Genomic DNA, 208,446 nt, shown 5'->3' on the forward strand with positions numbered 1-208,446 from the left:
TTGCCCCAATTCGGTGTTGAGTTCCTGCGCCAGCACGGGCGACCGAAGGTCGGTGCGTCGGGAAATGAAGCGTGTCGTCGCGCCAGCCTGAACGAACTCGTCAATCAGTCGGTAGCCTGCATCATCATCTCCGAGCGCTAGAACCGGCGCCACATGGCGGTGGAGCATCGCCAGAGACACAAGCACGTTCCCGCACGAGCCGCCCAATGCCTCGTCGAAGAGATTGCCATCAGCGTAGATGCGGTCGAGCACCGTGAAACCGGTGCCGGCGACGTCGATGCGATATTCGAGGTTTGGAGGCGAGTCGTGCATGCTCACTTATGCAGTCGCTCCCTACCTCCTGTCGAGGCCAAGTGATGCGACATCGAGACGAACCCATCCGAAGTTCGATGGTACCAGAGCGCACAGTATGGTGAGAAGTGCATTCGGACCCGCCGGGCCTGAACCGAACAGAGACCAGCAGCCGTTTGCAGCGCCGCACACTTCTCCGACGCTTATGCCGTAGGGATGAGAGAGAAGAGCGTGATCATTCCCTGGTCGGGAACCGCTGTCTCCGCAGCATAGGACCTCGACTCCAATGGGCAGATCGGCCTTGATCATGTTGACGACGGAGAGCTTGCTCGAGGCTGTCGGGACAATGTCGTAGCTGTGTCCGGATCCCATGACACGGACTCGGCCGGACGCGAATGGCGCGCAGCTTTCTAAGTCGACTGGGAAGCGGTAGGGATGGCGCAGCTTGTCCATTTCGACAGTAATCTGCACCTCTCGGTGCTTGAATTTGTGGCAGAGGAATAGATCGCTGCGCTCATTGAGAAAGGTCGCGGTCTCGGTGATCGCCGTATTCGCCGGTGCGCGATCCTGGTCAACGTCGACATCCGCCATGCGGATATGCCCCCCGTTGTAGTAGCCAATCGGGATCGACGAAAGCATGTCGGCGGGCAGGACCTTCCTCAATTCTTCTCCCGCCGAACCGCCGCGGCCCGTCGCGAACCCGATCCTGAGCCCGGCCCTATGCAGTCTGATCAATTGGTCGACAATCCCTCTATCCGGCGTGGAGTAGCGCCCGGCGGTCGTCACGATCGTTCCATCGTAGTCGAATACTGCACCGCCAATGTCCGCCTCAGCCAGTGTCCGCAAGCGCTCCCGGCCGATCAGGTGAAGAGGATCGTCATCGGGATCGTGGGAATCAGATTTTGAGATGGCCGCGCGTTTGTGCCGAACGTGCGGAGGCAGGGCTCGGGCTAGATCCGTTAGCGAACGGTCATAATATATCGCGCGCCCAAATTCGCCAATGCCGGGCTTCCCGGGGTCGATACCGACAACTGTCCCCATCGCCTCTATGATGCTGAGCCCATCAATCATCGCGAGCGCATTGTCGAGTCGACCGCATGACCGCTGGTCGACAACATCCCGGCGAAGCGAATGTGGAAGGAGATCGCTAATCGCCGCCCACGTCGCTCGAGTGTCTGTGCCCGTGAGTGCGAGGACCATCGTTTCGTCCTGCCGGTGGTGGAGCCAGCCATGGCGACCATGCGCCAGGTTGCGGAAGTCTGTTGTCTGGACATGGCACAGCGAAGCCTCCCAAATCGACGTGTCGAGAAGTACGGACAGCGGCTTCAAGTGCGGATCGCCGGCAACCACCAAGGTGTCGCTTCGCCGCAGTGACGAGAGGCGGGTAGCCATCGATATTCGATGAGCGGGATCCCGCATCTCTGCGAGGCGGAAAGCGATCATACCGAGGATGTGGGCGGCACCCCTCGGGTCACGCGATGCCCCGTCGCAGGCGAGGAGCAGCGCAAAGACAGAGGAAACTAGCGAATGGGTCGCCAAGTAGCCATCTTTCGGATCGGCGACCGGCACGATGTGGACGATACCGCCTCCGGCCTCAACAAGGCGTGCCGCCGATCCGTCGGCGTTGCGGGTGACAAGATGAACCTTCCTTCCCCCGCGGTCGAAGGCGGCCTGCGAGGCAGCCGTGGCGTCAGGATTGTCGCCGCTGGCGCTGAACAGCCAGATATCAGTCTCGGAGAGGTCATGGTGGTCGGCCACCAGTTCCATTGGTGTCTGAACGGTCGTCGGGCCGAAACACAGCGTGTCGCGGCAGCGGGCGAGATATTCGGCCACAATCGCCGAGCCGCCGGACCCGATTGAGAGGGCGTGGCGGTGGGCACCGCCCGTGAGCGCCGCTGCCAGCGGCCCTGCATCATATGTTTGAAACAGGTCGAGCGTGCTGGGGAGGGCGTCGAGCTTCGCGGTAAAGACGTGCGTCGTCATTGAGCCGGCACCACTTCGCCGTAGCTCGCGTAGAGCGGGCCGGATAGGATCAGGTGAACGGTCATGTCCGGCGCCTCGTGTGGTCCGATCACCGTATTGTCGAATTGGTAGCTCTCGGTCTCGAGATATTGTACTGCCATGTCGTGCTCGATTGCGGCCATGAGGGCGCCGGCAGCGAGCACTTTGCTTCCCACCGGAGACAGCACCATTCGTGGCTCGTAGGTCCCCTTCATCGTCCGGTCGAAGCGGGTCTTCAGGGTTGAAAGGGTCCGGTAGCAATCGAGCGGGTTCCGTTCCGATGCGTACACGACGTCGCGCGGATCGACTTGCCACTCATCCACAAGCTCCGTGCGGTATTCGGCGAGAAGATCGTCGGCGCGTCGCGGGTTTCGAGCCGGGAAGGGGAGGAGAGGACAGATCTTGTATCGCGATGGGATTGCTGCGCCGATCTGGGTCAGCGCCTGCGCTCTTCCACTGGCCAGCTGTGGGATCCAGATTTGCGCGAGTCCTTGAGCGTCTTCCTCAATGGGTGGTGAGAAGCCCTTAACCGATCCCGCCCGGCTCGATGGAATGCTCAATATCCTGTCGTCCATTTCGGGATTCGAGACGATCATCAGATGGAAGGCACGATTTGGGACACTTTCGCAGTCTTCAAGCAGCATCCTTGCGGCTGGGAAGCCGACACCTATGGAAAGCGCGCTCAGATCGAGGATCACGTCGGTAACCATGTCGGCAACGGGGTGCTCGATGAGACGCGATACGATGCGGGAGCCGCTCACCGGCGCACCATCGTCGGCGAAGATGTCTATTCTGATTACGATGGAGTCGGGAACGATCTCCTTAAGCGCAGCCTCGTTCTCGTTCGCCTGTTCGATGAGCTCCTGGGACGCCCCCGGACGCTCTTCGCGCACGTAGATTGCTGAAAGACGGGATCCGAGCGTTTCGGCCAGCGTCTGAGATATACGGCGCGATCGCGGGTCGAACCCCGCCGCGGCCACCAGCAAGACGTGACGCGAAGGGTCGCCGAAGTAGTCGGAGATGAAATCGTCGACAGCATTATCGAAATTGGTGATGCAGTTCTCCCAATGCTTACGCATCGATCAGTCCCGCAGCTCTGCGTAGATATTCGACCTTCTTGGGAAGAAAACCTCCCCGATTGAATGTGAGGCCGTACACTAGACCGACCGTCCCAGTGAGCTCAATCAGCGCCCACAGCTTGCCGCCCTGCCCATAGTTCCGTTCGATCGTGATTGCGCCGTGCGCTATGGCGTACTTCAGGACTGAGCCGAGCTCGTCGTCGAACGACATCGCCTCCATTTCCTCCTCGAGGATGCCAATCGCGTTCGCGCCTGCACCAAGGGGGGCATTGGGTAGCAGGGACTCGGCCCTGCAGTCGACTCCTATGGCGTCGACCATCTGACGGACCCGCTGGGCGTGTGGAAAAGCCCATGCGTTCATGATCGACGTGGCTTTTCCTATCAGAATCGACTGCTGATCCTTGGCAGGCAATGCCAAGGGGTTGTTACGGATCGCCCTAGTTTCGATATTGGCTACGAGTTCCCCCGCGAACTGTAGGAACACCTCCGTGTTCTCATTGCTCGCGTCGCAGATTTCGTCCACTCCATAGTGGAGTGGGCGATTATATTCGTGGTGCAGGTGGACGCGCGCGCCATGCGCAACATCGGCATCCGCCTTCAGCGGTGATTTAGGGTCGGGATCGATCTCTTCGAAAAGCGAGGGCGTCGAGCGGGCGACGCGGACGTCGTAGCGATGCAGCAGGATGCGCTTCATTGCAAGCGCGACCTCTGGCCCGTCATCGTAGGACTTCGTGCGCCTGATGAAGTCGTCGACGAGGTCGTCGATCTCTTTGCGGCGCGTAGGGCCGATCCTGAGCCTTTTCTGGTCCCTATCGACCCTGCTTTCGAGATCCTTCAACTGCCCAATGCTCAGCTTCGGGGGTTCGCTGGGGACGAGTCGGTCGATATCGGTGGCATTGCGGTTCCGGAGACCTTCGACCATGGGTAGGTAGCGCTTTGCAATGTCCCGCGCCATGGTCCGGAACTGCTTTTTCGACGCGTCCTTCTTCTCGTCGCCCTGCATGCGGATGTCCACGAAATCGCGGCCTTGCGCGCGGTTGTGAGTCGGCTGATTGGCAGGGGAACGCATCACCGCACCCGGGCTAAGGGCGTCCAGCCGCATCATCATCCAGCGACCGAACTTCATCTCCCGATGGGAAAGCATCCCGAACATGGCTTCCAGCTGCTCGTGATGAAGCGCATGGACGTCGTCGAGCATGACGAGCGGGCTCATCTCGATCGTTTCGCCGTTCCAGTCAATGCGGATGCTGCTGATGGCGTCAAAGGGAGCGTAGGGCGCCGTGGCGTCGATTGGCAAGCTGTCGAGCTTCGGAGCCCTCAGCCCGGCGCCGACTTTGTAGATTGCCCGCTGTACGGCGAGCGCGCGATCCCGGATTCCTAGCGCGGAAAGGCCTCCAATCTGCTCGAGATGGGCCTCGTGGTTGGCGCGCGGTATAAATACAATCTCGTCCATTCCGCGTGTGCGATTTGCCGTCAGATTGCGGATGAGACCGAGCATAGCGCGGGCCTGCACCAGCCAGAAGGCGAGCCTGGTCTTAACGGATGGGTCGTAGGGTAGTTCCCAGAACTCGCGGTATTCAGATTCCATAGGCACGCGGACGGCGGCGACCTTCGGCTGTCCGTCCTTGAGGAATCCCGCCTGTGCCAGTGCGTCCGCGAGCGTGCGGTTGATTGGGTTCGTCTCGTCCTTGAGGATCATCTCCACCATGCGGAACTCGGCGAGTGTGGCAAGCATCGTCTTGCCGCTGCCGGGTGCGCCGATGATGCGAACGGGCACCTCGAACATGTCGTCCTTGTTTCGGCTGGTCGCTAGGAAGGTGGTCAGAGGGGCGGGACTAACGATTGAGAGGAAGGATTCGTCCTCCCGAACGTACTCAGTGGCGCGGCGAAGGAAGGGGTTGGCCATGCTCAGCCGTGCCTGTCGCGACGAAAGAAAAGCGGCTGCATTGCTTTTCCCAACCTGCCTTTAGTCTCCGCCCACAGGAGCGGGATGGCATTGTTCGGGGTGTTGTGCTCAAGAACAAGCGGTAGCGCGCAGTCTGCGTAGCCATATTTCATGTCGGTTTGGCCCGCCTCTCTGCAGTGCTTCTCCAGCCGCTTGAACAGGTCGTCGTCGTAATAACGGCCGCACAGATCGACGATCTGCTTGTCGGTCAGTCGCGTCAGCAGCGCGTTCCTGGTCGCTTTGTCAATCGTCGCAACCCTGATGTTGCCGGGGAGAGGCATTCCCTCGGTGATGATCGCCTTTCCGAAACTCTTGTTTGGGAGCTTCTCATTGGCCTCGGCTACGCGCTCCTCAAGGGCGTCGTGCGCCTGCCTGGTAGAGATGTAGTGATGGATATGGAGAGTGTACCCATCCGCGAGGGGGAATTCCTCGCTATGTTCCGCGAACCGCGCTTTGGCGTCTTGCACGATCTTCTCGAACTTATAGAGCTTGCCCTTCGGCTTGCCGTCGGGAAACCGAATGAATGTGGTACCAGAGGCCGTGAAATCATCGATCAGATAGACATCATCGAAGCGGGCGTCTGGGCCCAGCTCTCCCTTCAATTCTACGGCGAGACTTTTCCACTTCTCGTCGTCGACGTTCATCATCGGAATGACTTGCTCCTGCGACAGGCGGCCCGCATTGGCGCGGCGGAGCACGTCGATGCGGCTACCGTCGCTCAGACCGACGAAGAGGCAGCGTCGCAGACGTCGCTTGAAGGCTGCAGCACTGTCGGCCGACTGCCAAACTTCATACGGCTTTATACCCAGCTCAGCAGCGACTGACTGTCGAAGGTAGGGAGTGACAATTTCAGGGATGAAGGTCTCTATCACCCGTTGCATCTCGAGCGTTGAGATGTAGACCAGTCGCTCTTTGACAAAGCCATATGCGGCAGGCCGATCGGCCTTGTCGAACTGCCGCAGCCAAGAGACAAGACTCTCCAAGAAGCGGACACCGGCGCGAAAATCAGAATAGCCGTCATATTTCATGGAGGAGATGAGTTGCAGCCACCCATATTCTCTAGTGGCCACTTCATTGTCCCAATCCATCACATCCGCGACTAGGTTCAGAGCGAGCGTGTTGATCATCTTGGGCGCGGATTCTCCGGAAAAGTGGCTGGGCTACTCAAAATAGGGGCAGCGCCCGGCGGGGCGGCTGAGGTTGCGTAAGGTATAGATGGTCCGATGGGACATGCCAACACATTCGGACCGAAGCATGATCTTATTTACATATCCACATGGTGATGCGGTTTGATGCGATTGGACTTTTGGGATGCGACGAGACTGGAACGGCATGTTCGATACAGATATGTCTCTACCAAGGGTTCCATTCCGAACCTCGACTTATCATACACTTCCCTAACGTCCTTCTTTCTTGTGCCTGGCTTCGTCGCGTGTAATGCGAGTACAAGATAGTGTCGCGCCGCACGGGCGCATGATCGCTTTGCGCCAATCACGGGACCCGGGTTGGGCAATCGCCGTGGTTCGCGCGGTTGAGCGCTTTCCAAGCTTCTGAGGCCGCACCGCCGTCAGGCAGCTCTCCTAGGTTCGCTGCGACTGCCGTGCAGCAGTGCCGTCAGGCGGCTTTCCGCCCTTTTCGCCCTTCTAGGCCCCTGCACCTACTGCTCGCCGAAATCATCCTCTGGCTTGAACAGCTGACTATGACAGGCGAGTAAATCACCTCCGTCAATCTTCTCGCCCATGATGGCAGAGCGCATATATAGCGCCGTCAGTGCATGCTGCTCTTCGGCTTCGAGCTGCGGGAAGGTTTTGGCAACCTCATCAGCAACTTCCAGAGTCTGTTTCGTCAGTGCCTCGCGCCATTCACGGCTTGGCTCGCGCGGCGAGGCGGTGAACAACTGGTGCAGGTCTATGTCGAACTGGACGTAGAGGTCGGCAAGGATGTCGCTTGATATAGGGCGTTCACCGCGCTCGTACATCTGTAAACTGCGCAGTGAGAGGCCTAGCCGCTGCGCCATTTCCGTCTGGGTAAGGTCGAGGCGCAGCCTGAGTGCCTTAAAATTCTCAGCAACTTTGACTTCTGCCCGGCGTCGGTCGAGATCGACTGCTCTGACTTCGGCCCAGTAGTGATCGTCATCCGCACCATCAAGATCTGCCCAAGTCGACTCGTCTAGCTCGGACTGTCCAGGCAGCCTGCGGTGCTTTCTGAAGCTGAACGACGTGTCGGTCATGCTCGGGCTCCGGCAGATTGAGTGCACCATAATGCACATAAGTATTGACTCTGCAAGTAGCGTGATGTGAAGTTTAATGAGCACCATCATGCTCCTTATGTTGCGGAAACGCTGGCTGGTGCTCGATCTTCGTGATAAGACCTGGGAAATCGATGTCGCGCATACCGCCCTTACTCGCCACAGAGGCGACGGCTGCAAAGCTCCTCGACATGAGGTCGAGTGAGTTCCGCAGGTTGGTTGATCAGGGGCATCTTCCCAGGGGGCGCGAGATTGCGCCAGGGCTTGTGCGCTGGCCCGTCGATGAGCTGGTAAGGATTGCGACAGGTGCAGCCGCCGATGGAATGGGAGATGTACAATGGTAACCAAGAAATACATCTGGCGGCACCCCGAGGGCCGTATCTATGTCCGCCTCAAGGGCAAGCTGCACCGCATCACCGCAGCCGAGGGCACACCTGATTTCGACCGCCAGTATTGGAAAATTCTGACCGGCAAGCGGATGCAGGCGAAAACCTCATGGGCGGCGCTCATGGATGATTACCGCAAGTCGGACCGCTGGACCGGCCTCAAGCCGCGCACACGGCGGGACTATGATAAAGTCATGGACTATCTACGCGACAAGATCGGCACCCGCGATGTAGAGGCGCTGACGCGGGCCGATGTGATCGGGGCGCAGAAAGCGAACGCGCACCGCACACGCTTTGCGAACTACATCCCCCAGATGCTGGTTGTTCTGTGCGAGCATGCCATTGATCTCGGCTGGATCAAGAGCAACCCGGCGAAAGGCGTCCGGGCGCTCAAGACTCCGACCGAGCGGAAGCGTGAACACCTGCCTTGGCCGGATTGGGCGGTGGATAAGTTCAGGGCCGAGGCCGGTGAGTTTTGCTGCCTGATCTTCGAGATTGGCGTGGGCAGCGTCCAGCGCCCCGGCGATTGGGTTGCCTTCCGCTGGGGTGATTATGACGGTGATTCCCTGACCCTGCGCCAGAACAAGACCGACAAGCCGCTGGTTCTGCCCTGCACCGAACGGCTCAAGGCCGCGTTAGACCACACAAGGGCGGCACTGGGCGCGGTCCCTATCGCTGCCCGGCCGATCCTTGGCAAGCGGGACGGCAACCCGATTAGCTACCGCTATATGGCTGATCTGATGCTGAAAGAGCGCAAGCGGCTGGGGCTGGAAGCCTATGACCTTCACGCGCTACGCTATCGCGGGGTGAAGGAATTGGCATGGGCCGGATGCGATGACGACGAGATCGCCGCCTATTCCGGCCATGCCACCAAAGAGATGATCGCGAAGTACGCGGGCGAGGCTCGGCAAGAAATGCGGGCGCGCCAAGCACGGGAGAAAAGGCAATGAACAGAACAGGCACAGAACAGCAACGTGATACCCTAGGCGATACCCAAGGGCCGGTCATATCTGCTAAGTCATTGAAAGCTTTGGAGGCGGGTACCGGAATCGAACCGGTCTTCACGGATTTGCAATCCGCTGCGTAACCTCTCCGCCAACCCGCCGTTGCCGTCGCAGTGGCCGGGATTTAGCTTGTTCCGGCGTCAGGTGCAAGATCGCGTTTGGCGCGTGATGCGAAGGGCGGGCCGAAATAATGGTCCGCCCCCGTTTATCTTCATGCGCCGCTTTCCATCGCCGCCGGGTCACTGCCGCGCGGGTCAGGCAAGCCAGGCCCGGGCCGCTTCGATATCCTGCTGGGAAAGCTCGTGCCCGGCATTCAGCATGTCGCTTTCCAGATCGGCGCCGCCCGCGCGCAGCGCGTTTTCCAGCGCCGGCGCCATGCGGCCAAAGGGGTCGCGGGCACCGTTCAGCATCAGCACCGGGCGTCCGGCCAGCGCGTCGGGCGAAAGCGCGGGCGGATCGCTCAGCACCTGGATGCCGCGCAGCAGGATCGCCCGCCCGGCACCTTGCGGATGCAATTGCAGGACCGCGCCGATCAGGTTCGCGCCGTTCGAATACCCCAACAGCGTCAGCCGGTCGCGATCCAGCCCATAGGCGCGGGTGGCGTCGTCCAGAAATGCGGCAAAGGCCTCGGCCTCGGCGCGGATGTCGTCCTGATCATAGGTGACGGCATCAAAGCGGCGGAACCAGCGGTTGATCCCTTCCTCGGTCGAACGGCCGCGCACCCCCAGAAGGGTCGCCCGCGGCGCAAGCCCATGGGCCAGCGGCATCAGGTCGGCCTCATTGCCGCCGGTGCCATGCAGCAGCACGATGGTGCTGCCATCCGGGTCCTCGGGACGGTGAAAGCGGTGAACGAAATGCAAATCACGCATGGGCGTCCTTTCCTCGCCCGGCATGGCGAACTGCGGCAGGATCACGCGCAGATCGTCGGCGCGGGCAGCGTCATGGGGCGGGACAAACAGGGTCTCGCCCAGATGTTCGGCCGCCTCGTCCACGGTGAAACCGGGGGCGTCGGTGGCGTATTCCAACAGGATGCCGGCCGGCTCGCGGACGTAAAGCGACATGAAATATTTCCGGTCATGCACATTCGTCGCGTCGGTCGTGTATTTGAGCGCCAGCCGCATCTTGCGAACCGAGTCCACATCGGGGGCACGAAAGGCCACATGGTCCAGGATGCCGGTCCCCGGAATGCCGGGGAAAAACCCGGTCGCATCGCGGATGTCGATCACATCCGTGTCCGAGACCATGCGCTGAACCGTGCCGGCGGTCCCCGCGTCATTATAACCGAACTGGCGGATAAAATCCCGCGTTCCGGCGGGGTTTTCCGTAAACAGCGTTACCCCGCGCAGCCGCGTCGGCGCGATCGGATCGGGCAGGGGCGCGGCCGCGGGCAGATCGGCGCCGACCAGCTTGATGATCACGCCATCGGGATCCTTCAGCCGCAGCACGGTTTCGCCGAACTCGCGCGAGGGGCCCTCGACGGGGATGCGGGCGGTCATGGCCCGGGTCAGCCAGTCGCCGATGCTGTCGGGCGGCACCGCCAGCGCGATTTCCGCCACCTGTCCATGGCCGACGCGGCCGGGCGCGCCATCCTCCCACACAAGGAAGGTGACGATCGAGCCGGGCGAGCCAAGCGCGTCGCCATAAAACAGGTGCAATTGCTCGGCATCCTCATACCCGCCCGTACGCTTGACCAGCCGAAGGCCCAGAAAGCCCGCATAGAAATCGACATTGGCCTGTACCCGGCGGGTGATGCCGGTGACGTGATGGATGCCGGTGGACATCGCGATGCTCCTTATTTGCCCGATTCGCGGGCCAGAACGCGTTTGACGGCCGGATCTTCGGCCAGACGGTCGTGAAGGGCCTGAACATTGGGCCAGCCGCCGATCCCTTCGGGCAGCAATTTGCGCGCCCAGCGAAGCATCGGAAAGGCATAGGCGTCGATGACCGAACGCTTGCCCAGAACCCAGTCCTTGCCCGCCAGATGATCGTTCAACAGCCCGAGCTGCCGGCGCACCAGCTTGCGGCCGGCCTCTTGCACCGCCTCAAGCTCGGCCTTTTCGCCGCTGGTCGTATAGCGCGACGGCGAGAAGACCGGGTAAAAGCTGGGATGCAGGTCGCCGGTGAAAAAGCTGGACCAGCGGTCCAGTTCCGCCGCGCCACGGGCATCGGTATCGCCGGCCAGATCGGCATCGGGATGCTTGTGGGCCAGATAATGCAGGATGGCGCCCGCCTGGGTCAGGATCCAGCCGTCATCCTCGATCAGCGCGGGCACCGCGCCCGAAGGGTTGATCGCGCGCAGCTCGGCCGAGCCGAATTCGACCGATTGCGCCTCATAGGGGGCGCCGATCCATTCCAGCACGATATGGGGCGCAAGCGAGCAGGCGCCGACGTGATAGAGCAGCTTGGGCATGATCATTCTCCTTCGGTGATGTGGTGAACTTAGTGCAATGCGCTGTCAGAGCCAGTGTAAAGGCGCAAAACGCCGCGTTGCCCGCAATCGAACGAAAGGGCGGTGCGGGCAAACGGATGCCGGGGGCGGAACGAGGGGGCGCGGAACAAGGGACCGCGCGGACCGGGCGCATGGGCGCCCCGTCCCGAAAGACGGATCCGGGATGCGAGGTCAGAGGTCCGGGGCCGGAATTGGCGGACCCGGATCCCCGGGTCCGGGCGCTCAGGCGCTATGCGCGCCCTTGGCCAGCCGGGCGACGAAATCCAGCACCTCGCCGGTCGAGCGCCCCTCGCCGATCAGCTTGACGATGGCGCTGCCCACGACACAGCCATCGGCGACGCCGGCCACGGCCTCGGCGGCCTCGGGGGTCGAGATGCCAAAGCCCACCACCACCGGCAGGCCGGCGGCCGCGCGGATGCGCGCAACCTCGGGGGCGACCTCGGCGGCATTGGCGGCGGGGCCGCCGGTGATGCCGGTCACGCTGACATAATAGACGAAACCGCTGGTATTTCTGACCACGGTCGGCAGGCGGCGGTCATCGGTCGTGGGGGTCGCCAGCCGGATGAAATTGATGCCGGCGCGCTGCGCGGGCAGGCAGAGTTCGCTATCCTCTTCGGGCGGAAGATCGACGACGATCAGCCCGTCGACGCCGGCCTCGACCGCCTCGGCCAGAAAGCGATCGACGCCGCCCTGACGCGCATAGATCGGGTTGTAATACCCCATCAGCACGATCGGCGTCTTGTCGTCATCCTTGCGAAAGGCGCGCACCATGTCCAGCACGCGGGTCACGCTGCCGCCGGCGGCGAGCGCGCGCTGGCCGGCGGCCTGAATGGTCGGGCCATCGGCCATCGGATCGGTGAAGGGCATGCCAAGTTCGATGATATCCACGCCCGCGCCCGGCAGGCCGCGCATGATCTCAAGCGAGCGGTCGAAATCCGGGTCGCAGCCCATCATATAGGCGACAAAGGCCTTGCGCTTTGCCTCGGCAAGGGCGGCAAAAGTGGTTTCGATCCGAGTCATGCGTCACCTCCGGGCAGATCCATGACGGTCTAGCCGGAAAGCGCGGGGCTGCGCAATTGCCCAGACGCCGTGCCGGCGCGGGCGGATCGCGCGAGGCGGGGCGCAGCCGGGCTGTAAGTCAGGTCATCGGACAGGGTTGTCGGGCATCGGTCCCGGGCGGCGATCACGCCTGCCTTGGCCGGATGGCTTGCGCCGGGGCCGGGCGATGCTTATTAGCGGCGCATTCATCATTTGTCCGAAAACGCGGGGAGCGGATCATGGGCTTTCGCATGGGAATCGTCGGGCTGCCGAATGTCGGCAAGTCGACCTTGTTCAACGCGCTGACGAAAACTGCCGCCGCGCAGGCCGCGAATTTCCCGTTCTGCACCATCGAGCCGAATGTGGGCGAGGTGGCGGTGCCCGATCCGCGTCTGGACAAGCTGGCCGAAATCGCCGGCAGCAAACAGATCATCCCGACCCGCATCACCTTTGTCGACATCGCCGGTCTGGTCAAAGGCGCCAGCAGGGGCGAGGGCCTGGGCAACCAGTTTCTGGCCAATATCCGCGAAGTTGACGCCATCGCCCATGTCCTGCGCTGTTTCGAGGATGGCGACGTCACCCATGTCGAGGGTCGCGTCGATCCCATCGCGGATGCCGAAACCATCGAGACCGAGCTGATGATCGCCGATCTGGAATCGGTCGAGCGCCGTCTGGCCAATATCCAGCGCAAGCTGAAGGGCGGCGACAAGGAAGCGGTGGCGCAGGAGCGCCTGTTGAAGGCCGCGCAGACCGCGCTGGAATCCGGCAAGCCCGCGCGCACCGTTCAGGTCGCCGAGGATGAGCGCAAGGCATGGGACATGCTGCAATTGCTGACCGCAAAGCCCGTGCTCTTTGTCTGCAACGTCGAAGAGGACAAGGCCGCCACCGGCAACAGCCAGTCCGACCGCGTGGCCGAAATGGCCGCGGCGCAGGGCGCCGGACAGGTCGTCATCTCGGCCAAGATCGAGGAAGAGATCAGCCAGCTTCCCGCCGACGAGGCCACCATGTTCCTTGAGGAAATGGGCCTGCACGAGGCGGGTCTGGATCGGCTGATCCGCGAGGGGTACAAACTGCTGGGCCTCGACACCTATTTCACCGTCGGCCCGAAAGAGGCCCGCGCCTGGACCATCCATCACGGCACGCTGGCGCCGCAGGCGGCGGGCGTCATCCATGGCGACTTTGAGCGCGGCTTCATCCGCGCCGAGACCGTCGCCTATGACGATTACGTCACCTATAAGGGCGAGGCCGGCGCGCGCGAGGCCGGCAAGTTCCGCGTCGAGGGCAAGACCTATCAGGTCAAGGACGGCGACGTGCTGCATTTCCTGTTCAACGCCTGATCGGCGGTACGGGAAAACCACGCGGAAAAACGACAAGGGCGGGAATTTCCCGCCCTTTTTCATCTCAGTTCGAGAAGGCGTCGATCAGGTTGATCACCGCCAGGATCTTGCGGGTGTTGCTGTCCACCCGATAGATGCGGTCGTCGTCGCGATAGTAATCCCAGTTGTCGCGCCGCTCCAGCCGATAGCGGTCATAGTCGCGGACCCGGTAGTAATCGCCATAAAGCACATCGCCCCGGCGATAATGTTTCCTGGCATGGCCGGGCGGCTGGCAACCGTTGTGTTTCTTGGCCAGTCCGGGCGGGCAGCCCTGAACATAGACGCGATCCCAGTCCCGGTCCCAATCCCTGTCGTCGTCGCGGTCGCGGCGCGATTCGCGGCGGCGTTCCCGGTGTTCGGCGTGATGTTTGCCGCGACCTTCCTTGGCGTGGTGTTCCTTGCGGGGGCGCTTGTCACGGTCATGGCCGCGCCCCTGATCGGCAAGGGCCGGCATGGCGATGCTGGTGGCGATCGCAAGAACGATGGCGGCCCTGACAGAGCGTTGCATGGCAGAATCTCCAGATTCGATATGAACTGCGGGATAACGCCGAAGCCGGCAATGGGGTAGCAACCCTTGTCGAGGGGCGGCGGTTTCATGCCGATCCGGCATCGCGCGGGGATGGGAACGCGGATGCGGATCCCCGGAAAAGCCGAAAGCGGCCCGAAGGCCGCTTTTTGTCTGTCCCGATCGGGAAGATTTTTTGGAGCGGGCGATGAGATTCGAACTCACGACCCTAACCTTGGCAAGGTTATGCTCTACCCCTGAGCTACGCCCGCACTCCGTCCCGGTGCCTCTCGGCCTCCGGTGACGGGTCATTTATGGGACGATGCGGGGGGGCGCAAGCGGAAAATGCGGGGCGTGGGGAAAATTTTTACCTTTGGCGTTTAAGGCCGGTGAAAGGGGTCCGGGGGCGGGCCATCGCTTGACCTTGGTGCGGCGGCGGCGGATTCTGCGCGCGCAAATAAGGGGGTGCCATGAAACCGGCCGACCAGCTTTCGGAATTCGTCCGCGATGCGATGGCGCAGGGCGGCGATCATGACCGGATCGCGCAGGCGCTGCGCGATGCGGGATGGTCCGCGCCCGAAATCGCCGAGGCGCTGCATGGCTGGCAGGCGGCGCCCGGCCTGCCGCCGGTGCCGCGCCCGCGCCCCTATGCCTCGGCGACCGAAGCCTTGCTTTACGGGCTTTTGTTCCTGTCTCTGGGCACCGTGGCCTGGAACATCACCGATCTGGGGATGGAGCTGCTGGACCGGCTGATTCCCGACCCCGCGGATGGGCGCTGGACCGCCGGAAGCGGGGGCGTGCGCTGGTCGATTGCCGCGCTGATCGTGTTCACGCCACTGTTTTTGTATCTCAGCCGCAAGGTCGCGACCATGGCACAGGGCGATGCCGGGCGGCGGCGGTCGCTGGTGCGCAAATGGTTTGCGTCGATCACCCTTATGGTGGCGGTTCTGGTGTTTCTGGGCGACGGGATCTATGTGGTCTATGCCCTGCTCAGCGGAGAGTTGACGGCGCGCTTTGCCGCCAAGGCGGTGCTTGTCGCCGCCATCGCGGCGCTGGTTCTGGCCTATTACCGGGACGAGTTGAATGATTAGGGGCGCCATGACCAAAGGATGGGCCGCCATCGCGCTTGCGGTCATCGCCGCCATCGTCATCGGTGCGGGGCTGGTTCTGACCGGCGGCCCGGCCGAGGCCCGCAAGGAGCGGCGCGACCGCGAACGCGACAACGATCTGACCGCGCTGACCGAGCTGGTCGATTGCCTTGCCCGCACGAATCGGGGTCAGCTGCCCGACCGGCTGGCACCGACATCGCAATGCGACTGGCAGGGGAGCCTGGTCGACCCCTTTACCGGCGAGCCCTATCGCTATGACCGCGCCGGGCCGCGCAACTATCGGCTTTGCGCCGGGTTCGAAACCCCGCCGCCCGATACTGTCGGCCTGTGGGGCCGCGACGGCGAGGGCTGTATCAGCCGCATGCTGGTCGCGCAGCCGCAATATGGGTCCGAGGCGACGATCCCCTATCGGAATTAGCGCCCCAGACCCGGCAATGCCTCGACCGGCCGTGTCGCCGCATCGGCGGCCAGCGCGGCCCTCAGGAATTCGGGCAGGCTGTCGGCCAGCGCGGCAAACCCGGCCGCCGGGGTCAGGGCGGGATCGGCCTCGGTCAAGAGCGTTAGGTCCCGCGCCTCGCCATCGCCGCGAATGGTGATGTTGAAACCATCGCCGGGGCCATTCGACAGCACATGCCGGGTCATCTCGCAGCCCGTGAAATGCGCCGCGTCAAAGGGCAGCACATTGATCAGCGGGGAAAAGAAAAAGCGCCCGCCCGATGGGACCCCATAATCCTGGGCGATCTGTTCGATCCGATAGCGGCCGTGGCGGCGCAGCTTGCGCAGCGCGGTGGAAAGCCGGGTCAGGACCGCGCCAAGCCCCTCATCCGGGGAAAGATCCACGCCCAGCGGCAGGATGTTCACCACCAGCGCCGGGACCGTGATGCTGACACTGCCCATCCGGCTCATATATGGCAACCAGAGGGTGGCGGCGATCCGCCCCTGTGGATCGGTGCGGCGCGCGGCCGCCGGGCCCGTCACCCGCAACGCCACCCAGATCGCGCAAAGCACGGTCAGCAGATCGGGCCAGCCCATGCCAAGCGCCGTGGCCCGCGCCATCAGCGCCGCGCGCAGCGGCGACAGGTCGTGTTCGGCGAAAAGCGCCTCGGTCGGATAGTTCTCGGATCCCTTGCGCAGGATCCGGGGCGGCGGCGCATGGGCGAGGATCTGTGCCCAGTGACCGCCATCGGCCGCATGGCGCGGGCCGGCGCGGTAATCGGTTTCCTCGTTCAGGTAATCGCCGAACGCGCCCAGACGCGGCCCCGCATCGCCGCCGGTCAGTCGGGCGGCGTAATGGGCGGCGCAGCGGCGCTCGATCAGGCCCATGCCATAGCCGTCCACGGCGATATGATGGCCGCGATTGAGCCAGATGTGATGGTCCTCGGCCAGCCGGATCAGCCATTGCGCAAAGATCGGCTGCGTCAACAGATCCAGCCGCGCCTCCATGTCCGCCTGCATCAGCGCGAAGGCGTGATCCCGGCCATCCGCCCGCCCGCAAAGGTCGATCCGCCGCAATGCGGGCGCCCGGGCTGGGTCGATGCGCTGGCGCGGCTGCCCATCGGGATCGACCGCAAGCCCAAGGGCCATGACATCGGTTTCCGCGATGGTCTCGGCGATCGCGCCGGCCAGCGCGCCGGTATCGCAGGGGCCGCGCAATTCGATCGCATGCGCCACGGTCGAAACCGGGGTGTCGGGATGCAGGCGAAACTCTTCCCAGAAATCCAGCTGGGCCAGCGTCAGCGGCAGCCAATGCGTATCAGGGCTTTGATCAGACATGAAAATCCTGTCCCTCGTGGCGGGGCTTGGGGGTCGTGAACGGGTCGGCTGGCTGATCCGGGGCCGCTGGGACGCCCTTGGCTTGCGCCGCGTGAGAAAGCCCGGTACAGATACCTGACAATTTAACTTGGTCAAGATGCCCGTCAGGGCCGGACCGCAGAAATCTTGAGCAGCAGGCCTTCCCATGATCGAATTCAGCCCATGGCCACCGGAATTTGCCGACCGTTACCGCGCGGCCGGATATTGGATCGACCAGCCCCTGACCCGCATCCTTGAAACGCAGCTGGTCGTCGACCCGACGGCCGAGGCGCTGATCTGTGGTGACCGCCGTTTCAGCTATGCCGATCTGGACCGGCTGTCGCGCAACCTGGCCGCGCGGCTGGCGCAGGCCGGGCTGGGGCGGGGGGACGCGGCGCTGGTTCAGCTGCCCAATGTGGCCGAGTTCTATATCGTCTTTTTCGCCCTGTTGCGGATCGGGGTCGCGCCGGTCAATGCGCTGTTCAGCCATCGCCGACTGGAACTGTCGTCCTATGCCGCGCAGGTCGCGCCGCGTGTCGTCATCGCCAGCCGCGCGCATGAGCTGTTTCGCGACGACGCCTTTGCCGATGAGCTGCGCGCGGGCGGGGTCGAACATCTGCTCTTTCTGGGCGAGGATGCGCCGGCGCATAGTCTGGCGCATTGGCTGGAACCGGGATGCGATCTGCCGCAAGATGCCGGCCCGACCCCGGCCGATCAGGTCGCCTTTTTCCAGCTTTCGGGCGGCAGCACCGGCACGCCCAAGCTGATCCCGCGCACCCATAACGACTATGATTATTCGATCCGCGCCAGCGTCGCGATCTGTGGCGTGACGGCGGCGACGCGGTTTCTATGCGCGCTGCCTGCGGGGCATAATTTCACCATGAGCTCGCCGGGCGTGCTGGGGGTGTTTCATGCCGGCGGCACCGTCGTCATGGCGCCAAGCCCCGAGCCGCTGACCTGTTTCGGGCTGATCGCGCGCGAAGGCGTGACCATGGCGCCGCTGGTGCCGCCCGCCGTCGCGCTGTGGCTGCGCGCGGTCGAGGACGATCCCGCCCGCCGTGCGCAACTGATCACGCTTGAGACGATGCTGGTCGGCGGCGCCAATTTCGCCGAGGCGACGGCGCGGCGCGTCCCCGAGCTTTTGGATTGCCGGCTGCAACAGGTCTTTGGCATGGCCGAGGGGCTGGTCAATTACACCCGCCGCGACGATCCGCCCGGGATCGTCTTTGCCACGCAGGGCCGCCCGATCAGCCCCGATGACGAAATTCGTGTGCTGGACGGCGATGGCCGGCCTGTTCCCGATGGCACGCCCGGGGCGCTGGCGACGCGCGGCCCCTATACCTTCCGCGGCTATTATCGCAGCCCCGAACACAATGCCGAAGCCTTTGACAGCGAGGGATTTTATCATTCGGGCGATGTCGTGGTGCGCCAGAACGGCTATCTGCGCGTCGTCGGCCGTATCAAGGACCAGATCAATCGCGGGGGTGAAAAGATCGCCGCCGAGGAAATCGAGAACCTGTTGCTGCGCCATTCCGACATCACGCATGCCGCGCTGGTTTCCGTGCCCGATGCGCATCTGGGCGAAAAAAGCTGTGCCTTTCTGGTGCTGCGGCACGGTGCCGAACGGCTGAGCCCGCCCGCCCTGCGCCGGCATCTGCTGGATCTGGGCGTGGCCGAATACAAGCTGCCCGACCGGTTCCGCTTTGCCGATGCGCTGCCGCTGACGGCGGTGGGCAAGATCGACAAGCGCAGCCTGCGCGACAGCCTGGCTGCGGTGAATGCCTGAGCCGCGAATGCATGAAAGGATGACCATGGACATCGCCCAGAAAGCCCGGATCGACCGCGACTGGCTGACCGCCCGCGCCCAACAGCTGATCGAGGACGATTGCGACATCGACCCGGCCGAAAACCTTGTCCTTTACGGGCTGGATTCCATCGCCGTGATGACGTTTTCGGCCGAGCTGAAGCAAATGGGCGTCGAGGCCAGTTTCGAGGAACTGGCGCGCGAGCCTTCGCTTGAGAATTGGTGGGCGCTGATCTCGTCCCGGCTTTAGGCCGGGACGTCGGCCCCCTCAGGCGCGCAGGGTCGCGCCGCCATCGACGAACAGGTCGGCCATGGTGACATGGCCTGCCTGATCCGACAAAAGAAACATCACCGCATCGGCGATGTCCTGTGGCGTCGCCAGCTTTTTCAACGGGATGCCGGTGCGGAAATGATCAAGGCTGCCTTCGATCACCGCGCGTTCGCCGGCCCCGCCATCATCGGCCCACATGCCCGTCTGCATCGGCGTCAGGGTCGATCCGGGCGCGACCACGTTGCAGCGCACGCCCCGCGCCGCCAGTTCCAGCCCCAGACAGCGGATCAGCATGGTCACCGCCGCCTTGGACGCCGCATAGGCGCCCATGTTCATGCGCGGCACATTGGCGGCATTCGAGCTTACCGCGACGATCGCGCCGGCACCGTGCCGCGCCATCGCGCGCCCCATGGCGCGGGTCACGTTGAACGTGCCGGTGGTGTTGATCTCGATCACGCGCGCCCAGTCCTCGGCCGCCATGTCCAGAAGCGGCGCCATGGCCAGCACGCCGGCCGCATGAACGCCCAGGGCCAGCGGGCCGTGGCTGGCCTCGATCCCGGCGATCAGCGCCTCGGCCCCCGCCGCGTCGCGCACGTCCAGCGGCCGGGTGATCACGCCATCGGGCGGCGGGTCGGCGGCCAGCGCCGCCTCGGTATCGGTCGCGACGACGCGCGCGCCCGCGTCCCGCAGGCTGCGGGTGATGGCCCGGCCGATGCCGCCGGCCGCGCCGGTGACAAGCGCGATTTTCCCTTCAAATCCGCTCAGGCGCATGCCGTCATCCCCCCGGGCGCCACGGCCGCCAGGGCCTGATCCGTGCTCAGCGCCACACCGCAGGTCGCGGCGATCCACGCCATGGCCATGTCATGCTTGTCGCGCGAAAAATCGGCCTGTGCGTCGGCGACGGCAAAGGTCTCGATATCGCGCTGAAAGGCCTCGACGGCGGTGGCGAGACAGCCGATATGGGCATAAATCCCACAGATCATCAGCTGGTCGCGCCCCCGCGCCCGCATCAGCGTTTCCAGATTGGACCGCTGAAACGCGCTGTAGCGGTGCTTGACCAGCACGATATCGCCCGCCGCCGGGGCCAGTTCGGGCAGGATCTCTTCGTGCTCGGGGGTGGCGCTCATGCCGGGGCCCCACAGATCCGCCTGAAGCCCACGATCCGGGCGGAACTGGTCGCCCTTTTGCGCGGTGTAAAAGACCGGCACCCCGGCCGCGCGCGCGCCCAGGATCAGCCGCGCCATATTCGCCGTGGCCGGGGCCAGCGGCGCGTCATCTTGCGCAAAGGGGCGACAGAAATAGCGCTGCATGTCATGGACCAACAGCGCCAGCCGGTCGCGTTCGGGACGCCACGGCCCGCGCGGTTCCGGCAATTCGGTGGCGGCAGGCAGGTCATAGGGGGCGATGCGGGGCAAGGCCATCAGGTCGTTTCTCCGTCAATGTTCAAACGTCGCCGGTGTTCAGGCATCACCGGTCAGGCCAGCCAGCCCCGCATCCGCCGGCAGGCCAAGCGCGGCCAGCAGGGCGCCGAATTTCGCGCCGGTCTCGGCCGCCTCGGCCATCGGATCCGAGCCGGGGACGATCCCCGCCCCGGCATAAAGCCGCGCGCTGGTGCCGCTGATCTCGGCGCAGCGGATGGCGACATACCAAGCACCATCGCCGCGCGCATCGCACCAGCCGACCGCGCCCGCATAGAAATCCCGCGCCACCGGTTCCAGCGCGCGGATCACATCCGCCGCCCGCGCCGTCGGCACGCCGCAAACCGCCGGCGTCGGATGCAGCGCCGATGCCAACAGCACCGCAGGCATGTCCGCATCCCGCAGCCGCCCCTCGATCCGGGTGCCCAGATGCCACATGCTGCGCGTCGAGGTGACACAGGTGCCCTCGGGACAACCCAGCTTATCGCAATAGGGGGCCAGCGTGTCCAGAATCGCCTCGACCACCAGCGCATGTTCGCGGTGGTCCTTGCCCGATTGCGCCAGCGCATCGGCGGCGGCGCGGTCCAGCGCGGGATCCGCCTGTCGCCGCGCCGAACCGGCCAGCGGATGCGACAGCACCCGGCGGCCGGTCTTTTCGATCAGCAGTTCGGGCGTCGCCCCGCAAAGCACCCGGCCGGGGCCGGCATCCATCTGTGGCAAGGCCACCTGAAACGCGGTCACGCTGTCATCCGATGCCAGCCGCGTCAGCAAGGCGTCGACCGGCACCGGACTTGCGGATTCGATCAGCAGGCTGCGGGCCAGAACGACCTTTTCCAAAGCCTCTGGCGTGCCCGCCCCGGCCGCCATGATGTCAAGCGCGCGGGCCACGGCACGGGCATAGGCGCGCGCATCGGGTTCGGCCGTCAGCCGCCATCCCGCCAATTTCAGCGGCGCCACCGCCGGCTCGGGCGGCGTCGCGGCCGCCCATTCGCCCTGGCACAGCCACAGGCAATCGGCCCCGTCGCGATCGAAAGGCAGCGCCCCCCCGATCAGCGCATCGGGCGCCACGCCCGACAGGGCGTCCCCGATCCGCGCCGCCAGCGTTTCCGAGGTGCCGCGCGTCAATGCCTGCACGCGCCCCCGGCTGGCGACGCGGCCGCCGGGTCCGTCAAAGCTGAACGGTGCAGAGGTCAGGTTCGGCGCGGCCAGATGCCGGGGCGAATGGGGCAAGCGAATGTTCATGTGCGATCTCGTTGATGTCATGATTTTCGCCCCGTCAGGGGCCAGAAATCCCGGTAGCTTGCCGATCCGCCCGCGCATGCCACGACGGGCACGGGGCGGCTCGCCATGGGTCGCCTGGCTGCCGGGGCGCAACTTCTCAAAGGGGTTCAGAAAAGGCAAGTGAAAAGATCGGGTATTCCCCGAGGGCAGGTCAGCCATGCGATGCAGGATGTCGCGGAACCGTCCGGCGGCTGGTGTGTTTTCCCAGCGAACAGCCGGGGAAGCGCATGAACGATCAGACCGTGCCCGCCATCGACGAACAGGCCTTCGACCTGTCCCGCGCCCGGGTGCGCGCCATCGTGAATATGGGGTCGGGTCGCGGCGCCGGCGGCGATATCGCCGACCGGCTGGACCGGGCCCTGCGCGCGCGGGTCGCCGCGCTGGACATTCGCAGCACCGAAAAGGGCGCCGATCTGACCGGGATGGCCGAAGAGGCCGTCGCCGACGGGATCGACCTGATCATCGCGGCCGGCGGTGACGGCACCCAGGCCGCCATCGCCAGCGCCATCGCCGGCACCGATACGGCGATGGCGGTGATCCCGGGCGGAACCTTCAACTATTTCGCCCGCGATCTGGGATCGGGCGAAACCCTGGACGAGGCGCTCAGGATCTTTGACGCGCCGCGCCTGCGCCATGTCCATGTCGGCGATGTGAACGGGATGCTGTTTCTCAACAATATCAGCTTTGGCGCCTATCCCGAAATCCTCAGGCGCCGGGAAAGCATCTATCGCCGCTGGGGCCGGTCACGGGTCGCGGCCTATTGGTCGGCCGTCGTCGCCCTGTGGAGCCTGCGCCACCCCCTGACCCTGACCGTGCGTACCGATGGCCAGACGCGCAGTTTCACCACCGCGCTGGCCTTCGTGGCCAAAAGCGCCTTCCAGCTTGAAACCTTCGGCCTCGAAGGCGCCGACCGCGTGCGCGAGGGGCATCTGGCGCTGTTGGTGGCGCGGGCGCAAAGGCCCGGGCCGCTGATCCGCGCGGCGTTGCGGCTCGCCTTCGGGAAAACGGCGCGCTACTCGGATTTCGACCTGATCTGCGCCGATGACATGCACATCAAAGCCACGCCCGCGCATGAATATATCGCCCATGACGGCGAAAAGACCTGGATGGATTCCCCCTTCCATGTCCGCGTGCGCCACCATGCGCTGAAAGTTCTGGTCCCCGGAAAGCCGACCGGGCAGGATAGGGCATGACCCGTATCCTGTTGCTTTCGGACCTGCATTTCGGCTTTGAACGCACGGCCCTGATCGAACCTCTGCTGGACAGGGTCAATGCCGCGCGCGCCGATCTGGTGGTGGTCAGCGGCGATCTGACGCATCGCGGCCGCTCGGCCCAGTTCGCGGCCGCCGCTGCGTTCCTGCGCCGGATCGAGGCGCCGCTGATTGCGGTGCCCGGCAATCACGATATCCCGCTCTTCAAGCTGACCTCGCGGCTGATGCGGCCCTATCGCCGCTATCGCCGCGCCATCGCCGAACAGCTCGAGCCGGTGGGCCATGTCGGCAATATCCGCGTCCAGGGCGTGAACAGCGTCGACCCGATGGCCTGGCAACGCGGCGTGATCACCCCGGCACAGGTCGCGCGCGTGATCTCGGGGCTGGATCCCGCCTGCATCAATATCGTCGCCCTGCACCACCCGATGCAGCAACGCCCCGAGGTGGACAAGGCCCTGATGGAGAACGCCCCCGAGGCGCTGGATGCGCTGCGCACGGCCGGCGTCGATCTGGTGCTCAGCGGCCATCTTCACATCTGGTCCATCGGGGCCTTTCTCGGTCCCGACGGCGGCCCGACCCTGCAAATTCAGGCCGGCACCGCACTTTGCGCCCGCCCCGGCGACATCCAGAACGAATTCGCGATCCTCGATTTCGATGGACCGGATCTGATCGTCACGCGCCATATCGCACCCATGTCCGAACCGGGTTTCGGCCCGCCGGTCACCCTGCGCTTCACCCGCCGGACGGGCCTCTGGCACCCCGCCTGACGCGCGGCTTTCTTCTTCATCCAAATATCCCGGGGGACGCGCCGCAAGGCGCGGGGGGCAGAGCCCCCGACACCCGCGAACGCCATCCCCCGGGAAACCGCCTGCTCAGTCCTTGGCCTCGATGCGGAACCGCGTCCCCCAGGGATCGCTGAATTCCGTATCCCCCAGCGCGCGCATCCCGGCGGCATCGGCCTGAAGCACGACCTCGGCAAGACCGGTCGCATCCGCGCTGCGCCGTCCCGCGCCCCGGCTGTTCCAGATATTCCCGGCCAGATGGTGGTGATAACCGCCCGAGGCGAAAAAGCTGGCGCCAAAGACATGCGCGCTGCGATCCATATGCAGGGTATTCATATAGAATGCCTCGGCCTGTCCGACATCGCCGACCTGCAAATGGACATGGCCGATCACGCTGTCCTCGGGCGCACCGCGCCAAGGCCTGTCCCCCGCCGCCATCACCCCTTGCAGGTCCAGCCGCACGGTATCCATTTCCACCTCGGTACCGTGCCGCGTCCAGCTGTCGCGCGGCCGGTCGGCATAGACTTCGATGCCATTGCCTTCGGGGTCGCGCAGATAGACCGCCTCGCTCACCAGATGGTCGGACGCGCCGTCCAGCCGCTGCCCGGTTTCGGCGATCATCCGCAACCAGCTGCCCAGGGCCTGCCGGTCGGGCAACAGAAAGGCGGTGTGAAACAGCCCCGCCTCATTGGGGCGGAATCGCGCGGCCGGATCGCGCCGCAATTCCACAAGCGGCCGCGTGCCCGCGCCCAGAACCAGCGTTTCGCCATCGCCCGACAGCCGTGTCAAGCCGATCACATCCTGATAGAAATCCCCGACCCGCGCCAGATCCTTGACGGTCAGAACGACCCGGCCGATCTGAATGGGGGCATCGCTTGTCGCCATTTTGGCCTCCTTGATGATTGCGGGACCGACCCGCGTCCTGAACGCCAAGATATGGCGCGGGGTTATGCCTGAAAATGGCATCAATTGGGGAATACAATCCCTGCATCGGCGACAATTCTGCCGGATTGCCTTCACCGCCCGCCCGGCGCATGATGCGGGATCCCAGAAAGCCACGATGCCCATGACACCCCGGACCAGCAAACCCCGGCCCCCCTCAGGCCGGCCCCCGAAAAATCAGCCCGCCCCGAAAGCCCGGCCCGCCACCCCGCCCGGCCAGCCCGAGGCCCGGCCCGAGGCCGCGCCACTGGCCGCCGATCCCGCCCGGATGGAGCTTTTCGCCGTCGCCACTCCGGGGCTTGAGACCCCGCTGGCCGACGAGATCCGCGCCCTTGGCCACACGCCCGACATCCAGCTCGGCGGCATCGGCTTTACCGGCGGCTGGGCCGATATCTGGCGCGCCAATCTGCGGCTGCGGGGGGCCACGCGGATTCTGGCGCGCATCGGCGCCTTTCGCGCCATGCACCCGGCCCAGCTGGACAAGCGCGCGCGCCGCTTTCCCTGGGCCGACTGGCTGCGCCCGGACGTCCCGATCCGCATCGAGGCGACCAGCCGCAAATCCCGCATCTATCACGCCGGCGCCATCATCCAGCGGTTCGAAGCCGCGATCCGCGACAGCCTCGGCGCCCCGATCGCCGACGATGCGCTCGTCACCCTGAAAATCCGCATCGAGGACGATCTTTGCACGATCAGCCTCGATACATCGGGGGAATCGCTGCACAAGCGCGGCCATAAACAGGCGGTCGGCAAGGCGCCGATGCGCGAAACCATGGCCGCGATGTTCCTGCGCGAGTGCGGCTTTGACGGGCGCGAACCGGTGCTGGATCCGATGTGCGGCTCGGGCACCTTTGTCATCGAGGCGGCCGAGATCGCGGCCGGGCTGGCACCCGGACGGCTGCGCGGTTTTGCCTTTGAACAGCTGCCCGGTTTCGACCCACAGGCATGGGCGGCGCTCCGCACGGGCGCGGCAACGACCCCGCCCCTGACCTTTTACGGCCGCGACCGCGATCCAGGCGCGATCCGCATGAGCCATGAGAATGCCGAACGCGCCGGGGTCGGCGGCTGGACCGATTTCCAGGCCTGCGCCTTTGCCGATCTGACCCGCCCCGAAGGCCCGCCGGGACTGGTGATGATCAACCCGCCATATGGCGCGCGCATCGGCAACAAGGGGCCGCTTTTCGGCCTGCACGCGGCCATGGGCGAGGTGCTGCGCAGCCGTTTTCGGGGCTGGCGCGTCGGGCTTGTGACCAGCGAGCCGCAACTGGCCCGCGCCACCGGTCTGCCGTTTCGCGATCCCGGCCCCTATGTCGCCCATGGCGGGCTTAAGATCCGGCTGTTCCAGACCGGCCCGCTCTGACGCGGCCTTAATCCTTGCCGTGCCGCCGCGCCGCCTTGCGCGCCGGCCAGCGGGGCAGGGCGGGCACGATCAGCTCGGCCCCTGGTGGCAATTCGGCGGCCAGCCGGATCAGGTCGCCGCGCGCCATGGCGATGCAGCCGGCGGTCGGGAAACCCGGCCTGCGCCATTGATGCAGAAAGATCGCCGATCCGCGCCCCGGCTCGGCCTCGGGATAGTTCCAATCCGTCACCAGCACGATGTCATATAACGGATCGGCGCGGCGCAGCGCCTCGTGGCTGGGGTCAAATGGCGCGCGCACGCCGTGGTTATAGGCGGGGTGATCGGGATCGTCGCACCACAGATCGCCGGGCAGGATGGGCCGCGCCCAGCCGGCCGGGCAGGCCAGGCGGTCGGGGCGATAGAGCATGCCAACGATGCGATGCCGGCCCGCCGGGGTGGCGCCGTCACCCTCGCGCTTGTCGGTGGTGATGCCGCCGCGCCCGATGCTGCATGCGATGACCCGACGCCCCGCCCGCAGCCCCATGGGCGTCAGAACCAGCCTCACAGCAGATGCCCGGATTTCGCCGCCTTCACATCCAGATAGCCGGTATTGTGACGGTTGCGCGGGGTGATCAGGGGCACCCGCTCGGCGACCTTGATGCCCTGACCTTGCAGCATTTCGACCTTGCGCGGGTTGTTGGTCATCAACCGCACCGCGTCAAAACCCATCTCGCGCAGGATGCCCGCGCCAATGCGGAAATCGCGCTCATCGTCGTCAAAACCCAGGCGGTGATTGGCCTCGACCGTATCAAATCCCTGATTTTGCAGGGAATAGGCGCGCATCTTATTGGCCAGGCCGATCCCCCGCCCCTCCTGGTTCAGATACAAAAGCACCCCCGCCCCGGCCTGACCCATGGCATTCAGCGCCGCATGCAATTGCGGTCCACAGTCGCATTTCAGGCTGCCCAGCACATCGCCGGTGAAACAGGCCGAATGCAGCCGCGCCAGAACCGGCTGATTGCGGGCCGGGGCGCCGATCTCGACCGCGTAATGTTCGGTCGTGCCATCGTCGGGCCGAAAGATGTGCAGTTTCGAGTTTTCCGCCGACAAAAGCGGCAGCCGCGCGGCGGCGACCGGCGCCATCGCCGCCTCGGCGGCAAGCTGCGCCAGCGCCGGTCCGGGCGCCATGCGCGTCAGCCCCTCGGGGGGATCGGAAACCGGCACCATCAGCATCGCCGGCAAAAGCTGCGCCGATTTCGCAAGCGCGATGGCCGCGCGATGGGGTTGGACATCGCCGCCTCGGGCGCTGCGGAACGGCCCCTTCATCGGCGTCATCAGATCGCCCGCCGGATCGGCCAGCGCCAGGGGCCAGCCCGCATCCGCATCCTTGGGCACCTCGATCCGGGCGATGTCGCCGTCATAGACCCGCGCCTTCAGCGTCTCGGCGCGCCAGCCCGTCAATGCCAGAACCGCCGGCCCCAAGGCCAGCATCGCGGCCATGCGCTCGGGGGTGACCGTCTCGGCCGCGGCGGCCAGATGGTCGCCGATCACGACCGGAAGGCCCATGCGCAGATCGGCACGCGCGCGTGCAAGGGTCTCGGTCAGGGTGGGAATAAGGCTCATGGCACCGGCTGGATTGAAACAAACTGAAACATAAGGCGGATTTCCGACAACTCCATGTGAGAATTGCTGCAATGCTCTGGACGTGGGGCCCCGGCATTATCACGTTTCGGCCATAACGCCAAAGGAGGCAAGAATGGCCGGACTGAAAAAGATCCTGTTGGTCGATGACGAAGAGGACCTGCGCGAGGCGCTGGCCGAACAATTGGCCGCCACCGAGGATTTCGAGGTTTTCGAGGCCGGCAGCGGCGCCGAGGCGGTCGAGCGCAGCAAGGGCGCGATCTTTGATCTGGTGGTGCTGGATGTCGGCCTGCCCGATACCGACGGACGCGAGCTGTGCAAAAGGCTGCGCAAACAGGGGGTGAAATGTCCCATCGTCATGCTGACCGGGCATGATACCGATGCCGATACGATCCTGGGTCTGGATTCGGGGGCGAATGACTATATCACCAAGCCCTTCAAGTTTCCGGTGCTGCTGGCACGTCTGCGCGCCCAGTTGCGGACCCATGAACAGTCCGAGGATGCGATCTTTCAGCTTGGCCCCTATACGTTCAAGCCGTCGATGAAGATGCTGATCGACGCCAAGGAACGCAAGATCCGCCTGACCGAAAAGGAAACCAATATCCTGAAGTTTCTCTATCGGGCGCAGGATGGCGTGGTGCCGCGCGATATCCTGCTGCACGAGGTCTGGGGCTACAATGCCGGCGTGACCACGCATACGCTGGAAACCCATATCTATCGCCTGCGCCAAAAGATCGAACCCGATCCCTCGAACGCGCGGCTTCTGGTCACGGAATCGGGCGGCTATCGGTTGGTCGCCTGAAAACACGCAAACAGGGAACCTGCGGCGCCGTTGCCGGTTCCTTATCCCAAGCCCAGTGGTCGGTGGATGCGGCCACAAACAAGACCCGGCCCCGCCTGATCGGTGGCCGGGTTTTTCGTCCCCGTTCCGACACGGGGGACTTCGCGTCCCCCGGACCCCCTGCGGGATATTTAGACATGAAAGAAGCCGGCCGGGGCCTCGCCTGATCGGGATTGCGGCTTGCATTCTTCCATGCGGAAATATCCTCGGGGGGTTCGGGGGGCGAAGCGCCCCCGTGCGACGGTGATGGACAAGACCGGGATCGCGCCCTAGGGTCCGCCCCTGATCAAAGGAGCGCCCATGTTCACCATCGCCACCTGGAACATCAATTCGGTCCGCTTGCGCGAGGCGCTTGTCGCGCGGTTTCTGGGCGAGGAAGCACCCGATATCCTGTGCCTTCAGGAAATCAAGAGCCCGGTCGACAAGATCCCGCTCGATGCGTTTCGTGCCCTTGGGTATCGCTATATCGTGGCGCGTGGCCAAAAGGGCTATAACGGCGTCGCGATCCTGTCGAGGTTGCCCATCGAGGATGCGGGCGATCGCGATTATGCCGGGTTGGGCCATGCCCGTCATGTCGCGGCGCGGCTTGAGAATGGCGTGACCATTCACAACTTCTATGTGCCGGCGGGCGGCGACATTCCCGACCGTGAACAGAACGTCAAGTTCGGCCAGAAGCTGGATTTCCTGACCGAGATGCGCGACGTCTTTCACGCCGATGCGCCGCAACGCTCAATCATGGTGGGCGATCTGAACATCGCCCCGCGCGAGGATGACGTCTGGTCGCACAAGCAATTGCTCAAGATCGTCAGCCATACCCCGATCGAGGTCGAGCATCTGGGCGCGGCGCAGGATGCCGGGAAATGGGTGGATATCACCCGCAAGGATATTCCCTCGGGGCTGCTTTACAGCTGGTGGAGCTATCGCGCCAAGGATTGGGACGCGGCCGACAAGGGGCGGCGGCTGGATCATATCTGGGCCACGCCCGATATCGCCAATGCCGGCCATGGCAGCCGCATCCTGCGTCCTGTGCGGGGATGGGAACAGCCCAGCGACCATGTTCCGGTTCTGGCGAGTTTCGATCTTTAGGCCCGCTGTTGACATGGCGGGCGCGGCTCTCCGGGCGGCCGGCGGCGCGTCCCGCCCGATCTTGCATCGGGGCCTCGGCTGCTCCATCTAGGGGGCAACCCGTCCGCAAGAGGATTTCCGATGCTTGAGCTAGGCTCCGCCCCCGCTGAGAATACCCCCGCCGATATCATCAAGGACGTGACCGAGGCGACCTTTATGGCCGATGTCGTCGACGCCTCGATGACCGTGCCGGTGATCGTCGATTTCTGGGCGCCGTGGTGCGGCCCGTGCAAGACCCTTGGCCCCCAGCTCGAGGCCGAGGTCGCCCGTCACAAAGGCCGCGTCCGCATGGCCAAGATCAATGTCGACGAGAACCAGATGATCGCGGGTCAGCTGCGCGTGCAGTCGATCCCCACCGTCTATGCGTTCTTTCAGGGCCAGCCGGTCGATGCCTTTCAGGGTGCGATTCCGCAAAGCCAGATCAAGCAATTCGTCGAGAAGCTGGTGGCGATGGGCGGCGATGATGGCGGTCTGGCCGAGGCGCTGGACGCGGCCGAAGCCATGCTGAGCGAGGGCGCGGCCGAGGATGCGGCCGAGACATTTGCCGCCATTCTGGGCGAAGAGCCGGAAAACCCGCAGGCCTGGGGCGGCTTGGTCCGCGCCCATCTGGGGGCCGGCGATCCCGACAAGGCGGCCGAGGCGCTGTCGCAGGTTCCCGACGTGGTCGCATCCTCTGCCCCGGTCGAGGCCGCGCGCGCGCAGCTGCAACTGGCGCGGCAGGCCGCGAATGCCGGTCCTCTGGACGATCTGCGGGCAAAGGTTCAGGCCGATCCCGGCGATCAGCAGGCGCGGTTCGATTACGCCACCGCCTTGCATGCGGCGGGCCAGGTCGAAGCCGCCATCGACGAGCTGCTTGAGGCATTCCGCCGCGACCGCGAATGGAACGAGGGCGCGGCCAAGGCCCAGCTCATCACCATTTTCGACGCGTTGAAGCCGACCGATCCGGTCGCGCAAAAAGGGCGCCGGCGGCTTTCCTCGCTGATCTTTGCGTAAGATGTCCAAGGGTTTCGACCTGCCGGATGCAATCGCGCTGTTCCCTTTGCCGGGGGCGGTGCTGATGCCGCGCACGCGGTTGCCGCTGCATATCTTCGAGCCGCGCTATTTGCAGATGGTCGAGGATGTTCTGAAAACCCCCACCCGGCTGATCGGGATGATCCAGCCGGTGGCGGGCGATAGCGACCGTCTGGCGGCGGTTGGCTCGGCCGGGCGGATCGTGGCGTTTTCGGAAATGGATGACGGCCGGCTGATGATCTCGCTGCGGGCGGTATCGCGGTTTCGCCTGATCGAACAGCGCCCGGGCTTTTCGCCCTATTTGCGCGGCGCGGTGGATTGGCATGGCTATGGGGCCGATCTTGCCTCTGAACCCGAACAGGATCCGGCTCTGTCCCGCGGCCCCTTCATGGCGCGTCTGGCGCGTTATCTGGAACGCAACGAGCTGTCGACCGACTGGGATTCCGCCAAGGCCTCGGATGATGAGACGCTGGTGAATTCGCTGGCCATGCTCTTGCCGCTGGCCCCCGAGGAAAAGCAGGCGCTGTTGGAATGCGCCACCCTGAGCGAGCGGCGCGCGCTGCTTGAGGGGCTTTTGGAATATGCGCTGCATGCCGGCGACCATGAGGAGACGATCCAGTGACCCCCACCGACGAACCCGCCGCCCGGGACGTGCCCGAACGCGGCTTTGACCGCCATATGCTTGAGGCGCTGGTCTGTCCGGTGACCCATGCGACGCTGCGTTATGACGCAGGCGCGCAGGAACTGATCTCGGAGGCGGCCGGTCTGGCCTTTCCGATCCGCGACGGCATCCCGATCATGCTGTTGAACGAGGCGCGCCAGATCAAGGCGTGACGCGCCGCGTGCCGTTCCCCAAAGGATTGCCCTTGGCAAGGAACAGCGGATGACAGCGGAAAGGGACAGCACATGGCCGTGCCCAGGTCGAAGAATGAGCTTCTTGCCGCGATTTCAATCACATTCGAACGGCTCTGTACCGATCTTGCGCGCGTTCCCCATGACCGCGCGCATGAGGCATCGCTTGAAGGTCATGCGTCCGGGACGGTGATGAGCCCGGCCGATCTGATCGCCTATCTGATCGGCTGGAACGAGCTTGTCCTGAAATGGCTGGAACAGGACGATCGGGGTCTGGTCGTGGATTTTCCCGAAACGGGGTTCAAATGGACCCAGCTTGGCCCGCTGGCGCAGAAGTTTTATGCCGATTACCGGCATCTGGATTGGCCGGCGCTGCTTGATCGCTTGACTGTGGCCAAGATCCGGCTGGTCGACACCATTTCCGCGCGCCCGGAGGATGAGCTTTACGGGCGGCCATGGTACGGGAAATGGACAAAGGGCCGCATGATTCAGCTCAATACCTCGTCGCCATATGCCAATGCTCGCGCACGGATCAGGGCATGGCTCAGGGCGGGGCCTTAGGGCAGGGGATCGGGCCTGACCGCGCCTTGCCCGGCAAAGCGGGGGGCGGGACTATTCCTCGTGCCAGATCCGAAAATCGCGCCGGATCGCCGCCGTGGCGGCCCACCAGTCCGAGGCGCGCGTGCGGGTCTGATGCGCGTCAAAGGCGGCGCGGTCGGCAAAGCGTTCCGCGACGCGCCAGATCATCGGATCACCGCTCTGGGTCACCTCGAATGACAGGCAGCCCGGCTCGGCGCGGGTCAGGCTGATATGTTCGGGCAGGTATTGGCGGACGATCGCCGCCTCGGCCGCCGAGGCACAGATCAGATCGCCGCTCAGACAGACCGTTCCACCCGTCGCCGTCCCGGTCATGGTTTCCCCCAGTTTGTGGCCCCGCCCATTTGCCACGACAGGTTGGCCTTGGACCCTGTGCGGGTCAAGGGTGTCGGGGCGGCTATGTGGGGGGGCGGCAGGCGCGCCGCGGTCTTGGGGGAGGCCGCGCGCCCGCCGGGCGATCAGATCTGACAGATTTCCGACCGCGTCAGGAACCGCATTTCGCGGCCATTATCCAGGCTGAACATGCCGCCGCGTCCGGGGATCGCGTCTATGATCAGGCGGGTATGTTTCCAGACCTCGTATTGGCTGGCCGAGATATAGACGGGCATGCCGCCGATCTCGCCCAGCTTGACGTCGCGTTCGCCGATGCGAAAGTCGCCTTGCGCATAGCACATGGGCGAGGATCCGTCACAACAACCGCCGGATTGGTGAAACAGCACCGGTCCGTGTTCGGCGACGATCTGGGCCAGCAGCTCCAGCGCGGCGGGGGTGGCGGTGACTTGATCCTCGTCCATGGTGGTCTCCCTTGTTCAGGCGGTCAGGTCCATGACCATGCGGCCCTCGATCTGGCCTTTGTGCATTTTGGCGAAAATGTCGTTGATGTCTTCCAGTTTCGCGCTGTGGACGGTGGCCTTGACCTTGCCCTGACCGGCGAAGTCCAGCGATTCCTGCAAGTCCAGACGCGTGCCCACGATCGAGCCGCGCACGGTGATCCCGTTCAGCACCACACCAAAGATATCCAGCGGGAAATCGCCCGGCGGCAAGCCGTTCAGCGCCACGGTGCCACCGCGCGCGACCATGCCGATGGCCTGTTCAAAGGCCTTGCGGCCAACGGCGGTGACCAGCACGCCCTGCGCGCCGCCATCGGTTTCACGCTTGATCGTGGCGGCGGGGTTGGGATCGGTCGCGGCGTTCACGGTCACCGTCGCGCCCAGCTTGCGGGCAAAGGCCAGCTTTTCGTCGTCGATATCGACGGCGGCGACATTCATGCCCATGGCCTTGGCATATTGGACCGCCATATGGCCAAGGCCGCCGATGCCCGAAATCACCACCCAGTCGCCGGGCTTGGTATCGGTCACCTTGAGCCCCTTATAGACGGTAACACCGGCGCAAAGGACCGGGGCGATTTCGATGAAACCGACATTGTCGGGCAGGTGACCCACATAATTCGGATCGGCCACGACATAATCGGCAAAACCGCCATTCACCGAATAGCCGGTATTCTGTTGTTGTTCGCAAAGCGTTTCCCAGCCGCCAAGGCAATGCCGGCAGCAGCCGCAGGCGGTGTAAAGCCACGGCACGCCGACGCGGTCGCCCTCTTTCACATGCTTGACGCCCTTGCCCACGGCAGAGACAAAGCCCACGCCCTCATGCCCCGGAATGAAGGGGGGATTGGGTTTCACCGGCCAGTCGCCTTCGGCGGCGTGAAGGTCGGTATGGCACACACCCGAGGCCTGGATCGCGACCTGGATCATGCCCGGACCCGGCTCGGGGATCGGCACCTCATCGATGCTGAGCGGTTTTCCGAATTCGCGCACAACAGCGGCTTTCATGGTTTTTGCCATACCGTAATCTCCTGAAGCTATTGCAGTCTTCGAAAGGATGCTTCGGGATGCCGGGCGCGTGGTGGCCACCCGGCATCCCGACCGGGATCAGAAAAAGCCCAGTTTCTTGGCCGAATAGCTGACCAGCATGTTCTTGGTCTGCTGATAGTGGTCCAGCATCATCTTGTGGTTCTCGCGCCCGATCCCGGACTGTTTGTAGCCGCCGAACGCCGCATGCGCCGGATAGGCGTGGTAACAGTTGGTCCAGACCCGGCCCGCCTTGATCGCGCGGCCCATCCGGTAACAGGTGTTGACATCGCGCGACCACAGCCCGGCCCCAAGGCCGTAAAGCGTGTCATTGGCGATTTCCAACGCGTCCTCGGCATCCTTGAAGGTCGTGACCGACACCACGGGGCCAAAGATTTCCTCCTGGAAAATCCGCATCTTGTTATGGCCGCGAAAGATCGTCGGCTCGATGTAATAGCCGCCCGACAGCTCGCCGCCCAGATCGGCCGCCTTGCCGCCGGTCAGAACCTCGGCCCCCTCTTTGCGGCCGATATCCAGATATGAGAGGATCTTTTCCTTTTGCTCGGACGATGCCTGCGCGCCGATCATGGTGGCGGCATCGCGCGGATCGCCCTGGGTGATCGCCTGCACACGCTTGACCGCGCGTTCCATGAAGCGGTCATAGATCGATTCCTGGATCAGCACGCGCGACGGGCAGGTGCAGACCTCGCCCTGGTTCAGCGCGAACATCGCAAAGCCTTCCAGCGCCTTGTCGAAGAAATCGTCATCCTCGCGCGCCACATCGGCAAAGAAGATGTTGGGGGATTTGCCGCCCAGTTCCAGCGTGACCGGGATCAGGTTTTCGGCGGCATATTGCATGATCAGCCGGCCGGTGGTGGTTTCCCCGGTAAAGGCGATCTTCGAGATGCGCGGGTTCGACGCCAGCGGTTTGCCGGCCTCAAGCCCGAAGCCGTTGACGACGTTCAGAACGCCCGGCGGCAGCAGGTCCCCGATCAGATCGACCCAGACCATGATGCTGGCGGGCGTCTGTTCGGCCGGCTTGATGACCACGCAATTGCCGGCGGCCAGCGCGGGCGCCAGCTTCCAGCAGGCCATCAACAGCGGAAAGTTCCACGGGATGATCTGGCCGACGACGCCCAGCGGTTCATGGAAATGATAGGCGATGGTGTCGGCGTCGATTTCGGAAATCCCGCCTTCCTGCGCGCGCAGGACGCCCGCGAAATAACGGAAATGATCTATGGCCAGCGGCACGTCGGCGGCCATGGTTTCGCGGATCGGCTTGCCGTTGTCCCAGGTTTCCGCCGTTGCCAGCAGCTCAAGGTTCTGTTCCATCCGGTCGGCGATTCTCAACAGGATATTGCCGCGCTCGGCGGGCGAGGTATGGCCCCAGCGATCCTTGACGGCATGGGCTGCATCCAGCGCCGCCTCGACATCCTCGGCGTTGGAACGCGCGATCTGGCCGATCTCGGCGCCGGTGATGGGGGTGGTGTTGGTGAAATACTTGCCCGATTTCGGCGCGACCCATTCGCCGCCGATATAGTTGTCATAGCGATCGGCAAACGGCAGGCTGTTGACGCCCTTGAAGACATGCGTCTGGTCGTTCGGCATGGTTTCCTTCCTCCTGTTCGGACCGGCTCCTCCTGCCGGTGCTGTTCAGAAGGGTGTGGCGCGGGGGGCACCAAATCAACGCGTCCGGCAGAGCGCGGCGCGGAATGTGTTTCAGCCGTGAGACAGTCTGCCCGGTTTTTCGTCGATGCCCAGCCGCTGCATGCGCCGGTAAAGCGTCGCGCGCCCGACACCCAGCGCGCGGGCGGCGGCCGAGACATTGCCTTCGGCCCGGGCAAGGGCGCGAATCATCGCCGCGCGCTCGGCCTTTTCAAAGCCGGTCAATTCATCCTCGCGGCCGAACAGATCCGAGGCGGGGCGGGGGCGAATCTTGCCTTCTTTCTCAAGGCCATAGGCGCGGCGGGCGGCGCGGTTGGCACCGATGGCCAGATCGTCGCGATCCACCGCGACCAGCAACAGGGCGTCGTCATTCCCGCCCGTCTGCGCGGCGATGATGCGCGCGCCGGGGAACGAGGCGCGAAAGAACGCGGCCTCGATCTGGCGGGCGCTTTGCGCGACCTGCGCGGCGATCAGCGCGTTCCAGCGTTCGGTATGATCGGCCCGGGCCGAGCTCACGTCCAATGCCCCCAACAGCCCGCCATCCGGCCCCCAGATCGGCGCATCCATGCATGAAAGGCCGGTATTGCGGGCATAGAAATGTTCGTCGCGATGGATGGTGACCTGTCGCCCCTCGGCCAGACAGGTGCCGATCCCGTTCGTGCCCTCGGCCTGTTCGGACCAGTCCGTGCCCTGCCACAGGCCCCAGTCCCGAAAGACCGGCGCATCCGATTCGTTGACCCGATGTTCCAGCACGATCCCTTCGGCATCGGTCAACAGCACGTTGCAGCCCGTCGCACAGACCAGCTGGAAAAGCTGGTCCAGCTGCGGGCGGGCGATGGCCAGAAACTCGTCCAGCCGGGCCGTGTGGGCGGCCAGCTCGGATGCGGTCAGACGGCGCAGCTGTGGCGGGCTGCCCGGGTCCAGCCCGTGCTTGACCATCGAGCGGCGCCAGCTTGCGGCCAGCCGGGTGACGGCGGCCGGGGATTGCGACGCCTGTGCGACGCGATCCTCATGGCGGATGTCGGGCAAGGCGTCCTCTCCCCCTTGCTGGCGCGATGGCGGGATTATCACCAAGCCGGGGTCATCGGGCAAGTAAAGCTTTCCCGAATGACGCGCCGTCGCATCCCCGGTCGTTTCGGATCGGGGATGCGACGGCACAGATGTATATGGATCAACGGGTTACGGTCACGCTGCCGCCATTGCTCCAGGCGCGGTATTGCGGGCGGTACATGTCCTCGACCAGCGCCGCGGGCTGGCGGAAGCTGCCCGGCGTCACCGCGCGCGCGATATAGGCCAGCGTGAAGGGCTGGTCCGAGGTCCAGGTCAGCGCCGCCGCGAACCGGTCGGCGCGGAACTCGGTCATATCGGCCGAGGTCTGGCCCTCAAGCCAGTCCAGCGCCGAAATGTCGCCCGCGCGCAGCAGGTTGGGGTTGTCGATTTCCCAGCCGGCGGGCAGCGGATCGGCGATGATCAGACGGCCGCCGCCCTTGCTTTCCGGCACGATGCGCAGCGCCACCACCAGCCGCGTGCCCTGCGGCAGGCTGGTCGGGTCGATGGCCTCGCCTTCGATGCTGTAAAAGCTGCGCTCGATCCGATAGCCGCGCCCGCCCGCCGCCGGCGGCTGCCGGGGTTTGCCGGTGGCGGTCATCGTCACCTCGACCGGGGCATCGCCATTGTTCGACAGGCTGGCCGAGACATCGGGCAGGCCCACCACCGGCTGCGCCAGCGCGGTTCCGTTCAGCTGGACCGGCGGCGTCGCTTGCGACAGCGCGCGGGCGGCAAGCACGGTCCAGATCGCTTCCTGCGTGGACAGGCTGTCGCCCCGCTCGGTGTCCCGGGCGATGCGTTCCGACACCCGGTTGGTCAGGTCGGTCAGGTCGATCGCCTCGGTCCGGGCATCGGCCGCGATGGCCAAAAGCGCGGCCGCATCGCGCAGCGCCGTCCCGTAATCCGAGCGATAGGCATAGGGCGGCGCGGTCTCCAGCTGGACCTGTTCGGCGGCCTGGCGGAACATGCGGTCGGCGCGCAGCTGATCCCCGTATGAGGCCAGCGCCGCGCCCAGATTGGCCGCCGCCATCGGCGTCGAGAACTGGCCCGCCGCCGTATCGGCGTAATAGCGCAGATCCCCCACCGTCGCCGCGCGTTCCCGCGCCAGCACCGCCAGCGCATAGGCCAGCGCCGCGTTTTCCTCGGCCGGGGCGTGTTGGGGGTCGCCCGCGTAATTCACCCGGTTGCGCAGGTTTCCGATCGCCATGTCGAATGCCTGATCGGGCACCTGATAGCCGGCGGCGCGGGCGCGCGACAGGAAATCGGTGACATAGGCATCAAGCCAGGTATCGCCCGAATCGGCCGACCACAGGCCGAACCCGCCGCCCGAGGATTGCCGGGTCAGGATCGCGCCAATGGCCTCTTGCACCTGTTTCGCGCCGTCCCCGGCCGGATCGCCCGAGACACCTTCCAGCGCCTGGATATCGGCCAGATACAACAGCGGCATCGCCCCCGAGGTCAGCTGTTCGGTACAGCCCCAGGGATAGCGCGCCAGCCGCGCCATCGTGCCGGCCACGTCCAGCCGCGCATAGGGGCCGACGGCGGCGGTCAAAAGCGCGCCGGGCAACATCCCCTCGGTCAGTGCGGGCGGCACCGTCACGCTTGCGCCGGGGGCGACGCTCAGGCGTTCCTGCCGCTGGATATCGGTCTCGTTCAGGGCGACGGGGATGGTGATGTCCTTGGTCAGCTCGGTCCCGTCCGGCGTGGTCAGCGTCAGGCGCAGTTCGGCCAGCCCCTCGGTCGTGCCGGCGGTAAGAGCCAGCTCGGCGGGCATTGCGCTTTCCTTGTCGTTGAAGATGAGGCTTTCGGTGGAAAGCTGCGCCGTCACGGGCGCATCGCCGCCGTTCTGCTGGACCGCCAGCCGCACCTCACCCGCCGGGCCGGCGGTGCGGGTCAGCCGCAGGCCGACCTGCGCCTGATCGCCCGGCGCAAGGAAGGCCGGCGCGGTCACGGTCATCACCACCGGGTCGCGCACCAGAACCGAGGCATCGGTCTGGCCCACGCCCTTGTCGGACCACACCACGGCCATGACGCGCAGCTCGCCGTTGAAATCGCCGACCGGGATTTCAACCCGCGCATTGCCATCCGCGTCCAGCGTGACCGGCCCGGAAAACCAGCTCATCAGCTTTTCGGTGGGCGGCGGCGCCTCGGCATTGGCGGCAAGGCTGGCATCGCCGCCCTCGCGCAGCGCGCCATCGGGCGCCCCCGTGGGCAGGATCAGCCGCCCGTAAAGATCGCGCAGCGCGACGCCCAGCCGGCGCTGGCCAAAGTAATGCTGGCCGGGATCGGGGGGCGTATAGCGGGTCAGGTTCAGGATGCCCTGATCGACGGCGGCAATGGTGGCGTGGACGGTCTGACCGCCTGCGCCCTCGACCCGGAGCGTGACCGGGATCAGGCCGCGTGGCCGGGCTTCCTGCGGGGCCTCGATCGCCGCCGCCAGCTTGCGGTCGCCGGGATCGACGGCGGCATGGGCCAGACCCAGCGCGCGCGCCGGGGCACGGTCATCGGGGCTTGCGCCCTCAAGCGGGCGGATGGCGCTGACGGTGACATAGACGCCGGCGCCCCAATCGTCGGTGACGGGCAGGTCGATATCGTTTTCGCCCGCCTTCAACGCGACCGTCTGCATGGAAACCAGCCGGTTCGACAGCACCGACACCAGCCCCAGCCCGTCGGAAATCGCCTGTACCTTGACGCGCGCGGTATCGCCGCTGCGATAGGCGGGCTGGTCCAGCACGACCTGCAGGCGGTCGGGGGTTTCGGTGCCGGAACTGGCCACGGCGCCCCAGCCGGCATAGAATTCGACCGAGCTTTGGCCGCCCTGACCCGAGGCCGGTTCGGCCACGATCTCATATTGCCCCCATTGGACGGGGGCGGCGATTTCGGCCGGGGCGGCGCCGGGTTCGGCCACGCCTTCGGTCACGCGCTCGCGGGTGGTGATCACCTCCCAGCTCCATTGGCCGCCGACGGAATACCACTGATAATCCGTCTGGATGCGGTTCAGCACCCAGCGCACCGGCGTGCTGGCCGGGGTCATGTCCGGCCCCAGCGCCAAAAGTGAAAAGCGCGCCTCGGCATTCTCGGCGACGGTATCGCCCTCGAACAGCGGCTTGATGCCGATGGCCGGGGTTTCGGGCATGACGATGCGCGATTCGCCGCGCTCGACCGGGCGGCCGGCGCCCTCGCGGATGTCCAGAATGATCTCGGCGCGATAGGGACGCGGGGCCAGCTGGTCGCGCCCGGGCAGGGTGATTTCCGCGCTATAGCGGCCCTCGGCATCGGTCTGGCCGGGGGGCAGGCTGTCGTTCACCGGCTGGGCGTCATCGTCGTGGCGGCCAAAGACATAGCCGTCCTGACCGGGAAGGTCGCGGGCGGGCGCAAGACGCAGCTGCCCCTCGACCGGCAGGTTCGCGGCGGGGGCGCCGAACAGCCAATGCGCCGCCAGCGACAGGTCAAGCCGGCCCCCGGCCGATGCCGGACCTTCGGGCAGCACAGGGGTGAAATCGATGCGCTCGGGCAGGAAATCCTCGATCAAAAGCCGGCTTGAGGCCAGCGCCGGCCCGTCCGCCTGGGTCCGCAACTCAAGCCGCCAGGTGCCGCGCGGGGCATTGCCGGGGATCCGCCATGCCAGGGTGCTGCCGCCGGCGCCGGCGGGATTGGGCGCAAAGCGGGTCTGTTCAACCCCGTCGGGCCGCAGGATCACCGCCGTCAGCGGCAGGTCGGGCAGGGCGCGCGTCTGGGGATCGCGGGCCAGGATGGTGGCGTTCACCGTTTCGCCGACGCGGTAGGCGCCGCGATCGGTGGCCACGAACAGGTCGATGGGGGGCGCGGGCGGCGCGCCCTCGACCCCGCGATCCGAAAGATCGAATTCCGGGTCCGACAGCGACAGGAAGGCCATGTCGCGGGGCGCACGGTCCGCGCCCTCACCCTGCCACTCGGTGACGGTGACCAGCGCCGGGGCCGCGCCGTTCTGGCCCTGCGTCAGGCCGGGCGCGAAACGGGCGATGCCCTGATCGTCGGTCGTCGCGCGGGCCAGCACCTCGTTGGCGCGGCTGAGCAGTGCCACCTCGGCCCCGACCTTGGCCGCTGTATCGTTCAGGCTGCGCACCGCCACGGTCAGCCCGTCCGTCCCCGAATAGGTCGAGATGCCGAAATCCGAAACCACGAACCATTGCGCCGCAAGCCCGGTATCGGACACCGATTTCGTGGTCAGACTGGCCTGAACGATATAGATGCCCGGTTCCAACGGCCCCGCCTCGGCGGGCAGCGCAAGGCTGGTGGTCAGTTCGCGGTTGATCCAGTCCTGTCCCATCGGCTTGGCGACCTGGGCCGTGCCTTTCCAGATCTCGCGTGCGATGCTTTCGGAGAAATATTCCGCCTGCCAGCTGTCCAGCGGCGTCGCGAACATGTTTTCCGACATGGTGCGGATCAGGTTGCGATCCGAGATCCGCAACAGCCGCAAAGCCACCTCATCGGCGTTGACGGTGACCATCGACAGCCGCTGATCCCCCGAGGCCGGCAGCACATAGGCCCGGCCCGGAAAGCGCACTTCCGGGCTGCGGTCGCGGATATAGCCGTTCAGCGCGACATCGCGCGACAATGCCTCGCCATCGGCGGCGGGCAGGCCGGCGCGCAGGGTGATCTCGACCTGCTGGCCATGGCCGAGGCCGCCGATACAAAGCTGATTGCCCTCGGCATCGACGGTCAGATCGCCCGCCGGCAGGCGCAGATAGGGCGCGTAATCGGTGCTGTCCGACAATTCGCGCGACAGGATGGCGCAAAAGCGCGGCATCCGGCCATCGGCGTCGATCTGGGTGTCGGTGACGCGCATGCCGTTGCGATCCTCGGACGCGGCCAGCGCCTGCGAGATATCGGCGTCATCCGGGGTCAGCCGGTTCGCCAGCCGCAGCGCCGCCAGCCCGTCGCGGCCGCGATCCAGCCGGTCGTCGGCCTGGGCCAGCCGCAAGAGCGCCTGCGCGGCGATGCCATTGTCGGCGGCGCGCAGATAGCCGTTCACCGCCATTTGCGCCGCCGAATCCGCCGCGCTGCGGTCGCTGTCCTCGGTCGTCTGCAAGGTCAGGCGGGCCAGATCGACCCAGTCCTCGGCATTGTCGTCACGGGCCACGAATGATGCCAGAAGCCGCGCCGCATCGGCCGTGCGGCCGTCATATTCCAGCGGCCGCACATCGCTTGCGGGCGTGCCTTCGGTTCCCAGCGCCGGATACATGGCGACAAAGGTGCGGGCCTGTCCGGCGGCGGCGGCCAGATCGGCGCTTGTGATAAAGGGCGCGGCCTTGGCGCGGTCGGCGGCGCGCTGGATCCGTTCGACCGGGGCGGGCACGACAAAGCCCGACACCGCGCCCTGGAACGGCGCGGGCGTACCGGCATCGCCCTTGGGGAAACAGGCGCGCGAGCGTTCGTTATAGGTCAGCGCCTGACATTGATCATTGCCCAGACAGGCCTGAATGCAGGCTTGCAGCGTGGTGTCGAAGATCTGGGCCAGATCGCCGCCCGGCATGTCGGTATCGGCGCGCAGCGTCAGCCGGCGTTCGGGAAGCGGCGCATCTTGGGCGCTGGCGGGACCTGCCAGCATGATGCCGGCCAGTGCCGCCGCGAAAAAGCTTTTCCAGATGGGGCGCGCCATGGCCAATCTCCGACTTGTGACTGGCGCAGTTGTGCCATCGCCGCCGGGACAGGGCAATCTATTCCCATTCCAGTTCCGCATAGGCCGCGGCGGCGTTGCGCGCGGTCGTGGCGTCGAAATCCCGCCAATTCGCGGCAATCGGCTGCATCTGCGCGGTGATCCGGGCCACCGCCCGGGATAGCGGGATACCCCGGTCCAGCGCATCGCGCGCCGCGTCGCGCAGCGCGGTCAGATAGGCGCGGGTCGGCGCCGTGGCGGTGGCCCAGTCATCGCCCACCGGCCCATGCCCGGGCACGATCCGCGCCGGTGCCGGCTCGGGCGGCCGCGCCAGCCAGTCCAGCCACGCGTTCACCGATCCGTCCAGCGACGGCGTCAGCCCCTGAAAGATCAGATCGCCCGCGAACAGCGTCCCGGTCTGGACGTCGAACACGGTCAGGTCATTGCCGGAATGGGCGCGGGGCGCGGCGCTCAGGTGCAGGTCCCGCCCGCCCAGCCGGATCGTCCCGGTATCGGCGACGGTCTCATCCACCGCCGCGATCCGGGTGCCGGCGAATTCACCCGCGCCGATCTGTTCGGGGATGGATTGCAACCAGATCGGCGCGCGCCTGGCCACCGCCTCGGGCAGGCGGGCATCGGCGGTGATGGAGGCGCCGGCCTCGGCAAAGAGCTCGGCCCCCATGATGTGGTCTGGATGCATATGGGTCAGGATCAGATGGCTGACCGGCTTGTCGGTGCGCTGGCGGATGGCGGCGTAAAGCGCCTCGGCCTCGGCGCGCGAGGTGCCGGCATCGATCACCGCCACGCTGTCGCCGATGACAAAGGACAGATTGGCGATCCGGCCCCGGTTGGCGGGCGACAATTGTTCCGTCGCGCCCTGATGGACAAAGATGCCGGGCGCGATCTCTTGCACCTTTAGCGCCGGCAGGGCGGCGGTATCCACGCAGCGGGTGGCGGCGCCGGCCTGGGCGATAAGGTCGGGATGCGCGGCCAGCCATTCGGCGGCGATGGCGGCAGCGCCGGCCTCGCAATCCTGTCGCGTCGCGGCCTCGCCCGCCGGCAAAAGGCGCGGGGCGCAGGCGGCGGGATCGGCGGCAAGGCAGGCGGCAAGGACAAGGTGGAACATCGCGGACCCTTTCCGGGCCGCAGCCTAGCATGCGGGCGGCGTGGGGCCATCTAAGACCTTTGGCCGGGGACACGGGCCTGTGCGTTGACGGGGCGGGGTGGGGGTCTAACATGATCGCGCCCTGCAAAATTGGCGGTGACGGCGTGCCGCCCGACAGCCCCGGGGATGCCTGATGCGACTTGCGCTGATCCTGGCCCTGCTTTCCGCCCCCGCCTATGCCGAGGGGGTGGCCAACCCCCTGCAACCCTCGCCCCTGTGGGAGGATCTGCGATCCAGCATCATCGACACCGAGGTCGAGCCGCCGGTCGATCCCGCCATCCTGATGCTTGAGGCGCCGGTGCGCGCCGACAATCCCGCGCTGGTGCCGGTGCGCATCACCCAGCCGCCGGGCGCGCCCGCGATCCGCAGGCTGGTGCTGGTCGTTGACGGCAATCCCGCCCCGGTGGCGGGGGAATTCACCTTTGGCCCGGCGCTGATGCCGCTGGATTTCGAGGTTCGCGTCCGCGTCGACACCTATTCCGACCTGCGCGCCATCGCCACGCTGGACGACGGCCGGATGGTCATGGCCGGGCGTTACGTCAAGGCCTCGGGCGGGTGCTCGGCCCCGGCGGGCAAGAACATGGACGAAGTGCGCGCCGCGATGGGTCAGATGCGGTTCCGTCAGGCCGAGGAAGGCGGCCGCGCCATCGGCACGCTGATGATCCGGCATCCGAATTTCTCGGGGCTGCAACGCGATCAGGTGACGCTGCTGACCATCCCGGCCGAGTTCATTCAGGTGCTGGACGTGACACAGGGCGATCAGCCGCTGTTCACCATGGAGGCGGGGATTTCGATCGCCGAGGATCCGGTGTTCCGCTTTGCCTATGCACCCGGCGCGGGCCCGGTCGCGGTGCATGCACAGGATACCGATGGCCGGGTCTGGGATCAGTCATTCTAGCGCAGGTTGGCCAAAGCGGGCAGATTGGTGCAGGCGGTTTAGGGCAGGCAGTTTAGGGCAGGCGGGCTAGGCCTGATCGGGCGCGGGCGGCGCGGGCTGAAACCGCGCCGGCTGACCGCCCAGATACAGGGCCTCTGCGCGCAGGGTGCGGGCCTCGGCCGGATCGTGGGTGACCAGAAAAAGGCCCGCGCCGCTGCGGCTTAGCAATTCATCGGTCAGCACCAGCATCCGCGCGGCGGTCCCGGCATCCAGCGAGGCAAAGGGTTCATCCATCAACAGGATATCGGGCGCGGCGGCAAAGGCGCGGGCCAGCGCCAGCCGCCGTTGCTGGCCCAGCGACAGCTGGCGGGGAAACTTGGCCTCATGCCCGACGAGCCCGACCTGCGCCAGCCAGTCCCGCGCCACCCCGTCCGCGCAGCCGGTCGGGATCGTGACATTGGCCAGCGCGTCGCGCCATGGCAGCAGGACGGGTTCCTGAAACACCACCGCACGGCGTTCATCGCCGCCGATCCGGCCCCGAAAATCCGTGTCCAGCCCGGAAAGAATGCGCAAAAGCGTGGACTTGCCGATGCCCGACGGCCCCAGCACCGCCCGCCTTTCGCCGCGCGCAAGGCGGATCGACAGCGGCCCCAGCACCTCGTGACCGGCAAATGCCTTGGCCTCCAGATCAAGCCGCATCCCGCCTCCAGCGATTGGCGCGGCGTTCCCAGGGCCGCAGGACGAACAGGTCGATGGCCAGCATGACACCGACAAAGGCCAGCGCCCAGGCCAGCACCCCCGCGACATCGAAGCTGGAAAACAGCAGGTGAATCTTGAACCCCACCCCGTTCGAGCGGCCAAGAAATTCGACGACCAGCACGATTTTCCAGATCAGGGAAATCCCGGTCCGGGCGGCGGCGGCGATCTGTGGCGCAAGCTGGGGCAGCACGACATGGCGCAGCCGCGCCATCGGCGTCATGCGGAACGCGCGCGCCATCTCGTCCAGATCGGGGCGCAGCGCGCGGGTGCTTTCGCGGATCATCACCGTGACGACCGGGATCTTATTCAGCGCGACCGCAAATATCGCCGCCGTCTCGTTCAGCCCGATCCAGATATAGCTGAGCACGATCACCACCAGCGCCGGCACGTTCAGCCCGATGATCAGCGCCGGGTTCAGCCAGTTGTCGGCCGCGCGCGACCGCCCCATCGCCAGCCCCAGCGCCATGCCCGCCGCCATCGCCAGAACAAAGCTCAGCCCGACCCGCATCAGGGTCATGCCGGCGTTGAACCAAAGCTCGCCACTGGCGGCCAGCGCGGCCATACGCGTCGCGACCTGCCACGGCCCCGGCAGGGTCTGGGGCCGGTCCGTCACCTGCGCGGCCACGGCCCAGATCAGCACCATCACGGCGACCGAGGCCAGCCCCGGCAACAGGGCCGGGCGCATGGATCGTGGCTTTGGCGGCATGGTCAAGTCAGGACTGCTCCGGCGTCCAGAACAGGCCCGCGGGCAATTCGGTCAGCCCGCCGGTCAATTCGTCCCCGCCAAGGGCCGCCATGGTCGCAAACAGCTTTTGCGCCTTGGCGGCATCGACCGGGCCGGGGGCGGGAATGCCCGCGCGCCAGCCCGCGCGCAGCGCCAGAAACTCGGCATCGTCCTTGGCGTTCATGATCGGGCGCAGCGCGTCCCAGGCGGCATCGTCGCGCGCCAACAGATCCTTGGCCTCGCGCGATGCCCGGGCAAAGCCCGTGGCCTGCGGCATCGACTGGGCGATCCAGCTGTCGCGCAGCACATAGCCCAGCAGCGGCACGGTCGGGTCCAGCCCTAGATCGGCCGCCGCCGTCCCCACCGAAATCAGCTCGCGCATGCCGCGCGCCTGCATCTTGGCCTGAAAATGCCAGAAATTGATCGCGGCATCGACCTCGCCGGTTTCGGCGGCGTTCATGATCACCGGCGGCGCGCCAAAGACCTGTGTGGTCGTGTCGGCCAGATCGCGGCCCAGCTTTTCCCGCGACCACGCCCGCAGGATCAGCCAGCTTTTATCGACCGGGCCACCGGCGATGCCGATCTTTTTGCCCTCAAGATCGGCCAGCGTCTGCGCCGGGCTGTCGCCGGCGACCATGATCCCGCCCACGGCGGTGGAATAGGGCAGAAAGGTGAAATCCGCCCCCCGCGCGCGTTGCTGTGCCACCCACAACCAGTCCGAGACGATGGTGTCGACCTCACCCCCCTGCATGGCGACCTGGGTCGCGGGATTGCCGGCCAGCGGCAGCGCGCTCAGCTGAAAACCGTTTTTGCGGTCAAGGCCTTGGCCGGTGATGGTCTGGATTTCCCAGTTCACGGTGCCGTTTTCCAGCGTGCCGATGCGGATCCCGGGCACGGCGCTCAGCGCGCGCGCCGGCATCGCCAGCCCCGACAGGATCGCAGCCCCTCCCAGCAGGGTGATTCTTCTGGTCGTGTGCATCTTTGGCCTCCCGATGCGGTGGTCTGTCTGGTTCCTGTCCGGCCGCGTGTCCGAAAACCTGACATGTAAAGGCGGAATGTCCAATACATCCGAAGTCGTAGCAGAATCGCGTCATTTGCGCCATGAAGCTTGCGCCATTCCGGCCAGGCCCTAAGATGGAAACAGATCCCGCGACGTCGCAACGGCGCGCGGCACCCACCGTTTCTTTGGGAGGAGAGCGATGGCAACGGCAAACCCGACCCAACAGGAAAGCACCGCGCCGCCAAGGCCGTCTGCGGAACGTGTGCGCGAAATCCTGATCGTGGACGACCATCCGCTGATGTGCGACGCGCTGGCGCTGACGCTCAAGATCAGCTTCGGGCTCAAGAATGTGCGCACGGCCCGCAGCCTCGCCGCGGCCCAGGAACAGATCCGCAGCCAGGGCGTGCCCGACGCGGTCATCCTGGACCTGAATCTGCCCGATGCGCGCGGGGCCGAGGGGCTGGTCACCCTGCGCCGGCAGATCCCCAATGTGCCGATCACCATGATCTCGGCCGATCTGGAAAACGCCATGATCTCGGCGGCGATGGCGGCCGGCGCACAGGGCTATATCAGCAAGTCCCTTGGCCGCGAGGCGCTGGTCGACAGCCTGCGCCGGATGTGGGACGGCGAACGCGTGACCCCCGACAGCTATGAGCCCGAACATGCCGGCGAAGAGGACGCCGCCCGCGCCGAACTGGCCCGGCGCTTTGCCAGCCTGACACCGCAACAGATGAAAATCCTGCGGCTGATCTGTCAGGGGCGGGCGAACAAGGAAATCAGCTATGAGCTGTCGATCGCCGAGGCCACGGTCAAGACCCACATCACCGCGATCATGTCCAAGATCAACGCCCGCCGCCGCACCCAGGCGGTGCTTCTGGCCAATAGCGTGAGGTTGTTCGAACCGGCATGAATGTCAGCCAGCCGCCGCCGCGCCCGGGGCGGCGGGCGCGGGCGATGGCCCCGCCTGCGGCCCCCGTCGCGATTTCGGTCCCGGCCGGGGCGCCGGACCTGTCCGCGCGCATCGTGGCCGCGATGGCGCCGGTCGAACCGGCGCTGGTCATGCTGTTTGGCATGCCGGCGGGCGGGCTTGGCCGGCTTGGCCGGGATCTGTGTCAGGCGCTGGATGATGCGGGGCGCGGGGATGGCGGGTGCCGGGTCGTCGGCTGTTCCTCGGCCGGTGAGATCGGGCCCGATGGCTATGCGCAGGATACGGTGATGGCGCTGGGCTTTCCGCGCGCCAGCTTTCGCGTCGGCCTTTGCGTGCTGCGCGATCAGGCGCAGGTGCCGGTTTCGGACTGGATGGGGGCGCTGCGCCGCCTGCATGCCGAGTTCCGGCCCGACCTGCGGCGCTCCAGTTTCGGCGTGGTGCTAGCCGATGCGCTGGCCCGGCAAGAGGATGTGCTGGCCGCCACGCTGGATGCCGCCATCCCGGGATTACCGGTGATCGGGGCCTCGACCGCACGGGGCATCCGGTTCGAACAAAGCGACCAGATGGTCGATGGCCATGCCTGCCCCGGCGCGGCGGTTTTCCTGCTGATCGAAACCGATTTCGCCGTGGCCGAGGTTGCGTTCACGCATTTCAGCCCGACCGACCGGCGGGCGGTGGTGACCGCCGCCGATCTGCACAACCGCGTCATTCTGGAACTGAACGCGGAACCCGCGGCACAGGAATATGCGCGGCTGACCGGGTTGGACATCGCCGCGCTGACCCCCACGGAATTTGCCCGCCACCCGCTGCTGTTGCGCACCGGCGGGCGTCATCATGTCCGCGCCATCCGCGCGGTGACCCCCGGCGGTGGCCTGCAATTGCTGTCCGGGATCGAGGCCGGCAATATCCTGACCGTCGGCCGGGCGATGGATATGATGCGCGGCTTTGCCGATGCGCTGGACGATCTGCCGCGTCCGCCGCTGATGGTGCTGGGCTTTGACTGCATCCTGCGCCGGCTTGCGCTGGAACGCGCGGGGATGACGGCGCAGATGTCCGAGCTTTTGGCACGCTACCGCGTCGCGGGCTTCAACACCTATGGCGAACAGCATCGCGGCATGCATGTGAACCAGACCTTTGTCGGCATGGCCTTGATGCCGCCCGAGGCGGGTCAGGGGGCGCGATGATTTCGCTGCGACAGGACGAATCCGACGAACGCCGGATCGAAAAGCTGAACCGCATCGCCGATGTGCTGGTCGAACGCATCGACAAGCTGGAAGAGGGGCGCGGTTCCGCCTGGTCGATGTTTCAGGCCGCCGTCGCGCTGGAACAAGAGGTACAGGCCCGCACCCGCGATCTGGAAAAGGCCCTGGCCGATCTGTCGGAACGCAACCGCGAGCTGGCCGTCGCCCGCGCCGCCGCCGAAGAGGCGAACCGTTCGAAAACCCGCTTTCTGCGCGCCGCGAGCCACGATCTGTTGCAGCCGCTTTCCGCCGCCAAGCTGTTTCTGTCGGCGCTCAAGGATACCGCGCTGGACGATTTCCAGTCCGAGCTGGCGCTGCGCCTGTCGGGTGCGTTCGAATCCGTCGAGGAACTGATGCATGCGGTGCTGGACATTTCGCGGCTGGACAGCGAACGGATCGAGTTTCAGCGCAAGCCCGTCGATCTGGGCGGGCTGTTCCGGCGGCTGGCCATCGAATATGCGCCCATGGCCGAAAGCAAGGGGCTGAAGCTGACCTTTGCGCCGACCTCGGCGGTGGTGCTCAGCGATTCTGTCTTTCTGCGGCGGATTGCGCAGAATCTGGTGTCGAACGCGATCAAATATACCGATCAGGGCGGGGTGCTGGTGGGGGTGCGCAAACGCGGCGCGCGGGCATGGCTTGAGGTGCGCGACACCGGCGTCGGCATCGCGGCGGGCGACCGGGCGCGGGTCTTTGACGAATTTCAGCGCATCGCGCGCGAAGGCGGCGCGCCGGGCATGGGGCTGGGCCTGTCCATCGTGCGCCGCGCCTGTCTGAAGCTGGGCCACCCCATCGCGCTGGACAGCCAGCCGGGGCGCGGCACGGTGTTCAGTGTCGGCCTGCCTTTGGTGGCGCCGGGCGCGCATGCCGAACCGGCGCCGGCGGCCGCGACCGGGCCGTCGCTGCGGGGGCGGGTGGCGCTGGTCGTGGAAAATGACGAACCGATGCGCCGCGCCTATCAGCTTATGCTGCGCGACCGGCTGGGCATGGTGCCACGCGTGGCCGGCGGCACCGCCGAGGCCCTGGCCATGATGGGCGAAGAGCCGCCGGATGTCATCCTGGCGGATTACAATCTGGACAATGACGATACCGGGCTTCAGGCCATCGCCGCCCTGCGCAAGGCCGCCGGGATCGAGGTGCCGGCCATCGTCGTATCCGCCCGGCGCGACCCCGAAATCGGCCGCGCCAGCATGGCGATGGGGGCGCCGATGCTGGAAAAACCCCTGCGCGCCGAGGAATTGCAGATCGTGCTGCACAAGCTGTTGTCGTGACCGCCTTTGTGGTGACCGCGTTTGCCATTACCGGGCCGGCGCCGCGCCGCGCGCGCCTAAGACCAAAGCACGAGACCGCCGCCCCGGGGCTTTCGCCGCCGCCCCGCCCGGCGCAGGCTGTGCCCGATCAAAGGAGACATGCGATGAGATTGCTGCGCCGCCTTGCGCTGATCGCCTTTACGGGGCTGGCCGTCGCCCATATCGCCGCACCCGCCACCCTTGCGGGCGAGGCGGGGGATCTGGTCTTTGCCGATCGCGGGCCCTGGGATCTTTCGGCCGGGCCGCTGGTCTGGGCGATCGACCAGAAGGGGCCCGAGGTGGCGGGCTTTGTCCCGTTGGGGCAGGGCACGATCACCCTGCGACAGGTGACCGATCCGTCGGACGGACAGCCGGTCCTGCAACTGGACGAGGCGACGGCGCGGATCAACCGCAAGATCGGGCCATTTCCGGTATCGGGCGGGGATCCGTCGCTGACGTTTTTTCTGGAAACCGTGTCGCGCGACATGGCGGCGCTGACCGGCGGCAGCCCGTTCTATATCCGCGACCGGCTCAAGGATGCGCTGTTCCGGGGCGGCGCGGTCGAACAACAGGACGGCCATCCGGTCGCCAGCTTTCAGCCCTTTGCCACGGATCCGAACCGCGACCGCATGTATGGGTTCGGCGATCTGACGCTGCGCTTTGTGCTGGACGGGCCTGACCGGCCGATCCGGCGGATGCTGGCGGAAACCGGCCCGCTGGCGGGTGACCGCCCCGCCTATCGCAACGAGATGGTGCTGAAATGAACCGCGCGGCGCTGGTCATCGTGATCGCGCTTGGCGCCGGGCCGGGCCTTGGCACGGCCAGTGCGCAGGCGGTCAACGACTATCCGACCAATGCCCGGGCCGATTACGTTTTCGTCTGCATGGCCACCAACGGCCAGACCCGCGAGATGCTGGACCGCTGTTCCTGTGCCATCGACCAGATCGCCACGATCCTGCCCTATGACGATTATGTCCGCGCGGAAACCGTGATGCGCATGCGCCAGACGCCCGGCGAACGCGTCGGCATGTTCCGGCAGGGGACGATGGTCAACGACATGGTCGCCGCCTATCACCGCGCCGAGGCCGAGGCGGAAATCCTGTGCTTCTAACTGGACATTCGTGGCCTGCCGGGGTTCCTTGACGCCATAACCACACAAGGGGGAACGGCATGGATCTTGGGATCAGGGGCAAAAAGGCGCTGGTTTGCGCCGCCTCCAAGGGGTTGGGGCGCGGCTGTGCCGAGGCTTTGGCCGAGGCCGGGGTCGATCTGGTCATCAATGCGCGCGGCGCCGAGGCGCTGAACGCCACCGCCGCCGGGATCGCGGCGAAATACGGGGTCAAGGTGACGCCGGTCGCGTCCGACATCACCTCGGAGGCGGGCCGCGCCGCCGTTCTGGACGCGCTGGACGGTCAGGCGGATATTCTGGTCAACAATGCCGGCGGCCCGCCCCCCGGCAAGTGGACGGATTGGAGCCGGGACGATTTCATCCGCGCCATCGACGCCAATATGCTGACCGCCGTCGCGCTGATGCAGGCGTTGGTGCCCGGCATGATGGAACGCGGCTGGGGCCGGGTGGTCAACATCACCTCGCAATCGGTGCGCACGCCCATCGCCATTCTGGGCCTGTCGAACACCGCCCGCGCCGGGCTGACTGGCTTTGTCGCCGGCATGTCGCGGCAGGTGGCGGCATCGGGCGTGGTGGTCAACAACCTGTTGCCCGGCATCCACGCCACCGACCGCGCCGACAGTCTGGACAGCGGCGTGGCCAAGGCCGAAGGGATCAGCGTCGACGAGGCCCGCCACCGCCGCGAACAGACGATCCCGACCCACAGCTATGGCACGGCCGAGGATTTCGGCGCCACCTGCGCATTCCTGTGCAGCCAGCATGCGCGCTTCATCATCGGGCAGAACATCCTGTTGGATGGCGGGGCCTCGAATATCTCGATCTGACCGGGGCGGGGTGGCGGTTCGGGCGGCAGGAAATCTCTTGCCAGAATCTGGCCGCCCCGCTACGACAAAAGTCGGAAATCGGGAGACACTGGCGCGAGCCAGGGCCGAAGGAGCAACCGCCCCGGTAAACTCTCAGGCACAGGGACCGTTTCCGCAAAACACTCTGGAGAGTGGCGATCCGCATCGCCCGCCGAAGGGATAACGATCTCAGGCGCCCCGTTCGGGGTAGGGACAGAGGGGGCATCTGAAGCGGCCGGGACAGGTCCGTCCGCATGACAGGGGATGCTCATGGCCGACCTTCGGCGCACGAAACTTTACGATCTGCATGTCGCGCAGGGCGCGAAAATGGTGCCTTTCGCCGGTTGGGCCATGCCGGTCCAATACCCGATGGGGGTGATGGGCGAGCATCAGCATACGCGCACCCGCGCCGGTCTTTTCGATGTCAGCCATATGGGGCAGGTGATCCTGCGCGGGCCGGATGTCGCGCTTGCGCTGGAAACGCTGGTCCCGGCCGATATCGCCGGCCTGAAAGAGGGGCGCCAGCGCTACGGTCTGTTCACCAATGAGCGGGGCGGCATTCTGGACGACCTGATGATCGCCAACAAGGGCGACCATCTTTATCTGGTGGTGAACGCCGCCTGCGCGGAACAGGACATCGCCCATTTGCGCCAGCTTGAGGCGAAGGGGATCACCGTCGAGCCGATCACCGACCGCGCGCTGCTGGCGCTGCAAGGCCCCGAGGCCGAGGCGGTTCTGGCGCGTCTGGTGCCGGGTGTCGCGGCGATGAAATTCATGGATGTGGCGGAATTCGACTGGAACGGCGCGACGCTTTGGGTCAGCCGCTCGGGCTATACGGGCGAGGATGGCTATGAGGTCTCGGTCCCCGAAGCGCGGGCCGAGGCTTTTGCGCAGGCGCTGCTGGACCAGCCCGAGGTGGCGCCCATCGGATTGGGCGCGCGCGACAGCCTGCGGCTGGAGGCCGGGATGCCGCTTTACGGCCATGACATGGATATCGAGACCACCCCCGCCACCGCGGCGCTTGGCTGGTCGATCCAGAAGATCCGCCGTCAGGGCGGCGCCCGCGAGGGCGGCTTTCCCGGTGCGGAGATCATTCTGGCCGAGCTGGCCGAAGGGCCCGCGCGGTCGCGCCTTGGCCTGCGCCCCGAGGGCCGCGCGCCCATCCGCGAAGGCGTCGAGATCTTTGACGCGGCCGAGGGCGGCGCGATGCTGGGCCGGGTCTGTTCAGGGGGCTTTGGTCCCTCGGTCGGGGGACCCATCGCGATGGCGATCCTGCCCGCCGACCTGACCGAGGGCGCGGGCCTTTGGGCCGAATTGCGCGGCAAGCGCATGGCCGTAAGCGTCACCCCACTTCCTTTCCATCAACCGAGCTACAAGCGCTGAGAGGCCAGGCATGCTGAAATACACCGAAGACCACGAATGGCTGAAACTGGAGGGTGACGAGATCACCGTCGGCATCACCGCCCATGCCAGCGAACAGCTGGGCGATGTCGTTTTCATCGAGCTGCCCGAGGTCGGGCGCGAGGTCGAAGCCGGCGAGGAGATCGTGGTGATCGAATCGGTCAAGGCGGCCTCGGATATCGTGGCGCCGGTCGCGGGCGTGATCACCGCCGTCAACGAGGTCCTGGCCGATGCGCCCGGCGGCGTGAATGACGATCCGATGGCGGCGTGGTTTTTCAAGATCAAGCCGGCCTCGACCGATCTGTCCGGTTTCATGGACGAGGCGGCTTATAACGTGCTGATCGGCTGATATCGCGCCGGGCCGGGTGGCCCGGCCGCACCGGGGGCTGTCTGCCCCCGGACCCCCGAGGATATTTCTGCATGAAAGAAGCCGCAGGCCGGTTTCTGTGAAGGATGGCGAAAATGGCGCGCTGGAACCCTGTTGACTATAATCCCGACGATTTTGCGAACCGGCGGCATATCGGTCCGTCCCCGGCCGAAATGGCCGAGATGCTGAAGGTTGTCGGCGCCCCGGATCTTGAGGCGCTGATCGGGCAGACGGTGCCGGCGAGCATTCGTCAGGCCGAGCCGCTGGACTGGCCGGCGTTGTCGGAGGCGGCGCTTTTGGCGCGCATGCGCGAGGTGGCGAGCAGGAACAAGGTGATGACCAGCCTGATCGGGCAGGGGTATTACGGCACCGTCACGCCGCCCGCGATCCAGCGCAATATTTTGGAGAACCCCGCCTGGTATACGGCCTATACCCCCTATCAGCCCGAGATCGCCCAAGGTCGGCTTGAGGCGTTGCTGAATTATCAGACCATGGTCGCCGATCTGACCGGGCTGCCGGTGGCCAATGCGTCGCTTTTGGATGAGGCGACGGCGGCGGCCGAGGCCATGGCGATGGCGCAGCGCGTGGCCAAGTCGAAGGCCAAGGCGTTTTTCGTCAGCGCCAACCTGCATCCGCAGACCATTTCCGTCATCGAGACCCGGGCCGAGCCGCTTGGGATCGAGATCGTCCGGGGCGATATCGCCGATCTGGACCCCAAGGCGGTCTTTGGCGCGATTTTCCAGTATCCGGGCACATTCGGCCATGTCCGCGACCTGAGCGCGGAATGCGACGCGCTGCATGAGGCGGGCGCGGTTGCGGTGGTCGCGACCGATCTTTTGGCGCTTTGCGTGCTGAAAGAGCCGGGTGCGATGGGCGCCGATATCGCCGTGGGCTCGGCCCAGCGGTTCGGCGTGCCCATGGGGTATGGCGGTCCCCATGCCGGTTTCATGGCCTGCCGCGACGAGATGAAGCGCGCGATGCCGGGCCGGATCGTCGGCGTGTCCATCGACGCCAAGGGCAACAAGGCTTACCGGCTGTCCCTGCAAACCCGCGAGCAGCATATCCGCCGCGAAAAGGCGACCTCGAATGTCTGCACGGCGCAGGCGCTTTTGGCGGTCATGGCCAGTTTCTATGCCGTGTTTCATGGGCCGGTGGGGCTGCGCGCCATTGCGCAGCGGGTGCATCTGAACGCGGCGACGCTGGCCAATGCGCTGCGCGCCGCCGGGGCCGAGGTCGAGCCCGAGGCGTTTTTCGACACCATCACCGTGCGCGTCGGCGTGGGACAGGCGGGGATTCTGGCCGCCGCCCGGCAGCGCGGTATCAACCTGCGCAAGGTGGGCCGCGACCGTGTCGGCATCAGTGTCGATGAAACCACCGATGCCGGCGTGATCGCGCGCGTGCTGGACGCCTTCGGGATCAGCGAGCCGGCCGCGCCCGCCGATGCGCCCGCGATCCCCGAGAACCTGATCCGCGAGAGCGATTTCCTGACCCATCCGGTGTTCCACATGAACCGCGCGGAATCCGAGATGATGCGCTATATGCGCCGTCTGTCGGACCGCGATCTGGCGCTGGACCGGGCGATGATTCCGCTGGGATCCTGCACGATGAAGCTGAACGCCGCCGCCGAGATGATGCCGATCACCTGGCCCGAATTCGGCGCGCTGCATCCCTTTGCCCCCGAGGATCAGGCCGCCGGCTATCACGAGGTCTTTGCCGATCTGACCGACAAGCTTTGTCAGATCACCGGCTATGACGCGTTTTCGTTGCAGCCCAACAGCGGCGCACAGGGCGAATATGCGGGGCTTTTGACCATCGCCGCCTATCACAGGTCGCGGGGCGAGGATCGCGATATCTGTCTGATCCCGGTTTCCGCCCATGGCACCAACCCGGCATCCGCCCAGATGTGCGGCATGAAGGTCGTGGTGGTGAAATCGGCGCCGAACGGCGATATCGACCTTGAGGATTTCGCCGACAAGGCCGCGAAAGCGGGCGACAAGCTGGCGGCGGTGATGATCACCTATCCCAGCACGCATGGCGTGTTTGAGGACACCGTACGCGAGGTGTGCCGCATCACCCATGACCATGGCGGTCAGGTCTATATCGATGGCGCCAATATGAACGCGCTGGTCGGTCTGGTGAAACCGGGCGAGATCGGCGGCGATGTCAGCCACCTGAACCTGCACAAGACCTTTGCCATTCCGCATGGCGGCGGCGGGCCGGGCATGGGGCCGATCGGGGTCAAGGCGCATCTGGCGCCGTTCCTGCCGGCGGATCCGCGCAAGGGCGATCTGGGCGCGGTTTCGGCGGCGCCCTGGGGGTCGGCCTCGATCCTGCTGATTTCCTGGGCCTATATCCTGATGATGGGGGGCGCCGGGCTGACGCAGGCGACGCGTGTCGCGATCCTGAACGCGAACTATATCGCCAGCCGTCTGGCCGGGGCCTATCCGATCCTGTTCATGGGCAATCGTGGTCGCGTGGCGCATGAATGCATCATCGACACTCGCCCCTTTGCCGAGCATGGCGTGACCGTGGACGATATCGCCAAGCGTCTGATCGACAACGGTTTCCACGCGCCCACCATGAGCTGGCCGGTTTCCGGCACGCTGATGGTCGAGCCGACGGAATCGGAGACCAAGGCCGAGATCGACCGCCTGATCACCGCCTTTCTCGCCATCCGCGACGAGATCACCGAGGTCGCCGAGGGCCGCATTTCGCCCGAGGCCAGCCCGCTGCGCCACGCCCCCCACACGGTCGAGGATCTGGTGGCGGATTGGGATCGCGAATACTCGCGCGAACAGGGCTGTTTCCCGGCGGGTGCGTTCCGGGTGGACAAATACTGGCCCCCGGTCGGGCGCGTGGACAACGCCTATGGCGACCGCAACCTGATCTGCACCTGTCCGCCGCTGGAAAGCTATGCCGAGGCGGCCGAATAGGCCCAAATCCGACCAGAACCATCACCCGGGGCCGCAACCGAAAGGTTGCGGCCTTGCGGTTTTTTAACCCGGGTTACGCTTTCGGGGGAAACCGATCACGCAGGGCTGACGTTTGCGTGATGCGCGGCAGGGGTCGCGCCATTCCCAAACACGCCGGCGAAAACCGGGCGCGAGCAGAACAGATGGAGTGGATTCATGGTTGAAACAACCGCTTATCGGGGCCGGATCGAGCGCGCCCGAGAAGAGCTGATCGCCAATATCATGGCGGTTCCCGCCGTTCTGGGGCTGGGAATCGCGATTGCCGATTTCTTTCGGCGCGACTCGGGGATTGCCGGCACGGCGGGGGCCGGACTTGCCATCTTTGGTTGCGGCGCGCTGGTGCTGGCCGCGATCCTGATCGGGCGTTTGCGGCCGGGCGCCTTGCGCACCACCTTTGTCGTGCTGGTGCTGATCGGGGCGTTGCTGACCGCGCTGGCGGCCTGGTTTCTGGAAAGCGGCTGGGTGATGGGCGCGATGTTCGCGGTCCTGATCTGTTGGGCCGCCTTTGTCATGGCGGCGAGGTCGTGATCATGCGCATTCTGACACTTGCATCCGTTCTTGGCCTCATGGCCGCGCCGAGCCTTGCCCAGCAAGCCGACTGGACGAATTTCCACGGCAATGCGATGGCGCAGAAATATTCCGCCTCGACCCAGATCACGCCGGAAAATGTCGGCCAGCTTGAAAAGGTCTGGGAACTGCACACCGGCGACCTGTCCGATGGCAAGGGCGATATCCCCGGCACGGTCTGGTCGGCGACGCCCATCGTGGCCAATGACACGGTCTATATCGGCACGCCCTTTTATCGGGTGATCGCGGTCGAGCCGGATACCGGCAAGGTCAGGTGGAGCTATGACCCCAAGACCGAGCTCAAGGCCCTTACCCAGCCCGAGCTGAAAAATCGCGGCGTGACCTATTGGCAGGCGGCCGATGGCGCCACCGGGCCATGCAGCAAGCGCGTCTATATCGGCACCATGTCGGGGCAATTGCATGCGCTGGATGCCGATACCGGCGCGCTATGCGCCGATTTCGGCAAGGGCGGCATTCTGGACGTGAATCAGTGGAACAAGCCCGGCGCGAATTTCCCGCTGTCGCAGTTGCAGCCGCCCACGGTCTATAAGGACATGCTGCTTTTGGGTTGGGCCGGCAAGGATTGGGTGGACAGCGAAAACCCCCTGGGTTCGGTCCATGCCATCGACGCGCGCACCGGCGAATTGCGGTGGAAATTCTATAGCATTCCCGAAGGTTATCCGGGCAAGACCGGCACCGCCAATGTCTGGACCGCGATGTCGGTCGATGTGGCGAATGGTCTGGTCTATCTGCCGGTATCCTCGCCCAGCCCGGATTTCTATGGCGGCGACCGGCTGACCCGGCCAATCGAACATGCGACCTCGATCACGGCGCTGAACGGCGATACCGGACAGGTGGTCTGGTCGCGGCAATTGGTTCATCACGACATCTGGGATTATGACATCAATGCCGCACCGGCGCTGATCGATATTCCCAAGGATGGCGGCACGGTGCCCGCGCTGGTCGCGACCAGCAAGATGGGCATGGCCTTCGTGCTGAACCGTCTGACCGGAGAGCCGGTTTTCCCCATCGAGGAACGCCCCTATCCGGCCAGCGACGTGCCGGGCGAAAGCGCGTCGCCGACCCAGCCCTATCCGACGCTGCCCGCGCCCCTGACCAATGACGATTGGGGTGGGGTCTGGGGGCTGGCCGACACGGCCTCGCTGGGCTGGTGCTCGCGCGAATTCGAAAAGCTGCGCTATGAAGGGCGCTATACGCCGCCCTCGCTGCAAGGCTCGCTGGCCTTTCCGGCGACGGCGGGGGGCATGCAATGGGGCGGCGGTGCCGTCGATCCCGAAACCGGCATCTATTACATCAACAGCTCGAATGTCGTGCAGATCTATCAGCTGATCGCGCGCGGGGAATATGACCAGCTGACCAGCGGCGGCAGCGAGGCCAGCGGCGGCTTGTTCCCGATGAACGGCGCGCCCTATGGGTTCCGGCTTACGAATTTCATGAATCCGCTGGGCATGCCCTGCTGGAAGCCGCCCTTTGGTGTGATCGCCGCCATTGACCTGAAAACCGGCGAAACGCTGTGGAAGGAACCGTTTGGTCAGGTTCAGCAATGGGGCTTTTACATGCCCGAAAGCTGGGGCTCGCCGACCATTGGCGGGCCGGTGGTGACGCGCAGCGGGCTGATCTTTATCGGTGCCTCGATGGATGCGCGGGTGCGGGCGCTGGACGCGCGGACCGGCAAGGTACTGTGGAAGGCCCAGGTCGACGCGCCGGCGGTCTCGATCCCGGCGGTGTTCGATTACAAGGGGCGGCAATATGTGCTGTTCACCGCCGGCGGCAATTCGATCATCAAGCCGCAGGTCGGCGATCAGCTGGTGGCCTTTGCGCTGCCCCAGTGACCCGAATGCCGGGCGCGGCGCGCTTGCGCCGCGCCGCTGTCATCACCGCTTGACAAAGCCCGCGCGGGGGGGCAAACAGCGCGCCGTATGGGGCCGTAGCTCAGTTGGTAGAGCGCGTCGTTCGCAATGACGAGGCCAGGGGTTCGATTCCCCTCGGCTCCACCAAATCCTTTCAGATCGTTCAGGCAGCCGGTCGATATTCGCGATCGGTTCTGGCCTGTGGTTTCGGTCAATCCGGCCCGAATGGGATATTTGCGATGCCATGGGCGGTTCTGTGGCGTCTTGGCCCGGGTGTTTCGTCGATACTGATCCGTGGTTTCATGGCGGATGGGCTTTGGCGCGTTCACGCCCCCGGGCCGCCATGGCCGAGGGGGGGCAGACGCCGATCGCCCGCTTTTCCGATCCCGGCGCGGCCTTTCGCGCGGTCGCTGTCATGGCCGATGCTGCCAGACGGCCGCGCCCCAGATCGTGCCGGCGCCGAACGCGCTTAGCAGCACCGGGCCGCCGGGCAGGGCCGGTTCCCGGCCCATGCGCAGCGACAGCGCAAGCGGCATGGTCGCGGCCGAGGAATTGCCGTATTGCGCCAGCGCCCCCAGCCATTCGACGCCCCCAAGCCCCAGATTGGCGCCGACCTTGTCGATGATGCGGGCATTGGCCTGATGCGGCAGCCAGGCCATGAGATCGGCGGCGGCGATCCCGGCCTCGGCCAGCGCCTGGCTGGCGGAACGGGTCATGCCCTCGACCGCGGCGGCAAAGACCTTGCGGCCATCCCGCATCGCCATGCGCAGCCCGCCTTTGCCCGGCGCATCAAACGGCAGGCGCGAGCCGCCGCGCGGGATGCCGATCAGATCGTACCCCGCCCCGTCCGAGCGCAGCACGGCCGAACGCAGCCCCTCGGCCGGATTGGACGAGGGTCGCAACAGAACGGCCCCCGCGCCATCGGCAAAAAGCACGCGGCTTGCGGTTTCGGCGGGATCGATCCGGCGGCTCAGCAGGTTGGCGGCGATCACCAGCACCGACTGTCCCGTCATCCGCGCATGGCCCGCGCCCAGCACCAGCGCATGCAGAAAACCGGCGCAGGCCCCCGCCAGATCGACCGCGCCACAGCTCAGGCCTAGCCGATGCGCGACGAGCGGCGCGGTCGGCGGCAACAGGTGGTCCGGCGTCGAAGTCGCCAGCAAAAGCAGCCCCACCTCGCCCGGGTCCACCCCGCTCAGCGCCATCGCCCCGGCCGGAATGGCAAGATCGCTCAGCGCCTGATCGGGGGCGGCGTAATGGCGGGCCTCGATCCCGCTGCGGGCGCGGATCCAGCCGGCGGGCAGGGCCAGCTCTGCCTCGATCTCGGCATTGGGGACCCGGCGTTCGGGCACATGATGCCCGAAACCGGCCCAGGCCACGCCGCGCTCAGCCAAAGGCATCGCCCGCCTCGGCCAGCGCCTCGTGACAGCGGCGCAATTCGGCCGCCGTGCTGCAATAGGGCGGCAAAAGATAGACGGTCTGGCCGATTGGCCGGATCAGCAGGTCGCGGCTTTGAAAGAAATTCATCAGATCCGGGGTGATGTCCGCCGTATAGCCGGCATCCGTGCTGCCGATTTCGGCGGCAAGGATGGTGCCGAGGCTGCGCAGGTTGCAAAGCCCCCTGGCCCCGGCCAGCGCCCCGACGGCCGCGGCCTGAATCGCTGTGATCGCGTCGATCCGCTGTTGCACCGGCTCGTCGGCCCAGATGGCCAGATTGGCCTCGGCCGCCGCGCAGGCGATCGGATTGGCGGTATAGGACGAGGAATGGAAAAAGGTCCGCCGCCGGTCCGTCGACCAATGCGCACGAAAGATTTCCTCATTGCAGAGCGTCACCGCAAGCGGCAGATGCCCGCCGGTGATCCCCTTGGACAGGCACAGGATATCGGGGCGCACCTCGGCATGGTCGCAGGCCAGGAAACGCCCGGTGCGGCCCCAGCCGGTCATCACCTCGTCGGCGATCAAAAGCACGCCGTGCCGGGCGCAGATCGCCGCCATCTCGGCCAGGATCGCGGGCGTGTAAAAGCGCATTCCGCCCGCGCCCAGGGCCAGCGGCTCGATCAGCAGCGCGGCGGCATCCGGTTGCGCGGCCAGGACCTCAAGCCGGTCGAGCGTCGCCTGTTCAGCGCCCGGGGCCGGAAAGGGCAGCCGGTCGACGGCATAAAGAAGCGGCTCATATGGCTGGGTAAAGGCGCCGCCTTCGCCCGCCGACATGGTGCCGACCGTATCCCCGTGATAGCCGTGCTGCATGACGATGACGCGGTGGCGGCTTTCGCCACGGTGGTGAAAATGGCCAAGCGCCATCTTCAGCGCCACCTCGACCGAGGTCGAGCCGGAATCGCTGAAAAAGACCCGGGTCAGGTTGTCGGGCACGCGCGCAAGCAGGGCGGCGGCAAAGCGTTCGGCCGGCTCGTGGCTGTAGCCGGCGAAAATGACCTGATCCAGCACGCCGGCCTGCGCCCGGATCGCCTCGACGATGCGGGGGTGGCAATGGCCATGCGTCACCACCCACCACGAGGAAATCGCATCAAAGATCCGCGCGCCATCCGTCGCGGTCAGCCAGCCCCCCGCGCCCGAGGCGATCCGGCGCATCTGGGGAAAGATCGCGTGCTGTGTGAAAGGGTGCCAGATCGGCGAGGATGTCATCGGTCAGCTCCGTCAGGCAGGTCGAAAACCCCGGCCGGAAAGGCGGCATCAAAGGCCGTTCGCAGGGTTTCGGGGGTAAGGGTCGCGAGCCGGGGCAGGCGGCCGAGATGGCGGACCCCGCCGATGCGGGCAATGGTCGTTTCGACCTCGGGTTCCGGATCGCCGATAAAGGCCACGCCCAGCACCGGGATCCCCCGCGCCGCCAGCGCCATCAGCGAAAGCAGGCTGTGATTGATCGTGCCAAGGCTGGTGCGGGCGCACAGGATCACCGGCGCCCGCCAGCGCGCGAACAGATCCAGCATCGTGGCATCGTCGTTCAGCGGCACCATAAGCCCGCCTGCGCCCTCGACCACTAGCGGGCGCAGCGCGGGCAGGATCAGGCCGGTCTCGTCGATCCGGCGCCCCTCTGCCGCCGCGGCGATATGCGGCGAGGCGGGCAGGCGAAACACCGCCGCCTCGGGTAGGGTCGGGCGCCCGGTCAGGCGTGCCACCGTCTGGCGGTCGGTTTCGCCCTCAAGCCCGGACTGGATCGGCTTCCAATAGGTCGCATTCAGGCGCGCGGTCAGGCCCGCCGCGAAAACGGTCTTGCCGATATCGGTATCGGCTCCGGTCACGATGATGGCGGGCATCGGCGCACCTCTTGCAGCAATGGGTCAAGCGCCGCGATCAGCGTATCCAGCGCCTCGGCCGGGGTGTTCAGCGTCAGCGACAGGCGCAGCCGCTCGGCGCCCTTTGGTACGGTGGGCGAGCGGATCGGCCGCAGGTCGAAACCCCGCGCCTGAACCCGCCCCGCAAGCGCCAGACAGGCGGCATCGCCCGCGACCGGGATCGGCTGGATCTGACTGCCCGAGGGCGCGAGGTCCAGCCGTCGCAACAGGCCCGGCAGGCGGTCGATCCGGTCCCGCAGCGCGGCGCGGCGGGCGGCAAGCTCATCCCCGGCCATCAACACACCGCGCAGTACCTCGGCCAGCAGGGGCGAGGGCGCGGTGGAATAGACAAAGCTGCGGGCGCGGTTGATCAGGGTCTGGATCACCGGCGCGGCGGCGCAGATCAGTGCCCCCTGCACGCCAAGCGCCTTGCCACAGGTGTGCAGGGTGACCACCCGTTCGTTTCCCGCGATGCTGGCGGAAAACCCCCGGCCTTGCGGACCCCAGACACCTGTCGCATGGGCCTCGTCCACCACAAGAAAACCGTCGCATTCCTGCGCCAGATCGTGGAAATCGGCCAGCGGCGCGCGGTCGCCATCCATGGAATAAAGGCTTTCCACGGCCAGCCAGACCTGTCCCGTTCCGCCTGTCTTTCGCCAAGCGCGGATCTCTGTGCGGGCGGCCTGAACGTCGTTATGGGCAAAGCTGCGGCTTTCGGCGGCGCCAAGCCGCATTCCGTCGCGGCTTGAGGCATGGATCAGCGCGTCATGCAGCACAAGGTCGCGTTGCGCCGGCAGGCCCGCGAAAAGGCCAAGATTGGCCGCAAAGCCCGAGCCGAAATAAAGCGCCGCCGCACTGCCGAAATGCGCGGCGGCGGTGTCTTCGAGCCGGGCAAAGGCGTCGTGATTGCCGCGCAGCAGGCGGGCGGCCCCGGCGCCGGGCGGCACGCCCCGCCGCAGCGCCGCAACCGCCAGATCACGCACCAGATCCGAGCCGGCAAGCCCCAGATAGTCGTTGGAGGCAAAGTCCAGCCCGGTGATCGGCTGCAGGCTGCGCCGGCGCTGTCGTTGATCCAATGCGCCCAAAAGGCGCTCAAACGGGGCCAGCGTCATCGTGACCCGCATGCGCATCCACGGCCTCGGGGCGCAGACCCAGCCGGTCGAACAGCGCCCGGTCGTGATCGGCCTCGGGGTTGCCGGCGGTCAGAAGCTTGTCGCCCATAAAGATCGAATTGGCCCCGGCAAAGAAGCACATCGCCTGTAGCTCGTCGCTCATCGCGGTGCGGCCGGCCGAAAGCCGCAGCACCGAACGCGGCATCAGGATGCGACCCAGCGCGATCAGCCGGACCAGCGCGATCGGATCCACCGGCTCGGCCTTGGCCAGCGGCGTGCCGGCCTGTGGCATCAACAGGTTGATCGGGACGCTGTCCGGCGGTTCGGGCAATTGCGCCAGCGTCAACAGCATCGCGACCCGGTCGGCAATGGCCTCGCCCATGCCGAGGATGCCGCCGGAACAGACCTTTATCCCCGCTTCGCGCACCCGCGCCAGCGTCTCGATCCGGTCGCCAAAGGTCCGGCTGCCGATCACCTCGGGATAGAATGCCTCGGACGTGTCGATATTGTGGTTATAGTAATCCAGCCCCGCCGCGCTTAGCCGCCGGGCCTGTTCGGTGCTGAGCATGCCAAGCGTCATGCAGGATTCCAGCCCCAGATCGCGGACGCCGCGGATCATCGCCTCAAGCACCGGCAGGTCGCGATCCTTGGGTTCGCGCCAGGCGGCGCCCATGCAATAGCGCGTCGCCCCGGCCGCCTTGGCCTTGCGCGCCTCGGCCAGCACGCGCTCGACCTCCATCAGCTTTGAGGCCGGAAGCTGCGCGCCGTTGCGCGCCGACTGGCCGCAATAGGCGCAATCCTCGGGGCAGCCGCCGGTCTTGATCGATAAAAGCTGGCTCAGCTGGATGCGGTTGGGGTCGAAATGGGCGCGATGGACCGTATGGGCGCGGTGCAGCAGATCCATGAACGGCATATTATAGATAGAAAGCGCGGCGGCCAGATCGGTTTCCGCCCGATCCGGTGCGGCAATGGCGTCTTTCAGAGCCGTTTCCTGTGCGATTTGCATCCGCCCCCCTGTATTATCTATGAAAATGCCGAAACCTGCTGCGGATGCTTGGCAGATTCGCCGGAATACGGCAAACAAATTTTGCGATCAGGAAAAATTATCTATTATTTTGGATGGTCGCCACCTGTGCCCGACCATGGGACATCCGCCGCGCTGCGCAGGTCGTCAGCCCGTTTCGCGCGAGCTGGCGGATAACGGTTTGCGATGGCCAAGCGCTCTGGGTCGGCTAGGTCACCGCTCGGCGATACAGATGCCATGTCGCATGGCCAAGGATCGGCAAAACGACGATAAGCCCGACAAAGAGCGGGATCGTCCCCAGAAACAGCGCCAAGGCCACGATCAACCCCCAAAGCGCGGTCGTTCCGGGGTTCCGGCGCGCGACCGCGCATGATGTCGCCAGCGCCACGGGCACGCCGACCGGGCGGTCGATCAGCATCGGAAAGGACACCAGACTGACGCAAAGCACCACGGCCGCAAAGACAAAGCCCGTGCCCATTCCGACGACAATCATCGTCCAGCCGGCGCCGGTGGTGAAGGTGTCGCGCAGAAAGGCCGAGATGCCGTCATGCGGCACGGGGCCAAGCGTCGCGGCCCAGATCGCATGCGCAACGAAAAGCCAGAGCACGAAAATCGCCATGAGCAACAGGCCAAGCATCAGCACCGGCCCAAGGATCCGCCCCCGCAGCGTGGACAGCGCCGCCCACCAATCCGTGTCCTCGCCCCGTTCGCGGCGTCGGCTCATCTCGTAAAGACCGATTGCCGCGACCGGCCCGACCAGCGGAAATCCGGCGATCAGCGGGAAAAGCAGATGCACCTGTCCGGCATGAAAGGCCCAGACCGCAAGCACGAAGCCGATGACGGGATAAAGCGCCATCGCCGTGATCACATCCGAGCGAAGCGCCAGAAAATCGTCGGCCCCGTTGCGCAGCGACGCGCGGATATCGGCCATGCCGATCCGGTTGACCACGGGCCTTGCGGTGTCATGGCTGCTGATTCCATCCACCGCCGCCCCGACGCCACGGCCGATCCCGGCCAGGTTCTGCGCGCTCCAGCTAAGTGGATTTCCAATTGTTTCTCGGGGCATGGCTGCATCCTCCCTGTGCGGAGGGCCCGGGTCCGGGCGAGGCATCCGCCCGCGAAAGCGCCGAACCGTCCTCGGGCGAGAGCATATCAGATATGGCCGGAAATTGCACCTTCGGGATCAAGGGATCCATGGCGCGCGGGGGGCATGCGGCATTCCGCGACCCGCCGGGTTCAGGGCGGGCGCGCGCGACGGCGCCCCCGCCCCTGTCGTCAATGGCCGCCCGAAAAGACCAGCGTCTTGAACGGCATCATCGCCACCTGAATCCGCAACAGCATCGCATGCACCAGCCCAAGCGCATCGACCGCATGCAGCGCAAGGCCCCGGCCCGTCGAGGTGTTCGGGTCCGCGATCTCGTCGTGATGGTTGGAATAGAGGTTCGCCATGCATTGGCTGCCCGGCACGATATCGTCGAAGCCCCCGGCATAAAGCGGTTCGAGATAGACCAGAACCGTACCGTCGCGGCGGACGTCGCTGACATCGACAAGCCGTTCGCCGCCGCCGAACTGGCCCGAGGCGATATAGTTCTGTTTGTCGTTGACCACGACCGGAATGACCCGCCAGGGCGTGGTGTTGCAAGACACCTCGCCGATCATGCCCACCTTGATGACCGGCGCCGAGATCTGGCCGAAACCGGCCTGAATCGAGCTGCGGCCGGCCTCGTCGGGGATCAGGATCCCGGCCGAGCGCAGGATCGGGCTGACGACATCGCCGGGGCGCAGGGCGAATTGCTCGACCCGGCCCGAGACGCCGGCGCGGATGGTCGATTTCTCGATCTCGATTTCGGCCTGGCGCAACGCGGCCTCGGCCGTGGCCTTTTGCGCCGGCAAAAGCGTATCCAGACGCTGTTGGGCCGCATCGCGCGCGGCCTGTGCCGCCGCAAGGGCGCCCTGGGCTGCGGTTTCGCTGACCTGAAGGGTTTCCAGATCGCGGCGCGCGACGGCGCTCGAGCCGCTTTGAACCAGATTGCGCTTGATGCGCAGATCGTCCTGAACCTGTTGCAGCGTGGCCTGTGCCTCGGCGACCTTGCCATCCGCGGCGGTCACATCGGCGGCGGCGACGACCATCGCGGCATCGGCTTCGGCGATGCGCTTGCGCTGGGTCTCGACCGCCGCTTCCTGACGCGAGGTGTCAAGACGGAACAGCGGATCGCCGGCTTTGACCGTGTCGCTCACGCCCAGATAGACCTCGGCGACGCGGCCATTGGCGTCGGCGATGATCGGGATGGTGCGGAACTGAACGGCGACGGCGGTCGATGACGGGTGATAATAGAAAACCACCGTGATCAGCGCGACGGTCAGAATGAAACAGCCGGTGATGCCATAGCGCAGCTGATACCAGACCGAGAAAAAGGTGATCTCCTTGCCGAGCCGCCTTCCCTGGACATAGCGGCGGAACAGATAATCGGGCAGGATGGTGATCAGCGAACAGAGAATGACTTCCAGCATGGCTTAGTGCTCCGTCCCGGTGGTCATGTCGGCCGCTGCGGGCGCGGGTGCTTCGGGCGCGGTGGCGGGCCTGTTGCCCGGCGTCCGGTCGCCACGGGACAGCACCCGCTCAAGCGTGTCCGAAATGCGGGTCAGGGGCGTCACCAGATCGGGCAGATCGATAAAGGCCAGGATCAGCGCGATCCCCCATAGCAGGTTGTTATGGGTGAAAAGCGCCAGCAGGCACAGGATCGCCACCACCTCGAATTGCAGCTTCTGACCCTTGTGGGCGACGCGTTCGGGCAGGCTGTGCAGCCACAGGAAGGTGACGCCCAGAAGGAACACCACAAACAAGAGAAAGATACCGATCCCGACAAGCAGACCATCGGTCTGTCCGGGCGCGGTGATAAAGGGTGGCAGGTGGTGGGTTGCCAGTGGATTGATCTGATCTGTCATGGTTCGCGCTTTCTAACGGACAGAAATACCGGGAAACGAAAGTTTACGGGCCAATGGATTGGCCGACTAAAAGCGATGCGCGGAAATCATTCGCCGCGCAAGCCCGCTCGAGAGGGCTTGCACGCCCCGCCGCGCGCTTTTTCGCCGGTTCGCTTTTTCCGTGCCGCATGGCGGGGATCGCGGGCCGCAACCCGAGGGGGCAAAGGGGCGGGGCGCCGCATCCGACCCTTGTCCGATTCGCCATGCGCCGGGACCGTCCCGGACAGGGCGCGGGCACCGGTTTCGGAACGCCCGGACCCCGCGTCGGCATCGGTGGCGGGTGCGCGCCATTACCTGCGAGGTAATCGATTCACCGACCGATTCGGCGTCAGATCGTTTCATCAACGAACCGGAGAACGATCATGACACTGAACAAGATCCTTGCTTTCGATGCCCTGACCTGTGCCCTGATGGGGGCCTTGCTTATCCTCTTTGCGCCGGCGCTTGCGGCGTGGTTGGGGCTGCCGCGGGACCTGTTGTTTTACGCCGGCTGGCTGCTGATCCCGGTCGCGCTGTTCATGGCATTGCTGGCGCGTGGGACGCCGCCCTGGATGGGCGGGGTCTGGCTGGTCATTCTTGGCAATGCGGGCTGGGTTCTGGCCAGCCTTGCGATCCTGCCGGTCACGGGGCCCAACCTGCTGGGCGCGGGTTTCGTGCTGGTTCAGGCGGGTGTCGTCGCCTGTTTCACCATGGCCGAGCTGGGCGCCGCGCGGCGCTTTGCGGGGGTCGCCAGATGATATGGGCGGGCATGACCGCCGCCCCGTTCCGCCGCATGTGCTGCGCAGCCTGTCTTGCCGCGACGATCACGCTTGATGCGGCGGAACCCGTCCGGGGCCAGCCCCCGCCGCCCGCCGAAAACGGAGCAGAACAGATGAAAATTCGCGATCTCTATCCACTGATCACGACGCCGCTTCTGGCTGAGACCCGCGACTTTTATGTCAGGCATTTCGGCTTTCAGGTGGGGTTCGAGGCAAGCTGGTTTCTCTATCTCATCGGGCCGGGTGAGGAGGGCGCGCGGGGGGCGGTGCTGGCCTTCATGCATCCCGACCATCCCTCTGATCCGCCCGGACCGGAACGCTTTGACGGCCGGGGGATGATCCTGACGGTCGAGGTCGGCGACGCGGCCGCCGCCTTTCGGCGCCTTGGCGATGGCGGCGCGCCGATCCTTTACCCGCTGACGGATGAGGCATGGGGCCAACGGCGTTTCATGACGCGCGATCCGGCCGGCGTCATGGTCGATGTGGTGGAACAGATCGCGCCGGCCGCAGGTTTCTGGGAACCCTACATGATTCGGAACTGAACTTGCGGCATGATCGACCGGGTGCGGCGGCACGGCGCCGGCCGCATCCGGTCCCCGTTCGGGGCGTAGGACAGGACAAGGGGGCATCGCGAATGGCACCGCAGGACATGGCCAGCATCGGGGATCATCTGCGCGCATGGCGGGAACGGAACCGGCTGAGCCAGCTTCATTGCGCGCTTGAGGCCGATATATCCCAGCGGCATCTGAGCTTTCTGGAAACCGGGCGGTCGCGGCCAAGTCGCGATATGATCATCCACCTGGCGGACCGGCTGAACATCCCGCTGCGCGACCGCAATGCCGCCTTGCTGGCGGCGGGTTTCGCGCCCGCCTATTCCGAACGCGGCCTCGACGACCCCGAGATGAAGGCCGCCCGCGCCGCGCTGGAAACCATTCTGGCGGGGCATGAGCCCTATCCCGCGCTGGCCATCGACCGGCATTGGCAGATGCTTCACGCCAATGCGGCCATTGGCCCGCTTTTATCGGGGGTGGGGAATGCGGAGCTGTTGCGGCCCCCGGTCAATGTGCTGCGGCTGAGTTTGCATCCCCAGGGGCTTGCCCCCGGGATCGAAAATCTGGGCGAATGGCGGGCGCATCTGTTGCATCGGCTCGGCCGACAGATCGCGGCGACGCAGGACGAGGTGCTGATCGAGCTGCGCCGCGAATTGCTGGGCTATGGGGCGGTGCCGGGGCCGGATGAGGGCGCGGCTTCCGTGGGGGTGTTCGTGCCGCTGCGGCTGAAAACGCCGGACGGGGTTCTGTCCTTTATCTCGACGACCACGGTTTTCGGCACGCCTCGGGATGTGCTGCTTTCCGAACTCGCCATCGAGGCGTTCTTTCCCGCCGATCCCCAGACGGCGCAGCATCTGAAAGGTGCGCTTCGGGCCGGTTAGGGGCCGGTGCCCCGGCCCCCCTGGCCTAATGCGCGGCGTTGAACATGGTGTCGGGCAAGAGCGTCGCGATCTGTGGAAAGGCAATCAGCAACAGAACCGCCACGATCATCGCCAGCCAAAAGGGGATCACCCCCGCAAATACGGTTTCAAGCCGCACATCGCGGGCGATGGTCGAGACGACAAAGCAATTGACCCCGACCGGCGGGCTGATCAGCCCCATTTCCAGCACGATCACCATGATCACGCCAAACCAGATCGGGTCATAGCCCAGCCCCAGCACCAGCGGATAAACGATGGGCAGGGTGATCACCATCAGCGACAGCCCCTCGATCACCATGCCCAGCACTGCATAGGCCAGAATGATCAGCATGAGCGTCCCCGTCGGCCCCAGAGGCAGGGCGTCGAACCGGCCCGCCACCACCGCCGGAAGCCCCGAAAGCGCGATGAAGGGGGCGAATACGCTGGCCCCGATCAGGATCAGGAAACACATCCCCGTGGTGCGCAGGGTGTCGCGGATCACATGCGATATGACCGCGCCCGTCATCCTGCGCCGCAAGACCAGCATCAGAAAGGCAAAGCCCGCGCCGACGCCCGCGGCCTCGACCGGGGTGAAGATGCCGCCATAAATGCCGCCGATGGTCAAAAGCACGATGGTGGTGATCCCCGCCGCCCGCCGCGTGGCGCGCCAGCGCTCGGCCCAGCCGGATGGCGGCGTGGCCGGCCCCTCGGCCGGGCGCAGGGTGACGATGACCGCGATGGCCACCAGAAACAGCCCGGTCAGCATCAGCCCCGGCAGGATCCCCGCGATGAACAGCCGGCCGATGGATTGCTCGGTCAGCGTGGCGTAAAGCACAAAGCCGGTCGATGGCGGGATCAGGATGCCCAAAGTGCCGCCCGCCGCGATGGTCCCCGTCGACAGCCTTTCGCCATAGCCAAAGCGGCGCATATTGGGATAGGCCACCCGCCCCATGGTCACGGCCGAGGCGATCGAGGATCCCGAAAGCGCCGCGAAGCCCGCGCAGCCCAGCACCGTCGCCCCCGCCAGCCCGCCGCGCAGATGCCCGATCCAGCGATGCGCGACCTCGTAAAGATCGCGGCTCAGCCCCGATGCCGAGGCAAGGTTGCCCATCAGGATGAACAGCGGCAGCACCGACAATTCGTAATAGGATGCCGTCGCGAAAGCCTGTCCCGACAGGGTATAGGCCGCCGCCGACCAGCCTGTCATGGCAATCGTGCCCGCAATCCCCGCCACCAGCAGCGCAAGTCCGACCGGCACGCCCATGGCCATCAACCCGAACAGCCCCGCGAACCCCATGAGCCCGATGAACGCCCCGCTCACCGTTAGCGCCCCGGGCAAAGGGTCAGCACCGCGAAAAGCAGCGCCGAAACGACAAAGGACACCGCCAGACACCAGTAAAAGGGGCCAAAGGGGATTTGCAGCAGCATGGTCGTTTCTCCGAAAAGGGCGGCCTCGCGGGCATTGACCGCACAGCGCCAGGCCAGAAGCGCCAGCACCAGCGCGCAGATCAGATTGACCAGCCGCGCCACGATCCGCCGCGCGCCATGGGGCAGGCGGCGGGTGATGATGTCGATGGCAATGGCGCGCCCGGCATGGATGCAGAGCGGAATCGCCGCCGCGACCACCAGCACCAGCAGCACCTGGATCATGTCGTTGGCGCCCCGGATCGGCCGGTTGGCAAAGGACCGCAACAGCGCGTCCGACACCGTGAGCACCGCCAGCGCCACCAGCGCCGCGCCCCCCAACAGCTCAAGCAGCCGCGCCGCCCATCGCTCGGCCGCCCCGCCGGCAAGGCGATCCCCGGCCTCTTCGTCGGCCTTGTCCGCATCGGTCATGTCCGCATCGGTCATGGCGCGGCCTGATCCTTGATCCGAAAGCGGTCGACAAAGGCCTTGCCGTCAAAGCCGTGCTCGGTGCCCTGCGCGGTCAGAAAGCGTTCGACCGGCGCCTGCATCGCGGCGGTGAATTCGCCAAGATTGGCATCGTCCAGCGTGATCATCTCGACATTCGAGGCCTTCAGCGCCGCCATGCCCTCGTCGCCGGCGCGCTGAAACGCCTGTGCCGCCTCGATCGACAGCTTTTCGCCGGTTTCCTGCGTCAGCACCGCCTGCTGCGCCGGGCTGAGACGATCCCAGGACGCCTTGTTCATGATCAGCGAAAAGGTCGACAGCGCGCCGGGAATGTTCACCGTGGCATATCTGGTGATTTCGTTCAGCTTGTAGGACCCGACGGCCGATGCGTCGATCAGCAGCGCGTCGACGATCCCGGTGCTGAGCGCGTTATAGGTTTCGGTCGCGGGCAGCGATACCGGTATCCCGCCCCATGCCTCGATGATCGAGCCGGATACCGGGTCGGGGATGCGCACCTTCATCCCCCTGAGGTCGGCCAGCGAACGCACCGGCTTGTCGCGGGTCAACAGCATCGAGGGGTTGTTGGTCCAAAAGGCCAGCAGGCGCACCTCGGAAAAATCCTCGTCCAGCGCGCCGATCTGTGACCAGATGCGGGTCGTCGCCTCCTGGGGCGAGGTGAAAAGCCCCGGCACATGCAAGAGCACCGAGCGCTTGAATTGCGCCGGCGTATATTGCGGCAGGTTAAAGGCGATATCGGCAATGCCCGTGACCGCGCGGCGATATTGTTGATTGGCCCCCGCGCCCAGTTCCCCGCCGGGATAAACCTTGATGGTCAGATCGCCGCCCGAAGCCGCCGCCACCCGTTCGGCCAATGGCGTCATCACAAAACGATCCATCGGATGCTGTGGCGACATGAAATGCGCCAGCTTGAGTTCGTCGGCCCGGACTGGCATCGAACATGTCAGCAATGTGGCGACGGCACCCGCCAGTATTTTGCGAAGCATTGGTTTCCTCCCCTTGGTGGCCATGCCCAGCAGATCGCCAGATGGCGGCAAAATTTGATTACCCATGGCAATCAGATGATTGACATGGTTAACCATCTAGTCAAGTCTGTTTCGAAAGGCAGAAAGATGCGAAATTATGATCTTCACTCGCGGCTTGGTTATCGGGTCTCGCGCCTGTCGCGGACCATGCAGGCGCGGCTTGATCGCTGTATTTCGAAATACGGGATCACGCGGCTGATGTGGTGCGTGCTGACGGGCGTCGGCTATGACGGCGTGACCAACCCGTCCGAGCTGGCCGATTATATCGGGATCACCCGGCCGGCGACCTCGCGGTTGCTGCGCACGATGGAAACCCGGGGCCTGCTGGAACGGTCCTATGGCGGCAATGACGGCCGCATGATCGAGGTGCGGCTCAGCGCGCGCGGGGCCGAGGTCCTGGCGCTGGCGCGCAAGGGCGTCGATGCCGTGAACGATCATTTCACCGCCAAGCTGACGCCCGAAGAGATGCAGCAGTTCCTGAATGCTGTCGAAAAGCTGACCGCCGACGAAAACGAGCAATTGACCAATCTATGAACCCATCCACAGATCACGAGGCCCCCGAATGCGCGTCTTTTCCTATAAGGACCGGCCGGTCCATCTGGGGCCGTTCCCCCTTGAACGGCTGGCGCGCGGGACGGGGGCGGTCGATCTGAGGCAATTGCCCGAACAGGGCGCCCTGTCCTTTGCCCATGCCGATCCTTTGTCGCTGTCCCATGCGATGGCGCGCTTCATGGCCATGTTCGACACGGTGCGCGACGGCCCCATCACCCATGGCACCGCCGAGATCCCCGACGACCCGATCGAGCGCGCGCACCACCTGAAGGCGGCGGGGTATTATTTCGATGCCTCGATGGTCGGTGTGGCGGCGCTGCGGCCCGAACATTTCCTGACCGCGCCCTATCGCAACCCGTTGATCGACAACCTGAAAGAGGAACTTGAGCAAGGCGGCCCGAAATCCTTTGCCGCCGGGATCGACGCGATCTATGCCGATATCCTCGATGCCGCGCGCAGCCAGCCCGGCCCGGTCGGTCACCATACCCACGCGCTGGTGTTTCTGGTCGAGCATACCCGCGACCCGCGCCCGGATGAGGCCGGAACCGACTGGTTCGGTGGCACCCAGGCACAGCGCGCCGCGCTTTTGACCGCCAATTGCGGGGTGGTTCTGGCCAATTACCTGCGCATGCTGGGGTTCGAGGCCCGCGCCCACAGCGCCACCACATCCGAGATCGATCTGCGCCGGCTGGCCGTGTCGGCGGGGCTGGCCAGCATGGCCGAGGGTGACGATGGCATGACCATCGAGAACGCCTATGTCGGCCGCCGCTTCGGCCTTGCCGCCGTGACCACGACCATGGCGCTTGCCCCCGACCGGCCGCTGGCGGCGGGGGGCGGGCGCGACGGGTTCGCGTCGCATGGCCCGGCCTGGTGGGCGGGCAAGGGCACCGCGCGCAAGGCCGCAACCGCGCAGCCCTATCGCGACCGCGATTTCCGCATGGGGCCTTACCCGTTCGAGCGGATCAGACGCCGCGACACGCCCACCACCTTTATCGACGAGGATCGCGTTCCCCGCTTTCCCAAGCGCGCCGATTTCTTTGCTCGCGCGCTATTTGGCGATATGGGCAAGGCGGTCCAGGAGGCCGCCAAGGGCGGCATGTATGTGATGAAAAGCCCGATCGGCGCCTGCGCGCGCCGCGCGCTTGGGGCGCTATTGCTGTTGCAATTCGGCGAGGCGCGCGGCCCGGTCGTCCCGCAGGCCGCCGATCCCCGGCGCAATGCCGACAACCTGAAAGGCGCGGCCTATTACCTGTGCAGCGACGCGGTCGGCCTGTCGCGGGTGCCGGAATGGGCGTTTTATTCGCATGATGCGGGCGGCAATCCCATCACGCCCTATCACGACAATGCCGCCTCGATCCTGATCGATCAGGGCCATGAAACCATGGAGGGCGCAAGCGGCGACGACTGGATTTCCGTGGCGCAATCCATGCGCGCCTATCTGCGCTTTTCGCTGTTGGGGGGTGTCATTGCCGAACAGATCCGGCGCCTGGGCTATTCGGCGCGGGTGCATTCGGTCATCGACGGCGATGTCCTGCAGCCGCCCTTGCTGTTGCTGGCCGGTCTGGGCGAGGTCAGCCGCATTGGCGAGGTGATCCTGAACCCCTATCTGGGGCCGCGTCTGAAATCGGGCGTCGTCACCACCTCGATGCCGATGGAACATGACAGGCCGATTGATTTCGGGCTTCAGACCTTTTGCGACAGCTGCAACAAATGCGCCCGCGAATGCCCGTCCGGGGCCATCACCGCCGGGCCCAAGCTGATGTATAACGGCTATGAGATATGGAAATCGGATGCCGAGAAATGCGCCCGCTATCGGCTGACCAATTCCGCCGGGGGCATGTGCGGGCGCTGCATGAAAACCTGTCCGTGGAACCTCGAGGGGCTTTTGGCCGAGGCGGCGGTGCGCAGGCTGGCCATCGCGGCGCCCGGAATGGCGCCGCTGCTGGCGCGGCTCGACGACCGGCTGGGGCGCGGGCGGATCAACCCGGTCAAGAAATGGTGGTGGGATATCGAGCTGGACCCCGCCCAGGGGCGCTATGTCGCGGCCGGGGCCACCAATGAGCGCGGGCTGAACACCGATATCGACCTGCGCTATGACGACCAGACGCTTGCGGTCTATCCCGCCGATGTGATGCCCTTGCCCTATCCCGTGGTTCAGCCGCTGGAACGTGACGAGGGCATTCGCCGCTATCGCGCCATGCTGACCCCGGCGCAGTATCGCGACCAGCTGGCGCGCGGACAGACCGCCGATCTGGTGCCCGCGCGCACGGTTCCCGATGATCATCGCCCGCCGGTCTTTCCGGTCGTCATCCGCTGGCGACAGGATCTGTCGCCCGATGTGATGCGGCTCGAACTGGCGGCGCCCGATGACCGGCCGCTGCCGCCCTTTGACGCCGGGGCGCATATCGATGTGGTGATCGCCCCCGAATATCAGCGTCAATATTCGCTGGCCGGCGATCCGGCCGACAATTCGCATTACGTTCTGGGCGTCCAGCGCGAGGCAGAGGGGCGCGGCGGTTCCCAGCTGATGCACCGCATTTTCCGCGAGGGGCGGCGCATCTTTATTTCCGAGCCGCGCAACCATTTCCCGCTGGACGAAGGGGCGAGCCTGTCGCTTTTGATGGCGGGCGGGATCGGGGTCACGCCCATGATCACCATGGCGCATCGGCTGCATGCGCTGGGCCGGCCCTTCGCGCTGCATTACAGCGCGGCCACCCGCGAGGGCGGCGGATTTGCCGGCATTCTTCAGGACATGCCCTGGGTCGACAGGGTGCGGTGCCATTTCTCGCGCGAAAACGGTCGCGCCGATCTGTCGGCTGCGATCCCGGCCTATGCTCCGGGGATGAAGCTTTATACCTGTGGTGGTGACCGCTATATGCAGGGCGTTTTCGATGCCGCCCAGGCCAATGGCTGGCCCGACGAGGCGCTGAGCCGCGAATATTTCACCACGCCCGAACTGCCCGATTACGTCAATGCGCCCTTTCAGCTGGAGCTGGCGAAAAGCGGCCGCACCATCCCGGTGCCCGCCGATCAATCCGCGACCGAGGCGCTGGCCCGGGCCGGCATCCATATTCCGACGAAATGCTCGGACGGGATCTGTGGCGTCTGCGCCAGCGACTATCTTGGGGGCGAGATCGAGCATCGCGATTTCGTTCTCTCCGCCGAGGAACGCAAATCGCGGGTGGTGCTGTGCTGTTCGCGCGCCCGTGACGCGGGGGGCACGATCCGGCTGAATCTTTAGCCCGGCCCTTTCCCGAATGGCCCGGGAAAAAGCCGGATCCGGTGCCGGGGGGCGGCGGGGTCGCTTGCCGCGCCGGTCAGTTTCCGGGCGGGGTTCGGCCAATGGCCTCGATCCGGGTCAGCAGCCGCTCGCAGGTCGGGCTGTCTGCATATAAAAGCGAGATGGTGATGGGCTGATAGGCGCACCATTCCGGCGAGGACGCATCGCCCGGCTTGGACATGCCATACCCCTGGGCGACGAATTCTTTCAGCGGCATCGCGTGCTTGGCCCAAAAGGCGATGACCTCGTCCGAGACCTCGTCCTGGGCATGCAGGGCGCTTGCGGTCAAGAGCGTCGTCGCGGTGGAAAGGGCGGCCATGTTCAGGGTCGGTTTGATGCGCATGTCTTGCCTCGTGTGGTTTGGGTTGTCTGATCGGTCTGGCCGCCGCTAGGGCTGCGCAAGCGTGACCTTGACGCCGCTGGACCTCAGTTCCTCGACGGCCTTTTCCGGGGCGGAACTGTCGGTGATGACCTCGGCGATCTGGGGGATCCGGCAGAATTCGGCAAAGGCCGGCTGGCGGAACTTTGAGCCATCGGCCAACAGGATCGTGCGGCGGGCGGCGCGGATCATGTGCCGCTTGATCGAGGCCACCTCGGGGATCGGGTCGGTCATGATGTCGCCGGTGATCGCATAGACCCCCATCAGGCAAAGATCGGCATGCATGGTGGCCAGCATATGTTCGGCCGGCTCGCCCGTCAGCAGCGGCGAGCCGGGCCTTAGCATCCCGCCCAGAACGTAAAGCCGCCAGTTTTCCGCCGTGGCGCAGATGCTGCCGATTTCAAGGCTGTTGGTGACGGCGGTGATTTCGATATCAAGCGAAAGGGCCGCCTCGGCCGCCGCGAACACCGTCGACGAGCTGTCAAAGATCACGCTTTCGCCCGAACGGATGCGTTTCGCGGCCTCGATCCCGATGATGCGCTTTTCGGGGGCGCGGATTCGGGCGTTCAGCCGCGGCTCAAGCTCAAAGGTCGATGACGGCTCGGTCAATGCGACCGCGCCGCCATGGGTGCGGCTCAGCATGCCCTCATGGGTCAGAATCTCAAGATCGCGCCGCACGGTCGAGGGCGAGGCCTGAATCGCCGCCGCGAGGTCCTGAACGCTGGCCACTCCCGAACGGCGCACCAGTTCCAGCACCATCGCGCGGCGTTTGGCCGGGATGACCTCGGACTTTTCACCAAGTGTTCTGGGCATCGGCAACTGCTCTTGCAAGATTCTGGGACGCTCTACCAGATGGTATAGCCACAGTCGACGGTCAGCACCGTGCCGGTGATGGCGCTTGCGGCGTCCGAGGCCAGGAAATGGATCGCGGCGGCGACCTCTTCGGGCTGGGCCACGCGCTTCATCGGCGTGTTTTCCATCCAGACCGGGAAAAGGGTGTCATCGCTGAAGCCGCCGCGCGACATTGCCGTATCCACATAGGTCGGCGCCACGCAGTTGACGCGGACGCCGCGCTCGGCCCATTCGCCGGCAAGGCTGCGGGTCATGTGATGCACGCCGGCCTTGGCGGCGTTGTAATGAACCTGACGCTGGGGCTTGTTCGAGATCAGGCCCGACATCGAGCCCAGCGTCACCATCGCGCCCGAACCCCGTTCCAGCATCGGCTTGGCGAATGCCCGACAGGTCCAGAAGGATCCGTTCAAATTCACGTCGATCAGCTTGCGCCACAGCTCGTCCGCCATGTCCTCGGCGCCGGTATCGGGCCAGGCAAGGCCCGCATTCGCGACCACGATATCGGCCGCGCCGATGGTCCGCGTGACCTCGTCCGCGACCCGGTTCAGATCGGCCGGGCGGGTGACATCGACGACATGGGTTGTGACCTGGTGCCCCAAGGCCGCAAGGGCTTCGCGGCCCTCGTCAAGCAGGGCGGGGTCGATATCGGCGATCGCCACCCGCGCGCCGGCGTCCAGAAAGGATCGCGCCGTGGCCAGCCCGATCCCGCGCCCGCCACCCGTGATGAAGGCAAGCTTTCCGTCAAGTTTCATCTTGTCCAGTGTCATTTCTGCCGGGTATCCTTTTGCGATTGCGGTCACGTTCTGGCGGATGTGTCATCGGGCGAACGGCCCGCCGGTCAGGTTTCGGGGATTGCTTGCGCATTCCCGCATGGCGTTGACCGACGGGCAAGTTTTCTGTCGCGGCGGTGCGCGCCCCTATTTGATATAGCCGGCCTCGGTCATGGCCTTGGTGGTTGCTGCCTGCGCGGCAGAGAGGGCGTCGTCGACGGATTTGTCGCCGGCGATCACGGCCGCGAATTCCTGTCCGACCGTCGTGCCGATGGCGCCGAATTCGGGGATGCCGACAAAGGAAATGCCGATATAGGGCACTTTTTCCTGGGTCGCGTCCGTCGGATCGGCGGATTGGATGGTTTCAAGCGTCAGCTTCGCGAAGGGCGCGGCCTCTTGATAGGCGGGATTGTCATAGGTCGACTGGCGGGTGCCCGGCGGAACGGTCGCCCATCCCGAATGTTCGGCCACCAGTTCGATATAGTCCTTTGACGTTGCCCAATAGATGAACTTCTGCGCCGCCTCGGTATTCTTCGAGCTCTTCGGAATCGCCAGCGACCAGGCCCAGAGATAGTGGTTCCCCTTGGCGAACTTGCCGATCGGGGGCAGAGCGTAGCCGATCTTGTCAAAGACCGTCGACTGATCGGGATTGGTCAGAAAACCGGCCGAAACCGTGGCATCGACCCACATGCCGCATTGGCCATTGGCAAACAGCGTCAGGGTTTCGTTATAGCCATTGGCGGCGGCGCCGGGCGGGCCGTAATTGCGCAGCAGCCCGACATATTTCTCAAGCGCCTCTTTCCATTGCGGCTGATCGAATTGCGGCTTCCAGTCCATGTCGAACCAGCGCGCGCCATAGGAATTGGCGACGGGCGTGATCTGGCCCATATTCTCGCCCCAGCCGGGTTTGCCGCGCAGACAGATGCCATAGACCCCTTCGTCCGGCTTGTGGATTTTCGAGGCGATGCGTTCGATATCGTCCCAGCTTGGCTGTTCGGGCATGGTCTCGCCCGCCGCCTCGACAAGGTCGGTGCGATAAAACGTCAGCTGGCTTTCGGCATAAAACGGCAGGGCGAAAAGCTGGTCCTTGGCCGAAAGACCGTCGCGCACCGATTGGAACACATCGTTCAGATCGTATTCGGCCGGGACATCGGCGAAGGGCACAAGCCAGTCCTTGGCACCCCAGATCGGGGCCTCGAACATGCCGATGGTCATGATGTCATATTGTCCGGCATTCGTGCTGATATCGGTGGTCAGCGCCTGACGCAGGGCGTTTTCCTCCATCACCACCCATTTCAGCTTGATATCGGGATTGGCCTTTTCGAAACCGGATGACAGCTCTTGCATCACCACCATGTCGCTGTTGTTCACGGTGCCGATGGTCAGGGTGGTTTCCGACCATGCCATGGTGGCGAAAGACGCAAGCCCCCCGCTCAGCAGCAGGGCATATCTGGGTGTTTTCATGACTTTATCTCCTCCTTGTTGATATTCGATCATTGCGCCCTTGGGCGCGGGTCATTGCGGATCGTTATTGTCAGGGGCGGCGATCCGGCCGCGCAGGCAGGCCCAGGATCATCAGACAGCCGCCGGTAAAGGTGTCGCCCATGCCAAGCGTGGTGGCCGGGGCGGGCAGATAGAGCGTCGGACAGGACACGAGCGACCATCCGCCCCGATCCTCGATGCCGCCGCCGGGCGGGCCGAAACGCGGGCTCAGGATCTCGGCCCCCTCGGGCAGGGCGGCGGGTCGCGCCGCCTGACCCAGATGCGCCCGCGTCGCCGCCAAAAGGCTGCCTGTCATGATCGCCATAAGCTCACGGTCGGGATCGTTGCGCGTCACCGTCGCGGCCCAGTGGTCGGCATGCACGCAAAGCCGCGCCAGCCCCAGATCCTCGGCCGCCCGGATCATTTGCTCTGTCGGATCGCCGGGGCCAAAGAACTGGCGAAACTCGGATTCGCTCATGCCCAGCGAGGTGATCTTGCCGGCCATTTCGCGCAGGGCCGCGTGACAGGCCGGGGCCGAGGTGAACCCCGCCAGTTCAAGATGCACCACCCCCGTCCCCGCCGCGCGCCAGCGCCGGATCTGGTCCGAGATGCGGGCATATTCCCCCGCCAGATCGGGGGGCGGCACGCATTGAAACCCCGCGATCAGCGCGGCCCCGACATCCAGCGATCCGTCGGTGGTGATGCGGTCGAAATCGGCATCCCGTTCGATCCCCAGATCGCCGAAACGCAGGATGATGCGCGAGGATCGCGGCGGAACCACCCCGGCCGCGGGCTGGCCGGCGGTGTATTCGATGATGAACACCTCGGGGCGGGGCTGTCCGGCGGGCGCAATCCGACCGGCGGGAACCGCCTTGCCGTCATGGGCCAGCGGAACCGCCTCTGGGATCACCGACAGCATCCGCGCGCTTCGGTCGTCTAGCGCGCAGATCGCGGGCGCGCCGATGGCGGTCAGCGCCATCGCGGCATGCGGACCCGTCCCGCCCCAGGCGCGGCGGACGGGCAGCGTGTTTTCAAGCCATTGCGGCCCCCCGGGCCAGTCGCAGATGATCTCTCCGCCGATGCCGGCGGACGCGCGGCCGCGCAGAATGGAAAGCAGGTCATCGGCCTGCGCGTCGCCGGTCGGGCCGGCCGGGGCATCGGCCAACAGAACGCGGGCATCGACGCAGGTGCTGGTCAGACAGGCGGTGGTCCGTGCCGAGGCCGCAAGCCGCGGCAGGTCGGCGACCAGTTTCCGGTATCTGTCCGGCCAGGATCCCATCGACATCGCTCCCCCTTGGGACGAATGGCCTCGCCCAGGCTCCGCGAGCAAAGGTAACCAGAATCAATCGTATTCAGTCAATACTTATCATCGTTACTGATCGGAATTTGTCATGTGCTCGTGGGGCGCTGTCATCCATGGAATGGATGCCTGGTCGGGAGAGGGTGGCCGTTTTCGCGTAATTCTATGGTATAATTAACATTATTTCGGAGATTGGCGGGCGATCATCACGGATGATGCTGGCCGCATACCGCCGGCACCCTGTGCGTGGATGATCATTTATGCTCATTTTCGATGGACAGCTTGCCGTGCTTGACCTAGCTTTGTCGAAAATCCACGCAGCCTGAGGAAGGGACGGCAATGAGTCGCATGGACGAAAAGCTGGGGCGCATCCGCGCCGGCCGCTATACCAAGTCGGACTTTATCATCGCGGATGCAAAGGATGCCGATATGGGCAGCGGTGCCACGGGTCTTGGCCCGCGCCGCGACGCGCAGGGCGCCGCCCTTGGCTGGCGCAACCGTGCCGAGTTTATCGAACAGATCGAAGCCGTGATCCGTGACGATCAGGTCGATATCATGCTGGTTTCGGCCTCGATCCTTGAACGGCTGCATGCGCGCAAGGCTTTCGCCGACAGCAATATCCAGCCCGCGATCCGGGCCAATGACGCCACCGATTGCTGGGGTGCGATCCGGCACAGCAACTATGCCCATCATCCTTCGCGGCCCTTCCGCTCGGCCAATCTGGCGCAGGTGATGTATGGCAAGCGCGATCCCGACCCGCAGGACGCGATCACCGGCACCGATCTTGGGCTTTATTCGGTCACTTTCGTGAACGATCTCGATCTGGATCTGCGGGCACAGCACGAATATGCGCGCTTTCGCGACGAGGCCGGCGCGCTGGGCTTTCGCCACTTTCTGGAAGTGTTCAATCCCAATGTCAAAACCGCCATGGACACCCGCGCCATGGGGGAATTCGTGAATGACTGCATCCTGCGCTGTCTGGCGGGGGTGATGCAGATGGACCGGCCGCAATTTCTGAAGATGCCCTATAACGGTCCGCGCGCCATGGATGAGCTGGCGAGTTTCGACCCCACGCTGGTGGTTGGCGTTCTGGGCGGCGGGGCCGGCACGACGCGCGATGCCTTTGAGCTGGTGGCCCAGGCCGAACGCTATGGGGCGCGGCTGGCCTTGTTCGGGCGCAAGATCAATCTGGCGGAATCGCAGGAACAGATGATCCGCCACCTGCGCAGGGTGGTGCAGGGCGATCTGTCGCCGGCCGAGGCGGTCAGATCCTATCATTCCGAAATCGGCAAGCTGGGCCTCGCGCCGCTGCGTCCGCTGGACGAGGATATCGACGTGACCGAGGCGCCGCTGCGCGAAGGCGCGGCCATCGCGGCCACGGTCCATGCCGGTCCCGGCGCGGCGCCGCGGGCGGCGGCCGTGACCTGAACGCCGACGTCCCGGTCGCGGGGCCGGGTGCCGCCACGGAGCCAGTACGGAGCCAGTCCGGCCATGACGACTGTTGCTGAAAACGATCGATCCCCGGGTTCTGATCCGGCGCTGTCCCCCACCGCCACGCGGGACGGTGCCGGCACCAGACCGCCCCCGCGCGGTGGGCGGTCTGGTGCCGGCGTGCCGGAACGGCGGCGCATTCCGGCGGCGCGGCTGGCGGCACGGCTGATGCTGATGCCGTCCGTCATCCTTTTGCTGATCTGGATGATCGTGCCCTTGTCGGTGACGATCTGGTTCTCGTTTCAGCGTTATAACCTGCTTAGCCCGGAACGCGCGGGCTTTGTCTGGTTCGAGAATTACCGCTCGTTCGTGGTCGACCCGGCCTTCATGGGGGCGGTCGGGGCCACGCTTTACCTCGTCGTCGGCGTGCTGGCGATTTCGGTCATCGGCGGGATCGTGATCGCGGTGATCGTCGACCGGCCGATGTGGGGACAGGGGCTGGTCCGCATCCTGTGCATTTCGCCCTTTTTCATCATGCCGCCGGTCGCCGCGCTGATCTGGAAGAACATGTTCTTCAATCCGACCAATGGGTTATTTGCAACCTTCGCGCGCTTTGTCGGGCTAAGGCCCTATGAATTCATGACCCAGTCGCCGCTGAGCTCGATCACGCTGATCGTGGCATGGCAATGGCTGCCATTCGCCACGCTGATCCTGCTGACCGCGCTGCAAAGCCTGGACCGCGAAAGGATGGAGGCGGCGGAAATGGACGGCGCCTCGCCGTTGCAGCGCTTTGTCTATATCACGCTGCCGCATCTGACCCGCGCCATCACCGTGGTGATCCTGATCGAGACGATCTTTCTGCTGGGTGTGTTCGGCGAAATTCTGGTGACGACGAATGGCGGGCCGGGCACGGCCTCAACCACGCTGCCATTCCTGATCTATAAAGAGGCGCTTTTGGATTTCGATGCCGGGACGGCCGCGGCGGGCGGTCTGGTCGCGGTGGTGATGGCCAATATCGTGGCGATCCTGCTGATGCATGTCATCGGCAAGAACCTGGATTCCTGAACGAAAGGGGGGCACCGATGGCGCGCGCAGTTTCCAACCGACAGAAAAGCATCAACACGGCCATCGGCTGGGCGGTCGCGCTTTTGCTGTTCTTTCCGATCCTGTGGACGATCCTGACCAGCTTCAAGCCCGAGCGGATCGCGGTCGCCACGCCGCCGGTCTTTTTCGATTTCGACTGGACGCTCAAGAATTACCTCGATGTCGAACGCCAGCGCAGCTATTTCAGCTATTTCCTGAATTCGGTGATCATCTCGTTCGGGTCGACGATCATCGGCATCGTCATCGCGATTCCCGCCGCCTGGTCGATGGCGTTCTTTCCCGCCAGACGGACCAAGGACCTGTTGATGTGGATGCTGTCGACCAAGATGATGCCGGCGGTGGGCGTGGTGGTGCCCTTGTTCCTGATCTTCAAGACGACCGGATATCTGGATTCCCGCGCCGGTCTGATCGTCGTGCTGATGCTGATCAACCTGCCGATCATCATCTGGATGCTTTACACCTATTTCAAGGAAATCCCCGTCGAGATCCTTGAGGCGGCGCGCATGGACGGCGCCTCGCTCTGGTCCGAGGTGGTTTATGTGCTGTTGCCGATGGCGATCCCGGGCATTGCCTCGACCTTTCTGCTGAACATGATCCTGGCCTGGAATGAATCCTTCTGGACCATCACCCTGACGGTCGCGGATGCGGCGCCGCTGACCAAGTTCATCGCCGGATTTTCCAGCCCGCAGGGGCTGTTTTACGCGAAACTTTCGGCGGCCTCGACCATGGCCATCGCGCCGATCCTGATCCTGGGCTGGTTCAGCCAGAAACAGCTGGTGCGCGGCCTGACCTTCGGTGCGGTCAAATAGCCGCCACCGGACCCAATCATCGGAGAGCCAGCGATGGGACAGATCACCCTTTCCGGCGTGACAAAGCGGTTCGGCGCGCATGAGGTCATTCCCCCGCTGGACCTTGAGATCGGGGATGGCGAATTCGTCGTTTTCGTGGGGCCGTCGGGTTGCGGCAAGTCGACCCTTCTGCGGCTGATCGCGGGGCTTGAGGATACGAGCGGCGGCCGCGTGCTGATCAATGGCAATGACGCGACAACCGTGCCCCCGGCGCGGCGCGGCATCGCGATGGTGTTTCAAAGCTATGCGCTTTATCCGCAGATGTCGGTGCGCAGCAATATCGGCTTTCCGCTGAAAATGGCGGGGATGGCGCGGGGTCCGCGCGACCGCAGGGTCGAGGCGGCGGCCGCGATCCTGAACCTGAGCCCCTATCTGGAACGCCGCCCCGGCCAGCTTTCGGGCGGTCAGCGTCAGCGGGTGGCCATCGGTCGCGCCATCGTCCGCGAACCCGCCGCCTTTCTCTTTGATGAGCCGCTGTCCAATCTGGATGCCGCGCTGCGCGTGTCGATGCGGCAGGAAATATCCGACCTGCACCGCAAGCTTGGCACGACGATGATCTATGTCACCCACGATCAGGTCGAGGCGATGACCATGGCCGACAAGATCGTCGTGCTGAATGCGGGGCGGATCGAACAGGTCGGATCGCCGCTCGAACTGTATCGCGCGCCGCGCAACCTCTTTGTGGCGGGCTTTATCGGCAGCCCCAGGATGAACCTGATTTCGGGCGATGAGGCGGCGAAAAGATCGGCGGCGACCCTTGGCATCCGTCCCGAACATATCGCCTTGCGGGACGGCGGTGTTTGGGCCGGTCAGGTCCTGACCAGCGAACATCTTGGCTCGGACACGTTTCTGACGGTCGCGGTCGCGGCGCTGTCCCAGCCGGTACAGGTCCGCGCGCCCGGGGAAATCGCCCTGCGGCCGGGGGACCGGGTCATGCTGGACCCGGACCCGGCGCAGATGCATCTTTTCGATGCGGCCGGCATGCGCATGGCGGCGTGACCAGCTGTCGGCCGCGTCTCGGCAGATCGGGCCGCGCTAGGCGGGGGCGTGGTTCAGCGCCTCGACCAGCAACAACAGGGTCATGGACTGGCCATAGCCGGTGGGCTGGATCGGGATGTCGCGGTAAAATTGCAGGTCATGCCCCATGCGGGTGCCGTATGAGACCTGATCCACCACGCCATCGGCGCCGATATGGCGGGTCACCGCCGCCAGCGCGCGCTGCCCCCCCTCGCGCCAGCGGTCCGGGCCAAGGCCCAGCCGGTGACCTTTCAACAGCGCGTAGCCGATTGCCGCCGTCGCCGAAATTTCCTGATAGGACGTGGGATCGTCGACCAGCGTGTGCCACGCGCCTTCGGGCGTCTGAAGCTTCAGCAGCGCCTCGATCTGGGCGGTAACGACCCAGGTCAGGTGACGGCGGATCGGCGCCGGCAGATCGGCCAGTTCCAGCAGGTCGAGGATCCCGGCCGAAATCCAGGAATTGCCGCGCGCCCATCTGGCCCGGGCAAAATTGTGATTGCCATCAAAGGTCCAGCCATGAAACCACAGCCCGGTTTCGGCTTCGCACAGATAATGCGTATGGATCAGAAACTGAAACCCCGCCTCGTCGACCAGATCGGCGCGGTTCGCCGCGCTGCCATAGCTGGCGAGAAACAGTACCAGCATGAAGAGCGTGTCGTCCCAAAGCTCGCCCTCGTTGATCTTGTCCGAAACGTCGTGCTGAAAGCCGCCGGACACGGTGCGGGGCATGTGCGCTACGGCATTGTCCGCCCAGTCGCGCAGCACCGCCTCCCATCGCGGATCGCGGGTTTCGCGCCACAACAGCGACAGCGCCAGCATGGGCGCCGAGGTGTTGATATTGGCCGCGGGCAGGCCCCGTTCGATATGGCGGGCATACCAATCCTCAAGCGTCTTGCGCGCGCCCGCGTCGCCGGTCTGCAACCAAAGCTGCGCCAGCCCGTAAAGCCCGACGCCCTGCGGCCATTCCCAGGCATCAAAGCTGATATAGTCGCCGGCGGTCCCGTCCAGATTGGGCTCGTCGAACTGACCTTCATGGCGCAGCGACCGCAGGCCCTGCACGACCAGATCAATGGCCGCCTCGATCTGGGGGCGGCTTTGGGGAACTTGCATTTTCGGCTCTTTCATCAGGGGCGCGCCCCGGTGGTGGATCGGGGCGCGCGCGCGGGGATCACTGGCTGTCGATGATCTTGGCGACCAGCGGCCCGATTGCGGGATCGGCCTTGAATTCCGCGATCAGCGGTTCGACCTTGGCGCGGAAGGGCGCGGGATCGGGCGTGTTGAAGGTCACGCCCTCGGCCTCGGCCTTGGCGATGGCGTCGTCGATCGCCTGATCCCACAATTCGCGGAAGGATGCGGTGGCGTTGACGGCGGCCTCTTTGACCACGGCCTGCTGTTCGGGCGTCAGCTTTTCCATCGAGCGGTTGGCGATGACCAGGAAATCCGGGATGCGCTGATGCTCGTCCTGGGAATAGAACTTGGCCACCTCGCCATGGCGCCCGATGGTCAGCGCGGTGGGGTTGTTTTCGGCCCCGTCGATGACGCCCTGTTGCAGCGCGGTATAGATTTCGCCGTATGGCAGCGGCGTCGGCGTGCCCCCCATCAGCTCGACCATGCGGATCGAGGCGTTCGAGTTGATCACCCGGATCTTTTGGCCGACCAGATCCTCGGGCGTGTTGATCGGCTTGGACTTGGTGTAAAAGGACCGCGCGCCGCTGTCGAAAAAGGTCAGCCCGACAAAGCCGCTATCGGCCGTGGCCTGATAGACCTCATCGGCGATCGGGCCGCCCATGACGCTGTAGAAATGGTCCTTGTCGCGAAAGATATAGGGCAGGTTGAAGGCGCGATAGATCGGATTGAAGTTTTCCAGATTCGCCGCGCTGACGCGGGTGATGTCGACGGCGCCGTTCTGAAGCTGTTCCAGAACCTCGCGTTCGTCGCCCAAGACCCCGTTCAGAAACAGACGGATGCGCACCTCGCCATCGGTCTTTTCCTCGACCTCTTTGGCGAATTGTTTCAGCGCGGCGCTGGTCGGGTGATCCTCGGTCAGGGCATTGGCCAGCTTCAGGTTGACCTGCGCATGGGCTGCCCCGGCCAACAGCGCCAGTGCCGATGTTGCCGCCAGGGCGACATTGCGGATATTCATCATTTCCTCCCATTTTGCGGCGGGCTGGCGGCGCGGTCGCGCGGTGCCGGCCCGGCCCGATGCCGCAAGAATGCGGAACATGGATATATATTTCTATATGTAAATTTATTGCATGATTTTCGGCAATGCCACGAACCCCGCCAAGCCCGGCCGATAATGACTGGCGCGGTGAGGTGAAAATTTCTTACATATTGATTGGATTTATTACATACCGCATGATTTCCGTCAGCCGCCGCGCCCGAGGGGGGACGTCTGGGCGGCCCGGCTCGGGCCGGTTTGGGGGGCTTATGCTGTATCGTCTCAAGACGCTGATCGAACATTGCCTGCTGGTGATCATCTCGACGCTTTTGGCGGTGATGGTCGTCTTGATGCTGTGGCAGGTATTCACACGCTATTTCCTGGCGACGCCGGCGCTGTTTACCGAGGAATCGCTGCGCTTCATCATGATCTGGACCGGGCTTCTGGGCACCGCCTATTGCTTTGGCACGCGCCAGCATCTGGCGTTGGAACTGCTGCCCAGCATGGCGCCGCCGCCGGTTCGCCGGGCGCTGGGCGTGTTCAACGGGCTGGTCACCATCGGCTTTGCGGTCGCCACGATGTTCTTTGGCGGCTGGAAGGCCAGCGTTTCCGCGATGCAGCAGCTGTCGCCGATCATGCAGATCCCCATCGGCTATGTCTATCTGGTGCTGCCCATCGCGGCGGTGCTGATCGTCATTCTGATCGGGATCGAGATCGTCGGTCTGATCACCGGCCAGCATGAAACCCCATCCGACGCGCAGGAGGCGATGTGACATGACCTGGCTCATGGACATGATGATGGATCCGGGCTTTGCCGCCTTTGCCCTGTTTGCGGTGTTTTTCGGTCTTTTGGCGCTGGGAACGCCGATTTCGGTTGCGATCGGGGTGTCGTCGATCCTGATCGGGCTGGCCTTCATGCCGCCCGACGTGATCTTTTTCGTCGCCGCGCAAAAGATGTTTTCCGGCATCGACAGCTTTACCCTGTTGGCGATTCCGTTCTTCATCCTTGCCGGCAACATCATGAACAAGGGTGGCATCGCCATCCGGCTGATCAATCTGGCCAAGCTGTTGGGCGGGCGGCTGCCCGGCGCGCTGGCACATACCAATATCATCGCCAACATGCTGTTCGGGTCGATTTCCGGGTCCTCGATCGCGGCCGCGGCGGCGGTCGGCGGCACCATGGGGCCGTTGCAGAAAAAGGAACATTACGACCCGCGCTTTTCGGCGGCGGTCAATATCGCCTCGGCGCCGACCGGCATCCTGATCCCGCCCAGCGGGCCGCTGATCCTGTATTCGCTGGTTTCGGGCGGCACCTCGATTTCGGCGCTGTTCGTCGGCGGCTATATTCCCGGCATCCTGATGGGGCTGTCTTGCATGATCGTGGCGGGCATCATCGCCAAGCGGCGCGGCTACATGACCGAAGGGCGGCCCGGCGCGTCCGAAGCGCTGCGCATCTTTCTTGAGGCGCTGCCGGCGCTGGCGATGGTGGTGGTGGTGATCGGCGGCATCGTCATCGGCGCCTTTACCGCGACCGAGGGCGCGGCGGTCGCCGTGCTGTACAGCTTTGGCCTGTCGCTGATCTATCGCCTGGCCAGCATGCGCGAATATGTGCAGGTGCTGGCCTCGTCGGCGGTGATGACCTGCGCGATCCTGTTTCTGATCGCGACCTCGGGGATCATGTCCTATGTGATGACCATCGCCGGCATCCCCGACATCATCGCCGAGCTGATCCTGACCTTTGAAAACCCGCTGATCATCCTGTTGATCATGAATATCTGTCTGTTGGTGATCGGGTTTTTCATGGATCTGACGCCGGCGGTGCTGATCTTTACGCCGATCTTTCTGCCCATCGCCAGCCAGATCGGCATGGATCCGGTGCATCTGGGGATCATGATGATCTTTAACCTTGGTGTCGGATCGATGACGCCGCCCGTCGGCAGCGTGCTCTTTGTGGGCTGCGCCGTGGCGGGGCTGCGGATCGAACAGGTGGCACGTCCGCTGCTGCCCTTTCTGGCGGCGCTGGTGATCACGCTGTTGCTGGTCAGCTATGTCCCGGCGCTGTCCTTGGGTCTGCCGCGCCTGTTCGGGCTGATGTGATCTCAGCCCGGCTGATTAGCGCGGTGGTGGCGCACAGCTGGCGCGTTCGATCAGCTCGCAGGCCAGCTCGATCCGGCGCGAGGGAAGCGTGACGCCCGCCTTGCGCAGCCGCACCGTTTCGGCCAGCAACTCGGCCGAAAGCGCGCCGACCGCATGCATCGGGATCTTGACCGTGGTCAGCGCGGGGGCCAGGTACTGGCCCTGTGGCAGCCCGTCGATACCGATCACGGACACGTCCTGCGGCACCCGCCGCCCCGCCGCCACCAGCGCCGAGATCGCGCCCGCCGCCAGAATGTCGCCGGCGGCCACGATGGCGGTGAAATCCAGCCCCTGTTCCAGTGCGCGGCTGACGCTGCGCTGCGCGGCCTCGGCGGTCCAGTCCGCGGCCTCAAGGATCAGGGCCGGCTCGAAATTGTCGGCCAGAACGTCGCGCCAGCCTTCATAGCGGCGCTGGATGGTGCGCCGGCCGGGGCGGTACAGAAAGGCAATGCGCCGATGCCCCAGCGCGGCCAGATGCCGCGTCGCCAGCGCCGCGGCCGAGCGGTTGCAGGGCGTGACCGAGCTGAGCCGCATCTGCGGGTCGTCGCCATTCACCACCACCGCCGGACAGACCAGGTCATGGACCCGCGCCAGCATGTCGTCATCCACCGTGACCAGCAGCACCCCAAGCACATCGGGCGCCGCCGCCGCCTGATGCAGGGTCCGCAGGTCAGCCTCGGTCTGATAGGTGAAATTGTCGATGCGGATGCCCTGCGCCTCGGCGCGTTCCTGCACCCCGGCCAGCACATACATGGTGAACTGGCTGCGCTGAAAGTCGATCATCGCCTCTTGCGAGGATACCAGCAGCACCCGCTGTCCCATCACCTGACCGGGCAGGGCATAGTTCATTTCCACCGCCGCGCTGCGGATCTGCGCGGCCAGCGGCTCGCGCACATAGCCATTGCCCGACAGCGCCCGCGACACCGTCGCGGTGGATACGCCCAGCCTGTCGGCGATGTCGCTGATCCGGGTTCGTCCGCTGTGCCGCATCGGCTGGCCTCCGTCATATATCGTGTCAGTAATGAAATTTTCTTACATATTGCACAACAGTTTTCTTGATGAGATGCCTTTTCCTATTGGCCCGCGCGGCCGTGTCATGGGGCAAAAGGGGGGACACCATGGTCATGCAGCAAAGATATGGTGCCGGCCCGGATCAGATCGACGCGATGAAGACCGCCGATCTGCGGGCGAATTTCATGGTCGAGGGGCTGTTCACCCCCGGTCGGATCGGTTTCGCCTATACCCATTACGACCGCATGATCGTCGGTGGCGCGGTGCCGCTGGACGCGCCGCTGACCTTTGGTGACGGCGCCGATGTCGGCACGCCGCTTTTCTTTGACGCGCGCGAAATGGGCATCGCCAATCTGGGCGGTCCCGGCTGGATCGAGGTCGACGGCCAGCGTTTCGCGCTGGCCAATCGCGATGTGCTCTATATCGGCCGGGGCGCGGCGCGGGTGGTGCTGGGCAGTGACGGCGCGGGCGATCCGGCGCGGTTTTACATGAATTCCGTTCCGGCCGGGGCCGATATCCCGCACCGGCTGATCCCCCGCGCCGAGGCCAAGGTCCTAGTACTGGGCGAGGCGGCGCGTTCGAACCAGCGTTCGCTTGCGATGTATATCCACCCCGAGGTCGCGCCCTCGTGCCTGTTGCTGATGGGGATCACCGATCCGGCGACGGGTTCGGTCTGGAACACCATGCCCCCGCATCTGCACGAACGCCGGATGGAGGCATATTGCTATTTCGATCTGGATGCCGGTGACCGCGTCATGCATTTCATGGGCCGCCCGGACAATACCCGGCATCTGGTCGTTGCGGATGGCGATGTCGTGCTGTCGCCCGCATGGTCGATCCATATGGGCGCGGGGACCGGCCCCTATGCCTTTGTCTGGGGCATGACCGGCGAAAATCAGGCCTATACCGACGTCGCCCCCGTCGCCATCGCGGAGCTGTGCTGAACCATGACGCTGATCGCCAACGCCCCCCTGACCGCCAATGCGCCGCTGACCCATTGGCAGGTCACGCCGCTGATCCAGTCGCGCTATGACGTCGCCGACAGCCCCATGCAGGGCGAGATGGATTCGACCTTTTTCCTGACCAAGGACAAGAACTGGATCCCCCATACCTATCCCTGTCGCACGGCCTATATCGCCGAGGTGCGCGGCCGGGAACCCGCGGACCGTCCGCGCCCCGATTGGCGGGGGGCGCGCAATATCCTGCCCACGGGGTCGGATTTTCTGGATCTGTCGGGCTTCTGGTTCCGGCCCACCCGGATCGAGGGCTGGGCGCGCAGCGCGATCCGGGCCGAAGCGGCCGGTACGGCGCGGCTGGCACTGACCATCTGCGGCGCGGCCAAGGCCTATGTGAACGGCCGCCCGGCGGGTTGGCTGGCCCCGGCCACGCGCAATGCGCCCGACCGGGTCGAATTCGATGCCGAACTGCATGCCGGCGACAATGAGATCGCGATCTGGTTCGAGGATCTTTGCGAACGCGACGCCGTGGTGCGCATCGCGGTGAACTGGTTGTCCGGGCCGGTCGCGCGCGCCAGCCACAGCTTCGACGCCGATGACGATACGGTCGCGGGCATCGCGCGGGCGATCGGGGCCATGCATCTGGACGCGAAACGCTATGATGGCGGCGCGATCACGCTGATCCTGCCGCATCCCTTTGCCCTGGACATGGCCGGGCAGGTTAGCATCGGCGGCCATTTCATGTCCCATGACCATATCGTGCTGCCGGTGAATATCCCGGCCGGCGCGGATCGGGTCGGCATCGCCTCGGCCGCCGATCTGCCGGCGGATTACCGTTATTTCGATTTCACGCTGGGAACCGGCGCCCTGATGGTCGAAGCCCGGCTGGGCGCCGAGATCAGCCACCGCACCGCCATCGGTCCGGCCCCGGCCGATCCGGCCCGACGCATCGACGAAACCCTGCGCTGGATTGCGGAACATGCCGAATCCGACACCGAAACCGCGCTGGCCTGTGCGGCGGTGGGGGATCCGGCCGCGCGGGCACGGGCGGAGCGCATCATCGCGGGCGAATTGCCGGGGATCGAGGATTGCTTCGATTGTGCCGATTTCGCGCTGGTGCCGCTGCTATGGACGCGCATCGCCTATGGCGACCGGCTGTCCGATGCGCTGCGGGCAAGGATCGATGCCGCCACGCTGGATTTCCGCTATTGGATGGATGAGCCGGGCAACGATGTGCAGTGGTATTTTTCGGAAAACCACGCGCTGTTGTTTCACACCGCCGCATATCTGGCCGGCGGGCTTTTGCCCGATGCGCGGTTTCGCCGTTCCGGGCGGCTGGGGCGCGAACAAAGCAAGGTGGGCTATGACCGGCTGATGGGCTGGTTCGACCATTTCGAGGCGGCCGAGATGGCCGAATTCAACTCGGCCACCTATTTCCCCATCGACCTCAAGGGGATGACGGCGCTTTACGCGCTGGCCCCGGATGCCGATATCCGCGCGCGCGCCGCGCGGGCGATTGCCCGGCTGATCACCGTTGTCGCCCATTCCGCCCATCACGGCGTCATCACCGGGGCACAGGGGCGCAGCTATGAGCATTCGCTTTGCACCGCCGACACGCAGGAACTGACCGGCATGGCGCGGCTGCTTTGGGGGATCGGCAGCTTTGGCGCGCATGTGAACTGTTTGCCGCAGCTGGCGCTGTGCCTGCGCGATCACGGGCTGGCGCTGCCCGATCTGGGCGCCATCGCCTGTTGGGAGGATGCGGCCCAGGCGCAGGAATGGATGTTCTCGCAAGGACAGAACGGCTTTGCCCGGCTATATCATTACAAGACCGCCGAAACCGCGATGGGGTCGACCGCGATCTATCGCTGGGGCGAATGGGGCTATCAGGAAACGCTGATTCAGGCCCGGATCGGGCGTGAACCTTCGGCCCAGATCTGGATCAACCACCCCGGCGAGATCGTCCAGTCCGGCTTTGGCCGCCCGTCCTTCTGGGGCGGATCGGCCAGCATTCCGCGCGTGCAGCAATATCGCGATCTGGCGGTGGTGAAATTCGATGGCGATGCGGCGCAGCCGGGCTTTACCCATGCATGGTTCCCGACGCAAAGCTTTGACGACTGGTCGGTAAAGGGCCATCGCGCGGCGGCCCGTTCCGGGAAAGGCGCGCTGATCCTGTCCTGTTCCGGCGCGCTGGAACTGGTGACCAGTGGCGGCTCGGCCGGGCATGAGCTGCGGCTTGCGGGGCGCGACGGGCTGTGGCTGGTGCGTCTGGGTCGGGCGGAAAACCTTGGGGATTTCGCGGCCGCGCATGACCTTTCCGCCGTGGTTGCGGCGGATGGCACCATCCGCGTGATGGATCGCGATTATGGCGAGGTGGTGTTCCACCCCGACGGCACCGTCGATGCCGAGGGCCGGCATCTGGACCCGCGCGACTGGACATTGGCCGGCGAACGGCGGGTTATCGCGCTGAACTGACGGCACGCGGGTGTGGCGGGCGGATCAGCAAAGCAGCGTCGCGCCGATCAGCGCGACCGGAATGCCATAAGCGTTCCAGAGCGCCAGCCCCGCCGCGATCAGCGCCAGCGCCGCCCCCCCGATCAGCACGCGCTGCGCGGGCGTCAATGGGGCAAGCCCTGTGCCGCCGCCGCTCATTCCGCGACCTGCCTTGCGACGGGCGTGTCCCGGATCGGCCAATGCAGCACCGCCGCCAAAAGCGCGATTCCGATCGAAAGCTGCCAGGCCAGATCATAGGATCCGGTCCTGTTAAAGATATAGCCGGCCCCCCAGGCGCCAAAGAACGACCCGACCTGATGGGACAGAAAGACGATACCGAAGAGCGTCGACATATAGCGGACGCCAAAGATCTGACCGACCAGGCCGCTGGTCAGCGGTACCGTGCCCAGCCACAGAAACCCCATGGCACAGGCGAAAAGCGTGGCCGACAGCGCCGTGATCGGCAGTGACAGAAACAGCGCCATCACCACCGCACGGCCCAGATAGATGCCCGCCAGAACATGTTTCTTGCGCCAGCGATCGGCCGACATGCCGAACACATATGAGCCAAGGATATTGAACAGCCCGACCAGCGCCAGCGCCCTTGCGCCCACGGCCGGATCAAGCCCCTTGTCGGCCAGAAAGGTGGGCAGGTGGGTGGCGATGAACGCGACGTGAAAGCCGCAGACGAAAAACCCCGCACTCAAAAGCCAGAAGCCGGAATGACGCATCGCCTCAAGCAGGGCGGGACCCATGCCCTGCGGGTCGGTGCTGGTGGCTTGCGCGGCGCGGGGCTTGCCGGCGATGCCGATGGCCAAAAGCACCATGGTCGCGGCCAGCGCGGCATAGATCAGCATCGTCTCGCGCCAGCCAAAGCCGCCGATCAGCCCTTGCGCGATGGGCACCAGAAGGAACTGTCCGACCGAACCGCCGGCGGTCACGATCCCGGCCGCCAGCCCGCGCTTTTCCGCCGGCACCGCGCGCACCGCCGCGCCGATGGCGATGACGAAGGTCACGCCCGTCATCGCAAACCCCACCAGAACGCCCAGCGTCAGGTTCAGCCCCAAGGCCCCCGATACCCCCGCCGTCAACGCAAGGCCAAGCGCGTAAAGCGCGCCGCCCACCGCCGCCACGCGGCCCGCGCCCATCCGGTCGGCCAGAGCGCCGATCACCGGCTGCGCCAGCCCGAGGATCAGGTTCTGCACCGCGATGGCCAGGCCGAAGGCCGCCGAATCGACGCCGATATCCTGCTGGATCGGGCGCAGGAACAGGCCAAAGGACTGTCGGATGCCCATGGCGATGGTGACCAATGTCGCGGCACAGATCAGGACGATCCAGGGATTGCGGGATGCAGGCGCCTTTGGGGACATGGCGTTCCTCGGCTGGGAATGGGTTTCCGATGAGCTTGCCAAAATAGATAACTTATATAATCTATTCTGACCAGACCCCGCGATATCGTGCCGGGGGGCGGAACGGAAAAGGGCAAAATACATGGATGACAATGAGATGCGGCCGCGCCTTTGGCTGGATGACCTGTCGGTCGGTCAGGAATTTCACAGCCGCGAACATCCCCTCGATGCCGAACAGATCGTCGATTTCGCGTCCCGATTCGATCCGCAGCCCTTTCACCTTGACCCCGAGGCCGCGCGGCACAGCTATTTCCAGGGGCTCGCGGCCAGCGGCTGGCACACGATGGCGATCACCATGAAGCTGCTGGTCGAAAGCATCCCCCTTGCCCAGGGGATCATCGGCGCGGGCGCGGAAATCGCGTGGCCGCGCCCGACGCGGCCGGGCGATATTCTGCGGGTCAAAAGCAGGATCGACGAGATCACGCCATCGCGTTCGCGCCCCGACCGGGCTATGGTATTGGCCCATAGTGTGACGCTGAACCAGAATGCTGAGGTCTTGCAGGATTTCAGGGCCAGATTGCTGGTCTTTCGAAAGGAAGCCTAGGGATGGGACGATCTTCGGCCGAACAGGCCTTGCAGAACCGCGCCAGCATCGTCGAAATCGCCAGCCGCCTGTTTCGTGAACGCGGGATCGAGGCGGTCTCGGTCGCCGATGTGATGGCCGCCGCGGGGATGACGGTCGGCGGGTTCTACAAGCATTTCGCCTCGAAAGAGGCGCTGGTCGACGAGGCGGTGGCGCTGGCCTTTGGCGATGTGCTGACGCTATGGAATGGGCTGCTGGACAGGCCCGGTCAAAGCCATGCCGATACGCGGGCGCGGCTGGTCGCGCAATATCTGCGCCCCAATCCCCAGCGGCAATGCCCGATCATCGCCTTTGCCCCCCATGCCAGCGGCAAGGATGACGGCGCCCCGGCGCGCGGCACCTATGACCGGGGCTCAGGTGCGCTCTTGGCGCGGTTTTTCGGCGAGGCGCCGCCCGGATCCGACGGGGCCGGGCCGGCGGATGGCGGCGGTGATGCGCCCGATCCACAGGCGCTGTTGCTGTTTGCCGCCATGGTCGGCGCCCGCGTTCTGGCCGGGGCTGCGGGCGAAACCGACTGGGTCAGCGCCGTCAAGGCCGCCGTGGTCGAGGCCGCGCGCCAACAGGCCGGCGCCCCCGATCAATGCGCCCCCGATCAATGCGTCCCCGATCAACGTGCGCCGGATCAACCTGCCTCTGATCAGCGCGCCCCGGCATCCAGTCTGCGATAGATGAAATCCGGTGTGGGCGCGCCGGTTTCCCCGGCGATCAGGCGGTCGACCTCGGCCCGGTGGGGCGATCTGCGACAGACCGGGTCCGTGGCGCGCGCATCCCCGGTCAGCGCCATCGCCTGACAGCGGCAGCCGCCAAAGTCGATCTCGCGCCTTTCACAGCTTTGGCACGGTTCGGGCAGCCAGTCGCTGCCCCGAAAGGCCGCAAAGGCGGGGCCGTTCCAGATCGTGGCCAGGGGCGTTTCGCGGGCATTCTGAAAGCTCAGGCCCGGAATGATCTCGGCGGCGTGACAGGGCAGGACCTTGCCATCGGGCGCGATATTCAGCCCGGTCGACCCCCAGCCGTTCATGCAGGCCTTGGGAAAATCGGCGAAATAATCGGGCGGCACAAAGTCGATGGCCAGCCGCCCGGCATAGGTGCGCCGGGCCTCGGCGACGACCTGCTTGGCCTGATCGACCTGGGCGCGGGTCGGCTGAAGGGCGGCGCGATTGCGCAGGGCCCAGCCCTGAAACTGGACGCAGGCCACCTCGATCCGCCGCGCGCCCAATTCGGCCGCAAGGGCCAGCGTCGCCGGCAGATCGTCCAGATTGTGGCGATGCATGACCGCGTTGATGGTCAGCGGGAAACCGATGCGGGCGATCTGGGCCGCGACCTGCATCTTGCGCGCAAAGCCGCCGGAATAACCGCCGATCCGGTCGGCGATATCCGCGCCCGTGCCTTGCAGCGACAGCTGGATATGATCCAGCCCCGCCGCGTCCAGTTCGTCCAGCCGGCGGGCGTTGAGGCCGATCCCGGATGTGATCAGATTGGTATATAGCCCGGCCTCGCGCGCGGCCTGCACGATCTGGACCAGATCGGGGCGCGATGCCGGCTCGCCCCCCGAAAGATGCAGCTGCAAGACCCCAAGCGCCGCGGCTTCGGCAAAGATGCGCGCCCATTCGGCGGTGCCCATTTCGGCCTGTTTGCCGGTCAGCTCGACCGGGTTCGAACAATAGGGACAGGCCAGCGGACAGCGGTGGGTCAGCTCGGCCAGCATGGCCAGCGGCGGGGCCGGGGCCGGGCTTTGGGTGGCGTCCTTCATGCCGGGTCCTTTCTCATGCCACGTCGACCAGCCGCCTTGCGGCCAGCCCGTCGAGAAACTCGGCGATATCGGCCAGCACGGTTTCGACCGGGGCGTCATAGCGCGCCGCCAGCTCTTGCGCGATCGTCCCCAGATCCCGCGCGCCGTCCAGTTCGGCCAGCACCGCCTGTCCGACCGGATCCAGCATCAGCGCCACCTCGGGACCCAGCAGCACCGGTGTGTCGCGCACCCGGTCATGATGCAGGCGCACGCCGCGCGGCAGGCGGGGGCGGTCGGCCGGGGTCATCGGGCCATCCCCTCGCCGGGGCGCCAGGCGCCGGGCGGAATCAGCGCAGGCGTCACATAGGCCGCGTAAAGCGCATCCAGCTGGGCCCAAAGCACATCCATCTTGAAGACCAGCGCCGCCACCGCCATGTCGGCGCGTTCCGGCGTCGTGGCATGTTCCAGCACCCATGACAGGCCGAAGGCCACGTCCTTGGGGGCCTCGGTCAGGCGATGGCGGAAATAGGAAACCGTGTCGGCATTGGCGAAATCGTAATGTCTGAGCAGACCTGCGATGCGTTCTTCGTGGATGGCGGGGGCGAAAAGCTCGGTCAGGCTGGCGGCCACGGCTTGCAGCAGCGGCTGGTCGCGGACATAGCGGACATAGGCATCGACGGCAAAGCGCGTGGCCGGCAGCACCCCTTGCGTCGAGGCGACGTAATCGGGGTCCAGCCCGACCCCCCGGGCCAGCCGCAGCCAGCGCCGGATGCCGCCTTCCTGTTCGGCGGTGCCGTCGTGATCCTCGATCCGGGACCGCCAGGCGCGGCGCAGGGCGGGATCCTCGACCCGGGACATGAAAGCCGCGTCCTTCATCGGGATGCGCGACTGATAATAATAGCGGTTGATCACCCAGGCCCGGACCTGATCGGGGGTACAGCCGCCCGAATGCAGCAGGCGGTGAAAGGGATGCTTGTCGTGATAACGCTCGGCGCCGATCTGGCGCAGCCGGGCTTCAAGATCGGGCGCGGGCTGATCGTTCACAGGGCAAGCTCCATTCCGTCATGGGCGACATGCCAGCCGGCGGCGCGGATCATGGCGCGTTCGGCGGCGGCGGGTTGCAGCACCGGGTTGGTGTTGTTGATATGGATAAAGACCCGCTGCCCCAGCGGCACCCCGGCCAGCGCGGCGATGCTGCCGCCGGGGCCGGACATGGCGATATGGCCCATGCGGGCGCCGGTTTTCGCCCCGGTGCCGGTTCTGGACATTTCGTCATCGCTCCAGACCGTGCCGTCAAAGAGCAACAGATCGGCATCGGCGATCCGGTCGCACAAGTCCGGCGTCACCCGCGCGCAGCCGGGAATATAAAAGAGGCGGCGCCCGCCCCCCTCGATCCGCAGGCCGATGGTCTGTTCGCCGATCAGATCGGTTTCGACCTCGCCGCCCTGTTCCAGAAACAGCGCCACCTTGCCCGGCACCGCGAATGCGGTGACCCGCAGCCCGGGCAGGGGGGCAAAGGGCCGATCAAGCCCGATGGGCCGGTGCCGCACCAGATCGGGGTTCAGCACGCCGAACACCGGCTGATCCAGAATGGCCAGCGTCGCGAGTGTGGCGTGGATGGCAAAGGGCGTGCTTTCGCGCAGCACCAAAAGACCCGCGATATGATCGATATCGCCATTGGTCAGCACCACCGCCGAAACCGGACTGCCGCGCAGCCCCGGCGGGTGCAGCCCCGAGGCCCGCAGCTGATCGCGGATATCGGGCGAGGCGTTCAGCAACAGCCATTCGTTCCCATCGACCGAGACGGCGACCGAAGACTGGCTCATCGCCGGGATCAGGCCCTGGCGGGCATCCACGCAATTGCGGCAACCACAGTTCCACTGGGGCAGCCCACCTCCGGCGGCTGCCCCAAGAATTTTCACGAACATGATCGGCGGATCAGATGCTCTCGCGGGCGTCGCGATCATCCTCGGCGGGGCCGTACATGTTGATTTCCATGCCACATTTGACTTCGCGGGCTTTGGGTTTCGACCAGGACACGACAAATCCTCCTTTGGGCAAGATGTGTGAACAGACAAGCCGACTATAGGTCACCCCGAAGACCGGGCAATACGATCTTGGTCGTAGCCCGGGCATGGCGTCCGGGATCAGCCGGCCTCGTCCTGGGGCATGGCCGAGATGTCCATCCAGACCAGTTCCAGCACATTGCCGTCGGGATCCTGGATCTGGCGGTTGTACATCCAGCCCATATCCACCACCGAAAGCCCCTCGACGGTGCCGCCCGCCGCCGCGCCGGCACTGGCGGTGGCGTCGACCGCCGCGCGGTCATCGAAGCTGATCGCGTAAAGCGCGCCGCAGGCGGCCTTGGCATCGGCGATGGGCAGGGCGGTGAAGGTCTGAAAGAAGCTGTGCGTCAGCAGGTGGAAATTGATCGCCTCGGACCAGACCATGCTTGCGGCATTGTCGTCGCTGAACTGGTCGTTCTTCTGGCAGCCGATCGCCTGATAAAAGCGCGTGGCCGCCGCCAGATCGGCGACGGGAAGGTTCACGAAGATCATCTTGGGCATTGGCTTTGTCCTTTCGGGTTGCAACGGATCAAGGACGGCGTGGGGGTGCTTGTTCCGACATCGGGGAAATTTTTTCCGCGCCCGCACCGCCATGCGGGGTCCCCCCGGCCGCACGCCATGCCCCAAGGGGCGTTTCCCGATAGCGCCGGTTTTCCGAAAGGGCGGGCCGAAGCTAAAGCCCGTCCAGAAGCTGGCGGATATGGGCGGCCTCGGCCGCGGTATTGGCAAGCGCGATGGCGCGGCCAAAGGCGTCGCGTGCCTCGTCCCGGCGGGCCAGATCGCGCAACAGGATCCCGTGCAGCCCGTGAAAATAGAAATAGCCGTCCAGCGCCGGCGCCAGCGGCGCGATCAGCTCCAGCGCCGCCGCAGCTCCGCGCAGTTTCATCACCGCCACCGCCCGGTTCAGCGTGACCACGGGCGACGGCGTGTGACGTTCCAGCGCCTCATAAAGCCGGTCGATCCCGGCCCAATCCGTGTCTTCGGGGCGCGGCGCGCGGGCATGCATCGCGGCGATGGCGGCTTGCAGCTGATAGGGGCCGGGCGCGTGGTGCAGCATCGCCTTGTCGATCATGGCCAGCGCCTCGGTGATCATGCGGCGGTTCCACAGGCCGCGATCCTGATCCTCAAGCAGGATCACCGCGCCCTTGCGGTCAAAGCGCGCCGGCTGTCGCGCATGCTGGATCAGCATCAGCGCCAGAAGCCCCATCAGCTCTGGCTCGGCCGGAAACATCCGCAACAACAGCCGCGCCAGCCGGATCGCCTCGTCGCAGAGCGCGGCGCGCGCGCTTGTGGGGTTGGCGTCGGTATACCCTTCGTTGAAGGTCAGATAGATCATCGCCGCCACCGTCCGCAGCCGGCCGATACGTTCGTCGGGGCCGGGGGTCTCGAACGGGATATCGGCATCGTTGATGCGGGATTTCGCACGGGTGATGCGCTGTTCCATCGCCCTTTCCTTGACCAGAAAGGCGGCGGCGATGCGCCCGACCGGCAGGCCCGACACGATGCGCAGCGCCAGCGCGATCTGCTGTGTCGCCGGCAGGTCGGGATGGCAACAGACGAACATCAGCCGCAGGATGTCGTCGCGGTAATCGGCGGCGTCCAGCCGCTCGGCGATGTCGGGTTCATCCGCGCCGGCCTCAAAGGCCGGGTCGCCGGGGGGCAGCTGCGTCATGCGTCTTTGCCGCCTTACCTGATCAAGGGCCGCGTTGCGCCCGACCATGATCAGCCATGCGGCGGCGTCGCGCGGCGGCCCCTGTTCGGGCCAGTTGCGCAGCGCGCGCAGGCAGGCCTCTTGAAACGCCTCTTCGGCCAGATCCAGATCGCGGAAATAGCGCAAAAGCGCCGCCACCACCTGCGGCCTTGCGCCGGTCAGGCGCGTCTCGATCCAGCTTGCATCAGGTGTGCGTGTCATCGTCGGCGGCCGCCCCGTCGGGATAATAGCTCATGATCGGGCGCAGCTCATAGGCGCCGCCCGGATTGGCGCGGGTCAGGTCGCGGGCGATCTCAAGCCCCTGTGCCAGGTCCGCGATATCGACGATGTAAAGGCCCAGAAGCTGTTCCTTGGTTTCGGCATAGGGGCCGTCCAGCACGGCGCCATCGCTTTTGCGCAGCACCGTGGCCGAGGATGACGGCATCAGCCGCGCGATGGGCCCGAACTGATCCGACCATTTGCCATGGACCCGTTTCAGCCGGGCGATGACGGCCGCGTCATGTTCGGCCGACCAGTTCGAGGTGATCTGTTCGTCGTGATAGCAAAGGATGGCATAGAGCATCTGGCCTTCTCCGTTTCCGCAGCACCGCGGGCCGCGCCGCGCCCGGTGCCAGGTGCCCGGGGGGCACGGCAATGACGCGGGCGCGGGCGTCATTATGCGCGATCAGTCGCCATCGGCCAGATTGCGCAGGTTGCGGGCATGGGTTTCGGCGGCCTCGGGGGTCAGGACGTCCTGAAAATCCTCAAGCTCGTAAAGCGGGCGGATTTCCAGCTCGCTCGGGCCGGGCATGGGGTTCGGACAGCGTTTGGCCCAGGCGACGGCCTCGTCCAGATCCCTGACATTCCAAAGCCAATAGCCCGCCACCAGTTCCTTGGTTTCGGCGAAAGGCCCGTCGATGACCAGCCGCGCGCGACCGTCAAAGGCGATCCGCTTGCCCTCGGAGGACGGCTTGAGCCCGTCGCCGCCGGCCATGATCCCGGCCGCGATCAGCTCTTCGTTGAACCGGCCCATGTCCTGCATCAGCTGGGCCGAGGGCATGTCGCCCCGTTCGCTGTCCGGGGTTGCCTTGACGAGTACCATCACACGCATCGCATTGATCCTTTCGGTTGATCGGGCCCTGAACGGCCCTGTGATCCAAGGACGGGCGGGGCCGCCGCGTTCCGACATGCCCGGGCATTTTTTCCCGCGCCGCCGCATTCCGGCATGGGGCCGTCGGCGGGCGGGGCAAAAAATCCGGGCGCCGATGTCGGAAAGGGCGGGTCCTGTTCGTCCTGTGACCGGATGCGATGATAGAGGGAGGATGCGATCCATGCTACGGATGACGCTGGCGGCCGCCGCGCTTGGGGCCGGTGCGGCCATGGCCCAACCCGCGCCCGAGGGGATGCGGGCCACGGTCAACGGCATGCAGATTTATTACGAGGTCTCGGGACAGGGCGATCCGATGATCGTGCTGCATGGCAGTTTCATGACCATTCCCGGCATGGGCGATATCGTCGAGCGGCTGGCCCGGACCCATCGCGTCTATGCGCTGGAACTTCAGGGGCATGGGCGCAGCACCGATACCGACCGGGCGATGACCTATCACAACCTTGCCGGCGATGTCGCGACCTTCATGGAGGTTGCCGGCATCCCCCGGGCGGATGTCTTTGGCTATTCCATGGGTGCGGTGGTCGGGCTGCGGCTGGCCATCGACCACCCGGACAAGGTCGATCAGCTGGTCTTTGCCTCGGGCGCCTATGAATTCGATGGCTGGCAGCCGGCCTATCGCGAGATGCTGCCCGATTTCACCGTCGAGATGTTCGCCGACAGCCCGATGGCCGAAGCCTATCGCGAGATCGCCCCCGATCCGGCGGGTTTCGCCGCGCTGAGCGAAAAGCTGATCGCGCTGGAAAAGGCGCCCTTTGCCTGGGGCCGCGAGGTCGAGGCGATGCGGGTGCCGGTTCTGATCGTCGCCGGGGATGCCGATGTCGCGACGCTGGAACACAGCGTCGCGATGTTCCGCCTGCTTGGCGGCGGCGCGATGGGCGATCTGGGCAAACCGCTTTCGGCATCGCGGCTGGCGGTGCTGCCGGCCACCTCGCACACGGCGGTGATCGGGCAGGCGGATCTGATGATGGAATTCATCGCCCCGTTTCTGGCCGGTGAAACCCCGCCGGGCTGGTTCGATTGATAGGATGGGCCACGCTCCACGACGCTTTCAACATCAAGGGAGAATAGGGATGAACAAGCTTGTGACCTGCATGTGGTTCGATCATGGCGAGGCCGGAAAGGCTGCGGCATTCTATGCCTCGGTCTTTCCCGAAAGCCGGGTCGAGCGCGTGAACGCCGCCGCCAGCGACTATCCCGGCGGCCATGCGGGCGATGAACTGACCGTCGAATTCACCGTGCTGGGGCGGCCCTGCATCGGGTTGAATGGCGGGCCGGTCTTTACCCCCAACGAATCCGTAAGCTTCATGGTTCTGACCGAGGATCAGGCCGAAACCGATCGCTATTGGAACGCCATCGTCGGCAATGGCGGGGCCGAAAGCGAATGCGGCTGGTGCAAGGATCGCTGGGGTTATTCGTGGCAGATCACGCCCCGGCGGCTGATGGAGCTGACGACCGGCCCCGACCCCGACAAGGCCCGCCGCGCGATGGAGGCGATGATGACCATGCGCAAGATCGACATCGCCGCGCTTGAGGCCGCCGTCGCCGGCACGCGATAGGCCGGGGCCCGTTGGGCCGGCTGTCGGTGGGCTGTCCGGGGCGGGCGCGGCGCGCGATCCATGCCCGCCCCGAAAGACGTTTCGCGATACGCAAACCGTGGCCGAAGGGCACCGTCCTCATGGGCGCGGCGCGGTTGGTCGCCCCTGCCGCAACCGCGCCGCCCATCCTGCGGGGGCCAAGGCATCGCGGCCGTGGCGCGGGTTCGTCGCAAGCGGGCGTGAGTGAAATTTACTAGTTGATAAAAAATTTGCCCGTGGCATCCTGATCCCAGCCACCGCTTATCGGGAGCCATGATCTTGACCAATTCGCCATTGACACCTGGGCTTGCCGCCGCGCGGCTGTCCGCCGAAGCTATCGCTTCGGGCTTTGCCGACCACGATCCCGCGCTTGCACCGCATGAGGCCGCCGTTGCGGCGGATCGCTGTTATTTCTGTCATGACGCGCCTTGCGTGACGGCCTGTCCGACCGGGATCGATATCCCGCTTTTCATTCGCCAGATCGCGACCGACACCGTCGAGGCGGCGGCGCGGACGATCCTGTCGGCGAATGTCCTTGGCGGCATGTGCGCCCGCGTCTGTCCGACCGAAACCCTGTGCGAGGGCGCCTGTGTGCGCGAAACGGCCGAGGGCAAGCCGGTCGAAATCGGCCGTCTGCAACGCTATGCCACCGACCATGCCATGCGGATGCCGCAGCCCTTTGCCCGCGCGCCCGCGACGGGCAGGCGCGTGGCGGTGATCGGCGCGGGGCCGGCGGGGCTGGCCTGTGCGCATCGGCTGGCCATGCATGGCCATGACGTCACCATCTATGAGGCGCGGCAAAAGCCCGGCGGCCTGAATGAATTCGGCATCGCCGCCTATAAGGCGACCGAGGAATTCGCCGCCCGTGAAATCGACTGGTTGCTGGGCATCGGCGGCATCACGCTGGAATGCGGCAAGGCGCTGGGGCGCGATGTCACGCTGGACGGGCTGGGCGCCGATTTCGATGCGGTGTTTCTGGGCGTGGGTCTTGGCGCGGTGAACGATGCGGGCTTGGGCGCGGGTCATGCCGTGTTGCGCGACGCGGTCGATTTCATCGCCGAGCTGCGCCAGACCGGCGATCTGTCCACCCTGCCCGTGGGGCGCGACGTGGTGGTGATCGGCGGCGGCATGACCGCGGTCGATGCGGCCGTGCAGTCGCGGCTTTTGGGGGCGGAAAACGTCACCATCGTCTATCGGCGCGGACAGGGGCGGATGTCCGCCTCGGGTCACGAACAGGATCACGCGACGGCCTCGGGGGTGCGCATCCGCACCAATGCGACGCCGGTGGCGATCCATGACGGCGCGGCGGGGACCGAGATCGAGTTTGCCTATACCGAGGACGGCCCCGACGGCCTGCGCCGGCTGGACGAGACATTTCGCCTGCGTGCCGATCAGGTGCTGTCGGCCATCGGGCAGCGGCTGGCGCTGTCACCCGACGGGCTGGCGCTGGCGGGCGGCAAGATCGCCGTCACCGGGCCCGGGCGCACCTCGCGGCCCGGCATTTGGGCCGGGGGCGATTGCACCGGCGCGGGCGAGGATCTGACCGTTGCCGCCGTCGCACAGGGCCGCGACGCGGCCGAGGATATTCACGCCTATCTGATGGGGGGCGATCATGGCTGACCTGCGTTCGAATTTCATCGGGATCAAATCCCCGAACCCGTTCTGGCTGGCATCCGCGCCACCCACGGACAAGGAATATAACGTCCGCCGCGCCTTTCAGGCCGGCTGGGGCGGCGTGGTTTGGAAAACGCTGGGCGCCGAGGGGCCGCCGGTCGTCAACGTCAATGGCCCGCGCTACGGCGTCGTCCATGGCGCCGACCGCCGGGTGCTGGGGCTGAACAATATCGAGCTGATCACCGACCGCCCGCTTGAGGTGAACCTGCGCGAGATCAAGCAGGTCAAGCGCGACTGGCCCGACCGCGCGCTGGTCATCAGCCTTATGGTCCCGTGTGAGGAAGAGGCGTGGAAATCCATCCTTGCCGCCATCGAGGATACCGGCGCCGACGGGGTCGAGCTGAATTTCGGCTGTCCCCATGGCATGAGCGAGCGCGGCATGGGCTCGGCCGTCGGTCAGGTTCCCGAATATATCGAGATGGTGACACGCTGGGTTAAGCAATATTCCCGCATGCCCTGCATCGTGAAGCTGACCCCCAATATCACCGATGTCCGAAAACCCGCCGAGGCGGCCAGGCGTGGCGGTGCCGATGCGGTCAGCCTGATCAATACGATCAACTCGATCACCTCGGTCGATCTGGACCTGTTCGCGCCGCAGCCGACCATCGACGGCAAGGGCGCGCATGGCGGCTATTGCGGCCCGGCAGTCAAGCCCATCGCGCTGAACATGGTGGCCGAGATTGCGCGCAGCGCCGCCACGCGCGGGTTGCCGATCAGCGGCATCGGCGGCGTCACCACATGGCGCGATGCGGCCGAGTTCATGGCGCTGGGCGCCGGCAATGTGCAGGTTTGCACGGCGGCGATGACCTATGGCTTCAAGATCGTGCAGGAGATGATTTCCGGCCTGTCGCAATATCTCGACGACAAGGGGATCGCGCTGGACGACCTGATCGGGCGTGCGGTTCCCAATGTCACCGACTGGCAGTACCTGAACCTGAACTATGTCACCAAGGCACAGATCGATCAGGATATGTGCATCAAATGCGGCCGCTGTTACGCCGCCTGCGAGGATACCAGCCATCAGGCCATCGCCATGCTTCCGGGCCGCGTCTTCGAGGTCAAGGATGACGAATGCGTGGCCTGCAACCTCTGCATCGATGTGTGCCCGGTTCAGGATTGCATCACCATGCGCGAATTGCCGCTGGGCGAGACCGATCCCCGCACCGGCCGCAAGGTGGGGACATTTGCGAACTGGACCACGCATCCCAACAATCCGATGGCGAAAGCCGCGGAATGAACCGGGACAGGCCGGCCCCCGCGTGACTGCGTCGGCCGGTTCCCTTGACAAGCCGCGGCCCGGACCTAGCCTCGGGATCTGTGGATGCCAGCAGCCCGGCCCGGCAAGGGTCGGCAACCGAAAGCAAGGCGCATGGACAGCGACAATTTCAGGATAGACGGCAACCGGCTGTGGGACAGCCTGATGCGGATGGCGCGGATCGGGCCTGGCGTCGCGGGCGGCAACAACCGCCAGACGCTGACCGATGCCGATGCCGAGGGGCGCGCCCTGTTCCGGCAATGGTGCGAGGATGCCGGCATGACCATGGGCCTTGACCGCATGGGCAACATGTTCATGCGCCATGAGGGGGCCGAACCCGATCTGGACCCGGTCTATATCGGCAGCCATCTGGATACCCAGCCCACCGGTGGTAAGTTCGACGGCGTGCTGGGGGTGCTTTCGGGGCTGGAGGTGGTGCGGGCCATCCGCGACATGGGCATCCGCACCCGCCGGCCCATCGTGGTGGTGAACTGGACCAATGAGGAGGGCGCGCGGTTCGCGCCCGCGATGCTGGCCAGTGGCGTCTATGCCGGCGTCCTGACCGAGGATTACGCCAACAGCCGCGAGGATGCCGAGGGCAAGCGGTTCGGGGATGAGCTGGACCGTATCGGCTGGCGCGGGAGCGAGGATGTGGGCGGCCGGCCCATGCATGCGATGTTCGAATATCACATCGAACAGGGTCCGATCCTTGAGGCAGAGGGGCGTCAGATCGGTGTTGTCACCCATGGCCAGGGGCTGTGGTGGTTGCAGGTCACGCTGACCGGCAAGGACGCACATACCGGGTCGACGCCGATGAACATGCGGGTGAATGCGGGGCTTGGCATGGCGCGGATCATCGAGGCGGTGCACCAGATCGCCATGGACCACCAGCCGGATGCGGTTGGTGCGGTCGGTCAGGCGAATGTCTGGCCCAATTCGCGCAACGTGATCCCCGGGAAAGCGGTCTTTACCATCGATTTCCGCTCGCCCGATCTGGGCAAGCTGACCTCGATGCGGGCACGGCTGGAGGCCGAGGCGCCGCAGATCGCCGCCGAGCTGGGCCTTGGCATCGAGATCGAGCCGGTCGGGCATTTCGACCCCGTCACCTTCGATCCCGGTCTGGTCAAGGTGGTGCGGGGCGCGGCCGAGCGGTTGGGATACAGCCATATGAACATCGTTTCCGGTGCGGGTCACGATGCCTGCTGGATCAACCGCGTGGCGCCGACGGTGATGATCATGTGCCCCTGTGTGGGCGGGCTGTCGCATAACGAGGCCGAGGAGATCAGCCCGGAATGGGCGGCGGCCGGGGCCGATGTGCTGCTGCATTCGGTGCTTGAGGTGGCGGAGGTTGTGCGGTGACGCGGCGGGGGCGGATCCTGTCCGCGGACGCGGACGGTAGCCGGGGGCGCTGCCCCCGGACCCCCGGGATATTTGGACATGGAAGAGGGGGATGCGCATGAGCACGGTCATCAAAAACGGGACCATCGTTACCGCCGATCTGACCTATAAGGCGGATGTGTTGATCGAGGATGGGCGGATCTCGGCGATCGGTGAGGGGCTATCGGGCGACAAGGTTCTGGACGCCACCGGTTGCTATGTCATGCCGGGTGGGATCGATCCGCATACGCATCTTGAGATGCCCTTCATGGGCACCTATTCCGCCGATGATTTTGAAAGCGGGACGCGGGCCGCGCTGGCGGGTGGGACCACGATGGTGGTGGATTTCGCGCTGCCTTCGCCGGGGCAGGGGCTCTTGGATGCGCTGAAGATGTGGGACAACAAGGTGTCCCGTGCGCATTGCGATTTCAGCTATCACATGGCGATCACCTGGTGGGGGCAGCAGGTCTTTGACGAGATGGAGGCGGTGGTCAAGCGCGGCATCACCAGCTTCAAGCATTTCATGGCCTATAAGGGCGCGTTGATGGTGAATGACGACGAATTGTTCGCCAGTTTCCGCCGCGTGGGCGATCTGGGCGGGATCGCCCTGGTTCATGCCGAAAACGGCGATGTCGTGGCCGAACTGTCGGCGCGGCTTTTGGCCGAGGGGAATACCGGGCCTGAGGCGCATGCATACAGCCGACCGCCGCAGGTCGAGGGCGAGGCGACGAACCGGGCGATCATGGTGGCCGATATGGCGGGGGTGCCGCTTTATGTCGTCCATACCTCGTGCGAGGATGCGCATGAGGCGATCCGGCGCGCGCGCGCGCAGGGCAAGCGCGTCTGGGGCGAGCCGCTGATTCAGCATCTGACGCTGGATGAAAGCGAATATTTCAACCCCGATTGGGACCATGCCGCGCGGCGCGTCATGTCGCCGCCTTTCCGCAACAAGCTGCATCAGGACAGCCTGTGGGCGGGGCTGCAATCGGGCAGCCTGTCGGTGGTGGCGACGGATCATTGCGCCTTTACCACCGACCAGAAGCGCACCGGGATCGGCGATTTCACCAAGATCCCGAACGGGACCGGCGGGCTTGAGGATCGGATGCCGATGCTGTGGACGCATGGGGTGAATACCGGGCGGCTGACGCCGAATGAATTCGTGGCGGTCACCTCGACCAATATCGCCAAGATCCTGAACATGTATCCGAAAAAGGGCGCGGTGCTGGTGGGGGCGGATGCCGATCTGGTGGTCTGGGACCCGCAGGCGGAAAAGACCATCAGCGCCGGGACGCAGCAATCTGCCATCGATTACAACGTTTTCGAGGGGCAACATGTGAAGGGCCTGCCGCGCTATACCCTGACGCGGGGCGTGGTCGCCGTGACCGAGGGCAAGGTGGACTCGCGCGAAGGCCATGGTGCGTTTGTCGGCCGCGAGCCGCGCGGCACGGTGAACCGGGCATTGACGGCGTGGAAGGAACTGACCGCGCCAAGGCCGGTGGCGCGGTCCGGGATCCCGGCGACGGGGGTGTGACGGGTCGGGCGATGCCGAAACGGCACGGGGGCGATGACGGCGATCTTGCCCCGCCCCCGGGGTCCATCGGGCGCCGGGGTTTGCCGCGCCCCTAACCCTTGACCCCGGCCGAGATCATCACCGCCTCGGTCACGCGTTTCTGAAAGATCAGATAGGCGGCGATCACCGGGGCCGCAGCCAGAAGCGCCAGCGCCATCATCCGCGCATAGGCCACGCCGAATGTGTCATTGACCTGGGTGATGCCGACGGGGATGGTCATCATGTCCTCGCTTGTGGCGATCAGGAAGGGCCAGAAGAAATTGTTCCAGGCGCTGATGAAGGTGATGATCGCCAGCGCCGCCGTGATGCCCCAGTTCAGCGGCAGATAGAGCTTGAACAGCAGGGTGAATTCGCCGCCGCCATCCAGCAGAACCGCCTCGCGCATGTCCTTGGGGATGGCGTCGAAGAACTGTTTATAGACGATGATGACCACCGGCACGATCAGTTCGGGCAGGATGATTCCCCATAGCGTATTGACCAGCCCCAGATCGTTCATCAGCACGAATTGCGCGACATAAAGCGCCGGCACCGGCACCATGAAGCTGGCCACGATCATGAGATAGAGCGCCTTGCGCCCCGGAAAGCGCAGCTGCGACAGCGCATAGGCGCACATCATCCCGATCAGCAGCACGATCACCGTGATGATCGACGAGGCCAGCACCGAATTCAGATACCAGCGCGCCAGCTTGGAATTGCCCAGCACCTGCGCATAGGCGGAAAAATTCACCTCATCCAGCAGCACACCGGCATCCGCGACGATGCGCGCCTCGCTGCGCAGGGATGTGGTCAGCGCCCAGTACAGCGGAAACACCCAGATCGCCGCCGCGATCAGCACGATCCCGATAAAGGCGAGGTTGCGGACCCGTTTCGCGGTCATTTCCGGCCTCCGATCCGCAAGAGCTGGAATTGCAGCACCGAGACGATGACGATCACCACGAACAGGACCATCGCGATGGCGGCCGCATAACCGCCATGGTTCAGCTGGAATGCCTCGCGGTACATTTGCAGCAAGATGACATAGGATTGGTTGAACGGCCCGCCCTTGGACAGCAGATAAACCTGATCAAAGAGCTTTAATTGCAGGATCAGCTGCAAGGTCAGCACAAGCGCCGTCACCGGCCAGAGCAGCGGCCAGGTTACGCGCCGGAAACGCTGCCACGGGCCGGCGCCGTCCAGCGCCGCCGCCTCATAAAGGTCGGGCGGGATGTTGCGCAGCCCGGCGATGAACAGCAGCACGTTGAAACCATTTGTCCACCAGATGGTGACCAGCGCGATCATCGGCATGACCCAGACCGGGTCCTTGAACACCGCGACCGGGCGGCCCGTGATCGCGGCGATCAGCGGTTGCAGGATCCCGAACTGGAAATCCAGCATCCACCACCAGATCATCGTCACCACCGAAACCGGCAGCACATAGGGCAGAAAGAACAGCGTCAGCACCAGCGCCTGAATGCGGCCGCCAAGGCGGTTGACGGCCAGCGCGATCATCAGCGCGATCGCCGTGGTCGGCACCACCGTCAACAGGACGAAATAGATGTTGTTCCAGAGCGAGGTATAAAACAGCCGGTCATTGAACAGTTTGATGTAATTGCCAAATCCGATCCAGTTTCCGTCCCCGATCAGCGGCGCGTCGGTAAAGCTGAGCGCGATCACCCGCGCCGTGGGATAGAGAAAGAACAGCGAAAAGACGATCAGAAACGGGGCGACCAACAGGATCGCCGAGCGGATCTCGCGGCGTTCGCGCCTTTTGCGGGACATGGCTTTCCTCCTGTTGCGGGGCGGGCTGGCCGGGGGGCGGCCAGCCGGGATCGGTGCGGATGGATCAGTTCATCAGCGCCTGAAGCTGTTCCTTCATCTGGGCTGCGGCCTCGTCCGCGGTCAGATAGCCGTGGATCGCCGGCGCGATCAGGTTGTCGACCGCGTCATAGGCCGGCGAGGCCACGCCCGCGATCTTGGAACGCGGATCGAATGCCGCATGTTCGGCCAGCGAGGCATAGGTCGCATTGGGTTCCAGCGCCTGATATTCGGCGCTTTCCACCGTCGGCTTATAGGCCGGGATATGACCCGCCCCGGCCCAGTCCAGCGAATGCTTTTCCATCCAGCCGATGACCGTCAGCACGGCGTCGCGGGTCTCGGCGGTCATGTTCGCATCGTTGGGGATGGCAAAGGCGTGGGAATCGGCCCAGGTCGCCGGTTGATCCAGCAATTGCGGGATTTCATTCGCGAACCAGTCAAAGCCAAGCGTTCCGGCCGCCGCCTGATCCTTGAAGGTCGGGACCTCCCAGACGCCATTGGTGTGCAGGATGGCCTTGCCGCCGGAAAACAGCGCTACCGAGGCCTCATAGGATGCCTGTTCAGGGATCAGCCCGGCGCCGCGCCAGTCGGCCATGATCTGAATGGCGCGGGCGGCCTTGGCCAGATTGTCGCCGGCCAGAACCTCGCCATCGGTGAGGAATTCGCCGCCCTGCTGGCGGAACAGGGTGTAAAACATCCGCCATACGCCGCCGCCGCCCTCGGTCTGAAAGCTCAGCGGATCGGAAAAGCCCTTGTCCTTGGCCCAGCTCAGCAATTCGGTCAGATCCTCGACCGAGCCGATGCCGGTCAGATTGCCTTCGCCATCCAGCCATTTCGAGCCCTGAAGCGCGGTCTTGTTGTAATAGGCGACGATGGCGTGGATGTCGAAAGGCACCGCCATCAACTGGCCATCGGGGCCGGTCGCGGCCTCGATCGCGGCGGGAAAGAAATCGTCCCGGCTTAGCCCGGCCTTGCCCAGATCGGCATCGCTGATCGGCGACAGCACCCCCTCTTCCAGCGCCAGCGGCAGGCGCGAAAGGTGATAGGTCATGATGTCGGGCCCCTGACCGACCGCGACGGCGGTGCGCACCTTGGTGTAATAGGGCGCGCCCCATTCCAGCGTCGTGCCCTGAATGCGGATGTCGGGATGTTCCTCGTTGAATTGCTGGATCAGCGCCTTCATGCGGACGCCGTCGCCGCCGGCCAGGAAATCCCACCATTCCAGTTCGACCGCCGCCCATGCCGGGCTGGACAGGCCAAGGATCAGCGCGGCCGAGGCCGCAAGTTTCGCAATCTTGGTTTTCATTCTGACTTTCCTCCTCATATCAGGATGATCGGGTGGTTCAGCGCAGCCGCGCGCCATCGGCCCCGAACGCGAATATCCGTTCCGTCTGGGGGGTGACGGTCTGCACGGTGCCGCGCATGCCGTGCCGCGCGCCGGTTTGCTGGAAAACCACCGCATCGCCCCCGGCAAGCGTGCCGTGCTGATACGAGACGCCGCCCAGTTCCTCGGCCACGTCGACGGTGACGCGCAGTCCCGGCCCGGTGGTGATGGCCAGATGCTCGGGCCGGATGCCCAGCGTCACAGGCGCGCCGGGACCGGGGCGCGTGGCGGCACGCAGCGGGATCTGAAAGCTCAGGTCCGGCTGGCCGTCCAGCCGCGCCACGATGCCGTCCGCCATGTGATCCGTGACCGTGGCATCGAAGAAATTCATCGACGGCGAGCCGATGAACCCCGCGACAAAGCGGTTCGAGGGATTGTCATAGAGGTCGAGCGGGCTGCCCGATTGCTGGACATGCCCGCCTTGCAGCACGAAGATCGTGTCGGCCAGCGTCATCGCCTCGACCTGATCATGGGTGACATAGATCATCGTCGCGCCCAGCGCCTTGTGCAGGCGCGCCAGTTCCAGCCGCATCTGCACGCGCAATTCCGCATCCAGATTGGACAGCGGCTCGTCAAAAAGAAACAGGTCCGGCGCGCGCACGATGGCGCGGCCGATCGCCACGCGCTGGCGCTGGCCGCCGGAAAGCTGGGCGGGCTTTTTGTCGAGCTGCGCGCCAAGTTGCAGGATGTCGGCGGCGGCGCGGACCTTTTCGTCGATCTCGGGCTTGGGGCGCCGGGCCAGGCGCAGGCTGAAGGCCATGTTTTCATAGACGCTGAGATGGGGATAAAGCGCATAGGATTGAAACACCATCGCGACCCCGCGCCGGGCGGGGTCTTCGTGGGTCACGTCGCGGTCGCCGATGCGGATGGTGCCGGAACTGGTTTCCTCAAGCCCGGCGATCATGCGCAAAAGCGTGGATTTCCCGCATCCCGACGGGCCGACAAAGACGGCGAATTCGCCCTTGCGGATGTCCATGTCGACGCCGCGAATGACATCGACCGCGCCAAAGCTCTTGCGGACCGCAGCAAGGTGAACGCCATTGTCCCGGATTGCCCCCTCCATTCCCCGATCCGCCTTTCAGTTCAGCGCCAGACGCAGCAGGTGATACGAAAAGGCCGGCAATTCGCCCCTGAGCCCGCCATCGGCCACGCCCATTCCCGTGCCCTTGCGCGGCCGGATGCGGTCGGGCTCTTGGGCGGTATTGGCGACGCGCGGCCCGGTGCCGTCGCCGCCGATGACCTGATGTTCGATCAGCCGCGCGTTCCCAAAGCCGCCAAGCGCAAGGTCCAGTTCCATCGCCTCATCTGGGCTGCGGTTGACGGCAAAGACGGTGAGCGACGCGCCATCCGGCGCCAGCACGGCGGCAATGTCGAGATAGTTCACGTCCTGCGCGGCCTCGGCATCATAGCGCGGGCCGTCGACAGCGACATTCAGCGCCGTGCCGCGCCCATAGAGGCTTGCGAATTGATAGGGGTAATAGATCGAGGTCGCCCAGGCCTTGCCGCCGCGTTCGGCGCGGATCGGCGCGATCACGTTCACCAGCTGCGCGATACAGGCGATCTTGACCCGATCCGACCGGCGGATGAATTCGTTCAGCAGGCCGCCCACGAACAGCGCGTCTTCGAGGTTGTAATCCTCTTCCAGAAGCGGCGGCGCCTCGGGCCAGTCCCATTCGCGCCAGTTGCGGCTGTCCTGTTCGCGGTTGTGATACCAGACATTCCATTCGTCAAAGCAGATATAGACGTCGTTTTTCGCCCGCTTCTTTGCCTTGACATAGTCGATCACGCCGGCGATCGACTGGATATAGCGGCCGGTTTCCTCGATCTTGGCAAAGAAATTCAGGCTGTTATGGCTGTTATTGCCGAAATACTTGTGCAGCGAGATGTATTCGACATTCTCATAGCATTCCTCAAGCACCTGACGTTCCCATTCGGGATAGGTGGGCATCTGGTCGTTCGAGGAACCGCAGACGATGGTTTCGATGCCGGCGCCAAAGGCCTTGACCGCCTTGGCGGTTTCATTGGCCAGCCGGCCATATTCGACCGCGTCCTTGTGCCCGATCTGCCAGGGGCCATCCATTTCATTGCCCAGGCACCACATGTTCACGCCATAGGGCTGTTCGACACCATGGCTGCGGCGCAGATCGCTCCAATACGTTCCCGAGGGGTGGTTGCAATATTCGACGAAATTGCGCGCATCCTCGATCCCGCGGGTGCCCAGATTCAGCGCCAGCATCATCTCGATGCCCGCATCCTTGGCCCAGCCGGCGAATTCGTTGATCCCGACCTGATTGCTTTCGCGCGACCGCCAGGCCAGGTCCAGCCGCACGGGGCGGTCCTTTTGCGGGCCGATCCCGTCCTCCCATTTATAGGCGGACACGAAATTGCCGCCCGGATAGCGGATGGCGGGAATGCTGAGCCCGCGCACCAGGTCCAGCACATCCTTGCGAAAGCCCTGCGCATTGGCGGTCGGATGGCCGGGTTCATAGATGCCGCTGTAAATGGCTCTGCCCATATGTTCGATGAAGGCGGAATAAAGCCGGTCATCAATGCCTGCGATGGTGAAGTCCCGGTGGACGGTCGCACGGGTTTTCACGGTTCCCTCCGATTGCGGTCTCTTGCGGTGGGACAGGCTTAGGGCAGGGATGCGTTGCCGGACAATTTACTTATTGGCGTCTCGCGTTGACAGAATTGGTAACTGTCATGCCGGCAAGGTTCTGTTCGACCAGATCCAGAAGCCGTTTCGCCGCCGCCGACAGGATGCGGTCGCGCGGGCGCAGAATGTGATAGGGTTCGATGACGATCGGCCGGGGCAGCCGCAAAAGCACCAGATCGGCCGAAAAGGGCGGCGACAGCAACAGGTCGGCGACCTCATGCGTGACCACGGCGATGACGTCGGAATCGCGCAGCAGGGCCATGATCGCCACCACCGAGGCGGTCTTGATCAGGTTTTCGGGCAGCGCGATGCCTTCGTCGTGAAAGGCGATGTCCAGCGCGTGGCGGATCGGCGCCCCGCGGTCCTGCATGGTCCACGGATATTCGACCAGATCGGCCAGCGCGGCCGGATCGCGCCCCGCCATCGGATGGCCGCGCCGCACCATCAACAGGATGGATTCGTCCCGCCCGGCCGAAATCTCGTAATCCGGGGCATGGGCTTCGGGGGCCAGCCGGCTAAGGGTAAAGTCGTATTCGCCGCGCTCAAGCCCCCACATCAGCCGCGACGAGGATGAGACATCGAGCAGCACCTCGACCTGCGGGGCCTCATGTTTCAGGCGCAGGATCGCCGGGATCACAAGCGCCAGCGCCGCGCCCGTCACCGCCCCCACCCGGACCGAACCGCCGCGCCCCGACAGATGCGCGGTGAAATCCTGTGCCATCTGGTCCAGATCATGGGTCAGCTTGCGCGCATGCCGGGCCAGCACCTCGCCCGAGGGGGTGGGGCGCATGCCCTTGGCCGTGCGCTCGAAGAGCGCGGCGTTCAGTTGCGTTTCCATATCGGTCAGCATGCGCGACGCGGCGGGCACGGTCATGCCGCAACTGGCGGCGGCCAGACGCAGCTTGCCATGCCGCGCGATTGCCGCGACCAGCCGCAGCTGCACCGGCCGCAATGATCTGAGATAGAGGTTCATCCCCCGCCTTTCGCGTCAAGATCCGCCCGGGGCGCGGGCTGGGCCGGCCGGGGCGCGTGGAATGAACGATTCATGATTTCCATCTGTTGTGCTAGGTCTGTTGGCGCGCAAGAGGCGGGCCAGAGGTGGAAAAGACCATGACCATGATCTCCGAAGTCGGCGATTATTTCACCAAAGGCTGCGGCCGCTGCGCGCGTTTCGACACGCCCGATTGCGCGACGCGGATATGGGCGCAGGGGGTGGAACGGCTGCGCGCGATCTGTCTTGCCGCCGGGCTTGAGGAATGGGCCAAATGGGGGCATCCCTGTTATATGCATGCCGGCCGCAATATCGCGATCATCGGTGCGGTGCGCGATGATTTCCGGCTGAGCTTTTTCAACGCCGCGCTGATGACCGATCCGCAGGGCGTGCTGGAACGGCAGGGGCCGAATACCAGACATGCCGACATGATCCGGTTCACCTCCGATGATCGGGTCGCAGCGCTGGAACCGGTCATCCGCGCCTATCTGGCCGAGGCGATGGGCTATGCGGTGCAAGGCATCCGCCCGCCCCGCGACGAAAGCGAGCCGGATCTGCCCGATGAGCTGGCCGAGGCGCTGGACGGCGATCCCGAACTGGCCGAGGCGTTTCACGCGCTGACGCCCGGCCGCCGCAAAAGCTATGTGATCAACCTGAACGGGGCCAGGCAATCGCGCACCCGGGTCGAGCGCATCGCCCGGTTCCGCGACAAGATCATCGCCGGCAAGGGCGCGAATGAATATTGACCCTGGGGCGGTGCGCGGGGCCGCTTGCCGCCGCGTCGTGACCGCCGTCACCCCGGATCGCGCCACCCCTGATCGTGTGGCCCCTGATCGTGCGACCGCGACCGGTCGACGGGCGCGGCCCCCGGAAATCAGCCCGCGTCGGCGGTAAAGCCCGCATCCTCGATGGCGCGAATTGCGCAGGCCTCGTCATTGTCGGAACTGTCGCCGGTGATGCCCACCGCACCAAGAATGGCGCCATTCTTGCGGATCAGCACGCCGCCCGGCACCGGCACCAGCGCGCCGCCGGCCAGCGCGTTCATCGCCTGGATGAAATAGGGCTGTTCCTTGGCGCGTTCAAAGATCGCCCGCGACCCCATGCCCAGGGCGATGGCGCCCTTGGCCTTGGCCTGCGCGATTTCGGGGCGCAGCGTGCTGGTCCCGTCCTGACGCATCAGCACCTTCAGATTGCCGGCCGAGTCAAGCACCGCGACGGTCAGCGGCTTCAGCCCCATCCCGGCAGCCAGTGACAGACAGTTCGCGGCCAGCTTTTGCGCGGTATTCAGCGTCAGATCCATGGGCGTTCCTTTCCCTGTGGGGCCGGACCGACCCGTGCGGCCGGGCCGGAATGGCGATGGCAAGTCATTGACCCGCATCAGCTAAAGCAGGGGGCATGCCGGATGCAACCCATGGTCGTGCCTTGCCCTTATTCGGCGGCGATGCCGGGCGCGGGCATGTCGTCCAGCACCTTCAACGCCGCGTCAAGACCGCCGTCGCGATGCGGCACGCCCGCCTTGCGCAGGCCCAGCTCGACCCCGGTCAGCGTGCCGGCCAGCGTGAGGTCGTTGAAATCGCCCAGATGGCCGATGCGGAACACCTTGTCAGCGACCTTGGACAGCCCGTTGCCAAGCGAGATGTCGTAATGGCGCAGCGCCGTCTTGCGAAAGGCGTCGGCGCTGTGCCCCTCGGGCATCAGAACGGCGGTCAGCACGCCGCTTTCCTGTCCCTGACGGCGGCAGAGGACCTCAAGCCCCCAATGGCGCACGGCGGCCCGGGTGGCGGCGCCATGGCGCGCATGCCGGGCAAAGACATTCTCCAGCCCTTCGTCATGCAGCATGGCGATGGCCTCGTTCAGGCCGAACAGCAGGTTGGTCGCGGGCGTATAGGGGAAATAGCCGCTGGCGTTGCTGGCCTTCATCTCGCGCCAGTCCCAATAGGATCGCGGCATCCCGCCTTGTTCGGATGCTGCCATCGCCTTGGCGCTGACCGCGTTGAAGGACAGGCCCGGCGGCAGCATCAGCCCCTTTTGCGAACCCGAGACCGCGACATCGACGCCCCATTCGTCAAAGCGGAAATCGATCGAGGCCAGCCCCGAAATCGTGTCCACCATCAACAGCGCCGGATGCCCCGCCGCATCGATGGCCGCCCGCACCTGGGCGATGGGCGAAACCGATCCGGTCGAGGTCTCGTTATGGACCACGCAGACGGCCTTGATCTCATGCGCGCGGTCGGCGCGCAGGCGGGTCTCGATGGCGTCGGGATCGGCCCCGCCGCGCCAGTCTCCTTCGATGAATTCGGGGCGCAGGCCCAGCTTTTCGGCCATCTTTTTCCACAGCGTGGCGAAATGGCCGGTCTCATACATCAGCACCCGGTCGCCCCGCGACAGCGCGTTGACCAGCGCCGCCTCCCAGGCGCCGGTGCCGGATGCGGGATAGATGACGACATCCTGCCCGGTCTTGAAGATCGACCGCATGCCCATCAGCGCGGTCCGACCGACCTCGGCGAAATCCGGGCCGCGATGGTCGATCACCTGCGCCGAGATCGCGCGCAGCACGCGTTCGGGCACCGGGCTGGGGCCGGGGATCTGAAGGAAATGGCGGCCGGCGCGATGTGTCATGAGACCTCTCCGTTTGCGACGAGCTGCCGCACTGAATTGTGTTTTTAATTTTGCATTATGTATCCATTTCAGGTAGCCCCGAGTCAACAGGGAATAGAAAGGCGTTTCATGCTGGATCAGGCGCTAAGAAAGGATTTTCAGGGCGAAGTTCTGTTCGATCCCTTTTCGCGGGGGCGCTATTCGACCGATGCCTCGTTCTATCAGATCATGCCAATGGGGGTCGCGATCCCGCGCGGAATGGCCGATGTCGCGGCCGCGCTGGCGGTGGCGCGCGATCTCGGCGTGGCGGTCACCGGGCGCGGCGGCGGCACCTCGCAATGCGGGCAGACGGTCAATTCGGGGCTGATCCTCGACAATTCGGTGCATTTCAACCGCATCCTTGAACTGGACGCGCCGAACCGCCGGGTGGTGGTCGAGCCGGGGATCGTGCTCGACGATCTGAACCGGGCCTTGCGGCCCTATGGGCTGTGGTTTCCGGTCGATGTCTCGACCGCCTCGCGCGCGACCATTGGCGGGATGGCTGCGAACAATTCCTGCGGCGGTCGTTCGCTGCGCTATGGCACCATGCGCGACAATGTCCTGTCGATCGAGGCGATCATGGCCGATGGCCGCCTTGCCCGCTTCGGCCCCGTTGACGGTTACGGTGATGGCGGTCCGCCGGCCGGGCTGGTCGATGCGCTATTGGCGATGGGGCGCGACCACGCGGCGCTGATCGACGCGCGTATCCCCAAGCTGACGCGGCGCGTCGGCGGCTATAATATCGACGCGCTGGTGCCCGGGGACCGGCCCGTCAACCTGTCGCATCTTCTGGTCGGCAGCGAGGGGACGCTGGCCTATTTCACCAAGATCGAGCTGAAGCTTTGGCCGCTGGTCGGTCAGCGTGTGCTGGGCGTGTGCCATTTCCCCAGCTTTTATCAGGCGATGGACGCGACCCAGCATCTGGTCGGTCTGAACCCGCTTTCGGTCGAGCTGATCGATGCCACCATGATCGGCCTGTCGCGTCAGATCGCGTTGTTTCGCCCCACCATCGAGCAATTCGTGCGCGGCACCCCCGAGGCGCTGTTGCTGGTCGAATTCGACGAGGGCGAGGCCCATGCCAATGCCCGCAAGCTGCGCGAGCTGGCCGGGCGCATGGGCGATCTGGGCTTTGACTGGCGGGGGCAGGGGCCGCATTGGGGCGGCGTCGTCGCCATCGAGGATCAGCGCCTGCAAACCCGCATCGCCGAGGTCCGCAAATCCGGCCTCAACATCATGATGTCGATGAAGCAAGAGGGAAAGCCCGTGTCCTTTGTCGAGGATTGCGCCGTCGCGCTGTCCGATCTGGCGGAATATACGCGCGAATTGACCGAGGTCTTTGCGCGTCACGGCACAAAGGGGACGTGGTATGCCCATGCCTCGGTCGGGTGCCTGCATGTGCGGCCGGTGCTGAACCTGAAACTGGACGGCGACGTCAAGCGCATGCGCGCCATTGCCGAAGAGGCCTTTGCGCTGGTCGCCAGATACAAGGGGTCGCATTCCGGCGAGCATGGCGACGGCATCGTGCGTTCGGAATTTCACGAACGCATGTTCGGCCCGGAAATCACCGCCCTGTTCCGCGAGGTCAAGGACCGCTTCGACCCCCAAAGCCGGCTCAATCCCGGCAAGATCGTCGATGCGCCGAAAATGGATGAGCGCAGCCTGTTTCGCTATCCACCCGGCTATGCCGCCAAGCCCCTGAAAACCGCCTTCGACTGGTCCGCCTGGCCGGGGGCGGGCGGCGGCTTTCAGGGCGCGGTCGAGATGTGCAACAACAACGGCGCCTGTCGCAAGCTGGCGGGCGGGACCATGTGCCCGTCCTATCGCGTGACGCGGGCCGAACAGCATGTCACGCGCGGGCGCGCCAATACGCTGCGGCTGGCGATCACGGGGCAATTGGGGGCCGATGCGCTGACCTCGGACGAAATGGCCGAGACGCTGCGGCTCTGTGTGTCCTGCAAGGGGTGCAAGCGTGAATGCCCGACCGGCGTCGACATGGCGCGGATGAAGATCGAGGTCATGGCCGCCCGCGCCCGCGACCGGGGGTTGACGCTGCATGAGCGGCTGGTGGCGGATCTGCCGCGCTATGCGCCCTATGCGGCGCGGCTGCACTGGCTCATGAATCTGCGCAATCGCAGCCCGGTTCTTGCGCGGCTGACCGAGCGGGCGACCGGCTTTTCCGCCGCCCGCGCGTTGCCGCAATGGTCGGCGCGCCCGTTTCGCGATGCCGAGCTGCCGGCGCGCGACGATGCGGATGTCGTGATCTTTGCCGATGCGTTCAACCGCTGGTTCGAACCCGAGAACCTGCGCGCCGCGATCCGCGTGCTGCGGGCGGCCGGTCGCCGTGTCACCCTGGCGCGTCCTTTGGAGGGGGGGCGGGCGCTGGATTGCGGGCGCACGCTTCTTTCCGTGGGTCTTGTCGACCGGGCAAAGGCCGAGGGGCAGCGACTGATTGACGCACTTCTTCCGCATGTCCGCGCCGGGCGGGCGATCGTCGGGCTGGAACCGTCCAGCCTGCTGACGCTGCGCGATGAAATTCCGGCGCTGATTCCCGGTAAGGCCACGCAGGATGTGGCAAACGCCGCTTTCACGTTCGAGGAATATATCGCCGCCGAGGCCGATGCCGGGCGCTGGAATCTGCGGCTTCGACCCCTTGGCGCGCGCGTTTTGTTGCACGGACATTGCCATCAGAAGGCCATGGATGTCATGCCGGCGATCCGGAAAGCATTGGCGCTGCTGCCGGAAACGGATATTCAGGTCGTGGAAACGAGCTGCTGCGGCATGGCCGGGGCCTTTGGCTATGGTGTCGAAACCGAGGCAATATCGCGTCAGATGGGTGAGCTTGACCTGTTCCCGGCTGTGCGTGATGCCCCGGACGGCACCATTTTGGTGGCCGACGGAACCTCTTGCCGGCACCAGATCGCGGACGGCACCGGGCGGCAGGCGATACATGTCTCGCGGCTTTTTGACCTTGCGCTGCAGGAGGCGCCGGAACGATGAATTTGACCGCTACGACCGGCCCGCAAATCCGCCGCCGTTCGCTGCACGAAGAGCTGACCGAGGCGCTGCGCGAACTGATCGTGTCGGGGGAACTGCGCCCCGGCCACAAGGTCCCGGAAAAGGATCTGTGCGAACTTTACAGCGTGTCGCGCACCCCGCTGCGCGAGGCGTTGAAGGTGCTGGCGACCGACGGGCTGATCCATCTGGAACCCAATCGCGGTGCCTGGGTCAGCCGCATCTCGGTCGAGGAACTGGACGAGCTTTTCCCTATCATGGGCGCGCTTGAGGCGCTGGCGGGCGAGCTGGCCTGCAAGAACATCACCGATGACGAAATCGCCGAGGTCGAGGCGCTGCATGACCGCATGTATCAGCATTACCTGGCCCGCGAGCTTGAGGATTATTTCAAGCTGAACCAACAGATCCACGAAACCATTCTGGCCGCCGCGCGCAACGCCACCCTGACCGTGCAGTATCGCACGCTGGCGGCGCGGGTGCGGCGCGGGCGCTATATGGCCAATATCACCCGCGAACGCTGGGATCAGGCGATGCGCGAGCATGAGGACATCCTTGCCAGTCTGCGCGCGCGTGACGGGGCAACGCTTTCGGTGATCCTGCGCGCGCATCTGGAAAAGACCAGCATCACCTTGCGCGAATGGCTGCTTTCCAAGGAACAGGGCGCCGGGGCCTAGGGCCGGGCCGTTCCGGCCATGCGCCGCGCGACGCGGAGCCGCCCATAAAACCCCGCCTTTGCGCTTATTTTCCGGTCCAGACCGGCTTGCGCTTGGCCAGAAAGGCCGCGACGCCCTCGCGGAAATCCTGGCTGCCATAGACGCGTTCGATCACGTCGCGGTCATTGGGCGCCGCCTCGGCCAGCCGTGCCAGAAGGGTCCGGCAGGCGGCGATGGTCAGGGGCGCGGCCTCGCACAGACGCGCGATCTGGCGCGCCGTTTCGGCCTCGATCCGGTCGGGCGGGACGCAGGCGCTGGAAAAGCCCAGCCCGTGGACGGTCGCGCCGTCCAGAAATTCCGACAATAACAGCATCCGCCGCACCGGCCCGTCGCCAAAGGCGCGGATCAGCCGGGCGATATTGGCCGCCGACAGGCAATTCCCGACCGTGCGGGCAATGGGGACGCCGAATTTCGCCCCCGGCGTCACGATGCGCAGATCGCAGGCGGCGGCGATGGCCAGCCCGCCGCCCACCGCCGCGCCCTCGATCACGGCAAGCGTGGGCGCGGGCAGGCGCGCCAGCCGCGCCAGAACGGTGTCGATGTGATCTTCGTAAACCAGCCCGTCGGCGCCGCTTTGAAAGGCGGTGAATTCGGAAATGTCGGTGCCGGCGACAAAGGCGCCGCCCGCGCCGCGAAAGACGATGGCGCAAAGATCGCGTTGTCCGTCCAGCTGGTCACAGATCGCGGCCAGTTGCGCATACATGGCAAAGGTCATCGCATTGCGCGCCGCCGGTCGCGCAAAGGTGACATGCGCGACCGGACCATCCAGCCGCAGCGTGACCTCGCCCCCGTCAGCCATCGGCGATCCCCAATTCGCGCAGGATCTCGGCCCGGTGCTCGTCCAAAAGCGGCGGATGGCGGCGCACCTCTTGCGGGGTGCCGCGCAGCTTGACCGGAAAGCCGATGTTCTTGACCTCGCCCTCGACCGGATGGGTGATCGGCATCACCATGTCCCGCGCCTGCGCATGTTCGTTGCCCAAGGCCTCGGCGTAATCGAGGATCGGCCCGGCGGGAATGCCGGCATCGAGCAGCGCCTGAACCCATTCCGCGCGGCTGCGGGTGATCAGCGTGGTTTCCAGATCGGCGATCAGCGCCTCGCGGTTTTTCATCCGCAGGGCGTTGGTGGCGTAATCGGGATGCGCGATCAGATCCGCGCGCCCGATGGTTTCGCAAAGCCGGCGATACAGGCGGTCATTATTCGCGCCCAGCACGAAATGCCCGTCGCTGGCGCGCACCGCCTGATAGGGGGCGGCCATGCGGTTGGCGGTGCCGATCCGTTCGGGGATATTGCCCGTGCCCCAATAATCGCAGATGTCCCAGACCGCAAAGGACAGTCCGGCCTCGTAAAGCGAGGCGTCGATGAACTGTCCCGCGCCGGTCTTTTGGCGGCCGATATAGGCGGCAAGGATGGCATAGACGGTCAGCATCGAGCAGCCGATATCCGCCAGCGGCCCGCCCGATTTCGCCGGCGGCCCGTCGGGATGTCCGGTGATCGACATGATCCCCGACGCCGCCTGCGCCATCAGGTCGAAGCCCGGCCGCGCGGACCATGGCCCGGTCTGGCCAAAGCCCGAGATGCTGGCATAGATGATGCCCGGATTGATCGCGGCCACGCTGTCGTAATCGATCCCCAGCTTGGCCACGACGCCGGGGCGATAGTTTTCGACGATCACATCGGCGGTGGCCGCCAGCTTCAGAAAGATCTCGCGGTCGGGCGCGGATTTCAGGTCCAGCGCGATCGAGCGCTTGTTGCGGTTCATGTTCAGAAACCCAAGGCTGTCATCGCCCCTGAGCCGGAAGCCCATGGCGCTGCGGGTCTGGTCGCCGGTCGGCGGCTCGACCTTGATCACATCGGCGCCCAGATCGCCCAGCAGCATACAGCAGAACGGCCCGGCCATGACCTGCGACACATCCAGCACCCGGATCCCTTCCAGCGGCAGCGGCTTTTTTGTGGTCATCTCAGCCCCCATAGATCAGGTGAACCAGCGCCAGCGAGATGCCGGGCAGGTAGGTACAGACCAGAAGCAGCGCCAGCAGCGCGCCGATAAAGGGCAGGTTGACCTTGGTCGTTTCCCAGATGTCCGATTTCGCGATGGAACAGGCCGCGATCAGGACCGAGGCGACCGGCGGCGTCTGTTGCCCGATGGCCAGGTTCAGCGTCACCACCAGCCCGAAATGCACCGGGTCGATGCCGGCGGCCAGCACCATCGGCATGACGATGGGCACCACCAGAATGATCGCCGCCGCCGAATGCAGGAACATGCCCAGGATCAGAAAGGCGATGTTGAGCATCAGCAGGATCAGATATTTGTTCGTGGTCAGCCCGCCGATGGCCTGCGCCAGTTGCTGGGGCAGCTGCGCCTCGGTCAGAAAGCCGCCGATCAGATACGAGGCGGCCACCAGCAGCATCACCACCGCCGTCTGCACACCGCTGTCGATCAGCGCCTTGTAAAGCGCGCGCACGTCGAATTCGCGATAGATCACGCCCGAGATGAACAGCGCCGCCACCACGGCCAGCGCCGCGCCCTCGGTCGCGGTGACGATGCCGCCAAAGATCCCGCCCAGAATGATGACCGGCAGCAACAGCGCCCAGCCCGCCTCTTTGAAGCGCAGCCAGACATTCGAGATCTGGAACCGCTCTTCGACCGGGAAATTATGCCGCCGCGCCTGAATATAGGCGGCAACGGCCAAAAGGATGGCGCCGACGATGCCGGGGCCGAAGCCCGCGATGAACATCTTGACCACCGATTGCTGGGCCATGACCGCGTAAAGGATCATCGGGATCGAAGGCGGCAGGATGATCGCAAGGCTGGAGGCCGAGGAACAGATCGCGGCCGAGAATTCCTTGGAATAGCCCTTTTTGCGCATCGCCGGCACAAGGATCGAGCCCAGGGCCGCGACCCCCGCGACCGCCGAGCCCGAGATTTCGGCGAAAAACATCGAGGCGCCGATCACCACAAAGGACAGCCCGCCCCGCACGAAACCCACCAGCGCCGATGCAAGCGCGATCAGCCGGCGCGAAATGGACGAGGCGTTCATGATCGAACCGGCCAGCACGAAAAGCGGGATCGCCAGCAGGGGAAAGCTCGACGCCCCCTCGAACATGGTCAGCGCCAGATTGGGCAGCATGTCGCCGCCCTGAACGATAAGGACCGCGCCGATGCCGACGATCCCCAATGCGACCGCGATGGGCACGTTCAGCAGCGCCAGCGCGAACATCACCAAAAGCATGATTGCGATGGTCATCAGGCATCCCCCCGCCGATGGTTGCGATGGCTGGCCGAGGCGACGCTGGCGTCATCCTGTTCCAGCGGTGTGTTGGAAATATCGCCAAGCGCCTCCTGGATTTCGTGATCGACGAAACCGGCCCCGCGCGCCGCCGCCATCACCTCGGGCAGGCGCATGGCCTCGGCCAGCATGAAGAGGATGGCGCCCAGGGGGATGATCGATTGCGTCAGCTGCACCGGCACATCGGGCAACGACACCAGCGTCATCCCCTCAAGTATGACCAGCACCTGCCAGCCGGCATAGGCCAGAAGCCCGAAGAAAAAGAACACGCAGGCCTCGGCAAAGATGGTGACCGGCACCCGCCAGCGCGGCGGCATGGCGTTCACCAGCCCCGGAAAGCCGATATGCGCGCCCTTCAGCGCCGCCAGCGCCGAGCCGAAATAGGTCATCCAGACCAGCCCGATCGAGGCCACCTCGTCATACCAGCTGAGCGCCGACCCCATATAGCGATAGATGGTGCCCATCACGATCAGCGCCGTGAGCGAGGCCACGATCAGCGCGGTGATTATTTCCAGCAGGGATTCGAACCCCCGCCGCAGCTTGTGCGAAACCATGCGTCTCTCCTGCGGATGGATGCGGGGCCCGGCGGGCCGGACCCCGGGGCGTGGCATCATTCGCCGGACAGGCCCTGCGCCTTTTCGATCAGCGCGCCGGCGCCCTCGACCGATTGGGCGAACTGGTCATAGATCGGCTGGCTGGCCGCGACGAAGGCGGCGGTATCGACCTCGTTCACCGCCATTCCTGCCTCGGTCAGCTTTTGCAGCAGGTCCTTTTCCAGATCGGCGGCGATGCCATAGACGACATCCTGCATCTCGACCGCCGTTTCGGTCAGTGCCTGCTGGACCTCGGGGTCGAACTTGTCCCAGGACCGGCCGGCGGTGACAAAGGCCGGGGTATAGACGTGATTGCTGATCGAAAGGTATTTCTGTACCTCATAGAAGCGCGAGGGATAGATCTGGGCATAGGGATTTTCCTGCCCGTCCATCACCCCGGTCTGAAGCGCGACAAAGACCTCGGACAGGGGCATCGGGCTGGGGCTTGCGCCATAGGCCTGAAACATCTTGATGCGCCATTCGCCGTTGGGCACGCGCAGCTTGATGCCCTTCAGGTCCTCGGGGGTGCTGATGGCCCGACGGTTGTTGGTGATCTGGCGAAAGCCGTTTTCCCAGACGCCGATGATCCGATAGCCGGTCTTTTCGGCCTCGGGGACCATGGTCGGGGTCACGATCTCGTCGCGGATCCGTTTCATGTGGTCGCGGTCATGGACAAGATAGGGCATCTCGAACAGGCCAAAGACCGGCACCATCGAGGACATGATCGTCGAGGGCAGCGCCAGATCGGCGGTCCCCAGTTTTAGCTTTTGCAACAAGGCCTTGTCATCGCCCAGCTGGCTTGAGCCATAGACGATGACCTTGCCCTTGTCGCCCAGCCTTTCATTGGCGCGTTTGGCAAATTCCGTGGCGCTGAGATCCATCAGCGAGCCGGGTTCCCCGACATGGCCGAACTTGATTTCCGCCTGTGCCGCGGCCTGCGACGCCAGCCCCAGCGCGGCCATTACGGCGGCGCCGAGCAATCCCCTGATATTCATGTTATCCTCCCCTGGTGGTTTTCGACGTCAATCCTTCGGTCCCGCCCTCCCCGGCGGTGACCGAAAGCCGCATTGGCGGGGCCTTGGCCCGACCAGTCCAACCAACATAATTTTGAATTATGTATAAAGAATGATTCTGAATTTGGTCAACCCGGTTCAGTTTCCGGGCGCCGATCCGCTCTGCGATGCCTGTTTCGTGGCCCCCTTGGGTGCGGGGATGCCGTGCCCGCCGGCCATCCTCGTGCAGAATCGGCCGCAGGGGATCGTGCAGGTTGTGCGGCCGGGTGGCGCCATGCCCGGCGCGCCGGATCGGCGGGCGGGAAATCCGGTTGCGATGACGGCGCGGCCCGGTGGCGGATGGTTCCCCTATGGCGCGAGTTTTTCCACCATAGGATGTTTAAATCAGGGTTATAAGCTGGGTTAATGAGAAGTCTCTCAACCCACGGATGTATCTGACTTGCTTGGGGAAATATTTCCGCGCTTGTGTAGGAGGGCTATACATGCGAACGCGAGACGTGTAGTATAGTTACATACTTAAGACCAATAGGCGGTCCCGCCGCACCAGACCGGAGATGACACGTTGAACCCAGAGATGCTTAAAGGACATCTGGATGCAATTGTCCTGTCCGTTATCAGTTCCGGTGCCGGTTATGGATATGCCATCATGAAAGAGATCAGCAGCCGCAGTCAAAGCATGATCGAGCTGCCCGGAGGGACCATTTATCCGATCCTCCACCGGCTCGAGAATAACGGCCTGATCGCAAGTAATTGGGCAACTGCGCCCAGCGGTCGCAAACGACGTGTTTATACTTTGACCGAATCCGGGGCGAAACAGTTGAGGGAAAGATGCGAACATTGGAAGACCTTCGCAGCTGCAATCAATATGCTGCTCCTCGAGCCCGTGAAATCGAGGAATTGATTGAAAAATATGCCTCGGATGTTGTCGAGGCGACGCAGGCCGGTTCGGCGGTCGCCGACAGGCTTCGCATTGAGATCATGGACCATCTGACCGAAGCGATGGAGGACGTCGCCGGGGCGGACCGGGCCGAAATGGATCCCGTCGCACGTCTGCGCGCCGTGATCAACGATTTCGGACCCCAGGAAGTCATGGCCGGCGATTATCGCGAGGTCATCGCCGAATCGCGCTGGCGGCATCTGCGCTGGACCGTGGTGGCGGGGATCGGGCTGACCTTTCTGGCGATGCGGATCCGGCCCTATATCCTTGAACCCGGCTGGCGTGAGGATCTGATGCAATCCTCGTGGGGGTCGGTGATGATGTTCGTCGACCGCTATGCCTTTCTGATCGCGATTCTGGTGGTGCTGGGCGGGTTGATGCTTGACCGGTTGCGGTGCCTGCCGGGGATTTCGGCCCCGCGCATGTCCAGCCAGACCGTGTTCCGCGTGCTTTGCACGGCCACTGTCCCGGCGGTGATGGTGCTCATGTCGGCCTTGGCCGGGATCGGCGCGCTGCTTTATCCGCTGCTGAGCAATGGCGGGCTCAGGGATTTCGGTCTTGAATGGCTGACCATTGCCGCGCTTGCGCTGCTTTGTTCGGTGTTGACGCGCAATCTGGTCATCCTGATGCGCAGCTGCCGTCCTATCCTGCTCGGCTAAAAACCCAGCTTTTGACCGGCGACGGGCCTGGTTCCGATCCCGCCTTGCGCGGGGCCGGCATGCACGTCCGCGCCGCCCGGTTCTGAACTGCCCAAAATGACCAAAGGCGACAGTTTGCGGTCGTCAACTGTTCCGCACGGCTTGTGAATACATAAATTTAGTAGGTTCGATATGAGAGATATCTATGGTGCCCGGTGCGACCGGGAGGATGCTGCCTGCCCGGATCACGACCATGACGAGGCGCTTGCAATTGTCGGCATGGGATGCCGTCTGCCCGGTGGCGTCACCAATCTGGACCAGTTCTGGCAGCTGATGGCTGAAGGGCGCGACGGCATTGTCGAGATCCCCCCGGACCGGCTGAACCTTCAGAAATTCTATGATGCCCGCGCCGATGCCCCCGGCAAGATCTATGTCCGCCACGGCGGCTTTCTGGATCAGCCCATCGACAGCTTTGACGCCGAATTCTTTGGCATGTCCCCGCGCGAGGCCGCCTATCTGGACCCCCAGCAGCGCCTGTTGCTAGAGGTCGCGCATGAGGCGCTTGAGGATGCCGGCATCCCGACCGACAGCATCGCCGGCAGCAATACGGGCGTTTTCGTCGGCGGCTTCATGGTCGACGGCATGCTTACACAGTTCAGCCCGCTGGGCCGCGCCCAGATCGGCCAGCACACCGCCGTCAGCTCGACCCTGACGATCCTGTCGAACCGGCTGTCCTATCTTTTGGACCTGCATGGGCCAAGCTTCACCCTGGACACGGCCTGCTCGTCCTCGCTCGTGGCGATGCATCAGGCCTGTCAGGCCATTCGCGGCGGGGAATGCGACCTGGCGCTGGTCGGCGGGGTCAACGTGATCTTTCGCCCCGAAACGCTGATCGCGATGTGCAAGGGCGGCTTTCTGTCCCGTGACGGGCGGTCGAAAAGCTTTGACGCCCGCGCCGACGGCTATGGCCGGGGCGAGGGGGCCGGCGTCGTCGTGATCAAGCGGCTGAGCGCCGCGCTGGCCGATGGCGACCGCATCCATGCCGTGATCCGCGGCAGCGGCGTCAATCAGGACGGCCGCACCGATGGCATCACCGTCCCCAATGGCGAGGCGCAGGCCCAGCTGATCCGACAGGTCTGTGCGCGGTTCGATTGCGACCCGGGCAGCGTCACCTATGTCGAGGCGCATGGCACCGGCACCGCCATCGGCGATCCGATCGAATTGGGGGCACTTGCCTCGGTCTTTGGCGGGGCGGGGCGGGAACGGCCCTGTCTTGTCGGCTCGGTCAAGGCCAATATCGGCCATCTCGAAGCCGCCGCCGGCATCGCCGCCGTCATCAAGACCGCGCTTTGCCTTGAACGCGGGCAGGTGCCCCCGGTCGCCAATCTGGACAAGGTGAACCCGGCGCTGCGGCTGGCGGAATGGGGGCTGGACCTGCCGCGCGGGCTGACCGAATTGCCGCCGGCGGCCAAGGGGCTGCCGGGTCGGGCGGCGATCAATTCCTTTGGCTATGGCGGCACCAATGCGCATGTGATCCTTGAACCCGTGGCCGAGCATGGCGGGCTTTCGGATGCTCCCGACGCGGCGGGGGACGCGGCACAGGACGCGCCCGCACGCGCGCAGCTTTTGCTGATCTCGGCCCGTTCGGCGGCGGCGCTGCGGGCTTTGGCCGGGCGTTTCCTCGAGCGGTTGCAGGGGCTGGATGCGGCGGGCTTTGCCGATCTGTGCTATTCGGCGGCGCTGCGCCGCAATGCCTATGAACACCGCATTGCCGTTCTGGCCGTGGATGCGGCATCGGCATCGGCGGTGCTGCGCGACTATCTGGACGGGCGCGCCAATCCCGACCTGATCGAGGGCACGGCCGATCACAAGGGCGCGGCGCCGGTCCTCGTCTTTAGCGGCATGGGCCCGCAATGGTGGGGCATGGGCCGCGAGCTGATGGCGACGCAGCCGGTCTTTCGTGACTTTGCCCAAGAGGTGGACCGCATCTTTGCGCCCTTGGCCGGCTGGTCCATCCTCGATGAGATGGCGCGCCCCGAGGATCAGTCCAGCGTCACCTGCACCCATGTCGCGCAGCCGGCGAATTTCGTCCTGCAAGCGGGGCTTTTCAAGCTGTTGCAAAGCTGGGGCGTCGATCCCGGCGTGTTGATCGGCCACAGCGTCGGCGAGGTCAGCGCAGCTTATGCCGCAGGTGTGCTCAGCCTTGAGGATGCGGTCCGCGTCTCGTGGCTGCGCAGCAAGTTGCAGGCCACGACCGCCGGCACCGGCGGCATGCTGGCCGTGGGCTTGGGGGCGGCCGATATTCTGCCCTATCTCGACGGGTATCACGATCTGGTTTCGGTCGGGGCCGACAATGCGCCGCGCACCATCACCCTTGCCGGGGATGAGGCGGCGCTGGACGCGATTGCCGAAAAGCTGACGGCGGATGGCATCTTCAACCGCCGTTTGCAGGTCGAGACCGCCTATCACAGCCCGATCATGGATCCGCTTCTTGAGCCGCTGGAGCGGGGGCTTGCCGGCATCACCCCCCGGCCGGCAGAGCTGCCGCTTTATTCGACCGTCACCTCGTATCCGGTGGCCGAAGGCGATTACGGCGCCGCCTATTGGTGCCGCAATGTCCGCGACAGCGTGCGCTTTTACGAAGCCGTGCAGGAAATCGTCAATGACGGCTTTGACTGCTTCCTTGAGGTGGGGCCGCATCCGGTCCTGTCCTCGGCGCTGCGCGAATGCCTGCTCGATGCCAATGTCGAGGGCGTTCTGGCCGCCAGCCTGCGCCGCGAACAGCCCGAAATTCAACAGATCCTGCGCGGCATCGCGGCGCTGCATGTGCGCGGCGTGGCCATCGACTGGCAGCGGTTCCATGCCGGGCGCGGCAATCGTTTCGTGACGCTTCCGGGATATCCCTGGCAGCGCCACCAGCTCTGGAACGAAAGCGACGCCGCCCGCGACGACCGTCTGGGCACGCCGGACGAGGCGCGCCTGCTGGGCCGGCGCATGGCGATCCCGCAACCCATGTGGCGACAGGATTTCAACCGCAACCGCCTGGCCTGGGTGCTGGACCATCAGGTCGAAGGCAGCGTCGTCATGCCCGGTGCCGCCTATTGCGAAATCGCGCTGCAACTGGCTGCCGAACTGGCGGGCGATGGCGCGGGTCATGACGGGGATAATGGTGGGGGGGCGCTGCGCCTGACCGGGCTGAAATTCGATCAGGCGATGTTGCTGGACCCCAATGACGAGCCGGCGCTGATCACCACATGGGATCCCGAAACGCGCGGCTTCGCCATCCACAGCGCCGGCGCGTCCGGCGACTGGACCCGCCATGCCGAAGGGCGCGTCTCGGATCTGGCGGTGCCGCAGCCGGCGGCTGTCGATCTTGATGCACTGCGCGGGCGCTGCGACCATGACGTCACGCCGGCCGCGCATTATGCGGCGATGACCGCGCGCGAGCTGCAATACGGCCCCGCCTTCCAGGGGGTGACGACGCTTTCGACCCCCGCCACCGGCGGCGAGGTTCTGGCCCGGATCGTGGCCCCCGAGGGGGTCGATGCCGGCGCCTTCATCCTGCATCCGGCCTTGCTTGACGCCTGTTTTCAGGCGCTGATCTCGGCCCTGCCGGATGAGGGCGGGCGTCCGGCGGCCTATGTGCCGGTGCGGATCGAGGAAATCCTGCATCACCATCCGGTCGGCGCCGAATTTCTGTGCCATGGCCGGCTGACCGCGCGCGATGGCGTCGGGATGGTGGCGGATCTGTCGATCCTTGCGCCCGATGGCCGGGTTCTGGCCGGTTTTCACGGCATCAGCGCCCGCCGGCTGGGCGCGGATGATGCGGACCTGCCCGAGGGCGTCGATGTCGACGCGCTGCTGGACCGGTTCGAATGCGTGGCCCAGACCCTGGATCAGGACGACCGGCGGGCCGATCCGGTGCCGCTTGCGCCGATGGCGATCCTGTCGCAGGGCGGCGATCTGGCCTCGGCTTTGGCCGAGGGGCTGACGGCGCGGGGCCATGACGTGCGGCTGTTCGGGGCGGGCGCGTTCCGGTTCGATCCCGCCTTCCGCCAGATCGTCGATCTGCGCGGGCTGGACCCGGCCGACGACCCGCAGGATCCGACCGGACAGGCGCGGGCCGAGGCCAGTCTGGACCTGCTGCACATGATCGCCCAGGACGGGGTGCGGCGCTGTGTGACCACGATCGTCCGGCATGCGGATAACGCGCCGCAATCGGCGGCCCTGACTTCCGCCGCTCAGCTTGGCCTGTTGCGGGTCGCGGCGAACGAATACGCGGATCTGGACCTGCGAATGGTGCAGATCGGTGGCGATGAGGTGCTGCCGGCGCTGCTGGACGAGCTGACATCCGACAGCGACGAGGACGATATCGTCCTGATCCCGGATCAGCGTCTGGTGCGCCGTCTGGTGGCGGTGCCCCATGGCCGGTTGGCCCAGGAGGCGGCGGCCCGTCGCCCGACCGGCCCCCTGGCCGAGGAAGAGGCCGAGATCGAGCTTTTGCTGGCCGGGGCCGAGGCGCCCTTTGACGTGCTGGGGCGCGTGACCTCGGGGGCGCGGGCGGGCCGGCTGGTGCTGACCCAGCTGCCCGAGGGCATGTTGCCACAGCGGTTCCTGCGCCGGCCGGTGGCCAGTCTGCTGGACCTGCCGGGGGATCTGGACTGGGCCGGGGACCGGCTCTTGCCGCTGCTGCCGCTGGCGATGGCGCATGCCATTCTGCGGCTGGCGGGGCTTGCCCAGGGCGACCGGCTGGCCGTCTGTGTGGGCGATGCGCGCATGGCCGGGGCGCTGGTCGCGGTTGCGGCCATGATCGGCGCCGAGACGGTCCAGATCGCCGGTCCGGGCGATCTGCGGGGCGCGGCCCGGCGTTTCGATGCGATCTGTCTTGATCGCGACGACGAGCTGGCCGAAATCCTCATGCGCCGGCTGGTCGATCTTGGCTCGGTCATCCATGTGGGTGGCGGTGCCGGGCGCATGGTGCAATCGCTGCAAAACGACCGTCGCGACCTTTTTGTCACCGCGCCGGGGATGCTGAGCCGGGCGCCGGCCCGCATCGGCGCCAGCCTGACCGAGGTGATCGCCGCGATCAGGGCCGGCACGCTGAGCCCGGCGCCCGCCGCGGATACCGCACGGCGCTTTGCCCATGATCAGCCCGAAACCCAGCGCGCGGTGGCGCTGTCGGCGTCGGTGGCGGCGCCGGTGATATCGGCACAGGGCGCCTATCTGGTGACCGGGGGTCTGGGCGGTTTCGGCTTTGAAATCGCCAAATGGCTGGCGCGGCGCGGGGCGGGGCATGTCATCCTTGCCAGTCGTCGCGGGCTTGAGACCGAGCGCGCCGGTGAAATGCTGGCCGAGCTGCGCGCCCTTGGCTGCGGGGCGACCGCGATGGCGCTGGATGTCGGCGATGCCGGGTCCGTCGCCGTTGCGATGCGCCTGATCGCCGATCTGGACCTGCCGCTGCGGGGCGTGTTCCATGCCGCGGGCGTTCTGGACGATGCGCCGGTCTATCTGTTGCAGCCCGATCAGCTTGCGCGGGTGATGCAGCCCAAGGCGCTGGGCGCGTGGCACCTGCATCAGGCCACGCAGGGGCTGGATCTGGATTGTTTCGTGGTGATTTCGTCCATCGCGGCGCTGCTGGGCAGCCCGGGACAGGGCGCCTATGTCGCCGCCAACAGCTTTCTGGATGCGTTGGTCCAGCATCGGCGAAACCTTGGCCTGCCGGGGATCGGCATCAATCTTGGCGCGCTGGCCGAGGTCGGCATGGCCGCCCGCCATGAGGGTGTCGAGCGCCATTTCCAGCGCGTCGGTGTCGGTTCGCTGAACCCGGTCGAGGCGATCGGGATGCTGGATTACATCCTGCGTCAGAACCCGGTGAACATGGCCGCCGCGCGCATGGATTGGGGGCTTTGGGGCGGTACTTACGCGAAATGGGCGGCCTCGCCGCGCTATCGCCACCTGATGCCCGAACTTGCGGCCGAGGCCGGGGGCGGGGCCGGCGCTTCGCTTGCAAGCCTGTCGCCCGAGGCGCGGGCCGAGCGGGTCGCCACCTGCCTGAGCGATCTGGTCGCGGGTATCCTGCGGCTGCCGCCGGACGGGGTCGATCCCGGCAAGTCGCTTCTGGCGATGGGGGTGGATTCGCTCATGGCCATGGAATTGCAGGCCGGCATCGACCGCCAGCTTGGCCTGCGCATCCCGACGCTTGAGCTGATGAAGGGGGTCGCGCTTCGGGCCTTGGCCGCCAATATCGCCGACCGGATCGGGGCCAGCGCCGCAGATGCGGCGACCGCCCCCCGGACCGGGTCCCCACAGCCCGCAAGCCCGCCTGCCGCGCCCGCAGAGCCCGCGATCCCGGTCGCGCGCGATGTCGGTGAGCTGCTGTCGCGGCTGGACAGCCTGTCGCCGGCCGAGGTCGAACAGGCACTGGCCGAATTCGCCCTGCTTGAGGAGAGCAAGTAAGATGAACGTCACGGCTCATATCCGGCAAGATGCCGACCCGCAGGAACGCAGGCGCCAGCTGGCGCAGCTTTTGGCCGCGCGGGGCGCGCGGCAGATCAGCGAACATCCCGTTTCGCGCGGGCAGCAGGCGCTTTGGTTCCTGCATGAGGCGGCGCCCGAAAGCCCGGCCTATACGGTGGTCTGCGCGCTGCGCCTGCGCGGCGCGCTGGACGAACCGGCCCTGCGGCGTGCCTTGCAGCGCATTGTCGACCGCCATCAGCAATTGCGCGCCGGCTTTCACATGCAGGCCGACGGCCAGCTGATCCAGCGCATCCATGGCTGGCGCGAGGTGGCCTTGCCCCGGACGCAACTGCCCCCGATGCCCGCGCCCGAGCTTGAGCGCGTGCTGATGCAGGCGGTCGCGCGGCCCTTTGACCTGGCACAGGGGCCGTTGTTCCGGCCCGAGCTGTTCCAGATCGGGCCACAGGAACACATCCTGTTGCTGTCGGTCCATCACATCGTCTTTGACGGCTGGTCGCTGTGGCTGGTCATGGACGAATTGCGTCAGGCCTATGCCGCCGAGGCCGAGGGCCGCGACACCGGCTGGTCGCCGCTGCCGATGAGCTATGTCGACCACCTGACCGCGCAAGAGGCGATGATCGCCAGCGATGATGCCGATGCCGCGCTGGCCTTCTGGCGCGACCGGCTGGCCGGGGCGCAGGGGGTGCTGGACCTGCCTCTGGACGCGCCGCGCCCGCCCTTGCGCGCGGTGCGGGGCGAAAGCCTGCGCCTTGCGCTGCCGCCGGCGCTGTCGCAATCGCTGGGCGGGTTGGCGCGCAGCCTTGGCGTCACGAGCTTTTCGCTGCTTCTGGGGGCGTGGCAGATCCTTCTGGCGCGCTGGTCGGGGCAGGACACGGTGCCGGTCGGCACCCGCTCGGCCGGGCGCGGCGATCCGCGTGCGGCCGGCGTGGTCGGCTATTTCGTCAATCCGGTGGTGGTGGTCGGCCATGTCGACCGCGCCATGCGCGCCAGCGATTATCTGCGCGCCACCCATGCCGAGGTGCTGGAGGCGTTGGCCCATGACGCGCTGCCGTTCCCGACGCTCGTCGAACGCTTGCAGGTGCCGCGCGATCCCAGCACGACACCGCTGTTTCAGGCCTCTTTCGTGCTGCAAAAGGCGCAGCGCGGCGGCGGTGCCATGGAGATGATGGCCGGGGCGGCCGACTGGGCCGGGCTTGGGGTCGAGTTCGTCGACCTGCCCCAGCAGGCCGGTCAGTTCGATCTGGATCTGGACATGTTCGAGGTGGGCGACAGCCTGCGCGGCGTGTTGAAATATGACGCGGCGCTGTTTCATCCCGACAGCATCGCCCGGCTGGCCGAAAGCTTTGCCACCCTGCTGGCGGCGCTGGTCGAGGATTGCGACCGCCCGATCGACGATCTGCCGATCGTCGGCGCGGCCTCGCTGGAACAGATCGCGCGGTTCAGCGCCCCGGTGGCCGAGGCGATCCCGGCGACCGAATGCGTGCATGAGGTGTTCGAGCGTCAGGTTCGCGCCACCCCCGATGCCACGGCCCTGATCTGTGACGGGCGGGTGCTCAGCTATGATGCGCTGAACCGGCGGGCGAACCGGCTGGCGCATCGGCTGATCGCCGAGGGCGTGCGGCCCGGCGATCTGGTCGGGCTGTGTTCGGACCGGGATTTCGACATCATGGTCGGCATTCTGGGCATCCTGAAGGCGGGGGCGGGCTATCTGCCGCTGGACCCGGCTTTGCCCGAAGAGCGGGTGAATTACATCATCGGCGACAGCCGGGCCGCCGTGATCGTCCATCAGGATGCCCAACGCGCGGTGGTGGCAAATGCCGGTGCGCGGCTGATCGCGTTGGTGGATGGCCAATGCCCCGGCGACTGGGCCGAGACCGATCCCCATGGGCTGGCCGATCTGGATGGCCGGATCTACGTCATGTACACCTCGGGGACGACGGGCCGGCCCAAGGGGGTGCAGCTGACGCATCGCAATGTGGCGCGGCTGTTTCTGAACACCGCGCATTGGTACCGCTTTGGTGCCGATGATGTCTGGTGCCTGTTCCATTCATTCGCTTTTGACGTGTCCGTCTGGGAAATGTGGGGGGCGCTGTGTTATGGCGGGCGGCTGGTCATCGTGCCCTATCTGGTGTCGCGTTCGCCGGCGCTGTTCGTGGATCTTGTCCGCGATCAGGGGGTGACGATCCTCAATCAAAGCCCCTCGGCCTTCAAGCTGTTCGTCGCCGAAGAGGGGGCGCGCCCGGTGCCCGAACGCTTTGCCATGCGCGCCATCGTCTTTGCCGGCGAGGCGTTGGACCTGCAAAGCCTGCGGCCCTGGGCCGCGCGGCATGGCGATGAGATGCCGCTGATCGTGAACATGTACGGGATCACCGAAACCACGGTCCATGCGTCGTATCGGGTGACGCGCAAGGCCGATCTGGAACGCGCGCGCAGCCAGATCGGCGTCGCGATCCCGGATCTGCGGCTGGATCTTCTGGATCACCGGCTGCGGCCGGTGCCCATCGGCGCCACCGGCGAAATCCATGTCAGCGGGCCGGGCCTGTCGCTGGGCTATCTGGGCCGGCCGGAGCTGACGTCCGAGAAATTCGTCACCGGACCGGACGGGGTGCTCTATTACAAGTCCAGCGATCTGGCCCGTTATACCCCCGATGGCGACATCGAATATCTTGGCCGCAACGACAAGCAGGTCAAGATCCGCGGCTTTCGCATCGAGCTGGGCGAGATCGAGGGCGCGCTGTGCCGCCACCCCGATGTGCAAAGCGCCATCGCCGTCACCCAGGACCATCCCGGTCAGGGCCGCCGCATCGTCGCCTATGTGGTGATGCGTGCGGGGGCCATGGATGAACGCGCGCTGCGCGCCCATCTGGCGCAGGCGCTGCCCGATTACATGATGCCGGCGGTGTTCATGGAAATCGACGACATCCCGCTTACCGGGAATGGCAAGCTGAACCACGCGCTGTTGCCCGAACCGGTCCTGCACCGTGACGAGGCCGAGGCGATGACCCCGCCCCGCAACCCGGCCGAGGCGCGTCTGGCCGCGATCTGGGAACGGGTGCTGGGCGTCGCACCCATCGGCATGCGGGACGATTTCTTCCGGCTGGGCGGGCATTCGCTGCTGGCGGTGCATCTCATGTCAGAAATCGGCGCGGCCTTCGGGCAGAAGCTGCCGACCGCGATCCTGTTCCGCAACCCGACCATCGAACAGATGGCCGAACATCTGGGCGCGGACACCGCCGCGCCATGGTCGCCGGTCGTGCCGATGAATGCGGGGGCGGACAGCCTGCCGGCGCTGTTCTGCGTCGCGGGCGGTGGCGGCAATACGCTTTATTATCAGGGTGTCGCATCCGGCCTGTCCGACAGGCTGCGCTTTTACGGGCTGCAATTGCGCGGCACCGACGGCCAGCACGCGCCCCATGACAGCGTCGAGGGCGCGGCCCGCGACATGGTCGCCGCCATCCGTCAGGTCCAGCCGCAGGGGCCCTATATGCTGGCCGGGCATTGCTTCGGTGCGCTGGTCGCCTATGAGACCGCGCGCCTGCTTGAGGCCGGCGGCGACACCGTGGCCCATGTCGTGGTCATGGACGCACCCGCGCCGCTTGCGCGCGGTGCGGGCCTGAACGTGATCGAGGACGCGGCCCCCGACGATGCCGACTGGCTGGCTGCGGTCGCGGGTGTGCTGGCCGCCAGCGCCGAAACCGTGCTGGTGCTGGATGCCGCCGAAATCCGCGCCGCGGGTGACGGGCTGTCGCTTGCCGCCGAACGGCTGGCGGGGGCCGGGCTTTTGCCGGCGGCGGCGGCGCGCGATCTGCTGGGCGGCTTTGTCAGCGTGTTCAAGGCCAATTCCCGGGCCCGTTTTCAGGCCGATCAGGCGATTGCCGCGCCGATTTCGCTGATCCGGGCCGGCGAGGCGCATCCCGATTACGACTATTCCGCCGCCGAGGATGACCCGGACGGCGCAAGCTCCAGCCTTGGCTGGCGCGCGCTTTCGCAAGCCCGGGGCGCGGTGCATCAGGTCGCGGGCAATCACCTGACCATGCTGTCGCCCAAAAACAGCGGGGCGGTCGCCCGCCGCCTTGCCGCCATCCTTGAACTGGACTGACCTTGAACTGGGCTGACCTTGAACTGGGCTGACGCGCCCATGGCGCGCGGTCCGCACCCCAAGATTCCTTATTCCACCACGCCAAATCCACGGAGTTAATTCAAGATGTTGAAACGTATACTTGTCCCCGCCCTGCTGGCCGGAACGATCATGGGCGCGGGATTTGCCCGGGCAGAAGGCTTTTCGCAGATGGTGGCCTTTAGCGGCGCGCTGTCCGATACCGGCAATTTCAACGCCGAGCTGGGACAGGACCGGCCGGCGCCGTTCTACAAGAACCGCTCGACCAACGGGCCGGTCGCGGTCGAGGAACTGGCCCGCTGGCTGGGCCAATCGGCGGAACCTTCGATGCATCTGACCTCGGACACGGGGGGCACGAATTTTGCGGTGGCCGATGCGCTGGCGGGCGGGCATGGCCCCCATGATCTGCCCGCGCAGGTCGATGCGCATCTGGCCCGCAATGGCGGCAAGGCCGATCCCAAGGCGCTGTATTTCGTCTTTATCGGCGGCAATGACGTCATCAAGGCGGTGCAGGAAATGGACAATGCCACCGCCGAAAAGACCCTGTCGGACGCCGTCGCGGGCATCGAGACCCAGATCAAGCGTCTGGTCGATGCGGGCGCGGTGACCATCTATGCCCCCGATTTCATCGATGTCGGCAAATCGCCCGCCGTTCTGGCCTTTGGCCCCGAGGCGGCGGCCCGTTCGACCATGCTGTCCGAGGCTTATAACGAACAGTTCGACGCCATGCTGGACCGCATCGACGACGGCTCGTTCACCCTGATCCGCTGGAGTTTCGACGATTTCGTCAAGGATCTGCTGGCCGAGGGCGGGCGTTTCGGCCTGACCAATGCCACGCAGGCCTGTCTGGATGTCAAACCCGAGGAATGCGACGTGGACAGCTTTGTCTATCTGACCGGCGAATACCCGACCGCGCGCGTCCACCAGATGCTGGGCTCGGCCATGGCGCTGTCGCTGCTCGACCGCCCGCAGGCGGAGAACTGAGATGGGGCGCATATCCAGCCTTGCCGCGCTGACCGTCTTTGCAGCCGCCCTTGGGGCGGCTGCGGGGACCGCCTCGGCCGAGACCGGCCCCTATGTCGCCATCGCGCTGTCCTATGCCCATATCGAGGACGCCGATATCGACGGCATCGACACCGATTTCGGCCGCCAGCCGGGGGGGTATATCTCGACCGATGACGGATATGGGGTGAACCTTGCCATCGGCTATGATTTCGCCAGCAACTGGCGCGCCGAGGTCGAGCTGAACTATCGCCGCGCCGATTTCAAGCGCGCCACCGCAGGCGCCCTGACCGATGCCACCACCGATGGCAGCTATCGCCAGTCGGCGCTTTTCGCCAATCTTTACTATGACTTCGACACGCTGCAATCGGGGACCTTTGCCGGGATCACCCCCTATGTCGGCGCGGGTCTGGGCTGGGCGCATATCAAATGGTCCGATTCCCATACCTACAACGCGGTCGAACGCGTCGGCCATGACAGCAGCGACAACACCACCGCCGCGCAGATCATGCTGGGCTTTTCCTATGCCATACCCGAGGCCGAGGGCCTGCAGATCACCGCCGAGCTGCGTCACACCCGCCTGCTGGGCGATCTGACCTTCAAGGGGCGGGTGCTGGAATCGCGCTTTGGCAGCTTTCCGATCAGCACCGATGTGTCCGACAAGGGCCGGACCGAAATCAATATCGGCCTGCGGCGCAGCTTTTGATGCCGGGGCAGGTGATGAACATGTTCACGCTTGAACCCGAACCGGTGCGGGACCGTCCCATCCGCATCGATGCGCGGATCCAGCGGGTGGTGGCGCCGAATGCCGGCGCCATGACCTATCACGGCACCAACAGCTATGTGGTCGCGACCGATCAGGGGGCGGTGGTCATCGACCCCGGCCCCGACGATGCGGCGCATCTGGACCTGCTGGCCGGGACGGCCGGCGGGGCGGTGGCGATGATCCTGTTGACCCATGATCACCGCGACCATGCGGCGGGTGTCGCCGGGCTGGTCCGGCGCACGGGCGCGCCCGTCGCCTCGGCGCGGGCCGTGGGGGCGCAGCCTCTGGGCCATGCGGTGGCGCGCCAGCTTGCGGATGGCGAGGTGGTCGCCGGGCTCGAGGTGATCGCCACGCCCGGCCATGCGCCCGATCATCTGTGTTTCCGGCTGAACGAGACGATCTTTACCGGCGACCATGTTCTGGGCTGGTCGCCGACATCGGTGCTGGCGCCGGAAGGTTGCGCCGGGGCCTATCGCGACAGTCTGGCGCGGCTGGCCGGGGTCCGGTCGCGGCTGTTTCTGCCCGGCCATGGCCCGCAGGTGCGCAATACCCGCCGTTTCGTCGAGTTCCTGATGTCCCGCGCCGATGACCGCGAACGCGAGATCCGCGCCCTGATCGCCGAACGTCCCGCCGGCACCGATGACATCGTCGGCAGCCTTTACGCCAGCCTTGGCCCCGAGACGCGCTCGGTCGCGCTGCGCACGCTTGAGGCGCAGCTTTGCCAGCTTGAACGCAGCGGCCGCATCATCCGCGACGGCGCGAAATGGAGAAATCTGCAATGACCTGTCTTGTTCCCTCTGTTCCGGCCGCGCGGCTGGCCGATCCGTCGCGGCGCGGGCTGTTGCGCATGGCCGGGGCGGGGCTGGTGCTGGGGGCGCTGCCGGCGCTGCCCTTGCGCGCCGAGGATGTGCTGGACCGCGACGTCCTGAGCGCCCGCATGGCCGAATTCATGCGCCGCGAGATCGCGGCAGGCAGCCTGACCGGGGGTGTCCTGCGGATCGAAAAGGATGGCGAAACCGTGCTGGACGCGGCTTACGGCCATAGCGATGCCGCCGCCACGCGGGCGGCCGAGACGGGCGATCTGTTTCGCATCGCCTCGATGACCAAGCCGGTGGTCAGCGCCGCGATCATGGGCTTTGTCGAGGAAGGGCGCATCACGCTGGACGCGCCGATTGCGACCTATCTGCCGGAACTGGCCGATCTGAAGCTGGCCGGGCCCGACGGACAGGTCACGGTCCCGGCCCGTCAGCCACTGGTCTATGACCTTTTGCGCCATACCGGCGGCTTTACCTATAGCATGTTCGGCGCCGCCGATCCCGCCCTGCGCGAGGCGTATGGCAAGGCCGGGATCGAACAGATTCAGGCCGATATGCCCGCCGACGAGATGCTGCGCCGGCTGGCGCAGATCCCCCTGGCCTTTGAGCCGGGGACGCGGTTCGAATACAGCATCGGCATCGATCTTTTGGGGTTCATTCTGGAACGCGTCGCGGGCCAGCGGCTGGACGCGGTGCTGCGCGAACGCATTCTGGACCCGCTGGGCATGGATCAGACCGGCTTTGCGGTCGGCGATGCCGATCTGGCCCGGCTGGCGCAGGTGCCCGATACCGATCCGATGAAGCCGGTGATCGAGGGCTGGATGCGGGTCGAAAAGCCGCGCGGACAGGGCTATCTCAGCGGGGGCGGCGGCTTGGTGTCGACGGCGGCGGATTACATGCGCTTTTGCCGGATGGTTCTGAACGATGGCGCGCATGAGGGGCGGCGCGTGCTGTCGCCGGCCTCGCTGCGGCTGATGCTCAGCGATCATACCGCCGGGCTTGCGGGCAGCACGGCGCCCTTTACCGGCCCCGGCTATGGGTTCGGTCTTGGCTTTGCGGTGCGCCGCGCCGAGGGCGAGGCCTTTGTCGAAGGCAGCGCGGGCGATGCCAACTGGTCAGGGGTCAGCGGCACCACCTTCACGGTTGACCGGCGTGAAAATCTTGCCGCAATCTTGATGGCAGCCGCGCCCAGCCAGCGTAATCATTTGCGCTTTGCGTTCCGTAACATCACTTATGGCGCGCTGACCGAAACGGGGATCGACAATGGCTGACAACGTGCTTGATGCACTTCGGGGTGTGCCCAATCCAAAAGGGCGCGCCATTCGTTATCTGGATCTGGCGGAACTGGATTTCGCCGATGCGCAACCGGATTTCATCACCCATGCCGAATTGCAGGCCCGTGTCACCGCACTGGCCAATGCGTTCCGCGCGCTGGCCGGCCATGACGCCCCGGTGGTGACGATCCTTGCGCCGTCGACCATCGACGGGCTGGTCGCGCTTTTGGCGGCCGAGGTGGCGGGCGCGGCGCATCCGGTGAACTGGCTTCTGGATGCCGATGGCATCGCCGATTGCATGAACGCGGTCGGGGCGGATCTGGTGGTCACGCCCGGCGCGCGCCCGGGGCTGGACACGCATGACAAGCTGATGGCGGCGCTGCCGCGCGTGCCCAGCCTGCGCGGCGTCATCTCGACCGGCCGGGTGGGGCAGGGCGAGCATTCGCTGCGGGCGCTGATCGCCGGCCAGCCGGGCGACCGGCTGTTGGGGCGTGTGCCCGGACCCGATGATGTCGCGGCGCTGTTTCACACCGCCGCCACCACCGGCACCTCCAAGGTGGTTCCGCTGAGCCACGCCAACCTGCTGGCCGCCGCCGAAGGCATCGCCGAGGCCTGGCACATGGATGACGAGACGCGGATCGTGAACGCGCTGCCATTCTTTCACGTCGCGGGGGCGAACCTGTTGTCGCTCGGCCCCCTGTGCCGTGGCGGCGAGGTGCTGCTTTTGACCGAGGCCGGATTGCGCAATCCGGCCGTTCTGGCGCGGCACTGGCAGATCATCGAGGCGACTCGGCCGACCATCATCGGCGGTATCCCCAGCTCGCTCGTGGCGTTGCTGGACGTGCCGTTGAACGGCGCCGATATCAGCACGGTGCGGTTCTGCGCGACCGGGGGCGCGCCGATGCCCGCCGCCGCCGCCGCCGCGTTCGAGCGTCAGTTCGGCCTGCCTGTTCATACCATCTATGGCATGACCGAAACCGCCGGCCTAATCGCCACCGTCCGCTATGAGACCGTGCCCGAATATGGCACGGCCGGCCGCCTTGCGCCGGGCATCAAGGCCTGTGTGCGGCCGCTGGACGGGGGTGAGCTGACCGACGAGCCCGATGTCACCGGCATCATCTGCGTCAAGGGGCAACAGCTCTTTGGCGGCTATCTGGGTGCGGTCGAAACCGGCGCCAGCTTTCTGCCCGACGGCTGGCTGGAAACCGGCGATGTGGGCCATATCTCGGCCTTGGGGGCGGTGACGATTTCGGGGCGCGGCAATGACATCATCATCCGCTCGGGCAACAATATCGACCCCTCGGTGATCGAGACCGCCGCGAACCGCTTCCCCGGCGTGGCCGAATCCGCCGCCATCGCCATGCCCGACCGCTATGCCGGCGAGGTGCCGGCGCTTTATGTGGTGCCCCGCGCCGGCAAGACCGTGCGCCCCGACGAGCTTGAGCGGCATCTGCGCGCGCATCTTGCCGAACCCCATGCCCGGCCGGCGCATATCTTCGTGACCCCGGCCCTGCCGCTGACCGTGGTGGGCAAGCTGTCGCGTGTCGCGCTGCGCCGTCAGGCGGCGGCCGCCGCGATCCGCATGGCGTTGCAGGAACAGGGGCTGCAACCCGATCTGGAACTGGATCAGACCCCGGATGGCAAATTGCTGATCCGTACCGGCGATCGCACCTGCCTGTCGCAAGTGCAGGGCGTGGTTTCCTCGCTTGGTCTGCATGCAGAGGTCGCGGCCGCCTAAGGCCGCGATCACGCCCGTCGGCGGAACCTCGCCCGCCCGCAAGCCGTGACGACCGTTCACGACTTTCTGAAACTTCACATACTAGATAGATAGCAACGCAATATATAACGTTGCCATTCATAAGGGGGTGATTCTGCCCCATGACCCCAAGAAAGGACGCAAGATGAGAACGCTTATGACCACGGCCATTCTGTCCTTTGCCATGGCCCTGCCTGGACTTGCCGATCCGCGCCCCGTGCCGATCCGCGGCGAGGTGCAAAGCTATGCCCCCGGCGCGCTGAAGGTGGTTGCGCGTGACGGCAAGGCGCTGGACATCGTCACCCCCGAGAACCTTCAGATCGTCAGCATCCTGCCGCGCAAGGCGGGGGACATTCAGGTGGGCGATGCGGTGTCGACCACGGCGGTTCCCAATCAGACCGGCGGTCTGACCGCGCTTCAGGTGTCGATCCTGCCGGCCGCGCTGGCCGGCAAGAACGAAGGCCAGCGTCCCTGGGATGCCGCCCCCGACAGCGTGATGACCAATGCCCGTATCAGCGGCGTGGCCGCATCGACCGGCAATCAGCAGATCACCATGAATTACGGCGACAAGACCGTGACGATGGATGTGCCCGAAACCGTTCCGGTGGTGGCCTTCGGTCCCGGCGACGCGACCCTGCTGCAAGAGGGCGCGGACGTCTTTATCGTCGCCATGCTGGCCGATGATGGCAGTCTTTCGGCCGACCGCGTGATCGCCGAAACCAACGGCCTCAAGCCGCCGATGTAAGCGGCCCCGGGCATCACTCAGGGGCGTCGGTCACGGGCATTGGTCACGGAGGAATGGCGAATATGCCAGTCGATCTTGGATTTGCTTTTCTCGCGGGTCTTTTGACCATCGCGGCGCCCTGTATCCTGCCGATGCTGCCCATTCTTCTGGGCGCCTCGATCGGCCAGCGCTCGGCGCTTCGGCCGGTCTGGATCGTGCTGGGCTTTGTCATCAGCTTTTCGCTGGTCTCACTGGTCTTTAGCGCGGTGACCAGCCTGGTCGGGCTAAGCGCCTATGACCTGCGGCTGATCGCGGCGGCGGCCATCGCGCTGATGGGGATCGCGCTTTTGTGGCCCCATCCGTTCGAGGCCGCCATGTCCCGCCTGACCCGCCTGTTGCCCGAACAGGGCGCAGGTTCGGGCGGCGGCGCGGTGGCGGCGCTGGCGCTGGGGGCAAGCCTTGGGCTGGTCTGGGCGCCCTGCGCGGGGCCGGTGCTGGCCTCGATCCTGATCTTTGTGGCCACCAGTCCCGACTGGGGCAACAAGCTGGCGCTGCTTCTGGCCTATTCCGTGGGGGCTGGGGTGCCGATGCTGATCATCGCCTATGGCGGACAGATGGTGACGCGCCGCGTCCGGGCGCTGTCGCGCCATACGGTGGTCTTGCAACGTGTCTGTGGCGTTCTGGTGCTGGGGACGGCGGTGCTGATCGCGTCGGGTTACGATTCGCTGCTCATTGCCCGGATTTCGCAATTCTACCCCGAGGGCCGTGTCGGTCTGTAACCCAAAAAGGAGGCTTGGCCATGCCATTGCTGTCGCGACGGAATTTCCTGGCAACTGCGGCGGCGGGCTGTGCGATCCCGGCCCTGATCCGCCCGGCGCGGGCGGGGCGGGGCGATCCGGCCCCCGAATTCACCGGGCTTGCCAACTGGATCAACTCGCCCGAACTGACCATGGCCGGGCTGCGCGACAAGCTGGTGCTGGTCGATTTCTGGACCTTTGGCTGTTCGAACTGTGTCGCCACCTTGCCCTATCTGACGGCGTGGCATGACGAGCTTTCGCCCAAGGGCCTTGTGATCGTCGGGGTGCATACCCCCGAATTCCCCTTTGAGCGCGATCTGGACCAGTTGCAGCGCGCGGTCGGGCGTCACGGCATCAGCTATCCCGTGGCCCAGGACAACAGCTATGCGACCTGGCTGGCCTATGAGGTGCGCTATTGGCCGACCTCGGTCATCGTCGGGCGTGATGGCGTGGTCGTGAAATATCACGAGGGCGATCAGGGCATGGAGGCCCTGGGCGACGATCTGCGCGCGATGCTGGGCTAGGTGGGACCGAGCCGCGTCCCGGTCCGGGGCGCGAATAAGGCCATGTTTGGGGTGCGGATAGGGCGGTGGGGCGGCAATGGACAGGGGTTCCGGGAACCGGCCATTGACCGCCCCGCCGCCCGGCGCAAGTCGGACACGGGATCCGCGCAGGATCTAAAGCGCGGCTTTCAGATAGGTCGCGGTAAGGCTGTGGGGATTTTCCGCAACCTCGGCGGGCCTGCCCGCGGCGACGATCCGGCCGCCATCCTCGCCCGCACCGGGTCCAAGGTCGATCACCCAATCCGCCTGGGCGACGACGCGCATGTCATGTTCGACCACCACCACCGTATTGCCCGCATCTGCAAGGCTCTGAAGCTGTAGCATCAGGCGGTCGGCATCGGCGGGGTGCAGGCCCGAGGTCGGCTCGTCGAGAACATAAAGCGTGCTGCCGCGACCCGTGCGTTGCAATTCGGTCGCCAGCTTGATGCGCTGGGCCTCGCCGCCCGACAGTTCGGTGGCGGGTTGTCCAAGGCGCAGATAGCCAAGGCCGATTTCACGCAGAACGGTCAACGGGCGCAGGATCGACGGCTCGCCGGCAAAGAAAGAGCAGGCTTCGTCGACCGTCATGTCCAGCACCTGCGCGATATTGCGCCCCTGCCATTCGACCTCCAGCGTCTGATCGTTATAGCGGCTGCCGTGACAGGTGGAACAGGGGGCATAGACACTGGGCAGGAACAGCAGCTCGACCATCATGAAGCCTTCGCCCTCGCAGGTCGGGCAACGGCCCTGGGCAACGTTGAACGAAAAGCGGCCGGCCCCATAGCGGCGGCTGCGTGCCATCGGTGTCGCGGCAAAGAGCCGGCGCACATTGTCAAATAGGCCGGTATAGGTGGCGAGGTTCGAGCGCGGCGTGCGACCGATCGGCTTCTGATCGACCTGTACGATGCGCCGGATCTGATCCATGCCGCCGGCGATATGGCCCATGGTGATATCGGGACGCTCTTCCAGCAGCGGGTCGGCCTCGTCCGGTTCGGGCGCGGCAAGCGGACGGCCCAGTCGGGTGCCGACAAGATCGGGCAGGGCCTGGGCAACGAGGCTCGACTTGCCCGAGCCGGAAATCCCGGTCACGGCGGTAAGGCAGCCAATGGGGAACGCCACGTCCAGACCGCGCAGATTGTTCCGCGTGACCCCTTGCAGCTGTAACCAGCTTTCCGGGTGTCGCGCGGCTCTTTGACCCAAAGGCGCCGCGTCGAAAAGATAGCGGCGCGTCACAGAGGCATTGGCCCCGGCAAGCCCGGCGATGGGGCCGTTATAGATGATCTGGCCGCCGTTCGATCCCGCCCCCGGTCCGACATCGACCAGCCAGTCGGCCTGACGGATCAGGTCAAGGTCGTGCTCGACAACGAAAAGCGAATTTCCCGACGCCCGGAGCCGCTTGAGAATGGCCAGCAATGCCTCGCCATCCGCCGGGTGAAGGCCGGCCGAGGGCTCGTCCAGCACATAGACCACGCCAAAAAGCTGCGAGGAAAGCTGGGTCGCCAGCCGCAGCCGCTGCAACTCGCCCGATGACAGCGTCAGCGTGCCCCGGTCCAGCGCCAGATAACCAAGCCCAAGATCGATCAGCGGGGTCAGCCGGTCCAGCAGCTCGGCCGCGAGCCGTTGCGCCGCCAGCCGCTTTTCATCGGAAAGATTGGGGGTCCGTCTGATATCGGGCGAGGATTTATGCGCCGAACCCCCTGCCGCGACGCGCCGTGCGGTGGCCGCTTCGCGGGCGCTGTGATCAAGACTGTCGCCCGTCGTCCCGGCGTCGATTTCGCCCGCGGCGACGGGCCGCAACAGATCGCGCAGTTTCAACAGCGACAGATCGCCAAATTCCGCGATATCGAGGCCCGAAAACGTGACCGACAGCGCCTCGCGTTTAAGGCGCTTGCCGTGACAGGCGGGGCAATCGCTGGCGATGATATATTGCGACACGCGCTTTTTCATCAAGGCGCTGGCGGTATTCGCCAATGTTTCGAGCAGATAGCGCCGGGCGCCGGTAAAGGTGCCCTGATAGCCCGGCTCCAGCCGTCGTTTCACCGCGATGCGCGTCTGTTCGGGCGTCAGGCCCGGATAGACGGGGGCAGTCGGCGTCTCATCGGTAAACAGGATCCAGTCGCGGTCTTTCTGTGGCAGGTCGCGCCAGGGCGTGTCGACGTCATAGCCAAGCGATACCAGAATATCGCGCAGGTTCTGGCCATGCCAGGCCGGCGGCCATGAGGCGATGGCCCGCTCGCGGATGGTCAGCGAGGGGTCGGGCACCATGGTCTGTTCGGTGGCGTCGTAAACCCGCCCGATGCCATGGCAGGCAGGGCAGGCCCCGGCGACGGTATTGGGCGAAAAATCCTCGGCATAGAGCATGGGCTGCCCGGCAGGATATTCGCCGACCCGCGAATAGAGCATGCGCACAAGGCTGGACAGGGTTGTCAGACTGCCGACCGAGGACCGGGCGGTCGCGGGCCCGCGCTGCTGTTGCAAGGCGACGGCCGGGGGCAGGCCATCAATGGCGTCGACCTCGGGCACGCCGGCCTGATGGATCAGGCGCCGGGCATAGGGGGCGACCGATTCCAGATAGCGGCGCTGCGCCTCGGCATAAAGCGTGCCGAAAGCCAGCGACGACTTGCCCGAGCCGGAAATGCCGGTGAACACCACAAAGGCATCGCGCGGAATGTCGATATCGACATTCCTGAGATTGTTTTCCCGCGCGCCGCGGACGCTGACGCAGCCGGAAGGTTTCTGCATATCGCGATCATCCGCCGCGATCTGTGAAACGGGAATAGCAGTCATATGAATGACCCTTTGGAAAGGTTTGCTCGGTCGTGATTCTTTGGCATTGTCCGCCGTCTTTCGACGGTGGTTAAGACGGATCCGGCGCTGCGGCTGGCTTGACGCCAATGCCCGGGGGTCACGATCTTCTATATACTAGAGGGGAGTATATCGGAGGTGGCCGTCGCGATGTCAAGATCGGCTTGGCACAGACCATGCATCCTTAATGCTGGGAATTATTTAAGAGTTTGGTATAAAACGGAAATCTTAGCTCGAAAGGTTTGCACTATGGCCGGACAGGCGCGCCGGGGCATGACCTTTGATGCGGTTCATGATCTTCCTTGGTCGGTGATCGGGCCGCCCCGCGTTCTGGCACGGCCTGCTTTCCTGATAGCGAGCCGCACCTTGCCATCATCCCGGAGGCCGCTCTGTCGGGCGCCTTAAAGGGCCCGGATTTCACAGAGTGAAATGGGAAAAGCTGGTGCTGCCCCCGCACCTTTTCGGCACAGGCAGGCCAGACGTCATTTGAAATAGGTGCGCAGGATATTCATCGTTTCGTCGATATCGCGGGCGCTTTCATCGGGCGAATGCTGCCGGTCGCGGCCATAGGTGTCGCGCAGATAGCTTTCCATCACCTGCGCCATCAGCCCATTGGTGGCCCCGCGCATCGCGACGATCTGTTGAAGCAGCCCGGCGCAGCCGGTGCCGGCCTCGATCGCCCGTTCCAGCGCCTCTGCCTGTCCCCTGATCCGGCGCAGGCGCGTGATCGCACGCTTCTTTTCCTCTGGTGACTGAAGCATCTGTCGTTCCCTGCCTGACCTTCGCGGCAGAGTATAGCAAATCCCGGCGCCAAGCCCACTCGTCGATGCCGGCCCCCTTGCGCGTTTGGCAGGGGCGCCCTGCGAAGGAAGCGCACCGTAATGTTGCGGCGCGCCAGCTTCCGGACGAGAAATTTTTCGCGGGGGCCTGTTAGGGGTGCCGTATTGCGGCGCGATCCTGACAGGTCACGTCACGCATAGTCGCCGGTCATCCAGGCTTGCAGCCGCAGCCGCTCGACCACATCTAACGGCGCCGCATAGACCAGGCCGAGATGGATCGTGTGGCCTGACGCGGCCGGTGATATCCTCGCTGTGATCGGCCAGGAGCTCCTGCATGCCGCCCGTGGCTTGCTTGAAGATGGCCTTCGCCTCGCTATGCGCGGCCTCGACGTCCTTCAGGATCAGGTCGGGATCCTCGCTCGCGGCGCGGGTGTAACGGGCCTGATTGCGCTGCATGGTCATCAGCTGACGCACGGTGACGTGCCGGCGCTTTGCGGTGGCATACTTCATCCGCTCGACCAGATCGTCGGCGGCCTGCTGGCGCGCATCGGCGGCTGACATGCCGCGGGCCTCATAGCGTTTCGCCAGATCTTCCCAATCGGCGCGCGCCAGTTTGGCGCGTTCCGGGTCCAGCTCGCCGGCGGCGACCGCCGCTTGCAGGCAATCGCCAAAGTTCATTTCGGGGATCCTTTCAGGTTGCAGCTGGTAAGACCGCGCATCCGAGCATCGTCCCGATCCATGTCATCAAGCAGGTCGGACAGGCTGGCTTCGCGCGCATCGTCGCCATCGCCCATGCGCAACGTCAGGTCGGGATCCTCGGCCAGCATGGCGCGGGCATGGGCGATGGCCTCGGCGATTTCCGCCTCTTCGGGCAGCGCGACATTCTCTTGAAAATCCGGGCCGTGCAGGCTATCTTCAGGGTGCAGCGGTGCGGATGGGGACGAGCCATCCGGCAATCCGTCGGTGCTCCCCGTACTACCACCAGCGATCCGCTGCTTTGATTTTTCCGTCCGCGCCTCGTAACCGGTCAGCAGCCAGGTCTTGCGGGTTCCGTCAATGTCTTTCCTGACCACGAAAATTTCCTGACCATTGGTCAGACGAATACGGTTCGGCCCGTCCTGCAAGACGGTGGTTGCCGCAGCCAGCCGCTTTTGCAGATCGGGCACGACCTCGGGGTGGCGCCGTTCGATCTTGGCGAGGCCATGGCCGTCGCGTGGTCCGGTGCCCGCGTCCCCCCAGACCAGATCTACCGAGCCGATATCTGGATGATGCAAGGCACCGATCGCATCGCCCGATTGCAGCCGGCGCAGCTCGGCGATGGCTTCCTCGGGCTTGCCTTCGAACTGCCGCAAGACCGGGCCGAACGGCCCGGTTTCGGGCGGATCGCGCAGTTCTCGCCGTTCCGTGTCTGTTGCGCGCGTCAGGCCGGCGCTCTGGGCGCCATCTGCGGTATCCGCGCCATTCCAAGGCCCGGATTTCGACCTGGCTGTCAGAAACCCCTTGTGCGCGCTCTGTGACAGCCTCGGCCCTCGTGGGCATGGGTGCGCGGGCGTCTTGTGCCTTGACTGCCTCACGCAGGGCCGTGGTCGGGGTCAGCCGCGCATCACCCGCGAACAGATCGCCGATATCGGCGCGGCCGGCGATTTCGGCCTCGGACATGTAGCGCGTCAGAATCTCGGCCAAGGCGTCGGGGCCGCGGGCGCGCTCGCCCCTGTAGAACACGCCAATGATGGCATCGGTCAGGTCGTCGTCGCGCGCGGCGAACATATCGCTCTGCGCGAGCTTATCGCGCAGCACACCGATAACGCTCTGCCCTTCGCGCGGCTCGATCCGCGCGCGCGCGATCATCCGCACGGCATCCATCAGCTGATCGGTGATGTCGAATTCCGGCCGGATATAGCCGGCCTCGACGGCGGCGCGGAACGCGGCCCAGTCCGGCGCCAGATCCTCAAGCATGCGCAGCAGGTTTTCGACGGCCGGGCTTTCGGTCTCGGCCAGCAAGTTCAACAGGTCCCGGGCGTCGAATGCACGGGCAAACAGCGCCTGACGCAGCTGGCGCAGCCCGTCGATGTTCAGCCGGCCGTCGGCGGTCATCAGCGCGGCCCGCTCGGCCTGCGGCATCGCCGCAAAGACACGACGCACGAAATCGGTATTGTCGGGGCTGTTCAGCCCGCGTCCCGGGCGATAGCCGTCGAATGCGTTCTGGGTCAGGTAATCCGCGTCAACGCCTGCCTGTTCTGTTGCGCTCATCCGCCCGATGGATGACGTGTTGCTTTCGCGAACGAAGCGGCGGCGGCCCTCGATGTCCAAATCGGTGATGCGTTCCGCGACCAGTGCCGGGCGGTTGACCCCATCCGGGACCTCGAAACCCGCATCCTCGATCGCACGAATATAGGCCTGATATCGTTCGGGGTGTTCCTCGGCGGCGCGGTTCAAGGCAGCGATGCGGCCGTTGCCGCTTTCCACCATCATGTCCGCGCCGATGATCGGGGCGCCGCCGGTGCTTTCCGGTGATGGCATCAGGCGGTTTGGGTCCAGATTTCGGGCAATGCCGGCGATCTGTTCGTCGCTTGCCGCGCGCGTGCGGTCCCGGGGTTGCAGATCGCCGCTGGCGCGATGCAGCTCGGACAGGTCCACGACGCGATAACGCACGTCCACCGACATGCCGGCGGGCGTGGACACCTCGCTGAACCAGTCGGCGCGGCGCGGGGCCGGGTATTCCGTCCCGCCCGCCGCCGTGGCCGGGGTGTCTGCGACGCCGCCGCCCTTGCCGCCGTTGGTCTTGCGCACTGTCCAGGCGCGAAAATCGTCGACCCGCATGCTGCGCAGGAACGGGTTCGCCTGGATCACTGCGGGGGAAAGCAGATCGGTGACTGGCGTATTTCCCGCAGCACGCAGCACGCAGCACGCGGCGCGCATCGCCAGCGCCCAGGAAATGCGCAGCATATGCGCGCTGCGCTGGATCACGATGCCGTAGTCGAGGCGGCAAAAACCTGGGCCATAATCGAATAGGTTGACCATGAAATCCGACCGCCTCATCCCCGATCCGCCGGCGGGCCTGCGCGAACGCCGGCGCGCGGACGGCACCACCCGCATCTGGTGGGAACCCTCGGCTGCGGCGCGGGCCCTGGGCTTTGCGGCGGTCGAACTGGACGAAACCCGCCTGACCTGGTCGCGCCGTCAGGCGGACAGGCTGAACGCCGAACTGGATCGTGCGCAGCGCGCCGGCCGCCGCGAAACGCCGCGCGGATCCAGCCGCACCATCGAGGCCCTGATCGAGGATTTTCCCCGGTCCGTTAGCTGGACCGACGACATCACCGAAAAGACCCGGCAAAGCTATAACGCCCTGTTCCGCCAGATCATCGAGAAATGGGGCAACCATCAGGTGCGCGAATTCACCAAGCCGGTGATGCACGCCTGGTATCAGACCCTCTATCGGATCAAGGGCGAACACATGTCGGTCGCGCTATTGCGCGCCATGTCGCGGGTCATGAGCCACGCCGAACTGATTGGTTGGCGCCCCGAAGGGTCAAATCCCTGCTTTCCGCTCAAGATGAAAACGCCCAAGGGCCGCGCCCGCGCCGCCACCTGGCCCGAGATCGATGCCCTCATTGCCGCCGCAGATCGCATCGGCCAGCCCTCGATCGGCACGGCCGTCATGCTATCGCTGTTCCAGGGACAGCGGGAAACTGATGTCTACATGGCGACCTGCGGCGCGTTTCAGGACCGCATCACCCGCGCTGGCGGGCAAAGCCGCGCCCGGGTGCAATGGGCTTTCACGCGATCCAAGCGCCGCAACGCCGGCGCCATGTGGCTGCATGATGAGGTCGCGCCGCGTGTCCGCGCGCTGATCAAGGGCGCGCCGGCCGACCGCCGGCTGCTGCGCGACGAAAAGACCGGCGGTGACTATACCGAGGAACTGTTCATCCGCCGCTGGGTCGCCGTGCGCGATGCGGCCGTGCAGGCCGACCGGGCCGGCCGGTTGCGCGGGCTGGCCGGGCTGCAATTCCGCGACCTGCGCCGGACCTTCGGGATCCTGTCCCGCTCGGGCGGATCGACCAAGGACGATACCGGCGATGTGCTGGGCAACAGCTCGGCCGTCAATCCGCAGCTGGCCGAGGTCTATATGCCCTCGCAACTCGACACCGCCAGCCGGGCCGTCGATGCGATCCAAAGACCTGGAAGGAAAGGCAGATCATGACAGAAGCAGAAAAGGCCGCATTTAATCTTGGCTATGTAATTACCTGCTGCAACATCGAAAATCTGCACAATGTTGCCTGCATTGCGTCAGATGTACTTTCCGAAGCCGGCATCAGCATCCGGCTGTCTGGCGACAGGGCGGTATCGGCATCGAGCATCGACCAGCCCCGATCCGGCGTCCTGCGTTCCAGCGCCGCCAGATATTCGGGGGCATGACCGCGCAGGATATCCGCATCATCGGCCGCAGGTGCCGCGCGCCGGTCAACTTCCAGCCCATCGAGCGCGGTCAGAACCGCGTCCAGCCGCGCCACCTGTTCGGGATGGCCGGGCGGTGTGGCATGCAGATGCCCCGAGGGATGGGTATAAAGCAGCGTCATCGCCGCGCCATTATGCGACGCAGGCGCCGAACGGCAAGCGTTTCGGGCGACCGTTCGGGGACCGGCGGGCAAGCCCTGCCCGCCGGGATCGTGCATCAGGCGCAGGCGCGCTTAGAACATGGTGTTTTCATTGGCCGAGGTTTCGGGCACGGCCTGAATGACGTCCCAATGCTCGACGATCATCCCGTCCTTGACCCGAAAGATGTCGACGATGGCCTCGCCCCGGTCCTGGGGGTTCTGCGTGGAATGGTTGTGCAGCCAGACCAGATCGCCATCGGCGGCCGAACGCACGACGCGGGTGCGGGCCTCGGGGTTGTCCTTGAAGAACTGGGTAAAATAGGAAACGAAGGGTTCCTTGCCGTCGGGCACATGGGGGTTGTGCTGTTTGTATTCCTCGGTCAGCACGGCGGCCCCTTCCGCGACCATGTGCTGATTGAAGACCTTGTCATAGAAATCGACCACGAGCTTGCGGTTGGCCTCTTCCTGGGCGGTGTCGCGGGCCTCTTCGGCCAGGGCGGGCGCGGCAAGCCCCGCTGTCAGGATCGCGGCGGCAAGCAGGGGTTTCAGGGCGTTCATCAATGTCCTCATTGTGTCAGGTGGATGGACAGAAAAGCAGAAAGCCGCATCATGGGGAAATGACATTTCCCACACGTTTTTGTCAGAATTATCTTCGCCTTAGACGGGCCGTCCCGCATCCGCCAGAAGATGCGTGCCATCATGGCCGGTGATGGTCAGATCCATCAGCGTGCCTTCGGGCATGTCATGGGCAAAGGCCACCTCTGTGAAATGCTCGGTCCGGCCCAGACGCGGACCTTCGGTCAGGATGGCGCGGGTCTGGCCGATCTGTGCGTCCAGATGCCGGATCAGCGCCGCGTCCCCCGCCGCCCTGAGCCGCGCGGCGCGGTCCTTGATCGCCGGGCCGGGCACGCGCGGCATCCGTGCCGCCGGCGTGCCCTTGCGCGCCGAATAGGGAAAGACATGCAGGAATGTCAGGCCGCAATCCTCGACCAGCTTCAGGCTGTTTTCGAACATGGCCTCGGTTTCGGTCGGGAACCCGGCGATGATATCGGCGCCAAAGACGATGCCGGGACGCAGCTTGCGCGCCTCTTCGCAAAAGCGGATGGCGTCGTCGCGCAGATGGCGGCGCTTCATCCGTTTCAAAATCATGTCATCGCCCGCCTGAAGGCTGAGATGCAGATGCGGCATCAGACGCGGCTCGCTTGCGATGGCCAGCATCAGGTTCTCATCCGCCTCGATCGAGTCGATCGAGCTGATGCGCAGACGCGGCAGATCCGGCACCAGCCGCAGGATCCGCATCACCAGATCACCCAGCCGCGGCGTGCCCGGAAGATCGGCGCCCCAGCTGGTCAGATCGACCCCGGTCAGCACCACCTCGTTGAAGCCGCGATCGCGCAGGCGCTTGATCTGTTCGACCACCACACCCGCCGGAACGCTGCGCGAATTGCCGCGCCCGAATGGGATGATGCAGAAGGTACAGCGGTGGTCACAGCCATTCTGGACCTGAACATAGGCGCGATGGCGGCCGAAACCGTCGATCAGGTGGCCGGCGGTTTCCTTGACCGACATGATGTCGTCGACCTGAACCTTTTCGGTCACCCCGATCAGATCGGGGGCCTGCATCGCCGCCCATGTCTGCGGCTGCATCTTTTCGTGATTGCCGATCACGCGCGTGACCTCGGCCATGGCGGCAAAGGTTTCCGGCTCGGTCTGGGCCGCGCAGCCGGTGACGATGACCGGCGCGCCGGGGTTTTCGCGGGCAAGGCGGCGAATCTCTTGCCGGGCCTTGCGCACGGCCTCGGCGGTCACCGCGCAGGTGTTCACGATCACCGCGCCCTGCAAGCCGGCGGCATCGGCCATTTCGCGCATCGCCTCGGTCTCATAGGCGTTGAGCCGGCAGCCAAGGGTCGCAAAGACGGGCGGCTTGGCGTTCATCCCCGCCAGACCCCGTCAAAGACATGCGCGGTCGGGCCGGTCATCCAGACGCCATCCTCGCGCCAGTCGATTTCGAGCTGGCCGCCGGGGACATTGACCCGGACGCGCCGCCCGGTCAGCCCGCGCCGCGCCGCCGCGACCACCGCCGCGCATGAGCACGACCCCGAGGCCAGCGTGATCCCCGTGCCCCGTTCCCAGATGCGCAGGATGATTTCATCCGGCGAGACGACCTGCACCACCTCGACATTCGTGCGCTGGGGGTAAAGCGGATGATGCTCATGCGGCGGGCCAAAGCTTGCCAGATCGACCTCGTCCGCGTCGGGCACAAAGAATGTCATATGCGGATTGCCCATGCCCGTCGCCACCGGATCGCCCGCGATGGGCAGATGCAGCGTGTCGATATCATGGGCCAGCGGGATCCCGGCCCAGTCCAAGACCGGCGGCCCCATATTGACGCGGGTCAGGCCATTGCCGGCATCCTCGGCCAGCAGGACCGCGTGATCCGTGGCCAGCCGCAGGGTCCTGGCCCCCGATTCGTCCATCAGAAACCGCGCAACACAGCGCGTGGCATTGCCGCAGGCCGCCGAAAACGAACCGTCGGCGTTGAAAAACACCAGCTTTGCGTCCGTATTCTGTCCCGGAAGAATGACGGCAAGCTGATCGAAACCGACCCCGCGATGACGGTCGGCGATGGCCGCAACCGTCGCGGCATCGGGCAGCGCACCCGACCGGCGCGCGTCAAGGACGACGAAATCATTGCCCAGCCCATGCATCTTCATGAAGGGCAGTCCGGCGTCCTGAACGGGGTTCTGTTGGAGTTCCATAGCGGTCACATAAGGCCGTCGCGCAGATTCTGCCAGAGGCAGTGATTTTTCCGCTTGACCCTGCCGGGCACGGCCTCTAGTTAGCCGCCCTGTGATGTGGGCCCGTAGCTCAGTTGGTAGAGCAACTGACTTTTAATCAGTGGGTCACAGGTTCGAATCCTGTCGGGCTCACCACTGAAATCATGTATTTCAATAACTTACGTTAGAAGCTCGGGCTGGCTGTCCGAGCGTCCGGATCGGACGCGCGTCGGATGTGGCGCGGCCGTTCACGTTTCGGGCTGTCTCGTGACCATGGGCACATGACCATAAAGAACGCCGGCAGTGCGCGAACGCATGCCGGCGGCAGAGATGTCGGTGGCTTTCCCCGATAAGAGCGATAGCGGGAACAGCGGCTTTTCAAATAGCAGCCCGTTGGCCACCAGCTCTTCGCGCGTCCTGATCCGCCATTGGGTTTTGGTCTTGCCAATACAATTCCGGCAGCGGCATCCGGTTTGATGCCAGTGTCGGCGGCAGACGCCGATCTGATTTTCCGCCCAAAGTTCGCGATCACAGCCCGGGTGCGCGCAGATTTTACGAATCATGCTTCGCCCTGATCTTTCGGTGAGAGCCATTCCCGTCCGGTCATTTCGGCCAGGATCTGTTCGGGCGGCTTGCCGACGATCTTCCTGCCCTTGCAGCTCGGGCAACGCTGCCAGCGGTTGTCGGCATCCTTCCACCGACCGCCCCTGCCCTCGCAACGCGGGCATTGGCCGGCGACGTTGCCTTTCAGATAGGGGGTCATGTGGGGACCTTGCGATCTCTAACAAGCGGATCAATGCCGCGAGCAGCGCGAATTTTTCGCAAAGCCTTAGTATCATATTCGCTCAGGTTCATAGCTCTGACCTCGGCGATGGCCGCGCGCCATGCCGTGGGCGGCGTCTGCGCGGCGGTCGATGCGGTGCTTGCGGGCGAGGCCGCGAATGCCTTTGTCGCCATGCGCCCGCCCGGCCATCACGCGGAACGGGCGCGGGCGATGGGATTTTGCATCTTTTCCAGTGTCGCGCTGGGGGCCTTGCGGGCGCTGGACCATCACGGGCTGGGCCGGGTGGCGGTGCTGGATTTCGACGTCCATCACGGCAATGGCACGCAGGACCTTTTGTGGGATGAGCGCCGGGCGATGTTCGTCTCGACCCATCAGGTCCCGCTTTATCCGGGCACGGGCGCGCGGTCCGAACGCGGCGCGCATGGCCAGATCGTGAACGTGCCGCTGGCTTCGGGCGGCACGGGGGCGCAGGCGCGCGAGATCTGGCAGGATATCTGTACGCGGGTGCTGGAATGGCGGCCGCAGCTGATTCTGATATCGGCCGGTTTCGACGCCCATGCCGACGATCCGCTGGCCGGTCTGATGTGGCGCGGGCGTGATTTCGCCGCAATTACCCGCATGATCCGTGACACTGCGACAGCTTGCGCGGCCCCGGTGGTATCGGCGCTGGAAGGCGGCTATGATCTGGCGGCTTTGGGCCGCGCGGCGCGCGCCCATGTCGAAGTTCTGAGGGAGACCGCGGCGTGACCGAGATCAGTAACATGTCCTTCGAAGAGGCGATGAAGGAGCTTGAGGCGACAGTCGGCAAGCTTGAGCATGGCGATGCCACGCTGGAAGAATCCATCGCCCTTTACGAACGTGGCGCGGCCCTGCGGGCGCATTGCGATGCGGTGCTGCGCCGCGCCGAAGAGCGGGTCGAGAAAATCACGCTGGCCGCCAATGGCCAACCCGCCGGCACCACCCCCGTCGAGGGCCTGTGATGCAGGACCGGCTTGAGGACGTAAAGGCGCAGATCCAGACCGCGCTTGATGATGCCATGGCCCATCTGCCCCAGGGTGAGCTGACCGACGCCATGCGCTATGCCTGTATCGGCGGCAAGCGTATCCGCGCGTTTCTGGTGATGGAATCGGCGCGGCTGTTCGGGATCGAGGATGCCGCCGCGCTGCCCGCCGCCGCCGCGGTCGAGGCGCTGCATGCCTATAGCCTGGTCCATGACGATCTGCCGGCGATGGATGATGACGACCTGCGCCGGGGCCTGCCGACCGTGCATGTGCAATGGTCCGAGGCGACAGCGATTCTGGCCGGGGATGCGCTGCAAAGCCTGGCCTTCGGTCTGTTGAGCGACGACCGCATCGGCACGGCCGAGACGCGGATGGCGTTGATCGCGGGCTTTGCCGAGGCGGTCGGCGCGCGCGGCATGGTCTGGGGACAGGCGCTGGATATCGCCGCCGAAACCGCCATCGCGCCGCCCGATCTGGTCGCGATCAAGCGCATGCAGCAGGCCAAGACCGGCGCGCTGATTCAGTTTTCGGCCACCGCCGGTGCGGTGCTGGCCGGTCAGGACCCCGAGCCGCTGGCCGAATATGCCCGCAATCTGGGCCTTGCCTTCCAGATTCAGGACGACATTCTGGACGTCACCGGCAATGAGGCCGAAACCGGCAAGCGCATCGGCAAGGACGACGCCGCCGGCAAGGCGACCTTCGTGTCGCTTTTGGGGCTGGACGGTGCGCAGGAAAAGGCCCGCAAGCTGATCCGCCATGCCGAGGCCGCTCTGGAACCCTATGGTGAAGCCGCAGGAAACTTGCGGCAGCTTGCGCGTTTCGTTATCGAACGCGACGCCTGACAGCCTGCCCGGAAAGGGGCCAGCCATGACCGACGACACATCCGCCGCCCGTCCCGCAACCCCCGTGCTCGACCGGGTGCATCAGCCGGCGGACCTGAAGGATCTGAGCGATCGCGAATTGCGCCAGCTGGCCGATGAGCTGCGCGCCGAAACCATCAGCGCGGTTTCGGTCACCGGCGGCCATCTGGGCGCCGGGCTTGGGGTGGTCGAGCTGACCGTGGCGCTGCACGCGGTCTTTGACACGCCGCGCGACAAGATCATCTGGGATGTCGGCCATCAGTGCTATCCGCACAAGATCCTGACCGGGCGGCGCGACCGCATCCGCACCCTGCGGATGGAGGACGGGCTTTCGGGTTTCACCAAACGCTCGGAAAGCCCCTATGACCCGTTCGGGGCCGGGCATTCCTCGACCTCGATCAGCGCGGCGCTGGGCTTTGCCATGGCGCGCGAGCTGGGCGGCGATCCGGGCGATGCCATCGCGGTGATCGGCGACGGCGCCATGTCCGCCGGCATGGCCTTTGAGGCGCTGAACAATGCGGGCCATCTGGGCAAGCGGCTGTTCGTGGTGCTGAACGACAATGAAATGTCGATCGCGCCGCCGGTCGGTGCGCTGTCCAGCTATCTGACCCGGCTTTATGCCGAGGGGCCGTTTCAGGACCTGAAGGCGGTGGCCAAGGGCGCCGTGGGCTTCCTGCCCCCGACCCTGCAAGAGGGGGCGCGCCGCGCCAAGGAAATGCTCAAGGGCATGACCGTTGGCGGCACGCTGTTCGAAGAGCTGGGCTTTTCCTATGTCGGCCCGGTCGATGGTCACGACCTCGACCAGCTTCTGGCGCTGTTGCGCACGGTCAAGACGCGGGCCACCGGGCCGGTCCTGATCCATGCGGTGACGAAAAAGGGCAAGGGTTATGCCCCCGCCGAACGCGCCGCCGACAAGGGCCATGCGACGGCGAAATTCGACGTGATGACCGGCGCGCAGGCCAAGGCGAAATCGAACGCGCCCAGCTATACCTCGGTATTCGCGCGCGCGCTGGTCGATCAGGCGGCGCGCGACGACAAGATCGTCGCCGTCACCGCCGCGATGCCCGACGGCACCGGTCTCAACCTCTTTGCGGAACGGTTTCCGCGCCGCTGTTTCGACGTGGGCATCGCCGAACAGCATGCCGTGACCTTTTCGGCGGGGCTGGCGGCGGGCGGCATGAAGCCGTTCTGCGCGCTTTATTCGACATTCCTGCAACGCGGCTATGACCAGATCGTGCATGATGTCGCGATCCAGCGCCTGCCGGTGCGTTTCGCCATCGACCGCGCCGGGCTGGTCGGCGCGGATGGCGCCACCCATGCCGGCGCCTATGACATCGCCTTTCTCGCGAACCTGCCCGGCATGGTGGTGATGGCCGCCGCCGATGAGGCCGAGCTTGTGCATATGGTCGCGACCGCCGCCGCCCACGACAGCGGCCCCATTGCATTCCGCTATCCGCGCGGCGAAGGCACCGGCGTCGACATGCCCGAACGCGGCACCGTGCTGGAAATCGGTCGCGGCCGCATCGTGGCCGAGGGCGCGCGCGTCGCGATCCTGTCCTTTGGCACCCGCCTGTCCGAGGCCATGCGCGCGCGCGAGGCGCTGGCCGCGCGCGGCATTTCCCCCACCGTGGCGGATGCGCGCTTCGCCAAACCGCTGGACCGCGATCTGATCCTGCGCCTTGCTGCGAGCCATGAGGCGCTGATCACCATCGAAGAGGGCGCGGTCGGCGGTTTCGGCAGCCTTGTCGCGCAGCTTCTGGCCGATGAGGGCGTCTTTGACCGTGGCCTGCGTTTCCGCCAGATGGTGCTGCCCGACACGTTCATCGACCACGCAAGCCCCGAATCCATGTATCGCGCGGCCCGCATGTCCGCCCCCGATATCGAGGCCAAGGTGCTCGAGGTGTTGGGCGTGGCGCAGATCGGGGAAAAGCGGGCGTGAGCGTGGCGAATTTCTTTGATCTGGATTGATGGCCGAAGTTTTGGGGGGGATGGTATGCTGCGATTTGTTCTGACCGGGTTTTTGATGGCCGCGCCGCTGGCCGTTGTGGCGCAAGAGCGGCTGCCGAACCTCTATGACGTGACCGTCGTCGAAACCTGGGACAAGCTGAACGTGCGCGCCGCCCCGGATGGTCAGGCCGAGATCATCGGCACACTCGCCTCGACCGCCAAGGGGGTCGAGCTGGTCGGGCGCGACAGCACCGGCAAATGGGGGCGGGTGAATCTGGACGAAGGTTCGGGCTGGGTGGCGCTGCGGTTTTTGAAACCGCAGGCTTCGGTCTGGAAGCCGGCCTCGCTGCCCCTGTCGCTGAGCTGTGGGGGGACCGAACCCTTCTGGTCGCTGGATACGGTCGAAAACGCGCTGACATTCACCGAGCCGGATCAGCCCGACCGCAAGCTGTCGCTGCGCACCGTCATGGATCGCGGGATCGAGGGTGATCCGATGCGCGGCATGATCGCGGGCGACGACAAGGGCCGGCTGACCGCCGTGATGCAGCCGCGCCAATGCTCGGACGGCATGTCGGATCGCCGCTATGCGCTGACCGTCACCGTTATCCTCGACGGGCAGGACATGCCGTCGCGGATGCTGACCGGCTGTTGCTCGATCGCGCCCTAGGCGGGCGCGTTCTCGGCCCGCAGCAGGGCGGCCAGCCCGGCGCGATAGTCGGGATAGATCAGCCGCACCCCCAGTTCGCGCTTGATCAGGTCGTTCGAGACGCGCTTGCTTTCGGCATAAAAGCTGCGCGCCATCGGGGTCATGTCGGCAGTGGCGTAATCCTCGGCCGGGGGCAGGGGCAGGCCCAGCAATTCGGCGGCATGTCCGATCACCGCCTCGGGCGGCGCGGGGTCGTCGTCGCAGACATTATAGACCCCGCCCGGACGCGGCGCGTGGATCGAGGCGAGCAGCACCTGCGCGATATCGGCGGCATGGATGCGCGAGAATATCTGCCCGGGCTTGACGATGCGCCGCGCCGTGCCCGCGCGCAGCTTGGCGAACGGGCCGCGACCGGGGCCATAAATCCCCGCCAGCCGAAAGATATGCAGCGGCAGGTCATGGCGCGCGGCCAGGTCCTGCCAGGCCTGTTCGGCGGCCACGCGGTCGCGCCCGCGCCGAGTCGATGGCGCAAGCTCCGACCGCTCGTCCACCCAGCCGCCATCGCGGTCGCCGTAAACCCCGGTCGTCGACAGATAGCCCAGCCAGCGTGGGCGGGCGCGGGCGAAATCGGCGGCGAAATCCGCAAGCGCGGGATCGTGGCCCCCATCCGGCCCGGCCGAGATCAGGATCGCGTCCGCCCCGGCGATCGCCTCGCGCACGCGGTCCTCATCCCCGGGCCATAACAGCGGGGCGGCCCCCGCCGCGCGCAGCCGGTCGGGCGCATCGCGGGTGGTGCCGGTGACCTGCCAACCCTCGGCCCGCAAAAGCGGGGTCAGGAAACCGGCGGTGTAGCCATGGCCAAGGATCAGCGCCTTCATGCCCGCCCCCGCAGGATTTCGGCGGCCATGGCGAACGAGCGCTGCCGCGCCTCTTGGTCGAATATATTGCCGACAAGGATCATCTCATCGGGTCGATAGCGGGCGATCAGCGCGTCGAGTTCCGCCGCGACCGTTTCGGCCGAGCCTACGGCGCTGATGGCAAGTGCGGCATTGACCGTGGGCAGGATGCGCACCGGGATCGCGTCGAGCACGTCATCGAGCGGCGGCGGCAACAGGCCGGGCGTGCCCAGCCGCAGCCGGGCAAAGCTGATCTGTTGGCTGCTGCGCAGGCGCCGGGCCTGATCGTCGGTCTCGGCGGCGATGACATTCACGGCCAGCATGAAACGGGGCTTTTCGCCGAACTCGGTTGGCTGGAACCGTTCGCGGTAAAGCTGCGCCGCCTGATCCAGATCGCCGGGCGCGAAATGGCTGGCAAAGGCATAGGGCAGGCCAAGCGCCGCCGCCAGACTGGCGCCGTAAAGCGACGAACCCAGGATCCAGACCGGCACCTGCGTGCCCTGACCGGGATGCGCGGCGACGGGGCTGCCGGGCTGGCCCGGGCCCAGATAGCGCAGCAACTCGACGACATCATTGGGGAAATCCTCGTTGCGCTGCATCGAGCGGCGCAGCGCATGCATGACCGCGCCATCGCCGCCCGGCGCGCGCCCCAGCCCAAGGTCGATGCGGTCGCCATGGATGGTGGCCAGCGTCCCGAACTGTTCGGCGATCGCCAATGGCGCGTGATTGGGCAGCATGATCCCGCCCGCGCCGACGCGGATCTTGCGCGTATTGCCCGCCACATGATCGATCAGCACCGAGGTCGCGGCGCTGGCGATGCCGGGCATGTTGTGATGTTCGGCCAGCCAGAAACGGTGATAGCCCCAGCCCTCGGCGGCCTGTGCCAGCGCGACGGAATTGGCGATGGCCTGCCGGGCGTCGGAACCTTCGGCCACGACGGCCAGATCAAGGATGGAAAACTGCATGGGTTAGCTCCTTTGACCATCAGATAGGTGGGGCGGCGGCGCCTTGCCACCCCTCGTTCGCGCTGGCACAGTCTTGCGAAACTGGAGAACGCGCCATGACCGAACACCGGACCCTGCCCCTGGAAACCCCCGAACCCGCCGTGCCGGAATATTTCGATGATGCCGCCGCCGCGGTCGAGCGGCTGACCCAGCTATATGACCGCGCGGCCGATTTCCTGCTGCGGCATTTTGTCGAAACGCTGGCCGGGCGCCAGCCCAAGGCGCGCTACCGGGCCTTTTACCCCGAATTGCGGTTCAACATTCCCGATCACACCAAGATGGATTCCCGGCTGTCCTTTGGCCATGTCTCGGTGCCGGGCGTCTATGCCAGCTCGATCACGCGGCCGGATCTGTTTCGCGGCTATCTGACCGAACAGATCGGGCTGGTGATGAAAAACCACGGCGTGCGGGTCAGCGTGGGCGACAGCGACACCCCGATGCCGGTGCATTTCGCGGTCGCCACGCAAAGCGATCTGAACGTCCCGCAAGAGGGGGTGCTGAGCTATTCCCTGCGCGATGTCTTTGACGTGCCGGACCTGAACACGATGAACGACGACATCGTGAACGGCACGGCGGGCGCGAACCCGGATGGCAGTCTGCCGCTTGCGCCCTTTACCGCGCAGCGGGTGGATTATTCGCTGGCGCGGCTGTCGCATTACACCGCGACCTTGCCCGAGCATTTCCAGAACTTTGTCCTGTTCACCAACTATCAGTTCTATGTCGACGAATTCGAGGCCTTTGCCCGCCGCGCCCTTGCGGATCCGAATTCCGGCTATACCGAATTCGTCGCGCCCGGAAATCAGGTGATCGAGCGTGCCGAGGACATCATCGCCACCGGCGCCAAGATGCCGCAAATGCCGGCCTATCACCTGAAACGGCCCGATGGTGATGGCATCACGCTCGTCAATATCGGGGTCGGTCCCTCGAACGCCAAGACCGCGACCGACCATATCGCGGTCCTGCGCCCGCATGCCTGGTTGATGGTCGGCCATTGCGCGGGGCTGCGCAACAGCCAGCGGCTGGGCGATTTCGTGCTGGCCCATGCCTATCTGCGCGAGGATCACGTTCTCGACGACGACCTGCCGGTCTGGGTGCCGATCCCGGCCCTGGCCGAGGTGCAGGTCGCATTGCAGGATGCCGTGGCCGAGGTCACCCAGCTGGACGGCTATGACCTGAAACGCATCATGCGGACGGGCACCGTCGCCACCATCGACAACCGCAACTGGGAGTTGCGCGACCAGTCCGGTCCGGTGCAGCGGCTGTCGCAATCGCGGGCGGTCGCGCTGGATATGGAAAGCGCCACCATCGCGGCCAACGGTTTTCGTTTTCGCGTGCCCTACGGCACCCTGCTTTGCGTGAGCGACAAGCCGCTTCATGGCGAGCTGAAGCTGCCGGGCATGGCCACGGATTTCTATCGCACACAGGTCGCGAACCATCTTTTGATCGGGATTCGTGCGATGGAAAAGCTGCGCGCCACACCCCTGGAACGCATCCATTCGCGCAAGCTGCGGTCGTTCAATGAGACCGCTTTCCTGTGACAAGGCGCTTTTCTGCCATTTTCGCGGCGTCTTGCAGGCGAAAATAAAGGAAAAAGCTTGAACTATGCGCAAAAAGCTTGTGTAGCGACTTTCATGCCGCCAAGGTGGCGTCCGAAAATTTCCCGAACGGGGAACAACGAGGAGACAGACAATGGCTCAGGCCGCTTCGAAACCGATGACCAAAACCCAGCTCGTGGCCACGCTGGCCGAAGAAATGGGCAGCGACAAGAAGACCGCATCGGCCGCGCTGGACGCGCTGTCGGCGATCGTGTCGAAAACCGTCGCTGATGGTGGCGCCGTCACGCTGCCGGGCATCGGCAAAGTCGCTTGCCGCGCGCGTCCCGAGCGTCAGGTTCGCAACCCGCAGACCCAGGAAATGATGACGAAGCCCGCCGACAAGGTGGTCAAGGTCACGATCGCGAAAGCGCTGAAAGACAGCGTCAACGCCTGATCTGATTGTTTTCGGGGACGCGTCGCGCGCCATGCGCTGACGCTTCCCGGATCCGACGCCCTGCTGAGGCCCCGAAGCATTTTGCCGGGGCCTTTTGCGTATCTGGACCCCGGTTTGTCCGACCGTCCGCCGGCCCGTGATCCGCGCGCCCCGACCGTGGCCGGGATGGGCGGTCAAAGGTCCTGCGCCCCTGCCTTGGCCTTAAGGCGGGTATTGGCCAGCTCGCCGCTTTTGTCGAGCACGGCATAGCCGATGGTCGCCAGCTTGCTGTTGATGGATTTCAGCGCCGCCACCAGTTCCAGGTGGCCGTCGCTGGAGGCAAGGCTCAAAAGATTGCCGCTGCGGACGCGGATCAGGTGCTGGCGTTTGCTGTCGGCTTCCAGATTGGTGACATATTGCTTGTGCAGGACCAGATCGCGGGCGGCGGCGGGATCGCCGCTCCAGAAGACGTGGCGGGCCAGCACCATGCCCCGGCGGACCTGATCGGTCAGGGTGGCGATCTCGGCCTCGCCGGCCTCGGTAAAGACGAATTCGCGGCGCTCTGCCTCGCGCCGGATGGCGGCGTACTTGCCGCTGAGAAGGTCGCCCGAGGCCTCGATGCGGATGGCGAAATCCATGATCTGGCGAATGTCCTGCGCGTCCTCTTCGGGCATTTCCGGCAGCCGGGCATAGGTTTCGCGCAACCGCGATAGCGCCCGGTTCAGCCGCGTTTCCAGCGCGTCGATATCGGCAAGATTGCCGGAATGGCCGGTCGCCGTCTCGAACATCTGGATCAGCAATTCCAGCATGCGGTTGACCTGTCCGCGCAGCGCGGCGGCCAGAAAGCGCGGATCCTGTTCGTTTTCGGGCAAAAGGATGCGCTCTTCCTCGGCATCGGTTTCGGTGACGGGGAAAAGCCGCAGGATCGCCGGAAGCGTAGGCGAAAGCAGCATCAGCATCAGGTTGAAACCAAGATGCGCCATCAACAGGGTGCGATAAACCGGCAGCGATGCCAGAAATTCGGCGTCCCAATAGGGCAGAGACAGCGTCGCAAGGCAAAGCGCGCCAAGCGAGACCCGCAAGGCGGCGACGGATTTCGCCACGCTTGCCGCCTCGCCATGATCGGCGCGCAAGAGCCAGACGGGCAAAAGCGCGCTGCCGATATTGCAACCGATGACAAAGCCCAGCCCCCCGATCACGCCCAGATCGCCATGGCTCGCAAAGGCAAGCGCCGTCAGGATCGCGGCCAGGCTGGAATGCATGGCCAGCGCCAGTATCAGGCCCAGGATCGCGGCCGTCACCGGATCGCCGTTCAGATAGGCCAGAACCGTCCCCGCGCCGGCGAATTGTTGCAGCGGGGCCACCGCCTGACGGATCAGCGATAGCGACAGAAACACCAGCCCAAGCCCAAGGATGACGCGCCCGAAATTGCGCCGGTCGGGTTCGCTGGCGTTCAGGTAAAGCCAGCCCCCGATCAGGATCGCAAGCGGCCCGATGGCCCCCACCGGCAGGGTCAGGAACTGCACCGCCAGCGCCGAGCCGAAATCGGCGCCCACCGCCAGCAGCGCCGCCGAAAGCAGCGGGATGGTCCCGCTGCCGGCCAGCCCTGCCGCCATCAGCATGACCACGGTCGCGCCCTGCATCAGAAAGCCAAGCCCCGCCCCCTTGGCCAGAAGCGATGGCGCCGAGGTGTGGCCGCTGAGGTTCTTGCGGATGCGCGGGCTCCACAGCCGTTCGATGCCGATGCGCATGAAGCGCACCGCGAACAGCAACAGCGTCGCGCCGCTCATCAGATGGGCAAGAAAGTTCAGGACGTCCACGCTGTTCCTCGTTCGCCATGGCCGGGCGGCACGGTCGCGCAGCCCTGTCCATGGCATTGATTTTCCGGCGCAAAGAGGCATCGCGTCAAGTCTTGCCGGAAAACAGCCTTTACCAATCCCTAACGCGGCGGCGGGGAATGGGGCGCGTTGGGGCCAATGTGGGGGGCGGGTCCACATATTCCCGGCGCGGGCGCCATGGCTGGCATGCGGTGCGCCCCCTTGCACCTGTCCGCCCATCTGTTAGCCCAAGGGGGGTGGACAGGCGGGGGCGCGCATGGATTTCAAGGCCATTCTGATGGGCTTCGGCTTTGCGCTGATGTGGGCCTCGGCCTTTACCACCACGCGGATGATCGTGACCGCCGCGCCGCCGCTGACGGCGCTGGTGATCCGCTTTGCCCTGTCGGCCGTCGTCGCTGTCGCGCTGGCCCGCGCGATGGGCCAGAGCTGGCGGCTCAGCCGGGCGGAATGGCGCACGGTGATCATATTCGGCCTGTGCCAGAATGCGCTTTATCTGGGCCTGAACTGGATCGCGATGCAGTTCATCGAGGCCTCTGCCGCCGCCATCATCGCCTCGATGATGCCGCTTCTGGTCGCGTTTCTGGGCTGGATCGTCTATGGCGAGCGGCTGCGGCCCATCGCCATTGCGGGGCTGATCGCCGGGGTGATCGGGGTGGCGCTGATCATGGGGGTGCGGCTGCAACATGGACTCAGCATTCCTGGGCTGGTCCTGTGCCTGCTGGCGGTGGTGGCGCTGACCGTTGCGACACTGGCGGCGCGCGGTGCGGGCGGCAGCCGCAACATGATGATGATCGTCGGCCTGCAAATGGCGGTGGGGGCGCTTGCGCTGATCGGGCCGGCGGCGGTGATGGAATGGGGCCGCCCCGTCGAATGGAGCGCGCAGCTTGTCCTGGCATTCGCCTATACGGTGATCGCGCCGGGCATCGCCGCCACATGGCTGTGGTTCTTGCTGGTCAACCGCATCGGCGCGGTGCGGGCGGCGACCTTTCATTTTCTGTCGCCGATCTTTGGCGTGGCCATTGCGGCGGCGCTGCTGGGGGAGCGCTTCGGGATCTCGGACGTGATCGGGGCCTTGATCGTGGCGGCGGGGATCCTGATGGTGCAACTGGCCCGGATCCCCGCGCCCGATACTCAGTCGTCCGAGGCCGCCGCGCGCAGCATGGCCGGGCGCGACTGAACCCGTTTCGTCCAGGCGGCGACGGCGGGCGTGACCGGCATCTGATCGCCAAAGAAGATAAAGGGCGATGCGAGCAGCAGATCGGCGGCGCTGAAGCGGTCGCCCAGAAGCCAGTCCTGATCGCGCAGCACCTCGTCCAGCCGCTGGACGGCGGTGTCGTAATCGCGGAAACTCGCCGTGATCATCGGGTGGCTGATGCCGGCGAATGCAAGCATCGCGACCGGTTCCAGCACGCCATGATACCAGAACAGCCAGCCCAGATACTGGCCCCGCGCCGGGTCGCCGGGCAGGGGCGCCAGACCCGCCTCGGGGAACATGTCGGTCAGATAGGCGATGATGGCGCCGCGTTCGCGAATGTGATCGGCGCCGTTGATCAGATAGGGGACCTTGCCCTCGGGGTGGGGGTTCAGCGGATCGCGGGCGCCGCTGCCATCCATGCGGGGGATGGTGACGCGGCGGATATCCACCTTGTCCGCGATCCCCATTTCGTCCAGCAGGACGAGGATGATCGAGGAACGGCTTTTCGGGCTGTGATATAGGGTCAGCATCTTGGACTCCGGTTTCAATGGGATCACGATGCGCCGAGGCTGCTGACAAAAGGTGACAGCATGGCACGAACCGACCGGTTGATGCGACTGATGGACGCGCTGCGCCGCCTGCCAAAGCCGGTGACCGCCACGCGGCTGGCCGGCGAGACCGGCGTTTCCCCCCGCCAGCTTTATCGCGACATCGCCACCCTGCGCGCGGGGGGCGCGTTGATCGATGGCGAGGCTGGGCTGGGCTATACCCTGACCGAGGACAGCGCCCTGCCGCCGCAAAGCTTTTCACGGCTCGAGATCGAGGCGCTGATGCTGGCCATCTCGTCGCTGCGCAGCATCGGCGACAGCGATCTGACCCGCGCCGGACAAGAGGCCATGGCCCGCATCGTCGCCACCCTGCCCGAATCGCAGGGCCGCCACGCCATGCATGCCAGCATGCGGCTGTTCCGGCCCGTGGCGGACCTGCCCAGCCCGCGGGTCGATATGGCGCTGTTGCGTCAGGCGCTTTGGGACGAGCAAAGCCTGATCATCGACTATCTGGACCTGAAAGACGCGGCCACCACGCGCGAAATCTGGCCGCTGGGCCTGTCTTACGGCGACAATCACATCATGCTGGTGGCGCATTGCCTGTTGCGGGGGGATTTCCGCATCTTTCATGTGCCGCGCATGCTGGCGCTGCGGCGGGGCGGGACCAGTTTCCGCCCGCGCCGCGTGGCCTTGTTGCGCGATTACGTCGCGCAGATGCGCGCTATTCCGCCGCCATCGGGGTAAAGATCGCGGTGGCGCGGTCGCATCGATAACGCGCCAGATGCCGGGGCCCGTGATCCGCCAGATCACAGACGGCATCCAGAATCGCCGCCACCTCGGTCCGGGGCGCCGCCCAGCACAGGTTCAGCCGCACGAAACCCGGCTTTTCGATTTCATCCCCGGCCAGAATGGCCGCGCGCATCTGTTGCGATTGCGCCTGTGACAGGCCCAGCAGGTGGTGGACATAGGGCCCGGCACAGGCACAGCCGCCGCGCGCCTGAACGCCATGCAGGTCCGACAGCATCCGCGTCGCCAGTTGCTGATGGATGAACCCGCCGCGCCCGTCGCGGATGCGAAAGCTGAAAAACGGCAGCCGCGCGGCGATGGGATTGCCCAGCAGCTGAATCATCGGATGCGCGCGCAGCCGTTGCGTTCCCAGCGCCAGCCAATCGGCATTGCGGGCGTCGATTTCGGCCTGTCCGACGGCCGCCTTGGTCAGAAAGACCAGAGCCGCGCGGATATCGCCGATCACATTCGGGGTGCCGCCTTCCTCGCGTGCCTCAAGCGACAGGGAATAGTCGTGGCTGTCGGGCGACACAAAGCGCACGGTGCCGCCGCCGGGCAATGTCGGGCGCGCCACCACCACCGCATCGCGGCGCAGGATCATCACCCCCGAGGCCCCCGGCCCGCCGATGAACTTGTGCGGCGAGGTCACGACCGCATCCATGCCCAGCCCCATATCGATGGGCAGATAGGGCGCCCCCCCGGCATAGTCCCAGACCGCCGCCGCGCCCGCGGCCTTCAGCATGGCGGTCACCCGCGCCACATCGGTCAGCGTGCCGGTGACGTTCGAGGCGGCCGAAAAGCTGCCGATCACGCGGCCGCCCGCCGCATCCAGCGCCGCCTGCAAGGCGTCCAGATCGGGGCCGCCGGCCGGGGCTTCGGGGATCTCGATCACCTCGGCGCCGCTTTCGCGCCAGGGCAGGATGTTGGAATGATGCTCATAAGGGCCGATCAGCACCGTGGCGCCCGGACCGGCGCCCAGCAGATGCACCAGCCGGTTGATCCCCGCCGTGGCCCCCGCGCCGGTAAAGATCACGGCATGTTCCGGCCCCGCCCCCACGCAACCGGCGATGGCGGCGCGGGCGGCGCGGCGCATCCGCGTCATGGTGCCGCCGCAATGGCTGGCCTCGGTATGGCTGTTGGCATACCAGGGCAGGACATGTTCCATCACCCATTCCTCGATCGGGCGCAGCGCCCGGCCCGAGGCGATGTAATCGGCATAAATCATCCGGCGCGGCCCGAACGGCCCCGCGATCACCGCATCGCGGCCGATCAGCCCCCGGTGGACCGCATCCAGGGGATCATCGCCCAACAGGGCCAGATAGCTGTCGAAAGGGGGCATCGCATTCCTCATCATGTTGATGTCATCTTGACCCCGCGATGATGAGAATTCATTCTGAATTTCACATAATATTGCGGGATATGGTTGTCATATGAACGTCAGAAATATCCATATCGATGAAATCGACAACCGGCTTTTGGCATTGCTGCAAGCCGATGCCAGTCTGTCCCAGCGCGATCTGGCCGAGCGTGTCGGCCTGTCGCAGAATGCCTGTTGGCGGCGGCTGCAACGCCTGACCGAGGCGGGCGTGCTGCGCGGCAGCCGGGCGCGGATCGACCCGGCGGCGCTGGGCCTTGAATTGACGGTTTTCATCATGATCCGCACCCGCCACCATGATGACGGCTGGGCGCGCCGCTTTCGCGCCCGGATCGAGGCCTTGCCCCAGATCACCGAGTTTCACCGCATCGGCGGCGAATGGGATTACATGGCCAAGGCGGTGGTCACCGGCATGGCGGGCTATGACACGCTCTATAAGCAGCTGATCGCCGATATGGATCTGGAACGCGTCACCGGCGTCTTTTCGATGGAGACGATATTCGCGGATCGCCCCCTGCGTCCGGCTTGATTTTCACGAAATGTTCCGCATCTTTCAGGGATGCGTGGCGATTCCATCCTGTTTCCGACCGAATCCGGGCTTTATTGCCCGCCGGGCGATTTTTACATCGACCCGCTGCGCCCGGTCGCGCGTGCGCTGATCACCCATGGCCATAGCGACCATGCCCGCGCAGGCCATGGCGCGGTCATGGCGACCGCTGAGACGCTGGCGATCATGGGCCTGCGCATGGGGCCGGATTTCGCGGCCTCGACCCAGGTGGCGGCGGAGCCGGTCCGCATCGGTGACGTGACCGTCAGTTTTCATCCGGCGGGGCATGTGCTGGGCTCGGCCCAGATCGCGGTGATGCCGGACAAAGGGCCAAAGATCGTCGTTTCGGGCGATTATGCGCGGGCGCCGAACCCGACCTGCGCGCCGTTTCAGCCGGTGCCCTGTGATATCTTCGTGACCGAGGCGACCTTTGGCCTGCCGGTGTTCCGCTTTCCCGATCCGCAGGCCGAGATCCGCCGGCTGCTGGCCAGCATGGCGGATTTTCCCGACCGTCCGCATCTGATCGGGGCCTATGCGCTGGGCAAGGCGCAGCATCTGATCGGTCTTGTGCGGGAATGCGGGTATGACGCGCCGGTCGCCATCCATGGCGCGCTAAGGCCGCTTTGCGATTTCTATGCCGCCAGCGGGATCGGGCTGGGCGCATTGATCCCGGCCACCGCCGAAGAGGTGCCGGCACAGCTGATCATCGCGCCGCCCTCGGCCTTTTCGACGCCGTGGGTCCAGCGGTTCCGCGACCCGGTGATCGGCTTTGCCTCGGGCTGGATGGCGGTGCGGGTGCGGGCACGACAGCGGGGCGCGGAACTGCCGCTGATCATAAGCGACCATGTCGATTGGCCGGCGCTGACCGGCACCCTGCGTGAGCTGTCCCCGGCCGAGATCTGGGTCACCCATGGCGCCGAGGATGGCGTCATCCGCTGGTGCGAATTGCAGGGCATGTCCGCGCGCCCGCTGCGGCTGGTCGGGTATGAGGACGAGGCGGAATGAAAGCCTTTGCCGCTTTGTTGGAACGTCTGGCCTTTACCTCGGGGCGGAACGCCAAGCTTTCGATATTGCAGCATTATCTGGAACGCACGCCCGACCCGGATCGCGGTTTTGCGCTGGCGGCGCTGACCGGCGATCTGGATCTGCGCCGGATCACGCCATCGCTGTTGCGGGGGCTGGTCACGGAACGCGTCGATGCGCGGCTCTTCGAGCTGAGCTATGATTTCGTCGGCGATCTTGCCGAAACCATCGCGCTGATCTGGCCCGAGGGGCGGGCGGATCCGCCCCCGCTGGGCGATGCGGTGGCGATGCTGCAAACCACCGGCAAGGCGGCGCTGCCCGCCGCGATCGCCGCGATGCTGGACCGGCTCGGCGCGTCCGAACGGCTGGCATTCGTCAAGCTGGCGACCGGCAATCTGCGCATCGGGGTTTCGGCCCGGATGGCGCGGATGGCGCTTGCGGCGATGGGCGGCCCGACCGTCCCCGAGATCGAGGAAATCTGGCACGGGCTGACCCCGCCCTATGGGCCGCTGTTTGGCTGGATCGCGGGCGGTGCGCGCCCCGACAGCGCGGCCCTTGCGCCATTCCGTCCGGTCATGCTGTCCACGCCGACCGATCTGGAACAGTTGCGGGATCTGGATCCGTGCGATCATGTCGCGGAATGGAAATGGGACGGCATCCGCGTGCAGGCCGTGGCCGAGGCCGGTCAGCGCCGGCTTTATTCCCGCACCGGCGAGGATATTTCCGGGGCCTTTCCCGATGTGATCGCGGCGATGAATTTCGACGGCGCGGCGGATGGCGAATTGATCGTGCGGCGCGGTGATGCCGTCGCGCCCTTTGGCGATCTGCAAAAGCGGCTCAATCGCAAGACGGTCGGCCGGGCGCTGCTGAGCAGCCATCCGGCGGGGCTGCGGCTTTACGATCTGTTGCTCTGGCAGGGGCGCGACCTGCGGGCGGAACCGCTGAAGCTGCGGCGCGCGGTGCTTGAAGGCGCGGATTTCGGCGATCCGCGCATCGATATATCGCCGCTGCTGGATTTCGCGACCTGGGACGATCTGGCGGCGCTGCGCGCGACACCCCCCGCCGCCGTGATCGAGGGCGTGATGATCAAGCGCCGCGACAGCGCCTATCTGTCCGGCCGGCCGCGCGGGCCGTGGTTCAAATGGAAACGTGATCCGATGCTGGTCGATGCGGTCTTGCTTTATGCACAGCGCGGGCATGGCAAACGCTCGGGGTTTCATTCCGATTTCACCTTCGGGCTGTGGGATGGCGATGATCTGGTGCCGGTGGGCAAGGCCTATTTCGGCTTTACCGATGACGAGCTGCGCCAGCTGGACCGGTTCGTGCGCGAAAACACCACCGACCGCTTTGGCCCGGTGCGGCAGCTGGCCCCGAAGCTGGTCGTCGAGGTCGCGTTCGAGGGGATCAACCGCTCATCCCGGCACCGTTCCGGCGTCGCCATGCGGTTCCCGCGCATCAGCCGCATCCGCTGGGACAAGCCCGCCGCCGAGGCCGACCGGCTGGCCGCGCTTGAGGCATTGCTGTGACCCTGCCGCCCGTGTTTCAGGACTGGTTCGCGCGACAGGGCTGGCAGCCGCATCCGCATCAGCTGGCGCTGCTGGGGGCTGTCGGCGACAGCCTGTTGATCGCGCCAACGGGGGGCGGCAAGACGCTGGCGGGGTTTCTGCCCAGTCTGGTCGATCTGCGCGACGGGGCGGCGCGCAGGGGGTCGGTCCATACGCTTTACGTCTCGCCCCTCAAGGCGTTGACGGCGGATATCGGGCGCAACCTCGCCCGGCCCATCGCCGATCTGGACCTGCCGGTGCGGGTCGAGGACCGGACCGGCGATACCGGCGCCACGCAGCGCCGCCGCCAGCGCGTCGATCCACCCGAGATCCTGTTGACCACGCCCGAAAGCCTTGCCCTGATGCTGAGCTATCCCGAGGCGCCGCGGATATTCGGCGGGTTGCGGCGGGTCGTTCTGGACGAATTGCACGCGCTGGCGGAATCCAAGCGCGGCGATCAGCTGATGCTGTGTCTTGCGCGGCTGCGCCATCTTGCGCCCGGGCTGCGCGTGACCGGGCTTTCCGCCACGGTCGAGGATCCGGCGGCGCTGGCCGGGTTCATGGCGGGCGCGGCGCCGGTCGGCATCATTCAGGCCGATCCCGGTCCCGATCCCGACATCGCCATGCTGCCGACCGCGACGCCCGCGCCCTGGGCCGGCGGTGGTGGCCATTACGCCATCCCCGAGGTGCTGGACGCCGTGCGACAGGCCCGGACCACGATCATTTTCATCAACACCCGCGCACAGGCCGAGCTGTTCTTTCAGGCGCTATGGGCGGCGAATGACGACAACCTGCCCATCGGGCTGCATCACGGCAGCCTGTCGCGCGAGGCCCGCGCCCGGGTCGAGGCGGCGATGGCGGCGGGCGATCTGCGCGCCGTGGTCGCCACCGGCAGCCTTGATCTGGGCATCGATTGGGGCGCGGTCGATCTGGTGATCCAGATCGGCGCGCCCAGAAACGTCAAGCGGCTGGTCCAGCGCATCGGCCGGGCCAATCACCGCTATAACGCGCCCTCGCGCGCGCGGATCGTGCCCGCGAACCGCTTTGAACAGATCGAATGCGTGGCGGCGCTGAACGCGGTTCGCGAACGCGATCTGGACGGCGATCCGCGCGGGCCGGGGCCGTTGGACGTGCTGTGCCAGCATATCCTTTTGACCGCCTGCGCCGCGCCCTTTGACGCCGATGCGCTTTATGCCGAGGTGGTGACGGCCGGTCCCTATCGCGCGCTGTCCCGTACCGATTTCGACGCCTGTCTGGATTTCGCCGCGACCGGCGGCTATGCGCTGCGCGCCTATGACCGCTGGCAGCGGCTGATGCTGCGGGACGGGGTGTGGCGGCTGCGCGATCCGCGCGCGACGCGGCTTTTGCGGATGAATATCGGCACCATCGTCGAGGCCGAGATGCTCAAGGTGCGGCTGCGCGGTCGCGGTGGCGCCCCCTTGGGCGAGGTCGAGGAAGCCTTTGCCGCCAGTCTGACCCCGGGCGACAGCTTTCTGATCGGGGGGCGGGTGGTGCGCATGGATGCGCTGCGCGAGATGGTGATCGAGGTGACGCCCCAACCCGGCGCCCAGCCAAGGATCGCTGTGTTTTCCGGGGTCAAGCTGGCCACCTCGACCCAGCTTGCGCATCGCGTGCTGGCATTGATCGGGGATCCGGCGCGGTATGCGGAACTGCCGCCCGACACGCGCGACTGGCTGCGCTTGCAGGCGCGGATCAGCCGGTTGCCGGAACCTGGCCTGCTGCTTTCGGAAAGCTTTCCGCATGCCGGGCTGTGGCATTTCGCGCTTTACGGTTTTGCCGGGCGCAACGCCTTGCAGACGCTGGGCCTGTTGATGACCCGCGAGATGGAGGCGGCGGGGCTGGGGCCGCTGGGCTTTCTGGCGACGGATTACGCCTTGCTCATCTGGTCGCTGGACCCGGTGCGCGATCCCGCGCCGCTTTTGGACGGCGGGCGGCTACGCGCGGGTCTGGGCGAATGGCTGGGCGACAATGCGGTGATGAAACGGACGTTTCGCAATGTCGCGACCGTGGCCGGGCTGATTCAGCGCAATCTGCCGGGCTTGCGCAAATCCGGCCGGCAGGCCACGTTTTCCAGCGATATCCTGTATGACACGCTGCGCAAATACGATCCGGGGCACCTGATGCTGCGCATCACCGCCGACGAGGCCGGGCGCGGGCTTGTCGATTTCGGCCGGATCGAGGAAATGCTGGCGCGCTCGCCCCGCCAGGAGCACCGGATGCTGGACCGCGTTTCGCCCATGGCCGCGCCCCTGCTGCTTGAGGTGGGCAAGGTCCCGATCCGGGGCGAGGGGCGCGAAAGGCTGGCCCGGATCGAGGCCGAAACCCTGATGCGCGAGGCCGGGCTCGAGGTGCTGATGTGACCGGATATGCGTTTGATTTCCACGGTCTGCGGCTTGAGGCGCGGGCCTCGGGGGCGCTGTGGTGGCCGGGCGGGGGCTGGCTGATCGTGGCCGATCTGCATCTGGGAAAATCCGAACGCATGGCGCGGCGCGGCGGCCCCTTGTTGCCGCCCTATGAGGGATTGGCGACGCTGGAACGGCTGGCGGCCGAGATCGCGGCGCTAAGCCCGGCGGCGGTGATCAGTCTGGGCGATGGTTTCGACGATCTGGCCGCCGCCGGGGCGCTGGATGCGGGAATTGCGGCCCGGCTCGCGGATATGGGCCGGGGCCGCGACTGGGTCTGGATCGGCGGCAATCACGATCCGGCGGCGCCGGCCGCGCCCTGTGGCCGCTTTGCCGATCTGTTGATGCTGGAGGGTGTCGCATTGCGGCATGAGGCCGAACCGGATGGCGGCCCGAATGCGGGGCAGGTGCCCGATATTTCGGGACATTTCCACCCGGTGGTGCGTTTGGCCGGGGAACGCCGCCGGGCCTTTCTGCTGGGCCGGGATCGGCTGATCCTGCCGGCCTTCGGGGCCTATACGGGCGGGTTGTCCTGTGACGATCCGGTGCTGCGGGCCTTGGTGCCACGGGGGCTGGCCATCGCCTGCGGGGTGCGGGCGATCCCGCTGCCGCTGGTTGGGCGCGGGGCATAGTCAGCGCCCTGCGCGCATGAAAAAAGGCCGCCCGAAGGCGGCCTCTTTCATCCGTCAGGCAGGGACTAGAACTTGAAGTTCAGACCGACTTTGACGTTGTGGTATTTCGGCGTGGCTTCGGTGGTCGCCGACTCGCCGCCAATGGTAAAGGTGCGGTCGGTTTTGCCGAACTGGGCGTATTCGTATTCGCCGGTCACCGACATCCGCTCGGTCAGCTGTTTTTCGACGCCCATACCAACCACGAAACCGTTTTTCTTGAAGTCGCGGTTTTGGCTTTCGCTGGCCGTGGCGCTGGTCACTTCGGCCTTGTATTCGACATCAGCGCGGGCGATCCCGGCGATGCCATAAACCAGCAGGTCGGGACGAACCGCATAGCCGGTCTTCATGCGCAGAGCGAGCACGTTCTTGACCTTCGAAGTGACCTCAGTGGTCGAATCGCTGTCGCCGAACGAGATGCTGTCTTCGATATTGCCGGTTTCATAACCCAGTTCCGGGCCGAACACCCAGTTGCCGCGCTGCCAGCGATAACCGACGCGCAGGCCGCCATTGACGCCGTTCAGTTCCAGCGTGCCGAGGTCGCCTTCGTTGCCGGTGCTGCCCGAAAAGCCGACCTCGTCCTTGCCGTTGAAGGCATAGCCGAGAGTCAGACCGCCATAAGCACCCTGCCAGTCCGACGAGGCGGTTTCGACGATCGGCGCGACAACGCCGGCATCCACGACAGGGGGGGTAAAGCCGCCGGCGGTTGCGGTCAGGGCGGTGCCCAGGGTCAGCGAGGCGGCGGTAAGAATTTTGGGTAGTGCGTACATATCACATACTCCTTATGAACAAATGGGGTTAGGTGGCACACCGAAGGGCAGGGCCGGTTTCACGGTGCGGCACATCTTTGCGGATGAATTAATCCCGTCCGCTGGCTTGCTCAAGGGAACTTCGCGCCTTTGCGGGAAGCACCGGGAAAGCGCGGCAAACAAGCAACAATGACGCACCGTTTCGGCGACAAATGCGCCATAATGGGGCCGACAATTCCGACATAAGCTTGACTCGACGCGGCAAGGCCGCCGGCAGGACCGGCTTGCCACATCGTTCCTGGTTGACCAGATTTCCGACATTCAGGCCGTTTTGCCAAATAAAATCGCGGTGTGGCTTGGCCACACCGCTGATAGGCTTGGTCAATTCGCCATAGGCGTGACGTGTCGCGGCAAGCCAACCCGTCGGGTCGGCTCGCCATATCGTCCCTAGATGTCCAGATTTTCGACGCTGAGGGCGTTTTGCTGAATAAAGTCGCGGCGCGGCTCGACCACATCGCCCATCAGCTTGGTAAAGATGTCGTCGGCCTCGCTCAGATCCTCGATGCGGACTTGCAGCATGGTCCGGGCCGAGGGGTCCAGCGTGGTTTCCCACAGCTGTTCGGGATTCATCTCGCCCAGACCCTTATAACGTTGCAGCGACAGCCCCTTTTCCCCCTCAAGGAAAATGGCCTGCAACAGGCCCAGAGGCCCGGGGATCGGGGTGTCGCGATCCTTGCGGATCAGATGCGCGGTCTGGCCATAGATTTCATGCAGCGACTGCGTCAGCGCGCCCAGCCGGCGGCTTTCGGCGCTGCGCAGCATCGGACCGTCCAGGGTGCGGCTTTCCTCGACCCCGCGCACCTGCCGGGTCAGACGGATGCCGGCATCCTGGGTGGGCCGGCCGGCCCAGCCGCGTTCATATTCCTCGGCGATGAGGTCAAGACGCTTGGCCACGGCTTCGGCCGCGCCCTGCGCATCGGCGTCGATCCGGCCCTGCAACAGCGCGCCCGCGATCGCCGCCTGTTCGGTGATATGGGCGGGGTAATGCGTCGGATAGGCGCGCAGGATGCGGCGCACGGTGCGGGCCTCGTCGACGACGCGGGTCAGGTCGGCGCCGGTGATCTGTTCACCGCTGCCCAGTTGCAGGCTTGCGCCCTCGATCCCCTGTTCGATCAGGTAATCCTCAAGCGCGGCCTCATCCTTGAGATAGACCTCGGACCGGCCACGGCTGACCTTATAAAGCGGCGGTTGCGCGATATAGAGATGCCCCGCCTCGATCAGCTCGGGCATCTGCCGGAAGAAGAAGGTCAAAAGCAGCGTGCGGATATGCGCGCCGTCCACATCGGCATCGGTCATGATGACGATCTTGTGGTAGCGCAGCTTGTGCAGATTGAATTCGTCGCGGCCGATGCCGGTCCCCAGGGCGGTGATCAGCGTGCCGATCTGTTCGCTGGACAGCATGCGGTCGAAACGCGCGCGCTCGACATTCAGGATCTTGCCGCGCAGGGGCAGCACGGCCTGATTCTGGCGCGAGCGGCCCTGTTTGGCCGAACCGCCGGCCGAGTCACCCTCGACGATGAACAGCTCGGACAGCGCCGGGTCCTTTTCCTGGCAATCGGCCAGCTTGCCGGGCAGGCTTGCGACATCCATCGCGGTCTTGCGGCGCGTCAGCTCGCGCGCCTTGCGCGCCGCCTCGCGCGCCAGCGCGGCCTCGATGATCTTGCTGACGATCTGTTTGGCTTCGGCGGGATTTTCCTCGAACCACTCGGCCAGCTTTTCGCCGACCAGCCCCTCGACCGCCGGGCGCACCTCGCTGGACACCAGCTTGTCCTTGGTCTGGCTCGAGAATTTCGGATCCGGCACCTTGACCGACAAGACGCAGGTCAGCCCCTCGCGGGCATCGTCGCCGGTGAAATCGACCTTTTCCTTGCGGGCGACGCCGCTGGTCTGGGCGTAATTGTTGATGACCCGGGTCAGCGCGCCGCGAAAACCCGCCAGATGGGTGCCGCCGTCGCGCTGCGGGATGTTGTTGGTAAAGGGCAGCACCGTCTCGTGATACGAGTCGTTCCACCACATCGCGACCTCGACGCCGATGCCGCCGCGCTCGCCCTGGATAAAGATCGGCTCGGGCATGACCGGCGCTTTCGAGCGGTCGATGAATTTCACGAATTCGCGGACGCCGCCTTCATAGTAAAGTTCGGTCCGCAGCGGTTCGGCATGGCGTTCATCCTCAAGGATGATGCGCACGCCGCTGTTCAGAAAGGCCAGCTCGCGCAGCCGGTTTTCCAGCGTCTTGAAGATGTATTCCCGGTTCGAAAAGGTGCCGTCGGGCCGATCCTCTTTCGACGAGGCAAGGAAACGCACCTCGGTGCCCTTTTCGCCGGGCGTATCGCCGACGACGCGCAGATGCTCGACCGTGTCGCCGTTTTCGAACTTGGCGTAATGTTCCTTGCCGTTGCGCCAGATGCGCAGTTCCAGCCAGTCGGAAAGCGCGTTCACCACCGAAACGCCGACGCCGTGCAACCCGCCCGACACCTTATAGCTGTTCTGGTCGAATTTGCCGCCGGCATGCAGCTGGGTCATGATGACCTCGGCCGCCGAAACGCCTTCGGTCGGGTGCATGTCGACGGGAATCCCGCGACCATTGTCGCGCACCGAGACGCTGTCATCGGCGTGAATCTTGACGCGGACGAAATCGGCATGACCCGCCAGCGCCTCGTCGATGCCGTTATCGACGACCTCATAGACCATGTGATGCAGGCCCGACCCGTCATCGGTATCGCCGATATACATGCCGGGGCGCTTGCGCACCGCCTCCAGGCCCTTGAGAACCTTGATGGAATCGGCGCCGTATTCTGCGGGCTGAGGGGCGGCTTCGGTCATAGTGTATTTATCCTGCCTTCGACCCGCATCTTATAGTGTGGGCCATGCGGAATGTCACGGGAAAGACACAAGATTTGGTGGCCGGCCGGGGTTTTATCAAGCCCTAGGCCAGCCCCGGTTCATCCAGCAGCGTGCGGGCATCGCGGCTTTCGATCTCGACGACCCACAGATCGGGGTCGCGGGCGGTCTGGCGGGCGATCTGGGCGTCGATGTCGCGCTCGGCGCCCTCGTTCAGACGGACCCAGAGCCGCTGGTCGGTGTCGAGGTCCCATTCCCGGGCCCAAAGGCTGGCGCGCCCGTCCAGCGTGGCGCATTTCACCAGCACGGCGCCGGCGGTGTCGTCGCCGTGGCGGGTGATATAGGCGGGAATGTCGGCCAGCGTCAGGCGCCGCAGATAGGCCGCGACCCAGATGCCGGCCGCAAGCCGCGCCTCAGCCATGTTCGGCCTCAGGCATCGCCGTCGCGGAAATCAAGGCCCATTTCGTTGTAACGCTCGGCCTCGTCCAGCCAGTTCTCGCGCACCTTGACCTGAAGGAACAGATGCACGGTCCGGCCCATGAATTCCATCATCTCGGCGCGGGCGGCCTGTCCCACGGCCTTGATCGTCTCGCCGCCCTTGCCAAGCACGATGCCCTTGTGGCCGGGGCGAGCGACATAGACGATCTGATCGACGCGGGCCGAGCCGTCGGGCTTTTCTTCCCATTTCTCGGTCTCGACGGTCAGCTGATAGGGGATTTCCTCATGCAGGCGCAGGGTCAGCTTTTCGCGGGTAATCTCGGCGGCGATCATGCGCATGGGCAGGTCGGCCACCTGATCCTCGGGGTAAAGCCACGGGCTTTTCGGCATCTCGGCGGCCAGCCAGTCCATCAGACCCGAGCAGCCATACCCCTTTTCGGCCGAGATCATGAAGGTCGCGGCGAATTCGAATGTGGCATTGACCTGTTGGGACAGGGCCAGCAGGGCCTCGGATTTGACGCGGTCGATCTTGTTGATGACCAGCGCCACCGGCGTCTTGCCGGCATGTTCGCGCAAGCCGTCGATGATTGCCTGTGCGCCATCGGTCAGCCCGCGATGGGCCTCGATCAGAAACAGGATGACATCGGCATCCGCCGCGCCGCCCCATGCCGCCTTGACCATCGAGCGGTCCAGCCGGCGGCGCGGGCGAAAGATGCCGGGCGTGTCGACAAAGACGATCTGCGCCGGGCCGTGCATGGCGATGCCGCGAATGCGGGCGCGCGTGGTCTGGACCTTATGGGTGACGATCGAGACCTTGGCGCCGACCATCTGGTTCAGAAGCGTGGATTTGCCGGCATTGGGTTCGCCGATCAGCGCGGCAAAGCCCGCGCGGGTTTCGGGCTGCGGTTCCAGCGGTGTTTCGGTCATGTGCTTGCCTCGATGCGGTCGAGCAGGGCCTGCGCGGCCGCCTGTTCGATGCTGCGTTTGGTGCCCTTGCCGGTCGCCACGGCCTCGCGGCCATCGTCCAGCCGGACGGTGATTTCGAATTCCGGCGCGTGGTCGGGGCCGGTTCGCGCGGTCTGGACATAACGCGGCGGCGTCATGCCATTGGCCTGGGCCCATTCCTGAAGCGCGGTCTTGGCGTCGCGCGCGTCCTGATCGACATTTTTCAGCCGCTCGGCCCAAAGCCGCAGGATGACCGTCCGCGCCGCCTCAAGCCCGGCATCCAGATAGATCGCGGCCAGAACCGCCTCCATCGCGTCGGCCAGAAGCGCCTCTTTGCGGCGTCCGCCCGACAGCATTTCCGACCGGCCCAGCTTGAGCACGTCGCCCAGACCGATCTCGCGGGCGATGGCGGCGCAGGTCTCGCCCTTGACCAGCGCGTTATAGCGCGGGGCCAGCTGACCCTCGGTCGCGGCGCGGTCGGTCTTGAACAGCGCCTCGGCGATGGTCAGACCCAGTACCCGGTCGCCCAGAAATTCCAGCCGCTGGTTGTCGGGCCGCGTCGCCGTCGAGATCGAGCCATGCGTCAATGCGCGCTGCAACAGCTCAGAGCGCGCAAAGCTGTACCCCAGACGGTCGGAAAAGGCTTTCAGGTCGGCGGAAATCTTCATGGCGCGATCTTGCCACGACGCAGGCCGCGTCGCAGCAATTTTTCCTTTACTCGACGGCCTTGAAGAAGCGGTCGCCGCGCCAGGTCCAGAAATACAGAAGCGATTTGCCGGCGGACGAGAACATGATCCGGTCGGCGCGGCCGATCAGATATTCGGCCGGCACCATGCCGACGCCGCCGCTGGCCGCCGGCCAGCGCGAGTCGCCCGAATTGTCGCGGTTGTCGCCCATGAAGAAATAGCTGCCTTCCGGGACGGTGAATTCGGCGGTGTTGTCGCCCGGCCCGCCGTCAAAGATGTTCAGCACGTCATGGCTGGGTCCGCCGGGCAGGGCCTCGGTATAGCGGGTCTTTTCGCAGGGGCCGCCGGCGATCACCGGCTCGTTGGCGCATTTGGGCAGGCTTTGCTGCGGACCCTGCGGCGCGTTCACCTCGGTGAAGGTGCCGGCGGGGGTCTGGGGCACTTCCTGACCGTTCAGCCACAGGATGCCGTTTTTCATCTGCACGCGGTCGCCCGGCAGGCCGATCACGCGCTTGATGAAATCATCGCCCCGGGTCGGGTGGCGAAAGACCACGACATCGCCGCGCTCGGGTTCCGAGCCAAGGATGCGGCCCGAAATCGGGCACATCTCGAACGGGCAGGAGACGCGCGAATAGCCATAAGCCATCTTGTTCACGAACAGGAAATCGCCGATCAACAGCGTGTCCTTCATCGACCCCGAGGGAATCCAGAACGGCTGGAAGAACAGCGTGCGGAAAATGCCCGCGATCACCAGCGCCCAGAAGATGGTCTTGATCGTTTCCCAGATGCCGCCATCCTTGCGGGCGTCGCTTTTGGCCATTGATGCCGTTCCCTTCATGCGAAAGTCGCGCGTTCATGGGCCGCGAGGCCCGGCAGAGTCAAGTCACCGTCACGTCACGGGCTCGGGCGCGGGATCGGGCAGTGCCTCGATCACCACGAAGGCCTGGGCCCAAGGGTGATCGTCGGTCAGCGTGACATGGACGATGGCGCGGTGGCCGGGGGGCGTCATCGCCGCCAGCCGTTCCGCCGCCCAGCCGGTCAGCGTCATGGTCGGCTGGCCGCTCGGCAGGTTCTGGACCGCCATGTCGCGCCACGAGATACCCATGGCAAGCCCGGTGCCAAGGGCTTTCGAACAGGCCTCTTTGGCGGCCCAGCGTTTGGCCAATGTCCCGGCCTCGTCCCGGCGGCGGGCGGCCTTGGCCAGTTCGGTGGGGGTAAAGACGCGGTTGCGAAAGCGGTCGCCATGGCGCGCCAGAACGCCGCTGATGCGGTCGATATTGCACAGATCCGTGCCGATACCCAGGATCATGCCCGTGGCCCGCATGGCGACATGGATATTTTCATGAAGAAGAAAGGGCGCGCGCCCTGTCCATGCGCCGGCGCATTTCGCGGATCGCGTCGCCCAGACCGATAAACACGGATTCGGCGATCAGGAAATGGCCGATGTTCAATTCGCGAATTTCCGGGATCGCGGCGATCGGGCCGACGGTGTCGAAGGTCAGGCCGTGGCCGGCATGAACCTCGAGCCCGAGGCTGGCGGCCAGTGCGGCGCCGTCGCGCAGGCCGGCCAGTTCGGCGTCGCGTTCTGCGATCCGGCCTTCGGTGTCATAGTCGCAATAGGCGCCGGTATGCAGCTCGACCACCGCCGCGCCGATCCGGGCCGCGGCCCGGATCTGGGCCGGTTGATGGCCGATAAACAGCGAGACGCGGCTGCCGGCGTCGCGCAGGGGTTCGATATAGCGGCCCAGTGCGGCTTCGTTTCCGGCCACGTCCAGCCCGCCCTCGGTGGTGCGTTCCTCGCGTTTTTCGGGGACGATGCAGACGGCATGCGGGCGATGGCGCAGCGCGATGGTCTGCATTTCCGCCGTGGCCGCCATTTCCAGATTCAGCGGCAGGCGCAGCGCCGCCATCAGCCGGTCGATATCGGCATCCGAGATATGGCGGCGATCCTCGCGCAGATGGGCGGTGATGCCGTCGGCGCCGGCCTCTTCGGCCAGTTGCGCGGCGCGGACGGGGTCGGGCCAGGGCGTGCCGCGCGCATTGCGGATGGTGGCGACGTGGTCGATGTTGACGCCGAGACGTTGCATGCATTCCCCCTTGTTTGCCGGCAGGTTAGCCCTTTGCTGGCGCAAGTCCAGAGCTGGTCACCCACCATCCCGGATGGGCGACCGCGAGATCGGCGGCGGCCATGCGGGCCTGATCCGCATCGGCGAAGAGCCCGAAACAGGTCGCGCCCGAACCCGACATCCGCGCCAGTTGCGCATCCGCACCGCGCAGCGCCGCAAGGCAGGTGGCGATTTCGGGCATCAAGGCGATGGCAGGGGCCTCAAGGTCGTTGCGGCAATCGTGCAGAAAGCCGATCAGCGCCGCCATATCCGGCCATTCGGGCAGCGGGTCGGGCATCGCCGGATTGTCGCGATGGGCCAGTGCGCGAAACACCGAGGGCGTCGAAAGGCCGTGCCCGGGATTGACCAGCACCAGATGCAGCTGCGGCATCGCGGGCAGCGGGTCGAGGATTTCGCCCAAGCCCCGCATCCGGCTGTGCCGGCCCGCGAAACAGACCGGCAGATCGGCGCCCAGCGTCTGAATGCCCGTGGCCGGCGCATCCAGCGCGCGCAGCACCGCCGCCGCATCGGCCGAGCCGCCGCCGATCCCCGAGGCCACGGGCAGCCGCTTTTCCAGCGTGATCGCCGCCTCGCGCCCCGCCAGCCGCGCGGCCCGCAGGCAAAGATTGTCCGGCCCGGCATCAAGGCCCGCCGCGAACGGCCCGCGAATGCCGAGCGACAGCGGACCGGGGGTCAGCGTCACCACATCGCCCACGTCCAGAAACACCACCAGCGAATCCAACAGGTGATAGCCATCCGCGCGCCGCCCGGTCACATGCAGCGTCAGGTTCAGCTTGGCGGGCGCGAATTCGCGCCGGGCCGCCTGGATCATCGGTCAGTCGCCTTCGCTTCCGCTATCGGCCGGGGCGGGCTGCGGCGGGGGCGGGGGCAGCTTGCCGCCATTGGCCTCTTCCTCGGCCAGCACGGCGTCGAGGCCGCGATCCAGCTTGGCGCGGATGCGATGGGCCTCGGCCTCGGTCGCGGGTTTCAGCGACAGGGCGCGATGCCATTGGATTTCCGCCTCGCGCTGGCGACCGGCCATCCAATAGATGTCGCCCATATGGTCGTTGACCAGCGCATCGCCGGCCATGGCGGCGACGGCGCGTTCCATGGGGGCCACCGCCTCGTCATAGCGGCCGAGGCGGTAATAGGCCCAGGCCAGCGAATCGAGGATATAGCCATCATCGGGGCGCAGCTCGACCGCGCGCTTGATGAGGTTCAGCGCCTCGTCGAGGTTTTCGTTCCGGTCCACCATCGAATAGCCCAGATAGTTCAGCACCTGTGCCGAATCCGGGCGGATTTTCAGCGCGGCGCGGAAATCCGCCTCGGCCTTGGGGAACTGGCCGGCGCGTTCCAGCGCGATGCCGCGCGCGTAAAGCGGGAACCACAGCGCCTCGGGCGAATCCTTGCCGATCAGGCTGATCGCCTTGTCATAGGCGGGCACGGCCTGGGTAAACTTGTCCTGTTGGCGCAAAAGATCGCCAAGCGCGATCCAGCCCTGTGCCAGTTCGGGATGCGCCGCGGTCAGCGCCAGCGCCGCCTTTTCGGCATCGTCCAGCCGCTCGGCCCGGGCCAGCACGTCGATGCGCGCCAGTTCCGCCACCGGGCGCATGTCGCCCAGTTCGCGCAGGGCGTCGAATTCCTGTTCCGCCAGGTCGAACTGGCCAAAGCCCTGCAAAAGCTGCGCCGCCAAAAGCCGCGCCTCGCCCAGCCGGGGCGACAGATATTCGGCCAGCCGGGCATGGATCAGCGCCAGCGGATCGGGTTCGTCATTGCTGACCAGCACCGAACCAAAGGTCAGAAACACCTGCGCGATACCGTCCGCCGGGGTCTGCACCGCGTCGAAGGGCAGCGTCTCGCCCTTTTTCAGCCGCTCGAGCAGCGCGCCCAGCTGGGGTTCCTCTTCGAGGCCGGGCGAGGCCTCGAGCATGGCGATGGCGTCCTTGTTGCGTTCAAGCTGTGACAGGACCTGTGCACGGGCGATGACGCCCAGAATATGGGCGCCGACGGTCGGATCCGACAGCAGCTGTTCGGCGCCTTCGAAATCGCCGACCTTGGCCTGGGCCAGCGCGCGGTGATAGTTCACCATCGTCGCCGCGCCGCGCGTTTTGGCCAGACGCTTGAATTCCGACAGCGATTCGCCGGCCCGCCCGGCCCCCAGCAGCGCCCAGGCGCGGATCAGGCCATCGACCAGTTCGGCCCCCGGCGCCTCGGAGGCATCCGATTGTTTCGGGGCAGTATCCAGATCGGCGATCAGAGCGTCCCAGCGCGCCGTGCGCGCCAGTTCCGTGCGCCGCACCAGCCGCGCCAATTCGGTCGCGCGCCCCTGATCGGCCATGGTGCCGGCCAGCGCGGTCGCGCGCTCCATCTCGCCGGCGGCGATCAGCGCCACCAGCGCGCTGTCTTGCAGGAAAGGATCGGTATCGTCCTGGGCCAGCGCGCGCAGGGCGTAATCGCTGGCATTGGGGAAATCGTTCTGGATCGCGGCCATGCGCGAGGCCAGATAGGGGCCGGCCAGCCCGCGCATCGGCAGTGCATCGGCTGCGGGTGTGGCCGGGGCGTCCTTGGCCTTGGCGGCCGCATCATCCGTTGGCGCCTCGGCGGTGCCGGGGCGATGGGCGGGACGTTCGGCGTCGGCGCCCTGATCATCCGCCTGGGCCAGCCGCCATGCCTGTCCGGGCGCGGCCAGCGCGGTGCCGCCCAACAGGGCGGCCCCCGGCAGGGACTGCGGCGCAACCGCCGACAGCAAAGGGGCGGCGGTCAGCGCGATCAGCGCCAGCGGGATCATTCTTGTCGTCACGGCTTGACCCAGTCCTTGGCAATTCCCGTCGCGACCCTAGCGGCCATGGCCGCGCAGGGCAACGTCGCGCCGGGATCTGTCCGGCGCCCGGCGATCACATATTCGGGTAGTTCGGACCGTCACCCCCCTGCGGCGTCGTCCAGGTGATGTTCTGCGACGGATCCTTGATGTCGCAGGTCTTGCAATGCACGCAGTTCTGGAAGTTGATCTGGAACTTCGGCCCGTCCGGCCCTTCCAGCACTTCATAGACGCCGGCCGGGCAATAGCGCTGCGCCGGTTCGGCATAGACGGGCAGGTTCACCGAGATCGGGATCGAGGCGTCACGCAGCCTGAGATGGCAGGGCTGGCTTTCCTCGTGATTGGTAAAGCTGAAGCTGACATTGGTCAGCCGGTCAAAGCTGAGCTTGCCATCGGGTTTGGGATAGTCGATCGGCTTGAAATCGGCGGCCTTGCCGGTCGCCGCGGCATCGGATTTGCCGTGTTTCCAGGTGCCCAGCGGGTTCCAGCCGGTCACATTCGCCACCCACATGTCAAAGCCGCCCAGCATCAGGCTGGACCACAGGCCCAGCTTGGACCAGATCGGCTTGACGTTGCGCACCGGTTTCAGGTCGCGACCGATGGCGCCACCCCGGACCTCGGCCTCATAGCCGGTCAGCTCGTCGCCTTCGCGACCGGCGGCGATGGCAACGGCTGCGGCTTCGGCGGCGGCGATGCCCGACAGCATGGCGTTATGGTTGCCCTTGATGCGCGGCACGTTCACCATACCCGCCGAACAGCCCAGCAGCATCGCGCCCGGCACGGTCAGTTTCGGGATCGACTGCCAGCCGCCTTCGGAAATGGCGCGGGCGCCGTAAGCCACGCGCTTGCCCCCTTCCAGCAGTTCGGCGACCAGCGGGTGATGCTTGAAACGCTGAAACTCCATATAAGGATAGACATAGGGGTTGGCGTAATTCAGGTGGACGACGAAGCCGACGACGACCTGATTGCCCTCAAGGTGATAGATGAAGCTGCCGCCGCCGGCATTCTTGCCCAGGGGCCAGCCCATGGTGTGGGTGACGGTGCCGGGCTTTGATTTGGCCGGGTCGATTTCCCAGATTTCCTTCATGCCGATGCCGAATTTCTGCGGCTCGTGACCGGCGGACAGGTCGTATTTCGCGATCAGTTCCTTGGCGAGCGACCCGCGCACGCCCTCGGCGATCAGGACATATTTGCCGCGCAGCTCCAATCCCGGCTCATAATTTGGGCCGGGGGTGCCATCGGCGTTCAGCCCCATCTCGCCGGCGATGACACCGGCGACGCGGTCGCCGTCATAGACCAGCGCGGAACAGGCCATGCCGGGAAAGATCTCGACTTCCAGCGCCTCGGCCTGTTCGGCCAGCCAGCGACAGACATTGCCCATGCTGACGATATATTTGCCATGATTCGACATCAGCGGCGGCATCGGCCAGTTGGGGACGCGGACCTGCCCGGCCTCGCCGAGGATATAGAAATTGTCGTGGGTGACCTCGGTGGTGACCGGGGCGCCCTTGTCCTTCCAATCGGGGATCAGCTTGTCCAGACCCGAGGTGTCGAGCACCGCGCCCGACAGGATATGGGCGCCGATCTCGGACCCTTTTTCCATCAGCACGACCGAGAGTTCGGGATTGATCTGTTTCAGCCGGATCGCCGCCGACAGGCCGGCCGGCCCGCCGCCCACGATGACGACGTCATATTCCATGGATTCGCGAATGGTGTCAGACATGGCTCGGCCCCCAAATTCCCCTGGCGTTCATCTGGGCGAAACACCTAGCGCGTAATATTCTTTCGGGCAATCGGAACGCAGCGAACATTTTGTCTCAGGTTGTTCGAGGTCATGCCGGGGTCCTGGCGGTGTCGCGGGGGGCATGTCTGGCGCGGACGGACCGGCGGGGGCCGGGCCTTTGGCGGGCGGCTTGGCGGCGTCCCGCCATGCAGGTCGCGGCGGGGCTTGAAACGTGAACCGGAACCGGCCACCATGCGTTTCGGAAATCAAGCGGACGCCCCCGGCCCAAGGTCGGGGGCGTTCCCGCAAGTTATTGCGCTTCAAGCATTGTTGCGTCTGGACGACCGGAAGGACTGGAATGGAAAAGATACCGATGACCCGCGCGGGTTTTGATCAGCTGGACGAGGAACTGCGCGAATTGCGCGCGGTCGAGCGTCCCGCCGTTATCCGCGCCATCGCCGAGGCCCGCGAGCATGGCGACCTTTCGGAAAACGCCGAATATCACGCCGCCCGCGAAAAGCAGAGCTTTGTCGAAGGCCGCATCAAGGAACTTGAGGGGCTGATTTCGCGCGCCGAGGTCATCGACCCCACCCGCCTGAATGGCAGCATCAAGTTCGGCGCCACCGTCACCCTTCTGGACGAGGACACCGAGGAAGAGCGCACCTATCAGATCGTCGGCGAGGCCGAGGCCGATCTGGAACGCGGCCTGCTCAACATCCGCTCGCCGCTGGCGCGCGCGCTGATCGGCAAGGATGAGGGGGACGGCGTCGAGGTGGTCACCCCGGGTGGCGAAAAATCCTATGAGATCCTGTCGATCCGCTATGTCTGATCGCGGCGAAAGGCTGGTTGCATGAGCGCGCGCGACGCCCTGCATCGGCTGATCGCCGAACGACAGCGCGGGCGCCTGTTGCTGATCGGGCTGGGGGCCAGTCTTGGCTGGCTGATCCTTGCTTTGTTGATGATGCCCGATGGCGAGGGCACGGTGGGTCAGGGTGGCTGGCTCATTTGGATTGTGGGCGTGCTGTTGCCGCTGGCGCTGATCTGGCTGGCGGTCTGGTCGGCCCGCAGCCTGTCGCTTTTGCGCGACGAGGCGGATGAGCTGCGCGCCCTGCTGGACCAGATGCGCGATGGCGGGCAGGTCCCGGTGGGCGCCGGCGCGGAACCGGCTTTGGACCGGCCGCGTGGAACCCCGGCCCATGCATCGACCCCGGTCCCAACCCCGGCCCCGGCCCCGGCCCCCGCGCGCCGCGCCTCTGCCACCCCGGCGCCTTTGTCGGGCGCGCGTCCGGCGCCGGCGCGGGACGGGCGTCAGGCCACATTGCCCCTTGATTCGCCGACCGGGCCGGAACTGACCGCGCCGGAGCTGTTCTTTGCCCTGAATTTCCCCGACGGCCCCGAGGACCGCGAGGCGATTCGCTGTCTGCGTCTGGCGCTGGCCGATCCGGGGCTGGCGCGGCTGATCCGCGCCGCCCAGGATGTGGTGACGCTTTTGGCCGGGCAGGGCGTCTATATGGACGAGCTGGCGATCCCCGAAACCGATCCCGACCTCTGGCGCCGCTTTGCCGAAGGCGCGCGGGGCGATGCCGTCCGGGGCCTTGCGGTCGTCACCGATCAATCCGCGCTCGACACTGCCGCCGCCATGCTGCGCGGGGACGAGGTGTTTCGCGACGTGGCCCATCATTTCCTGCGCCATTTCGACCGGTTGCTGAACCGCCGCGCAGAACAGGAAAACCCCCAGGTTCTGGCGGTGCTGGCCGAAACCCGGTCGGGTCGTGCCTTTACCTTGCTGGCGCAGGCGACGGGGATGCTGGGACAGCCCGCGGATTCGCGCCCGGCCTAAAGGCCCCCCGCGCGCGGCTTTCCTAAATCGGCAGGCGCAGCACATGGCTGGGCGCGGTCCATGGCCAGCCCAGCCTTTGCCGGGGCAGCGGCGCGAAACCCAGCGCCTGCCACGCGGCAAGCCCGACACGATTTCCGGCCGCGACCTCGGCCCGCAGGGCCAGGTGGCCGTGCTGGCGGGCGCGTCGGGCGGCGGCCTGAACCAATAGCCGGGCGATGCCCAGACGCCGCCATTCGGGGCGGATCGCGATCCCGTCCAGCACCAGATCGGCGGTTTGCGGCCCGGCACGGTAAAGCCGTGTCGCCATGTGCCGCAGCTGGCCCCCGGCGGGGCCCCAGACCGTCTGAAACGGCTGTGCCCCCGTCGCGAAAAGCCCACCGCGCGCATCCCGCAACCCGATGATCCCGACCAGCCGCCCCCGCGGAGACAGCGCCACCAGCGCGTGATCGGGCCGCATTGCCGCCCGCATCAAGGCAATGCCGTGGCGGTGGCCGGCCGGGAATGGCAGGATCTGGGCGCCGAAATGCCGCCAGTACAGCGCCGCCGCCGCGATCCCCAGCCCGGCCGGAATGCCATGCAGAACCCGGATCGCGTCCGGGGACGGATCGGGCATCGGCTGGGGCAGGATGGCGGTGGCGGAAAGGGGCGGCGTCATGGTTCGTGGCGGTCCTTGGCCTTGCTCTTGTCTTGGGGCGGGCATATGGCCAATCTGCCGCAGACCTTACCCCCCAAAGATATGAGCGCAATCCATCATGCCCGCAATGGCAGAGCCTGATCCCAGACGCGACCTGACCCCGGCCGAGCGCAAGGCGCTGGCGCGCACGCCCGCGCAGGCCTTTCGGCACGGGTTGATCCAGTCCCTGCCTTTTCTGCTGGTGCTGGCGCCCTTTGGCCTGTTGTTCGGGGTGGTCGCCTCCGAGGCGGGGCTGCACCTGCCGCAGGTCATGGGGTTTTCGGTGCTGGTGCTGGCGGGCGCGTCGCAATTCACCGCCGTGCAGCTGATGAGCGAACATACCCCGGCGCTGATCGTGATCATCACCGCCATCGCGGTCAATCTGCGCATGGCGATGTATTCGGCCAGCATGGTGCCGTGGCTGGGCGGCGCCAGCCCGCGCCAGCGCGGCCTGATCGCCTATCTCTTGATCGACCAGACATTCGCCATGTCGGTTCAGCATTATGAAAAGCACCCCAGGCTCAGCATGGCGCAGCGCATCGGCTATTTCATGGGGGCGGCGGCGGGGTGCTGTCTGCCCTGGGCCATTGCCACGGCGGCGGGGCATATGCTGGGCCGAGCGATCCCGTCGGGGTTGGCGCTGGATTTCGCGCTGCCGATCACCTTTCTGGCGATGATCGGGCCGATGCTGCGCACACCGGCCCATATCGCGGCGGCGCTGGTGTCGATCATCGCATCGCTGGTCTTTGCGTTCCTGCCGACGGGGATGGGGCTGTTCATCGCCGCGCCACTGGCGATGCTGACCGGGGCAGGCGTCGAAATCTGGATGGAACGCCGCAGGGAGGCGCAGGCATGACCGGCTATTCGGACCTGACGATCTGGACGATCATCCTGCTGAGCGCGCTGGGCACCTATGGCCTGCGCTGGTCGTTTCTGGGAGCGTTCGGCAACCGTCCGATGCCAGTCTGGGCCCAGCGGCTGTTGCGCTATACGGCGGTGGCGGTGCTGCCGGCGATCGCGGCGCCTCTGGTGGTCTGGCCGGCCGCGACGGGCGGTCAGCCCGATCCCGCGCGGCTGATCGCGGCGGCGGTGACGATCGGGGTGGGGCTGGCCACGCGCAACGTGCTTGCGGCGGTCGTTACCGGCATGGCCAGCCTGTATCTTGGGCTTTACCTGATGGCGTGAAGCTGGCCGTCGGTGCCATAGCCGGCGACGACGCCGTTCTTCTGGCGCAAAAGCACATTGTGATTGTTGGCCGGATCGCCATCCTGATGCTTGCGCGAGGTGACGCCCGGCAGGGTCAGGAACCAGCTGCGCAGCTTGAGCGGCGAAAAGCCCGAGGGCGCGCCCTCAAAGCCCGGGATCTTGCGCAGCACCTGCCCGGTCGAGACGGCGCAGAAGCTTTTATTGGTGGCGCCCTGCGCCTGGGCGGCGCGGATCGCGGCATCGGCCACCTCGCGGGTGACCAGCTTGGTGTCCTCGGCGACCCAATAGGTTTCACGGGCGTGATAGTCGATGTAGAAATTCTTGAAATTCGGCGTGATCCCGTAAAGCACATCGTGGCGTTCGGGGATCGCGGGGTGGTTCCAGCTGCCGGCCGGGTCAAAGATCACCCGCTGGCTGCCATTGATCATCAGCGCCGAATGCGCGCCTTCGCCACGCGGAATGCCGATGACCGTCAACAGCGTGATCGAGGGCGGTTCGTTCGCGACATAGGCCGCCCGGCGCAGCGATTCGTCGCTGGCCCAGATGTTATCGGCGCCGCAGGCCGCAAGGGTCGCGGGCAGCGCCAGCGCAAGGAACGCGCGCCTTTTCATGGTCATGACCTCTGTTCGCGGGATCAGCTGTTGGCCAAGGCCATGAAAATCAGCACGGCGGCCGAAATGATGCACACCCAGGTCGCCGCCCGGATAAAGCCGGCAAAGGTCTTTTCCTGCGCGCGAATGTCCATTTCGCCGTGCTTGTGAGCGGTCTGTTCGTGATGCGTGGCCATGTTCCTGTCCCGGATGCGATGCGTTTCCGAAAAGGGATAGCCTATGACCCGCGTCCTGTCACGCCCCCCAAAGCCGTGCGCCCTGCGGGTCCGTGCCCATGGGCCACACCCGCCCTGCCGCGTGCAGGTGGTTGATATGGCCCACCGCCTCGGCCAGTGCCAGCCCGTATTCCGCCTTGCCGATCTGGCGGCGATAAAGCAGGTCGAAACATCCGGCCACGCTGCGCGGACCCGCGCGCAGGCCCTGTTCGATGCGGTCCAGCGCCGCGCGCTGGTTGTCGGCCAGCTGCCGCAGCCGCGTGGGCAGGCCGCGATAGGGCCCCTTGTGGCCGGGCAGGATCAGCTGATCGGGCCGGGCGAAACCGGCCAGCCGGGCACAGCTTTCCAGCCAGTCGCCGACCGTATCGGCCCCCGGTTCGGTCGGATAGACCCCCAGATTGGGCGAAATGGTGGCCAGCAGCTGGTCGCCGCCAATCACCAGATCGTCGTCCATCGACCACAGCGTGACATGTTCGGGCGCGTGACCATGGCCCATATGCACGCGCCAGCGCCGGCCGCCGAACCGGACCTCTTGCGCGTCTTGCAGCCGGACATAGCCCGGCGGCAGCGGCGCACAGACATCCGAGGCGTTGAAGGGCCGTTTGTCGGCATATTCCCGCAGGGTTTCGGGCGGCATGCCGGCCGCGCGCCAAAAGGCCAGCGCCTGTGGGGTCGGGCGTTCCTGCACATCCAGCGCCGCCATCCGCGCCATCAGCCATGCCGTGCGCGAGGTCCAGAGTTCGGCCCCCCGTTCCTGAAACCAAGCGGCCAACCCGATATGGTCGACATGGTGATGGGTGGCGATCAGCCGGGTGACCGGTGTCCCCGCCAGCGGCCCGGCCAGAATGCGTTCCCAGATCGCCCGGCCGCGCCCTGTGTCGAGCCCGGTATCGACCACCGTCCAGCCGCCGCCCTGATCCGCGTCATCGCGCAGCGCAAAGGCGTTGACCGTATCGGGCCTGAAGGGCAGGGGCAGCTGGAACCACAGGACGCCGGGGGCGATTTCGCATGCCTCGCCCTCGGCCGGGGGTTCATTGGGATCGGTGCGGATCACCCGGCCATCCGGCCCGCGAACACGGCATCCTCGACGGCCTCAAGATCGGCCAGCCCGGCGCGCGCGGCGGCCAGATCGGCCGAGAAATGCGGCAGGATTCGGTTGATATAGACCCGCGCCAGCGCCGCATTGCCGCCCCGCATCGCCGCCAGCGCGTGATAGGTCGCGCCCAGCACCCGCGCGAAAGCCATGAGATAGGGCACCGCCCCGGCGAACCGCTCGGGCAGGTCGCGGTCCAGCATTTCCAGCGTCGCCTCGCGCAGGGTCTCGGCGGCCTGCCAGACCTGATGGGCCAGCTCTGGCTCGGTCGCCTGTGCGGCCTTGGCGCCGTCCAGAATCTCATCCAGGATGGCCATGGCCGCGGCGCCGCCATCGGCCAGCTTGCGCCCGACCAGATCCATCGCCTGAATGCCGTTCGTGCCCTCGTAAATCGCGGTAATGCGCACGTCGCGCAGATATTGGGCGGCGCCGGTTTCCTCGATATAGCCCATGCCGCCATGGACCTGAACGGCGGTGTCGGACACGCGGATGCCGACATCGGTGCCGTAAGCCTTGGCGATCGGGGTCAAAAGTGCGGCGCGCGCGGCCCATTCCTCGGACCCGGTGGCGCGGGCCATGTCGAGCGCGGTCGCGCAGGCCAGACAGATGGCGCGGGCGGCAAAGACCTCGGCCCGCGATTCCGCCAGCATCCGGCGCACATCGGGATGGCGGATGATCGGCCCCATCTGCACGCGTTCGGCGGCATAGGCGGTGGCGGCCTGCAACGCCGCCTCGGCCACGGCGACGCCCTGGACGCCGACGCCAAGCCGGGCCGCGTTCATCATCGTGAACATGGCGGCCATGCCCTTGTTTTCCTGGCCGACAAGCCAGCCCTTGGCGCCCTCGAAGCTCATGACGCAGGTGGGGCTGCCATGGATGCCCAGCTTGTGTTCAAGGCTGACCACGCGCAGGTCGTTGGCCATGCCCGGATTGCCGTTTTCATCGGGAATCAGTTTGGGCACCATGAACAGGCTGATGCCACGCGTGCCGGCGCCGCCATCGGGCAGCCGCGCCAGCACCAGATGACAGACGTTTTCGGTCACGTCGCTGTCGCCCCAGGTGATAAAGATCTTTTGCCCGGTGATGCGATAGCTGCCGTCATCCATGCGCTCGGCCTTGGTGGTCAGCGCGCCGACATCGGAACCGGCCTGCGGCTCGGTCAGGTTCATCGTGCCCGACCATTCGCCCGAGATCAGCTTGGGCAGATAGGTTTCCTTGAGATGGTCGCTGCCGTGATGTTCCAGCGCCTCGATCTGACCCTGGGTCAGAAGCGGGTTCAGCTGCAACGCCAGACAGCCCGAGCCGATCATCTCCATCACCGCGGCGTTCAGCGCCTGCGGCAGGCCCATGCCGCCATGTTCGGGATTGGCCGATACCCCGATCCAGCCGCCATCGGCCAGCGCGCGGAACGCCTCGGCATAGCCGGGGCTCGAGCGCAGCTTGCCGTTTTCCAGCCGCGCCGGCGTCAGGTCGCCCGCGCGGTTCACCGGGGCGATGACTTCGTCGGCCAGCTTGCCGGCCTCGGTCAGGATGGCTGTCACGGTTTCCGGCGTCGCTTCGGCAAACAGCTCGGTTTCGGCAAGTTGCCGGAAAGCAACGACATTGTTCAAAATGAACGCGATCTGTTCGACCGGGGCGGTATAGGCCATGACAATCTCCCTCTGATGCGCTGACGGATGCGCGGCGGCGCAAGATGAGCCCTGGGGTCAATCATATTGGCCCAGCACGCGGCGGCAACCGCAACCCAACGTAAAAGCCGGGTTCCGCAGAGAAAGTGACACAGTGCCGGGATTCAGGCGTGGCCGGCCTCGCTGGAAAGCGTCAGCGGGTCGATGCCCAGCGACCTTAGCGCCGCGCGCCATTTGCCGGGATTGTCGGCGCCAAAGATGATGTCGTCGCCGCGCTCGGAGGTCAGCCAGCCATTGTCCAATATCTCGGAATCCAGCTGACCCGGTCCCCATCCGGCATAACCAAGCGCCAGCATCGCCGGCCGGGTGCCGCGACCCTGGGCGTAATCTTCCAGAATGTCGCGGGTGGTCGACATGGCCAGATCCTCGGCGATGCGGATGCGCTTGTCGCCGCTTTCGAAGGTGCTGCTCACGCGGTGCAGCACGAAGCCGCGCCCCGGCTCGACCGGGCCGCCAAAGCCGACGGGGATTTCGATCACGTCATCGCTGACATCGATATCCAGCTGTGTCAGCAGATCGGTAAAGCCGATTTCCGACATGGGCCGGTTGACCACGATGCCCATGGCGCCGTCCTCGGAATGGGCACAGATCAGGATCACCGAATGCTCAAAGCGCGGGTCGCGCATTCCGGGCATGGCGATCAGCATCTTTCCGGTCAGGTTGGCGTCCTTGTCCACGATCTGCTCCGTTTCTGTTTGCCCCAAGATCGACGTTGCGCCGCGGTTTCGCAAGGGATTGCCGCCATTGTGACTTCACCCCGGCGGGGATCGGCGGGTAAATGGCGGGTATGAGAGTGCTTGCCCTGCTTTTGCTTACCGCCGCGCCGGCCTTGGCGCAGGATCTGCCGCCCGGGATGGTCTCGGCTGAGCTGCTGCCCGGCTGGGTCGCGGCCGATGGCGCGCGGATGACCGCGCTGCATATCGAATTGGAGCCGGGCTGGAAAACCTATTGGCGCAGCCCCGGCGATGCCGGCATCCCGCCGATTTTCGACTGGCAGGGGTCCACCAATATGGCCGGGGCCGAATTGCTGTGGCCGCGCCCCGAGATCATCGAATCGGGGGGCGAGCGGACGCTGGGCTATCACGACAGCCTTGTGCTGCCGATCCGCGTCGCGCCCGCCCATCCGGGCGAGCCGGTGACGATCCGGGCGATGGTCGATCTGGGCGTCTGTCTGGATATCTGCGTCCCGGTTCAGGTCACGCTTGAGGCCGGTCCCCCCGGTCCCGCGCCCGATCCCCGGATCGAGGCGGCGCTGGCGCAGATGCCGGCGCCCTCGGACCTGCAACCCGAATGCAGCATCACCCGGATCGAGGACGGCATGCAGGTCAGCCTGAGCCTGCCGGATACCGGCCGCCCGTCCGGGGACGAGATCGCGGTCGAGCTGCGCACCCCCGATGTCTGGGTGTCCGAGCCGTGGCTGGACGACGCCGATGGCCGCATCAAGGCGGATTTCGTCGATGCCTCGGGCCAGCCCTTCGCGCTTGATCCCGACGATCTTCGGGTGACGCTGATCGGGGCCGAGGATGCGGTCGAGCTGTCGGGCTGTCGCGATGGCAAGGCCCTGCCGCGCGGCTAGGTCCCCGTTGCGGGCGCCGCGCCCTCGAGCCGCGCCGAAAGCGACAACAGGTCGGCCCATGCCTCGCGCTTGGCCAGCGGCGTGCGCAACAGATAGGCGGGATGGGTCATGGGCAGCGCCGGCAGGCCAAAGGCCGTGGTCCAGCTGCCGCGCAACTTTAAAATCCCCTGTTGATTGAGCAGCGCGATACAGGGCGTGTTCCCCATCAGGACCAGAAGATCGGGCTGCGCCAATTCGACATGGCGCCGCAGGAATGGCAGCATCATCGCGATTTCGGCCGGTTCGGGACGGCGGTTGCCCGGCGGCCGCCAGGGCAGCACATTGGTGATATAGAGCGCCTTTTCCGCGTCGACGGCCCCGCGCGACAGGCCAATGGCGTCGAACATCCGGTCCAGCAACTGGCCGGCGCGACCGACAAACGGACGGCCGATGCGGTCCTCTTCCTCGCCGGGGGCTTCGCCCACGATCATCACGCGGGCCGCCGGATTGCCATCGGCGAAACAGAAATTGCGCGCGCCCTTGCGCAGTTCGATCCCCTCGAACGCCTCTTGCGCATGGGACAGTGCGGCAAGGTCGGTGGCCGCAGCCGCGGCGGCCTCGGCCAGCGCGGTCAGATCCTCGGCCTCGTCGCGGGGGCGGGCGATGGCGGGGCCGGCGGCGGCCGGGCTGGCCGCCGGGGCCGCGCCGGCGCTGCGTTCGGGCAGGTCATAGCGGTCGATGGCGGCGTCGAGACAGGGCTCATCCGCGCCCAGCTCGGCCTGCCATTGCAAAAGCGCCAGCGCCGTTTCGGCATCCAGCGCGAATCCCCTATACGTCGGATCGGCGGTCATGCCCGCAGGCTAGGGCGCGCGGCGCGCATGGGCAAGATGCCCGCGCGCCCTTTGCCGGGACCGGGTCGGGGGGGCGTGTTATTGCGACTGGGTCAGCGCCTTGGTGTCGCCGCCCATGCCGATCAGGCGTTGAATCATCGGCTTGGCCGTCGGCCCGATGCGGTCGCAGGCGCCGGGATCGTCCAGAAGCTTGAAGGCCGGGCCGTAATAGCTGCGATCATATTCGGCGGCATCCATGCCCAGCCGCGCGGCCAGACGGTCGCCGGTCCCGGTGATCAGCGTCCATTCGCCATCGGAAATCGCGTAATCGGGACAGTTCGAGGTGATGACGTTCACATTGGCCAGCTCGGCGATCAGCGATTTCGCCTCGGTGTCGGACAGTCCCGACACATCGGGAAGCTGGACGGTGATCGCGCCGTCCGCCAGCGCGATCCCGGCGGTGACCGTCAGGATGGCGGCAGATTGGGCAAGGATGTTCATGGATGGCCCCCTTGTTGGTCTGGGCATTCGAATTCGGGCCCCATCCGGCCCGATCCGCCACAGGGGCGCAACCCAATTCGCCGTGAACTTGACCTGCGGGGGCTGCGGGGCTAGGCGGTTTTTGACAGTCATAAGCATATGAGGATGCCCGCGATGACGACCTATTCCCTGCTGATCCTGCCCGGCGATGGCATCGGCCCCGAAGTCATGGCCGAGGTCCGCAAGGTGATCGGCTGGTTCGAACAGAACCGCGGCCTTTCCTTTGACGTCAGCGAGGATCTGGTCGGCGGCGCCGCCTATGACAAGCATGGCGTGCCGCTTTCGGATGCGACCATGGCGCGGGCGCAATCGGTCGATGCGGTGCTTTTGGGCGCCGTGGGCGGGCCGAAATACGACAATCTGGATTTCAGCGTAAAACCCGAGCGCGGCCTCTTGCGCCTGCGCAAGGAAATGGACCTGTTCGCCAACCTGCGCCCCGCACAATGTTTTGATGCACTGGCCGATTTTTCCTCGCTCAAGCGTGATGTGGTCGCCGGGCTGGATATCCTGATCGTGCGCGAACTGACCTCGGGCGTCTATTTCGGCGAGCCGCGCGGCATCCATGCCGATGACAACAACCCCGAAAACGAAGGTGGCCGCGTCGGCATCAACACCCAGCGCTATACCAGCGGCGAGATCCGCCGCGTCGCCCGCGCCGCATTCGAGCTGGCCCGCAAGCGCGGCAACCGCGTCTGTTCGATGGAAAAGGCCAATGTGATGGAATCGGGCATCCTGTGGCGCGAAGAGGTGCAATGGGTCCACGACAACGAATATCCCGATGTCGAGCTGTCGCATATGTATGCCGATAACGGCGCGATGCAGCTGGTGCGCAACCCGCGCCAGTTCGACGTGATCGTGACCGACAACCTGTTCGGCGATCTTCTGTCCGACGCCGCCGCGATGCTGACCGGCAGCCTTGGCATGCTGCCCTCGGCCAGCCTTGGCGCGCCGATGGCGAACGGTCGCCCCAAGGCCATGTATGAGCCGGTCCACGGCTCGGCCCCCGACATCACCGGTCAGGGCAAGGCCAACCCCATCGCCTGCATCCTCAGCTTTGCGATGGCGCTGCGCTACAGCTACGATCTGGGCGCCGAGGCCGACCGGCTGGAACGCGCCGTCGAAAAGGTGCTGGCCGATGGCGTGCGCACCGCCGACCTTATGGGTCCGCAGGGCGGAACGCCGGTTTCCACCAGCGAAATGGGCGACAAGATCGTCGCCGCCCTGGCCGAGGTCTAGGGGTGGCCGCGCCGAACAACCTGAAGGCCATCGGCTTTGCGCTGGTGTCCATGGGCGTCTTTGCCACGCATGACGTCATCATCAAGTTGCTCGGCGCGCATTACCCGTCCTTGCAGGTGCTGTTCTTTTCGTCGCTGCTGTCGTTCCCGCTGGTATCGCTGATCCTGATGCAGGAACGCACGCCCGGGACGCTGCGCCCGCAGCATCCCGGCTGGGTCGCGCTGCGTTCGGTCGCTGCGACATTTTCGGGGATCTGCGGGTTCTATGCCTTTTCGGCGCTGCCTCTGGCACAGGTCTATGCGATCCTTTTTGCGACGCCCCTGCTGATCACGCTGTTGTCGATACCGATCCTTGGCGAAAGGGTCGGGATTCATCGCTGGCTGGCGGTGCTTTTGGGGCTGTGCGGCGTGTTGATCGTGCTGCGCCCCGGCGGGGGCGACGCGCTGTCGCTGGGCCATCTGGCGGCGCTGCTGGCGGCGCTGTCCAGCGCGACCGCCGCCGTGGTGACGCGCAGGCTGGGCGGGGGCGAACGTCCGCTGGTGCTGTTGATGTGGCCGATGCTGGGCAACCTCGTGATGACCGGCGCCGGGCTGACCCTGCACTATGTGCCGATGGAGCTGTCGCATCTGGCCATGGCCGGGATGATCGCGGTGCTGGGGCTGACGGGTGGTTTCCTGTCGATCCTGGCCTATCGCGCCGGCGAGGCCGCGATCGTCGCGCCGATGCAATATTCACAGATCATCTGGGCCACGATCTATGGCTGGTACATCTTTGACGAGGTGCTGGACGGGCCGACCATGATCGGGGCCGGTGTGATCATCGCATCGGGTCTCTACATCGTCTGGCGCGAAAGCGCGCGCCGCGGCGATACCAACCAGCCGGTGATCGAGGCGCGGCTGCGCGCCGATACGGTGACGACGCCGAAATCCTCGGTTTTGCAACGCATTCTAAGCGGGCGCGGCAATTCCCGGCAATGAGGGACGGATTCGCGCGCAAGCCCCCTTGCATTCCGATCCGCCCCGCGCTAGTTGCCCCCTCACGGTCGGAGCGTAGCGCAGCCTGGTAGCGCACCTGCTTCGGGAGCAGGGGGTCGGAGGTTCGAATCCTCTCGCTCCGACCATTTTCCCGCTATAGCGTTTCAGGAAGGTTTGCCTTTTGTTTCACAAGGCGAGGCTTCTGGCGACCAGTTTGGACCCATCTCAGTGTTGATATCCGCTAGACGGCAGCGATGGAGCAACCGCACGCCGCATCGCATGGTGGATGCCGCAGCTCGCCTATCGAGAAGGCCCTATTTTGTCAGAGTTCAGTCGTCCGGCTGAGCGTTCCACTTCTGCGGAAACGGACTGGCGAGCCGCAGATTGGTAAAGCTGTGGATCAGGATGGTGACTGCCTCGACGCTGAGCCCGTGCTCATGAAAGCTTATGTCTTCAAAGCTGATCAGTAGATTGATCCCACCTTCGGGGTTCACCGACAGTTCGAAATAGCTTTCATTGATCGACGCCCGCAGCCTTCGCTTTCGCGACCAATCAGCCGGATCGTCCGCGAGGATCGGCAGAGACTTCACGCCGATGCCGCTTTCGACCAGAAGATCGACGAGCAGGTCCAGCAACGCCGCCGCGCGCCGGTGGTCTTCGTTGGACAGTGGCTCGAACACGTATTCGATCCAGCTTGGCTCGATGATGGATCGTACCATGGCGCGCAGCTGCCGCTCTGACTGCGATGCTACTGCTCCGGCCACTATCGGTACCACTTCTCTTTGCCCGCTGAGGCAACGAGGATGGCGGCGGCCGCTGCAAATGGAACCAGCGACAACCCGGCGAGGAGTATGAAGCCAGGCGCTTCGCCCTTGACCAGAGAGCCAATTCCAATAGCGAGCGGCACGAGGCCGCCCCTCGCTCAGTTTCAGCCTGATCGGGCGGCCCAAAGCATCCACCAAAGCGGGGATTTTCGTGGTCAGCCCGCCGCGCGAGCGACTCATGCAATCGGATCACCCCCTTTTTCGGGCCGTTCGCTTCACGCTGGTGCATCCGGATGGGGGAGCTGTCTATCATCTGGATATCACCCTGATAAGCCTCTGACACGGCTTGACGAATGCGTACCCAGTGGCTAGCCCTCCGCCAGCGGTTGAAGCGGTTCACGCAGGTCGTGTAAGGTCTATAGCGCTCTGGAATGTCCGCCCAAGGCGCTTCCGTCCTTAAGCGCCAGAAGATGCCGTTCAAGAACTTGATGACGAGCCTTCAATGTCGGTTGACGTGTATAGTCTCAGCCTTGAGATATCCGAACTTGCCACGGTAGAGAGGATGGGTGTCGGGTTCCCGGCCCTCTTGGTCATCGCCGATCTCAGTCGGGACAAGTGCGTTTTCGTTTGCCTAAACGATTACGTCGACAAGATCCTCATACCGCGTTTTGACGATTATCGTGATGCAAATAGCAGAACGATTCACTTGCCAGCTAGTAACGACATCTCCACGACTGTCGGGCAGGTCGCGCTTCGCTGGTATGCCAAGCGTTCGAAGCTGTTTTCGGCCTTCCAGCGGTTCACCTATCAGAACTCGGAACTCAACTGGGCAAAGGATGGCGACTGGCGCTCCCTCGCCGAACATTTCGCACAGAAAATTGTGCGATATGACTTTTGGGATGACGTCGAGATGTGTCCGATCATCGGACACTATCGCGATGGTCTACTGCGTTTCATTGAAACTGGACAGCCAGGCCTCTTAGAGAGGTCAATCCCTCTGGTCGACGTAAAGACGTTTGAGGGGGAGTTGGACGAACACCTGAGGAAAGTCGATGTGTTCCTCCTTTGGAACGGTCTATCGGTCCTTCCGAAAAACTATGAAGATGTATGGAGGGAGTGGTTTCTGCCAAACGATCTGGGGCAAGCTATGAGTGCGCCGCCAGAAGAAAGATAGAGTTTGAAGGAGCAAGCTCTGTATGATTGCCCATTTCGCCAATATTGGTACTGTTCCCTGGGCCAAGCCCCAGCTTTCCCCGAGGCTCATGCGCTATGATGTTTCGCGGGAAGTACGGCTCTGTACTAGCCACAAGCTGCCATTCGTGCTTTACGCAGCGAACGGTCGCTTTCCGCCCGACATGTCGATCAACGCAGAACCGCGAAGGACAATGAAATGGATTTCAAGAGCGGACATTCGATCAACTGATTTGTGAACTTTAGTTGCACGGTTTGCGTCCGAAAAGGGTCGAATCCCACCACCTCTTGGCAAGGGGGTAGGCCCCTCGTTGCATCCGTCTTGCTTTAAACGGATCAGTACCTCGTTTTACTTGCTAGTCTTGCTGGCCAAATGCGCAGATCATGACCCTCGGCGAGCAAACCGATAACGACAGACTTCACGCTGTCATCACAATCATAGCTGCGATGCGAGTTGTACTTTTCGACGTGGATGTAATACGCGATGGACTGCTTGCGATCCGACATTACCTGATCCAACCATTGACGATCTGCTCTCAAAATAGTCCCTTCGTCTTGGAAGTATCCGTCTGTACCAGAAGACCAACGTAAGCGTTCTCTGCCCCCCACCTTCCGCGCGGCATTCTGATCGGTTCATTGGACCGCGATGATTGTTGGGACGGAGTTTCTCCATGGAGTCTGCAT

190 protein-coding genes, 5 tRNA genes, 2 pseudogenes and 1 riboswitch (1 of these 198 running past the window's edge) are annotated in these 208,446 nt (G+C 65.6%); of the genes and pseudogenes, 89 read left to right on the top strand and 108 right to left on the bottom strand.

Annotation, left to right across the window (positions count from 1 at the left end):
• The 6 genes from ACFOMH_RS07565 to ACFOMH_RS07590 form a co-directional block, all read right to left on the bottom strand.
• A protein-coding gene (locus ACFOMH_RS07565) for a PfkB family carbohydrate kinase (protein WP_377743910.1) crosses the window boundary here: on the bottom strand, positions 1 to 312 show its beginning. It extends 648 nt beyond the left edge of the window; the window shows 312 of its 960 coding nt (coding positions 1-312); it begins with the start codon at positions 310 to 312; the stop codon falls past the left edge of the window.
• A 21-nt stretch (positions 313 to 333) separates the two neighbouring features.
• Complete coding sequence (locus ACFOMH_RS07570) at positions 334 to 2,274, bottom strand: HAD hydrolase family protein (protein WP_377743659.1); 1,941 nt, start codon at positions 2,272 to 2,274, stop codon at positions 334 to 336.
• Positions 2,271 to 3,371 carry a hypothetical protein gene (locus ACFOMH_RS07575; RefSeq protein ID WP_377743661.1) on the bottom strand — a complete coding sequence of 367 codons (1,101 nt, stop codon included), beginning with the start codon at positions 3,369 to 3,371 and terminating at the stop codon, positions 2,271 to 2,273. The genes ACFOMH_RS07570 and ACFOMH_RS07575 overlap by 4 nt, the downstream gene beginning before the upstream one ends.
• Positions 3,364 to 5,277 carry a hypothetical protein gene (locus ACFOMH_RS07580; RefSeq protein WP_377743662.1) on the bottom strand — a complete coding sequence of 638 codons (1,914 nt, stop codon included), beginning with the start codon at positions 5,275 to 5,277 and terminating at the stop codon, positions 3,364 to 3,366. The genes ACFOMH_RS07575 and ACFOMH_RS07580 overlap by 8 nt, the downstream gene beginning before the upstream one ends.
• Positions 5,278 to 5,279: 2 nt before the next feature.
• Entirely contained in the window at positions 5,280 to 6,443 is a 1,164-nt protein-coding gene (locus ACFOMH_RS07585; RefSeq protein WP_377743664.1) for a phosphoribosyltransferase-like protein, read from the bottom strand.
• Positions 6,444 to 6,973: 530 nt separating this feature from the next.
• A complete protein-coding gene (locus ACFOMH_RS07590) occupies positions 6,974 to 7,546 on the bottom strand; it encodes a helix-turn-helix domain-containing protein (RefSeq protein WP_377743666.1) in 573 nt (190 codons plus the stop codon).
• A gap of 355 nt (positions 7,547 to 7,901) precedes the next feature.
• On the opposite strand from ACFOMH_RS07590, the gene ACFOMH_RS07595 reads away from it, so the two are divergent.
• The gene (locus tag ACFOMH_RS07595; RefSeq protein ID WP_377743667.1) at positions 7,902 to 8,900 is read left to right on the top strand and encodes a site-specific integrase; all 999 of its coding nucleotides are present in this window, start codon (positions 7,902 to 7,904) and stop codon (positions 8,898 to 8,900) included.
• A gap of 81 nt (positions 8,901 to 8,981) precedes the next feature.
• Here ACFOMH_RS07595 and ACFOMH_RS07600 read toward each other — a convergent pair.
• From ACFOMH_RS07600 to trpA, 4 genes are all read right to left on the bottom strand, one after another.
• Positions 8,982 to 9,055: transfer RNA gene (locus ACFOMH_RS07600), tRNA-Cys, on the bottom strand.
• A gap of 153 nt (positions 9,056 to 9,208) precedes the next feature.
• Positions 9,209 to 10,735: a VOC family protein gene (locus tag ACFOMH_RS07605; RefSeq protein ID WP_377743669.1), complete on the bottom strand. Its 1,527-nt coding sequence runs from the start codon at positions 10,733 to 10,735 to the stop codon at positions 9,209 to 9,211.
• 11 nt (positions 10,736 to 10,746) lie between these two features.
• A complete protein-coding gene (locus ACFOMH_RS07610) occupies positions 10,747 to 11,364 on the bottom strand; it encodes a glutathione S-transferase family protein (RefSeq protein WP_374427182.1) in 618 nt (205 codons plus the stop codon).
• Positions 11,365 to 11,625: 261 nt separating this feature from the next.
• Positions 11,626 to 12,423 (bottom strand): tryptophan synthase subunit alpha, encoded by a 798-nt coding sequence (gene trpA / locus ACFOMH_RS07615; RefSeq protein ID WP_377743672.1) that lies wholly within the window; start codon positions 12,421 to 12,423, stop codon positions 11,626 to 11,628.
• 257 nt (positions 12,424 to 12,680) lie between these two features.
• Here trpA and ychF point away from each other — a divergent pair, with 257 nt between their 5' ends.
• On the top strand, positions 12,681 to 13,778 hold the full coding sequence (gene ychF / locus ACFOMH_RS07620; protein ID WP_377743674.1) for a redox-regulated ATPase YchF: 1,098 nt from the start codon (positions 12,681 to 12,683) through the stop codon (positions 13,776 to 13,778).
• Positions 13,779 to 13,842: 64 nt separating this feature from the next.
• Here ychF and ACFOMH_RS07625 read toward each other — a convergent pair whose 3' ends face one another.
• Together ACFOMH_RS07625 and ACFOMH_RS07630 are read right to left on the bottom strand one after the other, a co-directional pair.
• Positions 13,843 to 14,325 carry a hypothetical protein gene (locus ACFOMH_RS07625; RefSeq protein ID WP_377743676.1) on the bottom strand — a complete coding sequence of 161 codons (483 nt, stop codon included), beginning with the start codon at positions 14,323 to 14,325 and terminating at the stop codon, positions 13,843 to 13,845.
• A 194-nt stretch (positions 14,326 to 14,519) separates the two neighbouring features.
• Positions 14,520 to 14,594: transfer RNA gene (locus ACFOMH_RS07630), tRNA-Gly, on the bottom strand.
• A gap of 198 nt (positions 14,595 to 14,792) precedes the next feature.
• Here ACFOMH_RS07630 and ACFOMH_RS07635 point away from each other — a divergent pair.
• A complete protein-coding gene (locus ACFOMH_RS07635) occupies positions 14,793 to 15,413 on the top strand; it encodes a DUF5671 domain-containing protein (protein WP_377743678.1) in 621 nt (206 codons plus the stop codon).
• Positions 15,414 to 15,420: 7 nt separating this feature from the next.
• The gene (locus ACFOMH_RS07640) at positions 15,421 to 15,849 is read left to right on the top strand and encodes a hypothetical protein (protein ID WP_377743680.1); all 429 of its coding nucleotides are present in this window, start codon (positions 15,421 to 15,423) and stop codon (positions 15,847 to 15,849) included.
• Here the strand turns inward: ACFOMH_RS07640 and ACFOMH_RS07645 are convergent.
• On the bottom strand, positions 15,846 to 17,204 hold the full coding sequence (locus ACFOMH_RS07645; protein ID WP_377743682.1) for a condensation domain-containing protein: 1,359 nt from the start codon (positions 17,202 to 17,204) through the stop codon (positions 15,846 to 15,848). The genes ACFOMH_RS07640 and ACFOMH_RS07645 overlap by 4 nt on opposite strands.
• Positions 17,205 to 17,388: 184 nt before the next feature.
• Between ACFOMH_RS07645 and ACFOMH_RS07650 the strand changes: the two genes are divergently transcribed.
• Together ACFOMH_RS07650 and ACFOMH_RS07655 are read left to right on the top strand one after the other, a co-directional pair.
• Positions 17,389 to 19,008: a (2,3-dihydroxybenzoyl)adenylate synthase gene (locus ACFOMH_RS07650; protein ID WP_377743684.1), complete on the top strand. Its 1,620-nt coding sequence runs from the start codon at positions 17,389 to 17,391 to the stop codon at positions 19,006 to 19,008.
• Positions 19,009 to 19,027: 19 nt separating this feature from the next.
• Positions 19,028 to 19,276, top strand: a complete 249-nt coding sequence (locus tag ACFOMH_RS07655; protein WP_377743686.1) for a phosphopantetheine-binding protein — start codon at positions 19,028 to 19,030, stop codon at positions 19,274 to 19,276.
• An 18-nt stretch (positions 19,277 to 19,294) separates the two neighbouring features.
• Here ACFOMH_RS07655 and ACFOMH_RS07660 read toward each other — a convergent pair whose 3' ends face one another.
• The 3 genes from ACFOMH_RS07660 to ACFOMH_RS07670 are packed head-to-tail and all read right to left on the bottom strand — an operon-like array spanning position 19,295 to position 21,957.
• The gene (locus tag ACFOMH_RS07660) at positions 19,295 to 20,068 is read right to left on the bottom strand and encodes an SDR family oxidoreductase (RefSeq protein ID WP_377743687.1); all 774 of its coding nucleotides are present in this window, start codon (positions 20,066 to 20,068) and stop codon (positions 19,295 to 19,297) included.
• On the bottom strand, positions 20,059 to 20,718 hold the full coding sequence (locus ACFOMH_RS07665) for an isochorismatase family protein (RefSeq protein ID WP_377743688.1): 660 nt from the start codon (positions 20,716 to 20,718) through the stop codon (positions 20,059 to 20,061). The genes ACFOMH_RS07660 and ACFOMH_RS07665 overlap by 10 nt, the downstream gene beginning before the upstream one ends.
• A gap of 39 nt (positions 20,719 to 20,757) precedes the next feature.
• Positions 20,758 to 21,957, bottom strand: coding sequence for an isochorismate synthase (locus ACFOMH_RS07670; RefSeq protein WP_377743689.1), 1,200 nt, complete (start codon positions 21,955 to 21,957; stop codon positions 20,758 to 20,760).
• A 266-nt stretch (positions 21,958 to 22,223) separates the two neighbouring features.
• Here ACFOMH_RS07670 and ACFOMH_RS07675 point away from each other — a divergent pair, with 266 nt between their 5' ends.
• On the top strand, positions 22,224 to 23,189 hold the full coding sequence (locus ACFOMH_RS07675) for a diacylglycerol/lipid kinase family protein (RefSeq protein ID WP_374427214.1): 966 nt from the start codon (positions 22,224 to 22,226) through the stop codon (positions 23,187 to 23,189).
• Positions 23,186 to 23,974 (top strand): metallophosphoesterase family protein, encoded by a 789-nt coding sequence (locus ACFOMH_RS07680; RefSeq protein ID WP_377743690.1) that lies wholly within the window; start codon positions 23,186 to 23,188, stop codon positions 23,972 to 23,974. Before ACFOMH_RS07675 ends, ACFOMH_RS07680 begins: the two co-directional genes overlap by 4 nt.
• A gap of 105 nt (positions 23,975 to 24,079) precedes the next feature.
• On the opposite strand, the gene ACFOMH_RS07685 is transcribed toward ACFOMH_RS07680, so the two are convergent.
• Positions 24,080 to 24,874 carry a VOC family protein gene (locus tag ACFOMH_RS07685; RefSeq protein ID WP_377743692.1) on the bottom strand — a complete coding sequence of 265 codons (795 nt, stop codon included), beginning with the start codon at positions 24,872 to 24,874 and terminating at the stop codon, positions 24,080 to 24,082.
• 325 nt (positions 24,875 to 25,199) lie between these two features.
• Between ACFOMH_RS07685 and ACFOMH_RS07690 the strand changes: the two genes are divergently transcribed.
• Entirely contained in the window at positions 25,200 to 26,288 is a 1,089-nt protein-coding gene (locus ACFOMH_RS07690) for a THUMP domain-containing class I SAM-dependent RNA methyltransferase (protein ID WP_377743912.1), read from the top strand.
• A 7-nt stretch (positions 26,289 to 26,295) separates the two neighbouring features.
• Here the strand turns inward: ACFOMH_RS07690 and ACFOMH_RS07695 are convergent, their stop codons facing one another.
• The gene (locus ACFOMH_RS07695) at positions 26,296 to 26,811 is read right to left on the bottom strand and encodes a L,D-transpeptidase family protein (protein WP_377743913.1); all 516 of its coding nucleotides are present in this window, start codon (positions 26,809 to 26,811) and stop codon (positions 26,296 to 26,298) included.
• A 17-nt stretch (positions 26,812 to 26,828) separates the two neighbouring features.
• Positions 26,829 to 27,890: a GTP cyclohydrolase II gene (ribA, locus tag ACFOMH_RS07700; RefSeq protein ID WP_377743694.1), complete on the bottom strand. Its 1,062-nt coding sequence runs from the start codon at positions 27,888 to 27,890 to the stop codon at positions 26,829 to 26,831.
• Positions 27,891 to 28,023: 133 nt separating this feature from the next.
• On the opposite strand from ribA, the gene ACFOMH_RS07705 reads away from it, so the two are divergent.
• From ACFOMH_RS07705 to ACFOMH_RS07730, 6 genes are all read left to right on the top strand, one after another.
• Positions 28,024 to 28,710: a response regulator transcription factor gene (locus tag ACFOMH_RS07705; RefSeq protein WP_374427226.1), complete on the top strand. Its 687-nt coding sequence runs from the start codon at positions 28,024 to 28,026 to the stop codon at positions 28,708 to 28,710.
• A gap of 339 nt (positions 28,711 to 29,049) precedes the next feature.
• Positions 29,050 to 29,835, top strand: coding sequence for an exodeoxyribonuclease III (locus ACFOMH_RS07710; RefSeq protein WP_377743697.1), 786 nt, complete (start codon positions 29,050 to 29,052; stop codon positions 29,833 to 29,835).
• A gap of 120 nt (positions 29,836 to 29,955) precedes the next feature.
• Positions 29,956 to 30,867, top strand: a complete 912-nt coding sequence (locus ACFOMH_RS07715) for a tetratricopeptide repeat protein (RefSeq protein WP_374427231.1) — start codon at positions 29,956 to 29,958, stop codon at positions 30,865 to 30,867.
• 1 nt (position 30,868) lies between these two features.
• Positions 30,869 to 31,507: an LON peptidase substrate-binding domain-containing protein gene (locus ACFOMH_RS07720; RefSeq protein WP_377743699.1), complete on the top strand. Its 639-nt coding sequence runs from the start codon at positions 30,869 to 30,871 to the stop codon at positions 31,505 to 31,507.
• Positions 31,508 to 31,563: 56 nt separating this feature from the next.
• Positions 31,564 to 31,719 carry a Trm112 family protein gene (locus tag ACFOMH_RS07725; protein ID WP_374427262.1) on the top strand — a complete coding sequence of 52 codons (156 nt, stop codon included), beginning with the start codon at positions 31,564 to 31,566 and terminating at the stop codon, positions 31,717 to 31,719.
• A gap of 72 nt (positions 31,720 to 31,791) precedes the next feature.
• Positions 31,792 to 32,298 carry a ClbS/DfsB family four-helix bundle protein gene (locus ACFOMH_RS07730; RefSeq protein WP_377743701.1) on the top strand — a complete coding sequence of 169 codons (507 nt, stop codon included), beginning with the start codon at positions 31,792 to 31,794 and terminating at the stop codon, positions 32,296 to 32,298.
• A 51-nt stretch (positions 32,299 to 32,349) separates the two neighbouring features.
• Here ACFOMH_RS07730 and ACFOMH_RS07735 read toward each other — a convergent pair whose 3' ends face one another.
• From ACFOMH_RS07735 to ACFOMH_RS07765, 7 genes are all read right to left on the bottom strand, one after another.
• Entirely contained in the window at positions 32,350 to 32,649 is a 300-nt protein-coding gene (locus ACFOMH_RS07735) for a putative quinol monooxygenase (RefSeq protein ID WP_377743702.1), read from the bottom strand.
• A gap of 143 nt (positions 32,650 to 32,792) precedes the next feature.
• Entirely contained in the window at positions 32,793 to 33,128 is a 336-nt protein-coding gene (locus ACFOMH_RS07740) for a DUF779 domain-containing protein (RefSeq protein ID WP_374427243.1), read from the bottom strand.
• A 15-nt stretch (positions 33,129 to 33,143) separates the two neighbouring features.
• Positions 33,144 to 34,166, bottom strand: a complete 1,023-nt coding sequence (gene adhP / locus ACFOMH_RS07745; RefSeq protein ID WP_377743704.1) for an alcohol dehydrogenase AdhP — start codon at positions 34,164 to 34,166, stop codon at positions 33,144 to 33,146.
• A gap of 99 nt (positions 34,167 to 34,265) precedes the next feature.
• Positions 34,266 to 35,792: an aldehyde dehydrogenase gene (gene adh, locus ACFOMH_RS07750; protein ID WP_374427249.1), complete on the bottom strand. Its 1,527-nt coding sequence runs from the start codon at positions 35,790 to 35,792 to the stop codon at positions 34,266 to 34,268.
• A 111-nt stretch (positions 35,793 to 35,903) separates the two neighbouring features.
• Complete coding sequence (locus ACFOMH_RS07755; RefSeq protein ID WP_374427251.1) at positions 35,904 to 36,878, bottom strand: GAF domain-containing protein; 975 nt, start codon at positions 36,876 to 36,878, stop codon at positions 35,904 to 35,906.
• 142 nt (positions 36,879 to 37,020) lie between these two features.
• The gene (locus tag ACFOMH_RS07760) at positions 37,021 to 42,537 is read right to left on the bottom strand and encodes an MG2 domain-containing protein (RefSeq protein WP_377743706.1); all 5,517 of its coding nucleotides are present in this window, start codon (positions 42,535 to 42,537) and stop codon (positions 37,021 to 37,023) included.
• A gap of 58 nt (positions 42,538 to 42,595) precedes the next feature.
• The gene (locus ACFOMH_RS07765) at positions 42,596 to 43,660 is read right to left on the bottom strand and encodes a quinoprotein relay system zinc metallohydrolase 2 (protein ID WP_377743708.1); all 1,065 of its coding nucleotides are present in this window, start codon (positions 43,658 to 43,660) and stop codon (positions 42,596 to 42,598) included.
• 172 nt (positions 43,661 to 43,832) lie between these two features.
• Between ACFOMH_RS07765 and ACFOMH_RS07770 the strand changes: the two genes are divergently transcribed.
• Positions 43,833 to 44,597: a quinoprotein dehydrogenase-associated SoxYZ-like carrier gene (locus tag ACFOMH_RS07770; RefSeq protein ID WP_377743709.1), complete on the top strand. Its 765-nt coding sequence runs from the start codon at positions 43,833 to 43,835 to the stop codon at positions 44,595 to 44,597.
• A 66-nt stretch (positions 44,598 to 44,663) separates the two neighbouring features.
• Here the strand turns inward: ACFOMH_RS07770 and ACFOMH_RS07775 are convergent, their stop codons facing one another.
• Genes ACFOMH_RS07775 through ACFOMH_RS07785 form a run of 3 tightly spaced genes read right to left on the bottom strand, consistent with a single transcriptional unit; the run spans position 44,664 to position 47,038 of the window.
• Positions 44,664 to 45,275: an ATP-binding cassette domain-containing protein gene (locus tag ACFOMH_RS07775; RefSeq protein WP_377743711.1), complete on the bottom strand. Its 612-nt coding sequence runs from the start codon at positions 45,273 to 45,275 to the stop codon at positions 44,664 to 44,666.
• The gene (locus ACFOMH_RS07780) at positions 45,265 to 46,020 is read right to left on the bottom strand and encodes an ABC transporter permease (protein ID WP_377743712.1); all 756 of its coding nucleotides are present in this window, start codon (positions 46,018 to 46,020) and stop codon (positions 45,265 to 45,267) included. Before ACFOMH_RS07780 ends, ACFOMH_RS07775 begins: the two co-directional genes overlap by 11 nt.
• Before the next feature lie 28 nt (positions 46,021 to 46,048).
• On the bottom strand, positions 46,049 to 47,038 hold the full coding sequence (locus tag ACFOMH_RS07785) for an ABC transporter substrate-binding protein (RefSeq protein WP_377743713.1): 990 nt from the start codon (positions 47,036 to 47,038) through the stop codon (positions 46,049 to 46,051).
• Between the two features lie 220 nt (positions 47,039 to 47,258).
• On the opposite strand from ACFOMH_RS07785, the gene ACFOMH_RS07790 reads away from it, so the two are divergent.
• The 12 genes from ACFOMH_RS07790 to ACFOMH_RS07845 all read left to right on the top strand — a co-directional run bounded on the left by ACFOMH_RS07790 (position 47,259) and on the right by ACFOMH_RS07845 (position 59,810).
• Positions 47,259 to 47,969: a response regulator transcription factor gene (locus ACFOMH_RS07790; RefSeq protein ID WP_374424845.1), complete on the top strand. Its 711-nt coding sequence runs from the start codon at positions 47,259 to 47,261 to the stop codon at positions 47,967 to 47,969.
• Positions 47,970 to 48,013: 44 nt separating this feature from the next.
• A complete protein-coding gene (locus tag ACFOMH_RS07795) occupies positions 48,014 to 49,171 on the top strand; it encodes an FIST N-terminal domain-containing protein (RefSeq protein WP_377743715.1) in 1,158 nt (385 codons plus the stop codon).
• Complete coding sequence (locus ACFOMH_RS07800) at positions 49,168 to 50,496, top strand: ATP-binding response regulator (RefSeq protein WP_374424848.1); 1,329 nt, start codon at positions 49,168 to 49,170, stop codon at positions 50,494 to 50,496. Before ACFOMH_RS07795 ends, ACFOMH_RS07800 begins: the two co-directional genes overlap by 4 nt.
• 143 nt (positions 50,497 to 50,639) lie before the next feature.
• Positions 50,640 to 51,278: a hypothetical protein gene (locus ACFOMH_RS07805; protein ID WP_377743717.1), complete on the top strand. Its 639-nt coding sequence runs from the start codon at positions 50,640 to 50,642 to the stop codon at positions 51,276 to 51,278.
• Complete coding sequence (locus ACFOMH_RS07810) at positions 51,275 to 51,625, top strand: hypothetical protein (protein WP_374424851.1); 351 nt, start codon at positions 51,275 to 51,277, stop codon at positions 51,623 to 51,625. Before ACFOMH_RS07805 ends, ACFOMH_RS07810 begins: the two co-directional genes overlap by 4 nt.
• 59 nt (positions 51,626 to 51,684) lie before the next feature.
• The gene (locus tag ACFOMH_RS07815) at positions 51,685 to 52,467 is read left to right on the top strand and encodes an SDR family oxidoreductase (protein WP_377743718.1); all 783 of its coding nucleotides are present in this window, start codon (positions 51,685 to 51,687) and stop codon (positions 52,465 to 52,467) included.
• Positions 52,468 to 52,536: 69 nt separating this feature from the next.
• A riboswitch (glycine riboswitch) is annotated at positions 52,537 to 52,625 on the top strand.
• 130 nt (positions 52,626 to 52,755) lie between these two features.
• Positions 52,756 to 53,868, top strand: a complete 1,113-nt coding sequence (gcvT, locus tag ACFOMH_RS07820; protein WP_377743720.1) for a glycine cleavage system aminomethyltransferase GcvT — start codon at positions 52,756 to 52,758, stop codon at positions 53,866 to 53,868.
• A gap of 10 nt (positions 53,869 to 53,878) precedes the next feature.
• Positions 53,879 to 54,235, top strand: a complete 357-nt coding sequence (gene gcvH, locus ACFOMH_RS07825; RefSeq protein WP_377743721.1) for a glycine cleavage system protein GcvH — start codon at positions 53,879 to 53,881, stop codon at positions 54,233 to 54,235.
• 113 nt (positions 54,236 to 54,348) lie between these two features.
• Entirely contained in the window at positions 54,349 to 57,186 is a 2,838-nt protein-coding gene (gene gcvP, locus ACFOMH_RS07830; RefSeq protein ID WP_377743723.1) for an aminomethyl-transferring glycine dehydrogenase, read from the top strand.
• A 195-nt stretch (positions 57,187 to 57,381) separates the two neighbouring features.
• Entirely contained in the window at positions 57,382 to 57,753 is a 372-nt protein-coding gene (locus ACFOMH_RS07835) for a hypothetical protein (protein ID WP_374424858.1), read from the top strand.
• A gap of 2 nt (positions 57,754 to 57,755) precedes the next feature.
• Positions 57,756 to 59,645, top strand: a complete 1,890-nt coding sequence (locus tag ACFOMH_RS07840; protein WP_377743726.1) for a pyrroloquinoline quinone-dependent dehydrogenase — start codon at positions 57,756 to 57,758, stop codon at positions 59,643 to 59,645.
• An 89-nt stretch (positions 59,646 to 59,734) separates the two neighbouring features.
• Positions 59,735 to 59,810 (top strand) — tRNA-Ala (locus tag ACFOMH_RS07845).
• Positions 59,811 to 60,076: 266 nt separating this feature from the next.
• Here ACFOMH_RS07845 and ACFOMH_RS07850 read toward each other — a convergent pair.
• The 8 genes from ACFOMH_RS07850 to ACFOMH_RS07885 form a co-directional block, all read right to left on the bottom strand.
• Entirely contained in the window at positions 60,077 to 61,063 is a 987-nt protein-coding gene (locus ACFOMH_RS07850) for a beta-ketoacyl-ACP synthase 3 (protein ID WP_377743727.1), read from the bottom strand.
• On the bottom strand, positions 61,050 to 62,306 hold the full coding sequence (locus ACFOMH_RS07855) for an adenosylmethionine--8-amino-7-oxononanoate transaminase (RefSeq protein ID WP_377743729.1): 1,257 nt from the start codon (positions 62,304 to 62,306) through the stop codon (positions 61,050 to 61,052). The genes ACFOMH_RS07850 and ACFOMH_RS07855 overlap by 14 nt, the downstream gene beginning before the upstream one ends.
• Positions 62,303 to 62,935, bottom strand: a complete 633-nt coding sequence (gene bioD, locus ACFOMH_RS07860; protein ID WP_377743731.1) for a dethiobiotin synthase — start codon at positions 62,933 to 62,935, stop codon at positions 62,303 to 62,305. Before bioD ends, ACFOMH_RS07855 begins: the two co-directional genes overlap by 4 nt.
• The gene (locus ACFOMH_RS07865) at positions 62,917 to 64,065 is read right to left on the bottom strand and encodes an 8-amino-7-oxononanoate synthase (RefSeq protein ID WP_377743732.1); all 1,149 of its coding nucleotides are present in this window, start codon (positions 64,063 to 64,065) and stop codon (positions 62,917 to 62,919) included. The genes bioD and ACFOMH_RS07865 overlap by 19 nt, the downstream gene beginning before the upstream one ends.
• Complete coding sequence (bioB, locus tag ACFOMH_RS07870) at positions 64,046 to 65,071, bottom strand: biotin synthase BioB (protein WP_377743734.1); 1,026 nt, start codon at positions 65,069 to 65,071, stop codon at positions 64,046 to 64,048. The genes ACFOMH_RS07865 and bioB overlap by 20 nt, the downstream gene beginning before the upstream one ends.
• A gap of 226 nt (positions 65,072 to 65,297) precedes the next feature.
• Positions 65,298 to 66,155 (bottom strand): DUF2189 domain-containing protein, encoded by an 858-nt coding sequence (locus tag ACFOMH_RS07875; RefSeq protein ID WP_377743736.1) that lies wholly within the window; start codon positions 66,153 to 66,155, stop codon positions 65,298 to 65,300.
• 209 nt (positions 66,156 to 66,364) lie between these two features.
• Positions 66,365 to 67,600, bottom strand: a complete 1,236-nt coding sequence (locus ACFOMH_RS07880; protein WP_374424873.1) for an HlyD family secretion protein — start codon at positions 67,598 to 67,600, stop codon at positions 66,365 to 66,367.
• 3 nt (positions 67,601 to 67,603) lie between these two features.
• Entirely contained in the window at positions 67,604 to 68,035 is a 432-nt protein-coding gene (locus ACFOMH_RS07885) for a hypothetical protein (RefSeq protein ID WP_374424875.1), read from the bottom strand.
• A gap of 401 nt (positions 68,036 to 68,436) precedes the next feature.
• On the opposite strand from ACFOMH_RS07885, the gene ACFOMH_RS07890 reads away from it, so the two are divergent.
• The 3 genes from ACFOMH_RS07890 (at position 68,437) to ACFOMH_RS07900 (ending at position 70,264) form a co-directional block, all read left to right on the top strand.
• Complete coding sequence (locus ACFOMH_RS07890) at positions 68,437 to 68,811, top strand: hypothetical protein (RefSeq protein ID WP_374424876.1); 375 nt, start codon at positions 68,437 to 68,439, stop codon at positions 68,809 to 68,811.
• A gap of 11 nt (positions 68,812 to 68,822) precedes the next feature.
• Positions 68,823 to 69,374: a VOC family protein gene (locus ACFOMH_RS07895; protein WP_374424878.1), complete on the top strand. Its 552-nt coding sequence runs from the start codon at positions 68,823 to 68,825 to the stop codon at positions 69,372 to 69,374.
• A gap of 92 nt (positions 69,375 to 69,466) precedes the next feature.
• Positions 69,467 to 70,264, top strand: a complete 798-nt coding sequence (locus tag ACFOMH_RS07900) for a helix-turn-helix domain-containing protein (protein ID WP_377743737.1) — start codon at positions 69,467 to 69,469, stop codon at positions 70,262 to 70,264.
• 25 nt (positions 70,265 to 70,289) lie between these two features.
• On the opposite strand, the gene ACFOMH_RS07905 is transcribed toward ACFOMH_RS07900, so the two are convergent.
• From ACFOMH_RS07905 to ACFOMH_RS07915, 3 genes are read right to left on the bottom strand one after another with little or no spacing between them, the layout of a single operon-like run.
• On the bottom strand, positions 70,290 to 71,603 hold the full coding sequence (locus ACFOMH_RS07905) for a TRAP transporter large permease (protein ID WP_377743738.1): 1,314 nt from the start codon (positions 71,601 to 71,603) through the stop codon (positions 70,290 to 70,292).
• 2 nt (positions 71,604 to 71,605) lie between these two features.
• A complete protein-coding gene (locus ACFOMH_RS07910) occupies positions 71,606 to 72,133 on the bottom strand; it encodes a TRAP transporter small permease (protein WP_377743739.1) in 528 nt (175 codons plus the stop codon).
• Positions 72,130 to 73,137 carry a TRAP transporter substrate-binding protein gene (locus ACFOMH_RS07915; protein WP_377743741.1) on the bottom strand — a complete coding sequence of 336 codons (1,008 nt, stop codon included), beginning with the start codon at positions 73,135 to 73,137 and terminating at the stop codon, positions 72,130 to 72,132. Before ACFOMH_RS07915 ends, ACFOMH_RS07910 begins: the two co-directional genes overlap by 4 nt.
• Before the next feature lie 126 nt (positions 73,138 to 73,263).
• On the opposite strand from ACFOMH_RS07915, the gene ACFOMH_RS07920 reads away from it, so the two are divergent.
• Complete coding sequence (locus tag ACFOMH_RS07920) at positions 73,264 to 73,710, top strand: MarR family winged helix-turn-helix transcriptional regulator (protein WP_374424886.1); 447 nt, start codon at positions 73,264 to 73,266, stop codon at positions 73,708 to 73,710.
• A 28-nt stretch (positions 73,711 to 73,738) separates the two neighbouring features.
• Entirely contained in the window at positions 73,739 to 76,969 is a 3,231-nt protein-coding gene (locus ACFOMH_RS07925) for a 2Fe-2S iron-sulfur cluster-binding protein (protein WP_377743743.1), read from the top strand.
• Positions 76,970 to 77,045: 76 nt separating this feature from the next.
• Here the strand turns inward: ACFOMH_RS07925 and ACFOMH_RS07930 are convergent, their stop codons facing one another.
• The 5 genes from ACFOMH_RS07930 to ACFOMH_RS07950 form a co-directional block, all read right to left on the bottom strand.
• Positions 77,046 to 77,351 carry a hypothetical protein gene (locus ACFOMH_RS07930; protein WP_377743744.1) on the bottom strand — a complete coding sequence of 102 codons (306 nt, stop codon included), beginning with the start codon at positions 77,349 to 77,351 and terminating at the stop codon, positions 77,046 to 77,048.
• A gap of 45 nt (positions 77,352 to 77,396) precedes the next feature.
• Positions 77,397 to 78,200, bottom strand: a complete 804-nt coding sequence (locus ACFOMH_RS07935) for a DeoR/GlpR family DNA-binding transcription regulator (RefSeq protein WP_374424892.1) — start codon at positions 78,198 to 78,200, stop codon at positions 77,397 to 77,399.
• Between the two features lie 32 nt (positions 78,201 to 78,232).
• Positions 78,233 to 79,006, bottom strand: a complete 774-nt coding sequence (locus ACFOMH_RS07940; RefSeq protein ID WP_377743746.1) for an SDR family NAD(P)-dependent oxidoreductase — start codon at positions 79,004 to 79,006, stop codon at positions 78,233 to 78,235.
• 150 nt (positions 79,007 to 79,156) lie between these two features.
• On the bottom strand, positions 79,157 to 80,473 hold the full coding sequence (locus ACFOMH_RS07945; protein WP_377743748.1) for an ABC transporter substrate-binding protein: 1,317 nt from the start codon (positions 80,471 to 80,473) through the stop codon (positions 79,157 to 79,159).
• A 70-nt stretch (positions 80,474 to 80,543) separates the two neighbouring features.
• Positions 80,544 to 81,776, bottom strand: a complete 1,233-nt coding sequence (locus tag ACFOMH_RS07950; protein ID WP_377743749.1) for an ADP-dependent glucokinase/phosphofructokinase — start codon at positions 81,774 to 81,776, stop codon at positions 80,544 to 80,546.
• Positions 81,777 to 82,130: 354 nt separating this feature from the next.
• Between ACFOMH_RS07950 and ACFOMH_RS07955 the strand changes: the two genes are divergently transcribed.
• The 4 genes from ACFOMH_RS07955 to ACFOMH_RS07970 all read left to right on the top strand — a co-directional run bounded on the left by ACFOMH_RS07955 (position 82,131) and on the right by ACFOMH_RS07970 (position 86,173).
• Positions 82,131 to 83,219, top strand: coding sequence for a hypothetical protein (locus ACFOMH_RS07955; protein ID WP_377743751.1), 1,089 nt, complete (start codon positions 82,131 to 82,133; stop codon positions 83,217 to 83,219).
• A gap of 231 nt (positions 83,220 to 83,450) precedes the next feature.
• Entirely contained in the window at positions 83,451 to 84,287 is an 837-nt protein-coding gene (locus ACFOMH_RS07960; protein WP_377743915.1) for a carbohydrate ABC transporter permease, read from the top strand.
• 17 nt (positions 84,288 to 84,304) lie between these two features.
• Complete coding sequence (locus ACFOMH_RS07965) at positions 84,305 to 85,135, top strand: carbohydrate ABC transporter permease (protein ID WP_377743753.1); 831 nt, start codon at positions 84,305 to 84,307, stop codon at positions 85,133 to 85,135.
• A gap of 33 nt (positions 85,136 to 85,168) precedes the next feature.
• Positions 85,169 to 86,173 (top strand): ABC transporter ATP-binding protein, encoded by a 1,005-nt coding sequence (locus tag ACFOMH_RS07970; RefSeq protein WP_377743754.1) that lies wholly within the window; start codon positions 85,169 to 85,171, stop codon positions 86,171 to 86,173.
• Between the two features lie 36 nt (positions 86,174 to 86,209).
• Here the strand turns inward: ACFOMH_RS07970 and bglB are convergent, their stop codons facing one another.
• Positions 86,210 to 87,301 (bottom strand): beta-galactosidase BglB, encoded by a 1,092-nt coding sequence (bglB, locus tag ACFOMH_RS07975; protein ID WP_377743756.1) that lies wholly within the window; start codon positions 87,299 to 87,301, stop codon positions 86,210 to 86,212.
• Between the two features lie 58 nt (positions 87,302 to 87,359).
• On the bottom strand, positions 87,360 to 88,415 hold the full coding sequence (locus ACFOMH_RS07980; protein WP_377743757.1) for a TRAP transporter substrate-binding protein: 1,056 nt from the start codon (positions 88,413 to 88,415) through the stop codon (positions 87,360 to 87,362).
• A gap of 206 nt (positions 88,416 to 88,621) precedes the next feature.
• Here ACFOMH_RS07980 and ACFOMH_RS07985 point away from each other — a divergent pair, with 206 nt between their 5' ends.
• Positions 88,622 to 89,125, top strand: coding sequence for a TRAP transporter small permease (locus tag ACFOMH_RS07985; protein ID WP_377743758.1), 504 nt, complete (start codon positions 88,622 to 88,624; stop codon positions 89,123 to 89,125).
• Position 89,126: 1 nt separating this feature from the next.
• The gene (locus tag ACFOMH_RS07990) at positions 89,127 to 90,449 is read left to right on the top strand and encodes a TRAP transporter large permease (RefSeq protein WP_377743760.1); all 1,323 of its coding nucleotides are present in this window, start codon (positions 89,127 to 89,129) and stop codon (positions 90,447 to 90,449) included.
• A 15-nt stretch (positions 90,450 to 90,464) separates the two neighbouring features.
• On the opposite strand, the gene ACFOMH_RS07995 is transcribed toward ACFOMH_RS07990, so the two are convergent.
• The gene (locus ACFOMH_RS07995; protein WP_377743761.1) at positions 90,465 to 91,478 is read right to left on the bottom strand and encodes a LacI family DNA-binding transcriptional regulator; all 1,014 of its coding nucleotides are present in this window, start codon (positions 91,476 to 91,478) and stop codon (positions 90,465 to 90,467) included.
• A gap of 128 nt (positions 91,479 to 91,606) precedes the next feature.
• Between ACFOMH_RS07995 and kduI the strand changes: the two genes are divergently transcribed.
• Both kduI and ACFOMH_RS08005 read left to right on the top strand, forming a co-directional pair.
• Complete coding sequence (kduI, locus tag ACFOMH_RS08000) at positions 91,607 to 92,443, top strand: 5-dehydro-4-deoxy-D-glucuronate isomerase (RefSeq protein ID WP_377743763.1); 837 nt, start codon at positions 91,607 to 91,609, stop codon at positions 92,441 to 92,443.
• Positions 92,444 to 92,446: 3 nt separating this feature from the next.
• Positions 92,447 to 94,930, top strand: coding sequence for a hypothetical protein (locus ACFOMH_RS08005; protein WP_377743764.1), 2,484 nt, complete (start codon positions 92,447 to 92,449; stop codon positions 94,928 to 94,930).
• A 24-nt stretch (positions 94,931 to 94,954) separates the two neighbouring features.
• Here ACFOMH_RS08005 and ACFOMH_RS08010 read toward each other — a convergent pair whose 3' ends face one another.
• Positions 94,955 to 95,107 (bottom strand): hypothetical protein, encoded by a 153-nt coding sequence (locus ACFOMH_RS08010; RefSeq protein ID WP_377743767.1) that lies wholly within the window; start codon positions 95,105 to 95,107, stop codon positions 94,955 to 94,957.
• On the bottom strand, positions 95,104 to 96,318 hold the full coding sequence (locus ACFOMH_RS08015; protein ID WP_377743768.1) for an MFS transporter: 1,215 nt from the start codon (positions 96,316 to 96,318) through the stop codon (positions 95,104 to 95,106). Before ACFOMH_RS08015 ends, ACFOMH_RS08010 begins: the two co-directional genes overlap by 4 nt.
• 121 nt (positions 96,319 to 96,439) lie before the next feature.
• Between ACFOMH_RS08015 and ACFOMH_RS08020 the strand changes: the two genes are divergently transcribed.
• Positions 96,440 to 96,901: a MaoC family dehydratase gene (locus tag ACFOMH_RS08020; RefSeq protein ID WP_374424923.1), complete on the top strand. Its 462-nt coding sequence runs from the start codon at positions 96,440 to 96,442 to the stop codon at positions 96,899 to 96,901.
• Positions 96,902 to 96,903: 2 nt separating this feature from the next.
• A complete protein-coding gene (locus ACFOMH_RS08025) occupies positions 96,904 to 97,608 on the top strand; it encodes a TetR/AcrR family transcriptional regulator (protein ID WP_377743770.1) in 705 nt (234 codons plus the stop codon).
• On the opposite strand, the gene pqqE is transcribed toward ACFOMH_RS08025, so the two are convergent.
• The 9 genes from pqqE to ACFOMH_RS08070 form a co-directional block, all read right to left on the bottom strand.
• Entirely contained in the window at positions 97,578 to 98,690 is a 1,113-nt protein-coding gene (gene pqqE / locus ACFOMH_RS08030) for a pyrroloquinoline quinone biosynthesis protein PqqE (RefSeq protein ID WP_377743772.1), read from the bottom strand. The two genes, ACFOMH_RS08025 and pqqE, sit on opposite strands and share 31 nt — an antisense overlap.
• Before the next feature lie 13 nt (positions 98,691 to 98,703).
• Positions 98,704 to 98,976, bottom strand: a complete 273-nt coding sequence (pqqD, locus tag ACFOMH_RS08035) for a pyrroloquinoline quinone biosynthesis peptide chaperone PqqD (protein WP_377743773.1) — start codon at positions 98,974 to 98,976, stop codon at positions 98,704 to 98,706.
• Positions 98,973 to 99,713 carry a pyrroloquinoline-quinone synthase PqqC gene (pqqC, locus tag ACFOMH_RS08040; protein ID WP_377743774.1) on the bottom strand — a complete coding sequence of 247 codons (741 nt, stop codon included), beginning with the start codon at positions 99,711 to 99,713 and terminating at the stop codon, positions 98,973 to 98,975. Before pqqC ends, pqqD begins: the two co-directional genes overlap by 4 nt.
• On the bottom strand, positions 99,710 to 100,597 hold the full coding sequence (gene pqqB, locus ACFOMH_RS08045; protein WP_377743777.1) for a pyrroloquinoline quinone biosynthesis protein PqqB: 888 nt from the start codon (positions 100,595 to 100,597) through the stop codon (positions 99,710 to 99,712). The genes pqqC and pqqB overlap by 4 nt, the downstream gene beginning before the upstream one ends.
• A gap of 10 nt (positions 100,598 to 100,607) precedes the next feature.
• On the bottom strand, positions 100,608 to 100,709 hold the full coding sequence (pqqA, locus tag ACFOMH_RS08050; protein ID WP_374424934.1) for a pyrroloquinoline quinone precursor peptide PqqA: 102 nt from the start codon (positions 100,707 to 100,709) through the stop codon (positions 100,608 to 100,610).
• Between the two features lie 107 nt (positions 100,710 to 100,816).
• Entirely contained in the window at positions 100,817 to 101,236 is a 420-nt protein-coding gene (locus ACFOMH_RS08055) for a VOC family protein (protein ID WP_377743780.1), read from the bottom strand.
• Between the two features lie 172 nt (positions 101,237 to 101,408).
• Positions 101,409 to 102,647, bottom strand: coding sequence for an RNA polymerase sigma factor (locus tag ACFOMH_RS08060; protein WP_377743782.1), 1,239 nt, complete (start codon positions 102,645 to 102,647; stop codon positions 101,409 to 101,411).
• The gene (locus ACFOMH_RS08065) at positions 102,631 to 103,008 is read right to left on the bottom strand and encodes a YciI family protein (RefSeq protein ID WP_377743784.1); all 378 of its coding nucleotides are present in this window, start codon (positions 103,006 to 103,008) and stop codon (positions 102,631 to 102,633) included. Before ACFOMH_RS08065 ends, ACFOMH_RS08060 begins: the two co-directional genes overlap by 17 nt.
• A 102-nt stretch (positions 103,009 to 103,110) precedes the next feature.
• Entirely contained in the window at positions 103,111 to 103,536 is a 426-nt protein-coding gene (locus ACFOMH_RS08070; protein WP_377743786.1) for a YciI family protein, read from the bottom strand.
• Positions 103,537 to 103,756: 220 nt separating this feature from the next.
• Here ACFOMH_RS08070 and ACFOMH_RS08075 point away from each other — a divergent pair, with 220 nt between their 5' ends.
• The 6 genes from ACFOMH_RS08075 (at position 103,757) to hydA (ending at position 111,007) form a co-directional block, all read left to right on the top strand.
• Positions 103,757 to 104,617 (top strand): alpha/beta fold hydrolase, encoded by an 861-nt coding sequence (locus tag ACFOMH_RS08075; RefSeq protein WP_377743788.1) that lies wholly within the window; start codon positions 103,757 to 103,759, stop codon positions 104,615 to 104,617.
• A gap of 43 nt (positions 104,618 to 104,660) precedes the next feature.
• Positions 104,661 to 105,152: a VOC family protein gene (locus tag ACFOMH_RS08080; protein ID WP_374425102.1), complete on the top strand. Its 492-nt coding sequence runs from the start codon at positions 104,661 to 104,663 to the stop codon at positions 105,150 to 105,152.
• A gap of 291 nt (positions 105,153 to 105,443) precedes the next feature.
• Positions 105,444 to 106,790 (top strand): NAD(P)-dependent oxidoreductase, encoded by a 1,347-nt coding sequence (locus ACFOMH_RS08085; RefSeq protein WP_377743790.1) that lies wholly within the window; start codon positions 105,444 to 105,446, stop codon positions 106,788 to 106,790.
• On the top strand, positions 106,783 to 108,081 hold the full coding sequence (gene preA / locus ACFOMH_RS08090) for an NAD-dependent dihydropyrimidine dehydrogenase subunit PreA (protein WP_377743792.1): 1,299 nt from the start codon (positions 106,783 to 106,785) through the stop codon (positions 108,079 to 108,081). Before ACFOMH_RS08085 ends, preA begins: the two co-directional genes overlap by 8 nt.
• A gap of 132 nt (positions 108,082 to 108,213) precedes the next feature.
• The gene (locus ACFOMH_RS08095; RefSeq protein WP_377743794.1) at positions 108,214 to 109,458 is read left to right on the top strand and encodes a Zn-dependent hydrolase; all 1,245 of its coding nucleotides are present in this window, start codon (positions 108,214 to 108,216) and stop codon (positions 109,456 to 109,458) included.
• A 97-nt stretch (positions 109,459 to 109,555) separates the two neighbouring features.
• Positions 109,556 to 111,007: a dihydropyrimidinase gene (hydA, locus tag ACFOMH_RS08100; RefSeq protein ID WP_377743795.1), complete on the top strand. Its 1,452-nt coding sequence runs from the start codon at positions 109,556 to 109,558 to the stop codon at positions 111,005 to 111,007.
• Positions 111,008 to 111,098: 91 nt separating this feature from the next.
• Here the strand turns inward: hydA and ACFOMH_RS08105 are convergent, their stop codons facing one another.
• The 6 genes from ACFOMH_RS08105 to ACFOMH_RS08130 form a co-directional block, all read right to left on the bottom strand.
• Positions 111,099 to 111,923 (bottom strand): carbohydrate ABC transporter permease, encoded by an 825-nt coding sequence (locus ACFOMH_RS08105; RefSeq protein ID WP_374424951.1) that lies wholly within the window; start codon positions 111,921 to 111,923, stop codon positions 111,099 to 111,101.
• Positions 111,920 to 112,804, bottom strand: coding sequence for a carbohydrate ABC transporter permease (locus ACFOMH_RS08110; RefSeq protein ID WP_377743798.1), 885 nt, complete (start codon positions 112,802 to 112,804; stop codon positions 111,920 to 111,922). The genes ACFOMH_RS08105 and ACFOMH_RS08110 overlap by 4 nt, the downstream gene beginning before the upstream one ends.
• Before the next feature lie 64 nt (positions 112,805 to 112,868).
• Positions 112,869 to 114,146 carry an extracellular solute-binding protein gene (locus ACFOMH_RS08115; RefSeq protein WP_377743800.1) on the bottom strand — a complete coding sequence of 426 codons (1,278 nt, stop codon included), beginning with the start codon at positions 114,144 to 114,146 and terminating at the stop codon, positions 112,869 to 112,871.
• A 37-nt stretch (positions 114,147 to 114,183) separates the two neighbouring features.
• On the bottom strand, positions 114,184 to 115,287 hold the full coding sequence (locus ACFOMH_RS08120; protein ID WP_377743801.1) for an ABC transporter ATP-binding protein: 1,104 nt from the start codon (positions 115,285 to 115,287) through the stop codon (positions 114,184 to 114,186).
• A gap of 15 nt (positions 115,288 to 115,302) precedes the next feature.
• Positions 115,303 to 116,820, bottom strand: coding sequence for an arabinosylfuranosidase ArfA (gene arfA / locus ACFOMH_RS08125; protein ID WP_374424958.1), 1,518 nt, complete (start codon positions 116,818 to 116,820; stop codon positions 115,303 to 115,305).
• 70 nt (positions 116,821 to 116,890) lie between these two features.
• Entirely contained in the window at positions 116,891 to 117,853 is a 963-nt protein-coding gene (locus ACFOMH_RS08130) for a LysR family transcriptional regulator (protein ID WP_374424960.1), read from the bottom strand.
• 137 nt (positions 117,854 to 117,990) lie between these two features.
• Between ACFOMH_RS08130 and ACFOMH_RS08135 the strand changes: the two genes are divergently transcribed.
• On the top strand, positions 117,991 to 118,617 hold the full coding sequence (locus ACFOMH_RS08135) for a YdeI/OmpD-associated family protein (RefSeq protein ID WP_377743803.1): 627 nt from the start codon (positions 117,991 to 117,993) through the stop codon (positions 118,615 to 118,617).
• 128 nt (positions 118,618 to 118,745) lie between these two features.
• On the opposite strand, the gene ACFOMH_RS08140 is transcribed toward ACFOMH_RS08135, so the two are convergent.
• The gene (locus ACFOMH_RS08140; RefSeq protein ID WP_374424963.1) at positions 118,746 to 119,171 is read right to left on the bottom strand and encodes a GlcG/HbpS family heme-binding protein; all 426 of its coding nucleotides are present in this window, start codon (positions 119,169 to 119,171) and stop codon (positions 118,746 to 118,748) included.
• 128 nt (positions 119,172 to 119,299) lie between these two features.
• Positions 119,300 to 120,490: a pyridoxal-phosphate-dependent aminotransferase family protein gene (locus ACFOMH_RS08145; protein ID WP_377743805.1), complete on the bottom strand. Its 1,191-nt coding sequence runs from the start codon at positions 120,488 to 120,490 to the stop codon at positions 119,300 to 119,302.
• A gap of 108 nt (positions 120,491 to 120,598) precedes the next feature.
• Between ACFOMH_RS08145 and ACFOMH_RS08150 the strand changes: the two genes are divergently transcribed.
• On the top strand, positions 120,599 to 123,505 hold the full coding sequence (locus ACFOMH_RS08150) for an FAD-binding and (Fe-S)-binding domain-containing protein (protein WP_377743807.1): 2,907 nt from the start codon (positions 120,599 to 120,601) through the stop codon (positions 123,503 to 123,505).
• Positions 123,502 to 124,194, top strand: a complete 693-nt coding sequence (locus ACFOMH_RS08155) for a GntR family transcriptional regulator (protein WP_377743809.1) — start codon at positions 123,502 to 123,504, stop codon at positions 124,192 to 124,194. The genes ACFOMH_RS08150 and ACFOMH_RS08155 overlap by 4 nt, the downstream gene beginning before the upstream one ends.
• Positions 124,195 to 124,258: 64 nt before the next feature.
• Here ACFOMH_RS08155 and ACFOMH_RS08160 read toward each other — a convergent pair whose 3' ends face one another.
• From ACFOMH_RS08160 to ACFOMH_RS08180, 5 genes are read right to left on the bottom strand one after another with little or no spacing between them, the layout of a single operon-like run.
• Positions 124,259 to 125,032, bottom strand: coding sequence for an enoyl-CoA hydratase (locus ACFOMH_RS08160; RefSeq protein ID WP_377743811.1), 774 nt, complete (start codon positions 125,030 to 125,032; stop codon positions 124,259 to 124,261).
• Positions 125,025 to 126,191, bottom strand: coding sequence for a CaiB/BaiF CoA transferase family protein (locus ACFOMH_RS08165; protein WP_377743812.1), 1,167 nt, complete (start codon positions 126,189 to 126,191; stop codon positions 125,025 to 125,027). The genes ACFOMH_RS08160 and ACFOMH_RS08165 overlap by 8 nt, the downstream gene beginning before the upstream one ends.
• A 1-nt stretch (position 126,192) precedes the next feature.
• On the bottom strand, positions 126,193 to 127,479 hold the full coding sequence (locus tag ACFOMH_RS08170) for a TRAP transporter large permease (RefSeq protein WP_374424973.1): 1,287 nt from the start codon (positions 127,477 to 127,479) through the stop codon (positions 126,193 to 126,195).
• Positions 127,479 to 128,075, bottom strand: coding sequence for a TRAP transporter small permease (locus ACFOMH_RS08175; protein WP_374424974.1), 597 nt, complete (start codon positions 128,073 to 128,075; stop codon positions 127,479 to 127,481). The genes ACFOMH_RS08170 and ACFOMH_RS08175 overlap by 1 nt, the downstream gene beginning before the upstream one ends.
• A 56-nt stretch (positions 128,076 to 128,131) precedes the next feature.
• Positions 128,132 to 129,109, bottom strand: a complete 978-nt coding sequence (locus ACFOMH_RS08180) for a TRAP transporter substrate-binding protein (RefSeq protein ID WP_377743815.1) — start codon at positions 129,107 to 129,109, stop codon at positions 128,132 to 128,134.
• A 580-nt stretch (positions 129,110 to 129,689) separates the two neighbouring features.
• Between ACFOMH_RS08180 and ACFOMH_RS08185 the strand changes: the two genes are divergently transcribed.
• From ACFOMH_RS08185 to ACFOMH_RS08240, 12 genes are all read left to right on the top strand, one after another.
• Entirely contained in the window at positions 129,690 to 130,028 is a 339-nt protein-coding gene (locus ACFOMH_RS08185; RefSeq protein WP_377743817.1) for a PadR family transcriptional regulator, read from the top strand.
• 77 nt (positions 130,029 to 130,105) lie between these two features.
• Complete coding sequence (locus tag ACFOMH_RS08190; protein WP_377743818.1) at positions 130,106 to 130,723, top strand: hypothetical protein; 618 nt, start codon at positions 130,106 to 130,108, stop codon at positions 130,721 to 130,723.
• Between the two features lie 171 nt (positions 130,724 to 130,894).
• Complete coding sequence (locus ACFOMH_RS08195) at positions 130,895 to 137,158, top strand: type I polyketide synthase (protein WP_377743819.1); 6,264 nt, start codon at positions 130,895 to 130,897, stop codon at positions 137,156 to 137,158.
• 1 nt (position 137,159) lies between these two features.
• A complete protein-coding gene (locus ACFOMH_RS08200) occupies positions 137,160 to 141,278 on the top strand; it encodes a non-ribosomal peptide synthetase (protein ID WP_377743820.1) in 4,119 nt (1,372 codons plus the stop codon).
• A 105-nt stretch (positions 141,279 to 141,383) separates the two neighbouring features.
• A complete protein-coding gene (locus ACFOMH_RS08205) occupies positions 141,384 to 142,280 on the top strand; it encodes an SGNH/GDSL hydrolase family protein (protein WP_377743821.1) in 897 nt (298 codons plus the stop codon).
• 1 nt (position 142,281) lies between these two features.
• Complete coding sequence (locus ACFOMH_RS08210; protein WP_377743823.1) at positions 142,282 to 143,004, top strand: outer membrane protein; 723 nt, start codon at positions 142,282 to 142,284, stop codon at positions 143,002 to 143,004.
• 14 nt (positions 143,005 to 143,018) lie between these two features.
• Positions 143,019 to 143,846, top strand: a complete 828-nt coding sequence (locus ACFOMH_RS08215) for an MBL fold metallo-hydrolase (RefSeq protein WP_377743825.1) — start codon at positions 143,019 to 143,021, stop codon at positions 143,844 to 143,846.
• Complete coding sequence (locus ACFOMH_RS08220; RefSeq protein ID WP_377743827.1) at positions 143,843 to 145,150, top strand: serine hydrolase domain-containing protein; 1,308 nt, start codon at positions 143,843 to 143,845, stop codon at positions 145,148 to 145,150. Before ACFOMH_RS08215 ends, ACFOMH_RS08220 begins: the two co-directional genes overlap by 4 nt.
• The gene (locus tag ACFOMH_RS08225; RefSeq protein WP_377743829.1) at positions 145,143 to 146,891 is read left to right on the top strand and encodes an AMP-binding protein; all 1,749 of its coding nucleotides are present in this window, start codon (positions 145,143 to 145,145) and stop codon (positions 146,889 to 146,891) included. The genes ACFOMH_RS08220 and ACFOMH_RS08225 overlap by 8 nt, the downstream gene beginning before the upstream one ends.
• A 163-nt stretch (positions 146,892 to 147,054) precedes the next feature.
• Positions 147,055 to 147,654 (top strand): hypothetical protein, encoded by a 600-nt coding sequence (locus ACFOMH_RS08230; protein WP_377743831.1) that lies wholly within the window; start codon positions 147,055 to 147,057, stop codon positions 147,652 to 147,654.
• A gap of 62 nt (positions 147,655 to 147,716) precedes the next feature.
• On the top strand, positions 147,717 to 148,412 hold the full coding sequence (locus tag ACFOMH_RS08235) for a cytochrome c biogenesis CcdA family protein (protein ID WP_377743832.1): 696 nt from the start codon (positions 147,717 to 147,719) through the stop codon (positions 148,410 to 148,412).
• A gap of 20 nt (positions 148,413 to 148,432) precedes the next feature.
• Entirely contained in the window at positions 148,433 to 148,954 is a 522-nt protein-coding gene (locus tag ACFOMH_RS08240; RefSeq protein WP_377743833.1) for a redoxin family protein, read from the top strand.
• Between the two features lie 153 nt (positions 148,955 to 149,107).
• Here the strand turns inward: ACFOMH_RS08240 and ACFOMH_RS08245 are convergent, their stop codons facing one another.
• From ACFOMH_RS08245 to ACFOMH_RS08265, 5 genes are all read right to left on the bottom strand, one after another.
• Positions 149,108 to 151,714, bottom strand: coding sequence for an excinuclease ABC subunit A (locus ACFOMH_RS08245; RefSeq protein ID WP_377743834.1), 2,607 nt, complete (start codon positions 151,712 to 151,714; stop codon positions 149,108 to 149,110).
• A gap of 545 nt (positions 151,715 to 152,259) precedes the next feature.
• Complete coding sequence (locus ACFOMH_RS08250) at positions 152,260 to 152,538, bottom strand: metal/formaldehyde-sensitive transcriptional repressor (RefSeq protein WP_374425000.1); 279 nt, start codon at positions 152,536 to 152,538, stop codon at positions 152,260 to 152,262.
• A 204-nt stretch (positions 152,539 to 152,742) separates the two neighbouring features.
• Positions 152,743 to 153,234: a hypothetical protein gene (locus ACFOMH_RS08255; protein WP_377743836.1), complete on the bottom strand. Its 492-nt coding sequence runs from the start codon at positions 153,232 to 153,234 to the stop codon at positions 152,743 to 152,745.
• Entirely contained in the window at positions 153,231 to 153,629 is a 399-nt protein-coding gene (locus ACFOMH_RS08260) for a hypothetical protein (protein ID WP_374425004.1), read from the bottom strand. The genes ACFOMH_RS08255 and ACFOMH_RS08260 overlap by 4 nt, the downstream gene beginning before the upstream one ends.
• Positions 153,610 to 155,577: a hypothetical protein gene (locus ACFOMH_RS08265; protein WP_377743837.1), complete on the bottom strand. Its 1,968-nt coding sequence runs from the start codon at positions 155,575 to 155,577 to the stop codon at positions 153,610 to 153,612. Before ACFOMH_RS08265 ends, ACFOMH_RS08260 begins: the two co-directional genes overlap by 20 nt.
• Between ACFOMH_RS08265 and ACFOMH_RS08270 the strand changes: the two genes are divergently transcribed.
• Positions 155,576 to 156,757, top strand: coding sequence for a hypothetical protein (locus ACFOMH_RS08270; protein WP_377743839.1), 1,182 nt, complete (start codon positions 155,576 to 155,578; stop codon positions 156,755 to 156,757). The genes ACFOMH_RS08265 and ACFOMH_RS08270 overlap by 2 nt on opposite strands.
• A gap of 31 nt (positions 156,758 to 156,788) precedes the next feature.
• On the opposite strand, the gene ACFOMH_RS08275 is transcribed toward ACFOMH_RS08270, so the two are convergent.
• From ACFOMH_RS08275 to dapF, 4 genes are all read right to left on the bottom strand, one after another.
• A complete protein-coding gene (locus ACFOMH_RS08275; RefSeq protein WP_377743840.1) occupies positions 156,789 to 157,133 on the bottom strand; it encodes a hypothetical protein in 345 nt (114 codons plus the stop codon).
• A 111-nt stretch (positions 157,134 to 157,244) separates the two neighbouring features.
• On the bottom strand, positions 157,245 to 157,709 hold the full coding sequence (locus tag ACFOMH_RS08280) for a nuclear transport factor 2 family protein (RefSeq protein WP_374425013.1): 465 nt from the start codon (positions 157,707 to 157,709) through the stop codon (positions 157,245 to 157,247).
• Between the two features lie 99 nt (positions 157,710 to 157,808).
• Positions 157,809 to 159,086 (bottom strand): tRNA (N(6)-L-threonylcarbamoyladenosine(37)-C(2))-methylthiotransferase MtaB, encoded by a 1,278-nt coding sequence (gene mtaB / locus ACFOMH_RS08285; RefSeq protein WP_377743842.1) that lies wholly within the window; start codon positions 159,084 to 159,086, stop codon positions 157,809 to 157,811.
• A complete protein-coding gene (gene dapF / locus ACFOMH_RS08290) occupies positions 159,083 to 159,910 on the bottom strand; it encodes a diaminopimelate epimerase (protein ID WP_377743844.1) in 828 nt (275 codons plus the stop codon). Before dapF ends, mtaB begins: the two co-directional genes overlap by 4 nt.
• Positions 159,911 to 160,008: 98 nt before the next feature.
• Here dapF and ACFOMH_RS08295 point away from each other — a divergent pair.
• Positions 160,009 to 160,084: transfer RNA gene (locus ACFOMH_RS08295), tRNA-Lys, on the top strand.
• A 92-nt stretch (positions 160,085 to 160,176) separates the two neighbouring features.
• Here the strand turns inward: ACFOMH_RS08295 and ACFOMH_RS08300 are convergent.
• Together ACFOMH_RS08300 and ACFOMH_RS08305 are read right to left on the bottom strand one after the other, a co-directional pair.
• Positions 160,177 to 160,491 carry a hypothetical protein gene (locus tag ACFOMH_RS08300; RefSeq protein ID WP_374425019.1) on the bottom strand — a complete coding sequence of 105 codons (315 nt, stop codon included), beginning with the start codon at positions 160,489 to 160,491 and terminating at the stop codon, positions 160,177 to 160,179.
• Positions 160,488 to 160,691, bottom strand: a complete 204-nt coding sequence (locus tag ACFOMH_RS08305; RefSeq protein WP_374425021.1) for a hypothetical protein — start codon at positions 160,689 to 160,691, stop codon at positions 160,488 to 160,490. Before ACFOMH_RS08305 ends, ACFOMH_RS08300 begins: the two co-directional genes overlap by 4 nt.
• A gap of 102 nt (positions 160,692 to 160,793) precedes the next feature.
• On the opposite strand from ACFOMH_RS08305, the pseudogene ACFOMH_RS08310 reads away from it, so the two are divergent.
• From ACFOMH_RS08310 to ACFOMH_RS08330, 5 genes and pseudogenes are all read left to right on the top strand, one after another.
• Positions 160,794 to 161,459: pseudogene (locus tag ACFOMH_RS08310) on the top strand (histone deacetylase family protein); the annotation flags it as partial.
• Positions 161,460 to 161,473: 14 nt separating this feature from the next.
• Positions 161,474 to 161,692: an exodeoxyribonuclease VII small subunit gene (locus ACFOMH_RS08315; RefSeq protein ID WP_374425103.1), complete on the top strand. Its 219-nt coding sequence runs from the start codon at positions 161,474 to 161,476 to the stop codon at positions 161,690 to 161,692.
• The gene (locus ACFOMH_RS08320; protein WP_377743847.1) at positions 161,692 to 162,555 is read left to right on the top strand and encodes a polyprenyl synthetase family protein; all 864 of its coding nucleotides are present in this window, start codon (positions 161,692 to 161,694) and stop codon (positions 162,553 to 162,555) included. The genes ACFOMH_RS08315 and ACFOMH_RS08320 overlap by 1 nt, the downstream gene beginning before the upstream one ends.
• 25 nt (positions 162,556 to 162,580) lie before the next feature.
• Complete coding sequence (gene dxs, locus ACFOMH_RS08325; RefSeq protein ID WP_377743849.1) at positions 162,581 to 164,512, top strand: 1-deoxy-D-xylulose-5-phosphate synthase; 1,932 nt, start codon at positions 162,581 to 162,583, stop codon at positions 164,510 to 164,512.
• Between the two features lie 54 nt (positions 164,513 to 164,566).
• A complete protein-coding gene (locus ACFOMH_RS08330) occupies positions 164,567 to 165,187 on the top strand; it encodes a COG3650 family protein (protein ID WP_377743850.1) in 621 nt (206 codons plus the stop codon).
• Here the strand turns inward: ACFOMH_RS08330 and ACFOMH_RS08335 are convergent.
• Together ACFOMH_RS08335 and ACFOMH_RS08340 are read right to left on the bottom strand one after the other, a co-directional pair.
• Positions 165,184 to 166,044 carry an SDR family oxidoreductase gene (locus ACFOMH_RS08335; RefSeq protein ID WP_377743852.1) on the bottom strand — a complete coding sequence of 287 codons (861 nt, stop codon included), beginning with the start codon at positions 166,042 to 166,044 and terminating at the stop codon, positions 165,184 to 165,186. The two genes, ACFOMH_RS08330 and ACFOMH_RS08335, sit on opposite strands and share 4 nt — an antisense overlap.
• The gene (locus ACFOMH_RS08340; protein WP_377743853.1) at positions 166,041 to 167,027 is read right to left on the bottom strand and encodes an LLM class flavin-dependent oxidoreductase; all 987 of its coding nucleotides are present in this window, start codon (positions 167,025 to 167,027) and stop codon (positions 166,041 to 166,043) included. Before ACFOMH_RS08340 ends, ACFOMH_RS08335 begins: the two co-directional genes overlap by 4 nt.
• A 95-nt stretch (positions 167,028 to 167,122) precedes the next feature.
• On the opposite strand from ACFOMH_RS08340, the gene ACFOMH_RS08345 reads away from it, so the two are divergent.
• Both ACFOMH_RS08345 and ACFOMH_RS08350 read left to right on the top strand, forming a co-directional pair.
• A complete protein-coding gene (locus tag ACFOMH_RS08345; RefSeq protein ID WP_374425032.1) occupies positions 167,123 to 168,604 on the top strand; it encodes an AMP nucleosidase in 1,482 nt (493 codons plus the stop codon).
• A gap of 151 nt (positions 168,605 to 168,755) precedes the next feature.
• Positions 168,756 to 169,055: an HU family DNA-binding protein gene (locus ACFOMH_RS08350; protein WP_374425034.1), complete on the top strand. Its 300-nt coding sequence runs from the start codon at positions 168,756 to 168,758 to the stop codon at positions 169,053 to 169,055.
• A 173-nt stretch (positions 169,056 to 169,228) separates the two neighbouring features.
• Here the strand turns inward: ACFOMH_RS08350 and ACFOMH_RS08355 are convergent, their stop codons facing one another.
• The gene (locus ACFOMH_RS08355) at positions 169,229 to 170,854 is read right to left on the bottom strand and encodes a Na/Pi cotransporter family protein (RefSeq protein WP_374425036.1); all 1,626 of its coding nucleotides are present in this window, start codon (positions 170,852 to 170,854) and stop codon (positions 169,229 to 169,231) included.
• 274 nt (positions 170,855 to 171,128) lie between these two features.
• On the opposite strand from ACFOMH_RS08355, the gene ACFOMH_RS08360 reads away from it, so the two are divergent.
• Complete coding sequence (locus ACFOMH_RS08360; protein WP_377743855.1) at positions 171,129 to 172,049, top strand: DMT family transporter; 921 nt, start codon at positions 171,129 to 171,131, stop codon at positions 172,047 to 172,049.
• On the opposite strand, the gene ACFOMH_RS08365 is transcribed toward ACFOMH_RS08360, so the two are convergent.
• Positions 172,004 to 172,597 (bottom strand): glutathione S-transferase family protein, encoded by a 594-nt coding sequence (locus ACFOMH_RS08365; protein ID WP_377743857.1) that lies wholly within the window; start codon positions 172,595 to 172,597, stop codon positions 172,004 to 172,006. The genes ACFOMH_RS08360 and ACFOMH_RS08365 overlap by 46 nt on opposite strands.
• A gap of 60 nt (positions 172,598 to 172,657) precedes the next feature.
• Between ACFOMH_RS08365 and ACFOMH_RS08370 the strand changes: the two genes are divergently transcribed.
• The gene (locus ACFOMH_RS08370) at positions 172,658 to 173,359 is read left to right on the top strand and encodes a helix-turn-helix transcriptional regulator (protein ID WP_377743858.1); all 702 of its coding nucleotides are present in this window, start codon (positions 172,658 to 172,660) and stop codon (positions 173,357 to 173,359) included.
• On the opposite strand, the gene ACFOMH_RS08375 is transcribed toward ACFOMH_RS08370, so the two are convergent.
• Positions 173,337 to 174,740 (bottom strand): aminotransferase class V-fold PLP-dependent enzyme, encoded by a 1,404-nt coding sequence (locus ACFOMH_RS08375; protein ID WP_377743860.1) that lies wholly within the window; start codon positions 174,738 to 174,740, stop codon positions 173,337 to 173,339. The two genes, ACFOMH_RS08370 and ACFOMH_RS08375, sit on opposite strands and share 23 nt — an antisense overlap.
• Positions 174,741 to 174,831: 91 nt before the next feature.
• On the opposite strand from ACFOMH_RS08375, the gene ACFOMH_RS08380 reads away from it, so the two are divergent.
• From ACFOMH_RS08380 to pdeM, 5 genes are read left to right on the top strand one after another with little or no spacing between them, the layout of a single operon-like run.
• Positions 174,832 to 175,305 carry an Lrp/AsnC family transcriptional regulator gene (locus tag ACFOMH_RS08380; RefSeq protein ID WP_374425046.1) on the top strand — a complete coding sequence of 158 codons (474 nt, stop codon included), beginning with the start codon at positions 174,832 to 174,834 and terminating at the stop codon, positions 175,303 to 175,305.
• A 30-nt stretch (positions 175,306 to 175,335) separates the two neighbouring features.
• Positions 175,336 to 176,328 (top strand): ligase-associated DNA damage response exonuclease, encoded by a 993-nt coding sequence (locus ACFOMH_RS08385; RefSeq protein WP_377743862.1) that lies wholly within the window; start codon positions 175,336 to 175,338, stop codon positions 176,326 to 176,328.
• Complete coding sequence (locus ACFOMH_RS08390; protein WP_377743864.1) at positions 176,325 to 177,872, top strand: cisplatin damage response ATP-dependent DNA ligase; 1,548 nt, start codon at positions 176,325 to 176,327, stop codon at positions 177,870 to 177,872. The genes ACFOMH_RS08385 and ACFOMH_RS08390 overlap by 4 nt, the downstream gene beginning before the upstream one ends.
• Positions 177,869 to 180,271 (top strand): ligase-associated DNA damage response DEXH box helicase, encoded by a 2,403-nt coding sequence (locus ACFOMH_RS08395; RefSeq protein ID WP_377743865.1) that lies wholly within the window; start codon positions 177,869 to 177,871, stop codon positions 180,269 to 180,271. Before ACFOMH_RS08390 ends, ACFOMH_RS08395 begins: the two co-directional genes overlap by 4 nt.
• Positions 180,268 to 180,945, top strand: coding sequence for a ligase-associated DNA damage response endonuclease PdeM (gene pdeM, locus ACFOMH_RS08400; RefSeq protein ID WP_377743867.1), 678 nt, complete (start codon positions 180,268 to 180,270; stop codon positions 180,943 to 180,945). Before ACFOMH_RS08395 ends, pdeM begins: the two co-directional genes overlap by 4 nt.
• Positions 180,946 to 181,010: 65 nt before the next feature.
• Here the strand turns inward: pdeM and ACFOMH_RS08405 are convergent, their stop codons facing one another.
• The 11 genes from ACFOMH_RS08405 to ACFOMH_RS08455 all read right to left on the bottom strand — a co-directional run bounded on the left by ACFOMH_RS08405 (position 181,011) and on the right by ACFOMH_RS08455 (position 193,346).
• Positions 181,011 to 181,751 (bottom strand): outer membrane protein, encoded by a 741-nt coding sequence (locus ACFOMH_RS08405; protein ID WP_374425056.1) that lies wholly within the window; start codon positions 181,749 to 181,751, stop codon positions 181,011 to 181,013.
• A 426-nt stretch (positions 181,752 to 182,177) separates the two neighbouring features.
• Positions 182,178 to 184,613 carry a DNA topoisomerase (ATP-hydrolyzing) subunit B gene (gyrB, locus tag ACFOMH_RS08410; RefSeq protein WP_377743869.1) on the bottom strand — a complete coding sequence of 812 codons (2,436 nt, stop codon included), beginning with the start codon at positions 184,611 to 184,613 and terminating at the stop codon, positions 182,178 to 182,180.
• Positions 184,614 to 184,716: 103 nt separating this feature from the next.
• Positions 184,717 to 185,052, bottom strand: coding sequence for a DUF1491 family protein (locus tag ACFOMH_RS08415; protein WP_377743870.1), 336 nt, complete (start codon positions 185,050 to 185,052; stop codon positions 184,717 to 184,719).
• 8 nt (positions 185,053 to 185,060) lie between these two features.
• Positions 185,061 to 185,996 carry a GTPase Era gene (gene era / locus ACFOMH_RS08420; protein ID WP_374425064.1) on the bottom strand — a complete coding sequence of 312 codons (936 nt, stop codon included), beginning with the start codon at positions 185,994 to 185,996 and terminating at the stop codon, positions 185,061 to 185,063.
• Positions 185,993 to 186,682 (bottom strand): ribonuclease III, encoded by a 690-nt coding sequence (gene rnc, locus ACFOMH_RS08425; RefSeq protein WP_377743872.1) that lies wholly within the window; start codon positions 186,680 to 186,682, stop codon positions 185,993 to 185,995. Before rnc ends, era begins: the two co-directional genes overlap by 4 nt.
• Positions 186,683 to 186,728: 46 nt before the next feature.
• Positions 186,729 to 187,520, bottom strand: a complete 792-nt coding sequence (gene lepB / locus ACFOMH_RS08430; protein WP_377743874.1) for a signal peptidase I — start codon at positions 187,518 to 187,520, stop codon at positions 186,729 to 186,731.
• Positions 187,521 to 187,589: 69 nt separating this feature from the next.
• Positions 187,590 to 188,009, bottom strand: coding sequence for a holo-ACP synthase (acpS, locus tag ACFOMH_RS08435; protein WP_377743876.1), 420 nt, complete (start codon positions 188,007 to 188,009; stop codon positions 187,590 to 187,592).
• A 31-nt stretch (positions 188,010 to 188,040) separates the two neighbouring features.
• Positions 188,041 to 188,787 carry a pyridoxine 5'-phosphate synthase gene (locus tag ACFOMH_RS08440; RefSeq protein WP_374425072.1) on the bottom strand — a complete coding sequence of 249 codons (747 nt, stop codon included), beginning with the start codon at positions 188,785 to 188,787 and terminating at the stop codon, positions 188,041 to 188,043.
• Positions 188,788 to 188,812: 25 nt separating this feature from the next.
• On the bottom strand, positions 188,813 to 189,637 hold the full coding sequence (locus ACFOMH_RS08445) for a 4-(cytidine 5'-diphospho)-2-C-methyl-D-erythritol kinase (RefSeq protein ID WP_377743878.1): 825 nt from the start codon (positions 189,635 to 189,637) through the stop codon (positions 188,813 to 188,815).
• Positions 189,638 to 189,640: 3 nt separating this feature from the next.
• Positions 189,641 to 191,593: a tetratricopeptide repeat protein gene (locus ACFOMH_RS08450; RefSeq protein ID WP_377743880.1), complete on the bottom strand. Its 1,953-nt coding sequence runs from the start codon at positions 191,591 to 191,593 to the stop codon at positions 189,641 to 189,643.
• A gap of 106 nt (positions 191,594 to 191,699) precedes the next feature.
• Positions 191,700 to 193,346, bottom strand: a complete 1,647-nt coding sequence (locus ACFOMH_RS08455; protein WP_377743881.1) for an electron transfer flavoprotein-ubiquinone oxidoreductase — start codon at positions 193,344 to 193,346, stop codon at positions 191,700 to 191,702.
• Between the two features lie 358 nt (positions 193,347 to 193,704).
• Here ACFOMH_RS08455 and greA point away from each other — a divergent pair, with 358 nt between their 5' ends.
• Positions 193,705 to 194,175, top strand: coding sequence for a transcription elongation factor GreA (gene greA / locus ACFOMH_RS08460; protein WP_374425080.1), 471 nt, complete (start codon positions 193,705 to 193,707; stop codon positions 194,173 to 194,175).
• A gap of 21 nt (positions 194,176 to 194,196) precedes the next feature.
• Positions 194,197 to 195,186 (top strand): hypothetical protein, encoded by a 990-nt coding sequence (locus ACFOMH_RS08465; RefSeq protein WP_377743883.1) that lies wholly within the window; start codon positions 194,197 to 194,199, stop codon positions 195,184 to 195,186.
• 22 nt (positions 195,187 to 195,208) lie between these two features.
• Here the strand turns inward: ACFOMH_RS08465 and ACFOMH_RS08470 are convergent, their stop codons facing one another.
• On the bottom strand, positions 195,209 to 195,841 hold the full coding sequence (locus ACFOMH_RS08470; RefSeq protein ID WP_377743885.1) for a GNAT family N-acetyltransferase: 633 nt from the start codon (positions 195,839 to 195,841) through the stop codon (positions 195,209 to 195,211).
• A gap of 106 nt (positions 195,842 to 195,947) precedes the next feature.
• Between ACFOMH_RS08470 and ACFOMH_RS08475 the strand changes: the two genes are divergently transcribed.
• Entirely contained in the window at positions 195,948 to 196,715 is a 768-nt protein-coding gene (locus ACFOMH_RS08475) for an AzlC family ABC transporter permease (RefSeq protein ID WP_377743887.1), read from the top strand.
• Positions 196,712 to 197,044: an AzlD domain-containing protein gene (locus tag ACFOMH_RS08480; RefSeq protein ID WP_377743889.1), complete on the top strand. Its 333-nt coding sequence runs from the start codon at positions 196,712 to 196,714 to the stop codon at positions 197,042 to 197,044. The genes ACFOMH_RS08475 and ACFOMH_RS08480 overlap by 4 nt, the downstream gene beginning before the upstream one ends.
• Here ACFOMH_RS08480 and ACFOMH_RS08485 read toward each other — a convergent pair.
• The 5 genes from ACFOMH_RS08485 to ACFOMH_RS08505 form a co-directional block, all read right to left on the bottom strand.
• Positions 197,029 to 197,682, bottom strand: coding sequence for a hypothetical protein (locus ACFOMH_RS08485; RefSeq protein ID WP_377743890.1), 654 nt, complete (start codon positions 197,680 to 197,682; stop codon positions 197,029 to 197,031). The two genes, ACFOMH_RS08480 and ACFOMH_RS08485, sit on opposite strands and share 16 nt — an antisense overlap.
• 17 nt (positions 197,683 to 197,699) lie before the next feature.
• Positions 197,700 to 197,852 carry an aa3-type cytochrome c oxidase subunit IV gene (locus ACFOMH_RS08490; protein WP_374425087.1) on the bottom strand — a complete coding sequence of 51 codons (153 nt, stop codon included), beginning with the start codon at positions 197,850 to 197,852 and terminating at the stop codon, positions 197,700 to 197,702.
• 58 nt (positions 197,853 to 197,910) lie between these two features.
• A complete protein-coding gene (locus ACFOMH_RS08495) occupies positions 197,911 to 198,945 on the bottom strand; it encodes an MBL fold metallo-hydrolase (RefSeq protein WP_377743892.1) in 1,035 nt (344 codons plus the stop codon).
• Positions 198,942 to 200,633, bottom strand: coding sequence for an acyl-CoA dehydrogenase (locus ACFOMH_RS08500; RefSeq protein WP_377743894.1), 1,692 nt, complete (start codon positions 200,631 to 200,633; stop codon positions 198,942 to 198,944). The genes ACFOMH_RS08495 and ACFOMH_RS08500 overlap by 4 nt, the downstream gene beginning before the upstream one ends.
• Before the next feature lie 143 nt (positions 200,634 to 200,776).
• Complete coding sequence (locus ACFOMH_RS08505; protein ID WP_377743896.1) at positions 200,777 to 201,349, bottom strand: YqgE/AlgH family protein; 573 nt, start codon at positions 201,347 to 201,349, stop codon at positions 200,777 to 200,779.
• A gap of 101 nt (positions 201,350 to 201,450) precedes the next feature.
• Here ACFOMH_RS08505 and ACFOMH_RS08510 point away from each other — a divergent pair, with 101 nt between their 5' ends.
• Positions 201,451 to 202,248: a protein-disulfide reductase DsbD domain-containing protein gene (locus tag ACFOMH_RS08510; RefSeq protein WP_377743898.1), complete on the top strand. Its 798-nt coding sequence runs from the start codon at positions 201,451 to 201,453 to the stop codon at positions 202,246 to 202,248.
• On the opposite strand, the gene ACFOMH_RS08515 is transcribed toward ACFOMH_RS08510, so the two are convergent.
• Complete coding sequence (locus tag ACFOMH_RS08515; RefSeq protein WP_377743900.1) at positions 202,245 to 203,078, bottom strand: uracil-DNA glycosylase; 834 nt, start codon at positions 203,076 to 203,078, stop codon at positions 202,245 to 202,247. The genes ACFOMH_RS08510 and ACFOMH_RS08515 overlap by 4 nt on opposite strands.
• 78 nt (positions 203,079 to 203,156) lie before the next feature.
• Entirely contained in the window at positions 203,157 to 203,558 is a 402-nt protein-coding gene (locus ACFOMH_RS08520) for a hypothetical protein (protein WP_374425093.1), read from the bottom strand.
• A 153-nt stretch (positions 203,559 to 203,711) separates the two neighbouring features.
• Between ACFOMH_RS08520 and leuB the strand changes: the two genes are divergently transcribed.
• The 3 genes from leuB (at position 203,712) to ACFOMH_RS08535 (ending at position 205,953) form a co-directional block, all read left to right on the top strand.
• Positions 203,712 to 204,833, top strand: coding sequence for a 3-isopropylmalate dehydrogenase (gene leuB, locus ACFOMH_RS08525; RefSeq protein ID WP_377743903.1), 1,122 nt, complete (start codon positions 203,712 to 203,714; stop codon positions 204,831 to 204,833).
• 2 nt (positions 204,834 to 204,835) lie between these two features.
• Positions 204,836 to 205,810 (top strand): DMT family transporter, encoded by a 975-nt coding sequence (locus ACFOMH_RS08530; protein ID WP_374425095.1) that lies wholly within the window; start codon positions 204,836 to 204,838, stop codon positions 205,808 to 205,810.
• Between the two features lie 66 nt (positions 205,811 to 205,876).
• Positions 205,877 to 205,953 (top strand) — tRNA-Pro (locus tag ACFOMH_RS08535).
• A 765-nt stretch (positions 205,954 to 206,718) separates the two neighbouring features.
• Here ACFOMH_RS08535 and ACFOMH_RS08540 read toward each other — a convergent pair.
• Positions 206,719 to 207,058: pseudogene (locus ACFOMH_RS08540) on the bottom strand (IS5 family transposase); the annotation flags it as partial.
• 15 nt (positions 207,059 to 207,073) lie between these two features.
• On the opposite strand from ACFOMH_RS08540, the gene ACFOMH_RS08545 reads away from it, so the two are divergent.
• Positions 207,074 to 207,745 carry a hypothetical protein gene (locus tag ACFOMH_RS08545; protein WP_377743905.1) on the top strand — a complete coding sequence of 224 codons (672 nt, stop codon included), beginning with the start codon at positions 207,074 to 207,076 and terminating at the stop codon, positions 207,743 to 207,745.
• Positions 207,746 to 208,446 lie beyond the last annotated feature (701 nt).

Source organism: Paracoccus mangrovi, from assembly GCF_042648425.1.
In the GTDB taxonomy this organism is placed as follows: Bacteria; Pseudomonadota; Alphaproteobacteria; order Rhodobacterales; family Rhodobacteraceae; genus Paracoccus; species Paracoccus mangrovi.

Bases quoted from the DNA above. Each gene is read 5' to 3' on its own strand.
- ACFOMH_RS07570 (WP_377743659.1), bottom strand. From the start codon at position 2,274: ATGACGACGCACGTCTTTACCGCGAAGCTCGACGCCCTCCCCAGCACG.
- ACFOMH_RS07575 (WP_377743661.1), bottom strand. From the start codon at position 3,371: ATGCGTAAGCATTGGGAGAACTGCATCACCAATTTCGATAATGCTGTC.
- ACFOMH_RS07580 (WP_377743662.1), bottom strand. From the start codon at position 5,277: ATGGCCAACCCCTTCCTTCGCCGCGCCACTGAGTACGTTCGGGAGGAC.
- ACFOMH_RS07585 (WP_377743664.1), bottom strand. From the start codon at position 6,443: ATGATCAACACGCTCGCTCTGAACCTAGTCGCGGATGTGATGGATTGG.
- ACFOMH_RS07590 (WP_377743666.1), bottom strand. From the start codon at position 7,546: ATGACCGACACGTCGTTCAGCTTCAGAAAGCACCGCAGGCTGCCTGGA.
- ACFOMH_RS07595 (WP_377743667.1), top strand. From the start codon at position 7,902: ATGGTAACCAAGAAATACATCTGGCGGCACCCCGAGGGCCGTATCTAT.
- ACFOMH_RS07605 (WP_377743669.1), bottom strand. From the start codon at position 10,735: ATGTCCACCGGCATCCATCACGTCACCGGCATCACCCGCCGGGTACAG.
- ACFOMH_RS07610 (WP_374427182.1), bottom strand. From the start codon at position 11,364: ATGCCCAAGCTGCTCTATCACGTCGGCGCCTGCTCGCTTGCGCCCCAT.
- trpA (WP_377743672.1), bottom strand. From the start codon at position 12,423: ATGACTCGGATCGAAACCACTTTTGCCGCCCTTGCCGAGGCAAAGCGC.
- ychF (WP_377743674.1), top strand. From the start codon at position 12,681: ATGGGCTTTCGCATGGGAATCGTCGGGCTGCCGAATGTCGGCAAGTCG.
- ACFOMH_RS07625 (WP_377743676.1), bottom strand. From the start codon at position 14,325: ATGCAACGCTCTGTCAGGGCCGCCATCGTTCTTGCGATCGCCACCAGC.
- ACFOMH_RS07635 (WP_377743678.1), top strand. From the start codon at position 14,793: ATGAAACCGGCCGACCAGCTTTCGGAATTCGTCCGCGATGCGATGGCG.
- ACFOMH_RS07640 (WP_377743680.1), top strand. From the start codon at position 15,421: ATGACCAAAGGATGGGCCGCCATCGCGCTTGCGGTCATCGCCGCCATC.
- ACFOMH_RS07645 (WP_377743682.1), bottom strand. From the start codon at position 17,204: ATGTCTGATCAAAGCCCTGATACGCATTGGCTGCCGCTGACGCTGGCC.
- ACFOMH_RS07650 (WP_377743684.1), top strand. From the start codon at position 17,389: ATGATCGAATTCAGCCCATGGCCACCGGAATTTGCCGACCGTTACCGC.
- ACFOMH_RS07655 (WP_377743686.1), top strand. From the start codon at position 19,028: ATGACCATGGACATCGCCCAGAAAGCCCGGATCGACCGCGACTGGCTG.
- ACFOMH_RS07660 (WP_377743687.1), bottom strand. From the start codon at position 20,068: ATGCGCCTGAGCGGATTTGAAGGGAAAATCGCGCTTGTCACCGGCGCG.
- ACFOMH_RS07665 (WP_377743688.1), bottom strand. From the start codon at position 20,718: ATGGCCTTGCCCCGCATCGCCCCCTATGACCTGCCTGCCGCCACCGAA.
- ACFOMH_RS07670 (WP_377743689.1), bottom strand. From the start codon at position 21,957: ATGAACATTCGCTTGCCCCATTCGCCCCGGCATCTGGCCGCGCCGAAC.
- ACFOMH_RS07675 (WP_374427214.1), top strand. From the start codon at position 22,224: ATGAACGATCAGACCGTGCCCGCCATCGACGAACAGGCCTTCGACCTG.
- ACFOMH_RS07680 (WP_377743690.1), top strand. From the start codon at position 23,186: ATGACCCGTATCCTGTTGCTTTCGGACCTGCATTTCGGCTTTGAACGC.
- ACFOMH_RS07685 (WP_377743692.1), bottom strand. From the start codon at position 24,874: ATGGCGACAAGCGATGCCCCCATTCAGATCGGCCGGGTCGTTCTGACC.
- ACFOMH_RS07690 (WP_377743912.1), top strand. From the start codon at position 25,200: ATGGAGCTTTTCGCCGTCGCCACTCCGGGGCTTGAGACCCCGCTGGCC.
- ACFOMH_RS07695 (WP_377743913.1), bottom strand. From the start codon at position 26,811: ATGGGGCTGCGGGCGGGGCGTCGGGTCATCGCATGCAGCATCGGGCGC.
- ribA (WP_377743694.1), bottom strand. From the start codon at position 27,890: ATGAGCCTTATTCCCACCCTGACCGAGACCCTTGCACGCGCGCGTGCC.
- ACFOMH_RS07705 (WP_374427226.1), top strand. From the start codon at position 28,024: ATGGCCGGACTGAAAAAGATCCTGTTGGTCGATGACGAAGAGGACCTG.
- ACFOMH_RS07710 (WP_377743697.1), top strand. From the start codon at position 29,050: ATGTTCACCATCGCCACCTGGAACATCAATTCGGTCCGCTTGCGCGAG.
- ACFOMH_RS07715 (WP_374427231.1), top strand. From the start codon at position 29,956: ATGCTTGAGCTAGGCTCCGCCCCCGCTGAGAATACCCCCGCCGATATC.
- ACFOMH_RS07720 (WP_377743699.1), top strand. From the start codon at position 30,869: ATGTCCAAGGGTTTCGACCTGCCGGATGCAATCGCGCTGTTCCCTTTG.
- ACFOMH_RS07725 (WP_374427262.1), top strand. From the start codon at position 31,564: ATGCTTGAGGCGCTGGTCTGTCCGGTGACCCATGCGACGCTGCGTTAT.
- ACFOMH_RS07730 (WP_377743701.1), top strand. From the start codon at position 31,792: ATGGCCGTGCCCAGGTCGAAGAATGAGCTTCTTGCCGCGATTTCAATC.
- ACFOMH_RS07735 (WP_377743702.1), bottom strand. From the start codon at position 32,649: ATGACCGGGACGGCGACGGGTGGAACGGTCTGTCTGAGCGGCGATCTG.
- ACFOMH_RS07740 (WP_374427243.1), bottom strand. From the start codon at position 33,128: ATGGACGAGGATCAAGTCACCGCCACCCCCGCCGCGCTGGAGCTGCTG.
- adhP (WP_377743704.1), bottom strand. From the start codon at position 34,166: ATGAAAGCCGCTGTTGTGCGCGAATTCGGAAAACCGCTCAGCATCGAT.
- adh (WP_374427249.1), bottom strand. From the start codon at position 35,792: ATGCCGAACGACCAGACGCATGTCTTCAAGGGCGTCAACAGCCTGCCG.
- ACFOMH_RS07760 (WP_377743706.1), bottom strand. From the start codon at position 42,537: ATGGCGCGCCCCATCTGGAAAAGCTTTTTCGCGGCGGCACTGGCCGGC.
- ACFOMH_RS07765 (WP_377743708.1), bottom strand. From the start codon at position 43,660: ATGTTCCACCTTGTCCTTGCCGCCTGCCTTGCCGCCGATCCCGCCGCC.
- ACFOMH_RS07770 (WP_377743709.1), top strand. From the start codon at position 43,833: ATGCGACTTGCGCTGATCCTGGCCCTGCTTTCCGCCCCCGCCTATGCC.
- ACFOMH_RS07775 (WP_377743711.1), bottom strand. From the start codon at position 45,275: ATGCGGCTTGATCTGGAGGCCAAGGCATTTGCCGGTCACGAGGTGCTG.
- ACFOMH_RS07780 (WP_377743712.1), bottom strand. From the start codon at position 46,020: ATGCGCCCGGCCCTGTTGCCGGGGCTGGCCTCGGTCGCCGTGATGGTG.
- ACFOMH_RS07785 (WP_377743713.1), bottom strand. From the start codon at position 47,038: ATGCACACGACCAGAAGAATCACCCTGCTGGGAGGGGCTGCGATCCTG.
- ACFOMH_RS07790 (WP_374424845.1), top strand. From the start codon at position 47,259: ATGGCAACGGCAAACCCGACCCAACAGGAAAGCACCGCGCCGCCAAGG.
- ACFOMH_RS07795 (WP_377743715.1), top strand. From the start codon at position 48,014: ATGGCCCCGCCTGCGGCCCCCGTCGCGATTTCGGTCCCGGCCGGGGCG.
- ACFOMH_RS07800 (WP_374424848.1), top strand. From the start codon at position 49,168: ATGATTTCGCTGCGACAGGACGAATCCGACGAACGCCGGATCGAAAAG.
- ACFOMH_RS07805 (WP_377743717.1), top strand. From the start codon at position 50,640: ATGAGATTGCTGCGCCGCCTTGCGCTGATCGCCTTTACGGGGCTGGCC.
- ACFOMH_RS07810 (WP_374424851.1), top strand. From the start codon at position 51,275: ATGAACCGCGCGGCGCTGGTCATCGTGATCGCGCTTGGCGCCGGGCCG.
- ACFOMH_RS07815 (WP_377743718.1), top strand. From the start codon at position 51,685: ATGGATCTTGGGATCAGGGGCAAAAAGGCGCTGGTTTGCGCCGCCTCC.
- gcvT (WP_377743720.1), top strand. From the start codon at position 52,756: ATGGCCGACCTTCGGCGCACGAAACTTTACGATCTGCATGTCGCGCAG.
- gcvH (WP_377743721.1), top strand. From the start codon at position 53,879: ATGCTGAAATACACCGAAGACCACGAATGGCTGAAACTGGAGGGTGAC.
- gcvP (WP_377743723.1), top strand. From the start codon at position 54,349: ATGGCGCGCTGGAACCCTGTTGACTATAATCCCGACGATTTTGCGAAC.
- ACFOMH_RS07835 (WP_374424858.1), top strand. From the start codon at position 57,382: ATGGTTGAAACAACCGCTTATCGGGGCCGGATCGAGCGCGCCCGAGAA.
- ACFOMH_RS07840 (WP_377743726.1), top strand. From the start codon at position 57,756: ATGCGCATTCTGACACTTGCATCCGTTCTTGGCCTCATGGCCGCGCCG.
- ACFOMH_RS07850 (WP_377743727.1), bottom strand. From the start codon at position 61,063: ATGCCTTTGGCTGAGCGCGGCGTGGCCTGGGCCGGTTTCGGGCATCAT.
- ACFOMH_RS07855 (WP_377743729.1), bottom strand. From the start codon at position 62,306: ATGACATCCTCGCCGATCTGGCACCCTTTCACACAGCACGCGATCTTT.
- bioD (WP_377743731.1), bottom strand. From the start codon at position 62,935: ATGCCCGCCATCATCGTGACCGGAGCCGATACCGATATCGGCAAGACC.
- ACFOMH_RS07865 (WP_377743732.1), bottom strand. From the start codon at position 64,065: ATGACGCTGGCCCCGTTTGAGCGCCTTTTGGGCGCATTGGATCAACGA.
- bioB (WP_377743734.1), bottom strand. From the start codon at position 65,071: ATGCAAATCGCACAGGAAACGGCTCTGAAAGACGCCATTGCCGCACCG.
- ACFOMH_RS07875 (WP_377743736.1), bottom strand. From the start codon at position 66,155: ATGCCCCGAGAAACAATTGGAAATCCACTTAGCTGGAGCGCGCAGAAC.
- ACFOMH_RS07880 (WP_374424873.1), bottom strand. From the start codon at position 67,600: ATGCTGGAAGTCATTCTCTGTTCGCTGATCACCATCCTGCCCGATTAT.
- ACFOMH_RS07885 (WP_374424875.1), bottom strand. From the start codon at position 68,035: ATGACAGATCAGATCAATCCACTGGCAACCCACCACCTGCCACCCTTT.
- ACFOMH_RS07890 (WP_374424876.1), top strand. From the start codon at position 68,437: ATGACACTGAACAAGATCCTTGCTTTCGATGCCCTGACCTGTGCCCTG.
- ACFOMH_RS07895 (WP_374424878.1), top strand. From the start codon at position 68,823: ATGACCGCCGCCCCGTTCCGCCGCATGTGCTGCGCAGCCTGTCTTGCC.
- ACFOMH_RS07900 (WP_377743737.1), top strand. From the start codon at position 69,467: ATGGCACCGCAGGACATGGCCAGCATCGGGGATCATCTGCGCGCATGG.
- ACFOMH_RS07910 (WP_377743739.1), bottom strand. From the start codon at position 72,133: ATGACCGATGCGGACATGACCGATGCGGACAAGGCCGACGAAGAGGCC.
- ACFOMH_RS07915 (WP_377743741.1), bottom strand. From the start codon at position 73,137: ATGCTTCGCAAAATACTGGCGGGTGCCGTCGCCACATTGCTGACATGT.
- ACFOMH_RS07920 (WP_374424886.1), top strand. From the start codon at position 73,264: ATGCGAAATTATGATCTTCACTCGCGGCTTGGTTATCGGGTCTCGCGC.
- ACFOMH_RS07925 (WP_377743743.1), top strand. From the start codon at position 73,739: ATGCGCGTCTTTTCCTATAAGGACCGGCCGGTCCATCTGGGGCCGTTC.
- ACFOMH_RS07930 (WP_377743744.1), bottom strand. From the start codon at position 77,351: ATGCGCATCAAACCGACCCTGAACATGGCCGCCCTTTCCACCGCGACG.
- ACFOMH_RS07935 (WP_374424892.1), bottom strand. From the start codon at position 78,200: ATGCCCAGAACACTTGGTGAAAAGTCCGAGGTCATCCCGGCCAAACGC.
- ACFOMH_RS07940 (WP_377743746.1), bottom strand. From the start codon at position 79,006: ATGACACTGGACAAGATGAAACTTGACGGAAAGCTTGCCTTCATCACG.
- ACFOMH_RS07945 (WP_377743748.1), bottom strand. From the start codon at position 80,473: ATGAAAACACCCAGATATGCCCTGCTGCTGAGCGGGGGGCTTGCGTCT.
- ACFOMH_RS07950 (WP_377743749.1), bottom strand. From the start codon at position 81,776: ATGTCGATGGGATCCTGGCCGGACAGATACCGGAAACTGGTCGCCGAC.
- ACFOMH_RS07955 (WP_377743751.1), top strand. From the start codon at position 82,131: ATGAGTCGCATGGACGAAAAGCTGGGGCGCATCCGCGCCGGCCGCTAT.
- ACFOMH_RS07960 (WP_377743915.1), top strand. From the start codon at position 83,451: ATGCTGATGCCGTCCGTCATCCTTTTGCTGATCTGGATGATCGTGCCC.
- ACFOMH_RS07965 (WP_377743753.1), top strand. From the start codon at position 84,305: ATGGCGCGCGCAGTTTCCAACCGACAGAAAAGCATCAACACGGCCATC.
- ACFOMH_RS07970 (WP_377743754.1), top strand. From the start codon at position 85,169: ATGGGACAGATCACCCTTTCCGGCGTGACAAAGCGGTTCGGCGCGCAT.
- bglB (WP_377743756.1), bottom strand. From the start codon at position 87,301: ATGCAAGTTCCCCAAAGCCGCCCCCAGATCGAGGCGGCCATTGATCTG.
- ACFOMH_RS07980 (WP_377743757.1), bottom strand. From the start codon at position 88,415: ATGTTCCGCATTCTTGCGGCATCGGGCCGGGCCGGCACCGCGCGACCG.
- ACFOMH_RS07985 (WP_377743758.1), top strand. From the start codon at position 88,622: ATGCTGTATCGTCTCAAGACGCTGATCGAACATTGCCTGCTGGTGATC.
- ACFOMH_RS07990 (WP_377743760.1), top strand. From the start codon at position 89,127: ATGACCTGGCTCATGGACATGATGATGGATCCGGGCTTTGCCGCCTTT.
- ACFOMH_RS07995 (WP_377743761.1), bottom strand. From the start codon at position 91,478: ATGCGGCACAGCGGACGAACCCGGATCAGCGACATCGCCGACAGGCTG.
- kduI (WP_377743763.1), top strand. From the start codon at position 91,607: ATGGTCATGCAGCAAAGATATGGTGCCGGCCCGGATCAGATCGACGCG.
- ACFOMH_RS08005 (WP_377743764.1), top strand. From the start codon at position 92,447: ATGACGCTGATCGCCAACGCCCCCCTGACCGCCAATGCGCCGCTGACC.
- ACFOMH_RS08010 (WP_377743767.1), bottom strand. From the start codon at position 95,107: ATGAGCGGCGGCGGCACAGGGCTTGCCCCATTGACGCCCGCGCAGCGC.
- ACFOMH_RS08015 (WP_377743768.1), bottom strand. From the start codon at position 96,318: ATGTCCCCAAAGGCGCCTGCATCCCGCAATCCCTGGATCGTCCTGATC.
- ACFOMH_RS08020 (WP_374424923.1), top strand. From the start codon at position 96,440: ATGGATGACAATGAGATGCGGCCGCGCCTTTGGCTGGATGACCTGTCG.
- ACFOMH_RS08025 (WP_377743770.1), top strand. From the start codon at position 96,904: ATGGGACGATCTTCGGCCGAACAGGCCTTGCAGAACCGCGCCAGCATC.
- pqqE (WP_377743772.1), bottom strand. From the start codon at position 98,690: ATGAAGGACGCCACCCAAAGCCCGGCCCCGGCCCCGCCGCTGGCCATG.
- pqqD (WP_377743773.1), bottom strand. From the start codon at position 98,976: ATGACCCCGGCCGACCGCCCCCGCCTGCCGCGCGGCGTGCGCCTGCAT.
- pqqB (WP_377743777.1), bottom strand. From the start codon at position 100,597: ATGTTCGTGAAAATTCTTGGGGCAGCCGCCGGAGGTGGGCTGCCCCAG.
- ACFOMH_RS08055 (WP_377743780.1), bottom strand. From the start codon at position 101,236: ATGCCCAAGATGATCTTCGTGAACCTTCCCGTCGCCGATCTGGCGGCG.
- ACFOMH_RS08060 (WP_377743782.1), bottom strand. From the start codon at position 102,647: ATGACACGCACACCTGATGCAAGCTGGATCGAGACGCGCCTGACCGGC.
- ACFOMH_RS08065 (WP_377743784.1), bottom strand. From the start codon at position 103,008: ATGCTCTATGCCATCCTTTGCTATCACGACGAACAGATCACCTCGAAC.
- ACFOMH_RS08070 (WP_377743786.1), bottom strand. From the start codon at position 103,536: ATGCGTGTGATGGTACTCGTCAAGGCAACCCCGGACAGCGAACGGGGC.
- ACFOMH_RS08075 (WP_377743788.1), top strand. From the start codon at position 103,757: ATGCTACGGATGACGCTGGCGGCCGCCGCGCTTGGGGCCGGTGCGGCC.
- ACFOMH_RS08085 (WP_377743790.1), top strand. From the start codon at position 105,444: ATGATCTTGACCAATTCGCCATTGACACCTGGGCTTGCCGCCGCGCGG.
- preA (WP_377743792.1), top strand. From the start codon at position 106,783: ATGGCTGACCTGCGTTCGAATTTCATCGGGATCAAATCCCCGAACCCG.
- ACFOMH_RS08095 (WP_377743794.1), top strand. From the start codon at position 108,214: ATGGACAGCGACAATTTCAGGATAGACGGCAACCGGCTGTGGGACAGC.
- hydA (WP_377743795.1), top strand. From the start codon at position 109,556: ATGAGCACGGTCATCAAAAACGGGACCATCGTTACCGCCGATCTGACC.
- ACFOMH_RS08105 (WP_374424951.1), bottom strand. From the start codon at position 111,923: ATGACCGCGAAACGGGTCCGCAACCTCGCCTTTATCGGGATCGTGCTG.
- ACFOMH_RS08110 (WP_377743798.1), bottom strand. From the start codon at position 112,804: ATGTCCCGCAAAAGGCGCGAACGCCGCGAGATCCGCTCGGCGATCCTG.
- ACFOMH_RS08115 (WP_377743800.1), bottom strand. From the start codon at position 114,146: ATGAAAACCAAGATTGCGAAACTTGCGGCCTCGGCCGCGCTGATCCTT.
- ACFOMH_RS08120 (WP_377743801.1), bottom strand. From the start codon at position 115,287: ATGGAGGGGGCAATCCGGGACAATGGCGTTCACCTTGCTGCGGTCCGC.
- ACFOMH_RS08130 (WP_374424960.1), bottom strand. From the start codon at position 117,853: ATGAACCTCTATCTCAGATCATTGCGGCCGGTGCAGCTGCGGCTGGTC.
- ACFOMH_RS08135 (WP_377743803.1), top strand. From the start codon at position 117,991: ATGACCATGATCTCCGAAGTCGGCGATTATTTCACCAAAGGCTGCGGC.
- ACFOMH_RS08140 (WP_374424963.1), bottom strand. From the start codon at position 119,171: ATGGATCTGACGCTGAATACCGCGCAAAAGCTGGCCGCGAACTGTCTG.
- ACFOMH_RS08145 (WP_377743805.1), bottom strand. From the start codon at position 120,490: ATGACACATCGCGCCGGCCGCCATTTCCTTCAGATCCCCGGCCCCAGC.
- ACFOMH_RS08150 (WP_377743807.1), top strand. From the start codon at position 120,599: ATGCTGGATCAGGCGCTAAGAAAGGATTTTCAGGGCGAAGTTCTGTTC.
- ACFOMH_RS08155 (WP_377743809.1), top strand. From the start codon at position 123,502: ATGAATTTGACCGCTACGACCGGCCCGCAAATCCGCCGCCGTTCGCTG.
- ACFOMH_RS08160 (WP_377743811.1), bottom strand. From the start codon at position 125,032: ATGGCTGACGGGGGCGAGGTCACGCTGCGGCTGGATGGTCCGGTCGCG.
- ACFOMH_RS08165 (WP_377743812.1), bottom strand. From the start codon at position 126,191: ATGACCACAAAAAAGCCGCTGCCGCTGGAAGGGATCCGGGTGCTGGAT.
- ACFOMH_RS08170 (WP_374424973.1), bottom strand. From the start codon at position 127,479: ATGACCATCGCAATCATGCTTTTGGTGATGTTCGCGCTGGCGCTGCTG.
- ACFOMH_RS08175 (WP_374424974.1), bottom strand. From the start codon at position 128,075: ATGGTTTCGCACAAGCTGCGGCGGGGGTTCGAATCCCTGCTGGAAATA.
- ACFOMH_RS08180 (WP_377743815.1), bottom strand. From the start codon at position 129,109: ATGAATATCAGGGGATTGCTCGGCGCCGCCGTAATGGCCGCGCTGGGG.
- ACFOMH_RS08190 (WP_377743818.1), top strand. From the start codon at position 130,106: ATGGACCATCTGACCGAAGCGATGGAGGACGTCGCCGGGGCGGACCGG.
- ACFOMH_RS08195 (WP_377743819.1), top strand. From the start codon at position 130,895: ATGAGAGATATCTATGGTGCCCGGTGCGACCGGGAGGATGCTGCCTGC.
- ACFOMH_RS08200 (WP_377743820.1), top strand. From the start codon at position 137,160: ATGAACGTCACGGCTCATATCCGGCAAGATGCCGACCCGCAGGAACGC.
- ACFOMH_RS08205 (WP_377743821.1), top strand. From the start codon at position 141,384: ATGTTGAAACGTATACTTGTCCCCGCCCTGCTGGCCGGAACGATCATG.
- ACFOMH_RS08210 (WP_377743823.1), top strand. From the start codon at position 142,282: ATGGGGCGCATATCCAGCCTTGCCGCGCTGACCGTCTTTGCAGCCGCC.
- ACFOMH_RS08215 (WP_377743825.1), top strand. From the start codon at position 143,019: ATGAACATGTTCACGCTTGAACCCGAACCGGTGCGGGACCGTCCCATC.
- ACFOMH_RS08220 (WP_377743827.1), top strand. From the start codon at position 143,843: ATGACCTGTCTTGTTCCCTCTGTTCCGGCCGCGCGGCTGGCCGATCCG.
- ACFOMH_RS08225 (WP_377743829.1), top strand. From the start codon at position 145,143: ATGGCTGACAACGTGCTTGATGCACTTCGGGGTGTGCCCAATCCAAAA.
- ACFOMH_RS08230 (WP_377743831.1), top strand. From the start codon at position 147,055: ATGAGAACGCTTATGACCACGGCCATTCTGTCCTTTGCCATGGCCCTG.
- ACFOMH_RS08235 (WP_377743832.1), top strand. From the start codon at position 147,717: ATGCCAGTCGATCTTGGATTTGCTTTTCTCGCGGGTCTTTTGACCATC.
- ACFOMH_RS08240 (WP_377743833.1), top strand. From the start codon at position 148,433: ATGCCATTGCTGTCGCGACGGAATTTCCTGGCAACTGCGGCGGCGGGC.
- ACFOMH_RS08245 (WP_377743834.1), bottom strand. From the start codon at position 151,714: ATGCAGAAACCTTCCGGCTGCGTCAGCGTCCGCGGCGCGCGGGAAAAC.
- ACFOMH_RS08250 (WP_374425000.1), bottom strand. From the start codon at position 152,538: ATGCTTCAGTCACCAGAGGAAAAGAAGCGTGCGATCACGCGCCTGCGC.
- ACFOMH_RS08255 (WP_377743836.1), bottom strand. From the start codon at position 153,234: ATGAACTTTGGCGATTGCCTGCAAGCGGCGGTCGCCGCCGGCGAGCTG.
- ACFOMH_RS08270 (WP_377743839.1), top strand. From the start codon at position 155,576: ATGAAATCCGACCGCCTCATCCCCGATCCGCCGGCGGGCCTGCGCGAA.
- ACFOMH_RS08265 (WP_377743837.1), bottom strand. From the start codon at position 155,577: ATGGTCAACCTATTCGATTATGGCCCAGGTTTTTGCCGCCTCGACTAC.
- ACFOMH_RS08275 (WP_377743840.1), bottom strand. From the start codon at position 157,133: ATGACGCTGCTTTATACCCATCCCTCGGGGCATCTGCATGCCACACCG.
- ACFOMH_RS08280 (WP_374425013.1), bottom strand. From the start codon at position 157,709: ATGAACGCCCTGAAACCCCTGCTTGCCGCCGCGATCCTGACAGCGGGG.
- mtaB (WP_377743842.1), bottom strand. From the start codon at position 159,086: ATGAACGCCAAGCCGCCCGTCTTTGCGACCCTTGGCTGCCGGCTCAAC.
- dapF (WP_377743844.1), bottom strand. From the start codon at position 159,910: ATGGAACTCCAACAGAACCCCGTTCAGGACGCCGGACTGCCCTTCATG.
- ACFOMH_RS08300 (WP_374425019.1), bottom strand. From the start codon at position 160,491: ATGATTCGTAAAATCTGCGCGCACCCGGGCTGTGATCGCGAACTTTGG.
- ACFOMH_RS08305 (WP_374425021.1), bottom strand. From the start codon at position 160,691: ATGACCCCCTATCTGAAAGGCAACGTCGCCGGCCAATGCCCGCGTTGC.
- ACFOMH_RS08315 (WP_374425103.1), top strand. From the start codon at position 161,474: ATGTCCTTCGAAGAGGCGATGAAGGAGCTTGAGGCGACAGTCGGCAAG.
- ACFOMH_RS08320 (WP_377743847.1), top strand. From the start codon at position 161,692: ATGCAGGACCGGCTTGAGGACGTAAAGGCGCAGATCCAGACCGCGCTT.
- dxs (WP_377743849.1), top strand. From the start codon at position 162,581: ATGACCGACGACACATCCGCCGCCCGTCCCGCAACCCCCGTGCTCGAC.
- ACFOMH_RS08330 (WP_377743850.1), top strand. From the start codon at position 164,567: ATGCTGCGATTTGTTCTGACCGGGTTTTTGATGGCCGCGCCGCTGGCC.
- ACFOMH_RS08335 (WP_377743852.1), bottom strand. From the start codon at position 166,044: ATGAAGGCGCTGATCCTTGGCCATGGCTACACCGCCGGTTTCCTGACC.
- ACFOMH_RS08340 (WP_377743853.1), bottom strand. From the start codon at position 167,027: ATGCAGTTTTCCATCCTTGATCTGGCCGTCGTGGCCGAAGGTTCCGAC.
- ACFOMH_RS08345 (WP_374425032.1), top strand. From the start codon at position 167,123: ATGACCGAACACCGGACCCTGCCCCTGGAAACCCCCGAACCCGCCGTG.
- ACFOMH_RS08350 (WP_374425034.1), top strand. From the start codon at position 168,756: ATGGCTCAGGCCGCTTCGAAACCGATGACCAAAACCCAGCTCGTGGCC.
- ACFOMH_RS08360 (WP_377743855.1), top strand. From the start codon at position 171,129: ATGGATTTCAAGGCCATTCTGATGGGCTTCGGCTTTGCGCTGATGTGG.
- ACFOMH_RS08365 (WP_377743857.1), bottom strand. From the start codon at position 172,597: ATGCTGACCCTATATCACAGCCCGAAAAGCCGTTCCTCGATCATCCTC.
- ACFOMH_RS08370 (WP_377743858.1), top strand. From the start codon at position 172,658: ATGGCACGAACCGACCGGTTGATGCGACTGATGGACGCGCTGCGCCGC.
- ACFOMH_RS08375 (WP_377743860.1), bottom strand. From the start codon at position 174,740: ATGCCCCCTTTCGACAGCTATCTGGCCCTGTTGGGCGATGATCCCCTG.
- ACFOMH_RS08380 (WP_374425046.1), top strand. From the start codon at position 174,832: ATGAACGTCAGAAATATCCATATCGATGAAATCGACAACCGGCTTTTG.
- ACFOMH_RS08385 (WP_377743862.1), top strand. From the start codon at position 175,336: ATGCGTGGCGATTCCATCCTGTTTCCGACCGAATCCGGGCTTTATTGC.
- ACFOMH_RS08390 (WP_377743864.1), top strand. From the start codon at position 176,325: ATGAAAGCCTTTGCCGCTTTGTTGGAACGTCTGGCCTTTACCTCGGGG.
- ACFOMH_RS08405 (WP_374425056.1), bottom strand. From the start codon at position 181,751: ATGTACGCACTACCCAAAATTCTTACCGCCGCCTCGCTGACCCTGGGC.
- gyrB (WP_377743869.1), bottom strand. From the start codon at position 184,613: ATGACCGAAGCCGCCCCTCAGCCCGCAGAATACGGCGCCGATTCCATC.
- ACFOMH_RS08415 (WP_377743870.1), bottom strand. From the start codon at position 185,052: ATGGCTGAGGCGCGGCTTGCGGCCGGCATCTGGGTCGCGGCCTATCTG.
- era (WP_374425064.1), bottom strand. From the start codon at position 185,996: ATGACCGAAACACCGCTGGAACCGCAGCCCGAAACCCGCGCGGGCTTT.
- rnc (WP_377743872.1), bottom strand. From the start codon at position 186,682: ATGAAGATTTCCGCCGACCTGAAAGCCTTTTCCGACCGTCTGGGGTAC.
- lepB (WP_377743874.1), bottom strand. From the start codon at position 187,520: ATGGCCAAAAGCGACGCCCGCAAGGATGGCGGCATCTGGGAAACGATC.
- acpS (WP_377743876.1), bottom strand. From the start codon at position 188,009: ATGATCCTGGGTATCGGCACGGATCTGTGCAATATCGACCGCATCAGC.
- ACFOMH_RS08440 (WP_374425072.1), bottom strand. From the start codon at position 188,787: ATGCAACGTCTCGGCGTCAACATCGACCACGTCGCCACCATCCGCAAT.
- ACFOMH_RS08445 (WP_377743878.1), bottom strand. From the start codon at position 189,637: ATGATCCAGGCGGCCCGGCGCGAATTCGCGCCCGCCAAGCTGAACCTG.
- ACFOMH_RS08450 (WP_377743880.1), bottom strand. From the start codon at position 191,593: ATGATCCCGCTGGCGCTGATCGCGCTGACCGCCGCCCCTTTGCTGTCG.
- ACFOMH_RS08455 (WP_377743881.1), bottom strand. From the start codon at position 193,346: ATGTCTGACACCATTCGCGAATCCATGGAATATGACGTCGTCATCGTG.
- greA (WP_374425080.1), top strand. From the start codon at position 193,705: ATGGAAAAGATACCGATGACCCGCGCGGGTTTTGATCAGCTGGACGAG.
- ACFOMH_RS08465 (WP_377743883.1), top strand. From the start codon at position 194,197: ATGAGCGCGCGCGACGCCCTGCATCGGCTGATCGCCGAACGACAGCGC.
- ACFOMH_RS08470 (WP_377743885.1), bottom strand. From the start codon at position 195,841: ATGACGCCGCCCCTTTCCGCCACCGCCATCCTGCCCCAGCCGATGCCC.
- ACFOMH_RS08475 (WP_377743887.1), top strand. From the start codon at position 195,948: ATGGCAGAGCCTGATCCCAGACGCGACCTGACCCCGGCCGAGCGCAAG.
- ACFOMH_RS08480 (WP_377743889.1), top strand. From the start codon at position 196,712: ATGACCGGCTATTCGGACCTGACGATCTGGACGATCATCCTGCTGAGC.
- ACFOMH_RS08485 (WP_377743890.1), bottom strand. From the start codon at position 197,682: ATGACCATGAAAAGGCGCGCGTTCCTTGCGCTGGCGCTGCCCGCGACC.
- ACFOMH_RS08490 (WP_374425087.1), bottom strand. From the start codon at position 197,852: ATGGCCACGCATCACGAACAGACCGCTCACAAGCACGGCGAAATGGAC.
- ACFOMH_RS08500 (WP_377743894.1), bottom strand. From the start codon at position 200,633: ATGGCCTATACCGCCCCGGTCGAACAGATCGCGTTCATTTTGAACAAT.
- ACFOMH_RS08510 (WP_377743898.1), top strand. From the start codon at position 201,451: ATGGCGGGTATGAGAGTGCTTGCCCTGCTTTTGCTTACCGCCGCGCCG.
- ACFOMH_RS08515 (WP_377743900.1), bottom strand. From the start codon at position 203,078: ATGACCGCCGATCCGACGTATAGGGGATTCGCGCTGGATGCCGAAACG.
- ACFOMH_RS08520 (WP_374425093.1), bottom strand. From the start codon at position 203,558: ATGAACATCCTTGCCCAATCTGCCGCCATCCTGACGGTCACCGCCGGG.
- leuB (WP_377743903.1), top strand. From the start codon at position 203,712: ATGACGACCTATTCCCTGCTGATCCTGCCCGGCGATGGCATCGGCCCC.
- ACFOMH_RS08545 (WP_377743905.1), top strand. From the start codon at position 207,074: ATGTCGGTTGACGTGTATAGTCTCAGCCTTGAGATATCCGAACTTGCC.